Below are 230217 nucleotides of genomic sequence, written 5' to 3'. Positions count from 1 at the left end.
GGCCGATGAGCCCGGTGTAGACGATGACGACGGGCTCGACGATGAGAACGGTATTGACGACGCTGACGACGAGTACGACGAGAACGGCGTCGACGATGCTGATGACGAGTACGAGGATGATGGCCTCGACGAGAACGATGTCGACGATGCTGACGACGAGTATGACGACAACGGCGTCGATGACGAATACGATGATAATGGCGTCGAAGATAACGGCGTCGAGGATGACGACTACGACGAAAACGGCGTTGACGACACCGACGAGGTTGAAGAAAACGGTGTCGACGACGCCGACGAGATGGACCACGTCACCATCTCCGACATCCAGATCGAGCAGCTCGTTCTGACCGACATTTCCATCGAGGACGTCGAGTTCGAGCACGACGACGAAATGATGGATGAGGATGTCGAGGACGAGGCAGATGAGGACGTTGTTGTCGACGAGGATGAGGCGGTCGACGATGACGGCGTCGACGACGATGAACTCGACGACAACGGCGTTGACGAGAACGGTGTCGACGACACCGACGAGTACGACGAGAACGGCGTTGATGACGAATATGACGACAACGGCGTGGAGGACGATGAGTACGATGAGAACGGTCTCGAGGAGAACGACGTCGATGACACCGACGACCACGACCTCTTCGACAAGGACGCTGACGAACTCGTCGTCCAGGAACTCACCATCGAGTCGATGACCGTTGCACAGCTCACCATCGACGAACTCGTCGTCGAAGACGAGATGGCCGATGACGAGCTAGACGACGGTGTCGACGAAGAGGATGACGTCGAAACTGATGACGACCTAGTGGATGACGAAGACGACGAACTGGTCGATGAGGACGACGATGAGTTGGCAGACGATGACGAAATGATGGATGACGACGAGGCTGCTGTCGATACGGATGACGAGATGGTCGATGAGGACGACGAGTTGGCAGACGATGACGAGGCAACCGACGACGAGGACACCGGTGCATGCTGCGGTGCAGCGGATGACGAGAACGGCGTCGATGACGATGACTACGATGAGAACGGCCTCGAAGAGAACGGCGTTGACGACGCCAACGACGAGTACGAGGATGACGAACTCGACGAGAACGGTGTCGACGACGCTGACGACGAGTATGACGACAACGGTGTCGAAGAGAACGGCGTCGACGATACCGACGACACCGAACTAGACGACAATGGTGTCGACGACACCGAGGAAGCCGTCCACGAAATCAGCCAACTTACGATCCAGCAGTTCACCGTGGACGAACTCACTGTCGAATCGATGACCGTCAGCGCCATCGACGACACGATGGACGACGGCGTCGACACCGACGACGAACTCGACGAACCCGACGAGGAAGCAGCACCTGATGAGACCGACGACGAGTACGAAACTGACGAGAACGACGCTGCTGTCGACGACGGTGACGAGGCAGTGACCGAGTGCAACGTCGAGGAGACTGACGAGCACGCGGAGTACGATGACGGCGCGGACCACGACGAGAAAACCGACGATAAAGACGCTCACGATGACGAGTACGATGACAACGACGCTCATGATGACAAAGACGCCCACGACGACGAGTACGACGACAAGAACGCGGTAGATGAGACACACGACGACAAACAGGACGACCACGCCGACGACGACCACGCTGTGGAGAACGACTACGAGGAGAACGGCGTTGACGATGCCGACGACTATGACGACAACGGCGTCGAAGACAACGGTGTCGACGATACTGACGACACTGAACTCGACGACAACGGCATCGATGACGATGAAACCGCCGTTGACGACAACGGCGTTGATGACATGGACGAAGTGACCATCGAATCACTCTACGTCTCGTCGATCACCGTCGGTGACGCGACTGCTGACAGCTTCTCGGTCGGCGAAGCGACCGGGATCGACGACGACCACGATGACGAACGTGACGACGGACTCGACGATGATGACGGACTCGACGATGACGACGATGAGTACGACGATGATGCCGACTACGACGACAACGACGAAGAGTACGCACTCGCCGTCTAACGCGAACGAGGAGGCGAAAGCGAAACCAAAACCGGAACCGAGACGATAAACAACCAGCCAGCCAAACGACACCGACCGCCTCTCGGTCGGTTTGCTGGTCAGTTGCCGGCTATTTTTTGGCCTCCAATCCGCAGCCAGTGTCCGTCCCTCTATCCTAGCAGTCCGTCCGTGCGATAGGCCCGGCTGTACCCACACACAGTATTCACACTGGTCGTACCGCTGTCGTGCGATCATGTGGACAGTGACTTGCAGTGGCTTGCAGTGGTTCCTCTCCTTGCCACCCTCTGTCCTGTCCCTTCCGTCTCACACTGCTTGCCGACTCACACCCTGTGGCTGTCCGCGAGCCAGGCCAACTGGCTCACGCTACTCGAGTACCACGTCGTCACATCACCACACCACTACACCATCACTGGAACAATCCGCACTCGTGTCGGTCATCGGTTGAGTACAGTCATCGGAGAGGTACTGATCGCCAGTAAATGAGTGGTTCCAATAATCAAGTGGCAGCCGCAGGCACAAACGCAATTCAGTTCAAACGGCTGCTCGAAATCGCCGCTGAAAATGTGATGGGATACTGATGTGATGAACGAGTGATTAGCGACCATTGCACGAATTCTAACTGGACTTTTCGCTGCGATAAGCCTGTAACAGTCGGCTCGTTTTAGCCAACAGTAGGCGGTATGTCAGTCCGCATGGTTTCACGACCACAACAACTCGGAGTCGTCTTCGTCGCACTGCTGGTCGCACTGTCGGGGGGTCCTGCCCTCGCCGGCGCGACGGCACCTGCAGCGCAGGACGACACCGGAGACATGAGCGCAACACTCGAGAACGTACAGGTAGGCACACTCGACCTCGATGACGTCACGATCGAGGATGCCACCATTGAGGAGCTCAACGTCGAGCAGTTCGACGTTGATGCTGAAGAACTCGAAGAGGAACTGGACGAGAACGACGAAGCGGATGACGAGGATAACGGCGTCGATGACAACGACGACGCCGCTGACGACAATGGCGTCGACGAAAACGATGAGAACGATAACGACGCCGCTGACGACAATGGCGTCGATGATGAGGACAACGGCGTTGACGACGAAACTGACGACGACGCCGAGTCCGTGATGATCTCTGACATCGAGATCGAGCAGCTCGAACTCGAGGACGTCTCGATCGAGGACCTCGAACTCGATGAAGATGAGATGGAAGACGAGATGGACGATGAGGAAATGGACGAGGATGACGACGCTGACGCCGATGATGAGAACGGCGTCGACGATGAGGACAACGGCGTTGACGACAACGACGACACCAACGCGGACGATGAGGACAATGGTGTCGACGATGACGAAAACGGCGTCGATGACAACGACGACGCCGCTGACGACGATGAGGCCACGGACGACGAGTTCGACCTCTTCGACGAGGATGCTGACGAACTGACCGTCAACGAACTCACCATCGAAACCATGGATGTCGATCAGATGACGATCGACAACCTGGAGATCGAGGATGACGACGGTGTCCTCGACCAGATCGGTGACTTCTTCGACGGCATCTTCAACGATGACGACGAGAACGACGAGGCAGATGACGAGGACAACGGCGTTGACGACAACGACGACGCCGCTGACGATGACGCCACCGATGACGACAACGGCGTCGACGACGAAAACGATGAGAACGATAACGGCGTCGCTGACGACGAAGACGACGCAAACGGTGAGGAACTCGAGCAGCTGACCATCGAGCAGTTCGACGTTGACGAGGTCACCATCGACTCGATGACGATCGAGTCACTCGAGGAGGCCGACGATGACGACACCGACGACACCGAAGCAGATGACGAAGAGAACGGTGTCGACGATGAGGACAACGGTGTCGACGATGACGAGAACGGCGTCGATGACGAGGACGACGACATGGCCGACGAGGATAACGGCGCTGTCGACGACGAAAACGGCGAGGATGACGCAGATGACGAGAACGGTGTCGCTGACGACGAAAACGATGAGAACGACATGACCGACGAGGAGACCGTCTCGCACGCGAGCGCATCCTCAATCTCGATCAGCGACGCGACGGCAGAGACCGTCACGCTCGGTGACGCGTCCGACCTCGAAGACCTGACTGAGGAAGAGGACGAGATGGATGACGACGATGAGATGGACGATGACGATGATGACACCGACGAGGACAACGGTCTCGACGACGACAACGACAACGACGACCAGAACTCCATCGCAATCCTGGGCTAAGCTGACGCCAGCGCTCCCGCCCGGGAGCCGCTGAACGCAACCGCACCGACACGGACACAACCCAGACACCCACCTGGACTCGGCCTCGGCGTGCCATCGGCGCGCCCGGGCCTGCGGTCGCATTTTTTCGCACACTAGACGCCATATCGACACTGCGTATTCGAGACTGATCGCTCACCCGGACAGACAGCCAGACAGTCAGACATTCAGACATTCAGACAGCCAGATAGCTAGACAGCTAGACAGCCAGACAGCCAGACGGCCAGACGTCCAGACAGACCCGGACTCGAGTACAGTAGCGACAGCGACGGTCGTACGGAAGGCACACGAGATGTGCAAGTCGATTCTTGGTCTGCTCGCTAGTCGGCACCCTCCCGAAGCTGATAGTACGACACCGCAAGCGCCAACCGCCCATCGCGAACGTCGCCAGCCAGCAGGGACTCGAGTACCGTCTCGAAGGCGACCGGCTCGACGCGGATGCTTTCGTTGTGGTCGAGTTCCTGTTCGGCCGTTGGCTGACAGCCCTCGGCGACGAAGACGTGCAGGACCGAGTCGGCGATACCGTTTGCGGGTTCGACGGTGACGAGTGGCTCCATGCGGTCGGCTTCGTAGCCGGTTTCCTCGCGGAGTTCCCGGTGGGCGGCGGCCTCGAGGTCGGTGTCGTCGGGTTCGGTACCGCCGACGGGGAGGCTACGGTTGACGCGGGAGACTGCCTGTCGCCATTCGTCGATGCAGACGACATCGCCGTCGGCTGTGAACGGGAGGATACAGACGCTTGGCGGTTCGGAGAGGTAGTCGAAGTCGGTTTCGGTGCCATCGGGCAGGCGAACGGACTCGTTAACGATATCGAAGCCCGGACAGGTGTACGCTACCTCTCGGTCGGTGGTTTCCCAGGCGAGCGGATCGGTCGGCATACCAACCGGTACGGCGCAGTCTGGCAAAAACACGGCGTCACGGAGTGAGCGATGACACACTCGAATCTATCGGGGGCTAAATCGGCGGACGGCAGGCTATGCAGTCCGTTCTGCCTTCCTCAGTGGTCGTACAGGCTCTATAACAAAGCCACGAATGGATGAAGGTTGCAATTCAGAGGATGATCCATGGATCAGTTAACCGGATTCCAGCGTGATTTGCTGTACGTAATCGCAGGGAAGGATCGACCGTCCGGCCAAGAGATTCTCGACGATATCAATCGGTATATCGACCAGCCGGTCACTCATGGACGGCTGTATCCGAATCTCGATACACTCGTCGAGAAAGAACTCGTCGAGAAGGGGCAACTCGACCGCCGGACGAACTACTACGCACTGACACCGAAAGGACGACGGATCTTACAACGCCGTCAGGAGTGGGTCAACCAGTACGTCGACGTCTGAGCACTCCTGACGAGTTTCGGGCGACTTCTCGCGCACGGATACGGCTGACACTTGCTGTTCAGACGTACCGCTGTCGGTCTATCACTGTTCAGACGCACCGCTGTCTGTCGCTTCGGATCCGTGACTTGCAGCCCTCTCCCCGTACCTACTTGTGCGTCTGGCCCACTCGTTAGATCGCTCAATGACGGACCAGAGTCGTGGCGTACTCACTCGGTGGCTACTCCTGACAGGGAACCGACTTCTGGTCGCCGTTGTCGTGCTGGCTCTCCTCTCGATAATCGCCGGCATCGCCGGGTTCGGACCCGTTCGGGAGAATCACTCGCCGCTGTACTACCTGCTCGGCAGCCTCGTCGCCGGCAACATCACACTCATCACCGTCGTCGTCTCGATCAACCAGCTCGTCATCTCGCGTGACTTCGGCACACCGGGCGAACTCCAGCGTGAGATCCGCGAGACACTCGCCTTCCACCGCAGCGCGACGAACGGCTCGGCTGCCTCGCTCACACCCGCCGGCTTCCTCCGAGCGGCGATCGCCGATCTCGACAGGACGACCGCAGAACTCGGCACCGACGCCCCCGAAGAGACACCGTTTCAGGAGTCATTACTCGCCGTTCGGGAGCGCCTACAGGCACACACCGACCGTGTTTCAGCACGTCTCGGCTCCGATGACGACAGTCTCCGCAACGTCGTCCTCGCCATCTACCCCGTCCGCTATCTCGACTATGTACAGGACCTCTACTCGATTCAGGCGACCCATACTGCGAGGAGTTCCGCTCACACCGACGACCGACTTGCCCAGACTGTGGTCGCACTCGAGTTCCTCGACATCGCGCGGTACTACTTTCTCTCGATGTACATTCAGCAGGAACTCTCGCGGCTGTCGCGATTGCTGGTCTATACGCGGTCAAGGCAGAGTACCACGGGTCACCTGACCCGTGGGTGAATGCCGACAAATCGCCATCTTTACAACAATTAACGACAATTAAATTATTGTGCAAGATGCAGGACTAACCCAGACACTCTCCTTTGGACTCACCCTCCAAACAGGTAGTTCTGACAACTTGCACGAAGGCTGTCTCGAAGCCAGACGGGTCCGCAACGAAGTCAACCGACTCGACAAAGAAGGCTGGGACTGGAACGATATCCACGACACCGTTGTGGACAACTCCTACCACGTCAAAAACACCACGCAACTTCTCGTCAAAAAAGCTCTCAAAGAGCTTGAGACGTACCACGACCACAAAGACGACGAGTGGGGCCGACCATACCCGTACATCCACGAAACGTATCCCCTACGGATGAACCACAACGAGGGCTACGCCCTCACCGTGGACGATTCAGGAGACATTCAGTTCCGAATCAGCTACAAACCGTACAACTACGTCAAAGGCGTGCTTCGAGGCAGTCCAGACCACCTTGAACAAGTAAAAACTGCACTTCGCTCTGATGCGTGGCGAGTAGGTGTAGCTGAACTCGTGTACAAACACGACGAGTGGCGACTCCACGTCTCAGTCACGCATAAAAGCCGTACTGTAGCACCTCCAGACAATGCTGGCACGGTTGTTGGAGTGGACATTAACGAGGATTGCGTCGCACTCGCCGCGATGAATCGAGACACAGGAGATGTGCTCGACTCGGTGGTCATCGAATACCCTGAGATCAAGCGCATTCGTCATGAGTTCTTCACGAAGCGCAAGCGGATGCAAAAGGTCGGTCAAACAGCGTTCGAGAACGTTGTCCGCACAGAGGAACGGGACTTCGTTCACGACCACCTCCACAAAGTATCCCGTGACGTAACCAGATGGGTTTCCCAATTCAACGACCCGGTACTCGTCTTTGAAGACCTCAAAGACATGCGAGACTCACTCGATTACGGCACGCGGATGAACCGCCGCTTACACTCACTGCCGTTCGCGGCGCTCCGCGACACGGTGACGTACAAAACTGCATGGAACGGTGTTCCCTCAGATGACGTGAACCCCGAGTACACGTCCCAGCGGTGCCCTCGCACGGAGTGTTTGCACACGGAGCGAGCGAATCGTCGTCGGAAGCGGTTCAAGTGCAAGTCCTGTGGGTTTCAAGACCACTCGGATAGGAAGGCAGCGGTGTGTGTGGCGCAAGAATGGGTTGCTGACCACGATGTAAATGTGCCGTCTCTCAAAACCCTTCCGCGAGTGTGGAAGGTGAGACGGACGGCATCGGGCCTGTGTGAAGGGGCCGACGCTCACGGAGCAGTTTTTGCTTCGGGTGTTACCGACATCGGAACGTCGGCGCAAGACTCACAGAGTCGAGCGCGAGCGGAATTAAAGCCTGTTGCGTCCACGGCGGACTAGACACAGACGCCCCGTGTCACCCGACGCGGGGTACTTCACGCGGGGCTGCCGGCGATTGCGCTGGCTGGCGGTTCGCTCGTTCATCTCAGCGGGTACGATGGTGGTGCACCGCTCTCTGGAGCGTCGACGACGATCGTGACGGCAACGCTGCTGTTCGGTCTGTTCCCGATTGCGTTGCTCGCGGCTGCCGTGCTTCGGATTTCGACGATCGCACAGTCGATTTCGATTACGCCGTTCGATCCGAACTGAGATGGTGACTATCGGACTGTGGTGACCGTCTGGGTCGGTGTTGTTCAGTTCCCGTTTTCGTCTTCGTCCTCGTCCTCGCCGTCGTCCTCATCAGCACCCGCTTCGTCCTCACCGTTCTCCTCATCACCGTTCTCGTCGTCCGTCACATCGGTTCCGGCCTCTTCGTCTCCGTCCTCATCCTCCTCGTCATCCTCGTCTTCGATATCCTGCCCGTTTCCAGTCCCCTCCTCGGCTTCTGGTTCGCCATCCTCGTCTTCCGGCGCAGTGTCCCCGCAGCCCGCGATGAGCATCGCCGAAATCGTCGCGCCAGCCGTTCCGAGTAGCCGCCGTCGCGTTCGGTCACGTTCGGTTGTCATACCTGCATTTCCCTACGGACGCGAATAAACGCTGAGCCGACACCTGCGTGCACGCTCACGTTCTCGTCTCGCGATCATAGTAACAACTGAAACGGGTTCCACACTGATCGCCGATCCGTCTGGCGATCAGATGTGCACTGACTTTCAGTGGCTACTACAGACGACCGCCATCTCGCCACCGACGCCGAACTTATGTCGAATCCGCTCAATTAGCGCGTATGGAACTCACACTCCGCTTCTTTGCGACGTACCGCGAAGCCGTCGGCGAAAAGGAACGAACCCGAACCGTCGACGACGACGCAACCGTCGGCGACGTCCTCGCCGACCTCGAGTCGCAGTACGACGGCCTCGACGGACAGCTACTCGAGTCCGACGAGATTCGCCCGCAGTTGAGCGTACTCAAGAATGGACGGGACGTGACGCATATGGCGGGAGCGGAGACGGAACTCGAAGACGGCGACGTGGTATCCGTGTTCCCGCCGGTCGCGGGCGGTGGACGGCCGCAACCGTGAGCAAGTTCACGCCGTGTTACTGCGGTAGCGAGTGAACCGCCTCGGGGTCAAGTGGTTCGAGACGCTTCGCGTCTCGTCATCAAGCGAGACCGAAGGTCTCGCGGACATCGCGGAGCTTCGCTCCGCTCAGTCACGGAAATCTCCGATTTCCGTACGACCCCGAGGCACTCGGCCTGCTCCGCCTGTAGACTGCCCACGAAATTTTCTGTTGTCTGCTTTCAACGCCCGAAGGTATACGGCTACGCCGGCCGGCGATTCCGAGAACGCTTTACGCATCGGTCCGCCGAGAGATAGCGAAGAGTGATCGAATGGATCGGAACCCAGAGACCGACGTGTATTCCACAGAGGAGCGATCTGATCGAGAGACTACCGATGCGACGGATACGACAGCGCGTGCGGACGAGTCGGAGACCGTACCTGGAACGGAGCCGACAGCTGAGTCTGGTTCCGCGGCGGCTGAACTCGAGTACGGATATGACTCGGACACCGACGCGAACTCTGGTCCCGAGTCCGATTCTGACTCCAATCCGAGTCCCGTCTCCACTGCCGACACGGGCCAGAATCCGACGCCGGATCCCGAAACCGTCACGTTCGGTTGGGAAGGCGTTCGAACCGGCTTTCTCACCTGTCTTCCCGTCGCACTCGGCGTCGGCGGCTACGGCATCGCGTTCGGCGTGCTCGCCAGCCAGGCCGGTCTGAGCGTCGCCGAGGCCGCGCTGATGAGCGCGACCGTCGTCGCCGGGGCCTCACAGATCGTCGCCATCGAACTCTGGGCTGATCCGATTCCGATCGCTGCGGTGCTCGTCACGACGTTCGCGATCAACCTCCGATACTCGCTGATGGGTGCAGCACTCCAGCCGTGGTTCAAACACCTCTCGCCGGCGAAGGTGTATGGCAGCCTCTTCGTCATGGCCGACGAGAACTGGGCGCTGACGATGCGAAATCTCCGGTCGGGGGCCGGATACGGCGCGTTCTTGCTCGGCAGCGGCTTCGCCGTCTGGCTCTTCTGGGTCGGCGCGACCGTCATCGGTGCCGTCGCGGGCGGCGTCGTCGGCGACCCGACCGAGTACGGCTTTGACTTCATCCTCGCGGCCGTCTTCCTCGCACTCGCCGCCGAACTCTGGGAGGGAAAATCCTCGCTCGTCCCGTGGACCGTCGCACTCGCAGTCGCCATCGTCGCCGCAGAACTCGTCCCGGGTCGATGGTACATCCTACTCGGCGGCCTCGCAGCGGCCGCTGTCGAGGTGATCCGCTATGATCAGTGACGCGCTGTCGCTCGATCCGCTCGTCGTCGGCGTCGTCCTCGCGATGGCTGCGGTCACGGTGCTCACCAAGGTCGGCGGCATCTGGATCGTCCGCCGCTTCGAACTCAGCGAGCGACTCGAAGCCGGCCTGAACGTCCTCCCGGGTGCGATCGTGATCGCCGTGCTCGGTCCGGAACTCGTGAACGGCGGGCCGGCGGAGTGGGGCGCTGCGGTCGTCGTTCTGGTCGTCATGTGGCGCACCGAGAGCATTCTGCTCGCGCTGTGTGCGGGCGTGCTCTCGGTCGTGGGATTCAGAGCGCTACTCTAGTGCGACAGCGGCATGGACAGCGGATCGCCGACGCGCCTTTATGATCGCTGCGAGTACATAATCCGTATGACCCGCCGTATCGAACGCTCCTTTCGGGGCATCTCCGAGCGGCTCGCGATTCGGTATCTGACAAACCTCGGCGGCGAGCGCGTCGAATCGGCAGCCGAGGCCACGCCCACGCCCACACGCACACCCGATCACGACAGTGTGGATACCGACTACGAACGCGACGACCACCACGACTACGACCACGACCACGATGCCCCCCGCGACGGCACATCGCCAACCGTCGTGGGTGACTCCTGGCAAGCGACACTCACCTCAGAGTCCGTCCAGATCGGGCCGACGCTCACGCTAACTGAGGTGACCGTCGTCTTCGAAGGGCAAGAGTCCGCCAACCTCGAGAAACTCGTCGAAAACTTCGCTCAGAAAGCCATGCGTGCGGGTGGCTAGATGACCGAAACCGATGATCTAATAGAGGGCCAGATCCTCCTGCTCACGGCCGCCAAAGCGAGCGTCCCACCGGAGCGCCTGCCCGACCTCGTCGACCGAGCGCAGACACTTCTCGCACCGCGACGCGAGCGTTACCGCCGCGAGTTCGAGCGTGCCTACACCGATGCCGACCGCGAGATGTTCCTCGTCAACTGGGGTCACTGGGACGACCTCGGCGAGGAACTCGAGTTGACCGAGCGAGAGACGGCAGCGGTTCGGCGGGCACACGAGGAACAGGTGCGTCGAATCGGCCGCCGGCAAGACCGTGAGGGGGAGTTCGAGACGGCGTTCGAGATTCGGGAGCCGGTGCTTATTGGGCGGTAACTGGCTCTGATCTCTGGCCGCTCTTATACGACTCGGCTGGCGACGACAGGGATGGGCCGCCGCCAGTTGCGTCGGGCTGCACTCGAGTTACCGCGAGTCCGCCAAGTCACCCCGCTCACAGACCACCACTATTCGACTCAGTCAGCACCGGCAGCCGCTGCCTCCTGCTCTTTGAGATGATCGACGATGTCCGCCGTCTCGGCGACGAACTCGTCCATGTCGATCTCGTTGCCGTGCAGCGTCGTCGAGAAGTAGCGGGTCAAACTGGCGAGTGAGACGGTCTCCTCGAGTTCGGATTCGGTCACGTCGGCCAGCCGCGCCTCCTCGCGGTGGAAGTGCGTGCAGTACGGACACGAGATGGCGGCGGCAACACCGACGCCAATGAGTCCCTTCTCGCGCGGCGAGAGCTCCGTCTCGCCGAGGGTAAGATCTCGGAAAAGCCCCCAGCTGTGGTCGCCTGCGGGGGCTGCGATGTGTTCCATCCAGCTCGGTACCTGACCGAGTGTCTGTTCGATTTCTTCCTGGGTGTCTGGTGTTGTCATGGTCGCGACCTCCACTGGAGCGTACAGGCTCCTGTCGTAGATAGGCATTCGTTAGAACTGATGCAGTGGCTGCTCGGCGTGCAGGGGGTGCACTCGAGTCAGTGGCTGCAGTGGCTGCGTTCGGGTGACTGTCTACGAACCAAAAGGTGCGTCGTAGCTACTGCTCCCGCCGTTGCTGGTCGGACCGTCGCTGCTCGCCGGCCGACGCGATCCACTCCGGGACCATCGCGACGACGGACGCTGGGAGCCGTGCTAGCAGCCACTCTCCCAATCGAGCCAGCGGGTGTCTGAGCGCGGCGTAGCCGATCGAGATCAGGAGCAACACCACGACCGCCGTCTCGATCGTCGCGTTCGCGTCGAAGACGAACAGCGCGGGAAACGCGAGCATCGCCGCCAGTGCGAGGTCTGACGGCGCGCCGTCGTAGCGAATCCAGCGCCGCGGCGCGAGCCACCGGCCGTGATAGTGGCTGTAGACCGCCCGATCCGAGGTGCCGAGCCACGGCTTGAACTCGAGTCCGCAGCCGAAGAGATCCATGACGGAGTGCAGGCCGGCGGCGACGAGAAAGACTGCGAGTACGACGGTGAGGTCACTCGGTGCGAAAACGGCGACGAGGGACGCGGGTGCGGCGAGCACCCAGTAGTAGACGGGGAAGTGAAGCGTGCGACGATGGCCTGCTGCGAGGTCGAAATCGGGAAAGAGGCCGCCGAGAATCGCGGCGACGGCGGCGACGGTGCCGAACGCGGGGGAGACGGTCGCGATGGCGGCGGCGAGCGCGAGCCCGGCGAGGGCGTGGGTCGTGGCCATCATCGTGCGTCTATCCGTGGTTGGGACGGGGCTGGTATAGCAGCATCGGGTTGTGCGCGTGTGATCTGCAGCTCGGATTGTGCGTGTGTGACCTGCTTCCAGAGCGGCTGCAATACCACACCGGACAGGACAAGAGAGCCAACCCACGACTGCAGTCATCCGGGCTCCGAAAACCGCAGAAGGAGTCAGTCGTCCGCCGGTGCCGCCGAATCGCCAGCGGAGACGCCCGTTCCCGGACCGATCTCGATCTCGAGCTCCTCGAGTTTCTCGTCGGGCACGACGCCGTCGACCCAGCCACGGTGATCGTAATACTCCTCCTTCATCTCCCCAAGTTCGCAGAACTCGCCCTCGCTCGCGCCCTGGCCGGGGATGCCGTCCTCGCCCTCGAGGAAACGCGCCGGGAGCGAGTCGTCAGCGCCGTCGAAGCCGACGAGGTTGTTGTAGTAGCGCTCTAAGTTGTAGATGCGTTCGCCGGCTTCGAGCAGTTCCTCCTCGCTGACGTCGAGGCCAGTCATGCCGTTGTATTGGAGCACGTACTCCTCGATCCCCTCCGCGAAGGCGTTGAACTTGCAGATGTCGAACGAATCGCTGATGGCGTGGAGGTCCTGGAAGGCGGCGGTGAGTTCGCCCTTCCCCTCGTACTCGTAGGGGTCGACCTTCTCGGGAATGCCCAGAATCTCTGCTGCCGGCGTGTATCCGCGCAGGTGACAGGCCCCACGGTTCGAGGTGGCGTAGCCGATACCCATCCCCTTCATACAGCGCGGGTCGTAGGCCGCAATGGTCTGGCCCTTCACCGCGAGGGAGTTGTCGTGGGCCTCCTTGCGATCCGCGACGCGTCGTGGTCCTTCCGCGAGCAGGTCCGCGAGGTCGTCCTCGCGGCGGGCGATCCGCTCGATCATGTCGATCATGGTCTCCGTGTCGCCCCACTCGAGTTCCCCTTCGTCGAGTTTGCCCTCCTCGGTCATCTCCATGGCCATCGCCATCATGTTGCCCGCTTCGATGGTGTCGACGCCCATGTCGTTACAGCGGTCGAGCATGAGTGCGACGGCGTCGCGGTCGGTGTGGCCGGAGTTCGGGCCGAGCGCGTAGGCGGATTCGTACTCGTAGGATTCGGTACGGACGTTCATCTCCTCGCCCTTGTGCATCGCCTGCACCTCGACTTCCTTCTTGCAGGCGACCGGACAGGAGTGACAGGTCGGTTCGTCGACGAGGATGTTCTCGCGGACGTTCTCCCCGGAGACGCGTTCGGCGTCGATGTCGACGCCTTCAGCATCGCGCATAGCCTCAGTCGAGGTGTAGCGACCGTTTTTCGTCGGCAGCCCGTCCATCTCCTCGCCGATGTTCATCAGGACGTTCGTGCCGTACATCGAGAGGCCGCCCTCGTTCGGCGCGGTGACTTCGGACTCCGTGATCGCCTGCATCGCCTGCTGGTGGCCCTCACGGAACGTCTCCTGATCGGCGGGCTGGGGCATCTTCGTCGTCGACTTGATGACGATCGCCTTGAGGTTCTTCGACCCCATGACACAGCCCGTACCACCGCGACCCGAGGCGCGGTCGTCCTCGTTCATAATGCAGGCGTACTTGACCTCGTTCTCGCCACCGGGACCGATCGCCATCAGCGAGAGGTTCTTTCCGTAGCTGCCGTCGACCTCCTCCTCGAGTTGGTCGCGCGTCTCGTGGACGCCCTTCCCCCAGAGGTCGCTGGCGTCGCGGAGTTCGACCTCACCGTCCTCGATGTAGGCGTAGACCGGGCTGTCGGCCTCGCCTTCGAAGAGGAGGCCGTCGAAGCCGGCCCATTTCAGGCGTGCACCGGACCAGCCGCCGTGGTGGCTGTCAGTGACGGTGCCGGTCAGGGGTGACTTCGTACAGACGGCGATACGACCGCTCATCGTCACCTGTGTCCCTGAGAGCGGGCCGTTCATGAATGCGAGCAGGTTGTCCGGCCCGAGCGGGTCGACATCCGGACCCTGTTCGAAGACGTACTTCACCCCGAGGCCGCGTGCGCCGATATACTTGCGAGCGTCGTCCTCGTCGATCGACTCGTATGCTACCGATTTCTCGGACAGATCGACTCGAGCGACTCGGTCCTGAAAACCACCAATTTCGGTCATGATAATCCTTCCCAAGTTACTTGGATGGCTGTCCTGTTAGTTGTTCACACTCATCCGAAACCAGTTTTGGTTACGCACCGCTCGAATCACGATCTGGTACTCGACAGTCGCTGCGCTGCTGGCGGCGGTCGTCCCGCCAGTGGAGCGATCAAACCGGCACGCTACAGAAGGAGCGCGACGATCGCCAGCACGATGAACACCAGCACGAAGATCCGTGCGATTTCCATCGAGATGCCGGCGACACCCCTGGCACCGACCGCGGCTGCGATGATTGCGAGGACGAAGAAGACGATCGCCCAGTACAGGAACCCATCACCGGCGAGCTGAAGCGGTGGCGCGAACTCGAACATGGAGGCGGCTATCACCGCGCCCCACATAAACGCCGAGGACCGTCAACCACAGTTTGGGACGCTAACTACGGGCTACAGCCGAGTAAGCGCTGGTTCCGTAGGTCGCCTTCAAATCGGTGCAGTCAATTTGGTATTGCTATATACGGTTGATTGATGTGTGTTGTGTCCGCACCTCCGAGATCCGTATCGTCCGCTAGAGTCCCTATTTCCATCGTTCTAATCAGTCTCGCCGCTAACCAGTGACCCCAATCGTTAAGATATCTCGTGTGCTATGATAGCACATGTCTACCTATCGCTCCCCCTTCGACCGACTCCGGGCGAAGTTCGACGAGGCCGAACTCGAGTGCCGGAAGTGTGGGTTCCACGACGAGAGCGGCGGGTGGCAGGTCAATTCGTCGGGTAGTCGTGTCCAGTACCGATTCGTCTGTCCGTCCTGCGACGCGGTCGAGACGCGGGAGATGCGACTCTGAGTCGCCCTGCATCGGCTCGCGGTCGGCTCTATTTTACGGCGTGTGTGGCCCCAGGTCCAGACGAAGGCGCTTTAGGCGCTGGCCCGCTTTGTCCTCCCAATGAGTCAACCCACGCCCGAGGTCTACGAGCAGGGCAAGGGCATGGACGCCCACAATCAAGTGATGCGGGAGATTCGCTCGCGCAAGGAGGCGAGCTACGATCCGCACGAGCCGACCCGCGTCTGGCTGGACGAGGACAACACTCCCACTGGCGTCAAGCAGAGCCTGACGATCATCCTGAACACCGGCGGCTGCCGGTGGGCGCGCGCCGGCGGCTGTACGATGTGTGGCTATGTCGCCGAGAGTGTCGACGGCGGCAGCGTCAGCCACGAGGCCCTGATGAACCAGATCGACGTCTGCCTCGAGCACGAACGGGAAAACGGGGACGAACCGGCCGACCTCATCAAGATCTACACCTCCGGTTCCTTCCTCGACGAGCGCGAGGTCGGTGCGGAAACTCGACGCGCGATCGCCGACACCTTCGCCGACCGCGAGCGCATGGTCGTCGAATCCCTGCCGGACTTCGTCGACCGGGAGAAAATCGGCGACTTCACCCAGCACGGCGTCGACACCGACGTCGCAATCGGCCTCGAGACGGCCACGGATCGCGTGCGCCACGATTGCGTCAACAAGTACTTCGATTTCGCGGACTTCGAGGACGCCTGCGCTGAGGCTGCCGCCGCCGACGAGGAGGCTGGCGCGACGGCCGACGCTGGCATCAAGGCCTACCTCCTGATGAAGCCGCCCTTCCTCACGGAGTCCGAAGCCGTCGAGGACATGATCTCCTCTGTCGAACGCTGTGCCGCTGTCGAGGGCTGTCACACCGTCTCGATGAACCCGTGTAACGTCCAGCGCTACACGATGGTCGACGACCTCTACTTCAACGACGGCTACCGGCCGCCGTGGCTCTGGTCTGTCGCACACGTACTCGAGGAGACCGCCGATATCGACGCCATCGTCGTCTCGGACCCGGTCGGTCACGGTTCGGACCGCGGGCCGCACAACTGCCAGGAGTGTGACGACCTCGTCCAGAAGGCGATCAAAGATTTCGACCTGCGACAGGACCCGTCGGTCTTCGAGCAGGTCTCCTGTGAGTGCGAGCGGACGTGGGAGGTCGTGATGGAGCGCGAGCGGAGTTTTAACCAGCCGCTGACTCGATAGCGACTCGTTCTTCTCGGAGATTGTTCTTGTATCACTCCTCGGTGAGCGGCGGATACGCGACTTCCCAGAGGTGTTCATCGGGGTCCGCAAAATAACCCGAATAGCCGCCCCAGAAGACCTCTTGTGCTAACTTCACCACCCGTCCACCGGCGTCTTCCGCTCGTTCCAGAATCGTATCTACTTCCGTCTTCGAGGAGACGTTGTGTGCCAGCGTAACGCCGGAAAACCCGTTCCCATCGTCCGAAACGGTGGCATCTTCGGCGAGAAGATCGCGCGGGTAGATGGCCAACCATGTTCCCTCGAGTGGGAAGAACGCAACATCGTCGTCCGGGTCGCGCTCGCGCATCGGGAACCCGAGTCCGTCCCGGTAAAACTGGATCGAGTCCTCGATATCGGAGACGCCGAGCGTAACGAGCGTGATTTTCGGGTCCATACGGACGGCCCAACGTCGTCCGCAGTGATAATGGTACCTCGTCTGTCAGGCCGATTCGAAGCCGCGCAGCACGCCCTGCCCGTCCGTCGGGCCGACATCGGGGAGCGTCGCGCGCTCGGGGTGGGGCATCAGCACGGCGACGGTCTCGCGGTCGCCGAGGATTCCCGCGACGTTGTGCTTCGAGCCGTTCGGGTTCGCCTCGGCGCTCGGTTCACCGTCCTCGTCGCAGTACCGAAAGAGCACGCGGTCGTCGTCCTCGAGTTCGGCGAGTCGCTCCTCGCTGATTTCGTAGCGCCCTTCGCCGTGAGCGATCGGGATCTCGATGACGTCGCCCTCGTCGTAGGCGGCGGTCCAGAGCGTGTCGTCGCGCTCGACGCGGAGATAGACGTGCTCACACTGGAAGCGGGCGCTCTCGTTGGTCGTGAACGCGCCGTCGGTGAGACCGGACTCGCAGCCGACCTGCGCGCCGTTGCAGACGCCGAGAACAGGCGTGCCGTCGGCGGCGGCGTCGCGGACTTCGGCCATGATCGGTGAGCGAGCCGCCATCGCGCCCGCGCGGAGGTAGTCGCCGTAGGAGAAGCCGCCGGGGAGAACGATGCCCGTGGTGTCCGCCGGGAGGCCGTCCTCGTGCCAGACGATTTCGGCGTCGATGTCGAGGTGGGAAAGGGCGCGCTCGGCGTCGCGGTCGCAGTTCGAGCCGCCGAACCTGATGATCGAAACCGTCACAGTCGACACCCCTCGGTGGTGTGACCGGCGGTTTCGATCAGTGTGATTGAAACGGTCATCTACCGTTCGTCGACCTCCACGTCGTAGTCGTGGATGGTCGGATTCGCGAGCAGCCGTTCTGCCATCTCGTCTGCACGCTCGCGCGCGGCTTCACTCGAGTCCGCCTCGAGATCGATCTCGAAGCGGTCGGCCGAGCGCAGCGAGTCGAGTTCGAAGCCGAGGCGTTCGAGGGCCTGTTTCGTGGTTTCGGCCTCGGGATCGAGGACGCCGTGTTTGAGTCGAACCGTCACCGTCGCGGTGTAGGCGGTCATCACCTGAAACCCCGCAACCGTGCTCAAAAACGCTTTCGGCTTTGGTTCGTGATGCACATTCGTGCATAGCGTCCGTTGGAGAGGCAGCCGACGGGAGAGTCACGGAAGCGCGCGCCGGACGAACGAGGTGAGTCGATACCCGAACGACCCGTTCTGATAGCCGCTCCAGCGTCGCATCCCACCGGCGAGCGTGACTGCCTCGTAGCCCTCCTCCTCGAGTGCGGCGGTCGCCTTCCGTGCGACGATGCCAGCTTTGCAGACCGTGACGACGGTCTCATCTGCTGGAATCTGTGACAGCGACTGGCGGAGTTCGGTGTCGTCTCCGCGGCGCAGGTCGTTGTAGACAGGGACGTTCTGACTGCCCTCAATGTGGCTGCGCTGGTACGATTTTCGGGGGCGGATGTCGAGGACGTACGGCGCTGCCCCGTTTGACAGGTGTTCATCCAGCTCCGACGGGTTAATCTTGCTCATAGAACACAATACTGATCAGACGTACTAAACGGTGTGGGTCGCAGTGTCCATGCGCTCCCCGTCGCTGGCGGTCTCGGCAGCCACCGGTACCGACGCGGTCAACCGGTCGGCCGCCCGTCGGGCACCGGCGATGTTCGCTGCGAACGGGCCGACGGTTCCCGCCGCTAACGCACCGGTGACGAACAGTGCGGATTCAGTGCCGTCAGTTCGTATCCAGGCGAGTGTCTCGTCGTCGAGGACCGGGACGCCGCGGTGGCCGCACTCGAGTTCGAACGCCTGTGCAAGCCGGTCGACGAAGGGGTGATCGAACACCGGTTCGAAGCCGGTCGCCAGCACGACGCGGTCACCGGTGAGACAGCCACCATCGGCCAGCAGCAGCCGCACGCGTCCCTCGACCGTCCGAGCGGAGCGAACCGTTCCCTGTCGGCGTCGCAGCGAGCCCGCATCGACGGCCGACTCGAGTTGGTCGGCTACCGTTGGCGGGATCGTCCCGTCGTTTCGTGCTGCCTGGATCGTGTCGTATCGCGCCTTCGACCCCGGTGGATGGCGATGGAGGTGGCGCTCGATGTAGTTCCAGTTGATCCAGTGTGGGTCGGCTTCGATGGCGGCCGTCTCGAGGTCGTGTCGCGAGAGGAGTGTGGTATCGGCGCTCTCGGCGGTCCTGGAAGCAGGTTCACCATCGTGCTCAGCGAGACAGCGTGCGAGTTGGGCTGCGGTGATGCCACCGCCAACTACGATCGTCTCTTGGTCCTCGCTTCTGGCCCGGATGGGGTCGAAGTCGTCGTCCCAGACGTGCGATATCGACTCGACACCGTCGGCCCACGCCGGTCGCCGATAGCGGTCGCCGGGACCGATCGCGAGGACACAGGTTCGGGTGCGAATCGAACTGGTTCGGTCCGCCCGATCAGTGGTTTCGACGACGAGAGGGCCGCTCGAGCCGTCGCGGCGGATCGACGTGACCGTCGCCTGTTGGTGGCGGGTGTCGAGAGCCGCCCGATCGATGACGAACGCGGCATAGTCGAGGAAGAGCGACAGTGACGGGCGACGTGGATAGCTCGGCCGCGGCAGGAGTTCGTCTTCCCGGTCGCGCGCCTCTGCGAAACTCTCCAGACCGAACGGATCGGTCCCAACGTGGTGGACGAACGTCGATCGCAGTGCCTCCATATCGCAGGCGCGAGCCTTCTGTCGGAACGACTCGAGTAGCTGCTCGTGTGGATCGACGATACAGAGATCGTCGTCCGTGAGATCTGTGTCCTGGAGGAGTCGCTGGCAGCAGTAGGTGCCGTGGATACCGCCACCGACGATGACGCACTTGTACATCAGCACCTGCTACGCCAGATTATTATTTTAAACTACTGTGTTAATAACTGCTGCTATGGATGGGGGTGGAGTTGGTATCCAGCCACCGGGAAACTGCATCACAACCAGCGGTGGACGGAACTGTCACACGAACGGTGGGATTTTACTGTTGTATTCCGAACAGGATGGTATGAGCGAAGCGCAGGCTACGGGTCGGTCGTCACAGATAGCAGTTGCTTTCCTTCTCGTTGCACTGCTTGCGGCGTTCGTCGCGCTCGTCGTGATCGACTCGTCGGTCGCAGTCATTCTCGGGATTATGGTGCTCGTCTTTGGTGGTGACTTGCTCCGCGATCTCATCTCGGCGCTCACTCCACCTGCGCCCACACCCGAGTCGGGCACCGCTGTTGACGTAGAGGCCCACGCCTCCGACGAACCCGAAGACGCACTGGAGCGGCTCCGGGTCAGGTACGCCGACGGTGACCTCTCCGATGCGGAGTTCGAACGACGACTCGAGTTACTGCTCGAAACTGGTTCTCTCGGCGACGCTGAGCGATACCTCGCTGGCGACAGCGCGGATGAGGAGTTCGGGACCGACAGTAGACATGAACGTGTCCGCGGACGCAGTGGTAGCCGTTCGAACACCAAGGGGCACTCGAGTTCCGACTTCGAGCGGTCGACCGAGTGAAGAGGAAGCGTAGACGGCGGTCTTTTGCCGTGCGTGTTCGATGTGGCTGTGGTCGCGTCCGGTAGGCCCCTGGCTCACAGCAGAGTTAACAAAATATAGGTGGTAGATAATAACTACTATTACATAGGGCAGGTAGTTATTAATTGATGGCCGACGATTCGATACCCTTGACATCCTCCCCGCGCTAAAGCGCGAGGATTCCTCCGTTGGGGGGGTTCGGCTACCGACCCACGGAGGCAACTTGCGGGTTTGTGCGCACTTCTTTGGGACTTTCGTGAGGGTGTGGTTTCCCCGACCAGTCGTGGTCGTCCCACTCGAATCGCACGGGCCGTGCCATCGGCCTGACTTCCGTATCGCTGTTTTCTCGAAGGAACGTCTCTGACGCTGTGAGGTCGGCGTGTCCCTCGAATCCGCATGAACACGTCAGCGTATCTTCGTGGCGAACCGTCTCCTCGTGGTCGCCACACTCAGGACATGTCTGACTCGTCCACGCTTCCGACTCGGCTTCGAGGCTGATACCGTATTCTTCACAGACGCACGCGAGACGGTGGATGAACTTCTTGAACGCCCAGAAGTTGTGCGTCTTCTCGTTCACCCTGACCGACCAGTGCGTTTCAAGCACGTCGGTCAAGTCGCCCACGTACACTGTCGCCACGCCCTCGTCGTACAGCCGTTCAACGAGGTCGCGCACCAGCGCGTTCTGTGCGTGGTCACGGCGTTTCGTCCGCTGTCGGTACAGCCGTCGAATCCGCTTGGAACTGTAGCGTCCCTCTCGGAGTCGTCCGGAAGACTCCGTCTTCCGTGACTGAGCGGAGCGAAGCTCCGCGACGTCCGCGAAACCGGAGGTTTCGCTTGATTCCGAGAGACTGCGTCTCTCGGGCAATTTCGACTGTAGGCGGGCGATTTCGTCTGTTGTTTCGCGGAACCGTCCGAACAATTCCCGCCCATCGTAGAGGTACTGGTTCCCAGTGGTCGTGGAACAGGCGACGAGATTGTTCGCGCCAACGTCGAGGGCGGCTTCTTCCGAAGCCAGTGGTGAATCCAGTCGAGAATCAGGTACGGTGACAGGTTGGAAAGCCCTGAACGTGTCGCTCATTTCGTCGTACTCAAGTTCCAGACGACCCTGTTTGCCGTCCCACTTCGGGTTGCCTCGGACTTCGAGGCGGAGTCGTTCGTGGTAGCCGAGTCCGTATTCGTCTTTCAGTTCTTGCCCGACAGGAATTTCCAGACGGCTACGCTTCCCCCACTCAATCGTGTACTGGTTGCATCGGATGTAGGTGCGGAGTTCGCGTCCTTCCTCCTCGTTGTCGAGGCGAATCTACGATTCGCCGACCATTGGAGAGCTTCGCTCTCCAAGACCCCAGTACGACGGTGGGTTGGCGTCCTCGCCTTTCTCTTTGAGAGCGAAGAACGACCGCCACGCTTCGCTGTTCTTGCGCGTGACCTGTTGGACCGTCGCGCTTCCGACGACACCGTTGTACTGTCCACGGTATTCGGAAGTGTCCCACACGTCGCCGTCACCGAAGTAGTTCTGACGGCGTTCGTAGGTGAGTTCGTTCCACAGGGAGGCAGAGGCGTCGAGTAGCCGCAGAAGGCACTCTTTGTCGTTCTCGGTCTGTGGAACCACTTCGAAGGTGTTGACGCGCTTCATGCGTCTTCACCCTCTTGTTCAGCGATGTACTGTTCGACAGCGCCCTTTGAGGCGCTTCCTGCTGTCCCAACGTAGTACGAACGAGTCCACTTCACGCGGTTGTCGTACCGCTGATTGTATTTCCGCGCCGAGATGCCCTTGACCCAGTTGACGATGAGGGACGGGGCGTTCTTGGGTGGACTCCCGATGAACAGGTGTACGTGGTCGGTCATGACCTCGGCCTCGGCCAGTTCGAGGTCTTTGTCTTCACAGATTTCCGCGAAGATGGTTTCGAGACGTTCCTTCGTCTTCCCCGTCAGGTGCGAACGCCGATACTGAGCGGAGCCCTGTTCCGCGAGGTCAGCGGAATCTTCGATTCCGCCAGATTTCGGCACGAACACTATGTGGTAGTAGAGTTCGTATTTCGCGTGACGGGTACTCTTTACCATCTTTGTACACTATCATGGTCGGGTGGCTTAAAGACTGCGTTGGAACCCCGCCTATGCCATCGACGGTGGTTGAATACTGTTGGTCGGCTTCATCCCCGTCCTCGAAAAGCTTCGCTTTTCGGTTGTGGTTCGAGACGCGGAGCGTCTCGTCATCACGAGAGACGTACGTCTCTCGAACGACAGCGAGAGCTTTGCTCTCGCCATGCCCCTCAAGGGCGAGGCTTTCGCCTCGTATTTCCCGTAAAAACCGCCGTCAGCGACACGCACCGATACGACGCACTCGCCGAACTCGCCGCCAGTGACGACCGAACCGCTCTCGGCGTCATCGTCCGCACCGACGGCCTCCGGGGCGAGTTCCGCCGGCAGGCACTCGAGTACCTGGCCGATTGTGACGCGACGACCGAACTCGAGTCGCTCGCCGAGGAGACGACGATCGAGCGGTCGTTGCGTCGGCGAGCGGCTGCGTTGGCGTAGATGCTGTTGCGGTTGCTGCTGCTGAGAGTGCCGCGACCGGACAGCGGTGGTATCGATTCACTCGCAGTGACGCCGCGGAAAGCAGGACTTTTAGCCGCGCATAGACTGAGGTGCGTACTGATACTGATGCTACCGCAGATGTTGATGCCCCGACGAACGCTCGAGCGGAGGTGGCCACGATGACGACAGACGTGACTGAAATTACGGTGATCGGAGACGACGACACGGGGCTCGTCGCCCGGGTGACGAGCCTCCTGTTCGAGCGCGGGATCAACATCGAAGACCTCGATCAGGCGGTTCGCGACGGCGTCTTCCGGATGTACCTCGCCGTCGATACCTCGGAGATGGTCTGTACCGAGGAGACGCTCCGCGAGGATCTGCACGAACTCGGCGAGGACCTCGGCCTCGACGTGCAGGTTCGATTCCCCGCCGATCGGGAGACCCAGCAGATTGCCGTCCTCGGAACGAAAGAGAGCCACTGTCTCGAGGCGCTGTTCGAGGCCTGGGCGAACGACGAACTCGGTGCCGACATCGGCGTCGTCATCGGCAACCATGACGACCTCCAGCCGCTGGCCGAACACTACGGCGTCCCGTTCCACGATATCGGTGACGAGAAGGGCCAACAGAACGAAGAGCGCCTGCTCGAAGTCCTCGCGGAGTACGACGCCGACCTCATCGTCCTCGCCCGCTACATGCGCATCCTGAGTCCGAACGTCGTCTTCCGCTACGAGGACCGCATCATCAACATCCACCCGTCACTGCTGCCGTCGTTCCCCGGTGCCGAGGCCTACCGACAGGCCGTCGAGGAGGGCGTTCGCGTCGCCGGCGTCACTGCCCACTACGTGACCACGGACCTCGATCAGGGGCCGATCATCACCCAGCGCGCGTTCGACGTGCCGGACGACGCCGACGTCGACGACATGAAACGCCGGGGCCAGCCACTCGAGGCGGACGCGCTCCTCGAGGCGGTCAAGCTCCACCTCAACGGCGACGTCTCCGTCCATCGCGGCCGAACCACAGTTCGGGAAAACGGCACCGGCTACCAGCTCGGCCTCCCCACGGAAATCGACGAGGTGACGCCCGACCGGCCGGTCGACGGTATTGGAAGCGTCGTCGCAGACGACGGCTAACATCCGACGCCTTCTGCCTCCGTACTCGAGTCCCAGCAGGTGAACGGACGCGGTTTGCTGGGTCGCGTGTCACTGGCACGGACGTCACTGTTTCAGAACCGAGTGAATTAGTTCTCAATTGTCGCACGATTGTCGCACATCGTTTCCGAACGAGTAGTTATTGGCTCCTATCCGAAACGTTCATCACTCGTACGGAGAGATATGCAAACATGCCTCCCAGAACGGAGCCGCTCGATCGGCAGATGGGAACTGACTCCGACGTGGTCGCCGCGATTGACGAAATCGACGGCGAGACGCAGTTCATCGTCGCCGATATCGCTCGTGACGACGCGTGGCTCTCGGCGACACCGGCGAGCGCCGCCGAACTCGAGCAGTGGCGATAATCCGTTGGGAACCGATTGTGTCGACGCGGCGCGGTCGTGCTGTTAATACTGGAGCCGATTGGCGGTTTTCACGCCACTGCTCCCGCTCGTCCTGGTCGACAGTGACGCCTTCGAACAACGGCTGTAGCTCTCCGTCCAACTGTGCAGTCAGGTTCTCTCGCTCCTATGGGGCGACTCGAAGAACGAGGGCACGCACCGCTGGTTCGAGAGCAGTACGAGCCGGGTGATCGGTAGACCAGGGTGGCCACTCTCAGCTCTGGAGCCAAGACGAACCGAGAAATCAGCGAGAGACGACCGAGTCGGCGATCGTGTATTAGTCGGCTTCGTTGGTGTTCGTCTCGAGTGCAGGGCCACCATGCGGGGCGGTTTCCGGCGAGTCACCGGAGACGACCGGGGCGAGTGCGAGGAATACCATCGCGGCGACGAAGACGGCGAGCATTACGCTCGCGACGATAGTGATACCGTACGTTGGGTCGAACGGGGCGATACTTGATGCGACGCTCGTGGCAAACGTCATGTGCGCTCAGTAACTCCTCGTTACTCGGCGCATATGAGGATTACTGTCTGCATCGAGTTGGGAATCGAACCAGTTCGGGTGACCGTCGGTGCACAACAAAGCAGCTCCGCAACGTGCGTCTGGGAACGGTCTGAAACGTGGCTGTGCTTACAGGCGCTGAACAGCACCGATCGCCGACGAGAGCGGCGGCGCGTCGAACAGTTCCTGGCCGGTGTAGGCGTTGGCCCCCGCACAGTACATGTTCCGGGCAGTAGTTAGCACGTCCTCGTCGAGCGACTGTGGATCACGATCACAGAGCGACTTCCAGTTCGCGACGTTCTCCTGTTTCGCCTCGGCCTTCGCGGCCTTGACGGCCTGCACCCATTCTGGCTGGGTGCGCTTATGGTGCTGGCGCAGCACTTCCTTCGAGAGCTGGGTCCCCTCGTAGCTAAAGCGGTTCTCATCGAAGGTGCCGACGACGTCCGCGACACGGATCTCACCGTCGTAGTAGAGACACTCGATCTTCCCGTCCTGGTGATCCAGCCCGGCCGACTCGGCCTGTTCGGTGATGATCTGATTGACTTCACGGGCGAGATCCGCGAGCGCGTCGATGTCGGCACGGCCGGCGATCGCATCCGCTTCCTCCCGATCGAGGTAGCGGTCTCCCTCCTCGTACTTCGTGGAGAACTCGATGATCGGTTCGTCAAGATCGACTGCCCCCTCCGGCCAGCTATCGAAGTCGAGTCCGTGGTCTTCAGGCTCGGTTCGGCTGCGCAGACTCGACCCGATCGGCACCTCGTTGCGGAAAATGATCTCGAGTGGGATCAGATAATTGTGGCCGGCAACCTCGTGGTAGTGGTCGTAATCGTAGTCTCGGCCCTCGTTTGGCAGGTCTGGCACCTGTGTGAGGTCGATTGCCATCTGCCAGGGTGGGCGAGAGGCGTCCGCGAGTCGGATGACCTCACCACCCTCGATGACGCCGCGGTAGTGGGTCGCGACGCCTTCGGACTCGAGTAGCTCGAAGTTGTACGCGCCCATGGTACAGAGGCTTGCGCCCTTTTCGGCGATCTGGTCGGGCATCTTCCCCCAGTCGAAGACAGAGTAGTCGTCAGTGAAGACGAAGAGGCCGCGACCGAGGTCGGTTTCGGTCGCTTCCTCGTCGATCTGGAACTCCTTGACGCTCGTCACGTTCGCCACCTCACGCTAGTACGGAACCGGTCACCGTCGTCCATACCTCAGATGCCGCGGGCGTGGGTCAAGAAGGTTTCAGTATCGGTTGGCCAGGGAAAGTTCCCAGTCCCGGACTGTTCACTCGTGGCGGAATCCTGAACGCTGAACCCGGATCCTGCGTGTCATCGACTCATGGGACTGTCACGCATGATGGGCCACAAGCACTTTTCCGTGGTAGCGGCCACGTTCAGGAAATGAAATCAGTGCGGACGGAGAACCTATCGGAACCGATTGTGAATCTGATCCCGGATCGGATTCGTCGGAGCTACATCGCGAAGTTCAGCGTGGTCGTCCTTGCGGTCTTCTTCCTGACTGTCGCCGTTGCCGTCTTCTTCCACGCCGGCATCTCCAACGAGATGACCACCGACGTCATGTCGGACATCGAGCAGTCGGCTGACGACCAGGCGGCAGAGGTCAGCACCTGGATCGGACAGAACGAACAGCAGGTCCGGATGCTCTCTGAATACCCTACCATCGTCGGCGGTGATGACGACGACATCTCGGCCGTACTCGAGTCCGAACTCGAGCACGCCTCGGACGACGTCCACTCGGTGAGTTACGTCGAAGGCGATACGATTCAACAGAGTACGGACGAGAGCGCCGTCGGTACGGATCTGACGACGCTCGATCTGGAGACGAACGTGCGACAGGAGCGACGCAGCGGCGGGAGCAGTATTTCTGAACTCAGCTACGAACGGCTGGTCGACCAGGAGTTCGACTCGAGCTATACGGACACGTACGAGCAAGATGGCGTGCCCGTCATCTCCTTTTTGAGTCCAGTTGAGAAGTCGAGCGACGCGGCGGGCGAGGACGGCGCGCACGCGGACGACACGACACGACTCGTGATGATCACCGCCGAAGTCTCCGTGCTCGCAAACGGCTTCTCGACGCCGGTCGATGGAGGCTACACGCAGGCGATCGATTCGGAGGGCGGTGTCGTTCTCGCACCGGATGAGACGGCGATGTTTTCGGAGTATCGCGACGGAGAAGGCGAGGCGATCATCACCGAGATTACGACCTACCGGGCCGGCGTCACCGAGGACGACGAGTACGACGAAGTCATCGGGTACGCACAGATTCCGAACACCGACTGGGCGCTCGTCACACACGCACCGGCGTCTGAGGCCTACGATGTCGCCGACACCGTTGCGAACTCGCTGATCATCCTCATCGCAATCGCGTTGAGCGGCTTCCTCGTCATCGGGGCGACCATCGGCCGCTCGACCGCGAACGCACTCGAGGACCTGGACGAACGAGCCACCGCCCTATCGAACGGCGACACCGACGTTACGGTCAGCGACAACGGCCGGATCGACGAAGTCGGTCGCGTCAGGAACTCGTTCGAGGATATTCGCCAGTACCTCGAGACGGCGGCCGCGCAGTCGACCGCCGTCGCCGACCAGGAGTTCGACGACCCAGTACTCGAGACGGACGTGCCCGGCGAACTGGGCGACTCACTCGAAACGATGCACCACGATCTGGAGGCGTACATCGAGGATATCGAGGACTCCCGCGCGGCAGCCGAGGCATCCAAGGAGGAGGCTGCCGAGGCCCAGCGTCAGGCCGAGGAGATGGCCGACCGACTCGAGCAGAAGGCAGTCGAGTTCGGCAGCGTCATGACCGCAGCAGCGGACGGCGACTTCACACAGCGCCTCGACGAGGAGGTGGACAACGAGGCGCTCGCAGAGATCGCAACCTCGTTCAACGAGATGTTAGACCAACTCGAGTGGACGATCGTCGACATTCAGGAGTTGGCCGAGGAGGTTGACGACGTGAGCGCGGACGTGACCACTCGCGTCGAGGAAATCGAACGCGCGAGCGGCGAGGTGAGTCGCTCCTCCGAAGAGATCGCAACTGCCGCAGCAGACCAGAGCGAGCGCTTCCAGGAGGTCTACGGCGAGATGAACGACCTCTCGGCGACGGTCGAGGAAATCGCCTCGACGGCCGACGACGTTGCGAGCGTCTCCAATCAGGCCGCAGAGAGCGCAACGGAGGCGAGCGAGGCGACCGACGAGATCCAATCGGAGATGGCTGAACTCGAGCGCCGCGCCGACGCGATCACCGAGCAGGTCGAACAGCTCGACGCCGAGATGGGTGAGATCAGCGAGATCGTCGACCTGATCGACGACATCGCGGGCCAGACGAACCTACTCGCGCTAAACGCCTCCATCGAGGCCGCAGCGGCCGGCAACGAGGGCGACGGCTTCGCGGTCGTCGCGGACGAAGTCAAGTCCCTCGCGGAGGAGACCGGAGAGGCGACCCAGGAGGTCGACGAGCGGATTACGAGCGTAAAGCAGTCCGTCGAGGAGACGGTGACGGAGATCGAGCGGATGCGTGATCGCGTCGAGGAGGGCAGTGATGTCGTCGAGGACGGTATCGAAGCCATCGGCGAGATTACCGAGCAGGTAGAGACGGCAAACGACAGCATTCAGTCGATCAACGACGCGACCGACGAGCAGGCCCGCGCGAGCGAGCGCGTCGTGACGATGGTCGACGAGGCGACCGAGATCAGTGGGGAGACGCGCGACGAGACCGAAACCGTCGCCGCCGCGGCAGAGGAGCAGGCCGCGACCGTCTCGGAGGTCACTGCGGGTGCGCAGTCGCTCACTGAGATGGCCGACGAGTTACGCGGGTCGCTGGCCGTCTTCGAGGTGGATGCTGGCGCTGCGGATACCGCAGCCCCTGACGCTTCTGGTGGCGACGACTCTCCGTCTGAAATGGGGCAAGCGGAGCAAACAGGGAAACCGGAGCAAACGGAGCAAGCAGAACAGCTCCTCACGTACGACGACCCGACCGACACAATCGACACGAGTGAGGACTGAGCGTCTGACTCGGGCTTCAGGACCGCTTACCTGTCCGACGGTCGCCGATATCGGGACGTGCTGTACAGGCTGCCGCTCGTGACGATCTGCCGCCGCGTTACGGCGAGTCCGTTGAGTCGGTCGTTGGAGGGATCGAGTCCACAACGGTCGTCGGACCAACCATCCGCAAGCAGGAACTTGCGGTGAACCGACCCCGTCTCCCGGTCGAGTTCGGCGTAGACGCCGCGCTGGTCGAGGACGGCAACACGGTCAGTTACCGTCTCGAGTGCGGCGACCCGCACATCGCCCTCGTATCGCCACTGTTCAGTGAGGTCCCCACCCGCATCGTACGCAGTGACGCCACCGCTACGGTCACCGACAAACAGCGCGTCCTCGTCTCTGTACACTGCGCGGACAACTGCTCCGTCGTCGCTCTCGTGTGCGCGTTCCTCGTTGGGGTCGTATTCTGCGTTTGTCCGGGCAGTCCGGGCAGTGTATCGTCCCGTTATTTCGCCGGTCGCCGGCGCGAGCGTGAGTAGCGTCCCGTCCTCACGCGGGACCAGCACTCCACCGGCGAGCAGGGTCAGTGTAGTGGACCAGTCGACACTCCCATCCAGATCGGTCTCCCACCGTTCTTCGCCGGTCTCGGGATCGATCCCGATTGCAGTTCCGTTCTGTGTGACGACCACGATCGTCCCGCCCACCACCGCGAGACCGCTCGACACGGTGCCGGTGATGGGAACCGACCACTCGAGTTCCCCCTCGGCTGCCGACACGCCGAGCACGTAGTTCGAAGTCGAGCCTTCGAAGGCGTCCGCGTCGGGCTGGGTGGTCGAGATGACGACGAGGCCGTCGTGTTCGACCGCCACTGCACTCATGTGTCCGATTTGTTCGTTGCCGGCGTCGAACGTCCACTCGACGCGCCCGGTCTCGCGCTCGAGTGCGAACAGCCTGTTCGCGCCGGTCGAGACGAAGACGTGGTCGTCGGTCGGCTTCGGAATGCCGAACCCGCCGCCGAGTTCGCGTCGAAGGACCCACTTCGGCTCGCCGGTGGACTCGAGTGCGAGCAGTCGAAACGGTCGCTCTCCGGAGCTCATTCTGGTGATTCCGAAGCCGGCACCGATGAAGAGCGTTCTATCGTCCAGAACTGGCGGCGACCAGACGTTGGGGTCCGCCGTGAACTCGTGTGTCGACTCGAGTTGGTCCGGACAGTCCACCCCTCGTTGCTGTGAGAGCCAGTAGCCCCCACCTGCGAGTGCTGCGCCCGTCCCAATCGCGCCGAGGAGTCGCCGTCGGCTGCGGGAGACCATGTGCCGTTGTCCGTTCAGTTCGTTGAATAGTTTGTGAAACAGAACTAGTACGATACCGCCAACATACCCTGCGTTCCACCACGTTTTTCTCACTGTGCCGGCATTGATACGCCGATGGAGCGTCCGGTAACCGAGGCGGATCTGGCGTTCGAGCACGTTCCCGAAACCGACCAGTCGTTCGAGAACGCGCTTGCGAAGGCACGAGCGGGCGAGCGACTCACCGTCGACGACGCGATCGAGTTGCTTACCACAGGGTCGGACAGCGACGGAATCGACCGGACGCGAAAGGAGCAGGTACTCGAGGCGGCCGATAGACGCCGGGCGGAGGTCGTCGGCGAGGAGGTTACCTTCGTCGCGAACCTGAACAACAACGTGACGACGGCCTGTAACGTGGGCTGTCTGTTCTGCAACTTCAAAGACGCCGCGCACACGTTCGAACGCGGCGCGGACGTCGAGACGGCGGGCTTTACGAAGACACCCGCGGAGTCGCGCGAGGCCGTCGCCGGTGCCGTCGACCGCGGCATCTACGAGGTGACTTCTGTCTCTGGGCTCCACCCCGCGTTCGCGCTCGACGAGGAGCACCTCGAGATTCTCGACGCGCACCCGAATCCGAAGGAGGTCAACTACAAGCCGCCCGAGCGCTACGCGACCGATCCCGGCACCTACGCCGAACAGCTCTCGGCGATGAGCGTCGACGACGTCCACGTCCACTCGATGACGCCGGAGGAGGGGTACCACGCCCGCCGCGGCACCGACTGGTCCTACGAGGAGGTCTACAGCCGACTCGCGGACGCCGGTCTCGACACTGTTCCAGGCACGGCCGCCGAAATCCTCGTCGACGAGGTGCGAGACGTGATCTGTCCGGGAAAGATCACGACGGACGGCTGGCTCGAGGCGATGGAGGCCGCCGCGAACGTTGGGCTCGGCCTCACGGCGACGATTATGTACGGCCACGTCGAGAACGAGGCCCACCGCGCGATGCACTTGAAACGCGTTCGGGACCTGCAAGAGCGTGTCGACGGCGCGATCACGGAGTTCGTCCCGCTCTCGTTTATTCACCAGAACACACCGCTGTTCGAACACGACGTGGTTGCTGGCGGCGCGAGCATTGACGAGGACGAACTCATGATCGCCGTTTCGCGGCTCTTTCTGGACAACGTCGAGCACATTCAGTCTTCCTGGGTCAAGTACGGCGATGAGCAGGGGCTGAAGATGCTTTCCTGTGGGGCTGACGACTTCATGGGGACGATTCTCTCCGAGGAAATCACCAAGCGCGCCGGCGGCGGCTACGGCGAGTTCCGCTCGGTCGGCGAGTACGTGGAGATGATCTCCTCGATCGGCCGCGTGCCGGTCGAACGCTCGACGGACTACGAGATACGCCGCGTGATCGACCCCGAGCACGAGACGCCACCGTTCGGCCCCGAACTCGGCCCGAAGGCGGACGGAACGCCGCTGCTCACGACCGACGAACGCCGTGTCTCGGCAGACGACTGAGCTGCTGACCTGTAGCGGCCCTCCCAGATGGCTTTTTGACCATGTCTCCCGTCTCGGCGAGTATGAACCACCTCGTTCCGACTGACGACGGCGACAGCGACGATACCTGGCGACTCCCCCAGCACGCCCACATCGTCGTCTACGAGCGTGAGCAGGGTGCTGGCAGTGAGTCATCCGTCGCTGCCGAGAACGATAGTGATAGTGGCAGTGCCAGTGATCGTGTCAACGACAGTGACACCGACAGCCGCGGCCTCCTCACAATCTACGACTGCGGTGCCGCCCAGCAACCGCCGAGTGCACAACTTCTGGGGACACTCGAGTCCGTCGACGCGAGCGCGGTCGTCGAGTCCCAGCCGACAGGCCGGATCGTGAAACTTCGCGAGGAAGCAGTACTCGAGTGCGACCGGACGGATCGGTACCGGATTGTCTGATTGGAGGCCGATTTGTTCGATGTAGGGATGATTTCAATTATAGTACTGACCGAGTTTTAGTCAGGAGCGGAGTTTCAGAACTGGAAAACCGCCAGCGGGGTCTTTTATACCAGCGTTCCCAGTCACTGATATCCGGCAGGTAGACGGGCTGACGACCGTTGTGGTGGCGGGTCGCTGGCTGTGTCTCCTGTCGGATAGAAGCCCTCTCTCTTCGGTGTCCAGTACCGCCCAGCTGTCGGTCACCGCTTGGCACGCAGCCTCCCCCTGTACTCTCCTCGCACCAGCCACGCCAGCCGTCCAGCGTCCCCTCGTTCAGTTACGGCGACGAGTTCGTCGGCGTCGAGTCCAAGCCGATCGGTGCCGTTCCGTCGAGAACCGCCCGGTACCGCTCGCCAGCGGCGTCGGCTGCCGTCAGCGCCGCTCGAATCCGTGGTGAGATCCACTCCCCATTCGCTGCGGGCGTCCCGTCGAACGTCTCGGTTCGCAACTCGCTCTCGAGGAACCGCTGGTACACCGGCAGCCGCTCGCGAAGTGGCAGTCCCGCCTCGCTCGCGATGGACTCGAGTTCCCGGAGCGCAGGCCAGCTGTAGTCTGGGTTGATGTGGTCGTCCGTCACGGGTGAAACGCCGCCGAGGTCGTCGACGCCGCAGTCGACGAGGTCGCCAGCGGCGGTCAGGTTCGGTGGGACTTGCACCGAGACTTCCTCGGGGAGGGCGGCTCGCGCCATCGCCGTTACGCGGCGCATGGTTTCCAGATCGGGCGAGCCGTCGGTCCAGCGTTCGTTGTTCGTCACGGGCTGGACGATCACCTCCTGAATGTGGTCGTACCGGTCGTGGAGTTCGCGGATGGCGAGCAAGCTCTCCGCGCGGTCGTGCCAGTCCTCGCCGATGCCGACGAGAATGCCGGTCGTAAACGCCACGTCGAGTTCGCCCGCGTTCTGGAGCGTACGAAGGCGCTGGCCGGGTTCCTTCCGGCGCGGCCCCGCGTGAGCGTCGACCTCGGCCGTCGTCTCGAGCATGACGCCCATGCTGGCGTTGACGTCGGCGACGGTTGCCATCTGCTCGCGCGTCTGATCGCCGGGATTGGCGTGTGGAAGCAGCCCCGTCTCGAGTGCGACCTCGCAGGCGGCCCGCAGGTAGTCGTGGATGGAGTCGTAGCCCCACTCTGCGAGCTGGTCGTGAATCTCGGTGTAGCGGTCGTCGGGGTCGTCGCCGAAGGTGAAGAGGGCTTCCGTACAGCCGGCGTCCGCGCCGCGCTCGCAGATATCCCGAACCTCCTCGAGTGAGAGCAGAGAGGCCTGTCCGGGGGCATCGAAGTAGGTGCAGTAGGTGCAGGTGTAGCGACAGGCGGTCGTCAGCGGGACGAAGACGTTTCGCGCGAACGTGAGTTCGGACGGCGAGTCGACGTCGTCGGGTTCGACCGACAGCAGGTCCTCGACTGCGTGCTCATCGATCGACAGCTCGACGCCGTACTCGCTCGCGCCGGGAATCATCGTTTCGACATGAGGTGGGCGAGTGGTAAAGGATTTCACTTCGGATGGCGGTGCAGGCATTGTGCGCCCGCGTTAGTCCTGCTCCAATCTCGATTCAGCGTCGACCGTCCAGTCGATGTACGCCGATCGGAAGATCCGTATCGCCCTCGGTGACGAAATCCGCAAGCACGTCGCCGATTGCGCTGACGAACTTGAAGCCGTGGCCGGTAAAGCCCGCAGCGAACGAGACGTGTGGATACTCGGGGTGCGTATCGAGGTAGAAGTGGCCGTCTGTCGAGGTCGTGACGAGACAGGTCGCCATTCCCATCGTCCGATCGCTGCCCGCATCGCCCGCGAAGTGACCGTCCGGAAGCTGGCGCAGGAGGTGTTCGTCCTGCATCGTCGGCTCGTTCTGCCAGTCGTTCGGATCGACGACCTCCGTCACGTCTGGACTGCGGCCGAACTTGAACCCCGGCCGCTCGGCCGTCGGGAAACCGTAGAAGTTGCCCTCGGGTACGTCGACGCTGAACACCGGGAACCGGTCCGGGCTGAAATTCGCCGGCTCCTCCGGCTGGAGCCAGATCATCACCCGCCGCTGTGGCGAGAGGTGATTCTGCAGTACATCGAGCTGTTTCGCCGCCCAGGCCCCGGTCGTGATCACGAGGTTGTCCGCTTCGTACGTGTTCCGATCAGTTCGTACCGTCACACCCGACTCGCGCGGCTCCCAGTTTCGCACGCGCTCGCGAGCGCGAACGACACCGCCGTGTTCGTGGGCCTGATTCACGTTCGTCGTGATCACCCGTTCGCAGGACAGAAACCCGCCATCTGGCTGGTAGACCGCCCGATGGCCCTCGGGCAACTCGAAGGCCGGAAACCGCTCTCCCAGCTCCGCACTGGTCAACAGTTCGTGGTCGACCTCGTTCGTCCGGACGGACTCGAGTGCATCCGCCACTAGCTCCCCATCTTCCGGGCCGGCGTGGACCGAGCCGGTGGTCGTCAGCAGGTCGGTACCCGACTCGGACTCGAGTTCGCGCCAGCGCTCGTGTGCGTGCTGGGCGAGGGGAACGTACGACGGGTGTTCCGGCTGTGTCAGTCGGAAGATTCGCGTTTCACCGTGCGAGGAACCGCGCGTGTGCGGAATGTCGTACTGCTCGAGCCCAAGGACGTCGACGCCCCGTTTCGCGAGCGTATAGACGGCTGCACTGCCCATGCCTCCGACGCCGATCACGATGGCATCGTACGATGTCTGTGTCACTCTCTCACGTGATGTGTGCGAGAGCAAAAGTCTTCACGTCGGATCGGTTCTTGCAGGCCTGATCGTGGGCTGTTCGGGGAGGCCATACACACCAACACAACAAACTCGCAATCAGGGGTCGGACTCGGTTCGAACGACCGTGACCCGCCCGTCCGTCGTCTCGAGTTCGAATCCTAGCTCCCGGAGCCGTGTTGCGGTCCGACTCTGGTTCCCGTCTTCCCGGCCGTGAATCAGCACTTCGACCAAATCTGCCGGCTCGTCTATGTCGGTTCCGAGCCGGAACGAGTCGACGGACTCGAGTGGCGCACCAATCTCAGTCGCGTGCTCGCGGTGGTCGACGTACGACGCGCCGTGATAGTCGACACGGAAGTCGGGATGGCGAACGACGAGGGCGTTCGTCCCGCCGCCGCGGCCGGGCGCGATAGCGACACCGTCGGCAGCGCCGGCATCGAACACGGTTGACAGCGCGGCTGGCGTCGCGAGCGCGAGGTCTGCCATTACGATCGCGACCGGCTCTTCGGCGGCCTCGAGGTAGGCGTTGACCGCAGCCGTCAGCGGCCGGTCGTCGACCGTGACCGGAATCTCACGCAGGGACTCGAGTGCGGGCGAAACTGACGCGTGCTGGTCGTCGCTCGAAAACAGGGATTCGACTGTGAGCGGCGACGTCGAGAGCACGGTCGGAACGTGGCCGGTTGCCACAACTGCGCTGAGGACGTCCGCGAGCATCGCTCGTGCGAGTGTCGTTCGCTCTGTGGGGGCAAGTACGCCGCTGAGGCGCGTTTTCGGCGTGTCGGCGGCGAACGGGACGACGACGTGCATCTGCTCGACGTAGTCAACGGGTGTGGAAAAACACGTCGAACTCTCGGATCGGGCCGGATGCAGTCCCACTTCGTGCCCCCCGACACGAAAGTCTGGTATCGGCCCGTCCGGGAGTCCGCAGGTCGTCTTCTTGCGTTGGTTCGCGTCGGTTTCGCTTCGTCCGAGCGAGTGATGTGGTGTGGTGTGACGTCGAGTCGCTAGAACAGCGGCTCGAGTTCGTCCTCGTCGTCCTCGACGAGTTCCTCTAGGTTCTCCTCGCTCTCGGCCTGAATGTCGTCCATGTTGTCCTGCGCTTCGATCGCAACCTGCTGGAGTCGCTTGATGCGCGGGACGTTGGTGACACCCGAGAGTAGGATTGCTGCGGCGACTTCCGGCTTCTCGCGCGGGTAGTCACCGCCGCGGACTTCCATGCTGCCGGTTTCCTCTTCGAGCCACTTGCGGCCGCGTTCGATGCCTTTCCGGTTCAGGTACTCCGAGGGGCCACCGAGGACGAGCAGCGCGCGCTCGGTGCCTTCGATCTCACACGGGAGTGTGAGACGGCCGAGTGCGGCCTTCCGAACGAGGCTCGTGATGCGGTTGGTCGTGTTTGCGGCGTCGAGATCGTCGTCACCGCTGCCGTCGCCGGTAAAGCGAGAGAGCAACCCGCCGCCGGTGTTGAGGTCGACTTCTTCGCTCGCAAAGCCGACAGTGGAGACGCCGCCGCCGGAGAGTGTGTTGATGATCTCCGAGGAGTCGACGACGCTCTCTGCGACCTCTTGGTCCCCACTCACCTCACCGGCACCGAAGAGGAGTCCGAATCGTCGGACGATCTCCTCGTTGATCTGCTCGTAGCCGCCCTCTACGGACTCGCCGGTCTGTCGCCAAGAGTCGTTGTCGAAGACGAGGAGGTTGTCGACTTCGCGGACGAACGTCTGGAACGATCGTGCCGCGTTGAGGGTGTAGATACCACCTTCGTCCGTCCCAGGGAGAACACCAAGACCGTAGACGGGGATCGTGTAGATTCGCTGGAGGTGCTTCGCGAGAACCGGGGCTCCACCGGACCCGGTTCCGCCGCCCATTCCGGCGACGACCAGGAACGCGTCGACCTCGTGCGTCGGGATCGCGTCGATCGCGTTCTGTACCTCGTCGATATCTTCCTCGGCGATTTCCGCGCCGAGCTCGTTGTCTGCTCCGACACCGTGGCCCTTGACCCGGGCCTGACCGATGAGAACGCGATTGTCCTGTGGAATCCGTTCAAGACCCATCAGATCCGCCTTCGCAGAGTTCACAGCGATCGCCGCACGGACGATACCGCTGTTAGTCCGATCGTCGTAATCGAGGAATCGATCGACGATTTTGCCACCGGCCTGTCCAAATCCGATCATCGCCAGCTTCATACTTTGTCAGGGGGCTCCGTTGAATTGGACCAGAGCGATTAGGACTATAAGTCTTTCTATGAAGTGAATTTCTTGCATAATTCTATATCACCATAAATCGATAGACGGAGTCGGGATTGAAGAAATAATTATACTATATTCAACATCTAGCAGTTGGCTATTTGACTATTAGTGAACGTCATACGATGGCAGCCGACAGCCTCGGCGCTATGCAAGCGGGCGACCCTCTTCACGGGGCTCTCCCGACCGAACGCCGAGATACGCACCGAGTGTCAACAGGTCGTCTGGCTCGACCCCGAACGCTGTCACGTCGTTCTCCGCGACCGTGTTATCGAACTCGAGTGACTCCCCTTGCTCGGTGCCAAAGGGAATCAACGGCAGTGGGTCGGCGACCGCCAGTCCGAGCTTCGTCAACGCCATCGGAATCGGCAGGATCGTCACCGAGCGGCCCTCGGCCTCGTAGACGAGTTCGGTCGCGTCGGCCAGGGTGACGATCTGTGAGCCACCGATCTCGTACGTCTGCCCGACGTGGGTGTCGTCCTCGAGTACGTCGGCGAGCATGGGGGCGAAGTCACCGACCCAGATCGGCTGGAAACGCGTCTCGCCGCCGCCGGGGAGCCCGGTCAGGTAGGGAGTAGTTAGCTGCTTGGTGAACTCGAGGAACTCCGCGCCGTCGCCGAAGACGATGCTCGGGCGGACGATGGTCCAGCCGAGGGCGGCCTCGCGGACGATTTCTTCGGCGCGGCCCTTGGCGCGGATGTAGGGCGTCGGCCCGTCGGGGTCAGCGCCGAGCGCACTGATCTGGAGGAATCGCTCGACGTCACCGTCTTCGGCGGCACGAACGAGATTTTCGGTGCCGCCGAGATGGACGGTCTCGTGATCCGTCCCGCTTGGCGGCTGGTAGAGCGGCGAGAGCGAGACGAAGTTGACGACAGCGTCGTGGCTGGCGACGGTGTCGACGATCGTATCGTAGTCGCTCACGTCGCCGCTGGCCAGGTCGACCTCGTCGGGGAGGGTGGCCGCGTCCTCACTCGTTGGGTTTCGAGAGAGTGAGGTTACCTCGTGGCCGCGTTCGGCGAGTTCGGTGCAGCAGTGGGAACCGATAAAACCGGTGCCGCCGGCGACGAGGACCTTCATAGCTGATCTATGGGCGCGATTCCTCAAATAAGTAGTTGCCGCGGACAGTGCGATCGGCGTGCCACCACCGTCAGCGGTGGGGTCACGTCTCTGCCATCGTGGCCTCTGCGTACCGAAACAGGAGCGAAATCTGCCGGACGAGCAGTGCGATCCCCAGACAGATGAGTGGCAGAACGAGCCACCAGTAGGACGCAATTCCGGCGACCAGGAGGAGATACGGCCAGAGGCCAACGCTCACGCCGATGGCTGCGGCGGCGAAAAGACCGGACTCGAGTGTCTGCGCGTCTCGGTGTTTGTACCCGACCAGCGCAAGGAGTCCAGCAAAGACGGTGACCAGTGCGAACGTGAGGTAACTGATCGCCGTCGCCCCCAGCGCTGGCGGGAAATGCTGCTGTGTCTCCACGACGTACAGCTCATCGTCCTGTTCGACCACGGTGTACGTGCCCCCGTCAACCAGCGGTGGGTCGCTAACCGCATCACAAACGAGCATCGCGTCCTGACAGACCGCGACATCGGCTTCCTGCCATCCGGACACACCGCCTCTCTCCTCAGGCGGGCGATCAGTTGCGTCGTCGAAGACGCGCTGTGCACTCGGTGAGAGGGAGTCGACGTGTCTCGCATTGTCCGTCTCGAGTTCCTGGTTCTCGAGTACGTCGTCGAACGCATCCGTCGATTCGTGTGCGACCGCATACTCCGGTGCGAGCGGTTCATACGGGCTAAGATAGAATCCAACGCTGCCGGCGCTGACCAGTACGAATAGTGGAATTATTCCTGCGATCGCTACCACAGTATGGCGCTTCACCATCTTCTATTGTATACTGGACATTATTTATTTTTACTATGCGAGGAGAATGTATTTGATCCGATTTTAGCTACTCAGACTGAAGCCCGACAGCGCTGTTGGACACCTGCTAAATCGATTACCCGAACCGACGACGGATTCTCGACAGATTGTAATACTTCACCCGACGACGTGCGAGCAGATCCATGGCCACGCTCGTCACGCTCGAGGGACTCGACGGCAGCGGCAAAACCACCGTCTGGGAGGCCCTGCAAGACACCTACCCCGAGGCCGTCTTCACCCGCGAACCCACCAACGACTCCTGGTACGGCGACGCCGTCTACCGCTCTATCGAAGACGACGACGCCGACTCGCTCGCCGAACTCTTCCTCTACACCGCCGACCACGCCGACCACCTCTCGCGCAAAATCGAACCCGCCCTCGAGCGCGGCGACCTTGTCATCTCCGACCGCTACGCCGACTCCCGCTACGCCTATCAGGGCGCGACACTCGCAGAAACCGGACGGATTGCGGAGCCACTCGAGTACGTCGTCGACATCCACGAACCGTTCTCGATCGAGCCTGATCTGACGATCTACCTCGATCTGGACCCGGAGACGGCTGCGCGACGTGCGGGATCGACGAACAAGTTCGAGCACGCTGCATATCTCGAATCCGTCCGCGAGAACTACGAACTGCTGGCCGAGCGCTACGCGGACCGATTCGTTCGGGTCGATGCGACGCAATCTCCCGAGTCGGTGCTCGCGGAGGTCCGATCTGTGCTGGAGGGTGCACTCGAGGAGCAGTCGGCTGGCGCGGACTCGTAGCTGGGGTGCTGTGTTGCTGACCCACTGTATCGTCGTCCCGCCGCAGCGAGCACGATGCGCTGTGAACGGGTCTCGAAAAGGCAGATCCGTTGTAGTGGTCAGTCGCCGTTCTGGTCCATCGCGATGTAGGTCTTCGTGTCGGTCACGCCCTCGAGACCTTGAATATCCGAGGAGACGGCCTTGAGCACGTCGTACACTTCGGGGGCATCGATCTCGACGATGATGTCGTAGTTCCCCGCGACGATGTGAGCGCCCGCGACGGACTCGATGTCAGTAATCTGTGAGAGGAGCCCCTCCGACTTGCCGGCGGCCGTCTTGACCATGATAAACGCGTGAACCATCGTTCGCAGGTGTGGTACTCCACCACACGACTAAAACGTTTGCCCGCCTGTCGCGGTAGGAGCAAAAAACATGGTGTGGCGAAAACCCGCGTGCAGCCGTTCATATTGGCTGTACGCACCGCTGATCAGTCGTCCGTAACGCCCATCCCTTCGACGACGTCGAACTCCTCGTCGCCGTCGAAGCGGGTCGGATCGAAGGCGTCGATGCCCTCGCCGCCGAGAATCTGGTCGGCGATCCGCTGACCGATCGCCGGCGCGCGCATGAAGCCGTGGCCCTGGAATCCAGTTGCAACGTACAGCCCTTCCTCTAGCTGGCCGACCAGCGGATCTCGATCCGGTGTCGCCGTACACAGTCCGGCCCAGGCGCGTTCGAGGTCGATATCGGCGGCGTCGGGGAGCCGGTGGCGCACGCGCTCGAGCAGGTCGTCGGCGAAGCCGTCGTTCGCCGCCCGGTCGTACTCGTCCGGGTCGGCCTCCCACTCCTCGGTGCCGTTGCCGGCGAGCAGCCCCTCGGGATGCGGCCGGAGATAGAAGCCGCCGGTCGCGTCGTAACACATCGGCTCCGGGTGGTCACAGCTTGCGACGAGCGCCTGGACGCGGTAGGGTTTGAGTGCGATGGAGATGCCGGCGTCCGCGAGCAGGCGCTTCGTGTGCGCGCCGGCAGTGACGAGCACGGCGTCGTACGTCTCCGTCGTGCCATCGTCGCGGACGATCCGTGCCGGATCAATCTCGAGGCTCACCGGCGTCTCCGTCTCGAGTGTCGCGCCCGCGCCGGTCGCCGCCGCGGCGAGGCAGGCGGTGTACTGGCCGGGATCGGTGTAGCCCGCGCCGCCCGCGACGCCCGCGACGGCGACGTCGTCGGTCCGCAGGGCCGGGAATCGCTCCGCGAGTTCGTCGGCGGTCATCTCGAGTGCGACGACGCCCTGTGCGTGCATGCGCTCGAGTTGGCCGCGGATCGCGTCGGCGCGTCGGTCGTCGCCCTCGCGGGCGAGCCAGACGTAGGGACACTCGGTGAACGGGAACGTCTCGTCGCCCGAGAGCGCGCGGAAGCGTTCGATCGCGTCGCTCGCGATTTCGGCGTCGATCGGCCCGGCGAAGGCGTCATAACAGACGCCAGCCGCGCGGCCGCTCGACTCGTTCGCGACGGTGCCGCGCTCGTACAGCGTTACGTCGGCTCCCTGTCGAGCCAGGTCGTACGCTGCGGTCGCGCCAACGGCTCCCGCGCCGACGACGGCGACGGCGTGGCCGGCACCCTGCTCGACAAAGGCGTCGGCACCGACCGCGAGTTCGGGTGCGTCCTCGCTCATTTGTGCGCACGCGCCCAGCAGTCCTCGAGTGGCTGTGCTGCGAGCCAGTCGAGCAGCGCGTCGAGCTGGTCGGCACCGGCTTCGAACAGCGCTTCCCCCTTTTCGGGGTCGGCCTGGGTCGGCCTGCCGACCGCGCCGCTTTCGGAGAAGTCGATCGTGTCGAACCCGAGCGCTGCGCCGTGGACCGACTCGCCCCAGGACTCGCTCGCGCCGGCTTCGGCGGCCTCGAGTTCGTCGGGCTGGACGAGGTCTTCGCGGATGTGCCAGAGGAGGCTCGACTCCATCGCGTCGGCGTGGCCGCCGTCTTCGTCGAACAGGTCGGCGGCGACGTCCTCGACGCTGTCCCACCAGTTCCACGGCGGGGCGAAGGCTGTTTCCTCGTCGCGAAGCGTTCTGGCAGCACGCCGGAGCGCACCGCTGTTGCCGCCGTGGCCGTTGACGACGACGGCCTTGCGGACACCGTGCCCGGCGAGACTCGCGATCGTCTCCTCGACGTACTGCTCGAACGTCTCCGCGGAGACGTATAGCGTGCCGTCGAACTGGCGGTGGTGGACGCTGACGCCGACGGGGATCGTCGGAAGGACGACAGTGTCGTCGCGGTCGGCAGCGGAGCGGGCGAACGCCTGCGCGGCCATGTGGTCCATGCCGAGCGGGAGCGCCGGGCCGTGCTGTTCGGTGCTTCCAGTCGGGACAACGGCAACCTCGGCCGCCTCGAGGTCGGCGGCGGCGTCGGTCGTGGTTCGCTCTGCGAGCAGTGTCATGCGCACTGCTGGTTGCCGGAGTGACTTATATCGTCGGGCGTTCCGTGCGAAGAAACAGCCGCCGCTCCTACTCGAGGAACGGCACGATATCGCGCGCCGGGTAGCCGACCACGCTGGTCCCGCCAGCCTCGCGCAGCGCGTCAGTCTGCTCGCGAACGTCGGCCTCCGTGCCGACGAGCGCGTAGTCGTTCGCGGCGGCGAGCAACACCTCTCGTGCGCGACCCGTCGCCTGTGAATCCGTCTGCTCGTCGCCGTCTTCCGGCAGCGCCGAGGCGACCGGCCGCCGCCGGGCGACGTAGTCACCAACGGCATCGAGAATCACGTTTTCGTCGTCCGAAAGAACCGTCGGCGCGTAGACGGCGATGTCGCCGTCGAAACCGGCCGCGCGCAGGGCACGTAGCTCCCGTTGCGTCGACCGCGAGAGGAGGTCGTACTGGGTCGCGCCCGTCGCCATCGCGATGCGCTCGACGCTCTCGGTACCGACCCAGGAATCTGGGGCGGACTCGAGTGCAGCCCCGAGTCGTGGTGCGACGGCGCGACTGCGTTCGTCGTCGGTCAGGTAGGCGGGGTGGCCGGCGACGAGGATGCGGTCGACCGCGGCCGGCAGGTCGGAGGCGAGCGAGTCGTCGCCGAGCGGGTCGAAGCCGTCGGCTCTGACCGGGGTCGTCAGCAAGACCTGTGTGTCGGCTGCGAGGTCCTCAATCGTTTCCCGGTCGGGGACGTGTTCGCGGCCTTCGTAGTCGATCGCGATAGTGTCGGCCGGGATGGCCGTTGCTCGCCCAATATCACACTCGGCTGGTTTGAGCGCGATGGCATCCAGGCCGGCACGCGAGACGGTACTTGTGGTCAACATTGGCGACCACCTCGGAGTGAGGTGTCGATACTGATGGGAGTAATTGTGAGTGTCTGACTGCTGGTGGTTCGAGACGAAGCGGACGCTCCGTGTGAACGGTGCAACTGAACAGAAACAGGTCGACGGCGGTTCCGTGGGTTACTGTCGCGGGAGCTACTGCGGGTGGAACTACTGGTGCCCGTGCGGAACTCGATCCATCGTCTGTGCGACCATACACCCGTTGTGAGCGGGGCGCGCAAAAAGGTGACGTTCCCTGCGGTTCTTTCGGCGGGGGAACGGAGACCTAGCCTCGCGTGCGGTCGTCCGAAACCGGAGCCTCGAACTCGGTTGCTAACTCGAGTAGCTGGACGAGAATCCGGCCCGTCGCGCCCCAGACGGTGGAGCCGTCGACGTGGAAGTAGTGGACGACGATGTCGCCGTAGTAGGGATGCTCTCGTTGTTCGTACTCGTAGTTCTCGGGGTCGAGTAGCCCGGAGAGCGGAAGGACGACGATTTCGGCGACCTCGCTGGCCTGCCGGTCGTACTCCTGGTCGGGGACGCGCGCGACGAACGGCGTGACGGCGTACTCACTGATCGTGCGGATGTCGTCGAGTTGGCCGACGATTTCCGCTTCCTCGGGGTCGAGACCGATCTCCTCGTTGGCCTCTCGGAGCGCGGTATCGAGGATGGTGTCGTCGACCGACTCCGCACCGCCGCCGGGGAAGCTCATCTGCCCGGGGTGCTCGCCGAGGTGGTCCGCACGGCGAGTGAACAGCAGGTGATCCTCACCGTCTCGGTCGATGACCGGCGCGAGCACCGCGGCGTCGAACCGCTGGTCGTCGATCCCGGTGGGTTCGTGTGCCACCACCGGATCGAGGTCGAAGGTGGGTCGCCGACTCATCTCACTCGAGTGCCTCCGAGAGTGCGTCGCGTTCGGCTGCCAGGTCGAGCGGGGCCCAGGCTTCGAGATCGTAGCTGATGTCGAGAAGCGTCTGGAGTCGGCCCGCGTCGCCGTCCGTGAGCGCGCGATCGACCGCCGTCGCGAACCGGTCGTGTGCGGTCTCGCCGAGTGCGTCGCGGTCGAGCCGGCGGGACTCGACGTCGAGAATGTGTGGCACGTCCTCGGCGTGGTCCGGGACCGTCGGGAACGCCGTCGGACCGGCGACGAGCAACGGTGCGTCGGCCTCGCTCGCGTCGCTGTCGTAGCGGACGAGCGCAAACGACGCGAGCGCCTCCTCAATCGCCGTCTCGAGTGCGTCCTCGTCGACGGACTGTCCGTCCGCGCGGTAGGCGGCCTCCGAGAGGGCGCGCTCGAGTTCCGCGCGCGTCAGCCCGCCGAAGAGGTCGACGACACCGGCCAGTTCGTCGGCGGTCGCGTTCATACGCGGTGTAACGGGTGGTCCGCAGATAAATATTGATAGCCGGCGTCCTGACCCCTGGCCCTGATTGGCTGTGGACCGCACGGGATCGTCACACGCGAGGCTGAGCCGTCTCAGTCATCCGCGCTCGGCTCCGGACAGGCACCATCAGCCAGCCACGGTTGGGTGGTCTCGAGTACTGCCGCTGGCGTGAGCGGTGCATCCGTCCACCGAGGCAGTCGCCGGTCCGGCCTCGGCTCGGAGAGCGCACCGGCGTAGCGCTCCAACTGCGCCCGCTCGCTCGCCGGGTCGTACTCGAGTCCGTTGAACGCCGCGTCCGCGCGGTACTGCTCGACCAGTTCGTCGCCCGCCGCGAGGTAGCGCTCGGGAAGCGTCTCGTAGTGGGGGTCGATGCCGCCGGACTCGAGTACCGCCAGGAGCGTAGCGCCGACTTCGCGGCTCATCCCTTCGAGGCCGGTGTCGCCGGCGACGGCGCGGTGGTCGTGGACGTGGTGGCCGAGGTCGACCTGCGCGCTGCCGGCGAAGCCGGCGTGCTCGAAGGCGTCGCCGAGGACGCCGACCTCGAGGCCCCACGACTGCGGGGCGCGGATGCGTCGGGCGAGGGCGGCGGTCATGGCGAATTCGCCGGCCAGCGCGTACCGGAAGGCGGTGAGGTACGAGAGGATGGCCGTGTCAGTTTCGTGGTTGCGACCAGTTGCGACACCGGGGTCGGCTTCGAGCGCGCGCAACAGCGGCCGGTAGAACAGCCGAAACAGCCGGCCGTAGAGCTGCTCATCCTCGAGACGCGCGTAGTATCCTTTTACGAATTCGAAGTTCTGGTCCGCCATCGAGAGCGGTGCCAGGAGCCGGCGAACGTGGTCGGCCTCGTAGCTTCGCGCGTCCGCATCGTGGACGACGACGTAGTCGGCTGCCTCGGCAGCAGGGCCGAGCGCGAGCCAGACGTCGCGTCCCTTCCCCGTCTCCGGGCCATGGGGGAGTCCGGCATCCGCCAGTCGCTCTTCGACGGCGGGCGCGTTACACCAGAGAAGGCGGATCGGCAACGAGAAGCCGCCGAGCCACTCGCGAAACGCATCGATTCGGTCCGGAGCGGTGCGAACGGGAACGAAGACGGCGGCGGGCGCAGGCGAGAGGGACTCGAGTTCGGCGAGCACGCGCTCGGCGGCGGGACTTTCGTGTTCGCGGCCGGCCATCGGGACGATGACGGCGGTCTCGCGGAGGTGTGCGTCGAGGTCGAGCGCGGGGGTGGCGGTGTCGGGCGCGGCAGCGACGGGGTGTTGGCGCTCGTCCTCGTCCTCGGTCTCGGTCTCAGTGTGGTGTCCGCGGAGGGCGCGGAAGTCGTGAAGCGTCGCGATCCGCTCCTGGACGTACTCCATCGGTAGAGTGTTTGAGCGAATCGGTAAAACGGCCACGACTCACCGGCTGTCGTGGTATCCCATGACGTGTTCTTGTACCGACAGTTATCGGGCCCGATACCCCACTGAGGGGGCCATTATGTCAACGGCGAAGCCCCGGTCTTTTTCTTCTAGACCTTCCAAAGCAGTGAACATGAAATCTGTCCGAAAGGCACTTCGAGAGGGCGAACTCGACAAAGACACCTACGACCGCCTCGTTTGCAATGATTGTGAGAAGCCGCTGAAGACCGAGAACGACCCGAACCAGATCAAGACGGTTCGGATCTGTCCCGACTGCGCTGCCGAGTGGAAAGAGATCCGGTAGGACCGGGTTGGGTCGTACCTAGCGCCCCACTCTTCACTGACCGAAGTCCCGCTCTATCTCCCTTTATTTCGCCCGCCGACGGCCACCGCATCCTCCGCCGGGCCCGCAGCGAGCGACCGCGCGAGCTATTGCCGGACGACCGTTTTGTACTGGTTGCAAGCGTTCACCTGCGCTGTTCTGTTCGGAAGTTCGTGAGTTTGTAAATGATAACAGGCGGATTACCGTTCGCCGGAGAGCGCTGCAAACAGCCGTTCTTCGAACTCGGCTTTGTCGACGCCGTCGGAGGGGCCGAGCCCCCGCATGTGATCGACCGAGATCTGGCCGCCGCCCATCCGCGCGTGGCCGCCAGCGTTCGCCATCGGGATGTCGTTTACCGCGTGGCGCAGTGTTTCGCCCATGTGGACACGGTCGTCGCGCGACCGGCCCGAAAGGTGAATCGTGCCGTCGTTTTCGCCATAGACGACGACGGCGGTGACGCCCTCTAAGTGCATCAGTTCGTCCGCAGCCTGCGGGATCGCGTCGGTGTTCGAAATCGCCCCAACGTCACAGATCGCGAACGGCCCCTCGATTCGCTTCTCGGTGATCGCCGTCGCCTTGATCTGCAACACGTCGTCGCTGACCTGCGGATTCGCGATTCGCTCCAGAAGGTCCTCGTCGATCTCCGAGAAGAGGTACGCACAGGCGTCGAACTCGGCCCGCGAGCAGCCGTTGGTCAGGTGGTCTGTATCGGACTGGATGCCGTAGAGCAGTCCGGTTGTCAGTTCGGCCGTGAGCGTGAGTCCGTCCTCCTCGTCCGCCTCGGTGACGGCTCCGAGTTCCTCGAGATACTCGACGATGATCGTCGACGCCGCGCCGTACTCCGTGCGCACGTCGGTAAACTTCGTCCCCGTACCGTTGCCGGGATGGTGGTCAACGACGGCGACGGGTTCGACCGTCTGTGCACCCGTAAAGCCCCGTGCCGTGTTGTGGTCGACGAGGACGACGGCGTCGCTCGCGAGCTCCGAACCCGCGGCGATTTGATCGACGTCGAGTCCCAGCACGGTCCGGAAGGCGCGGTTTTCCTGATGGCGGATCTCGCCGGGATACTGCAGTGTTGTCTCTGTCCCTACATCGTCCGCAATAGCAGCGACCCCCATCGCACACGCCATCGCGTCCGGGTCGGGATTCGGATGCATCAACACCGTCACGTCGTCGTAGTCGGCAAGCACGCGCTGGAGTCGTACACCGGGCGGGCGGCGAAACCAGCGAACGATCCACCAGCCACCGAGGCCGAGGCCGGCGATGGTGAGAATCAGGAGGGAGAGCACCAGCGGATCGAGCGCCTCGAGCGAATCGACAGCGCTTTCGATAGCTGCGACCGGCCGCTCTGTTGCCGCCTCGACGACCCCCATCTCCGTCGAGGCGCGCTGAACGTCCATACCGGACACTCAAATTCAACAACCAAGAAATTTCCCCTGATCGTGAGGGTTCGTCGATCGTCGTCACAACGAGGTGTCGCGCGTGGGTCGCGTCAATGGGACACTGAACGCAGTATGGGCTGGATTGACCGCGTGGCGAACTCAGCAATTTCGAGGCGGAGCCCCCGGCCTCAAGGAGCGAGGGCTTCCGACTGGTCGGAAGCACGAAGCGAGTAGGCCGGGGAGGACAGCGAGGGAGCAAGCTCCCTCGGGCCGTGCGAACGGGCCTGCGGCCCGTGAGCAGAAGCCGACACTCCACGACATAACCCACGAGACCATAGCCGACTGACTCCCGAACTATTACGTATCGTCGAAACAACATCTGAAACATGGAGGTCAGACGCACCGCGCCGGTCAAACTCGTTGTTCCCGACGAGTACCACGACGACCTCCACGAAACCGCCGNCAACATCTGAAACATGGAGGTCAGACGCACCGCGCCGGTCAAACTCGTTGTTCCCGACGAGTACCACGACGACCTCCACGAAACCGCCGGGCAATTCCTGTACTGCGCGAACGAAGCCAGTGACTACTGCTGGGACAACACCGACTACGAAGACTGCGTAACGTCCAACAGCAAAGCCAGAGATGCGCTGTACGACCGTCTCCGCGAGGAAACAGACCTCACGGCAAACCTCGTCCAAGAAGCCATNCAACAGCAAAGCCAGAGATGCGCTGTACGACCGTCTCCGCGAGGAAACAGACCTCACGGCAAACCTCGTCCAAGAAGCCATCCGGCGTGTCGTCCACGCCGTCGATAGCGGCGTTGATCGCTAGAAGAAGGGCAAACGGACGAACAAACCAGAATTCACCTCGTGGAGTATGGTCTACGACAAGCGCAGTGCCACCTTCTACCGGAACAAAANGAAGAAGGGCAAACGGACGAACAAACCAGAATTCACCTCGTGGAGTATGGTCTACGACAAGCGCAGTGCCACCTTCTACCGGAACAAAATCTCGCTTTCAACGGTTAACGGACGAGTCGAGTGTGACTTTGAGTTACCAGCAGATAGTCCAACACCATACGAGGAATACGTTCTCTCGGAAGACTACGAGTTTCGCACGAGTACAGTCCAGTACGACCAAGCCACCGACGAGTTCTACTTCCACGTCACAACACGGAAAGTAGACGAAGATGGAGAGGCTGTTGAAATCGAGGGGTCGGACGATACCGAGCACCAGACAGTCCTCGGTATCGACCTCGGCGTGAATAGCCTCGCTGTCGCCAGTACGGGCACGTTCTGGAACGGTGACGAATACGACCACTGGATACAGGAGTTCGAGAAGCGCCGCGCAGAGATGCAACAGCGTGGCACACAAGCCGCACACAACGCCTTGCTTCGACTCGGGAAACGAGAACGAGCATGGCGCAAACAGTACATCCACACGGTCGCCAACGAGATCGTTGCCGAAGCGGTTGTCCACGACTGCGACGTGATCGTGTTCGAGGACTTGACTGACATTCGAGAGCGACTGTCATACGCAGACTGGCATCATGTGTGGGCATTCCGCCGTCTTGTCGAGTACGTCGAGTACAAAGCACCAGAACGANTGTCGCGGTTGAACAGGTCAAACCCGACCACACGAGCCAGCGGTGTTCACACACCGACTGTGGCTTTACCCACGAAGATAACCGCCACGGCGAGCAGTTTGAGTGTCTGAGGTGTGGGTATAAAATCAACGCAGACTACAACGGCGCGAAAAACGTCGGACTACGATACATGCGAAAGCGACAACACAGACTGCGTTCCTCGCCCACGTCGGGGAGCGCAGACGNCTACAACGGCGCGAAAAACGTCGGACTACGATACATGCGAAAGCGACAACACAGACTGCGTTCCTCGCCCACGTCGGGGAGCGCAGACGTCTTGGAAAGCGGAGCTTTCCAATGGTCAGGAAATCTTTGATTTCCTTCGACACCAGTAGACGTGCGTATAAATGGTGGGATGGTGAACGGCGACGGCTATCGGCCAACTGCCGAGAGTTGATCGCTGGGAGTCCACATCAAAGCCCCACCCTCAACGAGCGAACCGCGTATGCGGTGAGCGAAGTAGGGTGGGGTCGTTTACGCTTGGCAGTTATCCGCGTCCGAATCGAACCGCCCATGATGGACATTCCCACAGATCGGCTCCTCATCATGCTCGTCGTTGCGACCGGCTTCGCCATCGTCACCGGCGGCTGGGCGGCCGCGCTGGTGCAAGCCGAAATGAGCGGGATCGAAGAGATCGCGCTCCGAGTCGGCATTGGCGTGCTGTTCTTCGTCGTTCTGCTCGGGTTCTGGTACGTGTTCACCCAGGTCGACAGGGATCACGATCCCGAACGCGAGTCGACGTGATCGCTACGATTCGCTGTCACAGACCGACTCGATTGCCGCCCGGTATCCCTCGCGGAACGTCGGATATCGCAACTCGTATCCCAGCTCCCGCAACCGATCGTTCGCACAGCGCTTGCTCGTCAGAATCCGGCGCTGTGCTGGCTCCGAGAGGTCGTCGTCCGCGAGTCGCTCCGCTTTCGTCTGCTTCGGTGGGTGCTCGCGTCCACACTCGTCCGCCAGCCAGTCCGCGAAGGCCCACTTCTCGGCCGGTTCGTCGTCGACAACTTGCACGACCTCCTCGCGACCGAGATCCTCCTCGAGAAGGAACCGAACTGCTCCCGCGGCGTCGTCCCGGTGGACCATGTTCAGATACCCCTCTGTCACCGGCCCCTCGAGATAGCGCTGTAGTCGGTACCGGTCCGGCCCGTAGAGACCGGCGTAGCGCGCGACCGTGCCGTCGATCCCGAACTCGGCGGGGTACTCGAGTGCAATCCGTTCAGCCTCGGCGAGCACCTCGGTCTTGGGCGTCGTGGGTTCGATCGACGTCTCCGAGGTGACCCAGTCGCCGTCGTGGTCGCCGTGGACGCCGGTAGAGGAGGTGTAGATGAGTCGATCGGGCTGTGATGGTGAGTCGCGCTCGCCAACGGCTTCGATGGCGGTTCGAAGGCCGTCGACGTAGATTTCTCGTGCGGCGTCGGCTCCGCGGCCACCGCTGCTGGCGGCGAAGACGATGGCGTCGACATCGGGGACGGTCTGGAGGGCGTCGGCATCGGTGATGTCTGCCTGAACGGCGTCGAAACCGGCGGCTTCGATTGCGGCGATGCCGTCGTCCGAGCGGCGGACGCCGATCGGGTGGTGTCCGTTGGCGCTGAGCTGGCGGCCGAGCTCGAGGCCGACGTAGCCACAGCCGAGGAGTGCAACTCGCAGAGTCATAGTTGCAGGTCGCGTGCGTGGGGCAATAACGACACCGGAGCCTGTGCCTGTGCCTGAACCAGCGTTACGAACACAGCACCGGGTCGGCGTGCGAACCGACAGCGAGCGTACGCAGCCGCTTATGGGGAGCTACCGACGATCGTGTGCTGCAGGTGGACGTACTCCCCGAAACTCATCGGGGCACGGCGTTCGATCTTCTGCTGGATCTCCTTTGCGTCCATGTCGACCGGCAGCTCGCTCTCGACGGCGTCCACGTCGAGTACTGCCGTCGTCATCCCGAGCAACAGGTGTTCACACGCGATTTCGACGATCGTATCGGCATCCGGTTCGCCGTCTGCCTGGGACTGAATCTGGGCCGCCTCCTCGAGTGTGAGGTCTGCGATAGTGTCGGCCTCAAGGGACTCGAGTGTCTCAGCATCTAGATCGGTTTCGTTGGCGACGGTGTCCGCGCCGTACTGGTCGACGACGCCGGCGAGGTCGGCAGCATACTCCGCTCGCAGGTCTGCAGGTGAGTCGGGGACGGCCATCCGCTGTTCGTAGAACATATCGGGAGTGACAGCGGGTGGCCACAAGTGGGTTATCATCCGTAGCGACACCGGTGAGAACTGAGTGAGCGCTGGATGAGCGTTGGGTGAGTGCTGGATGAATACTGTATGAATGCTGGATAACTGCTTGGTGATCAATACGCAAGCGGCACGTGATGGAGGCGCACCAGATGGTCAATCGAGTATTGAACAGAGAGTGACTGGTACGCACACCGGAACGTTCAACACCTTGCACTCACACGATAGCGGTATGAAAGTAGCCCTGATCGGAGTCGGTCAGGCCGGTGGGAAGGTCACGGAACGACTCGCTCGATTCGATGCGGACATGGGCTTTGGTGCAGTCCGTGGCGCGCTGGCAGTCAACTCCGCGAAACCCGACCTTCGGTCCCTCGATGTTGTCGACACACAGCTAATCGGTGCAGATCGCGTCAACGGCCACGGGGTCGGTGGCGACAACGAACTCGGCACCGAGGTCATGCAATCGGACATTCAGCAGGTGTTGGGTGCCCTGGATGGCCGTGTGACCTCGAGTGCTGAAGCGATCTTCGTCGTCGCCGGTCTCGGCGGCGGCACCGGCAGCGGCGGCGCACCGGTACTTGTCCATCACCTCCAGCAAGTGTACGACGTCCCCGTCTACGCCCTCGGCGTCCTGCCGGGACGTAACGAAGGCGCGCTCTATCAGGCCAACGCCGGCCGCTCGCTGAAGACACTCGCCCGCGAGGCCGATTCGACCCTCCTTATCGACAACGACGCCTGGCACGAACAGGGCGAGAGTGTCGAAGGCGCGTTCAAAACGATCAACCAGAAGATCGCCCGCCGCGTCGGCCTCCTGTTCGCCTCCGGCGAGGCCGTCGAGGGCGTCGGCGAGAGCGTGGTGGACTCGAGTGAAGTCATCAACACGCTGCGAAGCGGCGGCATCGCGACCCTCGGTTACGCAAGCGAGGTCGCGAGCGACGACAGCGCCGAGAACGTCCGGACGGCGATGAGTGTCTCCCGGCAGGCACTCCTGACCGGGACGAGTCTGCCGGATGCGACGACGGCCGATTCCGCACTGCTCGTCATCGCCGGCGATCCCGAGAAAATCCCGCGCAAAGGTGTCGAGAAGTCTCGCCGCTGGCTCGAAGACGAAACCGGCAGCATGCAGGTCCGGGGTGGCGACTTCCCACTCGAGAGCGACCGACTCGGTGCCCTCGTCCTCCTCGGCGGCGCAGAGCGTTCACAGCGCATCGAGGAGTTCATGGACCGCGCACGCGAGGCACAGCGCGAACAGGACAGCGAGGAGACCGATCATATCGAGCAGTTCACCGACGACCGACTCGAGAACCTCTTCTGAGACGGACTGCTGTTCGTCATTCTGGAGCAACCGCGCCCGCCCTGTGGTTGCTCCGGGAAATCGTCCCAGCAGACCGAACGAATCGACCCCCAGCCGACAGAATCGGTCTGCACTGTCCATATTTATACGCCGGTCGACCAGCCAGTGCGAGCGAGCGGGTGGAACACGGCCCCTGGTAACGGTTTTCACGGGGTTGTAGACCGGTACATTTAAATTACAGGCTCCAGTAGTTACCGGTACCAGAACGCCACCGGGGCGCGTATCGCTCGACGATCGATGACAGGAAATCTTATTCACCGAGATTTCGCAGATCGTGAGCAGTCGCTGTACACTGCGACAACCGCGACCACGGCCGTACTTCCGACTCCTGACGCAGAGACAGAGACAGATGAAGACGGAGACGCAGGAACGGTCGCACGCGGCGGTCGCAACACATGCGAATACGCAAACGAACGCGAACGAATTGCGCTCGCGGACCGGTGCGGGTATGGCACAGAGGTTTGAATAACACATGGTAGACGAATCGAAAAACATCGAACTGACAGACGACGACCTCGAAAACAACTCCAAAGGACAGCTCATCAAGATGGCCGGCCAGCTTCGAGACCGGCGAAACGAGCTGAACCAGATGGCTTCCGATCGCGCCTCCAAGCGCGACGACCTGAACGCAAAGACGCGTGAGAAGGTCGACGAAGCCCAGGAACACCGCGAACAGCGCGACGAGCTCAACGAGCAGGTCCAGGAACACAAGGACAAGCGTAACGAGCTCAACGCCGACGCCAACGAGCTCTTCGACAAGGTCGACAAGCTCAAGTCGGACATGGAACTCGACGAGGGTAAGGACCTCGAGGAGCTCGAAGAGGAAATCGAGCAACTCGAGTTCAAGCAGCAGACCGAGGTCCTCTCGAGCGAAGAAGAGCAGGAGCTCATCGAGAAAATCGAGTCCAAGCGCGAGGAGTACGAAGAGCGCAAGGGAAAACTCGAGCAAAACGAGGATCTCGAAGGGCTCGTCGAGGAAGCTGAGGAGGTTCGCTCCGAGGCATCCCAGCACCACCAGAAGGTGACGGAGCTCGCGGACAAGGCCCAGGAACATCACAACCAGATGATCGAGGCCTACCGCGAAGCCGACGACATCCGTGACGAAGCCGACGAGATGCACGAGAAGTTCGTCGAGGCTCAGGAGGCGGCCGACCAGCACCACGAGGACTTCGTCCGCGTGCAGAAGCGCCTGCGCGAACTCGACAAGGAAGAAGAGCAAGAGCGCAAGTCCGAGCGCGACAAGAAGAAAGAGGAGGCCAAAGAAGAGGCCGAGGAGATTTATCAGAAGTTCAAGGAGGGCGAAACCCTCGACACCGAGGACCTGATGAAGCTCCAGAAGACGGGACTGCTCTAAGCACGTCGTCTGGGCTCGATTCGTCCCACGCTCGACGGTACTGTTGAGCGTGTTTCTCTCGCTGGTGACGGCTATAGACCAGTTGGACGAACGAAGTGATGGCGGAGAACAGCGAGCAAGCAGTTGTGACAGTGATTTGTTGTCTGGGAATCTCCTACCAATCTGTCAGCAACAGCGATCACAGACTGGAGGGCGTGGCATTCTGCCCGCTCGTATCAGGTATCTGCGTCCTCGTGAACGGACGACCTGCACGCAGTTAGTGAGCCAACGTCCGCTACTGGGTACCTGAACGGCAGACGCGACGACAACGGTTAACAGGACAGCACTCAGAGATACCGACATGAACAGAGGTATCTGCGATGGTTGAGACGCGAACGATCAGCCAACTCGCTGTCGTTGCGCTCGGGATTGTGGCAGTAGCTATCGTGAGTTTCGGCGTGTTCGTCCTGTACCCCGACTCACTGACGGACCTGTTCGGCCTCGTCATCGCACTCGCCGTGATCGTGCTCGGAATCAGGGTGATCAGCGGTATCGCGAGTTCGATGTTCGCGAGCTACAACGTCGCCGAGGTCGCCGTTGAGGGGCCGATCACCCGTGACGGCGGTGGCGGCGGCCCGCTGCCCTCGCGGCCACAGTCGACGCCGGCCGACGACGTCGTCGACCAGATCGACCGCGCCGACGAGGACGAGAACGTCGATGCACTCCTGATGAAGCTGAACACGCCGGGCGGCGAGGTCGTCCCGAGCGACGATATCCGACTCGCCGCCGAGCGCTTCGACGGGCCGACGGTCGCCTACACCACCGACGTCTGTGCAAGCGGCGGCTACTGGATCGCAAGCGGCTGTGACGCGCTCTGGGCCCGCGACGGCTCTATCGTCGGCTCCATCGGCGTCATCGGCTCGCGCGTCAACGCCAGTGACCTCGCCGAGAAGGTCGGCCTCTCCTACGAGCGCTTTGCCGCCGGCGAGTTCAAGGACGCCGGCACGCCACTGAAGGAACTCGAGGAGGACGAACGTGCGTACCTCCAGGGACTGATCGACGACTACTACGAGACGTTCGTCGATCGGGTCAGCGACGGCCGTGACATGGACCCAGAGTTCGTTCGCGACACCGAAGCCCGGATCTACCTCGGCGAGCAGGCTCACGAACTGGGGCTGGTCGACGAACTCGGCACGCGACGGGATCTCGAGGACGAGCTGACGGACCAACTCGAGACGGACGAGGTTGTGGTCGAGGAGTTCGAACCAGAGCGGCCGTTGATGGCGCGTCTCGGGACGGGTGCCCAGCAGGTGGCCTATTCGTTCGGCGCTGGCATTGCTGGTATCGGAGCGGACCGGGAGTTCCGACTGCGATTACGTAACTGAGCGAAAGTCGTCTGGACCGTTTCGTTCGTTCCGTTCGGGTTGCCGCGTCGGCGGCGACTCGTCCTGCCGTTGGGCGCTTCGAGTAAGTGGTTTTATCGTGATACGGAATGCAACAGCAACCGTGACAACGCTGGTCGTCTGTCTGGATCGGACCGACGATGTCGGTCGGAAGACGGGGCTCCGATCGCCGATCGTCGGGTGGGAGGCCGTCCGGGCGCTGGTCACCGATATCGGACTCGCGGACCCGGAGGACTCGGGAGTGAATACGCTCCTTGAGACGCTGCGTGTTGCACAGAGCCTCCGCGACGAGGACGAAGAGACGGTCGTCGCGGTCGTCTCGGGTGACCGTGAGTCGATGGTCTCAGCGGACCGGGCCGTTGCCCGTCAGCTTGACGAACTCATCGCCGACTATAGCCCAGACTCCGCGGTCGTCGTTATCGACAGCGCAGAGGATGAGCGACTGGTTCCGATCGTCGAAAGCCGCGTACAGGTCGACTCGGTCGATCGGGTCGTCGTCCGCCAGGCGCGAGATATCGAGTCGACGTACTACCTGCTGAAGCAGTTCCTCGCGGACGAGGAGCTTCGACAGACGATTCTTATCCCCGTCGGACTCACACTGCTTGTCTTCCCGATGCTTGCGACCGTAACGAGTCCGGCGGAGGGAGCAGCAGCGATTACGACTGTCATTGGTCTCTTCTTGCTGTACAAGGGATTCAACATCGACGAGATTATGACTGGCTTCGGCCACCAGGTCCGCGAATCGCTGTACTCCGGACAGGTGTCGGTCGTCACCTACGTCGTCGCAGCCGGCTTGACCCTCGTCGGCTTCTTCTTCGGCGCACTCGGCGTCTCAAATCTCGACGATCCTGCGGGTGTCGGGATCCCAGTCGTGCAGTTTGCCTTCGACAGCGTCCCCTGGTTAGCCATGGCAGCGCTCACCGCCAGCGCCGGTCGACTACTCGACGAAGTGATCGGCGAGGACCCAATACGGAGCTCCTATCTGAACCTGCCGTTCATCGTGGTCGCGGTCAGCCTCGCCGTCCGCGGATTCACGGCGTACTTCCTCGAACAACAGCAACTGATCGATCCGCTAGCAGTCCCGCCGGCAGCGATCGGGCCGCTGACTGTCGAGGGGTTCTCACTGACAGCGGGCGAGCGACTCGCTATCTTCGTTGTGAGCGCGATTCTGATTAGCCTTCTCGGGGCGTGGATCGCGAGTGCGATGAGCAGTTCTGATGACCCCACCAATCCGGAGGGGACGACGGGAGACGCTCCCAGTGCTGCCGGCACCGCCGACACCAGTTCCTCCTCCGAGCTCACGGATGGCGGTCCAGGGTCGTCCGGGCCATTGTCGACGCCGACGCCTGCAAACGTCGAGGTCGTTACGTCGGACGACGATGCACAAGCAGACCACGATCACCAACACGAGACAGCGGCTGTGAACGAACAGGGACAGGATCAGGATCACGAGTACGAACACGAACACGAACGCGAACGCGAACGCGCTCAGAACACACACCAGAACACTGACCGCAAACACACTCGTGAGCAGAATCGTGACGACGTTACCGGAGCCGACGGCAACGCCGGCACCGATACTGATAGTGATTCCGCCGACGCCAGCGACGACACCAGCAACGAGACAGGGGCCAACACCGACAGCGACACGGACACTGGCACTAACACCGACAGCGACACCCCCGATAACGACACTGACCGCAACGACCCCGACAGCGACACCCACAACACCGCCTGACCACTCGGCAACTGCTGCCTACTCGAGTACGACGAGTTTGAGAGGTGAGAGGTGAGTGCCAAGAGGTGAGAGGTGAGAGATGGGCAGTCAAAACACGAGACGTGAAATCCGAGACTCGCGACTCGAGACTCGGTACCCATTTACTCTCCCACCACAACCGTCCTCCATGAGCGATGCAGACGGCACGGGTGCATGGGTGAGCCTCTTCTCGGGTGGCAAGGACTCGGCGTGGGCGCTGTATCAGGCCCTCGAAACCGGTCTCAACGTCCAGCGACTCGTCACCGTCCACCCGTCTGACGACTCCTACATGTACCACGTTCCAGCAACCGACCTCGCCACGCTCGCAGCCGAGAGCACCGGCATCGAACTCGTCAACGTCGATCCCGACGACTTTGAGGCCGATAGCGCGACGGACGCCGGCGAACAGGGCGATGCCGAACTCGAACCACTCGAGGCCGCCCTTCGAGAACTCGATGCCGACCTTGACGGCGGCATCGCTGGGGTCACCGCCGGTGCCGTCGAAAGTGAGTTCCAGACGAACCGAATCGAAGCGATGTGTGACCGCCTCGGCTGTGATCTCTTCGCGCCACTCTGGCAGGAAGACCCGCGAACGTTGGCGGACGACATGCTCGACGCTGGCTTCGAAATCAAAATCATCCAGACGGCTGCCTACGGACTCGACGAGTCCTGGCTCGGTCGCACGCTCGACCACGACGCGCTGGCTGAACTCGAGTCGCTCAACGAGGAGTACGGCGTGCACATCCTCGGCGAGGGCGGCGAGTTCGAGACCCTGGTGGTCGACGGCCCGCACATGGATCAGCGAATTGGACTCGAGTACGAGACGGAGTGGGACAGTGCGGGAACGCGTGGGACGATTCACGTGACCGATGCGACACTCGAGTAGCGGCTCGCTCAGTCCGCGTTAGTTGTCGTGTGGTCTAATTTCTGCAACGGCACGGATCGGTGCACCGTCGGCCTCGGCGAGCGCGAGCGGGAAGGCAGAGAGTGTGATGGGCTGATCGGTCGGAAGCTGCTCGAGATTGGTCAGGTTCTCGATGATGAGCAGGCCATCTCCAAGGAGCGTATGGTGGGCCTGAAAGCCAGCAGGTTCTGACTCCGCTGCGTTCTCGGTTGGTGTTGGATCTGGATTGAGTGTATCGAGCCCAACGTTCCACCCGGCCTCCCGGCAGTGTTCGGCGGCTTCCGGTGTCAGATAGGGATGGTCGAAGTAGCGGTCGGTTTCCCAGTACTCGTCCCAGTCGGTTCGACAGAGCAAGAGGTCGCAGTTCGTCTCGCTGTCGCTTCCGGGCAGGTCAGCCGCCGTAATCGGCTCCCGAGGATCTAGGCCGGTGCAGTCGACGACCCGAGCATCGAAGACGAATCGGTCGATCGGCATCGAGTCGAGGACAGCGCCGTCGGCTTCGGTGTGACTCGGTGCGTCGATGTGGGTTCCGGTGTGGCTGCCACAGTGGAGGTCCGTGACGCGGTACCCGTCCGCGTCGACGGTCGCTGCCGTGGTCTGAGTTACTGACGGGTCGCCGGGGAACACCGGCATTCCACTCTCGATCGGGTGGGTGAGATCGACGTACATTGACTATCTGCGCCATATCGTCGTGATCGTATGTAGCTGTGGGATGGGTCTGTGGGCTGAATACTGGTTCTACAGACAGGACGTTCCGAAGACAGCGTCGATGAGCGGACAGCAGTCTCAGCCCGATTTGTGGCCGTACACGAACGTTTCACTGCTGATCTGGGTCGGCTTCTTCGTGCTCTTGCTGGCACTACTCGTCATCGCCGGTTGATTAGTCCTCAGCTGCCTGGGACTCGAGTTCCTCCCAGCCCTCCTCGACCCAGTCGGGTTCCTCGAGTTCGAAGTCGTCATCGCGGGTGAACTCGCCGACGTGCTCCCAGGTTTGTTCTTCGTTGTCGACCGGCATCGTGTGGGTAATGTCGTAGGTTTGAATCAGACCGGACGAGTCGACCAGAAGGTCGAACTCGACGTGCTGGTCACTGTGTTGGGTGATGTTGCCCGCGCCTTCGATTCGGTACCGTTCAGCACCACTGTCAGACTCGCCGACACTGACCGTGTGCTCGACTTCACTGAGTTCGTACNGATGTTGCCCGCGCCTTCGATTCGGTACCGTTCAGCACCACTGTCAGACTCGCCGACACTGACCGTGTGCTCGACTTCACTGAGTTCGTACAACGACACTGGAAGGCTCGTTGACTCCAGTCCCATGTTCTGGCCGTAGAATTCAGTCGTACCCGCAGCATCGGTGACGCGGGTAATACTCATCCGGTCCCCATCTTCCCGCCACGTTTCGCGTGTCATCACCGCATCCGGCTCGGGGTCCGCGAGCGAATCCGGGTCGACCCGCAGCACGTACCGAGCCGCATCCTCAGTAACCGTCTGTGTCGTGTTCGTCGTGCGAATGACTTCGCCCGACTCGTTGTGTCTCACTTGCTGTTCCGTCCGTTCGAACTCGCCGTACTCGAGTGCGTCGTAGTGAGCGTTCGCGAAGGCGGTCGTGTCGTTGATTCCGTCCTCGGTGAGTCCCGGCACGAGTTCGTCGTTCTCCGCAGTGAGCGGGTCCCGGTCACCGTTCGGTGATGAGTCGAACGCACTACAGCCGGCACTCATCACGAGCAGGGCAATCAACAGGAGGGCAGCAAGCTGTCGCATGTGATCGTTTTGGATAGTCGACACTACCACATAAATAGATTCAGATAGTTGATTGATTGGGTACTGTAACGGTCTGGTACCCGGTCGTCACACGACGGCCGAACCGCTTTGGGGCTCGGTAGTGCCCTCACGGACATGATCGGAACCGAACGAGACCTGTTCGTCCAGCGACTGCGCGAGTTCTACCACCTCGAGCGCGAACTCGAGGACCTGCAGACCGAACTGGCCGAGGCCGCGACCGACGAGGAACTCGAGTCGTTCTATATGGCCCACAGCGAGACCACGACCGAGCAGCTCGGCCGGATCGAGCCGTTGTTCGACGCGGTCGAGGCCGAACCGGGCGTCGTCGAGAGTGACGTGCTCGATACCCTCACGAGCGAGCGCGAGGACCTGATCGCGGACGTACAGGATCCGGCGCTCGGCGACCTCGTCGAGGCCGAACTCGGCCGGACGATCGAGCGCCTCGAGATCACGAAACTCGAGACGCTGCTGGCGCTTGCGGATCGGATGGCTCTCCCCAACGAGATTGTCGAGCCACTCGAGCAGACGAAGACTGAGGCGACGAACGGACTGGAGCGCATAACAGAGTTGACGGAAATCTGAGCGGCGGAGAGCGGTCGAGACGAGTACCTGTCGCGGTCAGAGCATGATCGAGACGACGCGTGCGAGAACGAGGATCATGATGAGTGCACCGAGTGCAACGAAGAGTGCGTTCTCGAGTGACGGATCGCCGGCCTCGATGGGCGTCGAACTGGGTTCGGGAGCGTAGGGGTCGTCTTCGTCGTCTTTGTCTTCGTTTTTGTCCTCGCTGTCGGAGCGGTGGGCTGGACCTTGGGTTGTGTCCGTCTCGGGGTCTCGCGAGAGATCGATCGAGATGCGATCCGTCTCAGTGGTTCGATCCGTCTCAGTGCGGTCATCCGATGCTGTCGGTGGACCCGCGTGTGGTTCGGGCGCAGGGTTGGGTTCGTGTTCAGACTCGGGCACTGGCTCGGATTCAGATTCGGTCCCAGGTTCTGCCTCTGTCCCCCACGACGCCCCCCAGTCGTCCTCACCACGGTCGTCGTCGGACGTCTCGTCTGCCATGCCGGAACGTACAGGGGCCGGCGTCAAAAACCCGCCGTCCTGGTGATCGTCCGGTTCGAGAGAGTATCTGTCACAGGTAATTCCGGCGCAGTTACTGGGTGTATCGACTCGACCGGGCATCTCGGTCGCGCCGGTCGCCGATGTTGCCCTCGTAGACGACACCGCGTTCCGCATCGACGGTTACGACCGTTCCGGTGTCAGTGTCCGGAATATCCGCACCGCTGACCATCGGCACGTCCATCTCCCGCGCGACCAGCGCGGGGTAGCCGGTCATCCCCCGCTGGGCGTTGACGATGCCGCCGATCGTGTGCAGATCGCCCGTAAACTCCTCGTCGAACTCCGACGGGAGAGCGATGATTGCCCCGTCTGGAACGTCGGTGAGATCACCGTCCGGCACGCGTGCGACCGGGCCCGTGGCGCGACCACCGACGACGACGCGGCCCGTCGTCAGCGCCTCCGCGGCGACGTGAACCTTCAGCATATTCGTCGTGTTCGCGCCCTCGAGTTCGGTCATCATGCCACAGAGGACGACCACGGTGTCACCGCTCTCGGCGACCTCGGCCTCGAGTGCTGCCTGGACTGCTTTCTCGACGACGGCGTCGGCTCCCTGATCGGAGACTTCGGCGTACAGCGGCGTGACACCCCACGAGAGGGCGAGCTTCCGCCGGACGCGATGGCTCGGCGTCGAGGCGACGACGGGAACGCCCGGCCGATACTTCGCCGTCTTCAGCGCCGTGTAGCCGGATTCGGTCGCGGCGACGACTGCGTCAGCGCCGATGTCTCGTGCGAGAAAGCGCGCCGACCGCGCCAGCGCATCCGTTCGGGCCTCGCCAGCCGCGGGGACACGCTGCTCTAGCAGTTCGTCGTACTCCGCCGAGTTCTCGACCTCGCGGACGATGCTGCCCATCGCGTCGACGACGGCGACGGGATGGTCACCGATTGCGGTCTCCGCCGAGAGCATCACCGCGTCTGTACCGTCGAGAACGGCGTTGGCCACGTCTGAGGCCTCCGCCCGTGTGGGTCGGCGCGCGTGAACCATCGAGTCCAGCATCTCCGTCGCCGTGATGACCGGCAGACCGGCCTCGCGGCACTTCCGAATAATCCGCTTCTGAATCATCGGCACGTCCTCCATCGGACACTCGACGCCCAGATCCCCACGAGCGACCATGATCCCGTCCGAGGCGTCGATGATCTCGTCCAGATTGTCCACCGCGCCGACGCGTTCGATCTTCGAGACGATCGGGATCTCCGCGCCGAAGCTCTCGAGTACCTCGCTGACTTCGAAGACGTCATCGGCATCGCGGACGAAACTCGCGGCGACGAAGTCGACCTCCTTCTCGGCGGCCAGTTCCAGGTCCTTCCGGTCGGATTCGGTGACGACATCTAAGTCCAGATCGACGCCGGGGACGTTCACACCCTTTCGGCCGCCGAGTTCGCCACCCGTGTCGACGTGTGCCCGTATGGCGTCACCATCGCGTTCGCGGACCGTCGTCTCGATCAGGCCGTCGTCGAGCAGAATGCGATCACCCACTTCGACGGCGTCGATCGGCAGCGACAGTCCGACCCGTTCACTCGACACCTCGTCGCTCTCGACGAACTCGATTTCGGAGTGGGACTCGAGTGTCACCGTTTCGCCTTCGGGAAGCGGAGCGGTTCGAATCTCGGGGCCCTGCATGTCGAGCATGACGGCGACGGGCTTCTCGCGTTGCTCGTCGACCGTTCGGACGCGGTCGATGAGTTCGGCTCGGTCCGCGCGGCTGCCGTGGCTCGCGTTCAGCCGGGCGACGGACATCCCGGCGTCGGCGAGGTCGCGGATCGTCCGCTGATCGCTCGAGGCGGGGCCTAGCGTACAGACGATCTTTGCGTTTCTCATGGCTTGCGCTAGCGCGAGCACGGGCAAAAAGATAGGTGACTTACTCGATTCCGAGTTTGGCTCTCTTGTGCCCGTCGTCTGCCACGACAACCGTTTTCTGTCTGCCCGGATCGTCCTGAGACATGCCAACGTACGCATCACTGATCGACGTCGACGACCGGGATGTCCAGAACGCACAGGAACTCGCGTCGATCTGGGGCGAAGTACGCACGGAGTTCGAGCAGCATAACGCTGCCCTCCAGGAGTCGTACGCAATTCTCGGTGAGCACGACTTTCTCGCCGTGTTCGAAGCCGGTGACCGCGAGGCCGCGTTCAAATCGGCGCTCACGCTGCGTCGGCACGGTCTCCAGGCGCAGACGATGGAGATCGTCGACACCGACAATTTCTCGCAACTCGTCGACGAAGTGTGACGGCTGGTGCGTTACGGCTCGTCTCGACACACCCGCTCTGTCTCGACGATTCGAGCGTCATCGTTGACGATTAGCTCGAGTCGTGCGGATTCGAACTCGATGGTGAGTTGCAGGCGGCGCGGCTCGTCACTCAGGACCGTTACCGCGTCGTCGTCGACGAACGGAAGGGTCCAGACACGGGTGCTCGTGAGATCCAGCCCGTGCTCCCAGCAGAACGCAATCGCTTCCGGATGAGTGAGCGCGACGGCACCCACGTGCGCCCCGCCGAGAGAGCCACACTCGTTACAGTTCGCACTGAACGTGTGTTCCCAGCGCCGGTCTGGAGTGTACTCGAGTGTGCGCTCGAGAGGCGCGTGACAGTAGGGGCAGATGTTTTCGAGGAACTGTTCGACGGTGTGTCGCCACAGCGTCGAGGCGGTGTCGAGCAGTTCGTCGACTGCCATTCCTCGCGCCGCTGCGCCGGTGGGTCGGACGGCGTGGGCGTACAGGAGGTCGTCGCCGCGTCGGATTTCGACGACGCTGTCCTCGTAAGTTGCCGTCAGCGGGTCCTGCGCTGTCGGCTCGTCGCCGGTCTCGTTCGGACCGGCATCGACAGGGTCCGCTCTCGGGTCGTCAAGTACGACGGGGCCACACGGTTCGTGTGACCGCCAGGCGTCGACGTCGATCACTTTGGCGATTTCGAAGCCGGCGAACGTGAGCCGGTACCCGTCAGGACTGGAAGCCGTATTGGTGGGTGACTCTGTACTGGTACTGGAATCCGTGTCGGCGGTGGTCTCAGTGTTTGTGTCGATCCCGGTACCAGTACCAGAACCAGAACCAGAATCGGTGCTGGCCGTAGCCTCAGTCTCGCTCCCGTGCTCGACGAACAGTCCATCTAGCTGTCGTAAGTGATAGTTGAAGTTGCCCTTATCCTCGATGCCGACTTCCGATCGGAGCGTCGAGTACGAGAGCGTCGCCTCTCGTGACGACGACTGCAGATGGTCGTAGAGCACGCGGAGAATCTCGAGTCGGGTCTCGTTGCCGAGCGGTTTGAACGGGTCGGCGGGCCGTTCTGGCGTCGCTTCGTCGGGCGTTGTGTTCGATCCTGTCATTCGTCCTGATGAAGGCGTCTGTCTGTTCCTGTCCGTCTGTCTGGTATCTGCCTGTTGTCTATTCGTCTGCTCGGCATCTGTCCATCATCCCCGTTGTCTACTCGTCTCCCGTCACCGACTCGCGAGACACAGGAGTAAAACATTGCTCCAAACACATATGTTGCACCCGTTTGAATCGACAGCTACCTGTAATGTCGACTGATCCCTCCCGCCGGCAGCTTCTCGCCGGGTCGGCGCTTCTCGGAACGGCATCGCTCGCCGGGCCGCTTACGAACGCCGCCGGTGCCGACGTATCGACATCTGAACTGTCCAAGTCGGGTAAACTCCCGAAGCACAACGGAAACGGACGAAGCGGCCCGACGACCGCCACACTGCAGGCACAGCAAGACGACGCCGACCTCGATCTAGAGCTAGATCCCGACGCCGTCGAGTCGTTCGTCGACAGTGCACTGGACACGGCCCTCGACGAACACGACATCGTCGGCGCGTCCGTCGCCGTCGTCCACGGCGACGAGGCTATCCTCACGAAAGGGTACGGCGTGGCAGATGCCGACACCGAGGAGCCCGTCGCCGCCGCCGACACGCGCTTTCGGATCGGATCCGTCTCGAAACCAGTCGTCTGGACGGCCGCGATGCAACTGATCGAGGACGGACAACTCGATCCACACGAGGACGTGACGACGTACCTCGACTCCGTCTCGATTCCTGAAACGTACGCCGAGCCGATCACGATGGCTCACCTCGCGACGCACACGGCCGGCTTCGAAGAACGGTTTCAGGGAACGTGGGTCACCGATCCCGACGACGTGCGAGATCTTGCGACAGTGCTCTCGGACGAACAGCCGGCCCGCGTCCGGCCACCCGGCGAGGTGGTTGCCTACTCGAACTACGGGACCGCACTCGCCGCCCAGGTCGTCGCCGATATCGCCGGCACATCCTTCGAACAGTACGCTCGCGAGAACGTCTTCGACCCCTTGTCGATGACGCAGTCGTCGTTCGTCCAACCGTTCCCGGACGAGGCCGCGAGCGAGAACGCCGCCACGGGATACAGTGCACTCCTTGGATCGCCCCAGGAAGCGCCCGGTCTGCTCCTCGAGTTCGCCCCCGCTGGCTCGATGACCGCGACAGCAACCGACATGGCGCAGTTCATGCACGCACAGCTCGGTGACGGCTCTCTCGGCGCTGACGACAGTCGGGTACTCGAGTCCGACGCCGTCTCCCGGCTCCAGGAGCAGTGGTTCACCCACCACGACGAACTCGACGGCTTCACCTTCGGCTTCATCGAGGGGACCATCGGTCCGCAGGCACACCGGACGCTCGAGCACAACGGCCACATTCCAGGCTCGTTCTACAGCGACCTCTGGCTGGTTCCCGCGGCCGATCTCGGCGTCTTCGTCACGTACAACACCGACAGTGGGGCGGTCGCAAGCGGCGAGTTCCGCGAGGCGTTCGCTGCTGAGTTTCTGCCCGAAACCGACGCGGAAGATGAGCCAACGCCAGCCGAACCCGACGGTCCGCCCGCTCGCGCCGGCGAACTCGAGGGCACGTACCGCAGCGTTCGGGTCGTCGAGACGACGATGGCGAAGCTGCCGTCGACGGTGCAGGCAGCAAGCGCCGATGTCCACGTCGACGACAACGGCTTTCTCGTCACGGAGTTCGGTGGCGGTCCCGACCGCTGGGTGGAAGTCGAGCCGCTCCGCTTCGAGGCAGTCGAGGGCGATACGCAGCTCGCGTTCGGCGAGCGAGACGGCGACGTTCGATACCTCTTTCTTGATTTCCAGGCGTTCGAACGCCAGCCGTGGCACGAGTCCCTCTCGCTGCACGGCGGGGCCGCCGGCGCAACGATGCTCGGAATGCTCTCGGGAGCCGTTGGCTGGCCGCTGGCCCGTGGCTGGCGACGGTTCCGCGGTGGCAGTGGTGAGAACGGAACTGTTGAAGCAAATGCCAGCGAGGGCGACGCCGATTCCGCTTCGTCAGTGCCACGTGAGGCGACTGACACGAATTCAGTGTCCGGGGCACGGCGTGACGATAACGGACCGTCTTCGAGCACTGCGGGTTCGGACAGGGCCAGTCCTAAGTCAGACGGGGACTCGAGTGCACCCGTAGCCGAGGAGTCGGGATCGCAGTCGGAATCGAAGTCTCAGACATGGACACAGTCTCAGACCCAGTCCTCATCATCAACACCGCTTCACAACGCTGGCTGGGCGCGCTGGGTTGCCGGCGGCTCGATTGGGGCGCTGTTCGGCTTCCTCGCCGGCACCGTCGTACTCTACCTGTTGCAGCCGTACACGCTGTTCAGCAACCCGCCGACGAGCTTCCAGGCGCTTTCCGTATTGCCGATGCTCGGTGCGCTCGGAACGGTCGTAGCGGCAGGGTACGCCGTCCAGTCCTGGCGGCTCTCGTGGTGGACGCTGCGCTCGCGGGTCCACTACACCCTCGTTGTGCTCGCGACGGCGGGGTTCTGCGTGCTGTTGGGATACTGGAACCTGCTTGCGATTCCACTCTAGCCCGCCCCTGTTTCACCTCGTCAGAAACGAACCTCGCAAGTAAAACGTGAAAACAGCGTTTCCGTCGAAATCGACCGTTCCGAGACGAGTTACTGCACCTTCTCGCCCACGACAGCGTCGTCGTGGGTCGTCAGCAGATCCGCCTCGTCGCCCGCCGCGAGGATCATGCCGTTCGATTCGACGCCGAACAGCTCAGCAGGCTCCATGTTCGCGAGCAGGATGCACTTCTCGCCCGGCAGTTCGTCGAGGTCGTGCAGTTGCTTGATGCCTGCGACGACCTGGCGCGTCTCGAAGCCGATGTCGACTTCGAGCTTCGCGAGATCGTCCGCACCCTCGATCCCCTCGGCCGACTCGATGCGGCCGACGCGGATGTCGAGTTCCTGGAAGTCTTCGAAGCCGATACGGTCCTCGAGGAGCGGCTCGAGGTCGCCGGTGGCTGCGTCTTCATCTTCGTCTTCGTCTGCCATAGCCGCCGATTCGTCCGACGTGGTGTCGTCGTTTTCGGTTTCCTCGTCTGCGTCGCTCTCGTCATCATCGCCGGCCGCCGCAACTCGTTCTGCTAACTTCTCGTTCAACTCCGCTACGCGGTCGTCTTCGATCTTTTCGAAGAGCTCACCTGGCTCGTCGAAGTTGCGCGGCGGGGACTCGAGTGCGTCCTCGAGATGGGCGTCTGCAACGTCGCCGTCCTCGCCGAGTTGTTCCCAGAGCGCCTGGGCTTTGTCGGGGGCGATGGGGTCGAGGAGGACGCCGACGGCCTTGGCGATCTGGACGCAGTCGCGGATGACCTGTGCGGCCTGCTCGGGGTCGTCGTCGGTGAGCTTCCAGGGCTCGTTGCGCTGGATGTACTCGTTGCCGAACTGGGCGAGCTGCGTTGCGGCCTGGCCGATGCCGCGCAGCGAGTAGTCGTTGACGGCCTCGCGGGTTTCGCCGATGGCTCCTTCGATGCGCTCGGAGACTTCTTCGGAAACATCTGCCTCAGGCGTGCCCTCGTAGTTGCGGTAGGCGAACAGGAGCGACCGGTACCAGAAGTTGCCCACGGTGCCGACGAGTTCGCCGTTGACCTTCTCCTGGAAGGCGTCCCAGGAGAAGTCGACGTCCTGCTGGAGGCCGCCAGTCGTAGTCAGGTAGTACCGCAGGAGGTCGGGGTGGAAGCCCTCCTCTAAGTACTCTTTCGCCCAGATTGCACGATTCCGGCTGGTAGAGAGGCCCTTGCCGTTGATCGTGATGAAGCCCGTTGCGGCGACCGCGCGGGGCTTGTTGTAGCCTGCGCCCTCGAGCATGGCGGGCCAGAAGATGGTGTGGTGCTGGATGATGTCGCGGCCGATGACGTGGACGATGTCCCCGTCCTCTTTCCAGACGCGCTCCCAGTCGTACTCGTCGGTTCCGACGCGGTCTGCGTACTGCTTGGTCGAGGCGATGTACTCGACGGGAGCGTCGACCCAGACGTAGAGGACGATGTCCTCCGTCGCTCCGGCGGTTTCACCGTCCTCTTGCGGGCTTTGCCCGCTCGAGTGTCCCGCGGAACTCTGTTCCGCGCTACCTTCGCCTCGTTGCTCCTCCGGAGCAACGCTGTCCCCGTTCGGATAATCGATCCCCCACTCCATGTCGCGGGTGAGACACCAGTCCTGCAGGCCCTCTTCGATCCACTGCCGGGGCTGGTTGCGCGCGTTCGAGGTCCCCTCGAGCCCGTCCAGGAACTCGGTGAGGAAGTCGGCGAACTCGGAGACCTCGAAGAACTTGTGCGTTCGGTCGCGGTACTCCGCTGCGTTGCCGGTGATCGTACTCGTTGGGTCCTCGACCTCGCCCGGCTCCAGGTGGCGCTGACAGCCCTCGTCGCACTCGTCGCCACGGGCCTTCGCGCCACAGTAGGGACAGGTACCCTCGACGTAGCGGTCGGGTAGGTACTGATCTGCGTCGGGGTCGTAGGCGACCTGAATCTCTTTCTCGTAGATGTACCCCTCGTCGTCCAGCGTGCGGACGATTTCCTGGGTGAGTTCGGTGTTCGTCTCGTCGTGCGTGTGGCCGTAGTTGTCGAAGTCGACGTTGAACTTCGGGAACGTCTCCTCGTACTGTTCGTGCCACTCCATGGCAAACTCCTCGGGCGAGACGCCCTCCTCCTCGGCGTTGACGGCGACCGGCGTGCCGTGCATGTCCGAGCCGGAGACGTAGGCGGTCTCCTGGCCGAGCGTCTCGAGTGCGCGCGAGAATGCGTCTGCGCCGATGTACCCCCGCAGGTGACCGATGTGCAGGTCGCCGTTCGCGTAGGGCAACCCGCAGGTCACGACGGCGGGACGATCCGTCGGAAATGCGTCGTCAGTTGAATCCGTGCTCATATGCGTGTTCTGTCGGTGGCGGGCGTAAAACCCGCCGGTTTGGGTTTGGGTTCGGTTTGCTCGCTTCGCCAGTGGTCTCGCTCACGAGTCTGCTCGCCAGTCAGCGGTGCAGTGGTCGGGAAACGTCGACCGCGGCCGGTAACCGCAAACGGCGGCCGGTAACCGCAAACGGCGGCCGGTAACCGCAAACGGCGACCGGTACCGTGAACTGCGAACACTACCCGTGAGCAGAGCGGTGGTCCAGTCGATCGAACCGAGTTTCGCGCCACGAGGAACCCGTATGACCAGGTGCGGTCGTGCGCTCCACTCGGTGACGGCGCTGTCGCTACATTCGCATCGGGCGAGAACAGACGGGCTCGACAGCGCGCGTCGTCATCTGTACGCGACCGTAGATGGCCCGCGTCTATAATTGTTTGTGGTGGAGGCAATCGCGGCTTCGAACGCGCCGACCGGGGTTTACCCGTCGTCGCGGTCGACAGTCTCGGAGTTACTATCCGGATTCGGCGCTGCATCCCAGATTGCCGGAAAGAGACCCAGTCGACTCCCGATCAACAACCCGGCACCCATCAGACCGAAGCCGCCGAAGGCGACCAGAAACGTCAACAGATCGAGATCGACAACGAGCGCGACGGCTGCCCCAACCCAGGCGAGCCAGCCCAGCGCCTCCCAGGGCCGCCCGCCATAGAGTCGCCAGACCGACAGCGAGAGGACGAACCCACCGAAGGCGGCCGCGACCGCGATTCGCTCGAGTGACAGCGCCAGCGAGGCGACGGCCAACAGCGCGAAGCCGACGAGCGCAACGCCGTCGATCCGATCGAGCGCCATACACACCTCTCGAGGCGGCGGTAATAAACGAGTATCGAAAACAGCATCACGTCGTCGCGGTTGGCGTCTCCGACTCGGACTCGAGTGCATCGAGCGCAGCGACGAACGACTCGAGTTGTGTCCGCGTCACGTGAGGCATACAGACGACCCGGAGTTCGCCGCTGCCGGTGCTGGAGATTCGCCAGCCGGTCTCGCGAAGCGCCTCGAACGTGGCCTGTGGCAGGTCGGCTGCGACGAGCGGGAGTTCGGGTTCGACGACGTCGTACCCCAGGGCTGCCAGTTCGGCGGCGAGCCACTCGGCGTTGGCCTGCGAGCGCTGGTACTGCTCGCGGTAGCCGTCGGGCCAGAGTTCGGTCATCGCGGCGACGGCGCTCGCGACGCCGGCACCCGAGCGGGTGCCAGTGAGCGTCGCCTGCGAGGTGGATTCGAGATACGGCGTGTCGACGGCGAGTTCGTCGAGCAACGTCTCGTCGCGGACCAACAAACCGCCGGCAGGGACCGCGGCCTGGCCCATCTTGTGGGGGTCGATCGCCATCGTGTCGACGGGCGCGTGGCCGAACTGCCACTCGTGGTCGGTAAAGGGCAGGACGAACCCGCCCCAGGCGGCGTCGACGTGGAGCAGTGCGTCGACCGACTGTGCAATGTCGCCGAGTTCGGGAATCGGATCGACGCGACCGTACTCGGTCGTGCCGGCGACGCCGACGATCATCGCCGTGGTCTCGTCGACGCAGGCGCGGACGGCCTCGAGATCGACGCGGTGGTCGTCGTCCGTGGGGACGAGTTCGAGATCGACACCGAGCACGTTCGCCGCTTTTTGGAAACTGAAGTGACCCGATTCGGGCATGACGACGGTCGGCGTCTCTGCTGTCGCAGCCGTCGATCTGGCGCGTTCGCGGGCGATTCGAACGGCCTGGATGTTCGCCTCCGTGCCGCCGCTCGCGACGTAGCCGGCGGGATCATCGAGACCGGCGACCTCGCCCAGCAGCTCGATTGCCTCGTCCTCGAGTGACGAAATCGTCGGATAGGTTCCCGGATCACCGGGGTTCGTCGCGAGAAATCGTTCGGCCGCCTCGCGCGCGACCGGATGGGGTGTCGTACACATCGAGGAGAGCACCCGGTCGAACGTTTGGGGCTCGCGTTGCATATCTCGTCGGTGGGCCGTCCGGCGTTTAGTCGTTGCGTTTACCGTCTTGAAGCGTGAAAGGAGCTTCCCAAAACGGGGCCGAAAACGTGACCGGACGAAGCGCTGTTAGCGAACCGAATCGAGCAATAGCTTCTGTTCGACGCGCTTGACTTCGTGTTGGACGTCGCGAACGGCGTCGATGTTCGCCGAAATTGAACTAATGCCTTCGTTGACGAGGAACTGGACCATCTCGGGCTTCGAACCAGCCTGGCCGCAGATACTCGTGTTGACGTCGTTCTCGCGGCAGGTTTCGATTACATCACCGATCAGCCGCAGAATCGAGGGGTGGAGTTCGTCGAAGCGGTCTGCGACGTGCTCGTTGTTCCGATCCACGGCGAGGGTGTACTGTGTAAGGTCGTTCGTGCCAAACGAGGCGAAGTCGATGCCCGCGTCGGCCATCTCTTCGACCGCCAGTGCGGAGGCCGGCGTCTCGATCATCACACCCCACTTGCGCTTCTCGGGGTCGATGCCGGCTTCTTCCATCAGGCGTTTGGCCTGATAGACGTCCTCGGCGTCGTTGACCAGCGGAAACATGATCTCGACGTTGTCGTAGCCCATCTCGTAGAGCCGGCGGAACGCTTCGAGTTCGTGGGCGAACACGTCGGGGCGATCGAGCGAGCGGCGGATGCCGCGGTAGCCGAGCATCGGGTTGTGCTCGTCCGGTTCGTCTGCGCCGCCCTCGAGTTGCCGGAACTCGTCAGTGGGTGCATCGAGGGTGCGCGTGCGGACGGGACGCGGGTAGAACTCGTCGGCGACGCCGCGGATGCCCTCGACGAGTTCGGTGATGTAGGCGTCCTCGCCGTTCTCCTCGATGTATTTGGCTGGCGTCTGGTTCAGCGAGAGGATCATGTGCTCCATGCGCAGCAGGCCGACGCCGTCTGCACCCGTCGCGGCCGCGCGTTCGGCGGCTTCGGGGATGGAGACGTTGACCTTCACCTCCGTGGCGGTCATCGGCTTGACCGGTGACTGCGGGCGGACCTCCTCGACGGGTTCGGTCTCTTCCTCGGGTTCGACTTCCTGGCCCTCCAGGACCGCGCCCTTGTCGCCGTCGAGTGTGACGATGCGGCCGTCCTCCAGCACAGTCGTCGCGTTCGTCGTACCGACGACTGCGGGGACGCCGAGTTCGCGTGAGACGATGGCGGCGTGGCTGGTCATGCCGCCCTCGTCGGTGACGATGCCGGCGGCGCGTTTCATCGCCGGCACCATGTCGGGCATGGTCATCTCGGTGACGATGATGTCGCCGTCGCTGACCTTATCGAGGTCGTCGAGTTTCGTGACGATCCGGGCGGCCCCGCTGACGGTACCGGGACTCGATCCGAGGCCGTCGACGAGGATGCCGCCGGAGCCGGATTTGGCACCGGAGCCGTCGTCGCTACTCTCGGCGGCCGCGGCACTGCCGCTTCCGTCGGTGACCTCCTGTGTGGCGTCGATACCGCCAGCAGCTGACCCCGACGCGGCGTCTGCCGCGCTCTCGCTATCGTCGATCGTCGTGATGGGACGGGACTGGAGCATGTAGACGTCGCCGCCGGCGATGGCCCACTCGACGTCCTGTGGGGTCTCGTAGTGGTCCTCGACGCGCTCGCCGAGGTCGATCAGGCGATCGATTTCCTCGTCGTCGATAACGCGGGCGTTCCGCTTGTCGTCTGGCACCTCGCGCTCGACGGTTGTGCCCGTCTCCTCGTCCTTCACGTGCATCACCTTCTTTTCGGCGACGCTGACGTCGACCGAGCGGTCTTCGCGCTCGACGACGTAGTTGTCCGGCGAGACAGCCCCGGAGACGACGGCCTCGCCGAGCCCCCACGCGGCCTCGATGATCATCGTCGGGTCACCGGTCGAGGGGTGGCTGGTGAACATCACGCCGGATTTCTCGGCGTCGACCATCTGCTGGACGACGACGGCGATGTTGACCGCCGAGTGGTCGAAGCCCTGCTCCTGACGGTAGTAGATTGCCCGCTGCGTAAAGAGAGAGGCCCAGCACTCGCGGACGCGCTCGAGGAGGTTCTCCTCGGTCACGTTAAGGAACGTCTCCTGCTGGCCCGCAAATGAGGCGTCCGGCAGGTCCTCGGCCGTCGCGGAGGAGCGAACGGCGACGAATGCTTCCCCGTTCCCAACCTCGCGATACGACTCGAGGATCTCCTCGCGCAACTCGTCGGGGAACGGCGTCTCGAGGATGAGTTCCTGCGCACGGTCTGCTGCAGCCGCGAGCGCACTCGAGTCCTCGACGTCGACGTCGACGGCGGCGAAGAGTTCCTCGTCGATCTCGGCCGATTCGATAAACGATCGGTAGGTTCCGGCGGTCACGACGAAACCTGGGGGGACGGGGAGCCCGGCTCCGGTAAGTTCGCCAAGGGAGGCACCTTTGCCGCCGACTTTCTCGAGGTCGCCGGCGCTGATCTCGTCCAGCCAGAGTACAGCCATCTGTAGTCGTGTGGACACCGGATTCGATTAAGAAGGTTGCGAACGAGGGGCATGTTTCGCTACTCGGAAGTGAATGAACCATCGTCCGGAGCGGCGACTTTCACCGTGTTCCGTCATCGAGAAAACGACCGTCAGGCTTCCAGAATCTCGTCTTCCTCGTCCTCGGGGATCACGATCGAACCATCGAGCGTCGTCACGCCGCGCCCACCGACGCGAACCGTGGTCCCCTCGAGTTGCACTCGCACGTAGCCAGGCCGGTCGACGTAGTGGCCCTGCTCGAGCCGGAGTTCTTCGGGCAGGTCGTCGTCGAACGCGCCAAAGTGGTCGAGGTAGGCCGCGACTGCGCCGCTCGCGGTGCCGGTGACGGGATCTTCGGGGATGCCAGCACCAGGCGCGAACATTCGTCCGTGTAGCGTCGACTCCCGGTCGAGCGCGTCGAACGTAAACAGATAGACGCCGGCCGCGTCGAACTCGTCGGTGAGTTCCTCGACGGCAGCCATATCGGGTGCTGCATCGCCGAGATCCGAGAGGTACGTGATCGGGACGATGAGGAACGGCAGCCCCGTCGAGGAAACCGCGAGCGGGATGTCATCGCGCGCGCCCTCGAGTGCGGCCTGCTCGACGCCAAGAGCCTCGGCGGCGCGGGCGTAGGAGAGATCGACCTCACGGACCTGGGGCGTGTTCTGGGTCATCCAGACCGTGCCGTCCTCGGCGACGTCGATGTCGAGGACGCCGACGTTCGTCTCGAGTGTGGTGGTGCCAGGCTCCAGACCCGCCTCGTAGAGGTGAGCGAACGAGCCGATGGTTGCGTGACCGCAGAGGTCGACCTCCTGTGTCGGCGTAAAGTACTGGACACGGTAGTCGGCCTCGTCGCTCTCCTGCAGAAACGCGGTTTCGCTCACGGCCATCTCGTCGGCGATCGCCTGCATCTGGCTTTCCGAGAGGTCGTCGGCCTCGGGGACGACGCCGGCCGGGTTACCGGCACACGGGTCGTCGGTGAAGGCGTCGACCTGCAGCACTCGCGTAGTCGTCGTGCTCATACGATGCCGTTTCACGCGGACGTATTCCATCTTTTCACTCGCTTCGACCGGCCACGATGTCAGGTTGCCGGCAGTCGCCCGGCAGCCGCCCAGCAGTCGCCCGGCAGCCGCCCAGCAGTCGCCCGTCAGTCGCCCGTCAGTCGTCCGTATCCGTCGCTCGCTCAGCAGGTGACTCGAGTGCCCCCTCGGGCGTTGCACCTGGCTCGGATGTCGTCGGCAACTCTCCAGCGATGCCGTCGTGGGTGCCGACCGGCGGCAGATTGACGGCGGCGGCCGGTGATGCGTCGAGGTCCGTTTTCGTGTCCGTCTCGAGTGCAGCCATCTCGCCGGCCGCCCGCGCGTCTTGGTCGATCCGCATCGAGCAGAACTCGACGCCGCACATGGAGCAGAAGCGCGCTTCCTTGTAATTGTCCTCGGGGAGCGTCTGGTCGTGGTAGTCTCGCGCCCGATCGGGGTCCAGCGCGAGGCGGAACTGCTCACGCCAGTCGAACGCGTATCGAGCTTCGGAGAGGGCATCGTCCCAGTCGCGTGCGCCCGGTCGTTCGTTCCCGACGTCGCCCGCGTGGGCGGCGATCCGATAGGCTGCCAGCCCCTCGCGAACGTCTTCCTCGTCCGGTAATCCGAGGTGCTCCTTCGGCGTCACGTAACAGAGCATCGCCGCGCCGGCCTGTGCCGCCATCGCCGCGCCGATCGCGCTCGTGATGTGGTCGTAGCCGGGCGCGATGTCGGTCACCAGCGGCCCGAGGACGTAGAACGGCGCGCCGTCGCAGACTTCCTGTTGGCGTTCGACGTTCTCCGCAACCTTGTGCATCGGGATGTGGCCCGGCCCTTCGACCATCACCTGTACGTCCTTCTCCCAGGCGCGGCGAGTCAGTTCGCCCAGCGTGTCGAGTTCGGCGTACTGTGCTTCGTCGCAGGCGTCTGCGAGCGATCCCGGACGGAGGCTGTCTCCGAGGCTGAACGTCACGTCGTGTGCGGCGAAGATATCGCAAATTTCGTCGTAAACCTGAAAGAGCGGGTTCTGTTCGCCGTTCTCCTCCATCCACTTCGCCATGATCGAGCCACCGCGGGAGACGATTCCCGTCGTTCGGCCCTCGGTCAGCGGGAGATGTTCCGCCAGAATTCCGGCGTGGATCGTCATGTAGTCGACGCCCTGCTCGGCCTGTTTTTCGATGATCTCAAGTAACAGGTCCGTGGTAATCTCCTCGGGACTCTCGGCTCGTTTGACGGCCTCGTACAGCGGCACCGTTCCGATCGGCACTGGTGAGTGCTCGATATGCATTTCGCGAATCTCGTCTAAGTCTGTTCCCGTACTGAGATCCATCACTGTATCCGCGCCGTAGTGGACCGCCGTGTGGAGCTTCTCGAGTTCGGTCTCGCGGTCGCTCGTCGTCTCGCTGTTGCCGATGTTTGCGTTGACTTTCGTCGCGAACTCGTGGCCAATGATCATCGGATCGAGTGTGTCGTGATGTCGGTTGGCCGGGATCACGGCCTGCCCGTCCGCGACTTGCTGGCGGACGAACTCGGGGTCGCGGTTCTCGCGGGCAGCGACTCGTTCTATCGCTTCGGTCACGGTTCCGTTCCGGGCGGCTGCTAGCTGGGTTTGCCCCATGAATAACTAGGTTGTATTACTAGATTATAAATTCGTGGCACTGATCGATGCACCGGTGTTGGGGCGTGGGTCTCGACCCGCGGCGAACGGGTCGCATTTCAGCCCACTTATGGGGATTGCCCCTCTCTATTCAGCCAGGTGGCCACCAGATGTCCGATCTACCGGACGATTTCGACTGTACGATAACGAACTGGGAATACATCTACAGCCTGTGTCGCGACGTCAGCGACGAGGTTCGTCGCGACGAGTTCGAACCAGACGTCATCGTCGCCCTCGCACGCGGTGGCTGGTTCGCAGGCCGATGTCTCTGTGACTTCCTGGGGCTGAACGATCTGACGAGCCTGAAGATGGAACACTACGTCGGCACCGCCGAGAAGACCGGCGAGCCGACCGTCCGCTACCCGATGCCGGAAGGCAGCGTCGAGGGCAAGGACGTGCTGATTATCGACGACATCGCAGACACCGGCGGCTCGATCAAGCGCGCTCACGAGTACGTCGAGGACCGAAACGCCGGCGAGGTCCGTACGGCAACCCTGCAACTACTCGGTACGAGCGAGTTCGACCCCGACTACGTCGGCGAGCGACTCGAGGAGTGGACCTGGATCGTCTACCCCTGGAACTTCATCGAGGACATGGTCGACCTGATCTCGGGTGCGATGGAACAGGCCGACCAGGAGTCGTTCTCGGCGGATGAGATCCGCCACTATCTGGCGGAGTTCCACAGCATCGAGCGCATCGAGATGGAGATTGCCCAGCCCAACCGCGTGACAGAGGTGCTCTCCGAGATGGAACGGCGTGACGTGATCGAGATGACCGAACCGGGGCAGTGGACGCTGTGTGCAGAGACTGCGTCGGAGTGACGGGTACCTGGTAACAGATAACAGTCGTTGGAGTACCGAGCGGTAGCGACACTACTTTTCCCGTCCGTTATTCGAGGACATCAGTCGAACGTCGGCTCACGGTTGCCCTCGTTTTCGTCCGGTACTGGTGGCTCTGGAGCGTCCGTGTCTTCGTTTTCGTCCTTCTCTTCATCCATTCTTTCATCCCCGTAGCCATCCATTCTCTCGTCCCAGTAACCCTTGTCCCCATCCGAGTCGTCGCCGTTTCTGTCCTCATCCGAGTCGTCGTCCCCACCCTCGTCTTCGTCCGAATCGTCGACGATCGACTCCTTCCACGTCCCGCGGGTGAACCACGCGGTCGCCGCGATAGCGCCCACGATGTCACCGGTGACGACACCCGCCCAGACCCCGGTCGGCCCCCAGCCGGCGACAAAGGCCAGGTAGTACGTTACGGGCACTCGGACGAGCCACAGCCCGAAGACGGCGAACGCGAGCGCCGTCTTCGTGTTCCCCGCGCCGCGGAACGCGCCCTGAACGACCTGCATTACACCCATGAAGACGAACGCGACCGCGGAGAACTGCAGGTAGGTCACCCCGTAGTCGATGGTCGCCGCACGCCCCTCCGCTTCGGCCGTCAGGAACACCGAGACGAACGGCTCCGGGAACAGGAACGCGAACACCGCCGCGACGAACATGATCGAGCCGACCACACCCGCAGCTATGCCGACGGCTCGCTCTGCCCGATCCGCCATCCCTGCGCCCAAATTCTGACCCACGATCGAGTCGGTCGCCTGCCCCATCCCGAGCGCCGGCAGGAACGCCAGCGAGACCAGCCGGTTCCCGAGGCCGTACGCCGCGACGACCTCCGGTGGGAACGTCACGACGATCGCCGTCATCGCGACCAGCGCCATCGCGGTCATCGATTGCTCCAGGGCCGTCGGCACGCCGAGGCGCGTAATCTCACGGACGTACTCGAGTCGGGGCCGGATATGGGCGGCCTCGATCTCGGGGCCGACGTCGGTGTAGTACAGCAGGTAGAAGCCGATCGCTGTGGCGACGCCGCGGGAGATGACGGTCGCGACGGCGGCACCGGCGACCTCGAGGCGGGGGAGCGGTCCGACGCCGAAGATGAGCAGCGGGTCGATGGCGAGGTTGATGATGACGCTGATGAACATCACTCGCATCGGCGCGCGTGTGTTGCCGTAGCCGCGCATGAGCGCGACGAAGACGAAGAAGCCGAACACGAACGGGAGTCCCAGGAAGAAGATCTGGAGGTACTCCGCCGCGAGCGGGATGATCGCCTCGTCGGTCTGCGGATCCGAGGGCAGCGCCTCGAGCATCGGGACGGTGAGAAAGTAACCGAGGATTCCGAGTCCGACGGCAACCAGCGAAATGAACGACAGTGTCTGGCCGGCGATGATACCACCCTCATCGCTGTTTGCACCCGTGTGCTGGGCGATCAGGATTGCACCGGCCGTCGTAAAGCCGCTGCCAACCGCGATCAGGAGGAACAGAAGCGGGAACGCGAGGCTCACCGCACCGACCGCGTCGGGCGAAAGCGCGCCGAGCCAGAGCGTGTCGCCGACGTTGTAGGCGACCTGCAGTAGCTGAATGACGACGAGCGGCCAGGCCAGCTTGAACATCGGACCGATCAGCTCTCCCTCAGTAAGAGAGCCGCTGTCCGAGTTCTCGCTGGAAGACATACCAGATCACAGTTGTTCAGCGTACTTGACCACTTGGGAGATGTGGTATCGTGTTGCACTGGTTCGCGCACACGCAAGGAATGCGTCCGGAAAACCCGGACCGTTTACAGTGACTCGCCGAGCACGTGCCTGCATGACCATCGGCGTCATCGGCGGCAGCGGCATCTACGAGGCACTGCCACTCGAGAACACCCGAACCGAATCGGTCTCGACTCCCTACGGCGAGCCGAGCGAGGACGTGACGCTCGGCGAACTCGCTGGCAACGAGGTCGCGTTCCTGCCGCGCCACGGCGAGGACCACCAGCACACGCCAACTGACGCACAGTACCGCGCGAACATCTACGCGCTCAAGTCCGTCGGCGTCGATCGCGTCATCTCGACGAACGCGGTCGGGAGCCTGCGCGAGGACCTGCCACCACAGACGCTCGTCGTACCGGATCAGACGTTCGACCGGACGAAACACCGCTCGCCGACGTTCTTCGGCGACGGCATCGTCGTCCACATGGGCTTTGCCGAACCGTACTGTCCCGCGATGGTCGACCACCTCGCGTCTGCGGCCGAGGCGGCGACCGACGCGGAGACGAAAACCGAACAGGGCGGCACCTACGTCTGCATCGAGGGGCCACAGTACTCGACACGCGCCGAGAGCGAGTTCTACCGCGACCAGGGCTGGGACGTCGTCGGCATGACGACGATTCCGGAGGCCAAACTCGCCCGGGAGGCCGAACTGAGCTACGCGACCATCGCCGGTATCACCGACTACGACGTCTGGAAGCAAGATAGCGAAGTCACACTCGAGGAGGTACTCGAGAACGCCGCGGCCAATCAGGAGTCGATCAACGCCGTGATCGAAGAAGCGATCCGGACGATGCCCGAGGATTTCGAGAGCGACGCCTGGAGTGCACTCGAGGGAACGATCAATACGCCGACGGAGGCGATTCCGGAGGAGACGCGCGAGCGGGTTGATCTGCTGGTCGGCGAGTATTTAGGGGAGTGATTGTTCTCTGTCGGTTTCGGGGTCGGCCGTTGTGAATGGCGTTCTTGCAGGGTAATCGAAGCAGAACTGACGAGTCTCGTAATTCGATATCTGTTAGTTATGATACTCTCGGTACTCTCGATAGTAATCCAATTCTCGCAACTACAAATGATCGTTGATAAATACTGAAGTCGGTTTCTGTCGAATCAGTAACTATGTCGCAACGCCCGACACAATCCCCGTGTGGTAGCGACGATCGAACGACCGCCTCCACAGTTCGCTCCCGACGTTCGGTTCTGTACGGTGGCGCAACAGCCACACTAGTCGCCATGGCTGGTTGTCTCGACGGACAGGAGTCGAGCGAGGAGGAGAACGGAGCCGATGACGCCGATGCCGACAACGGTGACGACACAAGCGGAGAGGATAACGACTCTCAACAGGAAGAACTCGAGAACGAACTGTTCGCCGTGCTGGATGCCTACTTCACGGCCTCCGCAGAGGGTGACCTCGAAGCGATCGACAACGTGATGCACAGCCTGAATCCACTGAACCCAGCCCAGTGGGAGGAAGACGGCTGGGAATACCAGGGTGGCGACGGCGAGGTGCCGTCTCCGTTCGAGGGTGAGATCGTGACCGCGGACGGAACCATCGACGACGTGCTCGAACTCGAGGACGCGGCGTTCTGGTTCCAGGAAACCGATCTGGAGACGGAACTCGACGGCGAGGATATTGCGCTCGTTCGGGCCGACGAGGAGTGGCTCGAGGCCGAGGCTGAGACGGTCGATGGCGACGACGGCGTGGGCGCCGAAGACGGCGACGACACTGGTGCCGGCGTCTCACACTCCTTCGAGGAGGAACTCGGGATCATGGTCTGGGCACTCGTTCCCGAGGACGACGAGTGGCGGATCCTCTATATGGGAACCGAAGACGATACACCTGAGGACCCAACCGAACTCTTTGAGGAAGAGGTCATCGACGACGAGCAGGATGTCATCGCAGAGATCGACTGGGAGTACGAACAGGAGGGACAGACGGGAGAGACCGACGAGGATCAAGACGACCTCTTCGCCGATATCGAACTGGCACGCGTCGTCTTCACGGACGAACCCGGCCTCGAGGCCGACGCCGTTCGAGCCGATTCCACGATCGAGGGCAGTCATATCGAGTTCGGTGACACCTGGTCGGGTGCCTGGGCGACTCTCGGCTACCATCCCGAGGGCGACCAGATCGTCGTCAGAATCGCCCAGGACGGCGAGGAGACGGTCGTCCACCGAGAACACTACCTGCCCGAAGAGGAACGTGACGAGGACGGTTCCACCGATAACTGATCGAATCGAACGACAGCACCCACCGGCCTACTGACCGCCAACCGCCAATCGGCAATCGCCAATCAGTCCGCAGTCACTTCTTCCGCGTCCGCCGCAACTGTCGGCTCCTGAATCCAGAGGTCGCCAAATAACTCGTCCTGCTCGAGTACGACGCGGCCGCGGTGGGCCAAAAAGAGCAACGCAAGATAAGTCATCACGCGCGAGCCACCTTCCTCGTCGATCTCAGCGTACAGCACCTCGTCGCGTCCGTTCTCGTAGTGCTTCTCGAGGACGGCCTCGACGTCGTCAATCACCGTCTCGATATCCTCCTCGTGAGTCGTATGCGTTACATCGTCGCTGGTCGGCTCGTCGTCGACCCGGAAGTCGTCCCCGGAGTGGTAGCTCAGTTCCTGCATCCCGCGGTCGTAGCCCCGCGGCGAGTCGCTCGTATCGTAGCTGCGAGATTCTTTCCACCAGGTGCCACGCTCTGCGCTGCGGAGTTCCCGAACCAGTTCGTCGAGTGTCTCCGGCTTTCCGCGGACGTGCTTGCGCTCGAGTCGGCGCTCCATCTCGGCTTCGAGCCCCTCGACGGGGTCGAACCCGGGTGCGCCGTCCTCGTCGGGCGCGCCGCCGTGGCTCATCGGCCCCTCGTCTGCGAACGGGGCCTCCCACGGCGGCAGCTCCTCCTCTTCGGGTTCGTCCGTGGCGAACAGTTCGTCACTCTTCATCCGCAGCAGGACGCTCGCGTAGAACAGTGCCCGGCCGGAGGTCCGCAGGTCGGCGTCATCGAGTGCCGACAGGAACTTGTCCGTCACCCGGACGACGTCGATGTCCCAGGGGTCGATTTCGCCGTCCTCGGCGAGTTGGACGAGGAGTTCGACAGGTTCGACCTCGTCTTCTCCATCGCCGTCGCCGTCGTCCACCTCGTCGACACCCACCTCGGTCTCAGACGAGGGCTCGGATGCGGACTCGGTGAACTCGAGTACCGTTCCTTCATCACCCTCGTCGCTGGCTGTTCCCGGTCGGTCCCGGTCTTCGTGGCCGGCGATCTGGAGGGGGATATCGTCGCCGCCGTCGGTACGGAGTTCCGTGCGCTCTCGCGGGTCACTTCGCTCCCTGCTCGCGGCGTCGCCGCTCGCACTTTCGGAGGGCCCCTGCGTCACCTTCGGCTCCTCGGGCCCCTCACCCTGCTCGCGGGTCGCTTCGCTCCCCGTCTGCTCGCGGGCCGATGGCCCGCTCGCATGGTTCGAGGGGCACTCTGCGTCCCTCGTTACTCGCATGTTCGAGGAACTACGTTCCTCGCTAGTCATCAGCCGGCACCCCCTCACTCAAATCGATCCCCGTCACGGCACTCACGTTGTCGTCCTGCATCGTCACCCCGATCGCGCGCTGGGAGCGATCGAGCATCGCCGAGCGGTGCGAGACGACGACGAACTGGGCCTGTTCGGCCAGTTCTTCGACCATTTCGCCGATCCGCTCGGCGTTGACCGCGTCGAGGAAGGCATCGACCTCGTCCAGCGCGTAGAACGGTGCCGGATTGTGCCGCTGGATCGCGAAGATGAACGCCAGCGCCGTCAGGGACTTCTCGCCACCGGACATCGCATCCAGGCGCTGAATCGGTTTGTCGCCCGGCTGTGCCTTCATCGTCAGCCCCCCGTCGAACGGGTCGTCCTCGTCTTCGAGATGCAGCGTGCCGGTCCCCTCCGAGAGCTGCTCGAAAATCTCCGTGAAGTGCGAGGAGATCGCCGTGTAGGCGTCCATAAACGTCTGTTTCTTCTGGGTCTCGTACTGTTCGATTCGGTCGCGGATCCCCTCTGCTTCCTCGACGAGCGTCGCGCGACCCTCCTCGAGTTCGTCCAGATCGCTGCGGACCTCGTCGTACTCGTCGATCGCGAGCATGTTGACCGGCTCCATCGCCTCCATGTCGGCCTGCAGGAGCTCGATCATCTCGAGGACGGTCTCGTGGTCGGGGACATCCTCGGGGTCGTACTCGCCGACCTCGGCTTCGAGGCTCTCGATCTCCCACTCGAGGTTGGTGACGCGCTCGCGTTTGTCCTCGAGTTTGCTCTCGACCGCGTTGACCCGATCCTGTTGCTGGTCGCGTTTCGTGCGGGCCTCGGAGAGTTCCTCCTTGAGGTCGCTGCGCTCCCCCTTCAGTTCGGTGAGTTCCGCCTCGAGTTCCTCGACGGCCTCGTGTTTCGCCTCGAGCGTCTCGCGTTTCTCGCCGATCGTCTCCTCGTATTCCGAAATTCGGTCTTCGTGCTCGGCCTTGCGGTTCTGGGCCGTCTCGATATCGTCGTGGAGGTCTTCGATCGCGTCTGCTGCGTACTCCTTCTCGAGTCCGAGCTCGTTGAGTGTCCCGTCGAGATCCGCGATCTTGTCCTCGCGGTCGTCGATTTCGGCCTCGAGTTCCTCGATCTCGGCGGTGAGCTCCGGAATCTTCGAATCTGCGAGCTCGGTTTCGAGCTCGTCGATGTCGGCCTCGATGGCCTCGATGTCCTGGGTCTGCTCGTCGATCTCGGCGGCAATCTCGTTCATCCGCTCGTCGACCGACTCGCGTTCCTCGCGGAGTTCTTCGAGTTCGTGCTCGAGTGTCTCGATCTCGTCCTCGATGGACTCGCGTTTCTCGTCGAGCGACTCGAGTTCGCTCTCGATCGAGCGCACCTCGTCCGCGGCGTCGGTCTTGCGGTCGCGGGCGTCGTCGAGGCGCTCTTCGACGCCGCGCAGGTCCTCGCGGAGGGATTCTCGCTCTTCTTGCAGATCCGTGATCTGTTTGGCGACACGCTCTAACTGGCCTTCGCCGCCGCCGGTGAACGAGTAGCGCGAGCCCTTCCGGGAGCCGCCGGTCATCGCGCCGCTCTTCTCGACCAGGTCGCCGTCGAGGGTGACCATCCGGTAGTCGCCCATGTACGAGCGGGCGGTTTCGATGTCCTCGACGACGAGGGTGTCACCAAGGACGTAGGAAAAGACGCCGGCGAACTGGTCGTCGAAGTCGACGAGGTTGTACGCGAAGTCGACGACGCCCGGATCGGTCGGCGCATTCGGGAGCCGACGCTGGCTCATGTCCGTCAGCGGGAGGAAGGTCGCTCGGCCCGCGTTTCTGGACTTCAGGTGCTCGATACACTGCTGGCCGACCACGTCGTCGTTGACAACGACGTTCGCGAGCCGGCCGCCGGCGGCCGTCTCACAGGCCACGGCGTACTCGCCGGAGACGGTCCCCAGCTGGGCCACTGCCCCGTGGACGCCGTTGATCCCCGAATTCAGGATCGTCGTCACCGCGCGACCGAACGAGGAGTCGCCGCTCTCGCCCGCGTTGGCCTCGAGTTCGGCGTACTCCTGCTGTTTGGCCTGGATTTTGTCATCCAGCTCGTCCATCTCGGACTGCGTGCGCCGTTTCTCCGCTTTGAGGTCGTCGACGACTTCTGAGATATTCGCGCGATTCTTCTCGGCCTTCTCGAGTTCCCGTTCGAGGTCGCTGCGTCTGTGCTCGAGTTCCGGCAGTTCCTCGCGTCGCTCCTCGATCGTGGTCTCTTTCTCGCTGATCGCGTTCGAGCGGCGACGTGCCTCGTCGAGCAGGCGGTCTTGCTCGCGCTGGCGGTCGTTCTTCTCGGTTTTCGCCTCCTCGAGGTCGCTCTTTCGGTCCGCGAGATCAGCCTTGAGCTCGTCGAACTCGGTGTCGACAGCGTCGATTTCGGCCTCGAGTTCGTCGCGCTTCGTCTTTCGCTCCTGGATTTCGGTCTTGACCTGCGCCTTCTCGAGTTTGTGCTCGCGCATCTCGTCCTCGAGTTCCTCGATGGTCTCTTGCTTGCGGTCGATCTGGACGAACGCCTCGCGTCGCGTGGATTCGGCGTCTTCGATCTGCTCTTCGCTGGCTTCGATCTTGTCCTCGAGCCGGGAAATTTCGCCTTTGATCTCCTCGATCTCGCTCTTGATCCGGAGCTGTTCGTCTTCGCCCTTGCGCTCGATTTCGGCGTTCAGGTCCTCCAGGTCCTCCTGTAGCCGGACGACCTTCCCCTGGCGCTCGTCGAGTTCGCGCTGGAGTTCTTCGAGGTCAGATGCGAGGTCGTCGACAGACTCCTCGGCCGATGTGAGTTCGGCGCGCTTCTCCTCGAGTTCGCTTGCCTTCTTGTAGCCCTCGTACTCTTCTTTCTCACGACGGAGTCGCCGGTAGCGCATGGCCTGTCGGCGCTCGTCTGCGAGCTGGTCGAGGCGGTCGCGTTTCTCCTCGATACGAAGTTCGGCTTCGTCGATGCGCTCCTCGACGATTTCGAGTTCCTCGAAGGCGTCCGCTTTCTTCGCGTCGAACTCGGCGACGCCGGCGATTTCGTCGATGATTTCCCGGCGTGCGTGGGGTGTCATGTTGATGATTTCGGTCACGTCGCCCTGCATGACGACGTTGTACCCCTCCGGGGTGACGCCGGCCTGTGCGAGCAGATCCTGAATGTCGGAGAGATTGACCGCTCGGTCGTTCAGGTAGTAGTAGGAGTAGTAGTTGTCCTCGGTTTCCTTCACCCGGCGGCGGATGCGGATCTCGTCGACGTCGCCGACGTCCTCGCTGCCCGCGGCGTTGACGACCTGCGACCGGGACAGCGTCTCGTCGGAGTTGTCGAGGATGACCTCGACGATGGCTTCGCGTGGGCCGCCCGAATCCGAACCGTCCTCGTGGCCGGGATTGTAGATGAGATCAGTAAGTTTCTCCGCGCGGATGCCGCGGGTCCGTGCCAGTCCGAGCGCGAAGAGGACGGCGTCGATGATGTTCGACTTGCCCGAGCCGTTCGGCCCGGTGACGACGGTGAAATCCTCGTAGAACGGAATCTTCGTTTTTCGACCGAAGCTCTTGAACTTGTCCAGAACGACTGCCTTGATATACATTTGTTGTCCGAGCCCTCCGTGTCGTCGGGGCTCACAATCGGGGACTATCGGGTGGGTTGGGAGACGAGTATGCGGACGAGTCGGCCAGCGAGCGGCCGCCGTTCGTCACCATTCCCCGCTTGCGAGACGCCGTACGCCGTGCAGTTATGCGACAATAATATCGTCGCTACCTGAGTCTTCCGCTTCGTCACCGGACTGGACGTCCTCCGCGGCGTCAGTGTCGGCGTCTGCCGTCGCCTCTTCGACCTCTTCTGGTGCAGCTTCAGGCGTCCCTTCAATCTCAGCCGTTCCCGTCTCGTTCTGGCGGCGCTCGGGAACGCGCGTGGGCGTCTCCGTATCGAGTTCGGCTTCGAGAACGCGAATCCGCTCTTTGGCTTCGATGAGTTCGTCGGTCAGTCCCTCTACGGTCGACTCGAGTTCGGCGACCGTCGATTCGAGCTGCTCGACGCGATTGTTCGACATACCATCTAGGCCCGTTGCCTGACACATAAACGTACGTCAGACACATATTCCCGGTTTGGCATATCGTACGCATTCAATCGGCGAGAACGGGGGATGACGACCGCGAGCGCAGCCACCAGGTCGTCAACGAGACGGAGGCCTCACGACGCAGTCGTGTAAACGGGCTACACAGTTGCCGCCATACTGTAGACGGCCGGTGGTGTCGTTGCGTATCGACATCCCTGGCAGATTGAGCTCAGACATTCCTGGCAGATCGAGTTCAAAACGGCCTACGCGCAGAACAATGCTCCGGCAGACGACTCCCTCCCAGAACGATACTCCGTCAGAACAACGCCCGCCAGAACAACGCCTGTCAGAACAACAGCCGTCAGAACGACTCATCATCGATATCGTCCAAAACGGAAAGTACCCCCTGCAGGATCTTGCGTTCACTCCGGCGGAGGTTCATCGAAACCGCCGTCTTCGAGATATCGAAGTGATCCGCAAGTTCGCCGAGCGTCGTCTCACGCGGCGTCTCGTAGTACCCGTTCTGTGACGCGGTCCTGAACGTCTCGCGTTCGGTCTCGGTCAGCGATCGACAGCCCTCGAGCAACCGCATCGCACTACTCGAGTTATCGAGGAGATCGAACAGTGCCGTCGGCCCGAACTGGTCTCGGTCCTCGACGTTGAACTCGTTGTGTCGCTCGAGTTCGGCGAGCGTGTGGTCCTCGTCCTCGTCACTGTCGAACCCGACGCGCCAGTGTTCGCGGCCGTTTTCGATCTGGAACGGACCGGTGATGTAGCCGCCATTTCGCTGGATCGTCCGCATCGCGTTCGTCTCTTCGATGGTCGTCCCAATCTGGGCGACGTTCCCCCGCTTCGAGAGGACGTAACAGTCGGTCATATTCGAGTGATTGCGGAGCGTGTGCAATCCGTTCTCGAGTGCACCCACCGAATCCGCTCTCGCGATGAGTCGCGTCTCGAGTTTTTCGTCGTCGGTATCGAGTTGCCACTGGACGGCCGAGAAGGCGATATCGATGTCATCGGTCGTGTCGATGAACGGGCAATCGTACTGCCGCATGTCGATATCGAGATCGATCATTGCTAGGTATAAACAATCAAATGGGTGTATTAATAGTTATTACAATATATCTACGAATCCGTCGTTGGGATAAACCAGTCGTGTGTTCTGTTGATATGTTAACGCCTGTGTTTAGCGTCATCTAGGCGTAGTTCTATCGTAGACGGTTATGTCACAGCAACAGGTCACGCCACCGTCGGTAACGCGCTCGGATATCCACACGATCGACGACGAATCGTTCACTGCACGGAACGTCTGTCTCGTTACCGGAGCGGGCTCTGGGATCGGTCGTGCAACCGCGCTCGCCGCCGCCGGGAACGGGTTGACCGTCGCGGCGACAGATATCGACGAGGACGCACTCGCGGAAACGGTCGCCCGACGCAACGAACTCGATCTGCAGGGCGAAGTCGAGCCAATCGTTGGTGATCTCACGGTCGACGACGATATCGAGCGCATCGTTGAGACGGCCGCAACCTTCGGTGACATCAAGTACCTCACGAACGTCGCCGGACTGCAACATATCGATGCGATCGAGGACTTCCCGATGGATGCCTACGACCGCATGCATCAGGTGATGCTTCGAGCACCGCTGTATCTCTCGAAACTGTGTCTCCCTCACTTCCGTGACACTGCGAGCGGTGGTGGCTGTGTGGGGAACATGGCATCGGTCCACGGACATTACGTCACGAGCGACAAAGTTGGGTACAATATCTCGAAATTCGGTCTACGCGGTCTCACGCAGTCGATCGCTGCCGAAGGCACAGGAGACGTTCGCTCGTTCTCGATCAGCACCGGGTACGTCCAGACGCCGCTCGTGATGGATCAACTCGAGGACACGGCCGAGCAGCGGGGCATCTCGGTCGACGAGGTAATCCAGGACGTGATGCTCGGCCAGTCCCGCGTCACAGAGATGATGACCCCGATCGACGTCGGCAATCTCTTTGTGCTCGGCTTTTCGGAACTCGGCCGGCATCTGGACGGCGGGGACCTGTTGTTTGATGGGGGCATGACGCTAACGTACGAGTGAGAGTCACGATCACCATGACAGCGAACACGAGCCTCGACGACGTCGACGAAATCGTCCACGAACCAAGCCAGGAGTTCGTCGACGAGACGAACGTCGCCGAGTTCATGCAGACCTACGGGATCGGTGGGTACGAGGAGCTAATCGAGCGGACGACGACCGATATTACGGGAGAGCCAGAAAGCGGCGTCGACTGGTTCTGGGACGAGATCGTCGACTACCTGGATATCGAGTTCTACGAGGACTACGAGACGGTCCGGAATGACAGCGAGGGACCGCAGTTCACCGACTGGTACCCGGGCGGTGAACTCAACGTGGCACACAACGTGGTCGACCGCCACGCCGCCGTTGACGCGAAGCGTCGAAACAAGGTCGCGACTATCTGGGAAGGCGAGGACGGCAACGTACGTGAGGTTACGTACCACGAACTCCGCCGGCAGTCGAACCAGGTCGCGAACGCCCTCGAACAGCGCGGCATCGAGACCGGCGATACGGTCGGCCTCTACATGCCGATGGTGCCGGAGGTCGTCTCGATCCTCTACGGCTGTTTCAAGGTCGGTGCGATCGCGGTCCCGATCTTCTCGGGCTTCGGCGTCGACGCCGCAGCGACCCGCATCGCGGATTCGGAGTGCTCCGTCCTCTTCACGGGCGACGGCTTCTACCGCCGCGGCGACCCGGTCTACCTCAAGGGCGCAGCAGACGATGCCATCGAGGAGGCGGGCTACGTCGAGGACACCATCGTCTTCGACCGCCTCGGCGCAAGCGAAGACACCAGCGAGCACGAGATTCCCTGGGATGACGAGCGCGACCAGTGGTGGGCCGACGCCGTCGAAACGCAGTCCGACGACTACGAGACGAAATCGGTTCCCTCGAGTCAGGAGTCTATGCTGCTGTACTCCTCAGGCACCACCGGCAAGCCGAAGGGTATCGTTCACACCCACGCTGGCGTGCAGGTGCAGTGTGCCAAGGAGGTTTACTTCGGGATGGATCTCAAGCCAGCAGACCGGTTCTTCTGGGTTTCGGACATCGGCTGGATGATGGGGCCGTGGACCCTCATCGGGACCCACACCTTTGGCGGTACTGTCTTCATGTACGAGGGCGCGCCGGACCACCCCGAACCGGACCGGTTCTGGGAGATGATCGATCGCCACAAACTCACCCAGTTCGGTATCTCACCGACCGCAATTCGCGCCCTCCGAAAGCACGGGGACGAGTGGCTAGAGGGCCACGACCTCTCCTCGCTTCGCATCCTCGGTTCGACCGGCGAACCCTGGGACCCCGAATCCTGGCGCTGGTTCTACGAAAACGTCGGCGGCGGCGACTGTCCGATCATCAACATCTCCGGCGGCACCGAAATCTGTGGCTGCTTCCTGATGCCGATGCCGACCGAGCCACTCAAACCCTGCACGCTCGGCGGACCCGGAATCGGGATGGATATCGACATCGTCGACTCGTCGGGCGAGTCCGTCAAAGACGACCACGAACGTGGCTTCCTCGTCGCCCGCGACTCCTGTCCCTCCATGACCAAGTCGCTCTGGTCGGGCGACGAACGCTACCTGAACGAGTACTGGTCGACGTTCGAGGACCCACCGATGTGGGACCACGGCGACTGGGCCCAGCAAGACGAGGACGGCTTCTGGTTCCTCCACGGCCGTGCCGACGACGCGCTGAACGTCGCCGGCCGCAAGGTCGGCCCCGCCGAAGTCGAGGGTGCGCTCATCGACCACGACGCGGTCAACCAGGCCGCCGCCATCGGCGCGCCGGACGACACCACCGGCACCGCGGTCGTCACCTACGTGATTCTCGAGGACAGCGTCGACGAGACCGACGACCTCCGCGACGAACTCCGGGGGCAGGTCGGCGAAGAACTCGGCAAGCCGTTCCGTCCGCGCGAAATCCTGTTCGTCGACGAGTTCCCCAAAACCCAGTCGGGCAAGATCATTCGCCGCGCTATCGAGGCGACCTACACCGGTGAGGATCTGGGTGACATGAGCAGCATCGAGAACCCTGACGCACTCGCTGCACTCGAGTCCGCTCGCTAATCACCGAGAATCGCACTCAGCCGATACTCACCGGGGATCGTACGGGTTCGTCGGCGTTGTGAGCCGAGCAATCTCGTCTATCCGGTCGAAATCATCGTCGAACGCGTACAGGTACTCGAGTTCGTTCGATTCCAGATACGCGACGAGACAGGAGTCGACGAACGAGAGTGCGTCGTCTGTTCGGAAGACAGATTTGGCGGTCGCTCGCTCGTCTGGACGGAGCGTGTCGATGTGGAACCGAGCGTTTTCTTCTACTCGGTCGAGAAAATCGACGGCCGCATCGTGACCGGCGTGTGTCGTGAGTCCGTTGAGTGTCTCGGCGAGCACGTAGTCGAGAACGACGGCTTCCGGGAGGGACTGGTCGTCTATTCCCTGGAGAATTGGCAATGCCTCTTCGTGGCTCGCATCTCGACGGTAACTTGCAGCGAACAATACCGATGTGTCCACGACGGCGTGTGGCATTTACTCGAGTCCCCACGCGTCGTGATCGGTCGCTGCATCCGTTTCCTCGTCACCGCCGTAGCCCGCGAAGTTGGCGAACGAGCCACCCTCACGGTGGACGACCTCGACTCGGACCGTCCCATCGTCCTCGACGCTCCACCGAAGCTGATCCCCGTCGTCGATATCGAGTTGGCGACGGATCCGGGCGGGAATGTTCGCTTGGTTTCCGGAAACCTTGCTCTCCGCGTCGACCCGGTCTGTACTCATAGATACCACAAGTCGCTGCAGGAATAAATATAGTGTGGTGGCACACTACCAGGGCGAGCGTGTCCCGTTACGCTTTACCCCCACCGGGCCGAATCGTGGCTCAATGACTGCCCAGACCGTCCAGCAGGGCGACCTCGTCACCGTCATCGGGCTCGAGGTCCACGTCCAGCTGGAAACCGACACGAAGATCTTCTGTGGCTGCTCGACGGACCAGACCGACGAACCGAACGAAAACGTCTGCCCTGTCTGTCTCGGCCTCCCCGGCGCGCTGCCGGTGTTGAACGAGGGTGCCGTCGAAGCCGCCGTCAAAATCGGCAAGGCCATCGACGCCGACATCCCCGAAGAGACCCGCTTCCACCGGAAGAACTACTACTACCCCGACCTGCCCAAGAACTTCCAGATCACGCAGTACGACGAACCGATCTGCGCCGACGGCGACCTCGAAATCTCCGTCGAGGGCGAGCGCCGAACCGTAACGATCGAACGGGCGCACTTGGAAGAGGATCCCGGCAGCCTCCAGCACGTCGGCGGCGGTGGCGGCATCGACTCCGCGGACTACACGCTCGTCAACTACAACCGCGCCGGCACGCCCCTCATGGAAGTCGTCACCGCCCCCGACTTCCGCAGCCCCGGCGAGGTTCGCGCCTTTTTGGCCGAACTCGAGGAGGTACTCGAGTACCTCGGCGTCTTCGACGCGGAGCGCGACGGCAGCCTCCGGATCGACGCGAACCTCTCGATCATCCCCGAAGACGAGATTGAGAGCGACGACGTGACGGAGATCGGTGAGGAGGCACTCGCGGCCGCGAACCGCACCGAGGTTAAGAACATCTCGAGTCACAAGGGTGCGGAGAAGGCGCTGGCCTACGAGGAGACGCGCCAGAAGAACGCCATCCAGCGCGGCCGCGCGGTCGAACAGGAGACGCGCCACTGGGACGAGTCCCGCGGGATCACGGTCTCGATGCGGTCGAAAGAAGAGGAGAAGGACTACCGCTACTTCGAGGAGGCGGATCTGCCGCCGCTGCGGGTCTCTCACTGGAAGGACGAGATTTCGATTCCGGAGCTTCCCTCGGCCCGCCGCGAGCGCTTCCAGGACGAATACACTCTGAGTGAGGAGGCTGCCTCGAAGCTCACGTCGACGAAGCAGGTCGCGGACTTCTACGAGGACGTCGCCCAGGAGTTCGACCCGGATCTGGCTGCGACGTGGGTTGCGGACAACCTGCTTGGCGAACTCAACTACCGCGACATGGAGATTACGGGGATCGAGAGCCGCCTCGACGAAGTCACGCGACTCGTCGAACTCGTCGCGACGGACGAGATCACGGCGAAGAACGCCCGCGAGACCGTGCTCCGCTCGATGCTCGACGACGGGCGCACGCCGGACGAAGTCGTTGCCGAGGAAGGGCTCGGCAAGACGGGCGAGGACGAAGTGCAGCAAGCAGTCGTCGAAGCGATCGACGAGAACCCCGACGCGGTCGCGGACTACGAGTCGGGCGACGACGGCGCGATCAACTTCCTCGTTGGCCAGGTGATGCAAAAGACCGGCGGCAGTGCAGATCCGGGTGACGTGAACCAGCTGCTGCGGGCTGAACTCAACGACTGAGGCGGCCCCTCTGCGGAACGGCCGACCAGCAACACCCGACACCCGTTTTCACCCGACACCTCAGACTGTCTGCTGTTCCGATACCCTGTGAGTTATTAGCGCTCGACGGGTCCCTGTCGGTATGGACCGCATTTCGCTGGGTAACGACGAGTTCGAAGGACGTAACAACGCCTACGTGCTCGCAGACCCCGACAGCGACGCGCTCGCTCTCGTCGACACCGGGATCGCGACCCCCGACATCCGCGCAGATTTCGCGGACGGCCTCGCCGAACGCGGCTACGACTTCAGCGACGTCGACGACATCGTGCTCACGCACTTCCACGTCGACCACGCCGGACTCGCCGGCGAGATTCAGGCCGAAAGCGGTGCGACGGTTTACGTCCACGAGGCCGACGCCCCGATGGTCGAACAAGAGTCCGACGCGCTCACCGACCTCGACGAGCGCCGACGCGCGTACCTCGACGAGTGGGGCGTTCCCGAGGACTCGCAGGCAGAACTGCTCTCCTTCCTCGATGCGTCCTCGGAAATCGAGGGCGAGCCAGCCGACGTGACGACGATCGAAGACGGCGACGTACTCGAGGTCGGTGGCCGGACGCTCGAAGTCGTCCACACGCCGGGCCACGCAGCGGGTCTCTGTTGCTACGAAATTCGGGATGGACCCGAGACAGCCCACGCGGACGCCGTCGACGACGGTGCCGAGGCGTTCGTCGGCGACGCTATCCTGCCGGTGTACACCCCGAACGTGGGCGGTGCGGACGTTCGCGTCGAACGCCCGCTCCAGCAGTATCTCACGGCGCTTCGCCGACTCGCCGACCGCGACTACGACCGCGTCTGGCCCGGCCACCGTGACCCGATCGAGGAGCCGACTGATCGCACGCGAACCATCGCCGAACACCACCGCGAGCGCACCGAGAACGTCCTCGACGTGCTCAGCGAGCACGGTCCGGCGGACGCCTGGACCGTCAGCGCCCACCTGTTCGGCGACCTCGAAGGAATCCACATCGTCCACGGGCCTGGCGAGGCCTACGCCCATCTGGATCACCTGCGCCACGAGGGCGTCGTCGAGTTCGACGACGGCGAGTATCGGCTACTCGACGGTGCAGACGACGTCGAGATCGATCACGTGGTGACGGCTGACGACTGATACTGCCGGACAGCCCTCTGTAAAGTCGGTCGCGGATTCGCGACCGTTTCACGCCGGAACCGCCGCAAGCATGCGACCGGCTTCGTATTGACTTCTATCCGGTAGTATGAACAGCACTCGGCTCTCGAACCCGGTAGTCGAACGCCGCTGTCCTCAAATTCCGTCCTGAAACGCAGCGACGGCGTCGCGGAACGCATCCGGGATCCGGATCGGCTCCTCCGTTTCGAGGGCGACGCCGACGTGAGTGACCGTCCCCTCGGCGAGGATTGGCTCGTCCGCTCCGTCCACCTCGTCGCCTGCATCCACCGCAGTATCACCTCCTCCCACTGTCTCACTCCTCACAGCGTCGTCCGACTCGAGTTCCTCGCGCTCACGCCCGCGCTCGTCTCGGCCCACTCGCCGCACGCGGTACTCGAAGGTGACACTCGAGTTGCCCAGTTCGACAACGCGGGCCTCGTTCACCAGTCGGTCGCCGAACTGCGCGCCCTCGCGATAGTTGAGTTCCGCGTTGACGACGTGGATTTGCCAGCCGTCGGCGACCATCTGGTCGTAACCGTACTCGAGGTCGCGGAGGTACGCCGAGATGGCCTCGTCCTGGAAGGTGAAGTACTCGCCGTAGAAGACGATCCCCTGGAGATCGGTTTCGGCGAAGCGAACGCGATTTTCGAAGACGGGTTGGAAGGTTCCGTTCGGTGTGGGTTGGTCACTCATACCAGATTGCGCACTCGGGAGCGCCAAAGGCGTACTGGCTCCGGCAGCCGGGACAGCAGTGGCTGGGAATGCCGGCCGTAGTGCTACCCGTCCGGACGGTGTGGATTAGGTATCACATGGTCAGACTATCGACGATCCTGATCCTCGCCGGTATCGTACTCATCGTCGCCCCGGTGCCACCGATCGGCATCACGCTGGGGCCGATCGCGCTCGTTCTCGGGATTCTCCTCCGAATTTTCACGGATCTGTGATGGGGATACCGAACACGGTACCCGCCTTCTTCGTTGGGTCGAGCGTTTATGCCCCGTCAGGCACATGACGAAATAGAGACATGCAGTCGACTCCTCGAGTACTCGTCGTCGGCGGTGGCCTTGCTGGACTCGTCGCTGCCCATCACCTCGCGGGCGGTGGCGTCACCGTGTCCCTGCTCGAACGGCGCGACACGGTCGGTGGCCGGGTCCGGACGATCGAACGCGATGGCTTTCGTTTCGACCGCGGCTTTCAGGTGCTGTTCACCGCGTATCCGGCGGTGCAGCGGGAACTCGACCTCGAGGCGCTCGACCTGCGAGCGTTCGCGCCGGGGGCGACGATCGCTCGGCCGGGCCACCGCTCGACGCTGGCGGATCCGCTCCGAGAGCCGCGCGCCGCACTCAGTACGCTGTTCAATTCCGACATCACGCTCGGCGACAAGCGCCGTGTACTCTCGCTGTGGCGAGACCTTCGCGGCCGCGAACGCGACCCCGACGCGGTGTTTGCGGCCGACCGGGGCGAGGACACGACGATCGACCAGTTCCTTCGCGACCGCGGGTTTTCGGATCGATTCCGCGAACGGTTCGTGACCCCCTTCTACGGCGGCATCACCCTCGATCAATCGCTCTCGACCTCGAGTCGCGTCTTCGAGTACACGTTCGCGGCGCTCGCGTCCGGTTCGACCGCCATCCCCGCCGCGGGAATGGGTGCTATTCCAGCGCAACTCGCAGATCGTGCCAGAGCGGTCGGTGCGACGATCGAAACCGGACGCGAGGTGGACGCGATCGAACACCGACAGCGCGACGAGGGGGTCACCGTCTCACTCGATGAGGATGACAATGACGGCGACAGCGGCGACAGCGGCGACAACAGCGAAACAGCCGACCGTGACGTCGACGCCGTCGTCGTGGCGACCGATCCGCCGACAGCCCAGTCACTCACCGGCGTGTCGGCAATCCCGACCGAGGGCCGGGCATCGACGACCCAGTACTATCGGCTCCCGGGTCGAACCACGCTGGACACCCGTCGGCGACTCCTGTTGAACGCCGGCGACGACGGCCCCGTCCACGTCGTTCCCCACAGCGAGGTCGCACCCGAGTACGCACCACCCGACGAGACGCTGCTGAGCGCAACGTACCTCGGCCACCGCGAGGAGAGCGACCAGGAACTCGCGGACCGAACGCAGGCGGTACTCGAGTCCTGGTATCCAGAGCAAGCCGTCGGTGAACTCGAGCCGGTACACACCGACCGTATCGAATTCGCCCAGTTCGCCCAGCCGCCAGGCGTGTACGAGCGGTTGCCTGACGTGCGCGATCCCGAGAGGCCGGTGTATCTCGCCGGCGACTACACCCGCTGGTCGTCGATTCAGGGGGCGATGGAGAGCGGCCGGCAGGCGGCGCGGGCGGTGCTCGAGGATCTGTCGAGGTAATCGGTGGTGACGGCTTCACAGCCGTGGGTTGGGCGAGTATTCTAGTTACCTGCGCGCTGCTCGGTATCAGGGGGTCCTGTCCCCACGTGAGGCTCGAGCGTTGCCAGGATGTGTATCTAGATCGGACATCGTTCAGCATTCGTGCCACTGCTCGACGGTGCCATCGCCGCGGAGCTCGACGACGAGCGTTGCCTCCTCGAGCGAGATTGTGACTCTGGCCCCGCCGTCCTCGAGTAGATCGACATCGCTCAGGTTCACCAGTGAATTCGAACCGAGGTGGGTCGCTGGCGGCTCGAGGTCGTGGGCGGTATACAACGCGCGGACAGCTGAATGTGAAACGAGCAGTTCGGGAACTGGCAGCGGGTAGGACATCCAGCACTCCTCACAGGCTGCTGTCGCATAGACGGTGTCATACTGAAGAATGAATTCGGGGACCGTCTCGTATGGAAGAGAGAGGGTGGCTGGACCCCAGCAGTACGGACAGACGCCGCGACGAAGTGACTCGACGTGGGCTGCGTGTTGCTGGAGTACGAGATCGACCACCGTCTCGAGTGAGTGGTGGGCGGCAGCGATCGGCGGGACGGGATAGCCCATCGCAACGCCGTGGTCGGAACAGGAAAGTGTTAGCATGTGCTCGTGGTGGCGAGCGAGCAGCGACTGGTCGCAGTGGGGGCAGGACGCGTCGATAGTGGTCTCGCGAGTCGTCGTCTCGTCGTACGTGCCAGCGCGGATCGCAGTTACGACCTCGAGGGCAGCGATCGTCGGCCGGTACTGTTCGCGCTCCTTGACGACGAACTGGTCCTGTAGCTTCCCAAGATGATAGCTGAATCGGCTCGTGTCGTCGACGCCAACCTGCTCACAGAGTGCAGAAAAGGAGAGCCAACCGGATGACCACGCCTCATCGTAGTGGTCCGCTAGTTCGAACAGAATCTCGAGTCGCGTCTCGTCACCGAGGGCTGCGTACGCATCGTTGGGGACGGAATACTCCGGAGGCACGACTGGTGTGTCGTCTCCCGTCCGAATAGTCGTTACGAACCTGTCAGCCACCCAACTTAAATGTCATTCAGATAACAATTATTGTGGCAGGTTCCAACGATTCGGTATGGGTGAGACAACCCGACACCGTGGTGGTACCGACACTCCTACTGACCGCTCCGGGCGCATTCGAGCACTGGCCGTCGTCGCGGCGCTCAGTCTTGCAGCAGTGCTCGCCAACACCGCAGCCACCGTCCTCACTGTGCGGATGGGTGACTTAGGCAACGAGAGCGTGGTGTTTGCACGGAATCTGCTTGCAATCCAGTTGTCGTTTCTCGTTGTCGGCGTCGGCTACCTGTGGTACCGACCTGGAGTGACGGTACCAGTTCGGTGGCCGACTCGAGACGAATTGGCTTTGGCCGGTGGCGGTCTTGTGGCCGGACTGGTCGCCGTGGCACTCTCGTTTGCTAGCACCGATGCAGTGATACCCACCCTCGAGTTGTGGCCCGATTTCACGGCATATTCGGGCTACAGTGCCTCGTCGGTGTCGGTGTTGGTCCTCGGTGCAGTGCTTTCATTGCTCGTCGTCGGTCCCGTCGAGGAGTTCCTCTTTCGGGGTGTGATTCAGGGGCGACTCCGTGCAGTATTCGGACCGGTCGCGGCCATCGGCCTCGCGAGTTTCGTCTTCGCGTTCTTTCACTTCTATCCGATTCTCCTGCTCGAGGCACCCGCTGCGGTCATTGCCCACATGACTGTCTACTACTCCGTGATGGGGGCGATTTTCGGCGTGGTCTACGAACGGACGGGAACGCTCGTCGTCCCGGCGCTGGTCCACGGCGCGTTCAATGCCGTGCTGTTTCTCAGCGCGGTGCCGTTTGCGTAGGCGACGGCATAGTCGGCACTCACGGAGGCGACAGTAGTCGTCGACACTTGACTATAACAGCTGCCGACACTCACCGAGCGGCGGAAACCACAGTGACTCCCCAGCGCCGTCGTCCCAGACAATTGGGTGGAAGGCGTCCGCATCCGTTACGAACGGCGACTGAAAGTCACGGGCGCGCATCCCGTTCACCGTTGCTCCGCCCGCAAGTTCGGTAAACGCCGGCAGCATCAACACATCGGATCCATCGTAGGCACCCGGTCCGAACAGCAAACACGGCTTCTTTCGCCCGTCGATCGACAGCGCCGGATGGTCGTGGCCGACGATGTACAGGTCGGCCTCATGGTCCGGTTCCTCGTGTCCGTGGCAGACCGCAATTGTAGTGCTCTCGAGTTCGTGTTCAAGTTGCCACACTGGCCGCGTCTCACCCTCGAACACCGACGACAGCATCGAGTCGTGATTTCCCGGCGTTACGGCCAGTGCTGCGCCCGCTGACTCGACGGTGGACTCGAGTACCCCCAGTGACTCGGCCACACCCTGTGGGACGTAGTTGAACGCGTGCAGGAGGTCGCCGGCGACGACGACGGTCGTTGCGCCGGTGTACTCGAGGAGGGCGGTGAGTCGCGACCGGATGCTCTCGGTGGCGTCGATGGGTGCGTCGACGGCGGACGACCGGCCGCGGCCGAGGTGAAGGTCGGCGATGACGAGGGTCTCAGCGTCGGGGATGTAGGCGGCGCGCGAGCGGAGCGTGAACGGGCGGTCAGTGTCGCTGTCGTTGGTATCGGTGGCGGTCGTCACTGGCGATAGCGGTGCTTACTGGTCGAGCGCACTTGGGGCGTTCGCCGGTCGGTGCTCTTCGACGTCGAGTGCCTCGAAGAGATCGTACTCGTTTCCTGTCAGGACGTAGAGCACGTCCTCCAGCGGCGCGAGGATTTCGGGAACGAGTTTGACGACGAGGTAGGTAATCCCGATGAGTGCGACGACCGACAGCGACTGGGCGATGTAGTTGTGCGCGACGAGGAACGAGACTCGATTGGCCTCCGCGCCCATGTAGGTCGTCATGAACGAGACGAGCCAGTCCTGCTGGAACCAGCCCCACGGCGAGGCCAGGCCGATGAAGACGTTCCGGAGGAGGTTGAGGAACCAGATGACGCCGATCGCCATCACGAACGCCGGAACCTTCCGCTTGAGCGGGGCTTTGACCGAGGCGATCAGGCCGCCGAAAATCGCCATGCTCCCGATTCCGGTACAGGCGAGGATGATGTACGTCGTTCGCCCGGTCACCGTCTCGTCAGGGTCGAAGTCGAACCGGCTCTGATAGCCGTTCGCGCCCTCGTTGATACCCGGACTGTGACCGAGCAGTTCCATGCCGTAGTGGGTCTGGGCTGCCGTCGTCTCGATCAACCACGTTCGGGCAACTGGAATCGTCTCGACGGGCAAGTAGATCACTCCCATGAGCGCGACGGCTTTCGAGAGCAAGAGGAGCGACTGTCGGCCGCTGTAGAGCAGGTAGGCGACGTACGTACACAGCGGGAGGGCAACGACCGTCAGAATCGTCTGCAGCGGGCTCTGCATTTCATAGTAGTAGTACGGAAACATCGCGAGCCAGAAGATGCCGAAGACGACCCACGCGACCGCCGCAAGCTGGCGCGCTTCATCGACGGCACCGTTCCACTGGAGGACGACCGCGGCGAGGAACGCGCCGATTGCGAGCCACGCAAGCACGTCAGTCAGCGGTGAGTCGATGAGGGTCGACGCGATTGCGGGCCCGGGCACGGTGCCTGACGCGGACGCGAACGCGAACACGGACGAAACCGCAGCGTCGCCTGCGAACTCGAGACCGGCAGCCGATACCCCGTCGGCTCCGGCTGGTGCGGGCGGCATAGGTAAGCGAATCCGAAGGACTCTCTCGCTATCAACTTGACGCCTCGCGCGCGATGTGTTTGTTTGGTACCACTATGCCGACCCTGTGTTCGGTACCACTATGTCGGCCCTGGAACCCCAGTCCTCGTATCTGGCACCACTGGATCTCGGTTGTGGCTGTTCCCATCGAGTCAGACGTATCGAAGCCGTTTTCCCCAGTGCGCCGTTTTGAGACAGTATGAACGGCGGTAGCGACATGACCCTGGCGTTCGAACTCGAGGCGCTCAAGAAGTTCGCCTCGCCGGAGAGTGTCTTTGAGGACGCACGCGGCTGGACCGAGTACATCGGCGTGGTCTCCGAGAAGCCGACCTACGTCGTGACGAACTTCACCCGAAAGAACCGCATCCGACAGGACTTCTTTTCGGGCCCGCGCGGGAAAGCCGAGAGTCTCGAGGGCGTCAAAGACCAGTTCGACACCGAACGCTACGTCTACATCGGCGTCGACGAGGAGGACGAACAACTGGCCGAGGACGTCGACTGGGAGTACCTCCCCCTGGACGATGCCGCAGAGGCGGCGGACTGGATTCTCGCGACGAGCGTCGAAGAGGAAGAAGACGACGCCGAGCCGGTACGAGACGACTGGCCCTGACGCGGTTTCTGGGTTCGGGTTTCTGATTCGAGCAGATCCGTGCCGATCCGTGCCGATCCGTGCCGATCCGTGCCGATCCGTGCGAGAACGGTCTCGTTGTGTCGGTCACTGCTGGTTTTGCGTGACTATCGACATCGATACCGACCAGTCTCACTCGGTTGTTGATGGCTGGCAGTATCACTGAGTTTCGGGGGAGGCTATACTTATCCCGACTGGCACAGAGATGGGTGTATGGACCCCCGTATTAGGGAACACAGCGAGACGGGAGTCACGGAGCGCGACGATGGCGGCGATTGAGCTTACTGGTCTGACGAAACGCTTCGGCGATGTCGTCGCCGTCGATGGGCTCGATCTCACCGTCGAAGAGGGCGAAATATTCGGCTTTCTGGGACCGAACGGTGCAGGCAAGTCGACGACGATCGACATCCTGCTCGATTTCATCCGACCGACCGACGGGACGGCGACCGTGCTGGGCCACGACGCCCAGGCGGCCGGGCAGACCGTTCGCAGCCGAACCGGTGTTCTTCCGGATGGCTATCACGTCTACGACCGACTCACCGGACGCCAGCACGTTGAGTTCGCTGTCAAAATGAAAGGCGTTGACGACGATCCGGCGGCGCTGCTCGAGCGAGTCCGGATCGCTGACGCGGCCGACCGGAAGGCGGGCGGCTACTCGAAGGGGATGCGCCAGCGGCTCGTCCTGGCGATGGCGCTGGTTGGTGATCCCGATCTGCTAATCCTCGACGAACCGTCGACTGGACTGGACCCGAACGGGGCCCGGGAGATGCGTGAGATCATTCGCGAGGAGAACGATCGCGGCACGACGGTGTTCTTCTCGAGTCACGTCATGGAACAGGTCGAGGCGGTCTGCGATCGTGTCGCGATCATCAATCGGGGACGGCTCGTCGCCGTCGACACCATCGACGGCCTCCGGGATTCGACGGAGATCGGCGAGACACTGACCGTCTACGTCTCCGAACTCGACGAGGGAGTTCTCGAGCGCGTTCGGGAACGCGACGGCGTCGGTGACGCGTCGATCGACGACGGCCGGCTGCGAGTGACCGTCGACGGCGACTCGAAGTTCGCCGTCCTGCACGCGATCGATCAGGAAGCGGGTGTGCAGGACTTCTCGGTTAGTGAATCGTCGCTGGAGGAGCTGTTCGTCCGGTACACGTCGGCGGACCAGGAGGTCGAGGCATGACCTGGCTCATCGTCGCGACGAAGGATTTTCGCGACGCCGTTCAGTCGCGGGCGCTGTGGGCGCTGGTCTCCGTCTTCGTTGTGCTCTCAATCGTTTCCACGTACGCGTACGTTGAGGTCCCCGAGATGTTCGGCTCGCCGGAAGGAGCAACGTTCGGCGGCCTGCTCTTCTTTACTGTCGGACTCGTCGGGCTGTTCGTTCCACTGGCGGCGATCGTCGTCTGCTACAAATCCCTCGCCGGCGAGCGCGAGCTCGGGAGTATCAAACTCTTGCTCTCCTTGCCGACCACTCGCGGCCGGGTCTTCGCCGGGAAGGTCGTCGGACGGGCTGGCGTCCTCGCGTTCGGGCTCAGCGTCGGACTCGTCGTCGGGCTCGGATTCGGCGCCGTACTGCTCGGCGAGATCGACGCCGTCGCCCTCGTGGTGTTCGTCCTCGTTACGCTGTCGTTTGCGGCCGTCTACGCGGCCGTCGTCGTCAGTATTTCGGCGACGACGGGATCGACGTCGCGGGCGACGACGCTAGCGCTCGGCTTCTTCGTCGTGTTCGAACTGCTGTGGGACGTGGTCCCGATGGGGCTCGTCTACATCGCTAATGGGTTCTCGTTTCCGTCGACGCTACCGGACTGGACGTTCACTGTCACGCAACTCTCGCCGTCGTCCGCGTACCTCTCGTCGATCGTCGCACTGCTGCCTGACCTCGCGGAGACGGCCGGCGCTGAACCGGCCCAGACCGGTGCTGGCGCCGAGGTGACGGCCGCAGAAACTGCACCCTTCTACACGAGTCCCGAAATTGGGATCGTGATCTTCGCCCTATGGCTGCTCGTTCCACTCGCCGTCGGCTACGCCCGGTTCGTCGCAGCCGATCTGTGAGCGTATCGAGTCGTCGCCCTTATGCCCAATCCGGCCCAATCCTCCCCGATGGCAACTCCCCGTGTCCCGGGCCCTGAGGACGAACGGCAACTCGAGTTACCCTGCGGTGCAACGATCGATCCGCACGAGATCGATCTGGGGATGCGCGAGTTCACGTGTCCCGGTGGCCCCGACTCGGATACGGACTCGTGCGGAGAGACCCACGCGGTCGTCACGGACGTCCACCCGCCCTCCCGGTTCTTCCCGGAGTCGCTCGTGACGATTCTCCAGGAGACGATCGACACGGAGGACGACTTCGGCGAGTTCGGCACGCCGCATCTCATGGGCGTGGTGTTGGAGGAGTTCCCGGAGCAGGTCGTCACGCACGACGCGAGCGACGACGGCGCAGTGGGGTATTCGATGGTCTGGGTGACGGACTTCGACGCGCGGCGACTACACGAGATCATCGTCGAACTGGTCGTCGAACTGATGGAGCACGCGATCAGCCACGCCGAAGACGACACGGCGGTGGGCCAGTTCGAGTCGCAGATGCTCGAGTTCGACGTGAGCGAGTTCGTCGAGCAGTACCGCCAGCAGCGCGATTTCGAGAGCGAGCACGACCGCGCGCTCTGAGGACAGGTGAGGTGAACTAATCTAGAGTCCGACGTTCAGCGCGTAGGGCCAGTGGGCGCTACTCACGACGAGAAACAGCAGCGCGCCACCGCTGCCGTAGATATTCTTGAGGAAACTGTTGAATTCGTCCTGTGCGTCCGCGCCGTCAGCGTTCCAGAAGTCGTGCATCGTAATCGCCGAGACGGCGAGGAAGACAGCGAGTCCAGCAGCGCCGACTGCCGGGAAAATACCGAGGACGATCGAGATGCCGCCGAAGACGAGCAGGAGACCGCTGAGGAGGACCGACACCGTCGGCGCTGGAATGCCCTTGAACTCGGCGTAGCCCGCCATCTCCTCGAGGTTCAGAAAGTGGTTCAGACCGGTGAACGCGAGGACGCCGCCGAAGAGCAGTCGTGCAACGACGAAGAGCACGTCGGCACCGGGAGCTTCGAACATTAGGCGCTCACCTCTATTTCTTGACCATTCTGATTGCAGTGTCGTACGTATACAGAGTCACAGACAGTAGCTGAGTTCATCGCAGTATCTGGTAGGCACTCGAGTACATATATCACTTCCCGGACATCGATGCCACCGCCTGACGGGCGTGTTACTACGTTGGGTTCGGAACAGTACGCAGTTCGAATTTAGCGGCGACTCATACCCGGGTTGACATGGACGGTCCGGTCACCGACAGGGAGCGTCCGGGAACCAATACAGAACGGCCGCTCGACACGCTGTGTCGCTTCGGTTTCGCGGACGGTTCGAATTTCGAAAAACCATTTCGAGAATCGTATTGTATCGTGGGGCTTATTACGATGTGCGAACTTCGAACGGACGAGACCAATGAGTACGGACCACGACGAGAGCTCAGGGGACGGGCGTACGATCCTGCTGATCGGGAGCGGCCCGATCCAGATCGGGCAGGCCGCTGAATTCGACTATTCGGGGGCACAGGCCTGCCGAGCGCTGCAGGAGGAAGGCGCTCGCGTCGTCCTCGTCAATTCGAATCCGGCGACCATCATGACGGACCCGGAGATGGCTGACGAAGTCTACATCGAGCCGATCACCACCGACGCTATCGCGGAAATCATTCGGAAGGAGAACCCCGACGGCGTCATCGCCGGTCTCGGCGGTCAGACCGGCCTCAACGTCACCGCCGAACTCGCCGAGGAGGGCATCCTCGAGGAGTTCGACGTCGAGATTATGGGCACGCCACTCGAGACGATCTACGCGACCGAAGACCGCGACCTCTTCCGCCAGCGCATGGAGAAGATCGGACAGCCGGTTCCCGGCTCGACGACGATCACACTCGAGGAGGGCGAATCCGCGACGGGTCTGAGTGAGGAAGACCTGCGCGAGCGCGTCGAGGCCGCCGTCGAGGAGGTCGGCGGGCTACCGGTCATCGCGCGCACGACGTACACCCTCGGTGGCTCCGGGTCGGGCGTCGTCGAGGAGATGGACGAACTCTTAGAACGCGTCCGCAAGGGGCTTCGCCTCTCGCGCAACAGCGAGGTCCTCATTACGGAGTCCATCGCGGGCTGGGTCGAGTACGAGTACGAGGTCATGCGCGACGCCGACGACTCCTGTATCATCATCTGCAACATGGAGAACATCGACCCGATGGGGATCCACACCGGGGAGTCGACGGTCGTCACGCCCTCCCAGATCGTTCCCGACGAGGGTCACCAGGAGATGCGTACGGCGGCGCTCGACGTCATCCGCGAACTCGGCATTCAGGGCGGCTGTAACATCCAGTTCGCCTGGCACGACGACGGCACCCCCGGCGGTGAGTACCGCGTGGTCGAGGTCAACCCGCGCGTCTCCCGCTCCTCGGCGCTCGCCTCGAAAGCGACTGGCTACCCGATCGCCCGCGTGACCGCGAAGGTCGCTCTGGGCAAGCGCCTCCACGAGATCGACAACGAGATCACCGGCGAGACGACCGCCGCTTTCGAGCCCGCGATCGACTACGTCGTTACGAAGGTCCCGCGCTGGCCCAAGGACAAGTTCGACGACGTCGACTTCGAACTCACGACCGCGATGAAGTCGACCGGCGAGGCGATGGCCATCGGCCGTAGCTTCGAGGAATCGCTGCTCAAGGCCCTGCGATCGAGTGAATACGAACCCGACGTCGACTGGGCCGACGTGAGCGACGAGGAACTCGAGTCCCACTATCTCGAGCGCCCATCCCCCGACCGTCCGTACGCGATGTTCGAAGCCTTCGAACGCGGCTACAGCGTCGAGGAGGTCGTTTCCCTGACGGGCATCTTCGAGTGGTACACCGAGCGCTACAGCCGCATCGCGGAGTCGGTCCGCGCCGCACAGGAGGGTGACTTCACCGAGGCAGCGATCGCCGGCCACACGAACGCCTCGATCGCGACCACCGCCGGCACCGATGTCGGCTCCGTCGAACAGGAAGTCCCCGGCCGCACGTACAAGCAGGTCGACACCTGCGCCGGCGAGTTCGAGGCAGAGACGCCGTACTACTACTCCGCGCGTCAGAACGAGTTCGAATCCGGCCCACTCGAGGGCCAGGCGGCTGCCGGCGAACTCGAGGTCGACCCCGAAATCGAGAGCGTGATCGTCGTCGGCGGCGGTCCGATCCGCATCGGTCAGGGGGTCGAGTTCGACTACTGTTCGGTCCACGCGGTTCGTGCGCTCCGCGAACTCGGCATCGACGCCCACGTGGTGAACAACAACCCCGAAACCGTCTCGACGGACTACGACACCTCCGACGGCCTCTTCTTCGAACCGATCACCGCCGAGGAGGTCGCAGACGTGGCCGAAGCAACCGGCGCAGATGGCGTCATGGTCCAGTTCGGCGGCCAGACCTCCGTCAACATCGGCGAACCGCTCGCGGACGAACTCGAGCGTCGCGGCCTCGACTGCGAGATTATGGGGACGAGCGTCGAGGCGATGGACCTCGCCGAGGACCGTGACCGCTTCAACGCACTCATGGACGAACTCGAGATCGCCCAACCCGAGGGCGGCACCGCCTTCTCGAAGGAGGAGGCACTCGAGTTGGCCCACGATATCGGCTACCCCGTACTGGTCCGCCCGTCCTACGTGCTCGGCGGCCGCGCGATGGATGTCGTCTACACCGACGAGGAACTCGAGACCTACATCGAGGAAGCAGTTCGCGTCAGTCCGGAGAAGCCGATTCTGGTGGACGACTTTCTCGAGAACGCGGTCGAACTCGACGTGGACGCCGTCTCGGACGGCCGCAACGTTCTCATCGGCGGCATTATGGAACACGTCGAGAGCGCTGGCGTCCACTCTGGCGACTCGGCGTGTATGATCCCGCCGCGCTCGCTGGACGACGACACGCTGGCTCGCGTCCGCGAGGTCACGGAGGACATCGCCGAGGCGCTGAAGACGAAGGGCCTGATGAACGTCCAGCTCGCCGTTCAGGACGGTGAGGTGTACGTGCTGGAAGCGAACCCGCGCTCCTCGCGCACCGTTCCGTTCGTCTCGAAGGCGACCGGCGTCCCGATCGCCAAACTCGCCGCGAAGGTGATGGCCGGCGAGACCCTCGCGAGTCTCGAGGCGAGTGAACAGGTGCCAGACCACACCTCGATCAAGGAGGTCGTCCTGCCGTTCGACCGCCTGCCGGGCTCGGATCCGCGTCTCGGTCCGGAGATGAAGTCCACGGGCGAGGTCATGGGCACCGCGAGCGACTTCGGTACGGCCTACTGGAAGGCCCAGCAGGCAGCGTACAACGCCGTCAGCGAGGGAACCGCAGTTGTCGACTTCGACGTGGATGGCTTCGAGAACCACTTCGACATCGCCGAGTTCGACGACGTGCCGCAGGCGATCCGCGAGGGCGAGGTCGACTTCGTCGTCAGCCGTGACCGTGACTCGCTGGAGATGGCCGTCGAAGAGGAGATTCCGTACCTCTCGACGGAAGCCAGCGCCGAGGCGTACGTTGAAGCACTTGACGCGTTCGGTGGTGAACTCGAGGTTGCGTCGGTGACGAGCCGTCCGGTCCACGAGGAGAACTGGGGCTGAGTCTCGGCCCGCTCCCAGCAGTCGGTTTGGTTTGCAGTCGGACGCGTTCTCGTTCGCTCCCCAACGAGACGAACTGGGGGACTCCTCTTCACACCGTTGTCGACATCGTTCACCCTGCTTTCGATTGGTTCGGCCCATACTGGCTTTTTGCAGCAGGAACCCACTCGAGTCGCTGCCAACTCGAGTAGGTGGACGAACCCAGCACTCGGTCACAGGTCCGCAGGAGTGAGATACGACACTCTATATGGATCCAGTTGCAACGGTCGACTATGTCCGAGGAAGTCCCGGTTCGACGGACCGACCTCTACGCCCTCGTGGTGATCTCCGTCGTCGGTGGGTTTGTGCTGGCTTCGTGGATGATGCCGCCGGCGCTGTCGCCGGCGTTCGCAAACGCCATCTTTGTCGGCATGATGTTGCTCGCGTTCTTCCTGTTTATTCCGGTGATGGGCGTGCGGCTGTTTATCGAAGATCGGAAAGAGGAGGAGTCGTGAGCGGACGAGCGGGAGTACGCCGATTCTAGCAGCGTTTCATCCCTCAAACCCAGCCCTAGTCGATCCGATACCAGTCGAACTGCTCGACCGCGTAGCGGTAGGCAACCGGCGGCGCGACGATACCGGCGATCAACACCGCCCACGCGGCCAGCGTGAGTTGATCGCCGGTGATCGTGAACTCGAGTTCCGGGAGTGCTGCGATGAGTGCAGTAGCGATCTGCGCTGCCAGCGGTGCGGCTTCCGTGTACAGCACGACGGCGGCTATCGTGGGTAGGATGATTCCAGCCGAGTAGACGAGGAAGGCCACCTTGCTCGGCATGACGGCCTCCTTGTTGCTGGTGACTGCGACCGACCCAAACCGGGGAAACGCCGAGCCGATGCCCACTGCGAGGGCTGGTGCAACGAGTGCGCCGAGAATCGTCCCCGCTGCTAGCATGGCGGTCTCCTCGAGTGAGAGTGGGCTGATGATGCCGACCGAGAGCGAGACGACGACAGCGAGTGGGACACCGACGAGTGCACTTGCGATAATGCGACTTCGGACGGCCGTCTTCCCGGCAACCGACGAGGTCATCACGGCAGGAAGCGCTCGACCGAAGTCGCCGAGCGGGTTGAGCGCGAACAGGACGCCGGTTCCCCAGACGACGTACAGACAGAGGAGCACGGCGATATAGCTGGGCACCGTCCCTGCTTCGATGATCTCCTGTGCGAAAAAGAGCATTCCGAACAGCGGGTACGCGGCGTACGCGAGGCGGATCGGTGAGCGTTTCGTTCGTCGGATCGTCGTCACGGTCATCGTCCGCACCGGTTTCGAGAGACCCTGATCGAGGAACGCGGACAATCGGTCGCTCCCCTCCCCAGTCGCGGCAGGCTCGGTGTCGTCCTGAATGCGCGCCGGATCGGCGTACCAGTGAACGCGAGCGGAGACGACGCCGATGGCGACGGCGACCGGGATCAGGATGGCCGAGCCGACCAGCGCGCCGACGACGGCGGTGGGATCGGGGTCGATCGTCGGAATGCCGAGGAAGAGTACGTGGCCGAACCAGCCAAGCGGGCCGTCGCCGACGAGGTCGAACAGGAACGTGGCGACCGTATCGAACCAGCCGGTGGCGATCGAGCCGAAGTACGCGAGTGCAAGGAGGATAATAACTGGCGTCCGGTACCGCGCGATCGGCTCGTAGACCGTCAACAGGTGGCGAGCCCAGGTACCGACCACGAAGCCGATCGGGACGGCGGTAACGAGCAGGAGGACGGCGACGAACGGAATCGCGAGCGCGGGAAACACCGTTCCCGCCCCGCTTGCGAACGCGGCGGAGTATACCACGACCGGCGGCACGAGCCAGATTGCAAAGAGGAGAATCTCGGCAACGATATTTCCGATCACCGTCGACCGAAGCGGTGCGGAGAGCAACACGAGCGCGGGCTGGTCGAGATTCGCAGCGGCGGTAAACGTTCGAATCCCCGCCATGAGGATAAGAAAGAGCCAGGCGAGTGCGGTGACGCCCGAAACGATCTCGAGTGCAATCGGTGCGTCGACCGCACCGGTCGCGACCTCCTCACCGAAGGCGGGCAGGATCAACAGTCCAACCGCAGTGACGGGACCGAGCGCGAGGAGGGCGATCCCCGCCATCATGAGCAGTTTCATTCGATCACCGACGACGGTCCGGATCGTCCGTCGGACTTGCGTTCGCGCGATGACGGTTGCGGGCGAACTCATCGGGAACCACCAGGACACAGTATGTAACCCGCCGGAGAACCGACGGAAGCGAGGAGTGGAAGGGCCATACTGACCGTTGGACGATGACCGGTATAAACACTTTGGAGCGTTGTCATTCTCTGTTCTGCCTGAGCCGCCAACCGAGACTGGACGATCCTGATAAGTATGTCACAAATTTAACTCCCTGCACGCGAAACGATCAGTATGGCCCTCGACGAGTCCCCAAAACCGGCGGCGACGCCCGAAACGGCCCCCGCTATCGTTACGGACGACCTCACGAAGCAGTACGGCGACACTACCGCCGTCTCCGGACTGACGATCGAAGTCGAACGCGGCACCGTCTACGGCTTCCTCGGCCCCAACGGCGCCGGCAAGACCACGACGATGCGGATGCTGACGACACTGACACGACCCACGTCGGGCACTGCACACGTCGCCAGTCACCCGATCACCGACCGCGAATCCGTTACGCCACACATCGGCTACCTCCCCGAGGAACCGCCGATCTACGACGAACTCTCGGGCCGCGAGCAACTCGAGTACGCCGCCGGCTTGCGGGACCTGCCGGACGAGCAGGCGAGCGAGCGAATCGAGAGCCTCCTCGAGCGGTTCGACCTCACTGACGACGCGGATAAGCGTATTGCGGACTACTCGAAGGGGATGCGCCAGAAGGTGGGCGTCATTCAGGCGGTGTTGCACGAGCCCGCAGTCGCCTTCCTCGACGAGCCGACGAGCGGCCTGGACCCCCGCGCGGCACGGACGATGCGCGAGACGATCGCGGATCTGGCCGACCAGGAGATGACGATTTTCCTCTCGACGCACATCCTCTCGGTCGTCGACGACCTGGCCGACCGGATCGGCGTGCTTCACGACGGCGAACTCGTTGCCCAGGACGACCCCGAAACGCTGAAGTCCCGCGCCGAGACGGCAGAGACGCGCAGTCTGGAGGATGCGTTCCTCGAGATCACGAAGGACTCGGCCGACGATTCGGCAGGGCTGGCCGCAGAGGCCGAACTCGAGTAGTCGAGTGTCGGAACCAACTCGAGTTCCACGAACGTACTGGCTCACCTGACTGCGATTCGAGTACCTGTCTGTGATCCGAGGTCTCGCCGTCACTCACGTATGAAAGCGATCGACTCACTACAGCGACCGTCCGTCCCATCGCTCGCCGCTGGTGCAATCGGTGGCCTCCTGAACGTCACCTGCGTGCTGGCGCTTTTCGTCCGCGGGAGCTACCCGGTACTCGACGCTCCCACGCAACTCGCGGTGCTCGCACTGGCGGGGTTCGCGCTGGGATTCGTCGCGGTGTTCATCACGTCCTATACCCGCTTGTTGACTCCTGCGATCGCCTTTCTCGGCGTTCTCGCGGGGACAGTGTACCTCGACCTCACGACGCCGCTGCCCGAGTGGGGCGAACTGGGTGGCTACGTGATCGTCGAGGGCCCAACGCACGTCTCGAGTTACGCGCACACGTGGTACGTCTGGCTCTCGCTGGTCGTCGTGGCTGGGCTCGTCGAGTTCGGACTCCGACAGGGGTACGGTGTCGGCGACGGACGACTTCGAAACCTGCCATCGCTTCCGCTCTCGCGGAGCGCTCTCGGTCGGATCATCGCCACCGCTGCCGGACTCGTCGGCCTCGCGACGGCGCTACTCGTGCTCCGGTCGGGGATTCAACCGTCGGCGTCGGTGTTCGTTGTCTTCATCGTCGCAGCTGCCGTCACCGCGGTTCCGCTGGCGGCGCTGCTTTCGCGCGGGCTTGTCGTCCCGCTTGTCCTGTTCGCGCTGGTTCCGTACGCGCTCGCAGTCGAGGTGTTCGTCACCACAGACAGCCCCGTGCACATCCTTCTGTTCGGCCCGTACGCGGTCTGTCTGCTCGTCGCCGCGGCGGTCGAGTACTGGCTGCGCACGAAGGTCGGCGGTTGGGACGGTGGTCGGTTCGCCGGACAGCCGTCCACGTGAGAACGGCGTCTCAGAAGCGGCCACTGACGGCCGACTCCGACACCCTAAAGCGGACTGGCTCTGTGGTTCGGATATGGAGTATCACGAGGCGGCGGACGTTCTCTTCGGCTTGCGGCGCTTTCGGCCGAAGCCGGGGACGGCGTCGACGGCGCAGCTACTTGCAACCCTCGACGATCCACACGAGGACGTCGCGTTCGTGCAGGTCGCCGGCTCGAACGGCAAAGGCAGTACGGCGCGGATGGTCGAACAGACGCTTCGCGAGGCGGGACTCTCGGTCGGACTCTACACCTCTCCCCACCTGGAGGACCTCCGCGAGCGTGTTCAGGTCGACGGCCGGAAGATTCCTCGCTCGGCCGTCTGTACGTACGTCAAATCGGTCCACGACTACCTGACCGAGCAGGCCGCCGACGGAAACTCGCCGACGTTCTTCGAGGCGATGACCGCGATGGCGATCTGGCAGTTCGGCCGCGAAAACGTCGACGTGGCCGTTCTCGAGGTCGGCATCGGCGGCCGGTACGACGCAACCAGCGTCGTCGATCCCGTCGCGAGTGCAGTGACGAGCGTGACGCTCGAACACACCGGCATTCTGGGCGAGACGGAAGCCGAAATCGCCCGCGACAAGGCACACGTCGCACCCGCGGACGCCCCGCTCGTCACGGGCGTCACCGGACCGGTACTCGAGTCCGTTCGCGAGGTTGCAGGCGATGTCGTTACAGTTGGAACGAGGGGTGGGGGGAAGGGGGCAGAAGCAGATGACGAGACGACTGATCCAGACGTTCGCGTCGAGTACGGCGGACGTGCGAACCACACTGAAGCCGCCGTCTCCATTGACGCCGACGATTGGTCCGTGTCGACGCAGATCCCGCTGCCTGGCACCCATCAGGCAGAGAACGCCGGCATCGCCGCCGCGCTTGCACGGCAGGTCGCAGACGTGTCGACCGAGGAACTCGCCCGCGGCCTGCGAAACGCCCACTGGCCGGGCCGGTTCGAAGTGATGGGCACCGAACCGCTCGTCGTCCTGGACGGCGCGCACAATCCCGGTGCGTGCGAGCAACTCGCCGCCACGCTCGGAACCTACGAGTTCGACGACCTCCACCTCGTCTTCAGCGCGATGCACGACAAGGACCACCGCGAGATGGCCGCGGCGTTACCGACACCCGACTCCGTACGTACGGCGGAGCCGGGACTCGACCGTGCTGAGGATCGCGACGTGCTCGCGACTGTCTTCGATGGCGCCGGCGTAGCTCAGGTGAAGACGACACAGAGCGTTCAGGACGCCCTCTCGCAGGCACTCGCCGACGCCGGCCCCGACGACTGCGTCCTCATCACGGGCTCGCTGTTCGCCGTCGCCGAGGCCCGCTCGCGCTGGACGACGACCGGAATCACCAAACGAATCCGCGACCGATCGGACGCGCGGGATGCACTCGAGTCCGCACAGGTTTCCGACGCCGACGTCGACCGCTTCGACGGCGAGGCGCTCCACCGCGTCGTCAAGACGAACCTGCAGTCGCCGCAGGCGAGGCGACTACAGACCGAACTGGTACGTCTCGGCGGTGAGTGTGTCGTGTCGGGGGCGGACGACGATCACGGCGAGCGCGTCGACGTGGTGTTGATGGGAACGCTCGCGCAGTTCGAGCAACTGGTGTCGACCGTCGATCACGAGGACGGACTCGAGACGGTCGCTCGTGAGATTGGTGAGACGCTTGGTCTCGAGTCGGCTTCCAATGCGACTCCGGAGTCGGACGCCGTGACCCCCACATCCACCAGTGCCGAGACACCACCCTGGGCCGACCGTACCGCCGTCATGGGTATCCTCAATGTCACTCCCGACAGCTTCCACGACGGCGGCGAGTTCGACGCACTCGCAGACGCCGTCGAGCGCGCGGAGGCGATGGTTTCGGCCGGCGTAGACGTGATCGATATCGGCGGGGAGTCCACGCGTCCCGGTGCAGAGCCGGTTCCAGTCGAGGACGAAATCGAACGCGTCGTCCCCGTTATCGAGCGTATCGTGGACCTCGATGTCGCCATCTCGATCGACACGCGAAAGGCGGCCGTCGCCGAGGCCGCACTCGAGGCCGGCGCGGACATCATCAACGACGTATCCGGGCTCGAGGATCCCGAAATGCGCTTCGTCGCGGCCGAACACGACGCGGGGCTGATCGTGATGCACAGTATCGATTCGATCGTCGACCCGGACCGCGAGGTGACCTACGACGACGTCGTCGAGGACGTAATCGATCAGTTGGCAGAGCGGTTGTTACTCGCTGAGAAGGCTGGTGTCGACCGAGAGAAAATCGTCGTCGATCCAGGAATTGGCTTTGGGAAGTCGGCGGCGGAGTCGTTCGAGATTCTGGACCGACTCGGAGAGTTCCGCGCGCTTGGCTATCCAGTACTCGTCGGTCACTCGCACAAGTCGATGTTCGCACACGTCGGCCAGGGGCCGGACGAGCGGCGTGACGCGACGGTTGCGGCGAGCGCGCTCGCGGCGGATCGCGGTGCGGATCTCATCCGAGTGCACGACGTGCCGGAGAACGTTGCAGCGGTCCGGACAGCGCTTGCAGCGCGGGATCCGGAGCGGTTCGACTGGGAGTCGTCGTAGCGAGGTATGTTGGTGGTGTGCTGATGGTGGGTCGTTGGTCCGGTGGTCTGGCGTCGCCTTATCGTCGCCTCATCGCCAGTCCGCCGTCATCCGTCGTCGCCCTGAAATCGAACTGATGCGAACTGATTCGAACACTGCTGTTTTTGCCGCCGACGTTCGCGAGTGGTAGTCATCTGCCGGTCCAACCTTCAACCGTCCGGGACGGGTACCATCGGTGAGGCCGGGCGTGCGAACAGTGGCGGAGGACGGTCGACGCGCAGCGTACAGCGCCCAGCATCCACGCCCGGCACTCGGTGATATCGATGACAGCACACACTCCCTCCGGTCACGGCCGGGATCAGAATCGGGACGACGACGAATCGAGCGGGTACGGACACGGAACCGACGGAGCGATGACGCCCGACGCGGGTTCCAGACCGGGAACACTCCCGCTGGTCGGTGGCGGGATTCTGGTGCTCTCTGCCGTCCGCGCGCTCCTTCGCGGCCAACTTCGGTCGATTCCGATCGGTGCCGCTGGCGTTGGCCTGCTCAGATACGGCCTCTCGAAACGACAGGAGAGTGGAACGGGGACACAGACCGACCTTGGCTCGTTTGCTGACGAGGACAGCGCAGACGAGATGTCTGGTGCATCCTCTCCGATCGAGTTCGTCACCGACGACGCGGAACCCCGATCGAAACCGAGTCTCGACGGCGAGAACGGCGATCCGCGCCAGACCGAGACGGAGGACGACGGGATCGAAATCGATGTCTCGGAATCGGCGACGATGAGCGAAGCCTCGGAGGCGACCGGCCCGGATCCGACACAGGCAGAGCCCGCCCAGACCGAAGGGACAGAGCCGGAGGCAACGCCAAGCGAGGAGCTGTCGGACGACCACGAGGGCGAGGCTGGCGAGGGTGACGAAGGCGAAATCGGGGCCGACTACGGGACGGACGAGGAGAGCGACGCTGCAAGTGAAAGCGAAAGCGAGGGCCGGGGCGAGGGCGAGAGCGAAAACGGAAGCGAGAGCCAGGATGACGACGAAGACGAGAGCGGCGAGTCGAACCCCTGAACATGGGCCCACTCTCGGCGACGCGATACTACAGCCGCGAGCTCTCGCGTCGCCTCGCACACTACGCCCGCGTTCGCCGACACGGCTACCCCGATCACGGATCACTCGAGCAGGCCGCCGAAACGATCCTCGCAGAACGGGCCGCCGGTGGCATCGAATCCGGTGGCCACTTTCACGGCGTCTGGCCCCGAGACCTCTGTTTCGCCGCTCGCGGGCTGGTCACCGCCGGCTACCAAGAGACCGTCGCCACGACTGGTGACTGGCTCGTCTCCCAGCTCTCGAACGTCTTCTACACCGACTTTCACACCGACGCTAGCGTCAACGCCGCGACGCCCGCCGAAGGCGTCGACACCTTCCCCGCACTGGTGCTCTTGCTCGCCGAAGCGGACCGACTCGAGTACCATGCCGAATCGATCGCCACACTGGCCGCCCTCCACGACCGGAAATTCGTCGATTCGAACCGCGGTCTCGTCACCGGTGCCGGCAGTTCGTGGTGGGACTCGGCCGCCGCGCCCCGGGAAGCCTACAACACCGCACTGTTGCTCGCAGCGGCGAGGGTACTCGAGTCCCGCGAGATTCCGACGGTGTTCACCGGGCGCTCGGCGGCACTCCGCGAGGGGCTCGGGCGGCTGTGGAACGGGTCGTATTTCGACGAACGGCGGGGTTCGTCGGTGCTCGCCTGCGACGCGAACGTCCCCGTGTTGTATTTCGGCCTCGTCGAGCCGTCGGTGGCGGAGACGATTGTGAATTCGCTGGGGGTACTCGAGACGCCGAACGGACTCCGGTTGCGCGGGGCGTCGTTCTCACCGCGGGAGGTGCATCCGTTTTTCTTGCTGCATCGGGACTACCATACCCAGATCTGGCCCTGGAACAGTTTCGCGTACGCGGTCGGCCTGCGACGGTACGGGTTCGACGCGCGAGCGAGGCGGGAAGTCGAGCGGGTCGAGCGCTGTCTCGCGCCGGTCGGGACGTTTCTCGAACTCTATCGGGTGACGGGGAAGCCCTACGTCAAACGTGGCTATGCGGCGGTCGGCGACTTCATGGTTGCAGCGGCGCTCTGGCGTGAGTTGCAGTCGTTGTGAGTTCGACTGGAGAGAGGGATGAACCTCGAAGTGTCCATGCAGCGTCTCATCTCGCCGCCTCGTCGTCACAGACTGTGGCAACTATCTCCGCTATCAATGACGGAATCGGCAAGCGTTAAGTGTGCCAGCGAACCGAACCGAAGTATGAACGAAGAGTCTCGGCTGGCATCGCTCGCCGAGGTGCGCTCGCGCTGGAGTGCACTCGAGCGGGACTGGCAGAGCGTCGTGGTCGGCGTGACGGTTGTCGCGCTCGTGTCGCTGCTCGACGTGCACATTCCCTGGGCCTGGAGCTGGTAGCGGACGAAATGGCTGGTTCTTCACGACTGCTCGGGATCGCGGCGCTCTGTCTCGGTGCGCTCGTCGCTCGGCTCTTTTCCGGAACGATCGGTGGCAATCATCTGCTGCTCGCGATCGCGCTCGGATTTCTGCTCGCGAACACGGTGGGTGTTCCGTCGCGCCTCGAGCCCGGTATTGCAACGCACAAGCTCTGGCTCGGCGCCGGAATCGTACTCATGGGTGCGTCGATTTCGGTCGGTGCGATTCGTGAGGCGGGCGGCTTCGTGTTGCTCGCAATCGGTCTGGTCGTCGTGACGACGGTGGTGCTCGTCGAAGCGCTCTCCCGGTACGTCTTCGGGCTTACGGACCGACTCGGTTCACTGCTCGCGGCGGGCAGCGGCATCTGTGGTGTCTCGGCCGTCGTCGCCGTCGCCGGAGCGATCCGCGCCAGAGAGGAGTACGTCGCCTACGCGGCCGCAACAGTGCTCCTGTTCGACGCGCTCACGATCGTCGTCTACCCGCTGGTTGGCGATCTGCTCGGGCTGTCGGGGCAGGTGTTCGGCATCTGGGCCGGTCTCAGCATGTTCTCGACGGGTCCCGTCGTCGCGGTCGGATTCGCACACTCCGAGGTGGCCGGCCAGTGGGCGACGATTACCAAGCTCGCACGCAACGCGTTGATCGGCGTCGTCGTGCTCGCGTACGCCAGTTATTACGCTCGCGAACAGACGTCGGCGACGGGAGAGGACGGACGCGAGACCCTCTTCGGTTCACTCCGGTCGACACTGGGCACACTCTGGGCCGAATTTCCAAAGTTCGTTCTCGGCTTTCTCGCCCTGGCTGCGCTCTCGACGCTTGGCGTCTTCTCGGCGGGCCAGCAGGCGTCGATCGAGAACGCCTACAACTGGCTGTTCCTGCTCGCGTTCGTCGGATTGGGAACCGAGATTCGGATCCGCCAACTCCGTCGAACCGGCCTTACTCCCGCCATCGTCGTCCTGCTGGCGCTGCTCGTGGTGAGTTCGCTCTCACTCCTGCTGGTGAGCGTCGCGTTACCGACGCCAGCTGTCGGTCCCTGATCCGCTGTCGGCACTGGTGGCAATACTCTCCGCATCTTGTAACCACTGCCGAGACGGTCCAGAAGTCGACGGTGTGGCCACTTGGGGCTAACCTGGTCCGTACTCACCTTTCGACACACGAACCGCTGTAACTGGCACATAGCTGGCCTGTACCGTTCGGTTTCAGGATGCTCGTCTCGAATGTGGGGTGATACCATCCACATGCTGCGGAAAGCATTGCAGGGGTTCGGTTGTTCACCGAAGTGTTGCTGGGTTACACAGCCATTCAAGCGCGTGCTGACTACGGGGTTGTACTATGGAACGGACGGACAGACAGACACCGTTTCCGCCCGACGGACACGGCATCTCCCGCCGAGCGGCACTCAAGACGGTTGGAGCCGGTTCGACACTCGCTCTCGCAGGCTGTCTCACCGGTGCTGATTCCGGCAGTACGTCGATTCGCATCTCTGGAGGCGTCGGCCCGCTCCCGATGATGCAGGTCTGGGCCGACGAGTACCGGTCCGAGACCGGCGTCGGCATCGACGTCTCCGGCGGCGGCACCGGCGTCGGCGTCTCCGACGTGTTGAACGAGCAGGTTGACATCGCGATGATGGGTCGCGAACCCGACGAGGCCGAACTCGAGCAGGGCCTGTTCGCCGTGGCCATGTTGATCGACACCGTCGTCGGCACGATCAACGTCAACAACCCCGTCTACGACGAGCTGCGCGAAGACGGGTTGACGCGCGAGCAACTCGAGTCCGTCTTCACTGACGAGGTCGCGAACTGGAACGAACTGGTCGACGCGAACGTCGACGAGCCGATCTACGTCTACGGCCGGTCTGACTCCTCTGCGGCCTACAAACAGTGGGGGAACTTCCTCGGTGGCGAGGACCACGCCCACACCGAGAACGAACTCGAGGACTACGCCGACGGCAACTTCGACGGCGACCAGCAGGTTGCCCAGGCGATCAACAACGACTCGCACGGCATCTCGCTGAACAATCTGAACTACGTCTACGACTTCAACACGGGCAATCTCGAGATGAACATTCGACCGGTACCGCTCGATCTCGACGGGAGCGGTACCCTCTCGCCCGAGGAGGACTTCTACGACAACCGCGACGAGTTCCTCACGGCCGTCGAGGAGGGAATCTACCCCGCCCCGCCGGCCCGCGAGATGTTCATCGCAGCCAACGAGGAGTTCGAGGAGGAAGCCGCCGAGTTCGCAAAGTGGGTACTGACGGACGGCCAGGAATACGTTCGTGACCACGGCTACGCCCCGATCAGTGACGACCGACTCGCAGAAGAACGGGAGCGACTCGCGGACCGACACGACGGACTCGAGATCGAGGTGACGGGCTAGATGTCCTCGACAACGGATCACGGCGCGGGCACGGATGGAAACCCGGGGACGCCACCGAGCACAGACGACGCTCGCTCGGACCGACTGGAGTGGCGGCTGACGATCGAACGGCTGAGCAGCTACTGGCTGCTCGGTGCCGGCCTGTTCGCGATTGCCCTGTTCGGGCTCATCGTCCTGACGCTCGTCCAGCAGTCGATTCCGATCGTCTCCGAGCACTCCCTGTTGGAGATGGTGACCTCGTCGAACTGGGACCCCGCACAGGAAGAGTTCGGCTTCCTGCCGGCGATTGTCGGCACGATCTACGTCACTGTGCTCTCGATGGCGATGGGGACACCAATCGCGATCCTCGCGGCGATCTACATCGCCGAGTACGCTGAGGGGCGGACGAAGATGATCGTCTCGTCGTTCATCGACGTGCTCGCGGCGATTCCGAGCGTTATCTTCGGCCTCGTCGGCCTGATCGTCGTCGTCCCGTTCGTCGGCGACTACCTCGCGCCGGCGCTTGGCGCACACAGTATCGGTCTCGGTATCGTCACGGTGAGTCTAGTGATGGCGATCATCGTCACGCCCTTTATGATCTCGCTGTCGGTCGAGTCACTCGAGGCGCTGCCCGACGAACTTCGCGAGTCGTCGCTCGGCGTGGGTGCGACGAAGTGGGAAACCATCCGTTCCGTCCTCCTGCGAGCCGCGGGGCCGGGAATCTTCTCGGCGATCCTGCTCGGCTTCGGGCGCGTCTTCGGCGCGACCATCGTGCCGGCGATGCTCATCGGCGGCCAGACCGCGATTCCGGACAGCCCGTTCGATGCCGGTGAGACGCTACCGACGCTGATCGTCAACGACTTCGGCGAACTGATGAGCCTGCCGCTGACGCAGTCCGCGCTCATCCTGGTCGGCCTCATGTTGCTCGTCATCGTCTGGCTGTTCAACTTCGGCGCGATGCTCGTTCGCCGCCGGCTCAAACGGAGGTGGCAGTACTGATGGACCGCTACACCGAACAGCGGCTCTTCGGCCTGCTCGCTCGCGCAAGCGCCGCGCTCATCGTCGGCGTGCTGGCGCTCGTCGTCGGCGTGACGCTCTTCCGCGGCGGCCGCGTCTTCCTCACGGATCCGGCAGTCGCGGTCACGCCGCCCGGCTCGCGCTACATGCTCGATGGCGGCGGCGGTTTCCTCCACGCAGTGCTGGGAAGCCTCTTCATCGTCGTCCCGGCGACCGTCATCGCGATGGTCCTCTCGCTCTCGACGGCGATCTACCTCCAGAGCGACTACTCGAGTGAGCGCACCTCGGAGGTCATCAACATGTTCCTGAACGTGCTCTGGGGGACACCGCCGATCGTCTACGGGGTGTTCGTGCTGACGGTGATCATCGCTGTCGGCGCACAGACGAGCCTGATCTTCGGCGTCATCGCGATCGCGATCTTCCAGTATCCGATCATGACCCGGTACGCCGACGAGGCGCTCAAAGCCGCACCGGATACGGTCAAGGAGGCGAGCTACGGGGTCGGCGCGACGCGCTTCGAGACGGCTCGCGTGACCGTCCGAGCGGCGCTGCCGGGCGTTATCGCCGGCATCATCATGGGCTTCGCTCGCGGGATCGGCGATGCCGCAACGGTGCTCTTTACCGCCGGGCGGAGCACGCAGATGCCCGGCGGACCGTTCGATCCGGCAACGACGCTCCCGATCCTCATCTTCGAACAGGCGGCGTCGTTCAACGCCGAGGTCCGTTCGCACGCCTACGCGGCGTCGTTCGTCCTCATCGTTGCCGTACTCGCACTGATCGTCGCATCGAAACTACTCGCCGGGCGTTACGCCCGGTTCGCACCAGGAGGGAGACACTCATGAGTAACCAGCCAGCACTCCGCACCGAAAACCTCGAAGTAACGTACACCGGCAACCGAAAAGTCACCGCACTCGACGGCGTCAGCGTCGACTTCGCTGAGAACGCTCTGACGGCCATCATCGGCCCCTCGGGGTGTGGGAAGTCGACCCTGCTGAAGTCGTTGAACCGCCTGCACGAGATCCAGCCGAACGCGGAGATTGCCGGCGAGGTCCACTTCGGCGACCAGACCGTCTACGACACCGACGACCCGCTGCCGGAGATCCGCCGCCGTATCGGCTACGTCCCACAGACCCCGACGCCGCTGCCGATGTCGATCTACAACAACGTCGCCTACGGCGCGAAGATCCACGGCGACTACTCCCGCGAGGAACTCGACGACCTCGTCGAGACCTGCCTCCGGAAGGTCAACCTCTGGGACGAGGTCGAAGACCGACTCGACGACCCCGGCGCGGCGCTCTCGACCGGCCAGATCCAGCGCCTCTGTCTCGCCCGGTCGCTCGCCGTCGAACCCGAAATCCTGCTCTGTGACGAGGTCACCTCCGCGCTCGACCCTATCTCGGCCGAGCAGGTCGAGGAGACACTCGAGTCTCTCAAGGAGGAGTACACGATCATCATGGTCACTCACAGTATGGATCAGGCGCGGCGACTCGCGGACGACGTCGTCTTCCTCTACCTCGGTGAACTCGTCGAGGCCAACGACGCACGGACGTTCTTCGAGAATCCGCAGGCCGACCGAACGAAGGAGTTCATCTCGGGCCACGGTGCGTCGACGTACCTCGAGAAGTCGTCCGACGAGTCAGATTCCGAAACCCAAACCGATGAGCAGGTCGACGGATCGAGGGACAGGCCAACTGCGGTTGAACAGTAGCCGGTCCGCTGTTTTTTGTGTCGGGATCGCTGCCACTGCGGCTTCGTCGGCGACTCTGAACGCATTCCCCGCTGATCGTTCACCGCTGATCGTTCACTGCTGATCGTTCATGCTGAGTCCACTCGAGTTCGGCCGCAGGCGCAGCGTCGGCGGCGATCGAATCGAACCGGTCGAACGCCATCGGCGCGGGGTGGGCGTAGCGGGCGCGAATCGTCTCCGGCAGGTCCTCGTGGTACCGGACGTGCGTTTCGATGTCGTACGGGAACTCGGTCTCGTCGACGCCGACGAAGCCGTACTGGTCGCGTGCCCGGCTGAGGACGGATCGCCAGCGATCGATCGATCCCAGGCCGGCGGATTCGACGCCGTGGGCGAACAGGGTCGTCCAAATTTCGTCGTACGGCTCGACACCGTCCAGATACGAGTCTACCTGGGCGGCGTCGGGCGCGGTGTTGAACGGCGTCCAGTAGGGAACCGAGCCGGTTCGGAGGGTCCACCACGGCTCGACCAGCGCGAACGACTGGACGAACAGCCGATCGACCGGCCGGCCGAGTTCGGCGTAGCGTTCGCGGTACCGGTCGGCGACGAAGGGGCTCAGTTCGTGTGGCTCGTCGAAGCGAAGTCGCCGGACGTCGTACCCGTTCTCGTCCGCAAGGCGGTCGATATCCTCGCCCAGCGCTGGCTCGAAACCCCACTCCGCCTCCGGAACACGCTCGTCCGGGTCGGGCGTGTACCACCGGTCGCGGTTCGCCCCCTGCTGCTCGAGGAACTCCGCAATCGCGTCGTCGCCCTCGTAGTACGACTCGGGGTCGAGCCCGCCGTGGCCGCCGACCTGGTACGTGTGGCGGTCGTCAATCCGGACCGCCGGCCAGTCGTACTCGCACTCGAGTGTGATGATCGTCCCGTCGGACGCGAGCACCGTCTCGATGAACTCCTCGTAGGCGTCGCCGAGACGGCGGGATTTCGTCCGGAAGTAGGCCAGTTTACGGACCATCAGGCGGTCCTGATTCGGGTCGTGCATCTGGTGGAGGGAGACGTCCGGGTTGGCCGCGAGGAACGGGTCGGCGTGTTCGGCACCCCACTCGAGATCCGCGTGGATCGCGTCGGGTGGAAGCGAGCGCGAGACGGGAACGAGGAATGTCTGTGGGAGCCAGGGGACGCCGAGCAGCGCGGCGAGGTGGACCGCCGCGCCGTTACTCGAGCCGACGATGACGGCTGGATAGCCGCGGTCTGGGTACTGATCGACGACCCACTGTCGGAACCGTTCGACGTCGACGTTGCCCAGTTCGTCCGGCGAGACGCCCTCGTTCGCGCCGCCGGTGGTGTAGATGCCGGTCCGAGCGCGCCGCGGCAGTGAATTGAGTCGCGCCGCAACCGGGATCAGCCACGAGGGGAACATCCCCAGTGCGGGGAACTCCTCGCCACGAAGCGCGCTCGCCGCCGCGCGGACGAACACCGTCGTCGAGTCGAAGTTCGGCAGGCCCGGTGGCGTCGAGCCGGCGCCCGCGAGCAGGCGAGAGATCCTCAGGGACATGGTCGGCTCACCTCGGACCAGGCAGCAATCTCGGGGTGAGTGGCAACCTGTCGGCTCGGTTCGGGTCGGTGCGCTGTCGAGCGCTGGGCGGCAGTGGCAACCGTCATCGGAGACGGCTATCGTACCACAGCGGCCCGGATAATACACCGGCCAGCAGGCGACACGCGATAGTGACGGTAGCTGTGCTGCCGTCGCCCACTGTGGCGCGGAACTTACTTGCCACTGAAGGGCATCTCACCGGATATATGACCGACCGAGAGTCTACGGGCGAGTTCGAGGGCTACGGCGGACGCTACGTCCCCGAACCGCTGCAGGAACCGCTTGACCAGCTTGCAGCCGCCTACGACGATGTCGCATCGACCGACGAGTTCCAGGCCGACTTCCGCGACCATCTCGAGTCGTTCGCCGGACGGCCGACGCCGCTGTATCACGCGAAGAACCTGAGCGAACGCTACGGTGCTGAGATCTACCTCAAGCGCGAGGACCTGCTCCACGGCGGCGCACACAAGATCAACAACTGTCTCGGGCAGGCCCTGCTCGCGAAACGCGCCGGTCGCGACCGTCTCATCGCCGAGACTGGCGCGGGCCAGCACGGCGTTGCAACCGCGATGGTCGGCGCGCTGCTCGGCCTCGAGACGGAAATCTACATGGGCAAGAAGGACGCCCAGCGGCAGGCGATGAACGTCTTCCGGATGCGGCTGATGGGTGCCGAGGTCAACGAGGTCACCCGCGGCGGTGAGGGACTGGCCGACGCCGTCGACGCTGCACTCGAGGACTTCGCCGCAAACGTCGACGACACCCACTACCTCGTCGGCAGCGTCGTCGGCCCGGACCCGTTCCCGCGAATGGTTCGGGACTTCCAGTCCGTCATCGGCGAGGAGGCCCGCGAGCAGTTCCAGAACCTGGAACGAACCGGCGACTTCCCGGACGCCGCAGTCGCCTGCGTCGGCGGCGGCTCGAACGCCATCGGGCTCTTCCACGCCTTCCGCGACGTTCGGAAGACGTCGGAGACGTCTTCCGCAGCCCATCAGAACGCGAAGCGTTCTGAGGACGACCCCGTCGAGTTCTACGGCGCAGAGGGCGGCGGCGAGGGCGCAGAGTCGAGTCGCCACGCCGCGCCGCTGGCGAAGGGACAGGACGACACCATTCACGGCATGAAAACGCGCGTAATCGACGACGACGTCGAGGTCCACTCGGTTTCAGCCGGGCTCGACTACCCCGGCGTCGGCCCCGAACACGCCATGTTCCACGCCGTCGGCCGCTGTGAGTACACCGGCATTACGGACGAGGAAGCGCTCGCAGCCTTCCGCGAACTGAGCGAGACCGAGGGCATCATCCCGGCACTCGAGTCCAGTCACGCCATCGCCCGTGCGATTCAACTCGCGGAGGAAGGCGAACACGAGACGATTCTCGTGAACCTCTCGGGCCGTGGCGACAAGGACATGGAGACGGCTGCGGAGAAGTTCGAACTCTGAGCTGGTCCTTCGTGGATTCTGCGCTTGTTTGAAGCTGCTGGCTCTGTTAAAGCGACTGCCTTCTAACACAAACGGACTGCTGAATACAGAGCATGTAGTCAGCACAATGACCACGTTTATTTCACTCAATTACCACTGAATCAGCCACTCAGTGTGCGTGGAACCAACCGCCGAGAGTTATATTCGCCTGGATCTCCTACTGTCGTATATGGCAGATGATAAACAGGGCCGAGATGAGCAAGCGGACCGTGAAGAGAATCGCCAGCGTGACCGAGAACTAGAGGAGGCCCGGGCCCGCGGCGATGAAAAGGAACCGCTGTTTGATGACGAAAGCGAGCGGCTTGGTGATCTTGATGAAGAGCTCAAATCGCACGACTATCCAGCCACGACAAATGAGTTGGTTGAGGCCTATGGTGATTATGAACTTGAAACGCAGGGCGGCAAGAAACCCCTGGAGGACGTACTCTCTTCAACTGATGACCAAACATATGACTCAGCCGAGGACGTTCGCAGACGGATACTGGGACTCATAGGCCGATAGCACAATGCCCCAAGACACTCATCTCGCAAATTAGACCGCCTGTACTGACCGGCCACTACTCTCGCAGACCGTCACTCGGCTTGTGGAACATTCGCGCTCTGTATTCAGCACGGCTACTGAAACCTATCGGTGACTAAAGGTTTCAACAGAGCCACGCTGCGCAGCCGATTACAGTTTGTCGCGGACCGCCGCTACAATCGCTTCTGCGTCCGCCGACTCGAGTTCCCGACGAGCCAGCGAGAGGCCCACACTGTCGTCCTCGAACCGCGGCACCAGGTGGACGTGTGCGTGATCGACCGTCCCGACCAGCGGCCCGCTCGTGTGGAAGACGCTGAAGCCGTCCGTCTCCAGGGTGGACTCGAGTGCCGTCGCGACGGTGTGGACGGTGTCGAAGACGGCGGCGGTTTCCGTCTCGTCCATGAGTAACACCTCCTCTTCGTGCGTACGCGGTATGATTACTGTGTGTCCACGGACTGCGGGTCGTCGGTCGAGGAACGCGACGGTTTGGTCGTCTTCGTAGAGGATTGCCGCGGGTTCGGCACCTGTGCTTATCTGGCAGAAGTCACAGTTTGGCTGTGAGTTGGTGGTCGCGTCAGCGTCGGTGTCGGTATCGGTATCAGTATCAGTATCAGTCCCAGTTGCCGTCTCAGTGTCCGTGATAGCAGCGGTGTCCGCCTGGCCGCCCTCGCCGCCGTCTGCGCTCCCAGCATCGTCCATACCGAGGCCACTCAGTAAACGATTAAATACCTGTTTGCCTGGATATCTGTGCAGTCGCTGGCCACTTCGTCCTGGGCTGCCCTGCAAAGACTACGGTCAAACCGCTACAATAGCCCCGACGCATCCTGCAACGCCCGATACGTCGTCAGATACCGATCCCGGATCTCCGCCCCGTCGTACTCATCGAACTCGTCGTCGATATCGCGGTACTCGAGTCCCCCTGCCTCGATAATCGTATCGCTGAGTTCGTCCTCGCTCGTCGTCCGGAAGCCCCGGTCCCAGCCCTCGACGAGTTCGTGGGCACTCGAGTCGGCGTGGTACTCGACGACGCCGACGCAGCCGGCGGCGAGCGCCCAGAGCATCTCGGTCGGGAAGACGCAGTATTCGGCGGTCTGTGCGAAGACGTGTGCGCCGCGATAGGCGGCGATTCGTTCCTCGAGTGAGCGGTCACCGGCGAACGTGACGCGGTCCTCGATCCGGAGATCGCTCGCGAGTTGTTCGTACGCCTCGCGCTCGGGGCCGTCGCCGATGACGGTTGCCCGCCAGTCGCGGTCGCGGTGTTCGGCGAGCGCGAGCAGGAGGCTCTCGAGGTTCGCTCCCTCGTCGAGACGGCGAGCGTAGATGACGTCAGCCTGCTCGCCAGGTTCGACCTCGTGGATCTGCTCGACATCGATTGGATTCGCGATCGGGTCGACTGCCTGCTCGCTCACGCCGAGTTCGCGGACCCAGGTCGCGACGAGTTCGGAGGGGACAAGGTTTCGGTCGACGGATCGGGCGGCGAGTTTGCGCCATCGATCAGTTGGGACGCCGTCCATGCCGTACCACTCGGCGACCACGGGCGCTCTGGCCAGCGTCGCACCGAGACTGGCCGCGATGACCTGTCCCGGTCGCTGTGCGCTGACGTGGACGATATCGGGACGCGCACGGGCGAGGACGAATGGCAGTCGGACGAGGAACGAAGCGGTGGCCTCGAGTTCGACGGAAACGCCGTGATATGTAATTCCCTCGCGTTCGAACGTCGCGTGTTCGCCGTCCCAGAACTGCGTACAGTAGACGTGGACGTCGTGGCCGGCGTCATCGAGCAGTTCGACAACGGTCCGCAGTCGTCGGTTCGTCTCGGTATCGCGGTGGAAAACCGTTTCAGCAGAGACGAACGCGACTCGCATATGGCATCGTCACGCAGGGATGGGATAAAAAGTCACTTCTTTTGCACGGTGAGCTCCGAGTGAGTTGCCCGCAGTAGAACCTGTCTCCTGTTGGTTCCATCGAGAAGAACCGCATAATGACCGGCGAGTTGGCGCTCACCGGTTGCGGACGGTTGCTGTCAGTTGGTCGTCATTGCGTCAGTCGAACAGTTCGTTCGCGAGTTCGATCTCGTCTGAGAACTGGTCAACCATCGACGACGGACCGCTGGCCTGGTGTCCCGCGTCAGCCTTCTTTTTGTCGTCGGTTTCGAACGCTGCGGCGTCATCCGTTGGTTCGTCTCGGTCTTTCTTGTCCTTCCTGTCGTCGTGCTTCTTGTCCTTCTCGTCGTCTTCTTCAACGTCGAGGGCGTCACCCTCGTCCTTGTCGTCTTTCTCGTACTTTTTGTCCTTCGTGTCTTTCTTGTCCTTCTCCTCGTCCTCTTTGACATCGAGCACGTCAGCTTCCTCTTCGTCCTCTTTCTTGTCTTTCTTGTCCTCCTCGTCTTTCTTATCTTTCTTATCGTGGTGCTTGTCGTCCTTTCTGTCGTCTTTCTTGTCCTTCTCGTCTTTCTCGTCCGGTTCCTCTAGCTCCGCTGCCTCAGGCTCGTCCTTGTCGGCTTTTCTCTCGTCTTTCTTGTCGTCGTGTTTCTTCTCATCCGCTTTCTCTGCCTTTTCGTCCTTCTCGTCTTCGTCTTCAACGTCGAGAGGTTCGGTGTCCTTCTTGTCTGCTTTCTCGTCCTTCTTGTCGTCCTTGTCGTCCCTGTCGTCCTTCTCTGCCTTGTCCGCCTTCTCTGCCTCTTTGTCCTGCTCGTCAACACGGTCCTCATCCGTTGGCTTCTCGTCCGTCTCTTCAACCGGTTCAGCCGCCTTCACCTTCTCCGGTTCAGCCACCGGCTCTTCTTTCTCAGGTTTGTCGACCTTGTCGACCTGCTTCTCGTCGTCTGTTACGGGCTTCTCATCGTCTATGACTGGCTTCTCGTCTTTCTCATCTTTCTCGTCCTCGTCAGGCTTCTCAACCGGTGCATCGTCATCCTTCTCGTCAACTGGCACCTCATCCTTCACCGGTTCATCATCTTTCGCCGGTGCGTCGTCATCCGTCTCGTCCTTTTCAGGCTCCTCAACCGGTGCGTCGTCATCTTTCACCGGTTCCTCATCCACTGGCTCCTCATCCTTTTCCGGTGCATCTACCGGCTCATCGTCTTTCTCCGGTGCATCGTCATCCTTCTCGTCCTTTTCAGGCTCCTCAACCGGTGCATCATCGTCTTTCTCCGGCTCATCGATCGGGTCGTCATCGACCGGCGTCTCGTCAACATCGTCCATCACGAACGACACCAGCACGACGTTCGGTCCGTACCGGTCCATGAGCTCATCGAGTGACAGCTCTGCCGTGTCCACGTCACTGTCGCACTCGAGTTCGACTTCGTCCTCATCGAGGGCGACATCCTCGCCATCCGCGGTGGCGACGAACTCGTAGGTGCCATCAGCAAGACCGACGAACGTGACGTTGTCGGTCGCTGGCACCGTCACGGTCAGTGAGTGGGTGGTCTCCTGACCGTCGTCGGTAGCGGTACTCTCAGTCTGGAGGTTTGTCAGGAGCTGTCCCTGGGTCTGAACCTGGAACTGGTCGTACTCGGCGGTCCAGGTCATCGTCAGTTCAGTGTCGCTCTCCGTCGGATTCTCGACGGTGATGTGTGGTTCGTCCTCACAGTCTTCTGTGACGAGGAGTTCGTCACCGGGGGCAGCATCGACCGGTTCGTCGTCTTGTGCCCCGATTGCTGCTGCCCCACCGACGCTTGCAACGGTGAGGCCGACGACCACGACGATCGTGAGCAATCCCGCCAGGAGGCGTTTTCGCGTGTCTGTTCGCCCTATGCGTCCATCTGCTTTCTGAGTGTCTGTGTCTCTCATCAACGCGGCCCTCGACGGTAGCACTTGACAGAGGTGTTCTTTGTTATGCTCACCAGACACGATCGTAATGGTCGTCAGGAACACAGGGCTGTCTGCACACTATAATCTCGCCTCTGTGTTAGAAAGAAAGGCCTGGGAAAATCGTGATTTCGTTCGATGCAACCGTTTCTCTGTGGATGCTGAACCGTTTCAGCGCCACTCGCGGGAACGAAACACGAGACTGGGGGTCGGCCGTGTGAACGCAAACCCAGTTTCACAGCGGAGACACTCTCTCTTGCGGGTGCTATCGATCATTACTCCGGGTTCAATCGATACCAGGTGGCGCCAGCGGCGTCGATCGAACAGCGAGTTCGGCGATCAGTCGCTCGTTACCCTGCTACTCGTCTGGTTCGTTCGGTTCGTCGTCACCGCTCTCACCAATACCGCCAAACCGGTCCTCGAAGAACGAGTCGAGTCCGTCGAAGATGCTGCCGTCGTCATCGTCGGTCTCGTTGTCCTCGCTCTGGTCGTCCTCCGGATCGCTCTCCGTTTCAGTGTCCGTGTCCGGAGCAGTCTCAGTTTGGTCCTCGTTGCTGTCGCTCTCGCTCTCGTTGCCCTCCGACTCAGCCGTCTCCTCATCTTCTCCCGCCACATCGTCACTGTCAGTCTCCGTTTCGTTCTCACTCGTTTGTGAGTCGGTGTCTGTTTCCGAATCCGGATCCGAGTCCGAATCCGAATCAGTGTCCGACGCTGCCTCCGAGTTCGACTCAGAGTCCGAGTCTGAGTCCGACTCATTGACCGCCCCACTCGAGTCCTCCGCCGTGCTACCGCCATCGGCAGTGTCGATGGACTCGAGGAGGTCGCCGCCAGTGTCTCCGGTAGCATCAGTGTCAGTGTCGGTGTCGGTGTCGCCGCCCACCAGTTCGGGGCCGACGATAGCGACGGTGGTGCCGAAGGCGGCGAGGACGATGATGATCGTGACGAAGACGATGGCGGTGCCGCCGTTCCGGTCGTCCGGTGGGCTCGGGGCTGCGGTGGCAGTAGAGGGGGAGGGAGAGTCTGAAGGTGAAATCGGTGTGTCGCTCCCAGCGCGGTCCGCGCGGTCCGAGTCATCCGTACCGTCGGCTGTCATCGGGAAGACGAACGGGACGAGTGGCCTTTGTTAAGCGCAGCAATTGCTGCTACGCTGACCAGAGTCAAGCCGAGTTTTGCCCCCGATACGGATCGGTGTCGTTTTTCCGGGGATCGCCGTCCCGTCGGAGCGAGCACCGGTAACGAACTCCAACGGACCGTATGAGTGGAATCAAGCCGAATTTTGTTTCGGTCTCGAATCGGCAGCCAGCGGTCCCAGCAAACGAGACGGCCGGCAGGACGGTAACAGAACACGTAGTCACGGACTACTGACTGGCGGGCTCGCCGCAACCCAAACGACTACCGGGCCCCACGCCACAGCGTCTGGTATGGCAGCGTACGAAATCGAACGCTATCTCAACGTTCGCAGCGCCTACGGGGCCTCGTTCGGCCCAGACGGCGACCAACTCTCGTTCCTGATGGACACGACGGGGACGCCACAGGTCTGGACGCTCACCGGACCCCGCGAGTGGCCCGAGCAGCGAACGTTCGCCGACGAACGGGTGACGTTCGCCTCGTGGTCGCCCGAGCGTCCGGAACTGATCTTCGGCATGGACGAGGGCGGCAACGAGCGCGCCCAGCTATTCCGACTCGACGCGGAGACCGGGACAATCGAGAACGTGACGGCGATGCCCGACGCCAAACACCGCTGGGGCGGCTGGAGCCACGACGGCGACCGGTTCGCGTTCACCTCGAACCGCCGCGACGAGGCCGTCTTCGACGTCTACGTACAGGACCGCGACGAGACGGGCGACGAGGCGGAACTCGTCTACGAGGGCGACGGCTGGCTCTCGCTGTCCGGCTGGAGCCCCGACGACTCCCGACTGCTCGTCTCGCAGGCCTACTCGAACTTCGATCAGGACCTGTACGTGCTCGACCTCGAGGCAGACGAACCAACACTCGAGCACCTCACGCCACATGAGGGCGACGTTCGCTACCAGAGCGCCAGTTGGGCACCCGACGGCGAGGGCATCTACCTCGTCACCGACCAGGGCGACACCGACACGCTCGCGCTGGCCTACCTCGATCTCGAGACGGGGGGACTCGAGTCCGTCGTCGCTGACGAGTGGAACGTCGACGGCATCGCGCTGGACGACGAGACGGGGCGGTTCGTCTACTCGCAGAACGTGGAGGGCTACACGGAGTTGACTGTCGGCGAGTTCGATGCGGATGAGCCCACAGAATTCGAGGAGTTCCCTGAACCGGACCTGCCGGGCGGCGTCTCCGGCGGTGTGAGCTTCGATCCCGATGCGGAGCGCTTCGCGCTGTCGACCACCGGCGACACGGTCAACACGAACGTCTTCGTCGTCGATATCGAGACCGGTGAGGCCGAGCGCTGGACCAGCGCGCCGACGGCTGGGATTCCGCGGGAGACGTTTGACGAATCCGAACTGGTCCACATCGAGAGCTTCGACGGGCTGGAGATTCCCGGATTCCTCACGCTTCCGGACGGGGCGAGCGAAACCGAGGCTGGCAGCGACGACGGCGCACCGGTCATCGTCGATATCCACGGCGGTCCCGAGAGCCAGCGCCGGCCATCCTTCTCCAGCGTCAAACAGTACTTCCTCGACCGGGGCTACGGCTACTTCGAACCGAACGTCCGTGGCTCGGCGGGCTACGGTGCAGACTACGCAGCCCTCGACGACGTCGAAAAGCGGATGGACTCCGTCGCGGACATCGAAGCCTGTGTGGAGTGGTTACAGGACCACTCGGCCGTCGATCCCGACCGCATCGTCGCGAAGGGCGGCTCCTACGGCGGCTTCATGGTGCTCGCCTCGCTGACCGAGTACCCCGATCTCTGGGCGGCCGGCATCGATATCGTCGGCATCGCCAACTTCGTCACCTTCCTCGAGAACACCGGCGACTGGCGGCGCGAACTGCGCGAGGCGGAGTACGGCTCGCTCGCGGAGGATCGGGAGTTCCTGGAAGAAATTTCCCCGATCAACAACGTCGAGCGAATCGAGGCTCCGTTGTTCGTCCTTCACGGCGAGAACGACCCGCGCGTGCCGGTCGGTGAGGCCGAACAGATCGCCGAGGAGGCCGCGGAGCAGGGTGTGCCGGTCCGCAAACTGCTCTTCGACGACGAGGGGCATGGCTTCTCGAAGCTCGAAAATCGTATCGAGGCCTACTCGGAGATTGCGGACTTCCTCGACGAGCACGTCTGAGCCGTCAAGACGTTCGCAGTTGCGGACAGATCTGCGTAGCCAGCCCGTGCAGCTGAGAACACGTCTGCACGCTAACAAACGGCCAGCGTTTCCGATTCACTGGCGTTAACCCGCTGCAGGCGCGTAGCGAAGGTATGCACTGGCGGCGGGCGGTCGGCGGGCTTACAGTCGCCGTTGTAGTCATTGGGCTCTTCGTCTACGGCGTCGGCTGGGACGCCGTCCTCGACAACGTCCGAGCGGCCCACCCCGCCGCGCTCACCGCCGCACTTCTCACCGGTCTCGGCATGCTCGCACTCCGAGGCTTGCTCGTCAAACGACTCCTCGCACCGGTCGAGGGCGCAGCCCGCGGCACTGCCTTCGCAACTGCCTACCTCTCGGGCTACTTCGCCCGCAGCGCGCTCCCCTGGGGGCGCTCGACCGGTACCCCCGTCACCGCCTACCTGCTCGCGAACAACTCCGACTCCGAGTTCGAGGACAACCTGGCCGCCGTCGCCGCCGCGGAAGGATTCAACGTCATCGGCAGCCTCGTCATCGCCGGTCTCGGCGCAGCCATCTTCGTCCTCACCGGCGATGGCTCGCTCGACTCGATCGGTGCCAGTCTCGCCGTCCTCGGCGGCGGTGGACTCCTCGCCGCGAGCGTCGTCGTCATCGTCTTCCACCGCGGCGTCGCGAGACAGGTGGCACTCGAGTTGGCCGGCCACGCGGAAACCCTCGTGGGGAAGCTCCCGTTCTCGCGGCTGACGCAGGTGGAGGGGGCGCTGACGAGTCGGATCGACGGCTTCTTCGGGACGTTAGAAGCGATTCAGGCGTCGCCGCGGACGCTCGTCGCGGCGTTCGGAATCGCAGTCGTGAGCTGGGTGTTCAACGCGGTGCCGCTGTACTTCGGGCTGCTTGCGCTGGGCGTCGACGTGCCGCTCGCGCTGGTGTTCGTCTGTGCGCCGCTGGCGTCGTTCGGCGGTGTCGTGCCGTTGCCCGGCGGGAGCGGCGGCATCGAGGTCGTGCTGGCGAGTTTGCTCGTCGCCACGGCTGGCGTTCCGGCGGACGTGGCGACGGCGGGAGCGATCCTCTACCGGCTGACAACCTACTGGGCACATCTGGCGATTGGTGGCGTCGTCGCGCTCGCGATGTCGCTGCTCGGGACACAGCGGTTTCAGCGCTAGTGCGGGCTAAAACTCCGAGAGGGGTCACAATCAGTTGATGACGCCCGTCTTCGTCGCAACCTCGCGAGCAGCACGCTCGTCCATCCCGTCGCCAAGAATCGTGTAGCGGTCGCGAATCTCGTGACAGGTCGTCAGTGCTTCGATAACCGTCTCGTCGTCGATATCGAGTTCCTCCGCGGTCGTCGGCGCGTCGATGCTCGCGAGCGCGTCGCGGATGTCCCGCCAGATACCGCGCTCGCCGCCGTGCAGGTAGGCCGTCATGATCGAGCCGACGCCGACCTGGTGACCGTGCAGCGCCTCGCCGGGCGCGATCCGGTCGAGCTGGTGGGAAAAGAGGTGCTCCGCGCCGCTTGCCGGTCGCGAGGAGTCGGCGATACTCATTGCGACGCCGGAGGACATGAGCGCCTTCGTGACGACCCAGGCGGACTCCTCGAGTCCCGGTCGAATGAGGTCGGCGTTGTCCACGAGAATTTCGGCCGTCATTTCCGAGAGCGCGGCGGCGTACTCGGAGTATTCGACGTTCTTGAGCCGGTTTGCGAGCCGCCAGTCCATCACGGCGGTGTAGTTCGAGATGATGTCCGCACAGCCGGCGGTCGTCAGCTCCCAGGGAGCCTCGGCGAGAATCTCGGTGTCGGCGACGACCGCGAGCGGCGGCTCGGCTGCCACGCTGTGGCGGGTGTCACCGTCAGGGACGGAGCCGCGATTGCTGATGACGCCGTCGTGGCTCGCCGCCGTCGGCACCGAGAGAAAGCCCATCTGGAGGTGGTCGCTCGCCATCTTCGCGATGTCGATGGCCTTGCCGCCGCCGACGCCGATGAGGTAGGAAACCTCCTCCGCCTCGGCGGTTTCGATGACGGTCTCGACCGAGTCGAACGTCGCGGATTCGATCGTGACGATTGCAGGATCGATGCCGGCCGCCTCGAAATCGGCGGCGACCGGTTCCGCGGCGACCTGCCGCGGCGTCGGACTCGTCACCAGCAGCGGCCGTCCCTGGAGGTGTAAGTCGTCGACGACCTCGACGACCGACGAGCGGACGCCGTGACCGACGACGACGTTTCGGGGGAGCCGAATCCACGTCGACTTCTCGAACATAGGTAGACTGAGTCACCCCCGGGATATACGTGTTTTTCCTCGACACTGTCTCGCTGTCAGGGGAACGGGGCGGTACTCACAACTGTGGCTGCTCACCCGCGAAGCTTGCGCTGGCTCTTTCATCGAAAATCCGTCAAAACCAGCCGAATATAACTGGTGATCAGAGCGTTTCGAGTATCCCCAGCACGCGCTCCTCCGCCTCCCGATCCGGCCCCTGCTCCCGTCCGTCACGGTCACTCTCGAGATGGTCTTCGACCGACTGTTCCATGGCCGACTCGAGTGCCGTCGACTCCCAGCCGAGGGCGGCGAGTTTCGCCGTCGACAGCACGTGCGGATACTCGCGGTAGAGCGGGTAGTCGGTCGGGTCGATCTCGCCTGCGGCGAGTTCGCGTGGGCCGGCGTGGACGACGTCGACGGTGGTCCCAAGTGCATCGGCGATCAGGTCGACCATTTCGTCGAGCGTGACGAGTTGCCGGTCGCCGACGTTGTACGCCTCGCCGGCCTCGCCGCGCTCGGCGACGATACGGAGCGCGCTCGCGACATCGTCGACGAACGCGCGGTGCCAGACGTTGGTGCCGTCGCCCGGCACCACGACGCGGTCGTGCTGGTTCACCCGGTCGATCCAGAAATCGAGCCGTTCGGTGTAGTCGTCGGGACCGTAGACGATACATGGACGGACAGACATGGCGTTCACGCCACGGTCGGCGGCCGCCTCGATGGCGCGGTCGCCCTCCGCCTTGCGCTTGCCGTAGGTCGCGTCCGAGTCGTCGGTCGCCGCTTCAGGCGAGCAGGACTCGAGTGGTGTCTCGTTCTCGCGCTTGGGAATCTCCTCGCGGCCGTAGGCTGCGCCGCTCGAAATATAGACGTAGGCCTCGCAGTCGGCGAAGATACGGGTGGCTGCCTGCACGTCTTTCGGGTAGTAGGCGACGCAGTCGAAGACGGCGTCGGGGTCGATGGTTGCAGCGGCGGCCTCGAGTGCGGAGTCGTTGGTCCGGTCGCCCTCGATGTGGTCGACGCGGTCGTCGTCGGCGAACGGGTTCTCGCGGGTGCCGCGGTTGAGGAGGGTGACGTCGTAGTCGTGCTCCAGCAGGTCCGAGACGAGGTGGCGGCCGATAAATCGCGTGCCGCCGATGACGAGTGCGGTGTCCATACGGGCACATTGCGGACGTATGGGAAAACGGTAGCGGATGCGTCGAACCAGCGGTGGATGGGGCAACGGCGGTTTCAGCCGTCGATGGGGGTTCTCAGGGACGGTGTACGCTTACGACGCTCAGGATTTATCCGAACGATCTGTGTAGCACGTCCGTCGGGCACACACACACTGTAGCCGGCGACTAGTTCGTCGCGTCGCGAGCGCTCCTCGCGGCGTGGACACCAAAACTCGGTTTTTTGACGCGCTCGCCGGCGTTACCTGCGCAGGCGCTTGGTCACTGGAGGACCTCGTCCAGTACGCGCAAGCGAGGACCGTGAGTTATTACGCTGACGTGTGAACCAGCGTGCATGAGCGACCCGGACTCAGCCGACGATACAACTGCAGAATCGAGCACCACGCCGTCTCTTGCAGACGACGCCATGGCGAACTTCCCAGTCCCGGAGTTCGAAGCACTCCCCGAGGACCTCCAGGAACGGATCACCGAGGAAACCGAGCGCGCCGGCTTCACGCCGAACGTGTTCTCCGCGTTCGCGTACAAACCCTCACACTTCCGGGCGTTCTTCCAGTACCACGACGCGCTCGTCGAGGACACCGAACTCGAGCGCGAAGAGATCGAGATGATCGTCGTTGCAGTCTCCGGTGTCAATCACTGTTACTACTGTAACGTCGCACACGGGGCGCTCGTACGAATCTACGCACAGGACCCGCAGTTAGCGGATCAGCTGGTGTCGAACTACCGGACCGCGGATATCAACGACGCTCATCGGACGATGCTCGACGTTGCCGTGACGCTCACTGAGCGACCGATGGAGGTCGAGCAATCGGATCTCGACCGGCTCCGCGAAGCCGGATTCAGCGAGGAAGCACTCTGGGACATTGCTGCCGTGACGGCGTTTTACAACCTGAGTAACCGGATGGCGATGTTCGCCGAGATGCGGCCGAACGACGAGTTCCACACACTCGGCCGGAACTGACGATGACTGACGGCGGATAATTAGAGGGGGCTAAAGATTAAGTTAGTTGGAGTGAATGATGTGGTCGTAATGGAGGTGAGAACCTGCACTCGGTGACCAAACACACGGCCGGCTCGTACCGCGACTACCACGACCGGATCAGATCGTGCCAGGATCACCCGACAGCCGCCAGGTAGGACGCGGTACTCGATAGTGCGGTGACGCGGCGCCAGTATCACGTGGTCAGTCTCGGCGATCGCGTCAAATCGACGACTGAGCTCCTGTTTACGTTCGTCGATTCGATTTTTTGGACACGATGGTCGATATCACTGTTTGAGCACAGGTTAGCGACGGGTTCCCCCGATTTTTGTTCGATCAGACGGCTGATGAACCGCACAGCCGGTCGACCCGCGTAGTGGCTGATGGCCACGCGAGAAAAGTCGGCCAGCGTTCTGGACGCCTCTCGGCAGGAAGCCGTATACTTACGGCCAGTCCTTTGTAAGGATGACCGAGGATGGATTTCGTCGAAAAGTACCAGACTGTGTTTGTCTTCGGGGCAATCGTCGGCGGTCTCGCCCTTGGACAGGTCTCTGGTGTCCCATCGGTCGCAGATGTGCTTATCCTCCCATTTTTGATGGTGATGCTGTTCGGGGCGTTCGCGGGGATGCCTCTCTCGAAGCTTCGGTCCGCCTTCGGAAATCGTCGAGTCGCCGGCACGAGTCTCCTGGTGAATTTCGTCTGGAATCCAGTGCTCGCTGTCGTTCTCGGTGCGGTTTTTCTTCGTGAGCATCCTGCACTGTGGGTCGGCCTAATTATGCTCATGGTCACGCCGTGTACGGACTGGTACCTGATTTTCACCGACATTGCTGATGGCGATGTTCCGCTTGCGACGTCCATTCTTCCATACAACCTCGTTTTGCAACTCGTCTTACTGCCCGTCTATCTGTACGTGTTTGCCGGTGAACTCGTCGAACTACCACTCGAGTTACTACTCGAGAGCGTCGTTCTCGTGTTGATCGTTCCGCTCGTTCTCGCAGTAGCTGCCCGAAAGGGGCTGATTCGCTGGCGAAGTGACCAGTGGTTTCGACGGTCGTTCCTCCCGAAACTCAGCCCACTTCAGGTTCTCTTCTTGAGTCTCGCTATCGGAGCGATGTTCGCCTCACAGGGCCAGGAGGTTGTCGCGAACCCGGAATTGCTCGCACTGCTCGCGGTGCCAGTTGTTCTCTTTTATGCCATCACTCTCGCCGTCGGATTCGGAATCGGACAGGCATTGTCGTTCTCGTACGAAGAGCTCGTCTGTTTCAACAACACGGTTTTATCGCGGAACTCTCCGACCGCGCTTGCAATCGCCGTCGTCGCGTTTCCACACGAGCCCTTGATTCCGCTGGCGCTGGTCATCGGGCCACTGCTGGAACTCCCGTTGTTGGGGATCATTGCACAGGTGCATCAGGGTATTCGAAGACGAAACTGGTGGCCAGACGATTCATCTGTACCGCTCGACAGAGACTGATGGTGAGAAGTCGCCACTCTGCGTATCTCGCGTGACAGCTGTTCACAATGGCGTCTGCGCCCTGTTCTATACCGCTCTCGCCAGGGTGATATTCAGGCCCCAGAGATCGATAATGGGCACAGACTGACGACAGCAACCCCGACTCGAGTACAACGTTCTCACAGACTGCCAGCGAACGACCAGCCGGGTCGGTATCGCAGTTCGGCTAGTCGTCGCTCGCGGCGAAGCCGGTGGATTCTGCGTCGGTGTCGGTGTTGGCGTCGGCGTCGGCTTCACCCTCCGTTTCGGGCACACCCGGTAGTTCGCCCCGAACGTCGTCTGATCCCTGCTCGGTGATGGCTTCGTGGTACGCCTCGGGCATGACCTTCACGAAGGCATCGAGCGCACGCTCCCAGTTCTCGAGCAGTTCGGTACCGCGCTCGGAGCCGGTGTAGGCGACGTGGTTCTCGACGAGACGGCGGAGCATCTCCTCGTCTTCGTCCTCGAGCTCGTCGTGCAGCGAGACCATTCCGGTGTTTGCCCTTCGCTCGAAGTCGCTGTCTGGGTCGTAGACGTAGGCGACACCACCGGACATGCCGGCTGCGAAGTTCGTGCCGGTCTCGCCGAGGACGGCGACGACGCCGCCGGTCATGTACTCACAACCGTGGTCGCCGACGCCTTCGACGACAGCCTTCGCGCCGGAGTTGCGGACGGCGAAGCGCTCGCCCGCGACCCCGTTGACGTACAGCTGGCCGTCCGTCGCGCCGTAGAGCGCAACATTGCCGATCGCGACGTTCTGGCTCGGATCGTAGGCCGCGTTCTCCGGTGTTCGGACGGTGATTTTTCCACCCGAGAGACCCTTCCCGACGTAGTCGTTCGCGGCCCCGGTCAAGTGCATCGAGACGCCGCTCGCGAGAAACGCGCCGAAGCTCTGGCCGGCGGTGCCTTCGAGATCGGCCGTGATCGTGTCCGCCGGAAGGCCGGCCTCGCCGTAGCGGCTCGTGATCCGGTTCGAGAGCATCGCGCCGACCGCGCGGTCGACGTTTGCCACGTCCGCGGAGAGGACGACCGGTTCGCCGCCGTCGATCGCATCCGCCGCGCTCTCGATGAACTCGTGGTCGAGCTGGTTGCCCAGACCATGATCCTGCTCGCGGATTTTTCGGCGCACGTCACCGGCAGGCTCGGCAAGCACAGCCGAGAGGTCGACGGTGCGAGCCTTCGGATGCTCGATATCGTCGCGCTGGGCGAGAACGTCGACCTGACCGATCATCTCGTCGACCGTGCGGAAGCCGAGCTCGGCCATGATCTCGCGCAGTTCCTGGGCGATGAACGTCATGTAGTTGATGACGTGCTCGGGTTCGCCGGGGAAGCGCTTACGCAGATCCTCGCGCTGGGTGGCGACGCCGACCGGACAGGTGTTCTTGTGACACTGCCGAGCCATCACACACCCCGAGGTGACGAGCGAGGCGGTGCCGAAGACGTACTCCTCCGCGCCCAGCAGGGCGGCGACGGCCACGTCGCGACCGGTCTTCATGCCGCCATCGGCGGAGACACGGATGCGGTCGCGCAGGCCCGTCTCACAGAGCATCTGGTTCGCCTCTGCCAGCCCGAGTTCCCACGGCAGCCCCGCGTTCTTGATCGACGTGCGCGGCGAGGCACCCGTGCCGCCGGAGTGACCCGAGATGTGGACCACGTCGGCGTTGGCCTTCGCGACACCCGCCGCGACCGTGCCGATGCCGGCTTCGGAAACGAGCTTGACGTTGATGTCCGCGTCCTCGTTCGCCGCCTTCAGGTCGAAGATCAGCTGTTTGAGGTCCTCGATGGAGTAGATGTCGTGCAGCGGCGGCGGCGAGATGAGCCCCACGCCTGGCGTCGACTTGCGGACGTGGGCGATCATCTCGTTGACCTTCTCACCGGGCAGGTGGCCACCCTCGCCCGGCTTCGATCCCTGGGCCATCTTGATCTGGAGTTCGTCGGCCGAAGAGAGGTACGTCGAGGTGACGCCGAACCGGCCGGAGGCTACCTGCTTGACGTTGCACTCCTTCTCCGTGCCGAAGCGCTCGGGCGGTTCGCCGCCCTCGCCCGAGTTGCTCTTCCCGCCGATGCGGTTCATCGCGATCGAGTTGTTCTCGTGGGCCTCCGGCGAGAGCGAGCCCAGGCTCATCGCGGCCGTCGAGAACCGCTCGACGATCGCCGTGATTGGCTCGACCTCCTCGATCGGAACGGAATCGCGATCGGCGTCGAACTCGAGTAGCCCCCGGAGCGTCTGCAGGTTCTGGTTCTGGTCGTTGATCAGGTCGGCGAACTCCTGGTAGCGCTCGTAGTCGTTCGAGCGGACGGCCTGCTGGAGCGTCCCCACGGTTTCTGGATTCCACTGATGGGTGAGGCCGTCGGAGCGGTGTTCGAACTCGCCGTAGCGGTCGAGGTCGGGCTCGTCTGCGTCGGCTGCGAAGGCGGCCGCGTGACGTTCGCGGAGGTCTGCCTCGATCTCGGCGAGGCCGATACCCTCGGTGCGGTTCTCGGTCCCCCCGAAGTACTCTGCGACGAGGTCCGAGTTGAGGCCCACTGCTTCGAAAATCTGGGCTCCCTGGTAGCTCTCGACGGTCGAGATCCCCATCTTGGCCATCGTCTTCAGGAGGCCGTCCTCGAGTGCGCCGATGTAGGCGTCGATGGCGGCCCCGGTGTCCGCGCCGTCGGGGCCCGCGGTGAGGTCGGCGATGGTCTGATAGGCCAGGTACGGGTTGACTGCACCGGCGCCGTAGCCGACGAGCGTGGCGAGCTGGTGGACGGTGCGCGGTTCGCCGGACTCGACGACGAGACCGACGTGGTTTCGGAGCCCGTTTCGCACGAGGTGGTGGTGGACGCCGCCCGTCGCGAGCAGGCTCGGAATCGCAACCCGCTCGTCGTCGACGGCGCGATCCGAGAGGATGAGCACGTCGTGGCCCTCGTCGATCGCTGCGACGGCGTCCTCGCGGACGCGTTCGATGGCGTCTCGGAGTTCCGTACCGGCTGAATCGGAATCTGAGTCTGCTGGGTCGTACGTGATGTCGATCGTCGCCGCCGTGATCCCGTTCGTCGAGCAGTCACGGATCGACGCGAGGTCGGCGTCGGTCAGCACGGGCGAGTCGACGACGAGTTGTCGGGCGTGGGCCGGCGACTCGTCGAGCAGGTTGCGCTGGTAGCCGAGTCGGCTCTCGAGGCTCGTGACGAGTTCCTCGCGGATGTAGTCGAGCGGCGGGTTGGTCACCTGTGCGAACAGCTGCTTGAAGTACGAGAACAGCGGCCGGTTGTACTCGGTGAGCACCGACAGCGGCGTATCGTCACCCATCGATCCGACCGGGTCCTTCCCCTTGGTCGTCATCGGCTCGAGGAGGTTCTCGAGTTCGTCGTGCGTGTAGCCGAACGCGGCCTGCTGGTCGCGAAGGTTCGAGACGGCGTTACGGGGCGTGCTGTCCTCGCCCGCTCGGATGTCCGCGAGTCGAACCTGCTCCTGGGCGACCCACTCGCCGTAGCGGTCGTCGGTGAGATCCGCGAAGATTTCGTCGTCGGGGATGACCCGGCCCTCCTCGGGGTCGGCGAGGAAGAGCTGTCCCGGCTGAAGGCGGCCGCGCTCGGCGATCTTAGCGGGGTCGGTGTCGAGCGCGCCAGCTTCGCTCGCCATAATGAGACGGTTGTCCGTCGTCACATCGTACCGGCAGGGCCGGAGGCCGTTGCGGTCGAGCACGGCACCGACGCGCTCGCCGTCGGTCGCCGCGACGAGGGCAGGGCCGTCCCACGGCTCGACCAGCGAGGCGTGGAAGTCGTACCAGTCTCTACGCTCTCGTGGCATCGACTCGTCGCCGCGCCAGGCCTCGGGAACGAGCATCCGCAGGGCGTGGGCCAGGTCGCGGCCGTCCTGCAGGAGGAGTTCGAGCGCGTTGTCGACGCTCGCGGTGTCCGACTGCTCGGGGTCGTCGATGATCGGTGTGACGGTGTCGAGGTCCGAGAGGACGTCGCTCTCGATGTCCGTCTCCCGCGCGCGCATCCAGTTGATGTTCCCCTGAATCGTGTTGAACTCGCCGTTGTGGATGACGTTCCGGTGAGGATGGGCCAGCTCCCAGGCCCCCAGCGTGTTCGTCGAGAAGCGCTCGTGAACCATCGCGAACGTCGATTCCAAGCGCTCGTCGGTGAGATCTGGGTAGTAGGACGGAACCTGCTCGCCCTTGAGCAGCCCCTTGTAAACGATCGTCTGCGAGTCGAGCGAGCAGATGTAGAAGCGCTCGCTTCCGTCGATGTCGGCCGCCGAAACCGCGTTCTCGAGTGCCCGCCGTGCGACGTACAGTCGCCGGTCGAACTCGTCGCCGCTCACGTCGTCGGTCGCCGTGAGGACAACCTGCCGGACGTCCGGTTCGGACTCGAGTGCGGTCGCGCCGAGCCCGTCGTTCTCGGTGGGAACGTCGCGCCAGGCGAGCACGTCGAGGTCGTAGGTCGCGACCGTGTCCTCGAGAAGAGAGACGAGTTTCGCGCGAGCCGTGTCGTCGGTCGGAAAGAAGAGCGAACCGACGGCGTAGCTGCCCGGTTCGGGGAGATCGGTTTCGAGTTCCTGGTCGAAGAAATCGTGGGGCGTCTGCAGCATGATTCCGGCCCCATCGCCGGTGTTCGATTCAGCGCCGGTGGTGCCCCGGTGTTCGAGGTTCCGGAGCAGTTCGAGACTCTCTGCGATGGTGTCGTGGCTCGACCCACCATCAAGGTCCATAACGACGCCGACACCGCAGTTCGACCGTTCGTCCGTAGGGTCTGCGAGCCCCTGCGAACGGCCGGTGGATGGTGCTCTGTGTGGCTGTGGCATACCCTTTGCTTCCGAAAGCGGATATAAGAGGATAACCCATAATGGCTAAGTGTATTCTAGACACATATGCATGGATATAAGGTGTATATTTCGACAGTATCTGAGCAGGACGACTCGATTTGTGTGTTCGGACTGTAGTTCTGTCTGCCGTGCTAGAGATGCAACTCGGATACCGTCGTGGTCAACACAACAGCGGAAAGTGTCAGAGGCACGTAGTGCTCACCCACCAGAGTGAACACCACACCGGTGGTTTCGACGCCAGTGGTAAGCACTCTTGGGTTAAACCATTAGGTGTTGCTGAGTGACTCGTTCGCCGACAGGTGATGATCCCGCTGCTTCCGCCGTCAGCAGCCAGTATGACGATTCCTGTTGACAGACTGATGGACTACCAATCACGTAGGTGAGTACGCACACGACACGCACCGCTGCCGTGTCGTGATGAGAGAAAACCCGGATGGAGTCAGTCGAACCCGGCGGCGTGATTGCGAGGTGACTGCCTCACTGACGTGTCAGTACGACTTCGCGAAGTACGCGATTTCGTCAGCCGCGTCACCGCAGACACCACACTCGTCGTGGTCGGGTTCGGGAACCTCGCCCGCCGTCGTCCCGCCCTCGTCCTCGAGTGGCTGCATGACGATTTCGGCGGCGATCTTCTCCTTGATGACCTCTTCACAGGCCTCGTCGCCACACCACGGCGTCTTCACGTAGCCGCCGTGCTTGCCGAGCGTTCCGAGGATGTCTTCGGGACTATGGGCCTCGCGAACGTTCGCTTCGAGGTTCTCGGCTGCCGTGTCGTATAGCTTGTCGAAGATCGTTTCCAGGTGGTCGTCGACTGCATCGACGATGCCGTCACGGCCCTCGACAGCTTCCTCGTTGTCGGGCCGGTGGACGAGGGTGACTTCCTCGTCCTCGACCTCGTGCGGACCGATCTCGAGTCGAAGCGGGACGCCGTTGAGTTCGTGTTCGTTGAACTTGAAGCCGGGATTGCGCTCGTCGCGGTCGTCGAGTTCGACGCTGAAACCAGCGTCCTCGAGTTCGTCCGCGATGTTCTGGGAGTACTCGAGGACGTCGTCTTTCGTGTCTTCCTGCCAGATGGGGACGATGGCGACCTGCGTGGGTGCAATGGTGGGTGGGAGCACGAGCCCCTGGTCGTCGGAGTGGGTCATGATGAGTGCACCGAGCGCGCGCCAGGAGAGGCCCCACGAGGTGGTGTAGGCGGTTTGCTCTTCCTCGTCCTCGTCGACGAACGAGATGTCGAACGCCTCGGCGAAGCTCTGCCCGAGGTTGTGGCTGGTCGCGCCCTGGACGGACTTGCCGTCGGGCATCAACGCTTCCACCGTGGTCGTGGTGTCCGCACCGGGGAACTTGTCGTGTTCGGGTTTCTTCCCGCGCAGGACGGGAATTGCGAGGACCTCCTCGTACACCTTCTCGTACTGGTCGAGGCGGGTCCAGACCTCCTCCCAGGCGCTCTCGTCGGTCGCGTGGGCGGTGTGGCCCTCCTGCCACATGAACTCCTTCGTGCGGAAGAACGGCTTCGTCTCGGTGGCCTCCCAGCGGACGACCGAACACCACTGGTTCAGTCGCAGCGGCAGGTCGCGGTGGCTGCGGGTCCAGTCGGCCATGAACGGCGCGATGATGGACTCACTGGTCGGGCGCACGGCGAGGCGCTCCTCGAGTTCGTCGTGGCCACCGTGGGTGACCCAGGCGACCTCGGGGTCGAAGCCTTCGACGATGTCCTTTTCTCGCTCTAAGAAGCTCTCGGGGATGAACATCGGGAAGTAGACGTTGTCGACGCCGGTCTCTTTGAACCAGCCATCGAGGGCGTCCTGAATGCCCTCCCAGAGGGCGTAGCCGCGGGGCTTCGTGACGATGAACCCGCCCATCGGTGCGTAGTCCGCGAGGTTCGCCTTCTGGACGACCTCGGCGTACCACTCACCGGGTTTGTGCGATTTCGACTCGGTGATACCGAGTTCCTGACTTTCGTCGCTCATTAGTTCGATACTCAGTCAGCGCGCTCTTAAACCATGCGAAGGTGTGCGAACGCGTGTACGCGCACAGACCGTTGGCCAGTCAGCAGCCACTGCCAAGTGAAGAAACACCGCCCCGATGGTTTCCAGTTCTCATACACTTATGCACCTATGTTACAATTGGTAAGCTATGCAGGCTATCGAAGTGTCTGAGTACGGCGACAGCTCGCAACTCGAGGTCACCGACACTGACCTCCCCGAACCGGACGCGGGGGAGGTCCGGATCAAGGTCGAGGCCGCCGGGATCAACTTCGCGGATATCATGCAGCGCCGCGGGGTCTACCCCAGCGGCCCCGAGCCGACCTACGTCCCCGGCATGGAGGCCGCAGGCACGATCGACGCCACCGGCGAGGGGGTCGGCCTGGACGAGGGCGACCGCGTCGTCGCGATGCTTAACACCGGCGGCTACGCCGAGTACGCCACCGCGAACGCCCAGATGCTCTTCCCGATTCCAGAGGGCATGAGCTTCGCGGAAGCCGCCGGCTTCCCCGTCCAGTTCCTCACCGCTCACTCCTGTCTGTTCGAGTGGGGCGGCCTCGAGGAGGACGAAACCGTACTCATCCAGGCTGCTGCCGGCGGCGTCGGCACTGCCGCCGTCCAGCTAGCCTCGAACGCGGGCGCGGAGGTCTTCGGCACCGCGAGCACGCAGGAAAAGCTTGACCTCGCGAGTGAGCTGGGCTGTGATCACCCGATCAACTACACGGAGACGGACTTCCGTGAGGTCATCGACGAGGAAACCGACGGCGAGGGCGTCGACCTCGTCCTCGAGAGCGTCGGCGACGACGTCTTCGAGCGCAGTCTCGACGCGATGGCCCACTTCGGCCGCATGGTCACCTACGGCGTCGCGAGCGGCGTCCCAGCCGAAGCCGAGAACCGTCGACTCCTCTTCGAGAATAAGTCCGTCTCCGGCTTCCACCTCGGCCAGGCCTCCTACCACGACCCGAGCAAGATCATGAAGGCCGTCCCCGACCTCACACAGGGGCTCACCAGCGGCGACCTCGAGGTCATCCTCGGCGAGGAGTTCGCACTCGAGAACGCGGCCGAAGCACACCAGTACATCGAGGACCGAAAGAGTTCAGGAAAGGTCGTTCTGCGGCCCTGAACTGCCAGCGAACGGGCGAGTTCTACTCTGAATTACCGGGGGGTCGTCTACTCGCCGGCCGCTTCCGTTTCGCCACTGGTGTCTGTTCCGTCGCCGTCTCGTGACTCGAACGAAACGCCCCACTCGAGTTCGTGGTCCACGAACGCCGCTTCGTCGAGTGGCGGCCCGCCCGCGAAGTGGAACTCGCCAGCGACGGTGTCACCTGCGAGGACGCCCGGCAGCCAGAGGCGGTCGTCCTCCCACATCTGATCGTAGGGAACGTCGTCGACTGGCGTCCATTCCGGCCGCGCCTCGTCCGAGGGCCGCGGTTCGCCGGCGAACTCGGTCGTTCGGAAGACGTGACAGACCGTGTGGACCTCCTCGTCGAGCAGGAAGGTGAGTTCGCCGGCGTACTCGAGTACGTCTGGCGCAATCTCGAGGCCGACCTCCTCGCGAGTTTCGCGGGCGGCGCACTCCCGTGGCGTTTCGCCGGGTTCGAGTTTGCCGCCGGGGCCGTTGTACCAGCCCTCGCCGAGGCCGCGGCGTTTTTCGATGAGGAGGACATCGGTGTCCGAGTCAGTCTCGCTGGTCTCGCTGGTCTCGTCGGTCTCGCCAGCCTCGCCGGTCCCGTCAGTCTCGGACTCGCGAAGAACAAAACAGAGGGTTGCCTCGATCATATGCTGCTGACCGTTCGTTCGTCGCGTGAGATAAAGACGGTTGTTCGTTTGTCGTGCGTCAAATAAAAGCGGCTGTTCGCTGAATTCCGATCGCGGCCGCGACCTCAGAACGCGTCCGCGATCGCCGCGTCCAGTGCGTCGAGAACCGTCTCGATCTCCTCGGCTGTCGTACACAGCGGCGGCGAGAGCAGGATCTGAGTCGCCGGGCGGCCGGTACCAACGAGCACACCGCGGTCTTCGAGCCCCGAGACGACGTCCGAAACCGGATTCTCTACGTCGTCACCGTCTACACGCGGGTCGTAGAACGGCTCTCCAGTTGTCGGATCTTCGAAGGCCACGCCCCAGAGGTAGCCACGGCCCCTCGCGTCCGCGACGACATCGTACTGGGACTCGAGTTCGGCCAGTCCGCGCTCGAACAGCGAGGCGTTCTCGCGGACGTTGTCGATCTGGCCGTTTTCGTAGACCTCGATCGCGGCGAGACCGGCCGCACAGCCGACGGGGTGGCCGCCGAACGTCTGCCCGAGGTCGAAGCCGTCCTCCTGGACGCCCGAGACGAGTTCTGGACGGGCGAGCACGCCAGCGAGCGGGGCGTAGGAACTCGTGACCCCCTTCGCGAAGGTGATCATGTCCGGTTCGACGTCTTCGGTTTCGATGCCGAACCACTCGCCACAGCGGCCAAAGCCGGTGATGACTTCGTCTGCGATCAGCAGAATATCGTACTCGTCACAGAGTTCGCGGATGCGCTCGAAGTAGCCCGGCGGTGCCGGGTAGCCGCCGCTCGAGCCGGCGACTGGTTCCATCATGATCCCGGCGATGGAGTCGGGGTCTTCGTTGCGGATCACGAACTCGAGATGGTCGGCGGCCAGCTCGGCGAGTTCCTCGGGACTGTCGGCGTTGAACGGCGACGGGTGGGACATCGGGGGGAGGAACTTCGTCGACCCGGTCGTCGCGGCGTGGCTCTCGACGAGGGCGCGTGTTTCGGGGTCGCCGGTCAGGCTGCCGGCGCCGTAGGTCGAGCCGTGATAGGAGCGCCACCGGGTCAGGATCTTCGAGCCGCCGGTGTGCTTGCGCGCGAGCTGGACGGCGAGTTCGTTCGCCTCGCTGCCGGTCACCGAGAACATGACGTGCGAGAGGTCGCCGGGCGCGATATCGACCAGTCGCTCGCCGAGTTCGGATCGGACTGGCGAATGCTTCGAGGAAGAGACGTACTGGATCTGTTCTAGCTGCTCGGTCATCGCGTCGATAATCTGCTGGTTGCCGTGCCCAGCGTTGACGCAGTACAGCTGCGAGGCGAAGTCGAGGTACTCCTCGCCGTCGTCGTCGGCGACCGTCGCACCGTCACCCGACTCGAGTGTCAGCGGACTCCCGTCCGGGTCGTACCAGTGCGGGATCGTCGTGGGGATCTCGTCCAGATTGCCAGTGGGTTCTTCTAGCATATACTGTCCATCGGCGCACGGGTAGTTAATTGTTGTCCTGTAACAAACGCTGTGTTGATTCGACGGACGAATTTAGTGAGTGGAGTTGAACAGTACACAACTGGTCCGGGCCGTACTCGAGTGCGGATCGGTGCCGGATACTGTGCATCTCGTGGTGTCGACTGGAGGACCAATGGCGGGGACGGAGCGGAGACGAGGTACCGACAGTGCCGTTGTGGCCGACGAGAACGACGGAACGGACGAAGTGAGAGCGGAACGGGTCAGTCGCGTCGATCGCCGGTTCTGCGGAGCACGATCGCGAGGAGTGCGCCCGTGAGAGGGAAGACGGCGAGCGCCGTGAACGTCTGCCAGACGGAACCGACCGAGAGAAGGAAGCCGGCAATCGCCGCGCCGGCGGCACCGACGCCGAAGACACCGAGGTAGGTGTAGCCGTAGGAGAGGCCGCGTTCACCGGGCGGACTGTACTCCGCGATGGTCGCCTGATACATCGGCTGGAGCGAGAACAGCAGGAAGCCGAGTATCGATCCGATGATGAGCAGCGGAATCGGGCCGGCTTCGGCGACGGGGACGAACAGGACCGCAACGACGGCGAGCGAGCCGAAGATTATCGTGAGTCCGGTCTCGGTCCGGATGCGGTCGGTGAGCTTTCCGCCGACATACTGGCCGGCCATACCGACCATCAAGAGCCCGGCGTAGAGGTAGGAGGCCGGATCGAACTCCTCGGCCATCGGGCTATCGGGGTCGAACAACTGGAGCTGCTCGGCGACGTCGGGCATGAAGTCGCTCAGTACGTCCGGCAGGAACGTCAGCGTGCCGCGGTAGAACAGCCCGTTCATCATGACGACGACCATCGCGACGGTGAAACCGAGGGTGAACAGCGCGCGGCTGTCCGAGAGGAATCGCGAGAGCGACATCTGCCCGTCGGCCTGCTCGTCGGTCGGTCCGCCGGTGTCAGTGTCGGTGTCGGTGTCCTCGTCTGCCGGCTCTCGACCGCCATCAGGCTGTGTCTCGACGGCGGCCTTCTCGTCGAAACTCGCCGTCACCGCGTAGAGAATCGCGAGGCCGGCCGGGACGACGAGAATTGCAGTGACGAGACGCCAGTCGAAGAACAACAGCAGAATCGCCGTCAGCAACGGCCCGAAGGCGATGCCGAAGTTGCCGGCCATCCCGTGATAGGCGAAGCCGGTGCCGCGCTGTTCGACGCCGGTCGAGATCAACGAGAGCCCCGCCGGGTGGTAGATACTCGCCGCGATTCCCCAGACACAGAGTGCCAGCGTGATCGACACGATGCCCTGTGCGGCGCTCAAGAGCAGGAACGAGCCACCCATCCCGGCCAGACAGACCAACACGAGTTCGCGCGAGCCGAACCGGTCGACCAGAATGCCGGCCGGCAGCGCACCGACGCCGAACAGGCCGTAGCCGACCGCGACCGCAGTGCCGAGAATCGCCGTGCTCACGCTAAATTCAGTGAGCCAGATTACCATCAGAATCGGGATCGAGAGCTCGTACGTGTGGACGACCGCGTGGGAGATCATTACAAAGCCCGTGATCGAGCGGTCGTTGTCGCTCATCCGATCCGTCTGCGCAGTACTCATCTCTAGACACACCACGGTCTGCCCGTGGTATAACGGTTAGCAAGCCAGAGAAACTGGCCGACCGGCAAGACGCCGGTCGTTCAGTCCGACATCCAGACGCTTGCCTGCGGTTCGTGTGGATCCGTCGGAATCTCGACTAGCGTCGGCCCCTCGCTCTCGATCGCCGCAGCAACCGTCTCGCGAATCTCGTCCGGCGTGCCAGCACGCATCGTCTCGAGACCCATCCCGGACGCGATGGCCTCGAAGTCGAGCGGGACCTCCTGCCAGCCGTACTCGCTCGCCTCCATCCGGTAGCTGCGTTCGGCCTCCTCGCTGATGATCGCGTAATCGCTGTTGTTGAGCACGATCACGGTTACATCTATGTCCTCGTCGGCCAGCGTGTGCAGCTCGTGGACGCACATCATCAGTCCGCCGTCACCGGTGAGCGCGACGACCTCCTGGTCCGGATTCGCCGCCTTCGCGCCGATAGCCGAGGGTACGCCCGACCCCATCGTCGCCCACGAGCCCGGATTGACGTAATCCCGGGGCTCGTACGCCTCGAACATCACGAGCGACCAGAGGCGGAACCCGCCCGCGTCGGCCGCGACGACTGCCTCTCGAGGCACTGCATCCCGAATCGCCGACAGCGCGCTCGGGGACGGCAGCGGCGATTCGTCGACCGCGACCAGTTCCGCGAGTCGGTCTTCGACGGCCTGGCGCGTTTCCCGCGCGCGCTCGTGTCCATCCGCCGAGGCGAGCGAGCGAGTTTCGAGGGCGGACTCGAGTGCACCCATCGTTCGGCCGGCGTCTGCGACGATGCCGACCGCGGGGTCGTAGCCGACGCCGATGTCGTTGGCGTCCAGGGTGACGTGGACGAGGTCGTCCGGGACGTCGATCTCCCAGTGTTTCATCGTGACGGCGTCGAGGTCGGTGCCGACGCCGAGAGCCGCGTCTGCGGCGGCGATCTGGTCTTTGACCGCGCTGCCGGTGCCGCCACAGAGCACGCCCGCAAAGAGGTCGTGATCGTCGGGGAGGACGGCCTTGCCCTTGTAGGTCGGGAACACCGGTGCGTCGAGCGTTTCGGCCAGAGCTGCGAGTTCGTCGCTCGCGTCGGAGGCGCGGACGCCGCCGCCGGCGATGATAATTGGGTGTTCGGCGCCGGCGAGGAGATCGGCGGCCTCGGCGATTCGCTCCTCTGCAGGAGTACCGACGGTGCGGGTTTCGGTTTCGCCGGGTTCGGCGAGCGGCACGTCCATCGGGAGGAAGTTCTTGGGAATGCCGACGCGGACGGGTCCCATCGGCGCGGTGAGCGCGATGTCGATCGCGCGCTGGAGTTCGGCGATCGTGCTCTCGGGCGTTTCAACGGTGACGTTCTCCTTGACGACGTTGTCGTAGGTGTCCGGCGGCGTTTCGTGGATGCCGTCGCCGCCGCGGATCTCGGGTTCGGTCTCGACGGCCATGTGGACGAGCGGCGTGCAGTCGTTGAGCGCGTTCTTCAGCCCGTTCATGGCGTTCATGTCTCCGGGACCGGGGATGACGACGGTCGCGGCCAGGCCGCCGCTCGTTTCGGCGTACCCCCACGCCTGGTGGGAGACGGCGGTCTCGTGGCGAGCCATGACGAAGTTGATGTCCGTGCGCTCGCTGATCGCTTCGTTCAGCGGTAGCGTCTGTTTGCCGGGAATGCCAAACAGGGTGTCGACCCCGTTCGCAACCAGTCGGTCGATGACGGCCTCGTTAATTCGCATACCGATGGGTGTGACTCACGGGAGCGTAAAGGTTCACCACTGGATCATAGGTCTGGGCGTGAATTGTAGGCTGGAGGTGGCTGATAATTGATACGCATACCAACACTGCATGCTAGTAGGTAACTCATAGCAAAGTATTATGTTCCTATAGGAGAAGGCAGTACTATGGAAGACATCTTTGTCGGCCGCATCATGTCCACGTCACTTCACACCGTTCGACGGGACACGTTGGTCGAAACCGCCGGCCAGGTCATGCGCGAGAACGATATCGGATCGGTGATCGTCGTCGATTCGAACAACCACCTCGCCGGCATTCTGACGACGACTGACTTCGTCGATATCGTCGCCCAGAGCCAGCCGAAGGCCGAAACGACCGTCGAACGCTACATGACCGAAGACGTTGTCACCACCTCCGCACAGGACAGTATCCGCGACGCTGCAGCCACCATGCTCGAACACGGCTGTCACCACCTCCCAGTGGTCGACGAGGACGAAGGCGTCATCGGGATCGTGACGACGACCGACCTCGCATCCTACCTCTCGCGCGGCCGGACGCCACACAGCGGTCCGACAATCGGTACGGCGGAGTGTCGATAGGGACGCGGCTGGAACGCCATCTTTTCGGAGTCGTACTCGAGTTACCCTCGCTCAGACAGGGTGTTGTTTCTCAATTTGAGAAGAGACGCGAACCGCTTGGGTCCACTACGAAACGGGGACGCCAGTCCGCTCAAGCGTCGGTGTTGGTTCCGCCGTCGGTGTTCGCATCGCTATCACCACTGCTACTGCCACTGCCACCGCTACCGCCGATCGATTCGTGCTTATGCAACAGCGACATCCGTGCGCGAAGGTCGACGTCTCGCCGCGCCGAGGAGCGAATTCTGTAGACGTAGGCGGCCGAGGTGAGGACGATCCAGACGAGGACGAACGCGAGCGCCGAGGGGGCGCTGGCGGCGACGAGCAGCATGAACACGAACGAGACGACGACGTTCCCCACTGCGACGACCTTGAGCACCGGCAGCGGCAGCGTGTAGATCGAGTACTCGTACCGTTTGGGGAACTCCTGTGGCAGGTTCCACAGCGCGACGCCGCCGACCATGAACGAGATGAAGATACCCGTTACGGTGACGACAACGAGCCAGTCGAGTACGTCGACAGCGATGACCGCGTCGAACCAGCCCATGAACGGGGCTGCAAGTAGCGGTGGAATCCCGAGCAGGACGACCGCCCGGTAAGGCGTCTCGAATCGGTCGTGGACGGCGGAGAAAAACGAAGGAACGACCTCATCACGAGCCGCTCGCATCACGGTTCGAGAGTAGGACGTAAACAGCGTGTTCACCGTCGTCGCGGCCGCAACCAGCGCTGCGATCCCGATGACGAGGACAGCCCAGTCGGGCAGGAACGCCGTCCCGACGGCGGCGATTCCGCCGTCAACTGCCTCACCCGTCGCTGGATCGATCGCGCTCTCCCACGAGGCAGCCCCGACCAGCGCTACGACGACTCCGACCGAGAGCAACGCGACGAGCGACATGCCGACCGCAAGCACGCGCGGAATGTTCTTGACTGGCTCGCGCAACTCCTCCCCGATTTCGATAATCATCGCGAACCCCTGGAACGGGATGTACAGAAGCACGATCGCAAGGAAGAACGGTGCGTAGCTGTCCGCCAGCGGTTCACCGGATCCGGTCGGGAATATCGGCGTCAGGTTCCCAGGATCGAACGCCATCGCCCCGCCGACGATGAAGACGAGCATTCCCGTGATGAGCACCGCAACGAGACCGATCTGGACCCGTGCGGCGAACTGAATCCCGACGTAGTTGAGCACCAGAAACGCTGCGAGCAAGAGCCAGACCGCAGGCAGTGTCGGCACGTCGCCGACCGGCAACGCCCCGGTGATGACCGGGAGATACTGTGCAAATCCGAGTGCAGCGAACAGCAGATATGCCCACACGGCAAGCACCGGCACAACGATGCTCAAAAATCCCCAGTAAGGCCCGACCAGCCGCGAGCCGTAGACGTAGATCCCGCCCGCGACTGGAATCGCCCCTCCCAACTGCAACAACAAGAGGACGCCCAGCACCATCGGGACGATCGAGAGCACGATCGCAATCGAGATACTCGGCCCAGCCACCGCCGCCATTTGCGTCGGCACGATAAAAATGCTCATCCCCAGCGCCGTCCCGATTAGCAACGCAATCGCCGAAAGCGGCCCGATCTGTTCGCTAATCAGCTTGAACTCTCCTTCTGACATATGCCAACACCCCACAATCGACTCGCCCTCTAATATAACTACTGTCTGATGCGATCACGGCAGTCGCCTACGGCGACGACTGCGGCACGAACGGACCGAAGTCCGCAGTACGTGCCGCAATAGTCGCAATCCGCAGCGCATAGCTCAACAGGACCACGAACGGCAGGAAGACGAGCACCACACCACCCGCAGCAACCGCGAGCAAGACTGCCGGCGTCGAGATCAGTGTCACCAACGTCGGATACGAGACGAGCAACAGTCCTCCACCAACCAGCGTCGGAAACCCAACGTACAGCAACAGCCGCGACAGAATCGCCAGTTCGTGCTGGACATACAGCGTCTTGAACGTTTGGCGCGCAATCGCGAGCAACTCGAGTAGCTCGATCAGTTCCTCGAGTGGCGCCGTTTCTGTGAAGGACTCATCCCACTCCTCGTGAAACAACCGCGCCGCGTGGTAGTAGTTTCCCTGATGGTGGCCGAGCACGGCGGAGAGCGCTTCGAAGGTCCCAAACTCCGCATCGGCCAATGCATCTGAGACTGTTTCGCCATCGGACTCGAGTGTCTCGACGAAGCGAGCGATTTCCTCGCGCTGGTGGGCCGTCGCGTCGTCGGAGAGCGAGTCGGGAAGTCGCCGGCCGCGCTCGACCGTGGCGTCGACGACGAGTCGGAGGAACGCTGCCGGAGAGGAGGGGCTAACAGAGATACCAGTCACAGCCTCCACGCGGTGCTGGAAGTCGGTCATCTTCTCGAAGCGTTCAGTGAGTTCGTTCGGCCAGCCCAGTTCCTGTGAGAGGACGAGCTGGTTGATCGCCAGGACGATCGTGATGAATGGGAGTGTCCCGCCGACGAGAGCGCTGTAGAGGGAAACGACCGTATCCGCGTTTGTGATATCGATGAGCCCACCCACCTGCAGCACGATCACGGCGGCGTAGAGCCCAGCCGCGAGCAGACCGGCAATCAGGAGTCGGTTGCCATCGAGTAAGAGCCAGCGTTTGAGTGGCGACTCCGCAACCGTTTCGTAGGTGAGTTCGGTCTCGGCGTCGACATCAAAGGCTGTTCGTGTGTGTGTCGGTGTTCGGTCTCCCTCGGCGTCGGATCCTGCATCGCGATTGTCGTTGGCTTCGCTTTCGCCCTCCGGTTCCTGATCTCGGTTATCGTCACGGTCATGGCCACGGTCACGATCACCGTTACCGTCATGACCACGACCACGATCGGAATCCGCCCGTCGATCATCCATACACCCAGACACCACATCCCGCGTGGAAAACCCACGTGACGAGTCGTCGAGGTGATCGAAATGACGACCAGGCCGGTCACTCCGAGAGCGCCGCCGACACCGCGTCCTCGCCACCAACGATCGGCAGACGGACCGTACTCTTCGAGAGATCGAGCGAGATTTCGACGCGCGTCTCCGGCGGCTGGAGCATTCCGTGACCGGGATCGGTCGACAACAACACGATCCCGAGCCGGGAGCCCGCATCGAAGACCCGATCGGCCGCCTGCAGGTTGAATTCGACGTGGTACGGCCGTCCCGGCGGGTGCAACGCGAACGTCTCGCTCACCGACTTCCGATTCTGCGGGTTCATCCAACCCCGATTGACGATCTCAGCCTCGCCATCTTCGTCGTACTCAACCAGCAACGCCGTCACGTTCGCGGCCGGTTCGTCGAACGACAGCGTCAGGTCCGGAATCACAGTCCCGCTGAGTCGCACGTCTTCAGATAGCGGTTCGGTCGTGTAGACGAGCCGATTGTCGGACTCGTCGGCATTCGCGTGCGTCTGGATGAAGATATCGGGGTCGTCGACCAGCGACTCCGTCACCGGCGGCCCGGTAGGGGACTCGAGTGTCAATCCGCCTTTCGTCTGGCCGCCGGGTGCGAACGAAAGGTCGACGTGCTCGGTATCGGGGTGTGGCCAGTCGGCTTCGGCGGCCAGCGAGCCGTCCTCTCGTTCGACCGTGATCGGCGGCTCGTCCATCACGTCGTTTTCGACGTCGAACAGCCAGTAGGTGTACCAGCGGTTGAGGAGGTCGACCCAGGCATCTTCGTCGACACCGCGGCTGAGTGGGTCGGAGTGGCCACCCTGGTGAAGCCACATCCGGTAGGGCTTGTCGTGCTCTCTGAGCTGTTCGACCAGTTTCGAGGCGTTCGAGGTTTCGACGTTGAAGTCATAGAGCCCGTGACAGATGAGCACGCCGCAATCGATGTTCTCAACATCCGGGAGGTAGTTACGCTCGTGCCACCAATCGTTGTAGTTGCCTGTTGTCCGATCTTGCCCGTTCTCGACGAGATCTCTGGCGGGCTCACAGAGATCGCCATTCTCACGGCTCATGATGTAGTCGAACAGGCCACCCATGTCCAGACTCGACGCGACGTGGCCGTTCGCGCGATAGTAATCGTACCAGTTTGAAATCGCGACGATGGGGACGATCGCCTCCAGACCATCGACGCCGGTCGCGGCGACGCCGTTTGCGAGCGTGCCGTTGTACGAGATGCCCATCATCCCGGCGCTACCGGTCGTCCAGTCCGCCTCGACCGCCTGGCCACCCTCTCGTGCGTCGTAGGCATCTGCTCGCCCGTTGAGCCAGTCGACGACGGTTCTGATCCCCTCGATTTCGGTCTCACCGCCGACGTCGGGACAGCCAGTCGACTGTTCCGTGCCGATCGAGGCTGGATAGGCCCAGATGAAGCCACACTGGAGCAGTTCGTCTTCGAAGGCCGACGGACCGATCTGGGGCGTCTCACCGCCGGTGAACTCGGCGAGATCCGAATAGTCGTCGTACACCTCCCGTGACCGATCTTCTGGGCCGCCATCGAGGTCACGCCCCGGTTTGTCGGGCTCGTATAGTTCCTCGTTCGGAGAGTATCCCCAGGCCGGCTGGTCCGGCCCGTAGTACGGACTCGGTTGGATGACGACCGGCAGCTGGAGATCAGTAGTCACCGTCGAGGCTGGCCGCGCGATTTCGACGTGCACGCGGTCCGGCTCACCGGTTCCGTCGGTGTCGAGCGACGTTTCGACCCAGTAGCTCTCGCGGATCACGTCATCGTCGGCGAAGACCGGCTGTGCGCGACCGTCCTCGAACGTCGGTTCGGCATCGATCGAGTCGGCGTCGGCAGCGGCTGGTATTGTTGCCCCCGCTATCGCTCCGGTCGCAACAGCTGTCTGAAGTACTCGTCGTCGCGTCGTTCCCCGCCCTCGCGTCTGCGATTCTTCGTCACCGTTTCCATCACGTGTTGCTGACATACACAATCACAAACATGATCGTGCGTGTTAACAATTACCTTCAGAAACTACTGGCGGTGTGGAGCTCGTACCCGAGGACGGCTATCTCAACGCGTCGATTACGCGGGACCGGTGGTCGCGATGTAGCAGTGCGACGATGGTGCGGACGTCTCGGTTGCAATCGAACCGCCAGAAAAGACGTTCGCGACGAGTGTGTTCAGCGCGAGAAAGGCATCGTCGCGGTAGGTTGCATCAAGCCAGCCCAGCTCGCGAGCGGTTTCGATTCCGCGAGCGGTGTCTGGCATTCCACTATCGTCGACCCATCCGCGAACGCGCCCACGTGGAATCTCTTGCGCGTTCGAGATCACGTACGAGCCCTTGTCCGGGTGCTGACTCGCGTAGCGCATGACAGCCCGGTAGTCGAGCACGCCGGACCACGGATCTGCATACGCACCGCCATCGTAGGTGCGCGCAAGGTCGCGCTCGTCGATCACTGGGTCATCCCAGTCCATAGGTGCGGGTCACACGAGACTGGCAAAATTCTTGCCGTTGTCACTCTCAAATCTGAGAATGCAAGATGGCGTCGGTTCAAGGGGGTGCTGTAGGTGCTCTGCACTCCCTTGATTATCAGATCTGAAAACCATGTGCTCCTTGATGTGTACCCGAAATGGTTCACTATCTATTGGTTATATATACTGATCTTCCAGTGCTTGCGACAAGCACCGAAACGCGACGAGAAGACGACGCCGAGGATTCGATGCCTAATCCCCCTCGAGCGTCACTCGGTCCTTCCACGGACCCCGGAATACGTCTTCTCACCGTTTGGGGTGCTGAACGAAAACGAATCCAACAATGGATCTTACAAAATACAGAGCCAAACTACTAGGCAACGAAGAAGAGCGTGCAGTATCGCCCGTTATTGGCGTCATCCTAATGGTTGCAATTACAGTCATTCTTGCGGCTGTGATCGCTGCGTTCGTTCTGGACCTTGGTGACAGCGTTGGTCAGGAAGCCCAGGCGGGTGTGACAATTGAAGTAGATGAAGAAAATAACGAAGTGCAAATAGAGGTAATGTCTCTAGGGAATGCAGATCATGTCGACCTCAAATCCAGTGACTTCGGGAGTGACACGTCTGAAGGCGACTCAGACATTAGCGGGATGACTGTTGGAGACACTGTTACCCTATCCGAAAGTAGCCCGGATGACCTGAATTCGGCAGGGACGATCTCCGCCGTTGCTGTGATTGACGCGGATGGTACAGAGACACAGGTTAGCAGCGAGGACTGGGACTTCTAAACAATGGTGTTTACCAAGAAACTAGTCGGCAACAAGGACGAGCGTGCTGTTTCTCCTGTTATAGGAGTTATTCTAATGGTTACAATTACTGTCATTCTTGCAGCAGTTATTGCAGCATTCGTCTTAGATCTCGGTGGTAGTGTGGGCCAAGAAGCACAAGCAGGCGTAACGATTGATGTTGACGAAAGTGATCAACATATTCAGGTCGAAGTGACATCGCTCGGCAATGCAGATCATGTTGATATCCAGGGTCTGGAATCAGGTGAAATCAATAGTGGTGAAAGTGAATTGACCGGTCTCAGTGTGGGTGATACAGTCCGAATTGGTGATGAGGATGATGGTGCTGATGTTCATCTTGAAGCAGCAGAAACTGACAATGCTATCGATGGAACGGTAACTGCAGTTGCTGAGCTTGAGGAAGACGCTACTCGAACACAAGTTGGCAGCGAAGATTTCGACTTTAACTATTCCTAATTAAGATCGTTGAATCCGCGGTCCTCGCCGACCGCGTTTCGGATGCAAATCGTCGGCGTCCGTCCGCGACCACTCGAGGGCATCCCGCCGACGACTAGAACTTCCACACGTAAGATAAAGCCAACTAGTTGGGGAGACACCCGAGGGAGATAGCAAGGACGACGACACAATCCTGAGGAAGATGTGAAAACGCGTCGCCGCCTAGACGATGGAAGAGTGCCGTCGACAGGGCATATGTGCGCCCACGACTCCCCAACATCGGAGGTGTGTTGTATACATCGGCGCGCGACACGTGGTGTGCGTGAATCGCTCGAAGCGAGCGAACCACTTCGGCACGCCAGTCGAGAAACGCATGGCGACAAAAGCGACGGTTCGAACTCGAGCGCAGCTCGTGGCACGACGCCAGGTTCGGCAACGGCACGCCAGTCGAGATCAAATCGACGATGCACGAGCATTCGAACGGGCAGCCCGAAACTGGAAGGTCTACCGCGAGTACCACGAGAAACTACGCCGGCACGACGGCTGGTACTGTTTCGTCGTCTACCGACCACACGGGCGACCGGGGCTGACGATCCTCCAGGACAAGATGGTTCGGTCATGCAATCTCCCGCTACTACGGTGGCACGGTGGTGGCGATCGTCGCGGAACCCAGCAGGCAAAAATCCCAATAGGTGATAGAATCTAATATCTCACGCTAACTGCGATAGATTTTTCATAGGATTAGATAACAGTGATATATGAATTGGCGCTCTGCTAGCATCGTTATCGGGATTTTGGCGGCGCTTTGCTTGGTTCTCGTCTTGTCTGTCGTCTATCCGTTCTCAACGTACGACCCCTACTCTGAGGAGTCTCCGGCACAACAATTTTCGTTCGAAGAAGCCGATGAGTATCGTGTTACTAGTAGCATTATCGCTGACGGTCGAACCGAGTACGACATCGACGGTGTAGTGACGGACAACAATGAGCGGTACAAAGTGGCTGACTGGGGCTGGACGACAGTAGAACAGTATCAACCGAGCTCAGACGGAGAAGTATACATTCGAAGAGCGTTCGATGACGAAACTGAAGTAGACAACTGGCTAGAGACGCATAGAGACGATGATGACGTAGAAATACTGCAGACAGCGCAAGAAGGAGATGAGAATGCGGGTATCGTTCTCACGGGCAGTACCCATAGCGAATCAAACGATCTCGAAAGTAGTACGGAATTCATACTCGGGAATCTGAGATTCATCCCCTATGAACAGACTGACCAAGATGGAGATAGCGACACGTATGGCCTTCAAGACGTGTGGGTAGAACAGACTAGTTCTAGAATCACAGATACGTCAGGAAGTATTGAAGCTGATCCAGAGACCCAAGCAGTCAGATCGGTAGATGTCTCGTGGGAGCAAACGGAATTACACCGTCTTACGTATCTCAACTACCTGTTGACGACGGCAAGCAATGAGGAATCGACAACGATGGAAATCACGTACGAATTCGAGACAGACGATGTCAACTTGGAGACGCCCGACTGGGCAAGCGACGTACAGAACGAATAGCAGTATCTACTCCCGGTTGGCAGTAACTTCGGTGTCGACCTCGAACGTCACTGCTCTCGTCGATACCCTTTCTGGATCTGGCACCGGCACGTCGACGCCAGCAGCGGAGCCGCGGCTCAGTCGAGCGTACGAATCACACTCTCCGCAGCGGTGGGCTCGGTTGCGATCGTCACCGAAGACACGCCGGAACCGATCGGTGACATGGGCACCGCAGTGTTCGCAGGTCGAATGGTCGACCGACGGCCACGGTGCGACCGTCATGCAGACCACCCCGAAAAGCGGCCGCTAACTGTCAAGAGATGCGGGAAAAGGGGTTTATATCCAGTGGGCCGGCGCAGATTCGAACTGCGGTTACGGCCACCCGAAGGCCGAAGGATACCAGGCTACCCCACCGGCCCGCAGGAGAAATGAGCACAGCAGATTGTTTAACCCTTCCGAAAATCGACCCCAGACAGACGAGTATCGCTCGCATACAGCACACACAGCCCCGCTACGTCGAGTATAGGTATAGGTCCAGCACTCAAAAACTCAGAACGTCTCGTAGCCCACCGTATCCAGATAGTGGTGCACCACCGTCACCGCCTGATCCGCATGCAACACTGTCGGCCCAACCCGAAGCCGCTTGTCAACCCGGTCTTCGAGCAGCGCTTCCTCTTCGCTCGTGAAATCATGGTGATCCGAGAGAACGAACACGCCGGACTCGAGTACCCCCGGCTCACAGTCGGTGATCGGTGTCCCATCGTCGTGGAGTTGAACGAGGGGGCCGTCGGCATCGACTGTCTCGAGTGTCGCCTCGAAGCCGCGACGGTAGACCTCGATGCCGGGGTTGGGTTCGGCGGGAAGTGCACCGATCGCTTCCTCGCGGTGTTCGAGGGCGCTGCGGACGAGGGCGGCGGTGCTTCGCTCGTCGGGGTTGAGTCGGCGGAGTTCGGAGCCGGTGAAGGTGATGGTGACGGTATTCTGTACGACGACGTGGACGCGGACGTCCTCGCGGATGCCGTGGGAGGTGACGAACGAGGCGGTGATCGACCGGCAAAGAGCGTCGAGTCGGCCGGCGCCACCGGCGAGGTCGTCGAGTGAGAAGTCGGCATCGAGTGGAACGTCGTGAGCGACGAAGACGAACTGGCGCATGGTGGTGTGGATGCTGGGGAGCGGGATAGCAGCCACGGTTTGTGAGTGGCGGTTGCAGTCGCGCTGGGTGGGGTATCGCCGACTACGCTGGCTACTGCTCGGGGGGAGCGACAGTGAGTGACAGGTCAGGAGTCGCTTCCGACACGACGACGAATCGACGTGCGAACGGTCGCCAGTCCGGGCGCGCCGTCGCGGTACCAGACGAGGATGGCGGCGGCGAACAGGCCGAACTGGACCCATTCGTAGGGACCGAGTGCGTAGTAGTTGAGGATGGCGTCGAACAGCCCGTCGACCGGATCTTCGGGTGGCTGTTCGACGACCGGCCAGAGAAGGTACTCGGTTCCCGAGAGGTCGCCGCGAAGCACCGACGGTGGGATATCTGCAACGAGATGCGAGACGTGCCCGATGAGGAACGCAATGCCGACATCTCGTCGATCAAGTCGGTCAGCAACGAGCAGAACGGCCGGAATCAAAAGCGCCGCAACCAGCAGTGAGTGGCCAAGCGTTCGGCCGCCAGGAAGAACGTCTACTGACCACGCAAGCGGCTTATCTATCAGATCGGGAAACTGTGACCCAATCGCGAGTGCGAGGAGTGGGAGCCCCCGTGGCGAGCGGTCAAACTGGGTGTGCGTGTACGCAGTGTAGAGCAGGTACGCGACGGCGAGGTGTCCCCAGGGCCACATGTGGATTCAGTCGTCGCTTCTCGACCCAGCGTCTAGTACTCACCGAAACCCGCCCGTCCGTCCCGCCGGAAAAGTCTGGATGCCGCCCGAAAAACCCCTGGCCGGCGATGGGCAGACATTGCATAGACAGGGCGAACCGTTTCCAGTATCTCCGGACTGGAGTCTCTATATGGCGAAATCACAACCTGGACAGCACGATTCGGGCGAGCGTCAGGGGCGAGGTCACAGCCAGGGTCAGAGTCAAGGTCAGGATCAGGACCAAAAGCAAACCCAGGACAACCCACAACTGCTCTCGCTGCTTGAGGGACGCCCCTGTCCCGCCTGTTCAGCGGGCGAACTCGAGTCCCAGGAGTACAAAGACAACCTGGCAGCCGTCTGTGATAGCTGCGGGACGCCCCAGGCACAGCTCTGGTCATCGTGACAGCACATCGCGTGAGACACTCGTAGGGACGACCGAAATTTTTCGCGAGGACTCGAGTGACAGTGGTTGCTGAGAGACTGCGAGTGTTGGGTGCAGTTGTGTCTGTCTGTAATGTCGTCCAGTGTCGTCCAGTGCCGTCCAGTATTGTCCAGTGTTGTGCAGTGCCGTGCCGTATCGGACTGTTATCTCTGCGGCGGCGAATTTCGGTAGTTATGCCCGGCGACAAGGGCAACGACGTTGATCGCAATCAGGGCCAGAAAGAGTGAGAAGCGGCTCATCGAGTCGATACCGGTGAGAAAGACCGGCAGGTAGACGACTGGCAGGAGTGTGCCGAGCCAAAAACTGATCATCGTGACGGTGCTCCCGAGGTGCATTGGCTACCGTACTGAGTCGAGGTCGACGAACGAGCCTTCGAGCGCCGCAACCCAGTTTGTCATAAGCTCTTCTTCGGGTGCGTCTGCGGGGAATATCGCACACTCGTCCGCCTGGGATCCGTTCTCGATCGTGACGTGATCGAGTTCGATTGTGGGGGAGGGGCCGTCTCGATCGGGGTGTGTTGATGGGGCTGTGGATTCGCTGGATCCCGTTGGCGCTGCGGATTCTGCAGGGTCCGTCGCTCCAACGGAGTCCGTTGGTTCGACTGACGAGCGCTCGCGTTCGACCTCGGCTTCGTCCTCGCTCTCGGTCGACTGTGCATCACCGAACTCGGTCTCGGACGACCAACTGTCAGCGTCGTATGTCATGGGAATGCAGGCGGCGAGTGTTCGCGCCATCGGTGTGGAGACAGCGACCACCTATTGTTATCGGGACTCTAAACGCCGCAAACGGAATCCTGACCGCCACTTTTCCCCGATTCGGACGATTCAATGCCGCGAAAAAGAACGAAACAGCGGCTGATCTGTACGAATCCGTTATTAGGGTGACGTACCGCACTAGGCTGGGCATATCGGTGAGGGTGGTGATAGGCAATAGCCGATTGAACGGACGAGTTGTACTAATAGTCGCCTGCAAATCCGGTGTCGGCGTCGGTCCGCTCACACCCTCTCGAACAGTGTCCGACTGGTTCCGGTACTGAGTCGCCTGCAGGACACCGAGAAAACAATTATGAACGCGGAACGATCGTCAGTTCGTCGGAACCAGAACAGAGTGTGCTGTCAGAGCCGTGGTTTCCGATTTCAGAGAGGTGTACAAGTCACAACCCCTACTTTTACGATCGACTTTCGGCAATCTGCTATCGCTATTCACTATCCGCCATCCACTATCGTGCGCCAAGCACCATCTCCTCGGTCGTCTCCGCACGATCACGCCAGAGCGTGAGTTCGAGTGTATCACCGGGGCTGGTTTCGAGTGCGAGGTGGGTCGAAAGTGCGTGACGGTCGGGGATCGGTTCGCCGTCCATCTCGAGTATCACGTCGCCACCGACGGGGATCGGTTCCCCGCCGCGTCGCGTCCGCGTGTGTGACCCCTGAAGCGACCCGTGTGCTGGTTGGCGCGGACGGACTTCGTCGATGATGACGCCGGTTGCCTCCGGCAGGTCGTTCTCTTCGGCGACGAAGCGATCGACGGTCATGAGCGTGATTCCCATGAACGAGTGGTCGTACTCGCCATCTTCGATGAGTGTGGGTACGACGCGCTGGGTCAGGGCCGCCGAAATAGCGAAGCCGATGTTGTCGCCGCCGGCCGCGTTGACGACGCCGACGACGTTGCCGTTCATGTCGACGAGTGGCCCACCGCTGTTACCCGGGTTGACACCGGCATCGGTCTGGACGACGTTCGGGAACGAAAACTCGCGTCCCGGTGCGTCGACCGTCCGATCGACACCGCTAACGATTCCCTGTGACATTGACCCCTCGAGACCGTAGGGGTTGCCGATGGCGAGCACCTGCTGGCCGACGATGGGGCGCTGGTCCGCGAGGGCAAGCGGCGTTGCGGTATCGGGGACGTGATCTACTTCGAGGACCGCCAGATCGCTGTACGTGTCAGTCCCAACGACGCGGGTCGTCGTCCAGTCGCCGTTGATGTACTGGAGGTCAACCTCCTGCCCACCGGCGACGACGTGTTCGTTCGTGACGACGTGGCTGTCGTCGACGAGAAAGCCCGACCCCTGGCCGCGTCCCTGACCGTCGGACAGTGGGCTCTCGACGCCGAAGACACGAACCTGTGTGACAGAATCGATAACCGACTCGTAGATGTCAGTGTACGTCGAACCGTCCGCGAGATTATCACGGTCGATTTCGTGCGATGAGTTGCCCTCAATCGAACTCGCAGTATCGGGCGCAGAACAACCGGCGACGACGCCAGCAAGCCCGGCCCCTGCTGCCGCCAGAAGCTGTCGTCGACCCAGTCGGGAATCGTTCATACGAGGGGGCTAGGACTCGACCTATTTTGTAGTACCGAGGACTGTCGCCACGAGCCGACGGGTCAGACGACCGCAAATCACCGAAGGGAAAACGTGTTACCCGCGGCCCCCCGACGAATGGGCATGACGACGCTCGAGAACGCCCGTGCGCTGCTCGCGACGGGTCCACTCTGTAACTCCTGTCTCGGTCGGCCCTTCGCCGACCGGAGTTTCGGGCTGACGAACGCCGAACGTGGCCGTGCACTCCGGACGACCATCGCACTGGCAGACGATACGGACTACGAACCCGACGACCCGGAGACGTGCTGGGTCTGTGAGGGGTACTGTGGCACCTTCGACGCCATCGCCGACACCATCGTCGACGCCCTCGGAAATGTCCACTTCGAGACCTACCAGGTTGGCACGCAGGTCTCTCCACTGGTTGAGGAAAACGACCGACTGCTCCGCGAGGACGCCGGACTCGACCCCGAGGTCGGCGAATCGCTCAAACGCGAAATGAACCGCGAGGTCGGCCGCCGCGTCGGCGCGAAAAGCGGCGCAGAGGTCGACTTCGACCGCCCGGACGTACTCGCCGTCATCGACCTCGACGGCTTCGATTCGTTCGAGGCACTCGAGTCCGACTCCGTCACGAGCCACGCGGTGGACGTCCAGATCAACCCGGCGTTCGTCTACGGCCGGTACCGCAAGCTCGAGCGCGATATTCCCCAGACGGAGTGGCCGTGCCGGGAGTGTGGCGGCAGCGGCGTCCAGCTCGGCGACGATGGCGAGGAGCCGTGTGACTACTGTGGCGGCTCTGGCTACATGTACGACACCAGCGTCGAGCAGGTCGTTCGCCCGCACGTCGTCGAGGCGATGGACGGCGACGAGGGGACCTTCCACGGTGCGGGCCGCGAGGACGTCGACGCGCGGATGCTCGAAGAGGGCCGTCCGTTCGTTCTCGAGGTGAAACGACCGCGCGAGCGCACGCCCGACGTGGCCGCACTCGAGTCCGAGATCAACGAGGCCGCTGCGGGCGCAGTCGAAGTCGAGGGGCTACGTCTCGCGACCTACGAGATGGTCGAGCGCGTCAAGGAACACGACGCGAGCAAGCACTACCGCGCGGATGTCGAGTTCGGCGAGCCAGTCGAGGAGGGCGATTTCGAGGCGGCACTCGAGGAACTCCGCGGAACGACAGTCGAGCAGGAGACGCCCCAGCGCGTCGACCACCGCCGGGCGGCGCTCACCCGCGAGCGGACAGTGTACGACGCCGAGGGAGAACTCCGCGAGCCGACACAGGCGGAGGTCCGGATTCACGGTGAAGGCGGCCTCTATATCAAGGAACTCATCAGCAGCGACGAGGGGCGCACGGTGCCGAGTCTTGCGGGGCTACTCGAGACGGATGCGGTCGTGACGGCGCTCGACGTGACGGGTGTCGAAGGGGAAAGCGAGCCGTTCGAGGTGGAGGCGTACTTCCGAGACGAGCCGCGGTCTGACGAGTAACTGGTGGAGGGTACAGAACTGGTGTGGGATACACAGGTTCTGTACTCTGCGTTCTGCACTCTACATTCTGTACTCCGGACTGGTGCTTGTGGATAATACGTGTTTAGGACGGTCGAGAGCGGGACTGCAGGGCAATCGACACGTATACTCCCTGCCGAGAAACGTGCGCTGACCCACGCTGTCCGACGACTCGGGTCCCGAGTCAGATTCCGTTTAGGAGATCCGCTCACCGGGAACGCTGAGATGGCCTTATCCCCCGTCTTAGATACTGAGGGTGCCGAAGGGAAGAGTTGAATTCTCTTTCCCGACGGCTTTTTCCCTTTCGCTCCGCTGACTCAGTACATGATTGGCCCTCCATCACTGTCAATCGAGCCAGTCGATTCGAACGAGACGGGAGTGTTCGTCACTCCTCGCGACCATCGACGACCTGCAGATAGTGTGACAACGGATCGGTGCCCTGTTTTCGAGCGGCCTGAGGTGGCACGTGAGTAAGAACGTGACCACGAACGAGGTCGCCAGTGAACCGGTGACCCTCGAGACCGGACTCGAGGCGTTCCAGTCGAGCCCGGAATTCAGCGGACCGGTCGAAGAGCTCGATGGGAACGACTGTAACGACCACTTCGCACACATCTACGAGACGCGTGACGGGAAGTTCGAGGCCGCCGTTCCGTTCGTCCGTCACGGACTCGAGCGGGGCGAGCGTATCGCCTACGTCGTTGACCAAAGCAGCGAAGTCGAGGTCCGGAGACGGCTCCAAACTGCCGGGATCGATGTCGACGCCGCGATCGATTCGGGTGCGTTGTTGTTCTACACCGTCGATGAAACCTATCTCCGAAACGGGTCGTTCGACCCAAACGAGATGATCCAGTTCTACGCCGACGCGACCGCGGAAGCCACCGCGGAGTTCGAAGCACTCCGTCTCGTCGCCGAAATGTCGTGGATCAAGAAAGACGGAACGACGATCGAACAGGTGATGGAGTACGAGTCGAAGATCAACGACCTGTTCGACCACGAGGACGTTCTCGCCATCTGTCAGTACGACCGCGACCTGTTCGAGCCGACGGTTATCCAGAACGTCATCCGAACCCACCCACACCTCATCTACGACGGCGCAGCGTGCCACAACTTCTACTACACGCCGCCCGAGGAACTCTTCGGCGAGGATGCGCCCGTTCGCGAAAACGAGCGCATGCTCCAAACGCTCCGCGAACGGACGACGGCGAAGACCAAGCTCCAAGAGCGCGAACAGTTCCTGAAGGAACTCTACGACGCAACGGCCGACTCCGGCACGTCGTTCGAGGAGAAGATCCGTCGCCTGCTCGAACTGGGAAGCGAGCGCTTCGGTCTCGAGATCGGGTACTTTGCCCGGACGGACACCAACGAAACGTTCGAAGTCGTCGATGCAGTCGGCGATCACAACCAAATCAATGCGGGCGTCACCGACACACTGCGTGACACCTACTGCGAGAAACTCCTCGCAACGCCCGGTCGAATCGCCGTCACAGACGCGGTCGAGGCTGGGTGGACCACTGACCACGCCTACGAGCGGTTCGGGCTGGACGCCTACTTCGCGACGACCATCCACGTGAGCGGTGCAGCGTACGGCACACTCTGCTTTGCGTCTGAACAGCCTCGCGAGGAGTCGTACACCGATGCCGAGCGGACGTATCTCGATCTGATGGGCCAGTGGATCGAGTCCGAACTCGAGCGCCAAGAGCGCGAGACGTTCCTCCAGGAGAGCTACCGAATTACGGCCGACCCATCCCTCACGTTCGAGACAAAACTCGAGAAACTACTCGACTTCGGCCGCGAGTGGATGGGACTCGAGGCAGCCGGGTTGACTCATTTGCCTGCCTGGGACGATCGATTCCAAAACGAGCTCACGATCGGATACGGAGACGACACAGTCGACGACGCCGACACGATGTGGACCGATCCTGGTACGGGGTGCTTCTGCCGAGCGGTCATCGAGAGCGATGACCCCGTCGGGATGGCGGATATCCGCGGCACTGACTGGGAGGATGACGAGATTCACCAGGAACAGGGACTGTCGTGTTATCTCGGGACGAAGGTACTGAACGGTTCAACGCCGTACGGAACGCTGTGGGTCGGCAGTACGACGCCACGCGACCGGACGTTCACGGACACGGAGCGGACGTTTCTCGAGTTGATGGGACAGTGGGTCAGCTACGAGATCGAACGGGAGTACCGCGAACAAGCACTCGAGGAATCGAACGAGCGACTCGAACAGTTCGCCTACGCCGCCTCCCACGACCTGCAGGAACCGCTCCGGATGGTGTCGAGCTACCTGCGATTGATCGAGCGTCAGTACAGCGATGCGTTCGACGAGGAGGGTGAGGAGTTCCTCACGTTCGCCGTCGACGGGGCCGACCGGATGCGCGAGATGATCGATGGGTTGCTCGCGTACTCGAGGGTCGAAACGCGAGGCGATCCGTTCGAAGCAGTTGACCTGAATTCCATCCTCGAGGACGCGCTCGCGGACCTCCAGTTACAGATTACGGACACCAACGCCGAGATCACGGCTGAAAAACTGCCTCGCGTCGAAGGAGACGGAAACCAACTCCGCCAGGTCTTGCAGAACGTGCTCGAAAACGCCCTCACCTACAGCGGCGAGTCATCACCGCAGATCCATCTCGAGGCGAACCGCCGAAAACAGGACTGGGTGATTTCGGTTCACGATAACGGCATTGGGATCGAGCAAGCGAATCAGGAGCGTATCTTCGATATTTTCGACCGATTACACAGCCGTGAGGTGTACGAGGGAACGGGTCTCGGACTCGCACTTTGTCAGCGCATCGTCGAGCGCCACGATGGCGAGCTGTGGGTCGAGTCGGAACCGGGGAGCGGATCGACGTTTTCGTTTGCGCTCCCCGCAGCCGCGGATCGCGAACAGTAGTACAATCGCCACGAACGAATCCCCCGGACGCATCCATTGGAGAATTCGGCAGTCAATCGGCCCACCGTCGTGGTCGTCGACGTACTCGAGTACAAAACTCACGGGTGTGTACCTACGGACGTATTGAGTTCGGTGCAGTACGGTACTACTTTCCCCCGCGGCTGTCGTCACCGAGTTCCTCGAGTCGATCGAGTTCGGCCTCCGCCTCTGCTGACCGACGGTGCTGGGGCGAGGTGATCGCCTCGCCGGTGCCCTCGATGCGCTCGTCGGCGTCCTCGACGGCGAAGCGCTCGCGAAGCCACGTGACGGCGGCTCGCAACATGTGTCGGGTTTTCGACTCTAGGAACAAAAATTCTCTCGACGACACGTCTCCTGTTCGGCACTGAACATCTCGCATTCGGTACTGGCTGTCTCGTGTTCGGTAGTGGTCACGTCCAAACGAGCCCGCAAAAGAACAGACAAGAGAGCACGAGAACGCAACCGTTTAGCAGTCGGACACAGATCCACAGCCTATGCCAATCGGCGTCGACGAAGCGGGAAAGGGACCAGCGCTGGGATCGATGTTCGCCGCAGCCGTCCACGTCGAGCGCGAGACAGTGCTGCCCGACGGCATCGCAGACTCAAAACGCCTCACGCCAGCGCGACGCGACGAACTCGCCGCCATACTGCGCGAGAACGATCAAATCGGCGTCGGCGTCGCCGAAATCACGACCGCACAGATCGACGACCCCGAGACGGACATGAACTCACTCAGCGTGCAGGCGCACGCCGAGGCGATCGAGGCCGTCGCGGCCGATACCGGGCTCGAGACGCCCATATCTGGACACTGTGACGCCTGTGACACCGACGCCGATCGGTTCGCACGCCGGGTCGCAGATCGGTGTGGACTCGAGTGCACCATCACGGCTGAGCACGGGGCGGACGACGACTCGCCGGTCGTCGGCGCGGCGAGTATTATCGCGAAGGTGGAGCGGGATGCACACGTCGAGTCGATTTCGGCTGGGTTCCCTGACTGCGGCCCGGTGGGCAGCGGCTATCCGAGCGATCCGAACACGCGCGCGTTCCTCGAGTCGTACGTCGACGCACACGGCGAGTTGCCCGCCTGCGCTCGTGAGTCGTGGTCGACCTGCGAGGACATGCTCGCGGCGGCGGAGCAGACGGGACTCGGGCAGTTCTAACCGGTTGGTGGAACCGACACCGGACACCGCGCGCTCGCTTTTATATCACTCCCCGTGGGACGAACAGGCCGTGCTCGGCGTTCTCACCCTGCTTGCGCTTGCTGTCGTCGCTACGGCCGTCGTCTGGCAGGGCAGTATCTGGCTCGAATCGTCTACCGATCAGCTCGCGGTCGGCTACGGCGTCCCGCCCATCGTCCAGGGCGCGGTCATCGCCGCCGCCGGCTCGAGTACCCCCGAGTTGATGAGTGTCCTTCTCGCGACGCTCGTCCACGGCGAGTTCGAACTCGGCGTCGGGGCGATCGTCGGCTCGGCGGTGTTCAACCTGCTCGTCATCCCCGGCCTCGCCGCCCTCGCCGGTCCCAAAGAGATGGCGACCACCCGCGACCTCGTCTACAAGGAGTCGCTGTTCTACATGCTCGCCGTCGCGGTGCTTCTGCTGACGTTCTCACTCGCCGTGATCTACTACCCACTCGCAGGCGAAGGACTGCAGGGTGAGGTCACCCGTGGGCTGGCACTGTTTCCGCTTTCGCTGTACGCGCTGTACGTCTTCACCCAGTATCTGGACGCGACGGAGGACGAACTGCAACCCGATGCAAGCGTCGACCGGGCCAGCGCGTGGGGCTGGTTCGGGCTCGGACTGGTGGTCATCGTCATCGGGGTCGAGGGGCTCGTTCGCGCGGCAATCGGGCTCGGTGACGCCTTCGGCACCCCGGCGTTCCTCTGGGGGATGACCGTCGTCGCGGCGGGCTCGAGCGTCCCCGACGCGTTCGTCAGCATCGTCGCCGCGCGCTCGGGTCGCGCCTCGGTCAGCCTGGCGAACGTCCTCGGGAGCAACATCTTCGACCTGCTGGTCGCGGTGCCGGTCGGCGTCCTCGTTGCCGGCGCGCTCGCGATTACGTTCGCACACATCGTTCCGATGATGGCGTTTCTCGTGCTCGCGACCGTGGTCTTCTTCGCGATTTCGCGGACCGGCATGCTGCTCTCCGAGCGGGAGGCCTGGCTCCTGCTCGGCTTCTATGGGGTGTTCGTGAGCTGGCTGGTACTCGAGAGCATCGGGCTGGTGAACGTGGTGCCGACGTGAGGTAAGGCGAGTCACCGGAGAGCTGGGATCCGGATGAAACGGAACGCGAAGGAGGTTGCAGCGGCAGGCTGATCGCTCTTGCTGGTTGCAGTAGTCCGTCAGGGTACGATGCCGGTCTGTACGCAGTGTGAGAATCCCGTCTCGATCGATTTCGTACGGGTATACGGTGACGGTGAAACCGTTGACTGGTGCCCCCGCTGTCGTAACGGGTGAGGGCTTGAGAAGGGTCGTTGTCAACTCGAAAGTGAGAAGCGAACAGTTCGTGTGTCAGCTATGGAATCCGCTTATTTGTCCGTCAGGAGCCGCTGCAGGATGTTCCCGTAGGCGGGACGGGTGACGAGCACGCCGATCAGCACACCGAGAATCGTGATGATCGCGAAGCCACGGAGGTCGCCGAGACTCATCACGGCGAGTGGCGACATCGCGATGATCGTCGTCGCGGCGGCAGCGCCGATAACCCAGAACGCCTTGCGGAAGCGCGACTCGAAGACCCGCTGGGAGCTCACCTCGCCATCGTCCATCACCTCGTCGGCGATGATGACGAGGTCGTCCACCCCCGTCCCGACGACGGCGATGAACCCGGCGACGTGGGAGAGGTCGAGTGGCATCCGGATCAGCGCGGCGAAGCCGAGCAGGATGAGCACCTCGGACATCGCGGTGATGACCATCGGCGCGGCAACGCGCGGATTCCGGTAGCGCAGGAAGACCATGCCGCTGACGGTCAGCACCGAGAGGATCCCGATCAGCAGCGAGTAGGTCTTGAATTGGTCTGCGAGCGCCGGTTCGACGCTGAACGTCTGCTGACGGTCGAAGTCGAGCGGCGCGGTCAGCGCACCGGATTCCAGATTGACAGCGAGTTGGTGGGCGTCCTGCTGGGTAGGCGTGATCATCTCAAACGTCGGATCGTTTGCCCAATCGCCGGATGCCATACTGTTTCCGAGACTGTCACCCATACTGTGTGCGTCGACCACCTCACCGTCGACGACCGTCAGAAGACACCACTGTGGCTGATCGTGATCAAAGGTGAACTCGCCGGCCTCGTGGTCCTGGATGCCACACTGCTGCACCCCCTCTGAGGTGAAGCCGTACTCGTTCATCGCGGCCTGATACTCGGAGGCTGCGCTGTTGCCGTCTGCGTCTTCCGTGTCGTCGACGTTGACAGGGACGTAGTTGTGGCCGTGCTCGTCGTTGTAGGAGGCGACACCGACCCTGCTGAAGTCGTCTTCTCCGTGCAGGACGGTCTCGTTCGTCTGGTTACCGTCCTCGTCTGGGTAGTAGGCGACGACCTGCACGTCACCGCGGTCGGAGAGCAGTTCGCGCAGTTCCTCCGGGCTCATGCCCGGCACCTCGGTCACGATGTAGTAACTCCCCTCGACGGTGGCTTCCTGATACACCTGTCCACCCGAGAGACCGGCCTCGTTGACGCGCAACTCGATCGTCCGGATCATCTCGTCTCGGGTGTCCTGTGTAACACCGTTCTCGACGTCGTCCTCGCTCACGTCGGCATCGTACTCCGCGATGACGGCTGCGAAGTCGGCTGCGCTAACGTCATCGACGAACACTTCGGCCGTATAGCGGTCCTCGTCCTCGTGATGGCGAACCGTCGCATCGGCCGTCTCGAGACCGAGTTCGGTGTACAGCGACGACTCTAACTCGGAGTGTTGTTCGGATTCGAGATCGATGTTGTCGACCATCATCCCCGTCGGGGGAGCGCTCACGCGTGTGCCGCCGTCGAGTCCGATACCGTACTCGATGTTCGTCATCCGCTCCTCGACGCTCTGGTTGGCCTCGTCTTCTTCGAGGTCACCGACGAGGGAGTCGTCTGCCATAATGCCGCCGGGGATGAACAGCGCGACGAGCGCGAACGCGATGAATATCGCGAGCAGGAGGATTCGCCAGTACTCCTTGACGAACCCGACCGGATTCGCGCTCATGATCGCACCCCGTGGAACTTGTACCACCGAAGGAGACTGAGGTTCAACAGGTACGTGTTCATAAGGTCTGCTGCGAGGCCGACGAAGAGGATGATCCCGATCGACGCGAGCAGTTCGACGCCGAACAGCGTGGCGGCAATCCCCATGACGAGCATCGCAGCCATCGACGTGACGGTCATCGTGACACCCGTCTTTGTCGCACGGTAGGTGCTCTCGTAGAAGTCACCGCCACGTCTGAGGATGTGCGTGTTCAACAGAATGTCTGAGTCGACGGAGTATCCGATCAGCATCAGGAGAGCGGCGACCGTCCCGAGTGAGAGCGGAATGTCCGCGATCGACATGAACGCGAGCGGGATCATCAGGTCCGAGAACGCCGAAGCGACGATCGCGATCGACGGCACGAACGTGCGAAAGAGCAAGAACGCGAGTACGCTCATACCGGCGAACGCGACGCCGAGGCCGAGCAGCGCGGTCTGCTGAGTTTGTGCTGCGAAGCTCGGTGAGGCCGTCGATTCTTGCTGGACGATTTCGTTATCGCCGTCCTGCACGAGTTCCGCCTCGGCTTGATTACTCAACTCCTGAATCGCGTCCTGGTCCTCGACACCAGCGAACTGAACAGTGTACTGGTTCTCGACGCCAGGGGCCTGAATTCCCTGTACAGAGTCCGGTTCGACGCTGAACGCCTCCTCGATCTCTGCCTGCGAGGATGTCGTCTGGACCGTCAGTTCTGCACCGCCTGCGAAGTCCATCCCGAGCGGGACCGGCGTCCCAGTGATGAGAAACGAACCGCTCAGAATGAGCAACGCGACGGCAAGGACTGCGAGTGGCACCGCCGCAAGTTGGCGGTTCGTGTACCGGGTGTACGATATGTCCGGTACGTCGAAATACCCCATATATCGGACTACTAGCAAGCGATTGAAGTAAGCCTTCTCAATTTCTCCTGTCGGTTTCGAAGAACGATCACCTGAAACCACAGCACGCTCAAGCCCCTCGAGACCGTATCAGCGTCCATGACAACACATACAGAGACAGAGCGTTCCGACAGTCGCGACCGAACCGGACGCGACCCCGCGACACGCGTCGTCGTCTCCTACCCCGCGGACCTCTCGGAATGGGGTCGGTTCCAGGTCGAAAAGCCGTCGTTCCGTGCGTTCCTCCGGAAAACCCGCGACGAAGCGCGAGAGGGGGATCAGTGGGAGGAGTTCGTCGGCGTCGGCTGCTGTGGGAACTCACTCGACGTCCCGCTCCGTGTCGAAACGGTCGAGGGCGGCACAGGTATCGGCGAGCACACCGAAATCAGCTACACGGTTCGCGAGGCCTGTGGCATTCAGGGAAGCTGGCGCGTCCAGAGCAAAGGTGGACCGAACAAGGCCTGATCTGGAAATTCGGGCCGCTCAGGCCAGTCAGGCCGCTCATCACGTGCATCCCACTCATCCTCCCGCACATCCAACTCACCCCACTCAATCCGGGAGATACCGTACACTCAGCACGCCATCGTCCACCGTATCGAGCGCCGTCGTCCGGCGAACTTCCACCCGCACCGCATCGAGTCGCGCCGCCCGCGCGATTGTTTCCTCGTCCTCGAGTACGTCCCGTGCTGCAGCCTCGACTTCCTCGGCCGGAACGCGGAAAACGTGGATCTCGCCCGTCCCCGCGCGCTCTTCCTGAATCAGGTCGCCAGTCTCGGCGTCGGCCGCCAGCTCGGCTGCGTGCTTGGTCGGTGAGAGGTCGCTATCGACGAGTTCGACGCGTCGGCGCTCGGCCACCTCGACGACCTGCCAGGTGACCTCGAGTGGCGGCTCCGGCGCGACGGTCGCCTCGAGTACGTCGTTCGCGTCGAGGCCGGGGTTCGAGCCGAGGGTGTGGATCTGTGCGGTGTCGACGTCGCGGACGACGGCCGACTCGTCCTCGGCGTGCGTGACGACGAAGGTCCCGGTTTTCTCGTTCTCGGACCCGGGTTCAGTCTCAGTCATAGACGACCGTACGCGCGAGACCATTTTCGGGGTTTCGGCTTCCGACCGTCGAAGCGAGTCGCTACCCGCGACCAGTTCACCGCAGCACACCGCGAAACCGACCCGATGACGGAACGCCTTTACACCCGGCGGTTGCCCTCTCGGGCATGAACGTCGACATCGGAAACGCACTCGCGAGCGTCGCCTCGCCGGGCATTTCTCGGGAGGCACTCGAGTCCATAGATGACCAGGTGGCGGTCGCACACGAGCGAATCGAGGCCGGCATGGACGCCGGCGAGCACGGCTACGAAGCGCTCAATCTGCCGGAGCGGACGGATACCGACGAGATCCGGCTCGCTGCCGACCGCGTTACCGGACCCGAGACGAGTGCCATCATCACCGTCGGTATCGGCGGCAGCGCGCTCGGCGCAGCGACGATTACCGACGCGCTGAACGGGGCGGACGATCCGGAGGCGATCTACCTCGACAACGTCGACCCCGAGTGGCTCACGAGCGAACTCGCGCGCCTCGATCTCGAGACGACCGTCGTCAACGTCGTCTCTCGCTCCGGGACCACCGCGGAGACGCTCGCGAACTTCCTCGTCGTCCGTGAGGCCTTCGAGTCCGCCGGCGTCGATTGGACCGAGCGAACGATCGTCACGACCGGCGAGTCAGGACCGCTTCGTGACCTCGTAGACCGCCACGATCTGCCATCGCTCGAGGTTCCTGATGGCGTCCCAGGACGGTTCTCTGCGCTCTCGGCGGTCGGTATGGTCGCCGCCGCCGTCTGTGGCCACGATCTGGACGCCCTTCTCGAGGGCGCGGCCGCGGAGGCCGAGACGCTGACCGGCTCGCTGTTCGAGTGTCCGGCCTACGCCTACGGCGCAACGGCCTACGCGCTCGACGCGCGCGGTGCCGGCATCAACGCGATGATGCCCTACGCGGAGTCACTCGAGACGTACGCCGAGTGGTTCGCCCAGCTCTGGGCGGAGAGTCTAGGAAAGGACGACCTTGGGCAGACGCCCGTTCGTGCGCTCGGGGCGACGGACCAGCACTCGCAGTTACAGCTCTACCGGGCTGGGCCGCGGGATAAACTGGTCACGTTCGTCTCCGCCGAGGAGGGAGCGGACCGGGAGATTCCGGACACTGACGTCGACGACCTTGCCTACCTCGGCGACGCGACGCTCGGAGAGTTACTCGACGCCGAGTTCGAGGCGACGGAGGCGAGTCTCGCTGCGGCGGGCCGGCCAAACGTCCGCGTCGAAATCGAACGCGTCGACGAGTTCGAACTCGGCGGCCTGCTGTACGGAATGGAAGCGGCGTGCGTGCTCGCGGGCGAACTCTACGGCGTGAATACGTTCGAGCAGCCGGCGGTCGAGTGGGCGAAGAAGGCGACGCGCGGCCTGCTCGGTGGTGGCGAGTTCGAGGAAGCTGAGGCGGTCGCCGAGAAAACTGAACTGCGCATCGAGCGCTGACAGCGCCAGGATCTCCCTTCGATCCTACCTGCGAACAGACGTTGAGTTCCGGATGCGGAGCCCATATGAGTACTCACACGAACAGACACGTATGACCGAAACCGCACGGACCGAGTCCGGGTCGGTCGCGACCGACGCCGTCCCGGGCATCGGAACCGGCCTCTCGGCGGTGATGGCGGCGACTGTGCTCGTCCCCGCCACCCGAGGGGTTACCGACCCCGCAGTCGTCGCAGCGGCCGTCTTCGCCGTCGTCGCTGTCGGTGCCTTCCTCGCGAGTCGCTACGGGAGTGGAACACATCGGATTGCCGCTTGGGCTGCAACCGCCGCCAGCGGCGGCGTCCTCCTCTGTACTGCCTACGCGCTGAATCAGGGACTCACCGCCTCGACCGAGTTGCCTGGGCTCTCGACGTCAGTCTCGCTCCTCATGGCCGGCTTCCTCATTGCCGGCCTCACAGTCGGCATCGGTGTCGCTGCCGCCCTCGAAATCAGCGCCGCAGGGCTCAGAGACCGTAGCTCGCAGATGGTCGTACTGACGCTGCTCGGAGTAACCGGACTCTTCGCCGCCGAACTCGCCGGCGTCTTCCTCGCACTCCCAGTGATAGAAGTCGTCGGCGGCCTCTCGACTCCCGGCTTCCTCGTCATCGCCCAGCTCGGCATGGCGCTCGGGACTGCGATCATCGCCGGCATCTACCTCTCCGTCACCGACCGGGGACTCGAGTTCCTCGATCTTCGCGTCCCGACGAAGTGGGACGTGATCTGGACGGTGGGCGGGCTCGTCTTCCTCTTTGGCGTGTTGATGACCATTTCACTGGCCTTTCAGACGGTCGGTGTCGAGAGTGCAGACCACGGGACGACCGAGCAGGCCGCGGAGAACCCCGAAATCCTGCTCGTGTTGATTCCGGCGTCGCTACTCGTGATCGGACCGTTCGAGGAGCTACTGTACCGGAACGTTATCCAGAAGGCGCTGTACGACACCTTCTCTCGTGTCGGTGCAATCGTCGCCGGGAGCGTCATCTTCGCCGGCGTCCACGTCCTCGCCTACGCGACCGCCGGTCCGGGTGCGGTCATCGCGAGCCTCGGTGTCATCTTTGGCCTCTCGCTCGTGCTCGGCACGCTCTACGAACGAACCGACAACCTGCTCGTGCCGTCGGTCGTCCACGGTGTGTACAACGCGATTCTCTTCGCGAATCTCTACCTGATCTACGGCTGAGCCGCCAGCAGGTGGGCACACTGCTTTTGTGACAGTTTCGTTTCGGTACGATCGCTGAGCAGTGGCAAGCGGTGACGAGGAGCCGTGAACAGCGATGCACAGCGCCGAGACAATGAGTCATAGTCGGGAACGCAAGATTGCAACCGGTACTCGAGTGACCCCACGAAGTTACCACTCGCCAGGCGAGCAGGCTGACAGGACGACGGGCTGGCGGGGTGGTGGGAATCCGTCGTGTCAGTGGCTGTTGAGACGACGCTACGATGGATTCTTGCGCGCGAGTCCGGAGCCACAGATCGGACAGCGATCCTTTTCCTCGTCGAACTCGCGGCCACAGCCCTGACACTGGTAGTGCCAGTGGCGCTGTTCGTCGATACCCTCGCGGGCGATCACTTCGACGGCGACGTTGAGCTTTTCTGCGACGTTTTGCATCGCGTAGTCGTCGGTGACGAGCGTGGCGTCGAGTTCGAAACTCGCGGCGACGAGCCTGATGTCCGTATCGGAGAGGACGCCGAGGTCGCCGGACTCTTTGGCTGCCCGGCGGACCTTCTCGGTCGTATCGTCGTTGGGAATGTGGATGTGCATTCCCGAGCCCTCCATCGCGTCGTAGCGATAGGCGCTCTCGTCCTCGAGTTCGTCGCGGACGAGAGGGATGGTTGCAGTCTGTTCTGTCGTGTGGAAGTCGTGGATAAAAGCCGAGGAGTCGAGAACGTACATGCCCTTAGCGCTGAACGACGATGTAATCTTTCACCGCCTGAACGCGGCTGACGGAGACGAGAAACCGGCCGGCGTCGTCGACATTGAAGTCGACGGCCCGCTCTGGCAGTTCGTCGTCGGGTTCGATAACGAGGTCGTGGAGTTGCCCCGATTTGAGGTCCATCGTGATGTTGTACAGCAGGCCCAGCTCGGTGCCGTCCGATCCCATGACGGACTTGCCCGAGAGATTTTCAGCGAGTATCTCACTCATGCATACTCGTATTTACTAATCGGTATTAAAAACCTCGGGCTCAGAAAGGAGTCGTGTCCGATCGTCGTCTTGTTTTGGACTGATCGGGGCGAATCGGCTTCCAGACTTCCAGAGCGTGACGATGGGTTTAACTACCGCCCGGCAGACCTCTAGACAAGACCTTCTCTGGTGGTTCATCATGTCGGATACCGATACGGACACGGACACGGGCGCGGGATCGCACGATCCCACATCTCTCAGAACGCCGATCGTCGCCGTCCTTGGACACGTCGATCACGGCAAGACAAGTCTCCTCGACAAGATCCGCGGCTCCGCGGTCATCGAGGGTGAAGCAGGCGCGATTACCCAGCACATCGGGGCAACGGCCGTCCCGCTCGACGTCGTCTCCTCTATCGCGGGTGACCTCGTCAACCCGGACGACTTCGACCTGCCGGGGCTGCTGTTTATCGACACGCCGGGACACCACTCCTTTACCACGCTTCGCTCCCGGGGTGGCGCGCTGGCAGACATCGCCATCCTCGTGGTCGACGTCAACGACGGCTTCCAGCCGCAGACACTCGAGGCGCTCGATATTCTCAAGCGCTCCCAGACGCCGTTCATCGTCGCGGCGAACAAGATCGACACCGTTCCCGGCTGGAACGCGAACGAGGACTCGCCGATCAACGCGACCTACGAGGCCCAGTCAGACCGCGTTAGCTCTCGCCTCGACGAGAGCCTCTACGAGATCATCGGCAACCTCTCGGACGAGGACTTCTCCGCCGATCTCTACTGGCGCGTGCAGAACTTCCAGCGCAACGTCGGCGTCGTCCCCGTCTCGGCGATGACCGGGGAAGGCGTCCCTGACCTGCTCGCCGTCATGATGGGGCTCTCCCAACGATACATGAAAGAGGAGATGGAGATCGACGTGCAGGGTCCCGGCGTCGGCACCGTCCTCGAGGTCAAAGAGGAGAAAGGCTTCGGGACGACGATCGACATCGTCCTCTACGACGGCACGATCAAGGCCGACGACCAGATCGTCGTCGGTGGGATGAACCAGCCGATTGTCACCGACGTGCGCGCGCTGCTTCAGCCCCGTCCACTCGCTGAGATTCGAACCGAGAGCCGGTTCGAAAAGGTCGACGAGATCTCGGCCGCCTCCGGTATCAAGGTCGCCGCACCCGAACTCGCAGACGCAATGGCCGGCGCGCCGGTTCGCGTCGTCCGCAACCGCGAACTGGACGAGGTCGTCGACGAAGTCGAGGCCGAACTCGCGGATATCGCCGTCGACACCGAAGAACAGGGCGTCGTCGTCAAAGCCGACACCCTCGGCAGTCTCGAGGCGATGGCCGACGCACTGGGCGAAGCAGAAGTCCCAATCGTTCGCGCCGAGGTCGGCGATGTCGCACCACGAGATATTTCGGTCGCCTCCACCGCAGAGGAGCCAAAAGAGCGCGCGATCCTCGGCTTCAACGTCGAGACGCTCGCCGACGCCGAACAGCGCGCAGAGACCGAGGACGTGACGGTGTTCACCGACGAGGTCATCTACCAGCTCATCGAAGAGTACGAGGAGTACGTCGACGAACTCGAGCGCGCCCAGCAGGACACGATACTCGAGAACATCGTGCGACCAGCCCGGTTCCGCATCCTTCCGGATCACACCTTCCGCCAGAACGACCCAGCCGTCGTCGGCGTCGAAGTCAACTCCGGCACCGTCCAGAACAACGCGAACGTGGTCAAATTCGAGGGGAACGAACCCGACCGCGTCGGCCAGGTCAAGGGTATTCAGGAACAGGGTGAGGACGTGGACGAAGCGCGCGCGGGCAACCGCGTCTCGGTCGCAATCGACGGCCCGACTGTCGGCCGCCAGATCGAAGAAGACGACGAGCTCTGGATCGAAATTCCAGAAAAGCACGCAAAGATATTAGAACAGGAACTGGCGAGCGAGATTCCCGGCGACGAACTCGAGGCGCTGAATATGTATCTGGACAAACAGCGCAGCCGAGATCCGTTCTGGGGCAAGTAACGGCGCTGGCTCGCGGTTAGTTATAACAGACTGTGCTGCTATTTTGTGAGGCGATGTGATAGCCATTGGAGAGACGCCTCTGGGTTGAATCAACTATCTCGACTACCCGACTCCCTTGGCTGCCTCGACGACCTCGGTCAGTTAGTTTGGATCGAGTTCTGGATCAGCAGCACCTGCTCGGTTTTCTGTGCGTTCAGTGTCGGAGTTGCGCTCGTGCTCGCGGTCGGATGCCACGTCGGAGCCGTGGTCGCTCCACTCGTCGTGTGCGTCCCGCCACTCTCCATCCCGAAGGCGAACGAGGGTTGCACGCAGTGACTCCGGATCGTCGATCACCGAGCGCTCACAGCGGACGTCGAACCATCGGTCGCGTTCGATGATCAACTCGTCGTCAGTGAGCCGAATCTCACCAATGCGGTCCCAGGAAACGAGTCGCCGCTCGAAGTTGTCGACGAGCAGGCCGTCCTCGTATGCTTCGAGGGTGGTCGTCCCCCACTGGCTATCCGCACTCGGCTCCTCCCAGACGCCCCATCTCCAGCCATACCGGTCACTCAGCCACATGAACGCCGGGATGAGCGCGTAGAGGAGAATCCAGGCGCTCGACCCGTCGCCAACGAGCAGCGAGCCAAGGCCGAAAATGACCGTCAAGATCGTGAAGCCGAGCAAAATCGCTCCCTGGAACCCGCTCTTGAACGACGGTCGGCGCCATTGCCACGACACGACCGGTTCATCCGGCGTCACTGCGTCGATGTGCCGATTGCGGGCCATCTGGGAAATGCCCAGCGTAACGGCTCCGCTGAGAAGCGTAAAGAGCCCTGCCGTGAGCGTGAATCGGCCGGTGGACTCGAGTACACCCATGGCAGGCGCGATTGTACTGGCACCGAACCCGAGGGTGGGGAGGTACCAGGTGAGACGGCGACGACGGTTAGCACCGAGTCGTTCGGGCAGGTCGCCGAGTCGGTCGCCGAAGATGAGCGAGAAGAGCAGGGCGGCGACGACGGTGCTCGGTGTCGTGACGAGGATGGTGGCCGTTCCGGCACCGGCTGCGACGGAGCCGAGTGCAGTGATGCCAGCGGCGATGATGCCGAGGTAGAACCCGAAGCCGGCTTTGAAACTGAGGTCAGGGGTGCGGTCGGACATGGTGTCGGTGGAGGGGAAACCGTCGGACTGTGCGTTATGCGGATATCTCGGGCACACTACAAAATAATTCGGACACGTCGGTGACTGAATCGGTTTTGTACGGTTCTGTGGGCGGTCGTGGGACGATAGCTTACAGGTGTGTGGGTTGGGTGAGAGAACAGTGTCTGTGGCCTGGTGAGAGGACAGTGAACAACTGGCCGGCGAGGGTGACAATCGCTGTCGGAGGCCGTCCGGTCCCGAAATCGTTTTCAACCGCTCACGCGGACACTCGGTATGCCGACGGAACCGGACACTCATTATGACCCCTCACTGGGGAACAAGTTCATCTTCGTCACCGGCGGCGTGATGTCGGGACTCGGAAAGGGGATTACGGCCGCGAGCACCGGCCGACTCCTCAAAAACGCCGGGTTCGACGTTACCGCCGTGAAGATCGACCCGTACCTGAACGTCGACGCGGGGACGATGAATCCGTACCAACACGGAGAGGTGTACGTCTTGGAGGATGGCGGCGAGGTCGACCTCGACCTGGGGAACTACGAACGATTCCTCGATATCGACATGACCTCGGACCACAACATCACCACCGGGAAAACCTACCAGCACGTCATCGAGAAGGAGCGTGCCGGAGACTACCTCGGGAAGACGGTCCAGATCATCCCCCACATCACCGACGATATCAAGCGGCGCATCCGCGAGGCCGCCGAAGGAACCGACGTCTGTATCATCGAAGTCGGTGGGACGGTCGGGGACATCGAGGGAATGCCCTATCTCGAGGCCCTACGTCAGTTCGCCCACGAGGAGGACGAAGAAGACATTCTGTTCACGCACGTCACACTCGTCCCCTACTCGAAAAACGGCGAGCAGAAGACCAAGCCGACCCAGCACAGCGTCAAGGAGGTCCGCTCGATCGGACTTCAGCCCGACGTGATCGTCGGCCGCTGTGAGGACAAACTCGACTCCGAGACCAAAGAGAAGATCGCGCTGTTCTGTGACATTCCGACGGAGGCCGTCTTCTCGAACCCCGACGTCGAGGACGTCTACCACGTGCCGCTAATGGTCGAAGAGGAAGGACTCGACCAGTACGTCTTAGAGCACTTCGGTCTCGCCGAGGAGGCACTGCCGGAGGGCGAACGCGCAAACGACTGGCGCGAGATCGTCACGACCGAGAAAGACGGCGCGGTCGACATCGCGCTGGTCGGCAAGTACGACCTGACCGATGCCTACATGTCGATTCACGAATCGCTCAAACACGCCGGCTTCGAGGTCGGCGTCGACGTGAACGTCCACTGGGTGCCAGCCGGCGAACTCGCCGACGGCCACGACGATCAACTCGAGTCGGTCGACGGCGTCATCGTCCCTGGCGGCTTCGGTATGCGGGGGACGGAAGGCAAGATCGAGGCGGTTCGGTACGCCCGCGAGAACGACGTGCCGTTCCTCGGGCTCTGTCTTGGCTTCCAGATGGCCGTCGTCGAATACGCGCGGAACGTCCTCGGCTACGCGGACGCCCACTCCGCAGAGATGGATGAGGAGACAGCACACCCGGTCATCGACATTCTGCCCGAACAGTACGAGGTCGAGGACATGGGTGGCACGATGCGCCTCGGTGAGCATACGACGGTGATCGAACCGGAGACGCTCGCCTACGAACTGTACGAGGATACGTCCTGTTCCGAGCGTCATCGCCACCGCTACGAGGTCAATCCCGAGTACTTCGATGAATTCGAGGAGGAGCCGCTGACGTTTTCCGGTACCGCGGGCAACCGGATGGAAATTCTCGAACTCGAGGACCACCCGTACTTCCTCGGGACGCAGTTCCACCCCGAGTATACGTCACGGCCCGGCCAGCCGAGCCCGCCGTTCCTCGGGCTGGTTGAGGCGATCGTCGACGAGAACGACGGAAGCGCGTCGACGGGCGCGGAGCACGATGCAGACAGCGACACCGACGCAGACACTGAAACGGAGGTTACACACTAATGGTAGACACAGAGACGTTCGTCCCGGAAGCAGTCGCAGAGATCGAAGACGAAATCGGCGACGCAAACGCCGTCATCGCCCTCTCGGGCGGTGTCGATTCGTCGGTCGCCGCAGCGCTCGCCTACGAGTCCATCGGCGACCAGCTCACGCCGGTCTACGTCGACACCGGCCTGATGCGCAAGGGCGAGACCGACCAGATCCGCGAGACGTTCGACTACATGGACTCGCTGCGGATCGTCGACGCGAAGGATCGGTTCCTCGACGCCCTGGAGGGTGTGATCGACCCCGAAAAGAAGCGCGAGATCATCGGCGAGCAGTTCATCCGCGAGTTCGAACGCGAGGCGACCGAGGCCGATGCGGACTACCTCGTTCAGGGGACGATCTACCCTGACCGTATCGAGAGCGAGGGCGGGATCAAGTCCCACCACAACGTCGGCGGACTCCCGGATGTCGTCGACTTCGACGGCATCGTCGAACCCGTCCGCGACCTCTACAAGGACGAAGTGCGCGAGGTCGCGCGCCACCTGGACCTCGACGAAATCGTCGCCGAACGGATGCCGTTCCCCGGTCCCGGTCTCGCAGTGCGCGTGATCGGCGAAGTCACCGAAGAGAAACTCGAGGTCGCTCGCCACGCCTGTCACGTCGTCGAAGAGGAACTCGAGGAGTACGAGCCGTGGCAGGCCCTCGCCGCAGTGATCGGTAAGGCCACGGGCGTCAAGGGCGACAACCGCGTCCACGGCTGGGTCGTCTCCGTTCGCTCCGTCGAGTCACGCGACGGGATGACCGCGCGCGCACAGGAAATCGACTGGGAGACCCTCCAGCGCATCCAGTCGCGCATCACCGGCCAGAACGAGAACGTGGCCCGCGTCGTCTACGACGTGACCCACAAGCCACCGGCAACGATCGAGTACGAATGAGCGAGGCCAACCCCAATCAGAACCGACAGGCCATCGTCGCCGGTCCCGACGAGGACGAGATCGGCGCGGCACTCGAGAACGAAGGCGTCACGGTCACCAGACTCAACGGTGTCATCACACGGCCACAGCTAGAGGAAGCTGGGATCGTCGACGCCGACCTGTACGTGCTGACCGATATCGATCAGGCGACGACGATTCCGATCGTCTGCGATCTCACCGACGATCTGCGGACGGTCACCTACGCGCGACGGACTGTTCCCGAGTTCGTCAAGGGACAGCTCGATCTGGCGATCGATCCGCGGCTGATGTCAGCGACGGTCGTCGCAGAAGAACTCGTCGAATAAGTTACCCGGCAGCCTCGCTCGTTCTTCTAGTCTATCTGTACCCACGGCACGGAGTATATGAATCGGCAAATACTGCCACACTCGCCGGAGCGGACCGACAAACTGAACGAAAGTCGGTTTCACCGTCTGTGAACGGTCCTCTGGTTCGAATCCAGCGATTAAATCTGGCTTAAATCGGGCGAAATCCGGTGCAAGATGGTTCGACCATCACGGCAGTTCAAGTAGGTCCCGGCGATAGTACTCGATGGAGGTCGACGGGCTACCCTCACCCAAGGCACCCAACGCCAACTCCCGTGACTTCCAGCAATCCCACCACAGCACCCTTCCCCCCACCATCGCCACACCGTTGTGACGCGGGCTACACTGCACCGGCCTGCGCCACATTCCGCGGTGTGGCAGTTGACTCGGGACGCGCTTGTGTCCCGAGTTCGCTTCGTTTCTGAGCGAGAGCTGTCGCCGACGCCGTCGCCGTCGCTGTCCTCACGCGGTGATCGTAGCGATATAGTGATCGTCGACAGACGACGCGTTGCAGATAACGCAAGACGCGTTCAGATAACGCAAGACGCGTTCAGATAACGCAATACACGTTCAGATAACGCAATACAAACCAGCTGTTGCAACCCGCGTCGATCACGACGACCGGACGCGCTCGAGGACCGGAATCTCCGCAAGCCGCTCTTCGGAGAGCGCCTCCCAGTCGAGCCCGTCCGGTTTCTCGCCACCACCTGGTCGCAGCACTCGCTCTGGCGTGACGACCAGCTCCATCGGCACGTCGTGGTCGTCCAACTCGAGTGTCCCGGCCTCGGTGGCCGTCAGCAGTTGGCGCTCGTGGACCGTCGTCGCGACGGGCGTATCCGCGTCGACGAGTCCGAATTCGAAGAGCACAGCGAACTCGAGGTCGCTGTAGCCTTCGCCTTTACCGATGCGGCCACCGTCTGCGGGATCGAACGTGGGGTCGGCACGAACACCGACGCTTCCGGAGACGATCAGATCGATTTCGTCGACCGCCTCGGGGCCGACCTTCTCGCCGTGTGTCGACGAGCCGGAAACCGTGGTGGCCGCGTCGTAGTCGTCGAGTTCGTCGGGATCGAGTTTCAGGAAACATTCCTCGTCGCGCAGCCGTGGCACTGCCATGTACACGGTTTTGCCGTCGCGCAGCGCGCGTCGGCGAACCGGGAGCTGTGGCGCGTCAGGGTTCGCCTTGATCGTCGTCGCGTGCTCCCACTCCGGCTGGGCTGCCAGGCGCTCGGCGGCGGATTTCGCGGCCTCGAAGTTCGGAATCCGGCCGTGGGGTGGAAACGGGAACCGTGCGACGCCGCTGTCCTCGAGTTCGTCCCAGACGCGTTCGCGGATCGTGTCTTTCGATCGGTCGCCGTCGGCCGGTGTCGACTGCACTCGTTCATCGTCACCGGTGACCTGTTCGTCGCTCATACGTCCTCACCACCGTTCGGTCCGGCCGTCGCATCCGATTCAGTAGTTGATGATTCGTTCGACTCAGCAGCGGTTTCGTCGGTGTCTGCCGGACCGTCCTCGTTGCCCTCGTCACCCTCGTCGTCCTCATCGCCCTCGTCGTTCCCGTCTCGTGCGAGTTCGACGAGATGCGGGCCCTCTGGTACAAGAATCTCCGTCGCCGCGAGTTCGGCCGCGTCCGCGTTACCGGGAAGACAGAAAATAAGCGTCTCCTCGGTGACGCCGCCGATCGTCCGTGCGCCGACAGCGCGGCTGCCGTGTGCCTCGTAGGAAAGGTGGGTAAACAGCTCACTGAACGTGGGCAGCGGCTTTTCAATGAGGGGCTGAACCGCCTCGATCGTGATATCGTTCGGTTCGATACTCGTCGCTCCTGCCGTGACGACCACGTCTACGTCATCGCGGTCGATCACCCGCGAGACGATCGACTGAACGGTGTCGTGTCCGCGGCCGACGTGCTCGCGCATCACTACCTCGTGGCTCGCCTCGGTGAACGTCGACATGAGCGCTTCGCCAGCGGCGTCGGACTCGAGTGTCCGGTCGTCGGCGACGGTGACGAGTCCGATGCCGAGCGTGTTTGGGGTCTCGGTTGCCTCGGTCACCTCAGTCGTCGATTCGGCGGCTGTATCGGCTGGTGATGACTCTGACGGTGACTCGCTCGACTCGTTCATGGGCCGCATTGACCGCCGGTGGGTAAAACACTGGTTCTTGTCGGTGTGATGAGGCGGCGGTGACGGTGTGTACGGTGTGTACGGTGTGTACGGTGTGTCTGCAGTCGGTGGCGAGCGTCTGTGCCCGCGTCGAACGACCATCGTCACAGGTGGAGGCTGTATCGAACAGATCGGTACTGTGAAGCGATCGTTCTCGATAGGTGTGTGGGAATTAGGGACATCCCATCAGGTTCACAACTGTTATGCCACTGTTTCGAACTATCTGTACCTATGCAGGCAGTCAAGATCACCGCACACGGCGGGACCGACGGCATCGAGTACGGCGAGTACCCCGACCCCCAGGTGGGCCGCAACGACGTGCTCGTCGACGTCAAAGCCGGCGCGCTCAACCACCTCGACGTGTGGGTTCGGCGCGGCCTGCCGACGCTCGATCTCGAGCTCCCACACGTCCCCGGGAGCGACGCTGCGGGTGTCGTCGAGGCCGTCGGCGAGGATGTCTCCCGCTTCGAACCCGGCGACCGCGTCGCGGTGACCGCGGGCGTCAACTGCGGTCACTGCGAGTTCTGCCGCAGCGGCGACCCCACGCTGTGCGTGAACTTCCATCTCCTCGGCGAGCACGTGACCGGCGTCCACTCGGAGTATGCCACCGTTCCCGAGGATAACCTGATCCCCGTCCCCGAACACGTCGACTGGATCACTGCGGGGGCGTCCTCGCTCGTCTTCCAGACCGCCTGGCGAATGCTGATCGACCGCGCGGACATCGAGGCCGGCGAGAAGGTACTCGTCCTCGGTGCGAGCGGCGGCGTCGGCCACGCTGCTCTGCAGATTGCAGACTACGCCGGTGCGGAGGTATACGCGACGGGCAGCACCGAGGACAAACTCCAGTACGCCCGCGAACACGGCGCGGACCACGTGGTCAACTACGAGGAGCAGAACTTCGCGGAGTGGGTCCGCAGCGAAACCGGCAACCGTGGCGTCGATGTCGTCGTCGACTACATCGGCGCTGGCACCTGGCGGGATTCGATCAAGAGCCTCGCGAAGAACGGCCGCCTGGTCACCTGCGGCGGCACGGCCGGCGGTAACCCAGAGACCGACATCCCGCGCATCTTCTGGAACCAGCTCCAGATCATCGGCTCAACGATGGGCTCGCCCGGACAGGTCGACGACGTCATGGAACTCGTCTGGGACGGCACGTTCACACCCGCGATCCGCGAGGTACTGCCGATGAGTCAGACTGCCCGCGCCCACGAAATTATTGAGGGGCGGGAAGGCTTTGGCAAAGTTGTCGTGCGCCCGGATAGCGAACTCTGAGGCGAACGACCGGCAGCCCGGCACGTCAGCCACCCACACCGGTGAACCGTGAGTGCTTTCATCACCGAGCCGAAAGCCTCCACTGTGACCTCGAGCGACGACGGCAGCTACGTCCACGATCCATCTGCGTTCGACGGTGACGTTGACGGCGACGGTGACAGCGACGGGGCGGCCAACGCCACGAACAAAACCGGCGACAGCGCCGACGAAACCGGCCCGGACTGGACTGAAAATCCGCAAAATCCCGCGACGGTCGACCGTGACTTTGACTGGCGTGGCTGGGTGCTCGTCGGCGTAATCATCGTCGCGTTCCTCGTCGCTCCGATCTCGATCCTGCTCTGGCCGCCGACGCTCAACTACTTCGTTGCACTCCTCATCTTGCCACTGTTCCCGGCAGCACTGCTCGCGGTTACGGCAGTGTGGGCGACGACCCGACCGTAGATCGCCAGTCGAATCAGTACTGCACAGCGCTCGAAGCGACAACAACACCGTTCGGAAAAATACGATTACGGCTCATTGGAGGCCCCCAACTCGTTCTACTCGAGTGCGACCGGTGAGCTAGCCACGGGACTCGAGTACCCCGTCCAGTCGGTCGATGGCAGCGCGCCCGTGCTCGACGTCTCGCGACGGTGTCTCCTCGCGGTCGACGTACTCGGTTAACAGCGTCGTGAGTCGTCGAATCTGTGCTGTAGTGAACTGTTCTGTCTCGTCGTTTGACTCGACTGTGTCGACCAGGGAGAGTGTCCACGATGGTGGTGTCGACTCCTCGTCGAGCGCGTCGTCGACTCGGTCGACGAGCGAGTGGTGGACGACCCATTCCTCTTCTCTGGAGAGCGTGACGTCGTGGTGTTCAGTTTCCGATGGTGGGGTACTCATTGCGATACTGGACCGATTTCGTCGGCCCTCGCCCAACACTACGTGGGATGCGCTCATAAAGTTTGTCACGTGATACCACACATCAACCACCGGCGACGAGACGACAGGTGTCGGCTCGAATGCACGGGGCCACAGTTTCCCTGCTAGAAAATGCGAACGCCAGACGCCGGATCGAACAGTTGTGTCTCCGAGCGTTCGAGTACCAGTCCGTACTCGCCGCCGTCGTCACCGTCGAAATCCGCGTGCGTGACGACGGTGACGTTCCCGTACTCGGTCTCGAACAGGCTGTGGGTCTCGTCGCCGAGTGGTTCGTCCAGGACGTGCTCCGCTTCGATTCCCTCTGTCGCGTCTGCGACGGTGATATGCTGGGGGCGAACGCCGACGCGAACGTCGCGGTCGACGTAGCCCTCGAGTTGGTCCGCGCTGGCGTCGAGGGAGATGGTGTGGCCGCCGAGGGCGACAGCCGCGGTGCCGTTTGCGGATTCGACGTGAGCGTCGAAGAACTCCATGGCCGGCTGGCCGATGAATTCGCCGACGAAGTCGTTTGTGGGTTCGTCGTAGACTTCTTTCGGTGGACCGGCCTGCTGGAGTTCGCCGCCGTCCATGATGGCGACTCTATCGGACATGGTCATCGCCTCTTCCTGGTCGTGGGTAACGTAGAGGACGGGACAGCCGATTTCGTCGGTGATGCGCTGGACGACCGGGCGGAGTTCGCGCTTGAGTTTGGCGTCTAGATCGCTCATCGGTTCGTCGAAGAGGAAGACGGAGGGGTCACGGACGAGCGAGCGGCCGAGTGCGACCCGCTGTTGCTGGCCGCCGGAGAGCGAGGCAGGCATCTTGTCGAGCTGGTCGCCAATCTGCAGGAGGTCGGCGGCTTCCTCGATGCTTTCGCGTCGTTCGTCCTCCGGAACGCCGGCGATTTTCAGGCCGTACTCCATGTTCTCGCGGACGGTCATGTGCGGGTAGAGCGCAATGTCTTGAAAGAGTAGGGCCACGTCGCGTTCCTGTGGTGGCAGGTTCGTCACGTCGCGGTCGTCGACGGTGATGGTTCCGGAGGTGGGTGTGTCGAGGCCGGCGACGCAGCGAAGTGTCGTCGTCTTTCCACAGCCGGAGGGGCCGACGAGGGTGAGGAACTCGCCATCGTCGATGGTGAGCGAGAGGTCGTCGACCGCAACGATACGTCCGTCCGGGGCATCGAACACCCGGGTCATGTTGGAGATATTGACTGTCATTGTCTCGTAAGTGAGTTTCGTGGGTAGTTTCGTTGTGATTGTGTCGGTGTCAGCAGTCAGCGCGTGCGAACTTCGAATCCCTTCAGCAGGTACTCCTGCAGGAAGTACGCGAACAGCAGTGGCGGAATCGTCATCAGGAACGAGACCGCCATGATGTCGCCCCAGGAGGTGTACCCGCCCTGGTCGATGAGGCGCATGATTCCCGGCGCGAACGTCGTCGAGTCCTGGCTCGGCAACAGGATCTGAGCGAACGTGAAGTCGTTCCACGCGATAGCGAACGCGAACAGCGCGCAGGCGACGATTGCGGGCTTCGTCTGTGGAACGACCACGTCCCAGAACGTCCGCCAGCGCGAGGCCCCGGCGATCCAGGCGCTCTCCTCCATCGATTCGGGAATCGTCTGGATGTACTTCCACATGAGCCAGACCGCAAACGGCATCGAGATCGCCGACAGGGCGATGACGAGGCCGATCCGTGCGTTCAACAGGCCGGTTTCCGACCAGATGAGGTACAGCGGTAGGCCGAGCACGATCGGACTGAACATGTAGCCGAGCAGTAGGAACTGCGCGAACGACTCCTTGTACTTGAACCGGAACCGCGCCATGCCGTAGCCCGCGACGAGCGACACCGCAACGACCAGCACGATCGTTCCGATGGTGACGACGATCGTATTGATGACGTACGTCGGTACCGCACCGGCAGTCAGAACGCTGAAGTTCTCGAGTGTCACCGTCTCCGGCGAGGGGAACCAGGCGAACTCGGTGATGACCGCCTGGCTGTCGGTGAACGCGTTCTGGACCATCCAGTAGATCGGGAACAGGATGATGAACGTAAACAGCGCAGCGCTGCCGTACAGCGCGACCTGATAGAGTCGGTCGCGCGTCTCGTAGGAGAGACGCTGCTCGCTCTCGGTCGGTGCGCTCATGTGTCCACCTCCTTGGCCGGGTTGAACGCCCGGAAGTAGCAGTAGGCCCCGATTGCGAGGAAGATGAACATGATCACGGCCATCGCGTTCGCGAGTCCGTAACTGTTCTCCAGGAAGGCGGTCCGGTAGGCGAGGATCGGGAGCGTCGTCGTCGCGCCCGCGGGCCCGCCTTCGGTCAGCATCCAGATGATGTCGAATTTGTTGAACATGAAGATCGCCCGCAGCAGGACGGCGATCAGGAGCACGCCCATGATCCGCGGGAGGGTGATGTCTCGGAACATCTCCCAGCGGGAGGCACCGCAGATCTTCGCGGCCTCGTAGAACCGTTCCGGAATCGCACGCAGTTGCGCGAGCGTGAAGATGGTCACGAAGATCGAGAACTTCCAGGAGCCGATGAGGACGACGAGCGGCATCGCCCACGTCTGATCGCCAAGCGCGAACGTCCGCTCACCCCATAGTCCGAGGTTCGAACCGGCGATGTGGAGAACACCGATCTCGACGTCGAACATGAACAGCGCGATGAGGACGACGATGACCGTCGGGACGAGATACGCCGTAAACGCGACAGCAGTCAGGAACCGCTGCCCGTAGCTGATCTTGTTCAATACGAGAGCAATCCAGAGGCCGACGAGTAGCTGTAACACGGTGCTGCCTACCATAAACAGCCCACCAAGCCAGAGCGCCGACCAGAACGACCCCATGTTCAACACCTCGACGTAGTTCGAGAACCCCGTGAATGTCCACTCCGGCGCCAGGAGTGGAATCTCGAACAGTGAGGCGTAGAACGCGAACGCGATCGGTGTGACGGCCACGAACAGGTACAACAGGATCACCGGTAGCACCGTCAGCCAGCCTCGAATCGCCTCCGAATCGAGGCCAAGCCGTTCGGTAACCGACCGGCGGTCGGTGGCCGCTGTCGATTCGACCGTTTCACTTGCCATGTGTTACCTAACCATCTGCCCTGTTGGTATTAAACGCTTCGACGGGTTGGTTATCGTTTCGACCCAGATTGCGAATTCTGGAAGCACAATCGAGTATTAGAGAAAGGTTGGAAATCAAAATAGTGTATGAGTGGAACGGTGGAAGATTTAGGAACGTGGCGGAGCCGCCACAGCAGATACCGAAAACGAACGCTACGGTTTCTACCAGTCTTTTGCGAGACTCCAGAATAGACAAACGTCGTTCCTGAGTACCTCCAAATTAGTCTATCTTGTTAGCTTGAGGCCGATCCATCCGTTACTCTGCTAACCCAAAGAATAATATATTGAAGCTTGGTATCATACCACGTGAGCAGAGAGAACCTACACACCCGACGCCAGCTACTGGGGGCAGCGGGTGCAGGCACGGCAGCAGCGATCGCAGGGTGTCTCGGTGGTGAGAACGGATCCGACGAGATCCACTTCTACACCGATTACAGCACGGAGGGCTGGCAAGATCGGTGGGAGAACGACCTCATTCCGGCGTTCCAAGACGAGACCGACAACACTGTCAACCCGGAGTATGCGGGCTTTCAGGGCGACAGCGAAGAGCGGCTGATGAACCTGATTCAGGCCAACGATCCGCCAGACATCCACGTCGAGACGTTCTACACGGCCGCAGACATCTGGGCACAGGGCATGCTCCAGCCCATGTCCGACACCCTGGCAGCCGTCGAGGAGGTAAACGGCGACATCAACGTCGAAACCTTCGAAGACGAGGAGGGCGTCGTCAGCCAGGGCGATACGTTTCACGTCTCTCACGGCGGCTACACCAACGTCCTCGTCTACCGCGAGGACATCTACGAGGCACTCGGCCTCGAGGTGCCCGAAACCTGGGACGAACTCGTCGAGAACGCCGAAGCCATCGACGAAGCCGAGGAGTTCGACAGCACCCGTGGGTTTGCGACGCAGGCCGGCGTCGTCGGCCAGAGCCGTGAGCTGTTCTGGATGTTCCTCTACCAGAACGGCGTCGACACCCACCAGATGGAAGACGGCGACGTCGAAGTCTGGGTCCCAGAGGAGGAAGCGATCGAGGCCCTGGAGTACCTCGAGGAACTGTCCCAGTACTCGCCTGACCCATCGAATCTGAACTGGGGCACCTCCCTCGAACAGTGGGTACAGGGCCGTATCGGTCAGATGTACCACGTCAACGGCTGGGCGGCGGGCGTGGCGGCGGCCGAAGGTATCGACCCCATCGCAGAGAACACGGCTGTCGCCCCGCTGCCGCGAAATGACATTCCGGTCGAAGAGTCGTACATGACGTTGCCGACCGGCAACGGCTACATGGTGTTCGAGGACGGTGACGACCCCGATGGTGCCGTCGAGTTCATCGAGTGGCTCTATGCGGACTCGATCGAGCGGACGGCATCGCTGTTCGAACAGGAGCCGATGCGGCTGTTGCCGGCGTACGACGACGTGGTTACCTCCGATGCCTACGAAAACCTGGACTACTTCCAGGAGTGGCCCGAGCACCTCGAGATCAACCAGCAGATTCAGGAGGAAATCGTACCGACGTACGGCCAGAACGTCGACGAGAGCCCGACCACCGGTGCGGAGCAGTACGCCCTGAGTGGCTACCACTACGCGGACATGATGAACCAGATCATCGTCGGCGACGCGGATATCGAGGAAGCGCTCGCGGACGCGAAAGAACAGGCCGAAGAGCGCCTCGAGGAAGGCAAAGAGCTGACTGGTGGCTGGTGACGACACACCGACGCCATCGCGGCGAAACCGAACGAACAACGGTCTCTCGTGATAATCGGTCGTCGTACTGATACTGATACTGATGAGGATTCCGGATCTCTGGCCGACCTCCCAGCCGCCGACGCCACGTCTCGAGACCGCCGGTCGACAGCTGCTGGCCGACCGTGCGCTGGCAGCCCTGCTCGACCTCCTGCTCTGTTACGTGTTGTTCGTCGCTCCACTCGTCTACATCGCGCTACTCGTGTCTCCCCAGTTCGGCGCGCTTGGCCCGGTCGCAGTCGCGATTTCGCTCGCGCTGTTGATCCCGATCAACCTCACGTACACGTTCCTCTTCGAGTGGAAATACAGTCGGACACCGGGGAAAGTCGCCCGCTCATTGATGGTTACGACAGAAGCCGGTGAGCCGTGTACGCTGCGAGCGAGCGCAGTTCGGAACCTCTGTCGGTACATCGACGGCCTTGGCATCCCGCCGCTGATCTACGCCGTTGGCTTGCTCACCGCTGGCGTCTCGTCGACCGGACAGCGCGTCGGCGACCGGGCGGCAGATACCGTCGTCGTCCGCTCCGGTACGACGACAGACGCGAACAAGTAGCCGGACACGAGTCCTACCACGCGGATCGTCTGTTTCTGATCGACGTCTCGAGACGCCGCTACTCGAGTCCCGACTCGTTCTGCGTTCCACTCTGCGTATCTCGTCGCATTGCGATCTCGAACCACGGACAGAGACGGAGTTGTCGGTACCACTCAGGGTTGTCGACAAGGCGGTCGTAGGGCACCCACAGCAGTCCCGCCACTTCGTCCTCGTTCGGATCGAGGTCGACGTCGGCCAGCGAGAGCTTCAGCACGGCACAGACCTCGTGTTCGACGCCAGCGTTCTCGAAGTAGCGCTTGTACTCGAAGCGGTCGGTGACTCGCAGGTCGTCGTACTGGTCGGGTGTAATGCCGAGTTCTTCCTCGAGTCGCTGGCGGGTCGCCTCCTCCTGACGCTGGCCCTCGACGGGGTGGGAGGCGACGGTTCCGTCCCAGTAGGATCCCCAGAGACGCTTCTCGGGGGCGCGCTGGGCGAGCAGGACGTTGTCGTCCCTGTCGAAAACGAGGGCAGTGAACGCGCGGTGGCGGATGCCGTCACCGGTGTGGGCCTCGAGTCGGTTGACGGACTCGAGTGCGGTGTCGTCTTCGTCGACGGCGATCACGTCCTGTGTGGCGTTTTTGTGGGGGACGTTGTCGGTGTGCTGTCCGTGAGCGTCCCGCCGTTCCTCGTGGTTGGCCATAGGACACATATCGCAATGGATCCTGAAACCAGTACCGTCTGCTGCTGTTGGTTCTTGTTCTTATTTTTCATCCGCTAGCCGTTAGCCCCCTGTCCGTCAGTCCGCGTTCCTCATCTGCCATCTCTCATTATCCGCCATCTCTTGTCACCCGCTATCTCTCGTCATACGTCATCTCCCGTCACCCGTCTATCGACACCCTGCCACAAACCACCACGGTCGTCCAGGGACCGTACGAGCCAGTGTAGTCGCCCTGGCGCAACTGCAGCCACCGCCGCAAGCGAACACCGAAATACGACCAGATCGTACTGTCTCGCAATGTTCGCGGTCGATCTCCACGCGCACACGCGGTTCTTTCACGGCCGGCGAGCACTCGGCGACCGATTCGATCCCATCGGTGTCCGTCTGCTCACACAGACCGCCGCCCGACGCGGCCTCGACAGCGTCACCCTCACGAATCACGACTACAACACGCGCTTTGGATCCGCTCTGGGCGGTGCAGCGACGATTCCTGGCATCGAAATCTCGACCACTCATGGACACGTGCTCGTCATCGGTCCCGATCCGCCGCGCGAGACGGTGCCACTCGAGTACACTCCGAGAGAGGTCGTCGAGAGAGCACACGAACGCGGCTGTGCGGCGATCGTCGCCCATCCGTACCGTGACAGTGACGTGCTGAGCGAACGGTTTGCGGACGTGCCGTTCGACGCGGTCGAGATCAACGGGAAGCACCCACGTACGCGAGCGCTCGTCGAATCGCTGGCCGCGGAGTGGGAGCTCCCGATCGTCGCGGGCAGCGACGCACACGTTCCGTTCGAGGTCGGGCGGGCGTACACGATGATCGATGCGCCGGCGTTGACGCCTGCAGCGGTTGCCGAGGCGATTCGTGATGGGCGGGTACAGCCCCGTGTCGCGGACGGGCCGTTCGATTCGGCACTCCGACAGGGGTACCAGTGGGTTCACGCCCGAAAGCATCCGGACAGTGTGCTGGCCGAGTCGCGGGTGGCACTCGAGCGGCGCGCGATGCAACAGGCGACTGAGTCGGAAACAGAGATGGGGGCGGAGCCAGAAATAACAGCGACGGCAGAGATCACTCCCTCACAGTAACCACCCCAAACAGCGACGACAAAGTTGAGTTCTGAGCCGCCATCGGCCGTTCCGAGTCGACGCCAAAACGCTCTCGGCCGGTCGGACAGGGAGACCGTACAGCACCAAGGCCGAACATACGTCGCTGTACGAGGAGATGACTTAATCGACCACACCTCCGAGAACCGCGAACGACAGATGTCCTCGCAAGCGACAGCCAGCACCCACTCGAGTCGATCCGAGACAACCGATTCACAGTCGGGGCTCACGGTTGCCGCCGTCGAGACGATCCGGGCGATCGATCGCGACCGCTGGAACGAGGTGGTCGAACGCGCCGACCTCGGGACGGTGTTTCACCGCTACGAGTGGCTTGCAGCGGTCGAACTGGGGATCGGCCATCCGGCCAGACACCTCCTCGTCGAGAAGGATTCGAACCTCATCGGCGTCGTCCCGAACTTCGTCGTCCCGATTCCGAAGACGCCGTTTTCCCGACTGACCTCCATCTATCCCGGCTTCGGCGGCCCGTTACTGACGACCGACGTCGACGACTCACTCTCGCTCGTACTCGAGATGATCCCAGACTGCTGTTCGCGGCGGACGATCGTACACGGAATCCGAGCCTGCAACACGAACTTCCTCCGGTACGACGGCGCGCTCTCTGCGGCCGGCTACGAATCGAACCGTGTCGGCGGGCGCTTCGTCCTGCCGCTTTCGAACGGGTACGATGCGGTCTTCGAGGGGATGGAAAGTTCGAAGCGCCGGGCGATCAGACGAGGGCGAGAGACCGATCACGAGATCGTCGAGGCCGAACTTACACACCAGGAACTGACGCGCTTCTACGAGCGGTACCGCCAGCACATGGAGAGCGTCGGCGGAGAAGTCTATCCCCGCGCGTTCTTCGAACAGTTACGGGAGATGGAGGATCGTATCCTGCTCGCTCAACTCTACGTCGAGGGCGAGTACGCCGGCGGCTTTCTCGAACTGCTCAACGACGAGCGAAACACTGTCCACGGCTTCTTCGCGGCGATTCCACCGACGTACTTCCAGTACTACGCCTCCGAACGGCTCTACGACTACGTGTTTCAGTGGGCGATCGAAAACGGCTACGAGGCGTACGACTTCGGCGGCGGTGGTGCGGACTTTCGGGACGGTGCGTTCACGTTCAAGGAGGAGTTCGGCGGCGAGTTGGTTCCGAACGTCTACTGGGAACGCGGCAGCAATCCAGTCTGGCCACTCATTCGACGCGGGCGGACACTGTATCAGCGTGCTACCGACGGCTGAGTTCCGCCACTCGCGTTCAGCCGAGCTGTTCGTCGAGAATGAGCCGCGTTTTCGTACTGACGACCTCCTCTTGATCGCGTGCCTTGGTGATCAGGTCGTTCACACCGCGCGTGTCCGCGGCGTCGACGACGAGGACGACATCCTGCTCGCCCGAGACCATCCAGACGAAGTCGACTTCCTCCCACTCGGCCATCCGTTCGGAGATGCCTTTCGTGTCGACGTCGACCGCGACACTGATCTCGAGCATCGCCTTCACGTTGCCAGTGTGCGTCGAAATAGTAAAGCGCTCGATGACATCGTTGTCCATCATCCGCTCGACGCGATTGCGCACCGTCCCCTCACTCGTCCCGACCTCGTCTGCGATTTCCGTGTACGGCGTTCGGGAATCCCGGCGCAGGATGTCGAGGATCGATCGATCGAGTTCGTCCATAGAGATCCGACAGTACGGAGGTGGTACACTTACCCATTACGAAATTCGTAACTGAGCTTCGAAGACAACACTTATGGCGGTGTGTCCAATACGTAGTTCGTAATGACAGCAGCCTACGTTGCGCTGGAGGGCGGGCACGTACTCGAGGGACGTGGTCGTGCTTCAGGAACGGCTCGCGGCGAGCTGGTTTTCACTACCGCATACACCGGCTACGAGGAGAGCCTGACTGATCCATCCTACGAGGAACAGATTCTCACCTTCTCGTACCCACTGATCGGCAACTACGGCGTGCGATCGGAACGATTCGAGGACGACCGCGTCCACCCACGCGCCGTGCTCGCAAAGGAACTCACCGAGGACGTCGCCGACTGGCTCGAGACGGAGGGCGTGCCGGCGGTCGACCACCTCGACACGCGAGACGTCGTCACCGACATTCGCGACGGCGGCGCGATGAAGTGCGGCATCGCCGTCGGCGAGGACGTGACCGAGGAAGACGCACTCGAGCAACTCGAACAGTGCAAGGCGATGAGCGACCACACGGACATCGGCGCACAGGTCAGCGTCGACGAGCCAACCGTCTACGGTGCGGACAACGACGGCGAGACCGTCGCGCTCGTCGACTGTGGCGCGAAGGGGTCGATCGTCGACTCGCTGCTCGCCCGCGACGCGACGATTCACGTGCTCCCCTACGACGCAGCCGTAAGCGATGTCGAAGCCGCCGATCCCGACATCCTGTTCATCTCGAACGGTCCCGGTGACCCGGCGAACTACGAGCAGGCAATCTCGCTCGTCGAGGAATTCGTCGAGGACACGCCCGTCGCCGGCATCTGTCTCGGCCAGCAGATCGTCGCCGAAGCGCTCGGCGGCACGACGGCGAAGATGGACTTCGGTCACCGCGGCGTCAACCAGCCGGTGCTCGATCTCGACTCCGGCCAGGTCGTCATGACGACCCAGAACCACGGCTACACCGTCGACGAACCCGGCGACTACCTCGAAGTCACCCAGATCAACGTCAACGACGACACGCCGGAAGGACTCGACGGCGTCGACCACGACATCATCACCCGCCAGTACCACCCCGAAGCGAACCCCGGCCCAGAAGACACCCTCGACTTCTTCGACAACGTTCTCGAGATGGCTGCAAGCCCGACACAGCGAGCGGTTCCGGCCGACGACTAAGGGAGCCCGAGCCTGACAGCGGTCACACTCGAGTCGCTCCGGTCGTCGATCCGTCCATTTCTCCCACCACTGCACGAACTGACAGAAATTCCGACTCGTGCTTAGTCTCCGGCGTCTGAGAACCCGTACTCGACCGTCGCACTCGCCGTGACACTCACCGGATCCGCGTCGATCTCGGTCTCGGGTGCGGCGTCGGCAGCGTCATCCGTCTCGTAGGCCACGTCGTGGCGAACCGTACTCACCCGCACGTCGCTCGTCGTCACCGCCGTCGTGCCAGTGAGTTCGACGCCGCGGTTCGAGGCGATGTGCTCGGCCTCCTCGTCGGCGGTTGCCAGCGCGTCGTCGATCGCGTCCTTGCGAAGTTCGGCACGCGTCTCGTCCCGAACCGTGAAGTTCACTCGACCGACGTCGTCAGCGCCGGCGTCGACTGCGGCGTCGATCACTTCGCCGACGCGCTCTACGTCATCGAGCGTCACCTGGTAGGAATGGGTTCCGACGAACTCCTCGACTCCATCCTCGCGTCTCGCCGCCGGCGAGGGGCGGACGCTGTACTGCCCCTCTTCGACTCCATCCTCGGGAATCCCGAGGTCGTCGAACGCTTCCCGTAGCTGTTCCGAGCGGGTCGCCAGATCGTCGCTCACCGCGTCGGCTGACTCGTCGACGCTCTCGACCCCAATGCTCATCGTCGCCCGGTCAGGCTCTGTTTCGACCTCGCCGTCGGCGGTGACGGTGATCGTGTTGTCAGCAGTGGTCGTGTCCACATCTTCGCCCGCTTGCGCGGGATCGTCCGTACTCGAGAGCGCGTTACCGAGACACCCTGCCGTCGTCGCTGCGACACCGACGGTCGATGCCGCGAGGAACTGTCGTCGATCCATACGCTCTCGACACGTGCCAGTCAGATAATGATTCGTCAAGGTCAAAGCGCTCTTTCAGCGTGCTGTGGCCGCTCCGGTGGCATAGACGGAGATTATCACCGTCTCGCACGAACTGGAACGCCACAGAGCGTTCTTACCGGTCGACGGTGTGTGTCGACACGACCGTATGGCAGACAGGCTGCTCGTTCCTATCGCGAACCCCGAAACCGCCGACCGGCTGCTCGATACCGCCGTCGACCTCGCATATGACCGCGACCTCGAACTCGTCGTCCTGTCGGTGGTTACCGTTCCGATGCAGTTGTCACTCGAGCACGCCCGCGATACGCTCGACATCGAAGACGAGGAGGCGCTGCTCGCGGACGTGGTCGAACGGGCGCGCGGCTACGGCGTGAACGCAACCGGCCGGATCCGATTCGGCCGCAATATCGCGGATGGAATCTGCCACGTCGCCGCGGAACTCGACGCCGCCGCAGTGCTGGTCGGCTGGCGCGGCCGACCACAGCGTCGTGACGTCGTACTCGGAAGTCACATCGACACGGTGCTGGCCAACGCGCCGTGTGACGTGCTTGTGAAGCGGATCGATAGAACCGTGACCGACGTCGAATCGATCCTCGTCCCCGTCGCCGGCGGCCCGAATACCGAACTCGCGGCCGAAACCGCCGGATCACTTGCTCGCGCCTACGATGCACGAGTCGAACTGCTGACGGTGGTGCCAACGCGAGACGACGAGCAACTGACCGATGCGCGGACAATGCTCACGGAAACGAGTTCGTCGCTCGGCGTTGTCGACTCGGTGACGGAGACGGTACTCGAGGGCGACGTGACCGAGACGATTCTCGAGCAGGCGACGGCGCACGACGCGGTGGTTATCGGTGCTGCGGAGAACGGCCTCCTGAGGAGCGTGCTCGTTGGTGACGTTCCCGAGACGGTGGGTCGAGAAGCCGAGAGCGCGGTCATCATGGCGAAACGCTACCAGGGTGTGTCGAAGACGGTGTGGCGGCGGGTTCGTGACCGGCTCCGGTAGCGGCTGGCGAAACACAGAAAGAACGAACAATAGCCTTCCAGAACGCGCTACTCGAAATTTCGGCAGGGTCAGGAGTCAGTCGTGTCGGAACGACCGCTGCCCCGTAAACGCCATCGCGATGCCGTGCTCGTCTGCCGCCTCGATCACATCGTCGTCGTTGACCGAGCCGCCGGGCTGGACGACCGCCTCGGCCGCTTCCTCGATCCCGTCCGGGAACGGGAAGAACGCATCCGAGGCCATGACCGCGCCCTCGGCGTCCTTGCCTTCGGCGTGCTCGTCCGCCTTCATCGCCGCGAGGCGGACTGCGTCGACGCGAGACACCTGTCCCATCCCGATGCCGACCGTCTCCGTGCCGTCCGTGAAGAGAATCCCGTTCGACTTCACGTGCTTCAGTGTCTGCCACGCGAACACCATGGACTCGAGTTCCTCATCCGTGGGTTCACGCTCGGTAACGACCTCGAGGTCGTCGACGGCGATGGTCTGCAGGTCGCGTTCCTGGACGAGTCGACCGCCGACGAGTGGCTTCTCGGTGAATCGCTCGGTCGGTTCGTCGGCCAGTTCACCAACGTCCAGAACGCGCAGGTTCTCCTTCTCGAAGAGCACGTCGAGCGCGTCGTCGGTGTAGCCGGGTGCGACGACGACCTCCTTGAACGAGTCGATGATCTGCTCGGCGGTGGCGGCGTCACACTCGCGGTTGAGCGCGACGATGCCGCCGAAGGCGCTCATCGGGTCCGTCGAGAGGGCCTTCTCGTAGGCTGCAGCGAGGGAGTCAGCCGTGGCGCAGCCGGCCGGGTTGGTGTGCTTGATCACCGCGGCAGCGGGTTCGTCGAACTCCTTGATCAGGTTGAGCGCGCCGTCGGCGTCGTTGTAGTTGTTGTACGAGAGGGCCTTCGCGCCCTCGTTCAACTGGTCGGCGTGGACGACGCTGGCCTCGTCACAGGTGTAGTCTGCGTAGACCGCGGCGTTCTGGTGGGGATTCTCTCCGTACCGAAGGGTGTCCGCGCGGTCGCTCGAGGTGAGGCGTCGTGCCGGTAGTTCGTCGCCGTGCTCGGCGTCGGCGGTGTCCGCTTCGACCGTCACCTCGCCCGCGGCGTCGTCGACCTCGACGGCTCCCTCAGTGAACCACTTCACTGCCCGCGGGTACGCGCGGAACTCGCCCTCGTAGAGCACGCGCTCCTTCAGACTCTCCGGATCGTCGCCCTCGTAGATCGGAATCGGTTCCTGGGTGACGATCGGCCCGCCGTCGACCTCGCTCTCGACGACCTCGCCGTCTCCGTCGGTCGCGTCGGTAACCACGTGGACCGTACAGCCCGTCACCGAGACGCCCGCCTCGACTGCGTCGCCCCAGGCGTCCATCCCCGGGAACGACGGCAGCAGCGACGGGTGGACGTTCAGCGTCGTCGGTGCCGCATCGAGGAACGTACTCGAGAGGATGCGCATGTAGCCGTCGAGACAGACCAGGTCGAACTCGTAGTCGGACAGAGCCTCGAGGACTGCCTCCTCGTGCTCCGTTCGGCTCATGTCGTCCGCGAGCGGGACGACCTCGGTCGGAATCCCGCGCTCTGCGGCGGACTCGAGTACCGGTGCGTCCGCGCTGGTTGCGAGCACGACGGCCAGTTCGGCGCCGCCCGGTCGGCGGTCGGCGATGTTCAACAGGTTGCGCCCTCGGTTGCCGGCCATCCCGGCGATTCGCGTCATGGGTGTACGGCCGCCCGCGAGGGGGAAAGTGGTTGCGGTCTTCATCCGCAATGTATGCACATGGGTGCATCAAAAATCACCTATATCATGTTTTGTTCGAGGAGGTATACACAGTCGTGGCCGAACCGCACTCGCGTTTCGACACTCTTTTGCACGGCGCTGGAAACTCTCGGACAATGACCGACACCGACGCACTGTACGCGGTCTCGCCGCTCGACGGGCGCTACGGCAACCGAACGGAACGGCTCTCGCCGTACGCCAGCGAGGCCGCGCTCATGCGCGCTCGCGTTCGCGTCGAAGTCGAGTACCTGATCGCCCTGGCCGACCTCGAGGCGACGCCGCTCGAACTCGACCTCGACGAGCGCGAGACGCTTCGGGGGCTGTACAAGCACTTCGCCGAGGAGGACGCCCGGCTGATCAAGAAACTCGAAACTACGGGCCACGAGGAGTTCGAGGCGACGAACCACGACGTGAAAGCCGTCGAGTACTTCGTCCGCCACCGGCTGCCCGAGGACAGCGACGCCTCCGCGTGGATCCACTTCGGGCTGACCAGTGAGGACGTGAACAACCTCGCCCACCGGCTGCTCGTCCGCGACGCCGTCGACGAGGTGTTGCTGCCGGCACTGTACGACGTGCAGGATACGCTCGCCGAGATGGCACGCGAGTACCGTGATCTGCCGATGCTCGCACGGACCCACGGCCAGCCCGCGACGCCCACGACTTTCGGCAAGGAACTGGCCGTCTACGCCGCCCGACTCGGAAAAGCGACCGGGCAGATCCGCACGGCGACAGACAACCTCTCGGGCAAGCTCGGCGGCGCGTCGGGAACCTACGCGGCCCACATCGCCGCCTACCCCGACGTCGACTGGCAGTCCTTTGCCGCCGAGTTCGTCACCGGCCTCGGACTCGAGTTCACCGAACTCACGACGCAGGTCAACCCCTGTGACGACCTCGCGGCGCTGTTCGACGCGTTCGGACGCGTAAACAGCGTGCTGCTCGACCTCGATCTGGACATGTGGCTGTACGTCTCCGACCGTTACCTCGGCCAGGAGGCCGTCGAAGGTGAGACGGGGTCGTCGACGATGCCCCACAAGGTCAACCCGATCGACTTCGAAAACAGCGAGGGCAACCTCTCGAAGGCCAACTCCGATCTCACGTTCCTCGGCGACTACGTCACCACCTCGCGGCTCCAGCGCGACCTCTCCGATTCGACCGTCAAGCGCAACATCGGTGCCGCCTTCGCCCACTGCCTGATCGGCTACTCGAAGACCGCCGCCGGCCTCGAGAAGGTCGTCCCCAACGAGCACGTCATGCGCGAGGCACTCGAGTCCACACCAGAAATTATCGGCGAGGCAGTCCAGACGATTCTCCGCCGCGAGGGCCAGGAAGATGCCTACGAACAGGTGAAGGCGCTCACCCGCGGGAAGGACGTGACACTCGAGGACTTCCAGGAGCTGTTCGCGGACCTCGACGTGGACGAGGACGTGCGCGAGGAACTCGCCGAGCTGACACCGGCGGGATACACCGGTATTGCGGCTGGGCTGGTCGACGACATCGAAGACTGAAACGGCATTGGCGACTGAGACGATACTCGCCGCTAACCGTCAACCGTCAACCGTCAACCGTCAACCGTCAACCGTCAACCGTCAACCGTCAACCGTCAACCGCCAACCGCCAACCGCCAACCGACGAACGTCAAACCCGTGAATCAGTACCGATTTGGCGCTCGACTCCCAACGCTCGACTATGGTCGAGCGCCTCTTCCCCGAAATCGCCACCGCGATCCTCTTTCTCATCGCGATCCTGTGCATGATCGCGCTGTTGTACATTTCGACGCGGTGGTGAGCAGTGTTCTGCGGTACCGCTACCGCTCAGCCGACGAGCCCAGCCAGCGTCTTCTCGACTGCGTCAGCCGCAGCCTCGACAGCTGAGAGTCGCACGTACTCGCGCTCGGCGTGAGCGACGGCACCCTCTTCATCTGCGAGAACACCCGGACCGAAGACGACCGTCGGCGCGTCGGCCGCGAAGAAGCCAGCCTCGGTTGCCGCCCCGAACGGCCGCACCTCGCCGCCGCTTGCGTCCTGCAGCGTTCGCACCAGATCGGCCTCCTCGTCGGTCACGAACGCCTGGGGGAACGGCGTATCGGGGCGGATGAGATCGACCGAGACATCGACTGCGAGGTTGCTCGGCAGCCGATCCGCGAGAAACGCCTCCAGTTCCGCACGGAAGGACTCGCTCGTCTCCGGCGGGACGCTCCGACGATCGAACGTGAGCCGACAGCGCTCTGGAACGCGATTCGACGCCTCGCCGCCCTCGAGTACGGTCGGCGTTAGCTTCGGCTCGCCGAGCACATCGTCCGCACCGGGGCCCGCGACGGCGTCGTACTCGCGGAGGGACTCGAGTACGTGCGAGAGCGCGTTGATCGGGTTGTGTGCTACGGGAACGCTCGCGGCGTGGCCGCTCTCGCCCTCGATGGTGACGGTGCCCTCACACTGGCCGCGGGCGGCGATACAGACGTCGAGGCCGGTCGGTTCGCCGATGATGTAGCCGTCCGCCGAGAGGCGGTCCTGCAGTCCCGCAGCGCCGGTCATCAGCGTCTCTTCGTCGGTGGTGATCGCGAGCGTGAGCGTCCCGGTTTCGGGTTCGGTTCGCAGGAAGGCAGCGAGTAGCGCGGCGAGTGGCCCTTTCGCGTCGCAGGCCCCGCGTCCCCGGACGACGCCGCTGTCGCGCTCGTAGGGGACGTGTGGCGGGACGGTGTCGATGTGGGTGTTGAGGACGATGTGCGCACCAGCGCCTGTGTCGTCCCCGCGCGTCGCCAGCACGTTCCCGAGGTCGTCTACCTCCGGCTCGAGGTCGGCGTCTCGAAGCGTCTCGAGCAGGAACTCGCGCATCTCGACGACGTCATCGTGGGACGGAATCTGCACCGCGTCGGCGTGGAAAGTCTCAATGTCGAAGTTCATAGCATCTTAGATCGACTGTTGCTAGCGTCGACAACCGACGATACCTGCAGTTTTGGTTGGGGAGTGATAAGCGCGTTCTTCATCGTCTGAAAAAGAAACTGCGGACGGACGATTACCTCGAGTGATTTCTGCGGACGAACGCTCCGTTCCCCCTCGCCTTTCGGAAGGCGAGATTCTAGCTTCCCGGTCCAACGAGGGAAGGTTCGTGGATAAAATCGACGCGAGAGTGCTATCGTCCCTCGACGCTGAAGTGTTCGTGTTCAAGCATGTGATCGTCAGAGAGCATTTCGAAGTGGTTCGATGAGCGGCGAATACCGGACATCGAACCACCGTATGCGACGCCAATGCGGTACGTGTCGCCCGGAATGAGATCACCGACTTCCTGCCGTCGCTGGAAACGGTCATCAACTTCGGCTTCGCCGTCACTCGTTAGCGTCTCATCATAGATATCCCCTCTCGATTCGTCCCGAGTCAGGTTCGATCCTCGCGAAAGATTCTGCATGAAGTAGCCGATTTCGAACCCGACGTGGTTGCTTGAATCTTGCAGTCCTGCCAATCCAGTTAGCAAGCTGGCAGTTCCGAGTGCGATCGGGATTGCTTGTGGAGCAGCGGCCTCGCCTGACGTACCGTTCGCCTCTGCTGGTCCGTCACCATCTGTCACATTCGTATCCTTAGTGTCCTCAGAGGTTTCTTCATCCGGAACGTCTCCGTCCGCTGCAGCGCCAATGATCGTATCACGCTCCAGTGTAGCATCAATGTCGATTACCGCATCGAACAGGATGGTCTCCGTCTCCGCAACAAAGTCGAAGTACCCAACGTACGCCTGTGCGAATTCACGTGTACTCCACCTCGATCCACTCATTCGTGCACGGGCCCCACCTGTTGCGTACTCAATTCGCTCTCCAGCACCGTCTCGACTCGTTCTTTCTCGTCCGTAATGCCACCCTTCACCGGGCGTGTGCTCGAAGTCCCACGAGTACGAGTCGTCCGTAGCGATGGTTGGTACGCCATCGCCTGGGATTGTATGTGGGTCCGATGGGAGGTCAAGTTCGACCACCGGGTCCGTTTGATTGGCTGACCCGCCGTCGGCGTTCGTTTCGTCGATAGCTGCGATACTGCTTGGAATCGCTACTGCACCGATCGCCCCAGCACCAAGGGATTTGATGGCCGACCGACGTGATTGAGTCCATCGGTTATTAGATATCCGGTCCATCGTATCACGTTCTGGGTTTCGTTCCCGAGACATTACACACTAACAGAAATTCCCATTGGTGATAAGTTTTGGCCCCAGGTACTGTTGAAACCACACTCTGTTTGCAAAGTACTCACGCAAGTGAGCGACAAAGGAACCGAACTCAACACGAGTCCAGCAGCGTGATAGCCTGTAACTATTGCTCGACGCGGGTTACGTCCTCGAGCGTCTCCCGCCGGCGCACGACGCGCGCCTCGCCGTTCTCGAGTGCAACCTCTGCTGGCCGGGGCTGGGAGTGGAACTGGCTCGCGAGTTCGTAGCCGTAGGAGCCCGCGTTCCCGATGGCGATGATGTCCTCGCGCTCCGGGCGGGCGATCGGCCGGTCGTGGGCGAAGACGTCCGCGCTGGTACAGACCGGGCCGCCGACGGTGACCTCGTGGGGCTCGCGATCGGGCGCGCTGACGTTGTACATCGGATGGTAGGAGCCGAACATCGCCGGTCGGATCAGTGTCGCCAGGCTGGCGTCGATACCGACGACCGTGGTGTCCGGAGCCTCCTTGATCGTGTTCACCTCGCTCAGGATAACCGAAGCGTCGGCGACGACATATCGACCCGGTTCGAGTTTGAGTGTGGCCTCGATGTCGCCGACGGCGTCGCGGACCATGTTCGAGGTCTTCTCGAGGTCGAGTGGCTCGTCGTCCTCGCGGTAGGGGACACCGTAGCCGCCGCCCACGTCAACGAACTCGAGTTCGTCGTCGCCGACGCGGCGAGCCATCTCGCCGACGCGTTCGATTGCGCGGCAATGTTCCTCGAGTCCCTCCGTCAGAACGCCGCTGCCCGCGTGGGCGTGGAGGCCGACGAGGTCGAACTCCTCGCGGACGCGGTCTGCGACCTCGGGGACGCGCTCGTAGGGGATCCCGAACTTTGCGTCCGCGCCGGTGGCGACCTTCTCGTGGTGGCCCGTCCCAATTCCGGGGTTGATTCGGATGGCGATCCGGCCGTCGTAGTCGCGCGCTTGCAGGCGGTCGAGGGTGTCAGTTGCGCCGATAGTGATCGTCAGGCCCGGGTTGTCGGCGGCAAGATCAGTCGCGTAGTCCAAGTCGTGATCCGGCGGGTTGACGGCGGTGTACTGGAGCGTGTTCGGGTCCGCGCCGGCGTCGATCGAGCGCTGGAGTTCGCCCCAGGCGGCACACTCGATCTCGCCGCCGGCCTCGAGAACTGCCTCGAGAACCGCCTTCCCTGTGTGCGCCTTCGCGGCGTACATGACCTCGGCGTCGGGGAACGCCGACGCGAAGCGGGTGTAGTTCGCTTTGACCCGGTCGAGGTCGGTCACGTACAGCGGCGTGTCGTACTCCTCGGCGAGGGATGCGAGTCGGTCGTGATCCCAGTCAGCGAGCCGGCGAACGGCCGGCGAATCCGCGAGATCGGTCATTGGTCACCACAAGTGACCGGGAGCAGTCAAGGGTTTGGATTCGGGCAGTCGTGGCCCCCGTTCACTCCGGAAACAGCTCTTCGGTTCGGTCAATCGCGTCGATTCGCTCGCACTCGGCAGGCGAGAGCTCGAGCTCCTGTGCCTCGAGATTCGCCCGGAGGTGGTCGGCGCTGCTCGATTTCGGGATCGTCACGACGCCGTCTTTCGCCAGCAGCCACGCGAGACAGACCGCCTCAGGTGTCGCGTCGTGACTCTCGGCGACATCGACGACTTCGTCGATCTCCCGTGCTCGACCGTTCGCGAGCGGCGAGTACGCCACGAACGGATAATCGTACTCGCGGGCGTGCGCGAGCAACTCCTCGGGCTGAAACAGCGGGTGGTACTCGATCTGATGGGCCGCAATCGGCGTGTCGAGAACGGACTGGGCCGTCTCGAGTTCGTCGCACGAAAAGTTGCTCACGCCGATGCCGTCGATGGTGCCTGCAGCCTGCAGTTCCTCGAACGCTGGCAGCGTCGCCTCGGGATCGTACGTCTCGATGGGGCGGTGAACGTACAGCAGGTCGACGAACTCGAGTCCCAATCTGTCGAGACTCTCCTCGGTCGTTCGGTGCACGTCGTCCGGCGCGAGACTGTCGGCCCAGACCTTCGTCGCGACAGTGACGTCCTCACGCGGAACAGAACTTTGAGCCAGTCCGTCGCCAACGACGGCCTCGTTGCCGTACACCTGTGCCGTGTCGAGATGTCTGTAGCCGTACTCGAGTGCCGTCTCGATCACGCCGGGGTCGTCGATCCCCATCGTACCGAGACCGACGGGTGGCAGAGAAGATTGTGGTCGCGCCATACACACTGTTCACGGCGCGGCGGGAAGTGGACTCGTATCGGCGGTGCCGGAGAACTCGCGGAAAACGGTCGGGTTCGAACCGGTTCGGAATTACTCGCGCAGCGCGTCCTCGCGCTCGGTCGCCTCGAGCGTCTCCGTCTCGAGGTCGGTGGCGACGACGGCGGGCTTGTACGCGCCGCCCTCGAAAAGGTCGTGGTCGCTGACCGAGGATTCGACGAATCGGGTGAACGCACGGCGGTTCGCGGGCAGTTCACCGTACAGCACCTCCTCTTCGACGAGGTCGTAGACCGGAATCCGCGGCGTCAGCAGGGTGTTCTCGCCGACGACGCTGTTCTCACCGACGACGAAGCCGCTGGTGACGCGACAGCCGGCGCCGAGCGAGACGTTGTCCTCGACGATGACCGGCGCGCTCTCGACCGGCTCCAGCACGCCGCCGATGAGCGTGTTCGCGCCGAGTTTGACGTCCTCGCCGATCTGGGCGCACGAGCCGACAGTGTCACAGGAGTCGACGAGCGTCCCGTCACCGATGTGTGCGCCGATGTTGACGAAGCTCGGACTCATCATGATGCAGTCCGAGCCGAGGTAGGCCCCGCGGCGGATCGTCGTTCCGTCCGGCGTATTCCGGGTGCCACGTGCACCGAGGTCGTCGGTTTCGCGCAGTGGCAGCACGTCGTAGTGGTCGACGCCGCCGTAGTCGTAGGCCTGGTTCTCCCGAAGGCCGAAGTTGAGCAGGATTCCCTGCTTGACCCACTGGTTGGCCTCCCACTCGCTATCGGTCTTCTCCGCGGCACGTATCTCGCCGTCCTCGAGTGCCGAAAGGAACGCCTCGAGCGTGTCGAGGGCATCCTCACCGGCCGAGTCAGCGTCGATCTCACCGTTCTGTTTCCGTTCCCACAGCTCCTCGATTTCGGTTTCGAGTGTGCTCGTACTCATGCGTCGATCACGTCCGCAAAGTCGTAGCTTCCTGCCTTTGCTCCTGCGATCCAGACCGCCGCGTCGACCGCGCCCGCGGCGAAAACTCCCCGGTCCTCGGCACGGTGTGTCAGGCGAACCTCCTCGTGGTTCCCCGCGAGGATGATCTCGTGCTCGCCCGTGACGTTGCCCGCACGGATCGCGTGCACGCCGATCTCGTCCTCCTCTCGTGGGGCCTCGCCCTCGCGCCCATGGGTTCGATCGCCGAACTCACCGTTCGCCTCGATCTCGTCGAGGAGCCGATTCGCCGTCCCGCTCGGCGCGTCCCGCTTCGCATTGTGATGGGCCTCGACGAGTTCGACGTCGTAGCCTGGCAGATTCTGGACCGCGTCGCCGACGACGTTCACCAGCGCCTGCACGCCGCGCGCGAAGTTGGGTGCGTGGAGAACCGGAATCGACTCGGCGGCGGACTCGAGTACAGCCTGCTGGTCGTCGGTGAAGCCGGTGGTGCCGGTGACGAAAGCGGTGGTTGTAGTGGTGTCGTCGCCAGCGTCGGCGTCGGTACAGGCCTGCACGTACTCGAGTGCCGACTCGGGACCGGTGAAGTCGATGACGACGTCGGGCTCGCGCGAGGTGAGCAGCGAGTCGAACTCGGCTGCGGGCTCGATCCCGACGCCGTCGACGGTCTCGCCGTCAGGCTCGCGGTTGACCGCGAAGGAGACAGCACAGTCCTCGCGGTCAGCGATGGCGGCGATGACCTCGCGGCCCATGCGGCCGGTCGCGCCGGTGACGCCGATGCGGGTCGGCTCCGTCATCGATCGCTCTCTGGTTCGGCGTTTGCTACGTCAGTCGTCTCGCGCTCGAGGTCGTCGAGGACAGCTTCGAGATCCGCGCGGTACTCCTCGGCGAGTCGGGTGAGCGGCGGCCGCATCCGCGCTGGGCCGTAGCCGCGGATCTGCATTGCTTCCTTGACCGGAATCGGGTTCGTCTCGACGAACAATTCGCGGAAGAGCGGCCCGAGTTCGTGGTGAAGGTTCTGTGCGCGTGCGTAGTCGCCGTCGAGCGCCGCGCCCACCATCGCGCAGGTCCGTTCGGGCTCGATGTTCGCGGCGACGCTAATCGTCCCCGTGCCGCCGACCGAGATGATCGGCAGCGTCATCGCATCGTCGCCCGAGAGGACGGCGAACTCTTCGTCCATCGTGCGCTCTGCGATTTCGCCGATCACGCCGAGGTCGCCGCTCGCGGCCTTGTAGCCCGCGATATTCTCGTGGCTCGCGAGTTCGACGGCGGTGTCGGGTTCGATCGTCTGTCCCGTCCGCGAGGGGACGTTGTAGACGATCTGTGGCAGATCGACTGCATCCGCAATCGTTCGGTAGTGGTCGACCAGGCCGCGCTGTTCTGGCTTGTTGTAGTACGGCGAAATCAGCAGGAGCCCGTCCGCGCCGGCGTCGGCCGAGCGCTCCGAGAGTTCCAGGGCCTCGCGCGTGTTGTTCGATCCGGAGCCAGCGATGACGGGGACGTCGTCGACGGCGTCGATGACGGCTTCGACGACGCGGACGTGTTCGTCGTGGGTCAGGGTCGCGGATTCGCCGGTGGAGCCGACGGGGACGAGGCCGTCGACGCCAGCGGCCTCGAGTCGCTGTGCGTCCTGCTGGAGTGTTTCGAAGTCGATGCGTTGGTCGTCGTCGAACGGCGTACACATTGCGGGGAAGACGCCGGTAAGGTCGAGTGATTGTGTCATGGTGATCTGATCTGTGTGTCTGTGTGCTGTGTGGTGTGACTCGCATATGGCCGGTCGTTACCGGGTCAGTGGCCGCTGCGAGTTGGTACTGTCGGCAGTTGGTCGTCAGTGAGGCCCCAAAGGCGGTCGAAGCGTGCCCGAAACGAGTTCGCTACGCTCGCAACGAGCACTCTCAGACGCGTTTACGTTTCGGAAACCGAGAAAAGACGCCACTCACGACGAGATCGCCGATTCGATGAGTGACGCGACGCATACCCGATACCGTGACCCGGACGAACTTAGCCGTTGTGACTTCCCTCGCTCGATGGAGTTCGCTGGCCTGCCTGGAAGGCACCACGACTGAACAGAGCACCAGCTCGGCCACTCACCAGCATAGTGCCATCAATTAGCATGACCCCGGAACGCGATTTTCTCGCCGAGTCCCGCTTCCTTTATACTTCGTGATTGCTAACCACCGGCTATGCGAAACACACAGTTAAAACTCCGAATGGCGTTCGTCGGGTTCGTCCTGTTCGCCCTGTACTTCGCCGCTGCGCTGTTCTTCTCGGCGATGTTCCCCAGCATCGGTCTCCTACCGATACTGGCACTCAGCATCGTCGTCCTCCCCGCAGCCCAGTACAAGTTCGGTAAATGGATGGCGCTTCGGGGCACCGAAGAAATGCCCAACGAGGGCCAGTACCGTGAGATTCACCAGATGACCGAATCCCTCTCGCGGGATATGGGTCTCGACAAGCCAAAGCTCGTCGTCCAGGACATGGGCGTTCCGAACGCGTTCGCGACCGGCCGAAAGGGTGCCGGCGTCGTCTGCGTTTCGAACGAGCTCATCCAGCTCCTCGAGCGCGACGAACTCGAGGGCGTCATCGCACACGAACTCGCCCACCTGAACAACCGCGACACCATCACGATGATCCTCGGCCAGTCGGTCGGGATGGTCGTCAGCTACGCGGTGTTCTTCTTCGTCCGCGACGACAACAACTTCCTCGTCGCCTACGCCGCGATGATGATCGCCCAGCTGCTCACGACGATCCTCGTCATGGCCATCTCGCGCTACCGTGAGTACGTCGCCGACGACGACGCGCGACAGTACATCGGCACCGGCGACCCGCTCGCCCGTGCACTCGAGAAGATTTCCCGCGGCGCCGAGGGCCGCGAATCGCAGGTCGACGAGACGGTCAGCGCGCTGTGTATTCTGAACACTGACCGCAGCCTCATGCAGAAGTTGTTCGCGAGCCATCCGCCGACCGAGAAGCGTATCGAAAAGCTGCGTCACTGATCGCGGTTGTCGAGCGGGATCGACTGCGATTGTGGCTGCGATTTCGATTGCGACTGTACTGCAACTGCAAACACGAACAAACACAGCCGATCGCGTTTACTTTTGCCGCGCTGAGAGCACGTTTGCGAGAGAACACCAGCAGACAGGGCTGCATCTGGAACACCGGGATACCAACATCAAAGCGTAACTGGTGACGGCAATGTACCGATCCAGAGCCACACCGTCGGTTCACCACGCAAGCCCTTCGTGAACGAGGTTCTTTTTATGCGTACCCAGCCCAAGCTAACACATGACGGAAATTCATCCCGGTCAGCGCGTCGCCGTTCTCGTCGACGCGCAGAACCTGTATCACTCGGCACAGAGTCTCCACAGCCGTAACATCGATTATTCCGCCCTCCTCTCGAAGGCCGTGCAGGATCGCCAGCTCACGCGCGCTATCGCGTACGTGATTCGCGCGGACGCTCCCGAAGAGGAGAGTTTCTTCGACGCACTGGTCGATATCGGCTTCGAAACCAAGATCAAGGACATCAAGACGTTCTCCGACGGCACGAAGAAGGCAGACTGGGACGTCGGTATGAGCCTCGACGCAGTAACGCTCGCAAACCACGTCGACACGGTCGTTCTCTGTACCGGTGACGGCGACTTCTCGCGACTCTGCTCGCACCTGCGACACGAGGGCGTACGCGTCGAAGTGATGGCGTTCGAGTCCTCGACGGCCGACGAACTGATCGACGCGGCGGATACGTTCCTCGACCTCGACGAGCGCCACGAGACGTTCCTGCTCTGACTGACCACTCCGCAGTTCTCGTCTCACACTCCCGAATCTCGGGCGAGGCGCTACAGATTCGACTAGCCGTGCATGCGAGTTCGAGTCCTCGCTGACAGCTGACTTCTGGGACCGCCGCTGCCGACGCTTACGACGGCGTCGATCGCGCGAGATCGAGTACGACAGCGATCGCGCCGATGGCGAGCGCCGCCCCTGCGACGACACCAGTGACGGGGTAGCCGCCTGCGGTCGTCTGAAGAATCGATGGGCCGGCGAGAACGAGCCCACTCACCGCGAGCAGCATCGTTCCGAGCGCAATCTGAACGACGTCCATTCAGGCGCTATTACCGAGTCAGAGTATATAATAGTCGTGATCGGCGGCGGCTGGTCGTCGTCTGGCTGCGTTCCCGTAGACCTGCGCGCTGGCTGCGGTTCACACCCAACAGGGCATCGAAGGCCTTTCGACCCAGCGGACGAAACCACGCCCAATGAGCGAGTCAGTCGACGGAAACGCGGGTCTCTCGACGCTTCGGACCATCGCGGACTACCAGTTCGGCGCGGGTGCAGGCGCGGCGCTCTTTCCCGACACAGCCGATTCTGCGGCCGCCGCAGACACCGACGAACTCACCATCAAACGAACCTCCTCGGGTCGCCCCCAGCAGGTCCACGCCGAGGCCGGCCGCATCGTCTCCTTCGGGATCGACGGCCGATTCACCCTCGGACTCGAGGGCGGCCGCCGACTGGCGAGGGTACTCGAGTCCCCGGCCTATCGCGTGATTGTCGACGACGAGAGCGAACCGTTCGTGCGCGACGAGAAGAACGTCTTTACGAAGTTCGTACTCGATGCGGGCGAGGAGATTCGTCCGGGTGACGAGGTGCTGGTCGTCCACGAGCGCGGCGAGTTGCTCGCGGTCGGTCGCGCGGAGTTGGACGCGGCGTCGATCGCGGATTTCGAGACGGGGATGGCGGTGAACGTGCGCGAGGGTGCACCCGCGTCGGAGTAGGTATTACGCCAGCACAGATTCGTATTCTTTTTGACGAATCGCTCGAGTCTGTCCGTATCGTATGGTTTCGACACTTCTTCTCACACTCATCTTGCTGCCCGTCGTACTCTTGGGCGTCGTCTGGTCGTCAGTCCAGTACGTCCCGGCCGGGGAAGGGCGGTTGCTCGTGGTCTCTGGTGAGGTTCGCGACGTACTCGAGTCGGGCGTCTACTTTGCACCACCGTTCGTCTCGGAAACGTATCCCATCGACTTCGAGACGATGGAGTACGAAACGCCGGAGCCACATCCGCTCCCGCCGGAACTCAGCGCGGACGCCGAGCGGATTGCATCTACGGATACAGAGACCACGGACGCAGAAGCTGCGGACTGATTCAGCACGGAGACGACGAACGACAAAGTAAAAGGTCGCGGGAGGCGACGTGTCGGGTATGTTTGGAGGAGGCGGCGGACTCAATCCGCGCAAGATGGAACAGATGATGCAGCAGATGGGTATCGACGTCGAGGACGTCGACGCCGAAGAGGTCATCATCCGCACCGACGAGTACGACCTCGTCTTCAACGACGCCGAAGTCACGAAGATGGACGCCCGAGGCCAGGAAACCTATCAGATCATCGGCTCGCCAGAACAGGTCGAGTCCGGCTCCGCCGGCGGCGACGCAGGGGGCGCAGACTCGGAACCCGCGATCCCAGACGGCGACATCGAAATGGTCGCGACCCGAACCGGCGCCAGCGAGGACGAAGCCCGAGCCGCACTCGAGGCCAACGACGGCGACCTGGCTGCAGCGGTCGAGGAACTCGAGTGACTCGAGTCGTGCATCGATGCGGAGATGGATGTGGAAACGGGCGAAGACAGAGACATAGACAGAGTCAGTGTCGGGACCAGCAACACGAACGGAGTGAGCGCCCGTGAGCGACGGCGATAGCGACGAGACGGTGGATCAGCCACCCGTACTGCTCGTTCGCGACGACCGCGAGTTCCTCGTCCAGCCCGGCGAGGAGATGGGAACCGACCTCGGCATCCTCGAGGTCCCCGCGGACGTCGAACCGGGCGACACCGTCGAGACGCACCTGGACGAAGCGTTCCACGTCCGACGACTCCGCGGCCCGGACCTCTTTCACCACTTCGAACGCACGGGCGCACCGATGGTCCCCCGCGACATCGGACTCATTATCGGCGAGACCGGCATCGCGCGCGGTGACCGCGTCCTCGACACCGGCACCGGCACCGGTGTCCTTTCAGCCTCGATGGCCCGCGCCGGTGCGACAGTGGTAACGTACGAACGGGATCCCGACTTCGCCGACGTCGCCCGCGAGAACATGGAACTCGGCGGCATCTCGGACGCCGTCGACGTTCGGACCGGCGACCTGACTGAGGAGCTAGAGTCGGGGGCACTCGAGTCCGCGTCGTTCGACGTACTCACTCTCGATACGGGTGACGCGGCCGAGATCGTCACGCACGCACCGGAACTACTGGTCGAGGGTGGCTTCGTCGCGGTCTACAGTCCGTTCATCGAGTCGACGCGCGACGTCGTCGAGGCAGCCCGCGAGGCCGGGATGGCGAATATCCGGACACGGGAGACGATTCAGCGCGAGATGCAGTTCGACGACCGCGGCTCGCGACCGTCGACGGCACCCGTGGGGCACACGGGGTATCTGACGATCGCCCGGAACGAGTAATTCTCCGTCTCTCCCTCATGTCCCATTCCGAACTGCATTAGCCGGGGGTGGACGCCGACCATCACGAATTCCTTGTGGATCCGTCCACAAGAGAAGTGTCCGCGAGAGAGTGGTTTGAAGAAGCCGAGAGATGCGCGGTTCGGAGCCTGTAGGGCGAGAACCGCGGGTATGCGAACGGGCAAAGCCCGTAAGCACGACCGGTCACCGCGTGTGAACGGAGTGAGCGCGCGGGCCGACGACTGATGTGGAGACTCGCGAAGCGAGTCGGAACGGAAAGAGGAGTGCTTTTCATCGAAGTTTTTCCGAGTGTGGTCGCGAAGCGACCGCACACAGAGAAAAAGTTCGGTTCTAGTTATCGTCTTCGCGCCACTTGTGCTCACACTCAGAACAGATGAAAAAGCGCGTCTCGGACTCGTCGGCCGAGCGGATCTGCTGCATATACCAGTACGCGCGGTCGTGACCACACTCGGGACAGTGCGCGTCGGTCTCGGGCAGCGACGTCTCCTCGGAGGACTCGATAACCTCGGTCGCCTCCTGACTGTCCGTGACGACGTACTCGTCGGCGTCACCCTTGGGTTTCGTATAGCCACAGCTTCCGCACTCCCACAGACCATTGTCGGCTTTCATCATCGAACCGCATTCGTCGCAGAATTCCATCGTTGTCCGGGCTACGTCGGTCGAGCGACTTAAGCGACCCGTTTGGGTTCGACATCGCGCTCATCCACCCCACCCGCGAACCTGCTCAGCCCTCCCCTTCCGACTGAAACGGCTCACCGACCGCCTCCCGCGGCAACACGTTGTGCAACGCCGCCTCGAGTTCACCCGCCGACTCGTACCGCTCCTCCTGTGTCTCTCCGAGAAGCGATCCCAGATTTCGCTCCCCATCTGCAAGCACCAGCGTCGTCTCCGCGAAGGCTGTCGCTGCTTCGGATTTCGTGACGGGGTACTCGAGTTCCTCGAAGGCGACCTCGAGTTCGTTCAGTTTCAGTGTGTGGGCCATACGAGAATAGACGCGCCGCGAGGGCTTGTAGGTGTGTACCGTCACGCTGGCGTTCGAGATAGTTGATTTTGACAATATTTCGATTCGAAATGTTAATCGGGCGCGACGCCGCAGACGTATATCGATGCGGAATCTGGGACGACGTGTCGCTGCGCAGTTCGCCGTCGACCGGCGGGTACTGGCGCTTGCGTTCGCGCGAATGGCAGACGGGATCGGAAACTCGTTTCTGGTGATCGTAATCCCGCTGTACGTGGCCAGCGACGTCGTCGGCGGGCCGACGTTCGGGCTGGCGGAGTCGATGATTATCGGAATCATCCTCTCGATTTTCGGCTTTCTCAACAGCAGTTTCCAGCCGCTGACGGGGCGGTTCTCGGATCGTGCGGGGAAGCGAAAGCTGTTCGTCCTGATCGGACTCGCGGGACTCGCGACGATGAACGTGGCGTATCTCTTCGCCGAGTCGTATCTCTCGCTGCTCGTTATTCGCGGCCTGCAGGGGATCAGCGTCGCGTTCATCATCCCCGCGTCGGTCGCGCTGGTCAACGAACTCGCGACGACGGACGACCGGGGCGGGAACATGGGCGTCTACAACACGTTCCGACTGGTTGGCTTCGGTGCTGGTCCGGTTGTCGCGGGCGCAGTGGTGAACGCAGGACCGTACACGCTTCCGATTGGGGAGCTATCCATCTCCGGCTTCGACGCCGCGTTCTACATCGCGGCGATCACGGCGATCATCAGCTTCCTGCTCGTGACCGTGCTGATCACCGATCCCGAGTCGACGCGGGCGAACGCGAGCGCGGATCTCGCCATCCCAGTCTGGGACCGAACGGGCCCGAACCTGCTCGATCCGATTTTCACGCTCGGCATCGCGTCGCTGTTCATGGCGACCGCAATCGCGCTCTTCGCGACGATCCAGCCGCAGGTCAACGCCCACCTCGAGCAGGGTGCGACCTGGTTCGGCCTCCAGTTCGCGGCGTTCATCGTCGCCCAGATTCTGCTGCAGACGCCGATCGGGCGCGCTTGCGATCGCTACGGTCGGCGGCCGTTCATCGTCGTTGGGATGTTCCTGTTGATTCCGACGACGCTCGCGCAGGGGTACGTCCCAACCTCCGAGACGATGTTCGTCGCGCGACTTCTGCAAGGGATCGCCGGCGCGATGGTGTTCGCACCGTCGCTCGCGCTCGCAGGAGACCTCGCGGGCGAGGGAGAGTCCGGGTCGAAGCTCTCGGTTCTCACGATGGCCTTCGGCTTTGGGATTGCTATCGGGCCCCTCTCCTCGGGCGCGCTGGTCGGCTACGGGTTCGAGGTGCCGTTCATCTTCGGTACTGTGCTCGCCGTGATCGGCACGATCCTCGTCTACACGCAGATCGAGGAGACCCTAGAGCAGACACAGCCGGTGCCGTTCGTCGGGAGTGATTGAGGGCAAGTGAAGGCAAGGGCGTCGCCGCGACGCTACTGGTACGCCAGAACTGCGAGCTAGAGAGCAAGCGGGTGCGAATCCGACAGACGAGACGTGACGCAACGCAAAAGTACCACATGCCCGTACGATGCGACGATGACGCTCTCGGAGGAGGCCACGGAACGGCTAGCCGACGTGGTGGAGCTACAGCCGACGAAAAATTCCGAGTTGCAAGACCGGTGGGAGATGGAAAGCGGCAGCGAGGTCCACCAGTACTTGGAGAACGAACTCGGCGACTACTACTTTCGCGACGACAACAGCCTGATCCGGGCGACCGCCGAGGCCGCGGATCTGGTCGACGTCGAGCCGGGGATCGAGAGCGACCCCGACTCGGAGGGTGCACCTTCCCGCGTCCGCGTACCAGAACTGCAGGTACAGATCGTCGACGTACTCGCCGGTCCCGACGAGGAATCGGAGAGCGTCGTCTCGGTGTTACACGCGCTCCGGGACGAGTTCGACGTGGACCCAGATGCGGAAGATGTCCGCTCCGGTCTACAGAGTCTGCGCCGGAAGGGTGTCGTCGAGGTAGAGTACCGGACGGTTCCGACGTTCCGACTGGCAGCGCCACGAGACGAAATTGAGGTTGAGGCGGCGAATTAAGCCGAAGCGACGTACTGAGACCGCATCGACCAACTGAGCCGAACCGACCAACAGAGGCAAAGTGACTCGCTGAAAGCGTATCGCTTCCGTCGCATTCGTCGCCGCAGTAGTGGTTGTTTCTCACGAGGGATTCGTGACCTGCCGGGGCTACAGTTGGACTCTGTTTTGGTACACTCGTCAACAGAACACTATTAGTGGCGTACTAACAGGTGTGTCGTATGCCCGACGCAGTCGTCCGCCTCGATGTCCCCATCGTCGACGCGATGGCCCTCCTCGGTGCGAGTTCCGTCGCCGTTGTCGGTGGCGCGCTCTTCGACACCATCCTCGGCGTCTCGCCCGTCTGGCTCGGTGTGAGCCTCTACGCACTGTTTCTGTGTCACCGGCTGGTGCTCGCGGTCGAGCGACGCACGGGTAAAATGTACCGTGCGGACAACAGGTACTTCCACGAAGCAGTGTCCGTCCTCGTCTGGGCACCAGTCGTGTACGGGTGCATCGAGTCGTCCCGACAGATCCTTGGGACCTCCGTCGTGTGGCTCAGTATCGGGCTGTACGCCAGCTACCTGCTCTACAGACTGGTCGTCGCCGTCGAACGGGACACGTACAGTACTGCCTGAGTTTCCGTCAGTCACAGCCGCCCACTTTCTGGCCTGGCCGCCGTGTCACTCCACCTCGAGCAGGACGTGCTCACCGAGGCTGCCGCGTCCAGTTCACGTCAGTCGATCCAATGGAAAGATAGTTCTTCGACTACCTGTCAGTTACCAGTATGGACGAGGTCCCCACCCTCTGGGAGTACGCACTCTCGCTCGACAGATTCGCCTTCTGTTTCGCCGCAGGACTACTGCTGATGGGTTACACCGGGGTATCGATCTGGGAAGTCGCATACACCGCAGCGGACCCGACGATTCCGACGACCACAATGAGTCCTGGCAGTGCAATCTACTACGCCGCGGTGTTCGTCACCGGTGCGGCACTCGCATTCGTCGCGGTCATGACCGCCCTCTACAGAGTCGTTCGAGACGCGACCAGCGCAACCAACGCGGCTGGCTCATAACCGGCAACGAAAATCGAACAACTCGAGTCGAATCTCCCGTCGTTCCGCTTCGACCCACCAGTTACTGCTGGCCCGGTCGCCGTCGTCGCCGCCGCGCGGCGAGCAGTTGCTGACAGCGTTTCCCGGGACCGCCCTCGATCGGCCACCCGTTCGTCCGCCAGACCGGGGGTTCGGGTTCGAATTCCGGACAGGAACCTGAACACTCAGCCGCCGTCGGCTGACACGCCTTGGCGCTGCAGTACGGCGACAGCTGCATCCCGTCCTGTGCGCGCAGTTCGAAGTGGCGACAGTCCGGACGCATCGTCTCGACGAACGAGCGCCAGCCCCGTTCGTAGGCACGCTCGGCGATCGCGAGCCGCTTCTCGGCTTTCGTCTCCGGATCGACGTACTCGAATCGCGCCGCCGAGCCGTCGCGGTCGCCGCCGTCGGGTCGCTCGAGTATCCGCGTTCCCGGTTCGTTGACCGCGAGTTGTCTGGGATGCCAGGCCACCTCCGCTGTGAGCGCGTCCGGATCGAGCGTGAGAATGCCCGCCGCCACCGGCAGGCCCTCGAACAGCGCCGGCGTGATCGTCTCGTCCGTCGCCTGGGTCGCCACCCAGACCTCGTCCGCCAGCGCCATCGCCACATCGAACTCGAGTTGCGGTCCAAGCACGCGGGCAGCGCTCGCGTCGAGGTCGGGCTTGTTCTCGATGGCGACGATGCGCTCGACCCAGTCGGGATACGGCCACTTGCGGCGGATCTGGATGCGGTTGCCCTGCTTGCGCGTCTCGAGAATCCCACGGTCGTCAGCCTGATGGATCGCCTCGCGGACGTAGCGCCACGGGTAGCCAGGATGGGGCAGCGCGTCGCGGTAGTACGCCCACTCGGCGGGCGCGTTGCGGACGATGTGTAAGAGGTCGCTGTCCAGACGCTTCGCACCGAATCGTGCTCGGTTCCGGAGGCCGGTGGGGTCGCACTCGAGTACGATGGTGTCCCAGCGGCGGCGTTTGGTACCGAGTTGGCGGGCGACGATATGTGAGGGAGGGTCGTTGTGACTGCGCTTGTCGTGACTGTGCTCGTCGTGACTGTAGCCGAGAGGCCACTCGCGTTCGGCCCAGCGACAGGTTCGGAGTTCGAAGGCGAACTCGGAGTCAGGAGTCATGTGGCTGTTTCAGAACGGATCGAACGGGACTGGTCAGGAAAGCCGATTCTGTGGTAGTGACGACGCCTCGGTCGGGATTGCCAGCGTAGGTACTGTCGTACCGACAAAATCGTCGGTGGGGGGAGTGCTGTGACACCAGTGGGCCACTCAGACCGACTCGAGTTCGTCGAGGAAGTCGTGGGCGTCCTCGAGAATCTCTCGGGGGCCGTCCTGCGTGACGGTGTTGACCGCCTGCTCGTAGTCGCGCCACTGGAGGTCTCGATGTTCGTTCGAGAGTTCGGCGCTCGCCTCGAACGATTTCGCGACGAAGAGATGCACGGTCTTGTGAATCGTCTTGCCGTTGGCCTCGAAGACGTAGTCGTAGTCCTCACGAAAGCCATCGAGTAGTCTGAACTGATCGATACCTGCCTCTTCCTTTATTTCGCGGATCGCCGTCTGTTGTAGCTCTTCATCTCCTTCGACACCGCCCTTCGGAAACTCCCAGTCGCCCGGGCGGCTCTTGAGTAGAAGATACTCGCGCCGGCCCCGCGTGTCGCGGAAGAGGATCGCGCCTGCGCTCGTAGCTTCGACTGCCATTAACAGGGCTAATAGATGAGACGTTAAGAGAATATCGGACTGTTCGTCGCGCGTAGACGTATCTCAGCAGGTTTTTACGCGACGACCGTGGAAGAATGAACAACACCGCTATGACCTTCGTCACCCGTCTCACGCTCCAGAGCGGCGATCGCGCCGCCCTCGACGGTATCGTTTCTGACATCAAATCCACTGCCGAGCGAAAGGGTGCTGCGCTCAAGGGCCCGCACTCCCATCCGCCGAAGAAAATCTCGGTTCCCCAGCCGTGTCGGCTACACACCGACGACGACCGTCACTTCGACTCCTGGGAGTACACCGTCTTCACCCGCGAACTCGAGATCCACGGCCACGACAATCTCGCGCGCAACATCGCCTCGCAGAACTTCCCCGACTCGGTGCACATCGAGGCCGAGGTCGAACAGATCCACGGCGCAGGTCGCGGTAACTGACGGGCAATACGGGCCGCCGAACCGATTTTTCCGTTCTCGTCGAACAACACACAACAGTGTGACACTCTCCCAAGCCGGCACGTCTTTCACACCCCTCGACAATACCTACCTATGGTCACGAGCGACCTCGTCACACTCCGTCGAGACCTGCACCGCAAACCCGAACCAGCCTGGCGCGAATTCTACACTACCGCGCGCATCGTCGAGGAAATCCAGTCCCGCGTCGAACTGGACGAACTCCATATCGGCCCCGATGCCATCGTCGGCGAACACCGATTAGCCGTCCCCGACGACGCAGAAATCGCCGAGTGGTACGAGCAAGCAAGCGAGTACGACATCGATGAGGAGATTCTCTCCCAACTCGAGGGCGGCTACACCGGAGCCGTCGCGGTTCTCGAACGCGGCGAGGGACCGACGGTCGGCCTGCGGGTCGACATCGACGGCCTGCCACAGCCCGAATCCGAGGATGACGAGCACGCGCCCGTCGCCGAGGGCTTCCGCTCGGAACACGACGGCGCAATGCATGCCTGCGGGCACGACGCCCACGCGACGATCGGTGTCGGCGTCCTCGAAGCGATCGCAGAGAGTGACTTCTCGGGGACGTTCAAGGTGTTCTTCCAGCCCGCAGAGGAGGTCATCGGCGGCGGGAAGTCGATGGCGACGAGCGAACACATCCAGGACGTCGACGCGCTGCTCGCGGCTCATATCGGCCTCGATCACCCGACCGGCGAAATCGTCGCCGGCATCGACGGCTTCCTCGCGGTTTCCCACCTCGATGCGACGTTCACCGGTGCGCCGTCCCACGCGGGCGGCCACCCCGAGGAGGGACGCAACGCCGTCCAGGCGATGGCGACGGCCGTCCAGAACCTCTACAGCATCCCGCGACACAGCGACGGTCCGACGCGGATCAACGCCGGTGTCGTCGAGGGCGGCACTGCGGCGAACGTCATCCCCGAGGAGGCCCACATCGAGGCCGAAGTTCGGGGCAAGACGACCGAACTGATGGAGTACATGCGCTCGAACGCGCGCCGAGTGATTCGGAACGCCGCCGAGATGCACGACTGCGAGGTCGAGATCGAACTCGGTTCGGAGGCACCGAGCGCGACCAGCGACCAGGACCTCGTTTCGATCGTCAGCGAGGTCGCGGGCGAAACGGCAGGCGTCGAAAACGTCATGGAGCGCGACGAACTCGGCGGCAGCGAGGACGCGACCTTCCTGATGCAGACAGTCCAGGACAACGGCGGCTCTGCCTGCTACATCGGCGTCGGCACGGACCACCCCGGCGGCCACCACACCGCGACGTTCGACGTTGACGAGGAGAGTCTCCAGCACGGCGTCGACGTGCTCACTGGCGCGGTCGAGCAGATTAGCCGCGACTGGTAGACAAGCCGGTTGACTCCTGAAAACCGACAACTCGGGGCGTCGACCCATCACTTCGGTATCTACTTGTCCTCGGGTTCTGTACGGATGGCTGACAGTGTCTCGGAGTGAATCGTCATCCCGTATTGACACACGGTGTCGTCACACTCTCACGACGGTGAGTGAAGCGTGACGCTGCCGACGCGACTGCAACTTGGGCTCTGGCTTCGGATGGCCGTCGCCAGTATCATCGCCAGCTGTGGCATGATCGCTTTGCTCTTCCTCGAAGTCGTAGGAGTCGCGCTGGTGATCGTATTCCTACTCGAGTCGATCCTCTGGGTGATCGTCATCTGCCTTCCCGTGTTTATAGCCTGGCACGTCATCGCAGGGGTGTATCGACGTGTGATGCCCGTGCCGCTCGTCGTCGGACGGATTTCTCACGACGGGATGGCCAGCGCCGTCGAGACAGTTTCACATGGCCTCCTACAGCCACAGACGTATCTTCCGAGACGAGTGCTCGGCGGTGCGGTCGTCGTTCTTCTCGGCTGGCTTCTCGGCTATGTGCTGGTCTGGACACAGTCGCCGTGGACACCGGTGCGGACTGCCGGTGCCATCGGTCTCGTCGTTGGCGTCGTGGCGACCAGCTACTATACGATACGAACCATCGTCGACGAACTGGGTGCTGGTGGCTCCGTCGAACGGCACCTCGAGGACGACCTCAAGATCATCGACTCGACCGAAGACGTACTACCCGATGGTGCTGATAGCGACATCGGCATCGACAACGATACCAGGGAACTGCAAGCGCGCGTCAATCGACTCGCGAGTCAGGCGAATCTGCCGGCACCGACCGTCAAGGTCGGCCGCAAGCGGGTCCCACTCGCGGCCACGATTGGACTTCGCCCCGAAACGTCGACGATCATCGTCTCGACTGGACTGGTTGATCTACTCACAGACCGCGAACTCGAGTCGGTCCTCGCACACGTCAGCAACCGCGATGCAGCGATGCTAACCGTACTCTCGCTCCCCGTCGCGAAAGTCAGGCTCATAATGGCGGCAGTCGATGAAGAATCGTCTCGACAGGCTCCCCTCCACGGGGTGTTCGCGGCGGTTGCACCGATTGTTGCCGGTGTCTGTCGCTGGGCGGTCATCGTCGTGGCTCGATACCGTGAGTACGTCGCAGACCGCGGTGCCGTCGCGATCACTGGCGATCCGGCTGCCCTCGTGAGCGCACTGGAGAAACTCGACGCCGAACTCGAGAACCAGCCCTCGAGCGACCTCCGGCAGCGTCGGTCGACAATAGCGTTCTCGGTCGTTCCGCCGCCGTGGGAAGAACGACGGTTCTTCGACCGACCGCGGCGATACATCGCCCGCACCATCTTTGGAACACATCCCCGAACAGAACAGCGGATCAAACGGCTTCGGTCCGACGCCTGAACGGGCACTAGACTCAGACTACGGCGGACTGGCTCCAGCGGACAGCGGTAGTGGTCGGCGTGGAAAGACAGTGTCTGGATCGTGTGAGAGAGACAGCGGTACTCGAGTCCACCTCGCGGCCACAGCGTCTCCATCTCGGTCGTACCCACAGGGCACTCGTTTCTTTAAGTACCTCTGGTCACAAGGTGTAGATACGACGGGTTACCGACGCGACGATCGATATTTTCCTCGCGTGGATCACTTGTTCGTGAGTGAGTTGTGTTCATGAGTGAGAGCGACTAGTACTTCGGATCTGCGCCGGTCGCCTCGTAGACGTCGTCCATCACGTCGTCGCGGCGCTGCTGCCAGTGTTCGAGTGCGGCGGGATGCTCTGGGTAGTGTTCGTAGAGGTCGAGCAGGTCGTCGGCACAGCGTTTCGTCTGGAAGAGCGTCCAGATGGTGCCCCAGTGGCCACGGCTGTTGAGCAAGCTCTCGAACGCGAGCTTCGGGCCGACGCTGGTACTGCCCTCGTAGAGAGCCTCGGCGAGCTTCTCGCCGGGCATCGCGGCGAGCAAGCCCATTAGATCGTCGACGTCGACGGCCGTCGAGAGGATGTTGTAGACGTCGAGTGCGGCGTAGCGCGCGCCGAAGTGGTCCATCACGCGCTGGTTGTACTCCCAGAGAGCCTTCTCGCTGACATCGCCCGTCTCGAGTCCCTCGATCGCCTGCTCGGCGGCGTACTTGCCGGCGTAGGCTGCGCCGGCGATGCCGCCGCCGGTGGTGGGGTTGACGTGACCCGCCGCGTCGCCGACGGCCATATAGCCGGGGTGGACGGCCGAGTCGTACGGTCGGCGAGTCGGGAGTGCAGCGCCGAGTTTGTCGTCGACCTCGGCACCGTCGAACTCGGCGCGGTTCTCGAGGTCGCGTTTGAGGTCGTCGACGAGTTTCATCGGCTCCTCGGTCATCTGGAAGCCGAGGCCCGCGTTGATTTCGGTTTCCGTGCGCGGGAAGTACCAGAGGTAGCCCGCAGCGCGTTCGGTCGGCTTGAAGACGAGCGCGTCCGACCACTCGACCGGTTCCTCGACGTGGACGACCTCGCGGTAGGCCGAACAGAAGTGCGAGTAGTTGACGTTGGTGTCGAACGTCGAGTTCGAGAAGTCGACGTTGTCCTGCAGCACCGAGAGTGCGCCCGCGGCGTCGATGACGAGATCGGCCTCGTAGGTGAGTGGCTGGCCCTTCCTGATCGCTTCGACGCCGGTGACGCGGCCGTCGTCGGCTTCCTGGGTGACGTTCTGGACGACGGTGTCGTAGTGAAAGTCCGCGCCCGCCTCCGCCGCTCCCTCGATAATGCGTCGGCCGTACTCCCAGCGGTCGATGACGGCGAGTTCGCCGGGAATCGGAATCTCGAGAACGGTATCCTCCTGTGGAATCTCGAAGCGGCCGTGATCGACGCCGGTGTTGGTGAACGCGGGTTCGAGTTTGGACTTCGGGATCGCCTCGGGGAACGCGTCGGCTCCCTTCAGAGCGTCACCGCAGGCGATGTGGCCCGCCTCCTCCTCGGTCTTGCGCTCGAGGACGACGGCCTCGTAGCCCGCCTGCGCGATCGTCGCCGCCGCGTAACAGCCCGATGTCCCCGCGCCGACGACGACCACGTCGGGTGATCGGGTTTCGGCCTCGGGCGTCGACCCGGCAGCCGACTGTTCCTGTGTACTCATACCAACAGTGTGGACACCGTGGTAAGAAAACGTTTTATGGTCACTTCGTCCTCATCGGGAGGACAGAACGGACGCGGGCGACGCTCTGTCCTCGCGAACTGCCCCAGATCGGAGTGGTTCGCTCCGGGACACGTTCTCAGGAGTGAGTTTCGTCCTATCCTTGAGGACAGATGTGTAATAAAGAGTTTTAGTGTCGTTCTCCGTAGCACCCCGTATGACCGAATACACGATCGAGTTCGTCGGCACGGGCGAGACGATCACCTGCTCGGACAAGGAGACCATTCTGAGCCGCTGTCTCGAGGAGGGTATCGCCCAGGAGTACTCCTGCCGTGTCGGCATGTGTCTGGCCTGCTCGGCCGAGATCATCGAGGGCGAGGTCACCCAGCCAGCGGCCCGCGGGTTCACCGAGGAGGAGGCAGAAGCCTACGCCCTGACCTGCATGGCGCGCCCGCAGTCGGACCTCAAACTCGAGCGCGGCAAGTATCCGCCGAGCATCGAGTCGGATCTCGAGGCAGGCGAGGCCGGAAACGCAGGCGGCGACGCTGCGGCAGCCGACGACTGATCTGGTACCTTGGTTTTGACGCGGCGCTGCACGTGGACCAGCGACAGCACTGCAACCGTGGAACAGCAACAGCACTGCAACTACTGTCGCGCGCGACCAGCAACGCAGCGAATAACTCGAGTTGCGATGCCAGGGCGTTACAGTACGAAGCGAGATGACGAACAGCGTCTCCAGTAGATCGGTGGACAGCGAGAAACAACAGATACCGAGCAAACGGGGAGTCTGCGACTATGTCGCAACTGTAGACTATCGCCCGCAAACCACACGGTGAGCGCCGATCCGATCAGTCGACGAAGTCGATGTCGTCGGCGTCCATCTCGGGCTGGACCGTCTCACCCTCCGGTCGCCCGTAGATCTGTGGCGACTGGACACCGGTGACGACGATCATCGTGCGCATGCTGCCCTCGAGTGTCTCGTCGATCGAGGTCCCCCAGATGATGCGCGCGTCGGGGTCGATCCGGTCGTAGATCTCTTCGACGACGCCCTCGGCTTCCTCGATGGACATATCGTTGCCACCGGTGACGTTGACCAGCGCGGAGCTGGCACCGGAGATGTCGACGTCGAGCAGTGGCGAGCGCAGGGCGGTCTTGACCGAGTCCTCGGCCTTCGCTTCGGAGTCGGACTCGCCGAGACCGATCATCGCGACGCCACCGCGTTCCATGACGGTACGAACGTCTGCGAAGTCCAGGTTGACGAGACCGGGCTTCGTGATCAGTTCGGTAATGCCCTTCACCGAGCGCATCAGCACCTCGTCGCTGACTTTGAACGCCTGGCGGACGGGGAGCTTGCCGACGGAGTCGAGCAGTCGGTCGTTCGGGACGACGATGACAGTGTCAGAAACGTCGCGCAAGCGTTCGAGTCCTGCCTCGGCGTTGGTTCGGCGAACCTCTCCCTCCGCGGTGAACGGCGTCGTAACGATCGAAATCGTCAGCGCGCCCGACTCGCGGGCCGCCTTCGCGACGACGGG

212 protein-coding genes, 1 tRNA gene and 5 pseudogenes (1 of these 218 only partly in view) are annotated in these 230217 nt (G+C 62.7%); 107 read left to right on the top strand and 111 right to left on the bottom strand.

From position 1 onward, the window contains the following. Together C483_RS14540 and C483_RS14535 are read left to right on the top strand one after the other, a co-directional pair. A protein-coding gene (locus C483_RS14540) for a hypothetical protein (RefSeq protein ID WP_006654123.1) crosses the window boundary here: on the top strand, positions 1–2041 show its 3' portion. It extends 269 nt beyond the left edge of the window; only the last 2041 of its 2310 coding nucleotides appear in the window; its start codon lies off the left edge, out of view; its stop codon occupies positions 2039–2041. Between the two features lie 692 nt (positions 2042–2733). Next, positions 2734–4293, top strand: a complete 1560-nt coding sequence (locus tag C483_RS14535; RefSeq protein ID WP_006654122.1) for a hypothetical protein — start codon at positions 2734–2736, stop codon at positions 4291–4293. Positions 4294–4652: 359 nt separating this feature from the next. Here C483_RS14535 and C483_RS14530 read toward each other — a convergent pair whose 3' ends face one another. Continuing rightward, positions 4653–5207 (bottom strand): NUDIX hydrolase, encoded by a 555-nt coding sequence (locus tag C483_RS14530; RefSeq protein ID WP_006654121.1) that lies wholly within the window; start codon positions 5205–5207, stop codon positions 4653–4655. Positions 5208–5393: 186 nt separating this feature from the next. Between C483_RS14530 and C483_RS14525 the strand changes: the two genes are divergently transcribed. The 3 genes from C483_RS14525 to C483_RS20055 all read left to right on the top strand — a co-directional run bounded on the left by C483_RS14525 (position 5394) and on the right by C483_RS20055 (position 8002). Then, positions 5394–5669: a PadR family transcriptional regulator gene (locus C483_RS14525; RefSeq protein ID WP_006654120.1), complete on the top strand. Its 276-nt coding sequence runs from the start codon at positions 5394–5396 to the stop codon at positions 5667–5669. Positions 5670–5850: 181 nt separating this feature from the next. Further along, positions 5851–6612, top strand: a complete 762-nt coding sequence (locus tag C483_RS14520) for a hypothetical protein (protein ID WP_006654119.1) — start codon at positions 5851–5853, stop codon at positions 6610–6612. A 49-nt stretch (positions 6613–6661) separates the two neighbouring features. After that, positions 6662–8002, top strand: coding sequence for an RNA-guided endonuclease TnpB family protein (locus C483_RS20055; protein WP_006654118.1), 1341 nt, complete (start codon positions 6662–6664; stop codon positions 8000–8002). Positions 8003–8295: 293 nt separating this feature from the next. Here C483_RS20055 and C483_RS14510 read toward each other — a convergent pair whose 3' ends face one another. Then, the gene (locus tag C483_RS14510) at positions 8296–8607 is read right to left on the bottom strand and encodes a hypothetical protein (RefSeq protein WP_006654116.1); all 312 of its coding nucleotides are present in this window, start codon (positions 8605–8607) and stop codon (positions 8296–8298) included. A 218-nt stretch (positions 8608–8825) separates the two neighbouring features. Here C483_RS14510 and C483_RS14505 point away from each other — a divergent pair, with 218 nt between their 5' ends. From C483_RS14505 to C483_RS14485, 5 genes are all read left to right on the top strand, one after another. Next, on the top strand, positions 8826–9119 hold the full coding sequence (locus C483_RS14505) for a ubiquitin-like small modifier protein 1 (RefSeq protein WP_006654115.1): 294 nt from the start codon (positions 8826–8828) through the stop codon (positions 9117–9119). A 308-nt stretch (positions 9120–9427) separates the two neighbouring features. Beyond that, on the top strand, positions 9428–10384 hold the full coding sequence (locus C483_RS14500) for an AzlC family ABC transporter permease (RefSeq protein WP_006654114.1): 957 nt from the start codon (positions 9428–9430) through the stop codon (positions 10382–10384). Next, a complete protein-coding gene (locus tag C483_RS14495; protein WP_006654113.1) occupies positions 10374–10691 on the top strand; it encodes an AzlD family protein in 318 nt (105 codons plus the stop codon). The genes C483_RS14500 and C483_RS14495 overlap by 11 nt, the downstream gene beginning before the upstream one ends. A 66-nt stretch (positions 10692–10757) precedes the next feature. After that, complete coding sequence (locus C483_RS14490; RefSeq protein WP_006654112.1) at positions 10758–11144, top strand: hypothetical protein; 387 nt, start codon at positions 10758–10760, stop codon at positions 11142–11144. Continuing rightward, a complete protein-coding gene (locus tag C483_RS14485) occupies positions 11145–11507 on the top strand; it encodes a hypothetical protein (protein ID WP_006654111.1) in 363 nt (120 codons plus the stop codon). It abuts the gene before it with no gap. 137 nt (positions 11508–11644) lie between these two features. Here C483_RS14485 and C483_RS14480 read toward each other — a convergent pair whose 3' ends face one another. The 4 genes from C483_RS14480 to C483_RS14465 form a co-directional block, all read right to left on the bottom strand. Beyond that, positions 11645–12049 (bottom strand): carboxymuconolactone decarboxylase family protein, encoded by a 405-nt coding sequence (locus tag C483_RS14480; protein WP_049912755.1) that lies wholly within the window; start codon positions 12047–12049, stop codon positions 11645–11647. A gap of 157 nt (positions 12050–12206) precedes the next feature. Next, a complete protein-coding gene (locus C483_RS14475; RefSeq protein WP_049912735.1) occupies positions 12207–12857 on the bottom strand; it encodes a hypothetical protein in 651 nt (216 codons plus the stop codon). A gap of 182 nt (positions 12858–13039) precedes the next feature. Next, positions 13040–14965: an aldehyde ferredoxin oxidoreductase family protein gene (locus tag C483_RS14470; protein WP_006654108.1), complete on the bottom strand. Its 1926-nt coding sequence runs from the start codon at positions 14963–14965 to the stop codon at positions 13040–13042. 161 nt (positions 14966–15126) lie between these two features. Beyond that, a complete protein-coding gene (locus C483_RS14465; RefSeq protein WP_006654107.1) occupies positions 15127–15315 on the bottom strand; it encodes a DUF1328 family protein in 189 nt (62 codons plus the stop codon). A gap of 281 nt (positions 15316–15596) precedes the next feature. Here C483_RS14465 and C483_RS14460 point away from each other — a divergent pair, with 281 nt between their 5' ends. Then, on the top strand, positions 15597–15785 hold the full coding sequence (locus C483_RS14460) for an HVO_0649 family zinc finger protein (RefSeq protein ID WP_004215107.1): 189 nt from the start codon (positions 15597–15599) through the stop codon (positions 15783–15785). 99 nt (positions 15786–15884) lie between these two features. Continuing rightward, positions 15885–16985, top strand: a complete 1101-nt coding sequence (locus C483_RS14455; protein ID WP_006654106.1) for an archaeosine biosynthesis radical SAM protein RaSEA — start codon at positions 15885–15887, stop codon at positions 16983–16985. 31 nt (positions 16986–17016) lie between these two features. On the opposite strand, the gene C483_RS14450 is transcribed toward C483_RS14455, so the two are convergent. From C483_RS14450 to C483_RS14430, 5 genes are all read right to left on the bottom strand, one after another. Then, the gene (locus C483_RS14450; protein ID WP_006654105.1) at positions 17017–17418 is read right to left on the bottom strand and encodes a VOC family protein; all 402 of its coding nucleotides are present in this window, start codon (positions 17416–17418) and stop codon (positions 17017–17019) included. 45 nt (positions 17419–17463) lie between these two features. Further along, entirely contained in the window at positions 17464–18144 is a 681-nt protein-coding gene (purQ, locus tag C483_RS14445) for a phosphoribosylformylglycinamidine synthase I (RefSeq protein WP_006654104.1), read from the bottom strand. 59 nt (positions 18145–18203) lie between these two features. Then, the gene (purS, locus tag C483_RS14440) at positions 18204–18455 is read right to left on the bottom strand and encodes a phosphoribosylformylglycinamidine synthase subunit PurS (RefSeq protein ID WP_004215112.1); all 252 of its coding nucleotides are present in this window, start codon (positions 18453–18455) and stop codon (positions 18204–18206) included. 99 nt (positions 18456–18554) lie between these two features. Further along, positions 18555–18926, bottom strand: a complete 372-nt coding sequence (locus C483_RS14435; protein WP_006654103.1) for a rhodanese-like domain-containing protein — start codon at positions 18924–18926, stop codon at positions 18555–18557. A gap of 24 nt (positions 18927–18950) precedes the next feature. Next, positions 18951–20246: an FAD/NAD(P)-binding protein gene (locus C483_RS14430; RefSeq protein ID WP_006654102.1), complete on the bottom strand. Its 1296-nt coding sequence runs from the start codon at positions 20244–20246 to the stop codon at positions 18951–18953. 169 nt (positions 20247–20415) lie between these two features. Between C483_RS14430 and C483_RS14425 the strand changes: the two genes are divergently transcribed. Beyond that, complete coding sequence (locus C483_RS14425; protein WP_006654101.1) at positions 20416–20910, top strand: SHOCT domain-containing protein; 495 nt, start codon at positions 20416–20418, stop codon at positions 20908–20910. 220 nt (positions 20911–21130) lie between these two features. Here C483_RS14425 and C483_RS14420 read toward each other — a convergent pair. Both C483_RS14420 and tnpA read right to left on the bottom strand, forming a co-directional pair. Then, a pseudogene (locus C483_RS14420) lies at positions 21131–22561 on the bottom strand (RNA-guided endonuclease InsQ/TnpB family protein). Continuing rightward, the gene (gene tnpA, locus C483_RS14415; protein ID WP_006654100.1) at positions 22558–22989 is read right to left on the bottom strand and encodes an IS200/IS605 family transposase; all 432 of its coding nucleotides are present in this window, start codon (positions 22987–22989) and stop codon (positions 22558–22560) included. The pseudogene C483_RS14420 and the gene tnpA overlap by 4 nt, the downstream one beginning before the upstream one ends. A 79-nt stretch (positions 22990–23068) precedes the next feature. On the opposite strand from tnpA, the gene C483_RS20520 reads away from it, so the two are divergent. From C483_RS20520 to C483_RS20515, 3 genes are all read left to right on the top strand, one after another. After that, the gene (locus C483_RS20520) at positions 23069–23233 is read left to right on the top strand and encodes a hypothetical protein (RefSeq protein WP_169331429.1); all 165 of its coding nucleotides are present in this window, start codon (positions 23069–23071) and stop codon (positions 23231–23233) included. Positions 23234–23642: 409 nt separating this feature from the next. Beyond that, complete coding sequence (locus tag C483_RS14410) at positions 23643–24593, top strand: formyltetrahydrofolate deformylase (RefSeq protein WP_006654099.1); 951 nt, start codon at positions 23643–23645, stop codon at positions 24591–24593. A gap of 209 nt (positions 24594–24802) precedes the next feature. After that, positions 24803–24976, top strand: a complete 174-nt coding sequence (locus C483_RS20515; RefSeq protein ID WP_169331430.1) for a DUF7556 family protein — start codon at positions 24803–24805, stop codon at positions 24974–24976. 313 nt (positions 24977–25289) lie between these two features. Here the strand turns inward: C483_RS20515 and C483_RS14405 are convergent, their stop codons facing one another. Continuing rightward, on the bottom strand, positions 25290–25493 hold the full coding sequence (locus C483_RS14405; RefSeq protein WP_006654097.1) for a hypothetical protein: 204 nt from the start codon (positions 25491–25493) through the stop codon (positions 25290–25292). A 147-nt stretch (positions 25494–25640) separates the two neighbouring features. Next, positions 25641–26660: a phosphoribosylaminoimidazolesuccinocarboxamide synthase gene (locus tag C483_RS14400; protein ID WP_006654096.1), complete on the bottom strand. Its 1020-nt coding sequence runs from the start codon at positions 26658–26660 to the stop codon at positions 25641–25643. 236 nt (positions 26661–26896) lie between these two features. On the opposite strand from C483_RS14400, the gene C483_RS14395 reads away from it, so the two are divergent. Then, the gene (locus C483_RS14395; RefSeq protein ID WP_006654095.1) at positions 26897–29524 is read left to right on the top strand and encodes a methyl-accepting chemotaxis protein; all 2628 of its coding nucleotides are present in this window, start codon (positions 26897–26899) and stop codon (positions 29522–29524) included. A gap of 26 nt (positions 29525–29550) precedes the next feature. Here the strand turns inward: C483_RS14395 and C483_RS14390 are convergent, their stop codons facing one another. After that, positions 29551–30813: an outer membrane protein assembly factor BamB family protein gene (locus tag C483_RS14390; protein ID WP_006654094.1), complete on the bottom strand. Its 1263-nt coding sequence runs from the start codon at positions 30811–30813 to the stop codon at positions 29551–29553. A gap of 114 nt (positions 30814–30927) precedes the next feature. On the opposite strand from C483_RS14390, the gene cofH reads away from it, so the two are divergent. After that, positions 30928–32307, top strand: coding sequence for a 7,8-didemethyl-8-hydroxy-5-deazariboflavin synthase subunit CofH (cofH, locus tag C483_RS14385; protein ID WP_006654093.1), 1380 nt, complete (start codon positions 30928–30930; stop codon positions 32305–32307). 62 nt (positions 32308–32369) lie between these two features. After that, positions 32370–32738, top strand: coding sequence for a hypothetical protein (locus tag C483_RS14380; protein WP_006654092.1), 369 nt, complete (start codon positions 32370–32372; stop codon positions 32736–32738). Positions 32739–33054: 316 nt separating this feature from the next. Here the strand turns inward: C483_RS14380 and cofG are convergent, their stop codons facing one another. The 6 genes from cofG to C483_RS14350 all read right to left on the bottom strand — a co-directional run bounded on the left by cofG (position 33055) and on the right by C483_RS14350 (position 39583). Continuing rightward, the gene (gene cofG, locus C483_RS14375; protein WP_006654091.1) at positions 33055–34230 is read right to left on the bottom strand and encodes a 7,8-didemethyl-8-hydroxy-5-deazariboflavin synthase subunit CofG; all 1176 of its coding nucleotides are present in this window, start codon (positions 34228–34230) and stop codon (positions 33055–33057) included. A 94-nt stretch (positions 34231–34324) separates the two neighbouring features. Further along, complete coding sequence (gene solA / locus C483_RS14370) at positions 34325–35464, bottom strand: N-methyl-L-tryptophan oxidase (RefSeq protein ID WP_006654090.1); 1140 nt, start codon at positions 35462–35464, stop codon at positions 34325–34327. A gap of 111 nt (positions 35465–35575) precedes the next feature. Then, positions 35576–36283 carry a 2-phospho-L-lactate guanylyltransferase gene (gene cofC, locus C483_RS14365; RefSeq protein ID WP_049912733.1) on the bottom strand — a complete coding sequence of 236 codons (708 nt, stop codon included), beginning with the start codon at positions 36281–36283 and terminating at the stop codon, positions 35576–35578. 197 nt (positions 36284–36480) lie between these two features. Beyond that, the gene (locus C483_RS14360) at positions 36481–37659 is read right to left on the bottom strand and encodes a tubulin/FtsZ family protein (protein ID WP_006654088.1); all 1179 of its coding nucleotides are present in this window, start codon (positions 37657–37659) and stop codon (positions 36481–36483) included. 207 nt (positions 37660–37866) lie between these two features. Beyond that, positions 37867–38796, bottom strand: coding sequence for a complex I NDUFA9 subunit family protein (locus C483_RS14355; RefSeq protein ID WP_006654087.1), 930 nt, complete (start codon positions 38794–38796; stop codon positions 37867–37869). 82 nt (positions 38797–38878) lie between these two features. Continuing rightward, positions 38879–39583, bottom strand: a complete 705-nt coding sequence (locus tag C483_RS14350; protein WP_241431518.1) for a hypothetical protein — start codon at positions 39581–39583, stop codon at positions 38879–38881. Between the two features lie 200 nt (positions 39584–39783). Between C483_RS14350 and tmk the strand changes: the two genes are divergently transcribed. Next, positions 39784–40404, top strand: a complete 621-nt coding sequence (gene tmk, locus C483_RS14345) for a dTMP kinase (protein ID WP_006654085.1) — start codon at positions 39784–39786, stop codon at positions 40402–40404. Positions 40405–40502: 98 nt separating this feature from the next. On the opposite strand, the gene C483_RS14340 is transcribed toward tmk, so the two are convergent. The 7 genes from C483_RS14340 to C483_RS14310 all read right to left on the bottom strand — a co-directional run bounded on the left by C483_RS14340 (position 40503) and on the right by C483_RS14310 (position 46397). Next, entirely contained in the window at positions 40503–40745 is a 243-nt protein-coding gene (locus C483_RS14340) for an Lrp/AsnC family transcriptional regulator (RefSeq protein WP_049912731.1), read from the bottom strand. A gap of 125 nt (positions 40746–40870) precedes the next feature. After that, positions 40871–42052: an NAD(P)/FAD-dependent oxidoreductase gene (locus C483_RS14335; RefSeq protein ID WP_006654083.1), complete on the bottom strand. Its 1182-nt coding sequence runs from the start codon at positions 42050–42052 to the stop codon at positions 40871–40873. Beyond that, positions 42049–42813, bottom strand: coding sequence for a creatininase family protein (locus tag C483_RS14330; protein ID WP_006654082.1), 765 nt, complete (start codon positions 42811–42813; stop codon positions 42049–42051). The genes C483_RS14335 and C483_RS14330 overlap by 4 nt, the downstream gene beginning before the upstream one ends. Before the next feature lie 67 nt (positions 42814–42880). After that, positions 42881–43666 (bottom strand): DUF7388 family protein, encoded by a 786-nt coding sequence (locus C483_RS14325; RefSeq protein ID WP_006654081.1) that lies wholly within the window; start codon positions 43664–43666, stop codon positions 42881–42883. A gap of 283 nt (positions 43667–43949) precedes the next feature. Further along, on the bottom strand, positions 43950–44546 hold the full coding sequence (locus C483_RS14320) for an NUDIX hydrolase (RefSeq protein ID WP_006654080.1): 597 nt from the start codon (positions 44544–44546) through the stop codon (positions 43950–43952). Between the two features lies 1 nt (position 44547). Continuing rightward, positions 44548–45027, bottom strand: coding sequence for a DUF7109 family protein (locus C483_RS14315; protein ID WP_006654079.1), 480 nt, complete (start codon positions 45025–45027; stop codon positions 44548–44550). Between the two features lie 110 nt (positions 45028–45137). Then, positions 45138–46397 (bottom strand): hypothetical protein, encoded by a 1260-nt coding sequence (locus C483_RS14310; RefSeq protein ID WP_006654078.1) that lies wholly within the window; start codon positions 46395–46397, stop codon positions 45138–45140. 172 nt (positions 46398–46569) lie between these two features. On the opposite strand from C483_RS14310, the gene C483_RS20510 reads away from it, so the two are divergent. Then, complete coding sequence (locus tag C483_RS20510; protein WP_006654077.1) at positions 46570–46740, top strand: HVO_0758 family zinc finger protein; 171 nt, start codon at positions 46570–46572, stop codon at positions 46738–46740. Between the two features lie 218 nt (positions 46741–46958). On the opposite strand, the gene C483_RS14305 is transcribed toward C483_RS20510, so the two are convergent. Next, the gene (locus C483_RS14305) at positions 46959–48158 is read right to left on the bottom strand and encodes a DHH family phosphoesterase (RefSeq protein ID WP_006654076.1); all 1200 of its coding nucleotides are present in this window, start codon (positions 48156–48158) and stop codon (positions 46959–46961) included. A 368-nt stretch (positions 48159–48526) separates the two neighbouring features. Between C483_RS14305 and C483_RS21360 the strand changes: the two are divergent. From C483_RS21360 to C483_RS14295, 3 genes and pseudogenes are all read left to right on the top strand, one after another. Next, positions 48527–48602, top strand: a pseudogene (locus C483_RS21360) (transposase); the annotation flags it as partial. Between the two features lie 14 nt (positions 48603–48616). After that, positions 48617–49972: pseudogene (locus tag C483_RS21180) on the top strand (RNA-guided endonuclease InsQ/TnpB family protein); the annotation flags it as partial. 332 nt (positions 49973–50304) lie between these two features. Further along, positions 50305–50532 carry a hypothetical protein gene (locus tag C483_RS14295; RefSeq protein WP_006654074.1) on the top strand — a complete coding sequence of 76 codons (228 nt, stop codon included), beginning with the start codon at positions 50305–50307 and terminating at the stop codon, positions 50530–50532. 3 nt (positions 50533–50535) lie between these two features. Here C483_RS14295 and C483_RS14290 read toward each other — a convergent pair whose 3' ends face one another. Together C483_RS14290 and C483_RS14285 are read right to left on the bottom strand one after the other, a co-directional pair. Beyond that, positions 50536–51438, bottom strand: a complete 903-nt coding sequence (locus tag C483_RS14290; protein WP_049912750.1) for an NAD-dependent epimerase/dehydratase family protein — start codon at positions 51436–51438, stop codon at positions 50536–50538. A gap of 125 nt (positions 51439–51563) precedes the next feature. Further along, on the bottom strand, positions 51564–51989 hold the full coding sequence (locus C483_RS14285) for a DUF5791 family protein (protein WP_006654072.1): 426 nt from the start codon (positions 51987–51989) through the stop codon (positions 51564–51566). A 250-nt stretch (positions 51990–52239) separates the two neighbouring features. On the opposite strand from C483_RS14285, the gene C483_RS14280 reads away from it, so the two are divergent. The 5 genes from C483_RS14280 to C483_RS14255 all read left to right on the top strand — a co-directional run bounded on the left by C483_RS14280 (position 52240) and on the right by C483_RS14255 (position 58739). Continuing rightward, entirely contained in the window at positions 52240–53322 is a 1083-nt protein-coding gene (locus tag C483_RS14280) for a tubulin/FtsZ family protein (RefSeq protein ID WP_006654071.1), read from the top strand. 511 nt (positions 53323–53833) lie between these two features. Next, the gene (locus C483_RS14270; protein ID WP_006169269.1) at positions 53834–54715 is read left to right on the top strand and encodes a coiled-coil protein; all 882 of its coding nucleotides are present in this window, start codon (positions 53834–53836) and stop codon (positions 54713–54715) included. Positions 54716–55074: 359 nt separating this feature from the next. Further along, a complete protein-coding gene (sppA, locus tag C483_RS14265; protein ID WP_006654069.1) occupies positions 55075–56079 on the top strand; it encodes a signal peptide peptidase SppA in 1005 nt (334 codons plus the stop codon). A 121-nt stretch (positions 56080–56200) separates the two neighbouring features. Next, entirely contained in the window at positions 56201–57835 is a 1635-nt protein-coding gene (locus C483_RS14260; protein WP_006654068.1) for a DUF373 family protein, read from the top strand. 166 nt (positions 57836–58001) lie between these two features. Next, positions 58002–58739, top strand: a complete 738-nt coding sequence (locus C483_RS14255; RefSeq protein WP_006654067.1) for a diphthine--ammonia ligase — start codon at positions 58002–58004, stop codon at positions 58737–58739. 18 nt (positions 58740–58757) lie between these two features. Here C483_RS14255 and C483_RS14250 read toward each other — a convergent pair whose 3' ends face one another. Together C483_RS14250 and C483_RS21100 are read right to left on the bottom strand one after the other, a co-directional pair. Next, positions 58758–59426 carry a cyclase family protein gene (locus tag C483_RS14250; protein WP_006654066.1) on the bottom strand — a complete coding sequence of 223 codons (669 nt, stop codon included), beginning with the start codon at positions 59424–59426 and terminating at the stop codon, positions 58758–58760. Between the two features lie 211 nt (positions 59427–59637). Further along, on the bottom strand, positions 59638–59772 hold the full coding sequence (locus C483_RS21100; protein WP_006654065.1) for a hypothetical protein: 135 nt from the start codon (positions 59770–59772) through the stop codon (positions 59638–59640). A gap of 881 nt (positions 59773–60653) precedes the next feature. On the opposite strand from C483_RS21100, the gene C483_RS14240 reads away from it, so the two are divergent. Continuing rightward, positions 60654–61121, top strand: coding sequence for a DUF892 family protein (locus C483_RS14240; RefSeq protein WP_083860437.1), 468 nt, complete (start codon positions 60654–60656; stop codon positions 61119–61121). Between the two features lie 36 nt (positions 61122–61157). Here the strand turns inward: C483_RS14240 and C483_RS14235 are convergent, their stop codons facing one another. Together C483_RS14235 and pyk are read right to left on the bottom strand one after the other, a co-directional pair. After that, positions 61158–61601 (bottom strand): DUF7312 domain-containing protein, encoded by a 444-nt coding sequence (locus C483_RS14235; RefSeq protein WP_006654062.1) that lies wholly within the window; start codon positions 61599–61601, stop codon positions 61158–61160. A gap of 91 nt (positions 61602–61692) precedes the next feature. After that, positions 61693–63474, bottom strand: coding sequence for a pyruvate kinase (gene pyk / locus C483_RS14230; protein WP_006654061.1), 1782 nt, complete (start codon positions 63472–63474; stop codon positions 61693–61695). A gap of 122 nt (positions 63475–63596) precedes the next feature. On the opposite strand from pyk, the gene C483_RS14225 reads away from it, so the two are divergent. Then, entirely contained in the window at positions 63597–63884 is a 288-nt protein-coding gene (locus C483_RS14225) for a GYD domain-containing protein (RefSeq protein ID WP_006654060.1), read from the top strand. Positions 63885–63895: 11 nt separating this feature from the next. Here C483_RS14225 and C483_RS14220 read toward each other — a convergent pair whose 3' ends face one another. Then, complete coding sequence (locus tag C483_RS14220; RefSeq protein ID WP_006654059.1) at positions 63896–64975, bottom strand: DUF7351 domain-containing protein; 1080 nt, start codon at positions 64973–64975, stop codon at positions 63896–63898. 191 nt (positions 64976–65166) lie between these two features. Here C483_RS14220 and C483_RS14215 point away from each other — a divergent pair, with 191 nt between their 5' ends. After that, positions 65167–67482, top strand: a complete 2316-nt coding sequence (locus C483_RS14215) for a serine hydrolase domain-containing protein (RefSeq protein WP_006654058.1) — start codon at positions 65167–65169, stop codon at positions 67480–67482. A gap of 89 nt (positions 67483–67571) precedes the next feature. On the opposite strand, the gene metG is transcribed toward C483_RS14215, so the two are convergent. The 6 genes from metG to thiC all read right to left on the bottom strand — a co-directional run bounded on the left by metG (position 67572) and on the right by thiC (position 76893). Beyond that, positions 67572–69815 carry a methionine--tRNA ligase gene (gene metG, locus C483_RS14210; RefSeq protein WP_006654057.1) on the bottom strand — a complete coding sequence of 748 codons (2244 nt, stop codon included), beginning with the start codon at positions 69813–69815 and terminating at the stop codon, positions 67572–67574. 456 nt (positions 69816–70271) lie between these two features. Continuing rightward, positions 70272–70640, bottom strand: coding sequence for a hypothetical protein (locus C483_RS14205; protein WP_006654056.1), 369 nt, complete (start codon positions 70638–70640; stop codon positions 70272–70274). Positions 70641–70686: 46 nt separating this feature from the next. Next, complete coding sequence (gene mfnA / locus C483_RS14200; RefSeq protein WP_006654055.1) at positions 70687–71784, bottom strand: tyrosine decarboxylase MfnA; 1098 nt, start codon at positions 71782–71784, stop codon at positions 70687–70689. 105 nt (positions 71785–71889) lie between these two features. Further along, positions 71890–74241, bottom strand: a complete 2352-nt coding sequence (ppsA, locus tag C483_RS14195) for a phosphoenolpyruvate synthase (protein WP_006654054.1) — start codon at positions 74239–74241, stop codon at positions 71890–71892. Positions 74242–74372: 131 nt separating this feature from the next. Continuing rightward, positions 74373–75281, bottom strand: a complete 909-nt coding sequence (locus tag C483_RS14190; RefSeq protein ID WP_006654053.1) for a PhzF family phenazine biosynthesis protein — start codon at positions 75279–75281, stop codon at positions 74373–74375. Positions 75282–75417: 136 nt separating this feature from the next. After that, complete coding sequence (thiC, locus tag C483_RS14185) at positions 75418–76893, bottom strand: phosphomethylpyrimidine synthase ThiC (RefSeq protein ID WP_006654052.1); 1476 nt, start codon at positions 76891–76893, stop codon at positions 75418–75420. A 149-nt stretch (positions 76894–77042) separates the two neighbouring features. Between thiC and C483_RS14180 the strand changes: the two genes are divergently transcribed. Beyond that, positions 77043–77753, top strand: coding sequence for a phosphoribosyltransferase (locus C483_RS14180; protein WP_006654051.1), 711 nt, complete (start codon positions 77043–77045; stop codon positions 77751–77753). Positions 77754–77833: 80 nt separating this feature from the next. On the opposite strand, the gene C483_RS14175 is transcribed toward C483_RS14180, so the two are convergent. After that, positions 77834–79435, bottom strand: a complete 1602-nt coding sequence (locus tag C483_RS14175) for an MATE family efflux transporter (RefSeq protein ID WP_006654050.1) — start codon at positions 79433–79435, stop codon at positions 77834–77836. Between the two features lie 133 nt (positions 79436–79568). Between C483_RS14175 and mtnP the strand changes: the two genes are divergently transcribed. Then, positions 79569–80432, top strand: a complete 864-nt coding sequence (mtnP, locus tag C483_RS14170) for an S-methyl-5'-thioadenosine phosphorylase (protein WP_006654049.1) — start codon at positions 79569–79571, stop codon at positions 80430–80432. A 308-nt stretch (positions 80433–80740) separates the two neighbouring features. Then, positions 80741–81739, top strand: coding sequence for a hypothetical protein (locus tag C483_RS14165; RefSeq protein WP_006654048.1), 999 nt, complete (start codon positions 80741–80743; stop codon positions 81737–81739). A 62-nt stretch (positions 81740–81801) separates the two neighbouring features. On the opposite strand, the gene C483_RS14160 is transcribed toward C483_RS14165, so the two are convergent. The 4 genes from C483_RS14160 to C483_RS14145 all read right to left on the bottom strand — a co-directional run bounded on the left by C483_RS14160 (position 81802) and on the right by C483_RS14145 (position 88133). Continuing rightward, positions 81802–83028 (bottom strand): segregation and condensation protein A, encoded by a 1227-nt coding sequence (locus C483_RS14160; RefSeq protein ID WP_241431516.1) that lies wholly within the window; start codon positions 83026–83028, stop codon positions 81802–81804. After that, the gene (gene smc, locus C483_RS14155; protein ID WP_006654046.1) at positions 83021–86590 is read right to left on the bottom strand and encodes a chromosome segregation protein SMC; all 3570 of its coding nucleotides are present in this window, start codon (positions 86588–86590) and stop codon (positions 83021–83023) included. The genes C483_RS14160 and smc overlap by 8 nt, the downstream gene beginning before the upstream one ends. A gap of 144 nt (positions 86591–86734) precedes the next feature. Continuing rightward, complete coding sequence (locus C483_RS14150; protein ID WP_006654045.1) at positions 86735–87052, bottom strand: DUF7518 family protein; 318 nt, start codon at positions 87050–87052, stop codon at positions 86735–86737. Positions 87053–87419: 367 nt separating this feature from the next. Further along, positions 87420–88133 (bottom strand): helix-turn-helix domain-containing protein, encoded by a 714-nt coding sequence (locus tag C483_RS14145; protein ID WP_006654044.1) that lies wholly within the window; start codon positions 88131–88133, stop codon positions 87420–87422. A gap of 148 nt (positions 88134–88281) precedes the next feature. Here C483_RS14145 and C483_RS14140 point away from each other — a divergent pair, with 148 nt between their 5' ends. Together C483_RS14140 and C483_RS14135 are read left to right on the top strand one after the other, a co-directional pair. Beyond that, entirely contained in the window at positions 88282–89139 is an 858-nt protein-coding gene (locus tag C483_RS14140) for an SDR family NAD(P)-dependent oxidoreductase (RefSeq protein WP_006654043.1), read from the top strand. Positions 89140–89153: 14 nt separating this feature from the next. Further along, complete coding sequence (locus tag C483_RS14135; protein ID WP_006654042.1) at positions 89154–91178, top strand: AMP-binding protein; 2025 nt, start codon at positions 89154–89156, stop codon at positions 91176–91178. Positions 91179–91205: 27 nt separating this feature from the next. On the opposite strand, the gene C483_RS14130 is transcribed toward C483_RS14135, so the two are convergent. Both C483_RS14130 and C483_RS14125 read right to left on the bottom strand, forming a co-directional pair. After that, positions 91206–91640: a PIN domain-containing protein gene (locus C483_RS14130; protein ID WP_006654041.1), complete on the bottom strand. Its 435-nt coding sequence runs from the start codon at positions 91638–91640 to the stop codon at positions 91206–91208. Beyond that, on the bottom strand, positions 91641–91886 hold the full coding sequence (locus tag C483_RS14125) for an AbrB/MazE/SpoVT family DNA-binding domain-containing protein (protein WP_006654040.1): 246 nt from the start codon (positions 91884–91886) through the stop codon (positions 91641–91643). It lies immediately after the preceding gene. Between the two features lie 103 nt (positions 91887–91989). Here C483_RS14125 and gatB point away from each other — a divergent pair, with 103 nt between their 5' ends. Together gatB and C483_RS14115 are read left to right on the top strand one after the other, a co-directional pair. Next, positions 91990–93486 carry an Asp-tRNA(Asn)/Glu-tRNA(Gln) amidotransferase subunit GatB gene (gatB, locus tag C483_RS14120; protein ID WP_006654039.1) on the top strand — a complete coding sequence of 499 codons (1497 nt, stop codon included), beginning with the start codon at positions 91990–91992 and terminating at the stop codon, positions 93484–93486. Between the two features lie 121 nt (positions 93487–93607). Further along, positions 93608–94630, top strand: a complete 1023-nt coding sequence (locus C483_RS14115) for an MBL fold metallo-hydrolase (protein WP_006654038.1) — start codon at positions 93608–93610, stop codon at positions 94628–94630. A gap of 153 nt (positions 94631–94783) precedes the next feature. On the opposite strand, the gene C483_RS14110 is transcribed toward C483_RS14115, so the two are convergent. Then, positions 94784–95341: an acyl-CoA thioesterase gene (locus C483_RS14110; protein WP_006654037.1), complete on the bottom strand. Its 558-nt coding sequence runs from the start codon at positions 95339–95341 to the stop codon at positions 94784–94786. A 116-nt stretch (positions 95342–95457) separates the two neighbouring features. On the opposite strand from C483_RS14110, the gene C483_RS14105 reads away from it, so the two are divergent. After that, entirely contained in the window at positions 95458–95592 is a 135-nt protein-coding gene (locus C483_RS14105) for a hypothetical protein (RefSeq protein ID WP_049912726.1), read from the top strand. An 80-nt stretch (positions 95593–95672) separates the two neighbouring features. Next, entirely contained in the window at positions 95673–97019 is a 1347-nt protein-coding gene (locus tag C483_RS14100) for a phytoene desaturase family protein (protein WP_006654036.1), read from the top strand. Positions 97020–97151: 132 nt separating this feature from the next. Here C483_RS14100 and C483_RS14095 read toward each other — a convergent pair whose 3' ends face one another. Then, positions 97152–98015 carry a winged helix-turn-helix domain-containing protein gene (locus C483_RS14095; RefSeq protein WP_006654035.1) on the bottom strand — a complete coding sequence of 288 codons (864 nt, stop codon included), beginning with the start codon at positions 98013–98015 and terminating at the stop codon, positions 97152–97154. A gap of 106 nt (positions 98016–98121) precedes the next feature. Between C483_RS14095 and C483_RS14090 the strand changes: the two genes are divergently transcribed. Next, entirely contained in the window at positions 98122–98877 is a 756-nt protein-coding gene (locus C483_RS14090) for a CPBP family intramembrane glutamic endopeptidase (RefSeq protein WP_006654034.1), read from the top strand. 51 nt (positions 98878–98928) lie between these two features. On the opposite strand, the gene C483_RS14085 is transcribed toward C483_RS14090, so the two are convergent. Both C483_RS14085 and artA read right to left on the bottom strand, forming a co-directional pair. Then, on the bottom strand, positions 98929–99672 hold the full coding sequence (locus C483_RS14085) for a metallophosphoesterase (RefSeq protein WP_006654033.1): 744 nt from the start codon (positions 99670–99672) through the stop codon (positions 98929–98931). A gap of 15 nt (positions 99673–99687) precedes the next feature. After that, positions 99688–100758, bottom strand: coding sequence for an archaeosortase A (gene artA / locus C483_RS14080; RefSeq protein WP_006654032.1), 1071 nt, complete (start codon positions 100756–100758; stop codon positions 99688–99690). 217 nt (positions 100759–100975) lie between these two features. Between artA and C483_RS14075 the strand changes: the two genes are divergently transcribed. The 4 genes from C483_RS14075 (at position 100976) to C483_RS14060 (ending at position 104068) form a co-directional block, all read left to right on the top strand. After that, positions 100976–101386 (top strand): DUF7124 domain-containing protein, encoded by a 411-nt coding sequence (locus C483_RS14075; RefSeq protein WP_006654031.1) that lies wholly within the window; start codon positions 100976–100978, stop codon positions 101384–101386. 283 nt (positions 101387–101669) lie between these two features. Then, on the top strand, positions 101670–102587 hold the full coding sequence (locus C483_RS14070; protein ID WP_006654030.1) for an ABC transporter ATP-binding protein: 918 nt from the start codon (positions 101670–101672) through the stop codon (positions 102585–102587). Further along, positions 102584–103456 carry an ABC transporter permease subunit gene (locus C483_RS14065; protein WP_006654029.1) on the top strand — a complete coding sequence of 291 codons (873 nt, stop codon included), beginning with the start codon at positions 102584–102586 and terminating at the stop codon, positions 103454–103456. Before C483_RS14070 ends, C483_RS14065 begins: the two co-directional genes overlap by 4 nt. Positions 103457–103504: 48 nt before the next feature. Then, positions 103505–104068: a DUF5815 family protein gene (locus C483_RS14060; RefSeq protein ID WP_006654028.1), complete on the top strand. Its 564-nt coding sequence runs from the start codon at positions 103505–103507 to the stop codon at positions 104066–104068. 21 nt (positions 104069–104089) lie between these two features. Here the strand turns inward: C483_RS14060 and C483_RS14055 are convergent, their stop codons facing one another. Then, positions 104090–104503 carry a DoxX family protein gene (locus C483_RS14055; RefSeq protein ID WP_006654027.1) on the bottom strand — a complete coding sequence of 138 codons (414 nt, stop codon included), beginning with the start codon at positions 104501–104503 and terminating at the stop codon, positions 104090–104092. Positions 104504–104890: 387 nt separating this feature from the next. Here C483_RS14055 and carB point away from each other — a divergent pair, with 387 nt between their 5' ends. After that, positions 104891–108052: a carbamoyl-phosphate synthase large subunit gene (gene carB / locus C483_RS14050; RefSeq protein ID WP_006654026.1), complete on the top strand. Its 3162-nt coding sequence runs from the start codon at positions 104891–104893 to the stop codon at positions 108050–108052. A 269-nt stretch (positions 108053–108321) separates the two neighbouring features. Next, positions 108322–108543, top strand: coding sequence for a hypothetical protein (locus tag C483_RS14045; RefSeq protein WP_006654025.1), 222 nt, complete (start codon positions 108322–108324; stop codon positions 108541–108543). Between the two features lie 55 nt (positions 108544–108598). Here the strand turns inward: C483_RS14045 and C483_RS14040 are convergent, their stop codons facing one another. Further along, entirely contained in the window at positions 108599–110257 is a 1659-nt protein-coding gene (locus tag C483_RS14040; RefSeq protein WP_006654024.1) for a hypothetical protein, read from the bottom strand. A gap of 204 nt (positions 110258–110461) precedes the next feature. Between C483_RS14040 and C483_RS14035 the strand changes: the two genes are divergently transcribed. The 11 genes from C483_RS14035 to C483_RS13985 all read left to right on the top strand — a co-directional run bounded on the left by C483_RS14035 (position 110462) and on the right by C483_RS13985 (position 122341). Continuing rightward, the gene (locus C483_RS14035) at positions 110462–111280 is read left to right on the top strand and encodes an ABC transporter ATP-binding protein (protein WP_006654023.1); all 819 of its coding nucleotides are present in this window, start codon (positions 110462–110464) and stop codon (positions 111278–111280) included. 99 nt (positions 111281–111379) lie between these two features. Further along, positions 111380–112216: a hypothetical protein gene (locus C483_RS14030; protein ID WP_006654022.1), complete on the top strand. Its 837-nt coding sequence runs from the start codon at positions 111380–111382 to the stop codon at positions 112214–112216. A 73-nt stretch (positions 112217–112289) separates the two neighbouring features. After that, on the top strand, positions 112290–114815 hold the full coding sequence (gene folP, locus C483_RS14025) for a dihydropteroate synthase (RefSeq protein WP_049912744.1): 2526 nt from the start codon (positions 112290–112292) through the stop codon (positions 114813–114815). A gap of 302 nt (positions 114816–115117) precedes the next feature. After that, positions 115118–115864, top strand: coding sequence for a hypothetical protein (locus tag C483_RS14020; protein ID WP_006654020.1), 747 nt, complete (start codon positions 115118–115120; stop codon positions 115862–115864). Positions 115865–115866: 2 nt separating this feature from the next. After that, positions 115867–116946, top strand: a complete 1080-nt coding sequence (locus tag C483_RS14015; RefSeq protein ID WP_006654019.1) for a hypothetical protein — start codon at positions 115867–115869, stop codon at positions 116944–116946. Between the two features lie 144 nt (positions 116947–117090). After that, the gene (locus tag C483_RS20505; RefSeq protein WP_006654018.1) at positions 117091–117243 is read left to right on the top strand and encodes a hypothetical protein; all 153 of its coding nucleotides are present in this window, start codon (positions 117091–117093) and stop codon (positions 117241–117243) included. A gap of 8 nt (positions 117244–117251) precedes the next feature. Next, positions 117252–118295 carry a YeiH family protein gene (locus tag C483_RS14005; RefSeq protein ID WP_006654017.1) on the top strand — a complete coding sequence of 348 codons (1044 nt, stop codon included), beginning with the start codon at positions 117252–117254 and terminating at the stop codon, positions 118293–118295. A gap of 295 nt (positions 118296–118590) precedes the next feature. Next, entirely contained in the window at positions 118591–119637 is a 1047-nt protein-coding gene (locus C483_RS14000; RefSeq protein WP_006654016.1) for a PstS family phosphate ABC transporter substrate-binding protein, read from the top strand. Beyond that, positions 119638–120615: a phosphate ABC transporter permease subunit PstC gene (gene pstC, locus C483_RS13995; protein ID WP_006654015.1), complete on the top strand. Its 978-nt coding sequence runs from the start codon at positions 119638–119640 to the stop codon at positions 120613–120615. It abuts the gene before it with no gap. Then, positions 120615–121475, top strand: coding sequence for a PstA family ABC transporter permease (locus C483_RS13990; protein ID WP_006654014.1), 861 nt, complete (start codon positions 120615–120617; stop codon positions 121473–121475). Before pstC ends, C483_RS13990 begins: the two co-directional genes overlap by 1 nt. Further along, positions 121472–122341 carry a phosphate ABC transporter ATP-binding protein gene (locus C483_RS13985; RefSeq protein ID WP_006654013.1) on the top strand — a complete coding sequence of 290 codons (870 nt, stop codon included), beginning with the start codon at positions 121472–121474 and terminating at the stop codon, positions 122339–122341. Before C483_RS13990 ends, C483_RS13985 begins: the two co-directional genes overlap by 4 nt. Before the next feature lie 79 nt (positions 122342–122420). On the opposite strand, the gene C483_RS13980 is transcribed toward C483_RS13985, so the two are convergent. Then, positions 122421–123872, bottom strand: a complete 1452-nt coding sequence (locus C483_RS13980; RefSeq protein WP_006654012.1) for a hypothetical protein — start codon at positions 123870–123872, stop codon at positions 122421–122423. 245 nt (positions 123873–124117) lie between these two features. On the opposite strand from C483_RS13980, the gene trpB reads away from it, so the two are divergent. Beyond that, positions 124118–125347 carry a tryptophan synthase subunit beta gene (gene trpB / locus C483_RS13975; RefSeq protein ID WP_006654011.1) on the top strand — a complete coding sequence of 410 codons (1230 nt, stop codon included), beginning with the start codon at positions 124118–124120 and terminating at the stop codon, positions 125345–125347. Positions 125348–125555: 208 nt separating this feature from the next. After that, positions 125556–125888 (top strand): DUF5789 family protein, encoded by a 333-nt coding sequence (locus C483_RS13970; protein WP_006654010.1) that lies wholly within the window; start codon positions 125556–125558, stop codon positions 125886–125888. A gap of 168 nt (positions 125889–126056) precedes the next feature. On the opposite strand, the gene C483_RS13965 is transcribed toward C483_RS13970, so the two are convergent. From C483_RS13965 to C483_RS13950, 4 genes are all read right to left on the bottom strand, one after another. Beyond that, positions 126057–126605, bottom strand: a complete 549-nt coding sequence (locus C483_RS13965) for an HIT family protein (RefSeq protein ID WP_006654009.1) — start codon at positions 126603–126605, stop codon at positions 126057–126059. 104 nt (positions 126606–126709) lie between these two features. Beyond that, positions 126710–127771, bottom strand: a complete 1062-nt coding sequence (locus tag C483_RS13960; RefSeq protein WP_006654008.1) for a glycosyltransferase — start codon at positions 127769–127771, stop codon at positions 126710–126712. Positions 127772–127948: 177 nt separating this feature from the next. Next, positions 127949–129697 (bottom strand): hypothetical protein, encoded by a 1749-nt coding sequence (locus C483_RS13955; protein WP_049912721.1) that lies wholly within the window; start codon positions 129695–129697, stop codon positions 127949–127951. A 376-nt stretch (positions 129698–130073) separates the two neighbouring features. After that, complete coding sequence (locus C483_RS13950; RefSeq protein WP_006654006.1) at positions 130074–130808, bottom strand: hypothetical protein; 735 nt, start codon at positions 130806–130808, stop codon at positions 130074–130076. Positions 130809–131136: 328 nt separating this feature from the next. Between C483_RS13950 and C483_RS13945 the strand changes: the two genes are divergently transcribed. After that, positions 131137–132972 (top strand): S9 family peptidase, encoded by a 1836-nt coding sequence (locus tag C483_RS13945; protein ID WP_006654005.1) that lies wholly within the window; start codon positions 131137–131139, stop codon positions 132970–132972. A 134-nt stretch (positions 132973–133106) separates the two neighbouring features. After that, positions 133107–134132, top strand: coding sequence for a lysylphosphatidylglycerol synthase transmembrane domain-containing protein (locus C483_RS13940; RefSeq protein ID WP_006654004.1), 1026 nt, complete (start codon positions 133107–133109; stop codon positions 134130–134132). Positions 134133–134162: 30 nt separating this feature from the next. On the opposite strand, the gene C483_RS13935 is transcribed toward C483_RS13940, so the two are convergent. Next, a complete protein-coding gene (locus tag C483_RS13935; protein WP_006654003.1) occupies positions 134163–135224 on the bottom strand; it encodes an NAD(P)-dependent glycerol-1-phosphate dehydrogenase in 1062 nt (353 codons plus the stop codon). 160 nt (positions 135225–135384) lie between these two features. After that, positions 135385–136374 carry an NAD-dependent epimerase/dehydratase family protein gene (locus C483_RS13930; protein ID WP_006654002.1) on the bottom strand — a complete coding sequence of 330 codons (990 nt, stop codon included), beginning with the start codon at positions 136372–136374 and terminating at the stop codon, positions 135385–135387. 350 nt (positions 136375–136724) lie between these two features. Between C483_RS13930 and C483_RS13925 the strand changes: the two genes are divergently transcribed. Beyond that, a complete protein-coding gene (locus C483_RS13925; protein ID WP_006654001.1) occupies positions 136725–137351 on the top strand; it encodes a peroxidase-related enzyme in 627 nt (208 codons plus the stop codon). A 493-nt stretch (positions 137352–137844) separates the two neighbouring features. Further along, positions 137845–138840, top strand: a complete 996-nt coding sequence (locus tag C483_RS13920; RefSeq protein WP_006654000.1) for an arsenic resistance protein — start codon at positions 137845–137847, stop codon at positions 138838–138840. A gap of 205 nt (positions 138841–139045) precedes the next feature. Here the strand turns inward: C483_RS13920 and gltB are convergent, their stop codons facing one another. Beyond that, positions 139046–143647 (bottom strand): glutamate synthase large subunit, encoded by a 4602-nt coding sequence (gene gltB / locus C483_RS13915; protein WP_049912720.1) that lies wholly within the window; start codon positions 143645–143647, stop codon positions 139046–139048. 509 nt (positions 143648–144156) lie between these two features. Then, entirely contained in the window at positions 144157–145638 is a 1482-nt protein-coding gene (gene proS / locus C483_RS13910) for a proline--tRNA ligase (RefSeq protein WP_006653998.1), read from the bottom strand. Between the two features lie 166 nt (positions 145639–145804). Here proS and C483_RS13905 point away from each other — a divergent pair, with 166 nt between their 5' ends. Then, on the top strand, positions 145805–146776 hold the full coding sequence (locus C483_RS13905) for a quinone oxidoreductase family protein (RefSeq protein ID WP_006653997.1): 972 nt from the start codon (positions 145805–145807) through the stop codon (positions 146774–146776). 47 nt (positions 146777–146823) lie between these two features. On the opposite strand, the gene C483_RS13900 is transcribed toward C483_RS13905, so the two are convergent. From C483_RS13900 to C483_RS13885, 4 genes are all read right to left on the bottom strand, one after another. Further along, a complete protein-coding gene (locus C483_RS13900) occupies positions 146824–147432 on the bottom strand; it encodes an 8-oxo-dGTP diphosphatase (protein ID WP_006653996.1) in 609 nt (202 codons plus the stop codon). A gap of 104 nt (positions 147433–147536) precedes the next feature. Beyond that, positions 147537–148868: an aminotransferase family protein gene (locus C483_RS13895; RefSeq protein WP_006653995.1), complete on the bottom strand. Its 1332-nt coding sequence runs from the start codon at positions 148866–148868 to the stop codon at positions 147537–147539. A 260-nt stretch (positions 148869–149128) separates the two neighbouring features. Next, positions 149129–150463, bottom strand: coding sequence for an MFS transporter (locus tag C483_RS13890; RefSeq protein ID WP_006653994.1), 1335 nt, complete (start codon positions 150461–150463; stop codon positions 149129–149131). Between the two features lie 80 nt (positions 150464–150543). Then, the gene (locus C483_RS13885; RefSeq protein WP_006653993.1) at positions 150544–152187 is read right to left on the bottom strand and encodes a thiamine pyrophosphate-binding protein; all 1644 of its coding nucleotides are present in this window, start codon (positions 152185–152187) and stop codon (positions 150544–150546) included. A 165-nt stretch (positions 152188–152352) separates the two neighbouring features. Here C483_RS13885 and C483_RS13880 point away from each other — a divergent pair, with 165 nt between their 5' ends. Further along, on the top strand, positions 152353–152784 hold the full coding sequence (locus tag C483_RS13880; protein WP_006653992.1) for a CBS domain-containing protein: 432 nt from the start codon (positions 152353–152355) through the stop codon (positions 152782–152784). Between the two features lie 130 nt (positions 152785–152914). Here the strand turns inward: C483_RS13880 and C483_RS13875 are convergent, their stop codons facing one another. The 4 genes and pseudogenes from C483_RS13875 to C483_RS13860 all read right to left on the bottom strand — a co-directional run. After that, positions 152915–154435, bottom strand: a complete 1521-nt coding sequence (locus tag C483_RS13875; RefSeq protein WP_006653991.1) for an APC family permease — start codon at positions 154433–154435, stop codon at positions 152915–152917. A gap of 67 nt (positions 154436–154502) precedes the next feature. Beyond that, positions 154503–155672 carry a hypothetical protein gene (locus C483_RS13870; protein WP_006653990.1) on the bottom strand — a complete coding sequence of 390 codons (1170 nt, stop codon included), beginning with the start codon at positions 155670–155672 and terminating at the stop codon, positions 154503–154505. A 76-nt stretch (positions 155673–155748) separates the two neighbouring features. Beyond that, positions 155749–157677, bottom strand: coding sequence for a CocE/NonD family hydrolase (locus tag C483_RS13865; protein ID WP_006653989.1), 1929 nt, complete (start codon positions 157675–157677; stop codon positions 155749–155751). An 87-nt stretch (positions 157678–157764) separates the two neighbouring features. Continuing rightward, a pseudogene (locus C483_RS13860) lies at positions 157765–158168 on the bottom strand (hypothetical protein); the annotation flags it as partial. A gap of 340 nt (positions 158169–158508) precedes the next feature. Here C483_RS13860 and C483_RS13855 point away from each other — a divergent pair. From C483_RS13855 to C483_RS13845, 4 genes and pseudogenes are all read left to right on the top strand, one after another. Continuing rightward, positions 158509–158952, top strand: a complete 444-nt coding sequence (locus tag C483_RS13855) for a type IV pilin (RefSeq protein ID WP_006653987.1) — start codon at positions 158509–158511, stop codon at positions 158950–158952. A 3-nt stretch (positions 158953–158955) separates the two neighbouring features. After that, positions 158956–159426 (top strand): type IV pilin, encoded by a 471-nt coding sequence (locus tag C483_RS19565; protein ID WP_083860436.1) that lies wholly within the window; start codon positions 158956–158958, stop codon positions 159424–159426. A gap of 301 nt (positions 159427–159727) precedes the next feature. Next, a pseudogene (locus tag C483_RS20915) lies at positions 159728–160111 on the top strand (hypothetical protein). Between the two features lie 52 nt (positions 160112–160163). Next, on the top strand, positions 160164–160970 hold the full coding sequence (locus C483_RS13845) for a hypothetical protein (protein WP_006653985.1): 807 nt from the start codon (positions 160164–160166) through the stop codon (positions 160968–160970). A gap of 6 nt (positions 160971–160976) precedes the next feature. Here C483_RS13845 and C483_RS20910 read toward each other — a convergent pair whose 3' ends face one another. The 4 genes from C483_RS20910 to C483_RS13825 all read right to left on the bottom strand — a co-directional run bounded on the left by C483_RS20910 (position 160977) and on the right by C483_RS13825 (position 162784). Continuing rightward, positions 160977–161240 (bottom strand): DUF7563 family protein, encoded by a 264-nt coding sequence (locus C483_RS20910; RefSeq protein WP_083860435.1) that lies wholly within the window; start codon positions 161238–161240, stop codon positions 160977–160979. A 55-nt stretch (positions 161241–161295) separates the two neighbouring features. Continuing rightward, positions 161296–161368, bottom strand: a tRNA-Pro gene (locus C483_RS13835). Between the two features lie 130 nt (positions 161369–161498). Further along, entirely contained in the window at positions 161499–162101 is a 603-nt protein-coding gene (trmY, locus tag C483_RS13830) for a tRNA (pseudouridine(54)-N(1))-methyltransferase TrmY (protein WP_006653983.1), read from the bottom strand. A gap of 125 nt (positions 162102–162226) precedes the next feature. Continuing rightward, on the bottom strand, positions 162227–162784 hold the full coding sequence (locus tag C483_RS13825) for a metal-dependent hydrolase (RefSeq protein WP_006653982.1): 558 nt from the start codon (positions 162782–162784) through the stop codon (positions 162227–162229). Between the two features lie 169 nt (positions 162785–162953). On the opposite strand from C483_RS13825, the gene C483_RS21260 reads away from it, so the two are divergent. After that, positions 162954–163205 carry an HVO_A0556 family zinc finger protein gene (locus C483_RS21260; protein ID WP_083860434.1) on the top strand — a complete coding sequence of 84 codons (252 nt, stop codon included), beginning with the start codon at positions 162954–162956 and terminating at the stop codon, positions 163203–163205. Between the two features lie 182 nt (positions 163206–163387). Here C483_RS21260 and C483_RS13820 read toward each other — a convergent pair whose 3' ends face one another. From C483_RS13820 to C483_RS13810, 3 genes are all read right to left on the bottom strand, one after another. Beyond that, positions 163388–163579 (bottom strand): hypothetical protein, encoded by a 192-nt coding sequence (locus C483_RS13820; protein WP_006653981.1) that lies wholly within the window; start codon positions 163577–163579, stop codon positions 163388–163390. Between the two features lie 3 nt (positions 163580–163582). Continuing rightward, positions 163583–163948: a DUF7511 domain-containing protein gene (locus tag C483_RS13815; RefSeq protein ID WP_049912740.1), complete on the bottom strand. Its 366-nt coding sequence runs from the start codon at positions 163946–163948 to the stop codon at positions 163583–163585. A 515-nt stretch (positions 163949–164463) separates the two neighbouring features. Further along, complete coding sequence (locus C483_RS13810) at positions 164464–165564, bottom strand: S1C family serine protease (protein ID WP_006653979.1); 1101 nt, start codon at positions 165562–165564, stop codon at positions 164464–164466. A 123-nt stretch (positions 165565–165687) separates the two neighbouring features. On the opposite strand from C483_RS13810, the gene C483_RS13805 reads away from it, so the two are divergent. After that, positions 165688–167043, top strand: coding sequence for a tRNA pseudouridine(54/55) synthase Pus10 (locus C483_RS13805; RefSeq protein ID WP_006653978.1), 1356 nt, complete (start codon positions 165688–165690; stop codon positions 167041–167043). 484 nt (positions 167044–167527) lie between these two features. Then, positions 167528–169960 (top strand): MEDS domain-containing protein, encoded by a 2433-nt coding sequence (locus C483_RS13800; protein ID WP_049912717.1) that lies wholly within the window; start codon positions 167528–167530, stop codon positions 169958–169960. A 145-nt stretch (positions 169961–170105) separates the two neighbouring features. Here C483_RS13800 and C483_RS20500 read toward each other — a convergent pair whose 3' ends face one another. Then, positions 170106–170282: a hypothetical protein gene (locus tag C483_RS20500; RefSeq protein WP_006653976.1), complete on the bottom strand. Its 177-nt coding sequence runs from the start codon at positions 170280–170282 to the stop codon at positions 170106–170108. Positions 170283–170472: 190 nt separating this feature from the next. Between C483_RS20500 and rnhB the strand changes: the two genes are divergently transcribed. The 3 genes from rnhB to C483_RS21355 all read left to right on the top strand — a co-directional run bounded on the left by rnhB (position 170473) and on the right by C483_RS21355 (position 172432). Next, positions 170473–171138, top strand: a complete 666-nt coding sequence (gene rnhB, locus C483_RS13795) for a ribonuclease HII (RefSeq protein ID WP_006653975.1) — start codon at positions 170473–170475, stop codon at positions 171136–171138. 70 nt (positions 171139–171208) lie between these two features. Then, positions 171209–172219, top strand: a complete 1011-nt coding sequence (locus C483_RS13790; protein ID WP_049912715.1) for a sodium:calcium antiporter — start codon at positions 171209–171211, stop codon at positions 172217–172219. 108 nt (positions 172220–172327) lie between these two features. Further along, positions 172328–172432 carry a DUF7563 family protein gene (locus tag C483_RS21355; protein ID WP_449289183.1) on the top strand — a complete coding sequence of 35 codons (105 nt, stop codon included), beginning with the start codon at positions 172328–172330 and terminating at the stop codon, positions 172430–172432. A 71-nt stretch (positions 172433–172503) separates the two neighbouring features. Here the strand turns inward: C483_RS21355 and C483_RS13785 are convergent, their stop codons facing one another. Continuing rightward, a complete protein-coding gene (locus C483_RS13785) occupies positions 172504–174153 on the bottom strand; it encodes a preprotein translocase subunit SecD (protein ID WP_006653973.1) in 1650 nt (549 codons plus the stop codon). Continuing rightward, positions 174150–175046, bottom strand: a complete 897-nt coding sequence (gene secF / locus C483_RS13780) for a protein translocase subunit SecF (protein WP_006653972.1) — start codon at positions 175044–175046, stop codon at positions 174150–174152. The genes C483_RS13785 and secF overlap by 4 nt, the downstream gene beginning before the upstream one ends. Before the next feature lie 117 nt (positions 175047–175163). Here secF and C483_RS13775 point away from each other — a divergent pair, with 117 nt between their 5' ends. Then, on the top strand, positions 175164–175529 hold the full coding sequence (locus tag C483_RS13775) for a hypothetical protein (protein ID WP_006653971.1): 366 nt from the start codon (positions 175164–175166) through the stop codon (positions 175527–175529). Between the two features lie 84 nt (positions 175530–175613). Here C483_RS13775 and C483_RS13770 read toward each other — a convergent pair whose 3' ends face one another. Further along, positions 175614–176126 carry a DUF5812 family protein gene (locus tag C483_RS13770; RefSeq protein ID WP_006653970.1) on the bottom strand — a complete coding sequence of 171 codons (513 nt, stop codon included), beginning with the start codon at positions 176124–176126 and terminating at the stop codon, positions 175614–175616. Between the two features lie 146 nt (positions 176127–176272). On the opposite strand from C483_RS13770, the gene C483_RS13765 reads away from it, so the two are divergent. Then, the gene (locus C483_RS13765; RefSeq protein WP_006653969.1) at positions 176273–177580 is read left to right on the top strand and encodes a hypothetical protein; all 1308 of its coding nucleotides are present in this window, start codon (positions 176273–176275) and stop codon (positions 177578–177580) included. Positions 177581–177671: 91 nt separating this feature from the next. After that, a complete protein-coding gene (locus tag C483_RS13760; protein ID WP_006653968.1) occupies positions 177672–178790 on the top strand; it encodes a CPBP family intramembrane glutamic endopeptidase in 1119 nt (372 codons plus the stop codon). A 255-nt stretch (positions 178791–179045) separates the two neighbouring features. On the opposite strand, the gene C483_RS13755 is transcribed toward C483_RS13760, so the two are convergent. Both C483_RS13755 and C483_RS13750 read right to left on the bottom strand, forming a co-directional pair. Next, entirely contained in the window at positions 179046–179504 is a 459-nt protein-coding gene (locus C483_RS13755) for an NOB1 family endonuclease (RefSeq protein WP_006653967.1), read from the bottom strand. A gap of 4 nt (positions 179505–179508) precedes the next feature. Next, positions 179509–179754, bottom strand: coding sequence for a PRC-barrel domain-containing protein (locus C483_RS13750; RefSeq protein WP_004215029.1), 246 nt, complete (start codon positions 179752–179754; stop codon positions 179509–179511). A gap of 178 nt (positions 179755–179932) precedes the next feature. On the opposite strand from C483_RS13750, the gene infB reads away from it, so the two are divergent. Next, a complete protein-coding gene (infB, locus tag C483_RS13745) occupies positions 179933–181756 on the top strand; it encodes a translation initiation factor IF-2 (protein WP_006653966.1) in 1824 nt (607 codons plus the stop codon). A gap of 141 nt (positions 181757–181897) precedes the next feature. Here the strand turns inward: infB and C483_RS13740 are convergent, their stop codons facing one another. Beyond that, positions 181898–182893 carry a hypothetical protein gene (locus C483_RS13740; protein ID WP_006653965.1) on the bottom strand — a complete coding sequence of 332 codons (996 nt, stop codon included), beginning with the start codon at positions 182891–182893 and terminating at the stop codon, positions 181898–181900. 273 nt (positions 182894–183166) lie between these two features. Between C483_RS13740 and pyrG the strand changes: the two genes are divergently transcribed. The 3 genes from pyrG to C483_RS13725 are packed head-to-tail and all read left to right on the top strand — an operon-like array spanning position 183167 to position 186128. Then, positions 183167–184867, top strand: a complete 1701-nt coding sequence (gene pyrG / locus C483_RS13735) for a glutamine hydrolyzing CTP synthase (protein ID WP_006653964.1) — start codon at positions 183167–183169, stop codon at positions 184865–184867. Beyond that, positions 184867–185784, top strand: a complete 918-nt coding sequence (gene guaA, locus C483_RS13730) for a glutamine-hydrolyzing GMP synthase (protein ID WP_006653963.1) — start codon at positions 184867–184869, stop codon at positions 185782–185784. Before pyrG ends, guaA begins: the two co-directional genes overlap by 1 nt. Then, positions 185781–186128: a DUF7126 family protein gene (locus tag C483_RS13725; protein ID WP_006653962.1), complete on the top strand. Its 348-nt coding sequence runs from the start codon at positions 185781–185783 to the stop codon at positions 186126–186128. The genes guaA and C483_RS13725 overlap by 4 nt, the downstream gene beginning before the upstream one ends. Positions 186129–186758: 630 nt before the next feature. Here the strand turns inward: C483_RS13725 and C483_RS13720 are convergent. Together C483_RS13720 and C483_RS13715 are read right to left on the bottom strand one after the other, a co-directional pair. Further along, positions 186759–187559 (bottom strand): 5-formyltetrahydrofolate cyclo-ligase, encoded by an 801-nt coding sequence (locus C483_RS13720; protein ID WP_006653961.1) that lies wholly within the window; start codon positions 187557–187559, stop codon positions 186759–186761. After that, a complete protein-coding gene (locus C483_RS13715; protein WP_006653960.1) occupies positions 187556–188266 on the bottom strand; it encodes a MogA/MoaB family molybdenum cofactor biosynthesis protein in 711 nt (236 codons plus the stop codon). The genes C483_RS13720 and C483_RS13715 overlap by 4 nt, the downstream gene beginning before the upstream one ends. Positions 188267–188536: 270 nt before the next feature. On the opposite strand from C483_RS13715, the gene C483_RS13710 reads away from it, so the two are divergent. Together C483_RS13710 and C483_RS13705 are read left to right on the top strand one after the other, a co-directional pair. Further along, complete coding sequence (locus tag C483_RS13710) at positions 188537–189577, top strand: zinc-binding dehydrogenase (protein WP_006653959.1); 1041 nt, start codon at positions 188537–188539, stop codon at positions 189575–189577. An 84-nt stretch (positions 189578–189661) separates the two neighbouring features. Continuing rightward, positions 189662–190018, top strand: a complete 357-nt coding sequence (locus C483_RS13705) for a hypothetical protein (RefSeq protein ID WP_006653958.1) — start codon at positions 189662–189664, stop codon at positions 190016–190018. Between the two features lie 117 nt (positions 190019–190135). On the opposite strand, the gene C483_RS13700 is transcribed toward C483_RS13705, so the two are convergent. From C483_RS13700 to C483_RS13685, 4 genes are all read right to left on the bottom strand, one after another. Continuing rightward, positions 190136–190453 (bottom strand): DUF7853 family protein, encoded by a 318-nt coding sequence (locus C483_RS13700; protein WP_006653957.1) that lies wholly within the window; start codon positions 190451–190453, stop codon positions 190136–190138. Positions 190454–190596: 143 nt separating this feature from the next. Further along, positions 190597–191685 (bottom strand): ABC transporter ATP-binding protein, encoded by a 1089-nt coding sequence (locus tag C483_RS13695; RefSeq protein ID WP_006653956.1) that lies wholly within the window; start codon positions 191683–191685, stop codon positions 190597–190599. 56 nt (positions 191686–191741) lie between these two features. Continuing rightward, positions 191742–192608, bottom strand: coding sequence for a carbohydrate ABC transporter permease (locus tag C483_RS13690; protein WP_006653955.1), 867 nt, complete (start codon positions 192606–192608; stop codon positions 191742–191744). Then, entirely contained in the window at positions 192605–193549 is a 945-nt protein-coding gene (locus C483_RS13685; RefSeq protein WP_006653954.1) for a carbohydrate ABC transporter permease, read from the bottom strand. Before C483_RS13685 ends, C483_RS13690 begins: the two co-directional genes overlap by 4 nt. Positions 193550–193894: 345 nt before the next feature. Here C483_RS13685 and C483_RS13680 point away from each other — a divergent pair, with 345 nt between their 5' ends. Both C483_RS13680 and C483_RS13675 read left to right on the top strand, forming a co-directional pair. After that, entirely contained in the window at positions 193895–195289 is a 1395-nt protein-coding gene (locus C483_RS13680; RefSeq protein WP_006653953.1) for an ABC transporter substrate-binding protein, read from the top strand. Positions 195290–195371: 82 nt separating this feature from the next. Then, complete coding sequence (locus C483_RS13675) at positions 195372–195881, top strand: RDD family protein (protein ID WP_006653952.1); 510 nt, start codon at positions 195372–195374, stop codon at positions 195879–195881. Positions 195882–195939: 58 nt separating this feature from the next. Here the strand turns inward: C483_RS13675 and C483_RS13670 are convergent, their stop codons facing one another. Further along, on the bottom strand, positions 195940–196560 hold the full coding sequence (locus C483_RS13670) for an NUDIX hydrolase (protein WP_006653951.1): 621 nt from the start codon (positions 196558–196560) through the stop codon (positions 195940–195942). Positions 196561–196875: 315 nt separating this feature from the next. Between C483_RS13670 and C483_RS13665 the strand changes: the two genes are divergently transcribed. Together C483_RS13665 and C483_RS13660 are read left to right on the top strand one after the other, a co-directional pair. Next, positions 196876–197664 carry a PHP domain-containing protein gene (locus tag C483_RS13665; protein WP_006653950.1) on the top strand — a complete coding sequence of 263 codons (789 nt, stop codon included), beginning with the start codon at positions 196876–196878 and terminating at the stop codon, positions 197662–197664. A 177-nt stretch (positions 197665–197841) separates the two neighbouring features. Continuing rightward, positions 197842–198924 carry a GNAT family N-acetyltransferase gene (locus tag C483_RS13660; protein WP_006653949.1) on the top strand — a complete coding sequence of 361 codons (1083 nt, stop codon included), beginning with the start codon at positions 197842–197844 and terminating at the stop codon, positions 198922–198924. 16 nt (positions 198925–198940) lie between these two features. Here C483_RS13660 and C483_RS13655 read toward each other — a convergent pair whose 3' ends face one another. Continuing rightward, positions 198941–199354: an Lrp/AsnC family transcriptional regulator gene (locus C483_RS13655; protein ID WP_006653948.1), complete on the bottom strand. Its 414-nt coding sequence runs from the start codon at positions 199352–199354 to the stop codon at positions 198941–198943. A gap of 102 nt (positions 199355–199456) precedes the next feature. Here C483_RS13655 and carA point away from each other — a divergent pair, with 102 nt between their 5' ends. After that, positions 199457–200533, top strand: coding sequence for a glutamine-hydrolyzing carbamoyl-phosphate synthase small subunit (carA, locus tag C483_RS13650; protein WP_006653947.1), 1077 nt, complete (start codon positions 199457–199459; stop codon positions 200531–200533). Positions 200534–200634: 101 nt separating this feature from the next. Here carA and C483_RS13645 read toward each other — a convergent pair whose 3' ends face one another. Continuing rightward, positions 200635–201408 (bottom strand): SIMPL domain-containing protein, encoded by a 774-nt coding sequence (locus tag C483_RS13645; protein WP_006653946.1) that lies wholly within the window; start codon positions 201406–201408, stop codon positions 200635–200637. 166 nt (positions 201409–201574) lie between these two features. Here C483_RS13645 and C483_RS13640 point away from each other — a divergent pair, with 166 nt between their 5' ends. Continuing rightward, complete coding sequence (locus tag C483_RS13640) at positions 201575–202432, top strand: universal stress protein (protein ID WP_006653945.1); 858 nt, start codon at positions 201575–201577, stop codon at positions 202430–202432. A gap of 75 nt (positions 202433–202507) precedes the next feature. Here the strand turns inward: C483_RS13640 and C483_RS13635 are convergent, their stop codons facing one another. After that, positions 202508–204130: a formyltransferase family protein gene (locus C483_RS13635; RefSeq protein ID WP_006653944.1), complete on the bottom strand. Its 1623-nt coding sequence runs from the start codon at positions 204128–204130 to the stop codon at positions 202508–202510. A 176-nt stretch (positions 204131–204306) separates the two neighbouring features. Here C483_RS13635 and purB point away from each other — a divergent pair, with 176 nt between their 5' ends. Then, the gene (gene purB, locus C483_RS13630) at positions 204307–205695 is read left to right on the top strand and encodes an adenylosuccinate lyase (protein WP_006653943.1); all 1389 of its coding nucleotides are present in this window, start codon (positions 204307–204309) and stop codon (positions 205693–205695) included. A gap of 306 nt (positions 205696–206001) precedes the next feature. On the opposite strand, the gene C483_RS13625 is transcribed toward purB, so the two are convergent. From C483_RS13625 to dapA, 7 genes are all read right to left on the bottom strand, one after another. Continuing rightward, on the bottom strand, positions 206002–207090 hold the full coding sequence (locus C483_RS13625) for a M20/M25/M40 family metallo-hydrolase (protein WP_006653941.1): 1089 nt from the start codon (positions 207088–207090) through the stop codon (positions 206002–206004). Between the two features lie 229 nt (positions 207091–207319). Then, positions 207320–207952, bottom strand: coding sequence for a hypothetical protein (locus tag C483_RS13620; RefSeq protein WP_049912710.1), 633 nt, complete (start codon positions 207950–207952; stop codon positions 207320–207322). Positions 207953–208478: 526 nt separating this feature from the next. Further along, positions 208479–209714, bottom strand: coding sequence for a diaminopimelate decarboxylase (gene lysA, locus C483_RS13615; protein WP_006653939.1), 1236 nt, complete (start codon positions 209712–209714; stop codon positions 208479–208481). A 61-nt stretch (positions 209715–209775) separates the two neighbouring features. Continuing rightward, on the bottom strand, positions 209776–210555 hold the full coding sequence (locus tag C483_RS13610; RefSeq protein ID WP_049912708.1) for an aldo/keto reductase: 780 nt from the start codon (positions 210553–210555) through the stop codon (positions 209776–209778). 90 nt (positions 210556–210645) lie between these two features. After that, positions 210646–211488, bottom strand: coding sequence for a 2,3,4,5-tetrahydropyridine-2,6-dicarboxylate N-succinyltransferase (locus C483_RS13605; protein WP_006653937.1), 843 nt, complete (start codon positions 211486–211488; stop codon positions 210646–210648). Further along, a complete protein-coding gene (dapB, locus tag C483_RS13600) occupies positions 211485–212282 on the bottom strand; it encodes a 4-hydroxy-tetrahydrodipicolinate reductase (RefSeq protein ID WP_006653936.1) in 798 nt (265 codons plus the stop codon). The genes C483_RS13605 and dapB overlap by 4 nt, the downstream gene beginning before the upstream one ends. Beyond that, complete coding sequence (gene dapA / locus C483_RS13595; RefSeq protein WP_006653935.1) at positions 212279–213208, bottom strand: 4-hydroxy-tetrahydrodipicolinate synthase; 930 nt, start codon at positions 213206–213208, stop codon at positions 212279–212281. The genes dapB and dapA overlap by 4 nt, the downstream gene beginning before the upstream one ends. A gap of 460 nt (positions 213209–213668) precedes the next feature. Here dapA and C483_RS13590 point away from each other — a divergent pair, with 460 nt between their 5' ends. After that, positions 213669–214481, top strand: coding sequence for a M48 family metallopeptidase (locus C483_RS13590; protein ID WP_006653934.1), 813 nt, complete (start codon positions 213669–213671; stop codon positions 214479–214481). Positions 214482–214770: 289 nt separating this feature from the next. Further along, positions 214771–215268 carry a LabA-like NYN domain-containing protein gene (locus C483_RS13585; protein ID WP_006653933.1) on the top strand — a complete coding sequence of 166 codons (498 nt, stop codon included), beginning with the start codon at positions 214771–214773 and terminating at the stop codon, positions 215266–215268. Positions 215269–215395: 127 nt separating this feature from the next. On the opposite strand, the gene C483_RS13580 is transcribed toward C483_RS13585, so the two are convergent. Next, the gene (locus tag C483_RS13580) at positions 215396–215581 is read right to left on the bottom strand and encodes a hypothetical protein (RefSeq protein ID WP_006653932.1); all 186 of its coding nucleotides are present in this window, start codon (positions 215579–215581) and stop codon (positions 215396–215398) included. Between the two features lie 154 nt (positions 215582–215735). On the opposite strand from C483_RS13580, the gene C483_RS13575 reads away from it, so the two are divergent. The 4 genes from C483_RS13575 to C483_RS13560 all read left to right on the top strand — a co-directional run bounded on the left by C483_RS13575 (position 215736) and on the right by C483_RS13560 (position 217928). Then, positions 215736–216251 (top strand): PUA domain-containing protein, encoded by a 516-nt coding sequence (locus tag C483_RS13575; protein WP_006653931.1) that lies wholly within the window; start codon positions 215736–215738, stop codon positions 216249–216251. A gap of 61 nt (positions 216252–216312) precedes the next feature. Beyond that, the gene (locus C483_RS13570; protein ID WP_006653930.1) at positions 216313–216621 is read left to right on the top strand and encodes an SPFH domain-containing protein; all 309 of its coding nucleotides are present in this window, start codon (positions 216313–216315) and stop codon (positions 216619–216621) included. A gap of 58 nt (positions 216622–216679) precedes the next feature. Further along, positions 216680–217054 (top strand): nascent polypeptide-associated complex protein, encoded by a 375-nt coding sequence (locus C483_RS13565; protein WP_049912705.1) that lies wholly within the window; start codon positions 216680–216682, stop codon positions 217052–217054. Between the two features lie 103 nt (positions 217055–217157). Continuing rightward, on the top strand, positions 217158–217928 hold the full coding sequence (locus tag C483_RS13560; RefSeq protein ID WP_006653928.1) for a methyltransferase domain-containing protein: 771 nt from the start codon (positions 217158–217160) through the stop codon (positions 217926–217928). A gap of 348 nt (positions 217929–218276) precedes the next feature. Here the strand turns inward: C483_RS13560 and C483_RS13555 are convergent, their stop codons facing one another. Continuing rightward, positions 218277–218585, bottom strand: coding sequence for a transcription factor S (locus tag C483_RS13555; RefSeq protein WP_006653927.1), 309 nt, complete (start codon positions 218583–218585; stop codon positions 218277–218279). A gap of 85 nt (positions 218586–218670) precedes the next feature. Continuing rightward, the gene (locus C483_RS13550; protein WP_006653926.1) at positions 218671–218928 is read right to left on the bottom strand and encodes a DUF5789 family protein; all 258 of its coding nucleotides are present in this window, start codon (positions 218926–218928) and stop codon (positions 218671–218673) included. A gap of 124 nt (positions 218929–219052) precedes the next feature. Here C483_RS13550 and C483_RS13545 point away from each other — a divergent pair, with 124 nt between their 5' ends. The 4 genes from C483_RS13545 to C483_RS13530 all read left to right on the top strand — a co-directional run bounded on the left by C483_RS13545 (position 219053) and on the right by C483_RS13530 (position 222035). Continuing rightward, the gene (locus C483_RS13545; protein ID WP_006653925.1) at positions 219053–220345 is read left to right on the top strand and encodes an MFS transporter; all 1293 of its coding nucleotides are present in this window, start codon (positions 219053–219055) and stop codon (positions 220343–220345) included. A gap of 135 nt (positions 220346–220480) precedes the next feature. Continuing rightward, positions 220481–220984, top strand: coding sequence for a DUF5797 family protein (locus C483_RS13540; protein WP_006653924.1), 504 nt, complete (start codon positions 220481–220483; stop codon positions 220982–220984). A gap of 218 nt (positions 220985–221202) precedes the next feature. Continuing rightward, positions 221203–221598 (top strand): hypothetical protein, encoded by a 396-nt coding sequence (locus C483_RS13535; RefSeq protein ID WP_006653923.1) that lies wholly within the window; start codon positions 221203–221205, stop codon positions 221596–221598. A 149-nt stretch (positions 221599–221747) separates the two neighbouring features. Then, positions 221748–222035, top strand: coding sequence for a hypothetical protein (locus C483_RS13530; protein WP_006653922.1), 288 nt, complete (start codon positions 221748–221750; stop codon positions 222033–222035). A gap of 61 nt (positions 222036–222096) precedes the next feature. Here the strand turns inward: C483_RS13530 and C483_RS13525 are convergent, their stop codons facing one another. Further along, the gene (locus tag C483_RS13525; RefSeq protein WP_006653921.1) at positions 222097–223176 is read right to left on the bottom strand and encodes a DUF5787 family protein; all 1080 of its coding nucleotides are present in this window, start codon (positions 223174–223176) and stop codon (positions 222097–222099) included. A 147-nt stretch (positions 223177–223323) separates the two neighbouring features. Further along, positions 223324–223752, bottom strand: a complete 429-nt coding sequence (locus C483_RS13520) for a bis(5'-nucleosyl)-tetraphosphatase (RefSeq protein ID WP_006653920.1) — start codon at positions 223750–223752, stop codon at positions 223324–223326. A gap of 110 nt (positions 223753–223862) precedes the next feature. Here C483_RS13520 and C483_RS13515 point away from each other — a divergent pair, with 110 nt between their 5' ends. The 3 genes from C483_RS13515 to C483_RS13505 all read left to right on the top strand — a co-directional run bounded on the left by C483_RS13515 (position 223863) and on the right by C483_RS13505 (position 226994). Continuing rightward, positions 223863–224198 (top strand): uS10/mL48 family ribosomal protein, encoded by a 336-nt coding sequence (locus C483_RS13515; RefSeq protein ID WP_049912738.1) that lies wholly within the window; start codon positions 223863–223865, stop codon positions 224196–224198. A 111-nt stretch (positions 224199–224309) separates the two neighbouring features. Continuing rightward, on the top strand, positions 224310–225581 hold the full coding sequence (locus tag C483_RS13510) for an amidohydrolase (protein ID WP_006653918.1): 1272 nt from the start codon (positions 224310–224312) through the stop codon (positions 225579–225581). Between the two features lie 165 nt (positions 225582–225746). Then, complete coding sequence (locus C483_RS13505) at positions 225747–226994, top strand: M48 family metallopeptidase (RefSeq protein WP_006653917.1); 1248 nt, start codon at positions 225747–225749, stop codon at positions 226992–226994. A gap of 278 nt (positions 226995–227272) precedes the next feature. Here C483_RS13505 and C483_RS13500 read toward each other — a convergent pair whose 3' ends face one another. Then, positions 227273–228688 (bottom strand): geranylgeranyl reductase family protein, encoded by a 1416-nt coding sequence (locus C483_RS13500; protein ID WP_006653916.1) that lies wholly within the window; start codon positions 228686–228688, stop codon positions 227273–227275. A 214-nt stretch (positions 228689–228902) separates the two neighbouring features. On the opposite strand from C483_RS13500, the gene C483_RS13495 reads away from it, so the two are divergent. Then, positions 228903–229250, top strand: a complete 348-nt coding sequence (locus C483_RS13495) for a 2Fe-2S iron-sulfur cluster-binding protein (protein WP_006653915.1) — start codon at positions 228903–228905, stop codon at positions 229248–229250. A gap of 283 nt (positions 229251–229533) precedes the next feature. Here the strand turns inward: C483_RS13495 and C483_RS13490 are convergent. Further along, a partial coding sequence (locus tag C483_RS13490) for a cell division protein FtsZ (RefSeq protein WP_006653914.1) occupies positions 229534–230217 on the bottom strand: 684 nt, incomplete at its 5' end.

The organism is Natrialba hulunbeirensis JCM 10989 (assembly GCF_000337575.1).
Classification (GTDB): Archaea; Halobacteriota; Halobacteria; order Halobacteriales; family Natrialbaceae; genus Natrialba; species Natrialba hulunbeirensis.
Note: the sequence above shows the minus strand (reverse complement) of the source record. Positions and strands in the feature narration are given on the sequence as shown.

Bases quoted from the DNA above. Each gene is read 5' to 3' on its own strand.
- pyrG (WP_006653964.1), top strand. From the start codon at position 183,167: ATGCCGACGGAACCGGACACTCATTATGACCCCTCACTGGGGAACAAG.
- C483_RS14525 (WP_006654120.1), top strand. From the start codon at position 5,394: ATGGATCAGTTAACCGGATTCCAGCGTGATTTGCTGTACGTAATCGCA.
- C483_RS13575 (WP_006653931.1), top strand. From the start codon at position 215,736: ATGAGCGAGTCAGTCGACGGAAACGCGGGTCTCTCGACGCTTCGGACC.
- C483_RS13875 (WP_006653991.1), bottom strand. From the start codon at position 154,435: ATGTCAGAAGGAGAGTTCAAGCTGATTAGCGAACAGATCGGGCCGCTT.
- C483_RS14220 (WP_006654059.1), bottom strand. From the start codon at position 64,975: ATGACAGGATCGAACACAACGCCCGACGAAGCGACGCCAGAACGGCCC.
- C483_RS14470 (WP_006654108.1), bottom strand. From the start codon at position 14,965: ATGACCGAAATTGGTGGTTTTCAGGACCGAGTCGCTCGAGTCGATCTG.
- C483_RS14060 (WP_006654028.1), top strand. From the start codon at position 103,505: ATGGCAACTCCCCGTGTCCCGGGCCCTGAGGACGAACGGCAACTCGAG.
- C483_RS13990 (WP_006654014.1), top strand. From the start codon at position 120,615: ATGGACCGCTACACCGAACAGCGGCTCTTCGGCCTGCTCGCTCGCGCA.
- C483_RS21260 (WP_083860434.1), top strand. From the start codon at position 162,954: ATGGCGAAATCACAACCTGGACAGCACGATTCGGGCGAGCGTCAGGGG.
- C483_RS20500 (WP_006653976.1), bottom strand. From the start codon at position 170,282: ATGTTGCGAGCCGCCGTCACGTGGCTTCGCGAGCGCTTCGCCGTCGAG.
- C483_RS14005 (WP_006654017.1), top strand. From the start codon at position 117,252: ATGGCTGGTTCTTCACGACTGCTCGGGATCGCGGCGCTCTGTCTCGGT.
- thiC (WP_006654052.1), bottom strand. From the start codon at position 76,893: ATGGGGCAAACCCAGCTAGCAGCCGCCCGGAACGGAACCGTGACCGAA.
- C483_RS13930 (WP_006654002.1), bottom strand. From the start codon at position 136,374: ATGGACACCGCACTCGTCATCGGCGGCACGCGATTTATCGGCCGCCAC.
- C483_RS13810 (WP_006653979.1), bottom strand. From the start codon at position 165,564: ATGAACGATTCCCGACTGGGTCGACGACAGCTTCTGGCGGCAGCAGGG.
- C483_RS14490 (WP_006654112.1), top strand. From the start codon at position 10,758: ATGACCCGCCGTATCGAACGCTCCTTTCGGGGCATCTCCGAGCGGCTC.
- C483_RS14465 (WP_006654107.1), bottom strand. From the start codon at position 15,315: ATGTTCGAGTTCGCGCCACCGCTTCAGCTCGCCGGTGATGGGTTCCTG.
- C483_RS13675 (WP_006653952.1), top strand. From the start codon at position 195,372: ATGAGGATTCCGGATCTCTGGCCGACCTCCCAGCCGCCGACGCCACGT.
- C483_RS14450 (WP_006654105.1), bottom strand. From the start codon at position 17,418: ATGGACCCGAAAATCACGCTCGTTACGCTCGGCGTCTCCGATATCGAG.
- C483_RS14305 (WP_006654076.1), bottom strand. From the start codon at position 48,158: ATGGACGTTCAGCGCGCCTCGACGGAGATGGGGGTCGTCGAGGCGGCA.
- C483_RS14360 (WP_006654088.1), bottom strand. From the start codon at position 37,659: ATGAAGCTGGCGATGATCGGATTTGGACAGGCCGGTGGCAAAATCGTC.
- C483_RS14340 (WP_049912731.1), bottom strand. From the start codon at position 40,745: ATGGTTCACGCGTTTATCATGGTCAAGACGGCCGCCGGCAAGTCGGAG.
- C483_RS20510 (WP_006654077.1), top strand. From the start codon at position 46,570: ATGAAATCTGTCCGAAAGGCACTTCGAGAGGGCGAACTCGACAAAGAC.
- C483_RS14125 (WP_006654040.1), bottom strand. From the start codon at position 91,886: ATGAGTACAGACCGGGTCGACGCGGAGAGCAAGGTTTCCGGAAACCAA.
- C483_RS14495 (WP_006654113.1), top strand. From the start codon at position 10,374: ATGATCAGTGACGCGCTGTCGCTCGATCCGCTCGTCGTCGGCGTCGTC.
- C483_RS14285 (WP_006654072.1), bottom strand. From the start codon at position 51,989: ATGTTCTACGAACAGCGGATGGCCGTCCCCGACTCACCTGCAGACCTG.
- C483_RS13685 (WP_006653954.1), bottom strand. From the start codon at position 193,549: ATGGCAAGTGAAACGGTCGAATCGACAGCGGCCACCGACCGCCGGTCG.
- C483_RS13495 (WP_006653915.1), top strand. From the start codon at position 228,903: ATGACCGAATACACGATCGAGTTCGTCGGCACGGGCGAGACGATCACC.
- C483_RS14105 (WP_049912726.1), top strand. From the start codon at position 95,458: ATGGTCAGACTATCGACGATCCTGATCCTCGCCGGTATCGTACTCATC.
- C483_RS13785 (WP_006653973.1), bottom strand. From the start codon at position 174,153: ATGAGCGCGAATCCGGTCGGGTTCGTCAAGGAGTACTGGCGAATCCTC.
- C483_RS14295 (WP_006654074.1), top strand. From the start codon at position 50,305: ATGGACATTCCCACAGATCGGCTCCTCATCATGCTCGTCGTTGCGACC.
- secF (WP_006653972.1), bottom strand. From the start codon at position 175,046: ATGGGGTATTTCGACGTACCGGACATATCGTACACCCGGTACACGAAC.
- C483_RS14150 (WP_006654045.1), bottom strand. From the start codon at position 87,052: ATGTCGAACAATCGCGTCGAGCAGCTCGAATCGACGGTCGCCGAACTC.
- C483_RS14320 (WP_006654080.1), bottom strand. From the start codon at position 44,546: ATGAGTCGGCGACCCACCTTCGACCTCGATCCGGTGGTGGCACACGAA.
- C483_RS14115 (WP_006654038.1), top strand. From the start codon at position 93,608: ATGGACCGCATTTCGCTGGGTAACGACGAGTTCGAAGGACGTAACAAC.
- C483_RS13740 (WP_006653965.1), bottom strand. From the start codon at position 182,893: ATGTCCGACCGCACCCCTGACCTCAGTTTCAAAGCCGGCTTCGGGTTC.
- C483_RS14255 (WP_006654067.1), top strand. From the start codon at position 58,002: ATGAGCGATGCAGACGGCACGGGTGCATGGGTGAGCCTCTTCTCGGGT.
- rnhB (WP_006653975.1), top strand. From the start codon at position 170,473: ATGCCAATCGGCGTCGACGAAGCGGGAAAGGGACCAGCGCTGGGATCG.
- C483_RS13890 (WP_006653994.1), bottom strand. From the start codon at position 150,463: ATGAGTACTGCGCAGACGGATCGGATGAGCGACAACGACCGCTCGATC.
- C483_RS13845 (WP_006653985.1), top strand. From the start codon at position 160,164: ATGAATTGGCGCTCTGCTAGCATCGTTATCGGGATTTTGGCGGCGCTT.
- C483_RS14145 (WP_006654044.1), bottom strand. From the start codon at position 88,133: ATGATCGATCTCGATATCGACATGCGGCAGTACGATTGCCCGTTCATC.
- cofC (WP_049912733.1), bottom strand. From the start codon at position 36,283: ATGCACGTCGTCGTCCCGTTCGCCGCCGACACGCCGAAAACGCGCCTC.
- C483_RS13905 (WP_006653997.1), top strand. From the start codon at position 145,805: ATGCAGGCTATCGAAGTGTCTGAGTACGGCGACAGCTCGCAACTCGAG.
- C483_RS13940 (WP_006654004.1), top strand. From the start codon at position 133,107: ATGCACTGGCGGCGGGCGGTCGGCGGGCTTACAGTCGCCGTTGTAGTC.
- C483_RS13815 (WP_049912740.1), bottom strand. From the start codon at position 163,948: ATGACATACGACGCTGACAGTTGGTCGTCCGAGACCGAGTTCGGTGAT.
- C483_RS13765 (WP_006653969.1), top strand. From the start codon at position 176,273: ATGAACGTCGACATCGGAAACGCACTCGCGAGCGTCGCCTCGCCGGGC.
- lysA (WP_006653939.1), bottom strand. From the start codon at position 209,714: ATGACCGATCTCGCGGATTCGCCGGCCGTTCGCCGGCTCGCTGACTGG.
- C483_RS13820 (WP_006653981.1), bottom strand. From the start codon at position 163,579: ATGCACCTCGGGAGCACCGTCACGATGATCAGTTTTTGGCTCGGCACA.
- C483_RS13980 (WP_006654012.1), bottom strand. From the start codon at position 123,872: ATGTCCCTGAGGATCTCTCGCCTGCTCGCGGGCGCCGGCTCGACGCCA.
- C483_RS13565 (WP_049912705.1), top strand. From the start codon at position 216,680: ATGTTTGGAGGAGGCGGCGGACTCAATCCGCGCAAGATGGAACAGATG.
- C483_RS13670 (WP_006653951.1), bottom strand. From the start codon at position 196,560: ATGGCCAACCACGAGGAACGGCGGGACGCTCACGGACAGCACACCGAC.
- C483_RS14020 (WP_006654020.1), top strand. From the start codon at position 115,118: ATGACAGCACACACTCCCTCCGGTCACGGCCGGGATCAGAATCGGGAC.
- C483_RS13695 (WP_006653956.1), bottom strand. From the start codon at position 191,685: ATGACAGTCAATATCTCCAACATGACCCGGGTGTTCGATGCCCCGGAC.
- cofH (WP_006654093.1), top strand. From the start codon at position 30,928: ATGGAGCGTCCGGTAACCGAGGCGGATCTGGCGTTCGAGCACGTTCCC.
- C483_RS13750 (WP_004215029.1), bottom strand. From the start codon at position 179,754: ATGAGTGAGATACTCGCTGAAAATCTCTCGGGCAAGTCCGTCATGGGA.
- C483_RS14055 (WP_006654027.1), bottom strand. From the start codon at position 104,503: ATGTTCGAAGCTCCCGGTGCCGACGTGCTCTTCGTCGTTGCACGACTG.
- C483_RS14335 (WP_006654083.1), bottom strand. From the start codon at position 42,052: ATGAGCGAGGACGCACCCGAACTCGCGGTCGGTGCCGACGCCTTTGTC.
- C483_RS14015 (WP_006654019.1), top strand. From the start codon at position 115,867: ATGGGCCCACTCTCGGCGACGCGATACTACAGCCGCGAGCTCTCGCGT.
- C483_RS13610 (WP_049912708.1), bottom strand. From the start codon at position 210,555: ATGGCGCGACCACAATCTTCTCTGCCACCCGTCGGTCTCGGTACGATG.
- C483_RS14330 (WP_006654082.1), bottom strand. From the start codon at position 42,813: ATGACACTGCTCGCAGAGCGAACCACGACCGACGCCGCCGCCGACCTC.
- C483_RS14520 (WP_006654119.1), top strand. From the start codon at position 5,851: ATGACGGACCAGAGTCGTGGCGTACTCACTCGGTGGCTACTCCTGACA.
- C483_RS14530 (WP_006654121.1), bottom strand. From the start codon at position 5,207: ATGCCGACCGATCCGCTCGCCTGGGAAACCACCGACCGAGAGGTAGCG.
- C483_RS13885 (WP_006653993.1), bottom strand. From the start codon at position 152,187: ATGCGAATTAACGAGGCCGTCATCGACCGACTGGTTGCGAACGGGGTC.
- C483_RS14035 (WP_006654023.1), top strand. From the start codon at position 110,462: ATGGCCCTCGACGAGTCCCCAAAACCGGCGGCGACGCCCGAAACGGCC.
- C483_RS13500 (WP_006653916.1), bottom strand. From the start codon at position 228,688: ATGAGTACACAGGAACAGTCGGCTGCCGGGTCGACGCCCGAGGCCGAA.
- C483_RS14175 (WP_006654050.1), bottom strand. From the start codon at position 79,435: ATGTCTTCCAGCGAGAACTCGGACAGCGGCTCTCTTACTGAGGGAGAG.
- C483_RS13555 (WP_006653927.1), bottom strand. From the start codon at position 218,585: ATGGAATTCTGCGACGAATGCGGTTCGATGATGAAAGCCGACAATGGT.
- C483_RS13640 (WP_006653945.1), top strand. From the start codon at position 201,575: ATGGCAGACAGGCTGCTCGTTCCTATCGCGAACCCCGAAACCGCCGAC.
- C483_RS13535 (WP_006653923.1), top strand. From the start codon at position 221,203: ATGCCCGACGCAGTCGTCCGCCTCGATGTCCCCATCGTCGACGCGATG.
- C483_RS14065 (WP_006654029.1), top strand. From the start codon at position 102,584: ATGACCTGGCTCATCGTCGCGACGAAGGATTTTCGCGACGCCGTTCAG.
- purS (WP_004215112.1), bottom strand. From the start codon at position 18,455: ATGACCGCCTACACCGCGACGGTGACGGTTCGACTCAAACACGGCGTC.
- C483_RS14405 (WP_006654097.1), bottom strand. From the start codon at position 25,493: ATGACGTTTGCCACGAGCGTCGCATCAAGTATCGCCCCGTTCGACCCA.
- C483_RS14190 (WP_006654053.1), bottom strand. From the start codon at position 75,281: ATGAGCACGACGACTACGCGAGTGCTGCAGGTCGACGCCTTCACCGAC.
- C483_RS13865 (WP_006653989.1), bottom strand. From the start codon at position 157,677: ATGTCAGCAACACGTGATGGAAACGGTGACGAAGAATCGCAGACGCGA.
- C483_RS13935 (WP_006654003.1), bottom strand. From the start codon at position 135,224: ATGTTCGAGAAGTCGACGTGGATTCGGCTCCCCCGAAACGTCGTCGTC.
- C483_RS13530 (WP_006653922.1), top strand. From the start codon at position 221,748: ATGGACGAGGTCCCCACCCTCTGGGAGTACGCACTCTCGCTCGACAGA.
- C483_RS13525 (WP_006653921.1), bottom strand. From the start codon at position 223,176: ATGACTCCTGACTCCGAGTTCGCCTTCGAACTCCGAACCTGTCGCTGG.
- gatB (WP_006654039.1), top strand. From the start codon at position 91,990: ATGACTGCCCAGACCGTCCAGCAGGGCGACCTCGTCACCGTCATCGGG.
- C483_RS13585 (WP_006653933.1), top strand. From the start codon at position 214,771: ATGACGGAAATTCATCCCGGTCAGCGCGTCGCCGTTCTCGTCGACGCG.
- C483_RS13540 (WP_006653924.1), top strand. From the start codon at position 220,481: ATGACGCTCTCGGAGGAGGCCACGGAACGGCTAGCCGACGTGGTGGAG.
- C483_RS13955 (WP_049912721.1), bottom strand. From the start codon at position 129,697: ATGAGAGACACAGACACTCAGAAAGCAGATGGACGCATAGGGCGAACA.
- C483_RS19565 (WP_083860436.1), top strand. From the start codon at position 158,956: ATGGTGTTTACCAAGAAACTAGTCGGCAACAAGGACGAGCGTGCTGTT.
- C483_RS13825 (WP_006653982.1), bottom strand. From the start codon at position 162,784: ATGTGGCCCTGGGGACACCTCGCCGTCGCGTACCTGCTCTACACTGCG.
- C483_RS14480 (WP_049912755.1), bottom strand. From the start codon at position 12,049: ATGACAACACCAGACACCCAGGAAGAAATCGAACAGACACTCGGTCAG.
- C483_RS14510 (WP_006654116.1), bottom strand. From the start codon at position 8,607: ATGACAACCGAACGTGACCGAACGCGACGGCGGCTACTCGGAACGGCT.
- C483_RS13960 (WP_006654008.1), bottom strand. From the start codon at position 127,771: ATGCGAGTCGCGTTCGTCTCTGCTGAAACGGTTTTCCACCGCGATACC.
- pyk (WP_006654061.1), bottom strand. From the start codon at position 63,474: ATGAGAAACGCAAAGATCGTCTGTACGCTAGGCCCCGCCTCGAGCGAT.
- C483_RS14270 (WP_006169269.1), top strand. From the start codon at position 53,834: ATGGTAGACGAATCGAAAAACATCGAACTGACAGACGACGACCTCGAA.
- C483_RS13880 (WP_006653992.1), top strand. From the start codon at position 152,353: ATGGAAGACATCTTTGTCGGCCGCATCATGTCCACGTCACTTCACACC.
- C483_RS14380 (WP_006654092.1), top strand. From the start codon at position 32,370: ATGAACCACCTCGTTCCGACTGACGACGGCGACAGCGACGATACCTGG.
- C483_RS13635 (WP_006653944.1), bottom strand. From the start codon at position 204,130: ATGACGCGAATCGCCGGGATGGCCGGCAACCGAGGGCGCAACCTGTTG.
- C483_RS21100 (WP_006654065.1), bottom strand. From the start codon at position 59,772: ATGCCGGTCGACAACGAAGAACAAACCTGGGAGCACGTCGGCGAGTTC.
- trpB (WP_006654011.1), top strand. From the start codon at position 124,118: ATGACCGACCGAGAGTCTACGGGCGAGTTCGAGGGCTACGGCGGACGC.
- C483_RS14310 (WP_006654078.1), bottom strand. From the start codon at position 46,397: ATGGAGTACGTCCAGGAGCGGATCGCGACGCTTCACGACTTCCGCGCC.
- C483_RS13510 (WP_006653918.1), top strand. From the start codon at position 224,310: ATGGTCACGAGCGACCTCGTCACACTCCGTCGAGACCTGCACCGCAAA.
- C483_RS13590 (WP_006653934.1), top strand. From the start codon at position 213,669: ATGCGAAACACACAGTTAAAACTCCGAATGGCGTTCGTCGGGTTCGTC.
- C483_RS13660 (WP_006653949.1), top strand. From the start codon at position 197,842: ATGTCCTCGCAAGCGACAGCCAGCACCCACTCGAGTCGATCCGAGACA.
- C483_RS13515 (WP_049912738.1), top strand. From the start codon at position 223,863: ATGACCTTCGTCACCCGTCTCACGCTCCAGAGCGGCGATCGCGCCGCC.
- C483_RS13725 (WP_006653962.1), top strand. From the start codon at position 185,781: ATGAGCGAGGCCAACCCCAATCAGAACCGACAGGCCATCGTCGCCGGT.
- ppsA (WP_006654054.1), bottom strand. From the start codon at position 74,241: ATGGCTGTACTCTGGCTGGACGAGATCAGCGCCGGCGACCTCGAGAAA.
- C483_RS13580 (WP_006653932.1), bottom strand. From the start codon at position 215,581: ATGGACGTCGTTCAGATTGCGCTCGGAACGATGCTGCTCGCGGTGAGT.
- C483_RS14505 (WP_006654115.1), top strand. From the start codon at position 8,826: ATGGAACTCACACTCCGCTTCTTTGCGACGTACCGCGAAGCCGTCGGC.
- guaA (WP_006653963.1), top strand. From the start codon at position 184,867: ATGGTAGACACAGAGACGTTCGTCCCGGAAGCAGTCGCAGAGATCGAA.
- C483_RS14535 (WP_006654122.1), top strand. From the start codon at position 2,734: ATGGTTTCACGACCACAACAACTCGGAGTCGTCTTCGTCGCACTGCTG.
- mfnA (WP_006654055.1), bottom strand. From the start codon at position 71,784: ATGCAACGCGAGCCCCAAACGTTCGACCGGGTGCTCTCCTCGATGTGT.
- C483_RS14205 (WP_006654056.1), bottom strand. From the start codon at position 70,640: ATGGCGCTCGATCGGATCGACGGCGTTGCGCTCGTCGGCTTCGCGCTG.
- tnpA (WP_006654100.1), bottom strand. From the start codon at position 22,989: ATGGTAAAGAGTACCCGTCACGCGAAATACGAACTCTACTACCACATA.
- C483_RS13870 (WP_006653990.1), bottom strand. From the start codon at position 155,672: ATGGATGATCGACGGGCGGATTCCGATCGTGGTCGTGGTCATGACGGT.
- C483_RS13855 (WP_006653987.1), top strand. From the start codon at position 158,509: ATGGATCTTACAAAATACAGAGCCAAACTACTAGGCAACGAAGAAGAG.
- C483_RS13755 (WP_006653967.1), bottom strand. From the start codon at position 179,504: ATGTACGTTCTCGACTCCTCGGCTTTTATCCACGACTTCCACACGACA.
- artA (WP_006654032.1), bottom strand. From the start codon at position 100,758: ATGCCGCCCGCACCAGCCGGAGCCGACGGGGTATCGGCTGCCGGTCTC.
- C483_RS14280 (WP_006654071.1), top strand. From the start codon at position 52,240: ATGAAAGTAGCCCTGATCGGAGTCGGTCAGGCCGGTGGGAAGGTCACG.
- C483_RS13720 (WP_006653961.1), bottom strand. From the start codon at position 187,559: ATGAGCGACGAACAGGTCACCGGTGACGATGAACGAGTGCAGTCGACA.
- C483_RS20505 (WP_006654018.1), top strand. From the start codon at position 117,091: ATGAACGAAGAGTCTCGGCTGGCATCGCTCGCCGAGGTGCGCTCGCGC.
- C483_RS13655 (WP_006653948.1), bottom strand. From the start codon at position 199,354: ATGGACGAACTCGATCGATCGATCCTCGACATCCTGCGCCGGGATTCC.
- C483_RS13805 (WP_006653978.1), top strand. From the start codon at position 165,688: ATGACGACGCTCGAGAACGCCCGTGCGCTGCTCGCGACGGGTCCACTC.
- C483_RS14070 (WP_006654030.1), top strand. From the start codon at position 101,670: ATGGCGGCGATTGAGCTTACTGGTCTGACGAAACGCTTCGGCGATGTC.
- C483_RS13605 (WP_006653937.1), bottom strand. From the start codon at position 211,488: ATGAGTACGAGCACACTCGAAACCGAAATCGAGGAGCTGTGGGAACGG.
- C483_RS14000 (WP_006654016.1), top strand. From the start codon at position 118,591: ATGGAACGGACGGACAGACAGACACCGTTTCCGCCCGACGGACACGGC.
- C483_RS13620 (WP_049912710.1), bottom strand. From the start codon at position 207,952: ATGAGTGGATCGAGGTGGAGTACACGTGAATTCGCACAGGCGTACGTT.
- C483_RS13920 (WP_006654000.1), top strand. From the start codon at position 137,845: ATGGATTTCGTCGAAAAGTACCAGACTGTGTTTGTCTTCGGGGCAATC.
- C483_RS13945 (WP_006654005.1), top strand. From the start codon at position 131,137: ATGGCAGCGTACGAAATCGAACGCTATCTCAACGTTCGCAGCGCCTAC.
- gltB (WP_049912720.1), bottom strand. From the start codon at position 143,647: ATGCCACAGCCACACAGAGCACCATCCACCGGCCGTTCGCAGGGGCTC.
- C483_RS14100 (WP_006654036.1), top strand. From the start codon at position 95,673: ATGCAGTCGACTCCTCGAGTACTCGTCGTCGGCGGTGGCCTTGCTGGA.
- C483_RS13520 (WP_006653920.1), bottom strand. From the start codon at position 223,752: ATGGCAGTCGAAGCTACGAGCGCAGGCGCGATCCTCTTCCGCGACACG.
- C483_RS14435 (WP_006654103.1), bottom strand. From the start codon at position 18,926: ATGAGCAAGATTAACCCGTCGGAGCTGGATGAACACCTGTCAAACGGG.
- C483_RS13965 (WP_006654009.1), bottom strand. From the start codon at position 126,605: ATGGACGATGCTGGGAGCGCAGACGGCGGCGAGGGCGGCCAGGCGGAC.
- mtnP (WP_006654049.1), top strand. From the start codon at position 79,569: ATGACCATCGGCGTCATCGGCGGCAGCGGCATCTACGAGGCACTGCCA.
- C483_RS13645 (WP_006653946.1), bottom strand. From the start codon at position 201,408: ATGGATCGACGACAGTTCCTCGCGGCATCGACCGTCGGTGTCGCAGCG.
- C483_RS14500 (WP_006654114.1), top strand. From the start codon at position 9,428: ATGGATCGGAACCCAGAGACCGACGTGTATTCCACAGAGGAGCGATCT.
- C483_RS13545 (WP_006653925.1), top strand. From the start codon at position 219,053: ATGCGGAATCTGGGACGACGTGTCGCTGCGCAGTTCGCCGTCGACCGG.
- C483_RS14425 (WP_006654101.1), top strand. From the start codon at position 20,416: ATGAGCGAAGCGCAGGCTACGGGTCGGTCGTCACAGATAGCAGTTGCT.
- smc (WP_006654046.1), bottom strand. From the start codon at position 86,590: ATGTATATCAAGGCAGTCGTTCTGGACAAGTTCAAGAGCTTCGGTCGA.
- C483_RS13925 (WP_006654001.1), top strand. From the start codon at position 136,725: ATGAGCGACCCGGACTCAGCCGACGATACAACTGCAGAATCGAGCACC.
- folP (WP_049912744.1), top strand. From the start codon at position 112,290: ATGGAGTATCACGAGGCGGCGGACGTTCTCTTCGGCTTGCGGCGCTTT.
- C483_RS13770 (WP_006653970.1), bottom strand. From the start codon at position 176,126: ATGACTGAGACTGAACCCGGGTCCGAGAACGAGAAAACCGGGACCTTC.
- C483_RS13760 (WP_006653968.1), top strand. From the start codon at position 177,672: ATGACCGAAACCGCACGGACCGAGTCCGGGTCGGTCGCGACCGACGCC.
- C483_RS14355 (WP_006654087.1), bottom strand. From the start codon at position 38,796: ATGAAGGTCCTCGTCGCCGGCGGCACCGGTTTTATCGGTTCCCACTGC.
- C483_RS13700 (WP_006653957.1), bottom strand. From the start codon at position 190,453: ATGAGTACCCCACCATCGGAAACTGAACACCACGACGTCACGCTCTCC.
- C483_RS20515 (WP_169331430.1), top strand. From the start codon at position 24,803: ATGCCTCCCAGAACGGAGCCGCTCGATCGGCAGATGGGAACTGACTCC.
- C483_RS14225 (WP_006654060.1), top strand. From the start codon at position 63,597: ATGCCAACGTACGCATCACTGATCGACGTCGACGACCGGGATGTCCAG.
- C483_RS14390 (WP_006654094.1), bottom strand. From the start codon at position 30,813: ATGGTCTCCCGCAGCCGACGGCGACTCCTCGGCGCGATTGGGACGGGC.
- C483_RS14485 (WP_006654111.1), top strand. From the start codon at position 11,145: ATGACCGAAACCGATGATCTAATAGAGGGCCAGATCCTCCTGCTCACG.
- C483_RS14040 (WP_006654024.1), bottom strand. From the start codon at position 110,257: ATGAGTTCGCCCGCAACCGTCATCGCGCGAACGCAAGTCCGACGGACG.
- C483_RS14240 (WP_083860437.1), top strand. From the start codon at position 60,654: ATGATCGGAACCGAACGAGACCTGTTCGTCCAGCGACTGCGCGAGTTC.
- cofG (WP_006654091.1), bottom strand. From the start codon at position 34,230: ATGATTCCCGGCGCGAGCGAGTACGGCGTCGAGCTGTCGATCGATGAG.
- carA (WP_006653947.1), top strand. From the start codon at position 199,457: ATGACAGCAGCCTACGTTGCGCTGGAGGGCGGGCACGTACTCGAGGGA.
- C483_RS14215 (WP_006654058.1), top strand. From the start codon at position 65,167: ATGTCGACTGATCCCTCCCGCCGGCAGCTTCTCGCCGGGTCGGCGCTT.
- C483_RS13715 (WP_006653960.1), bottom strand. From the start codon at position 188,266: ATGAACGAGTCGAGCGAGTCACCGTCAGAGTCATCACCAGCCGATACA.
- C483_RS14135 (WP_006654042.1), top strand. From the start codon at position 89,154: ATGACAGCGAACACGAGCCTCGACGACGTCGACGAAATCGTCCACGAA.
- C483_RS14250 (WP_006654066.1), bottom strand. From the start codon at position 59,426: ATGTACGTCGATCTCACCCACCCGATCGAGAGTGGAATGCCGGTGTTC.
- C483_RS13625 (WP_006653941.1), bottom strand. From the start codon at position 207,090: ATGAACTTCGACATTGAGACTTTCCACGCCGACGCGGTGCAGATTCCG.
- sppA (WP_006654069.1), top strand. From the start codon at position 55,075: ATGGTTGAGACGCGAACGATCAGCCAACTCGCTGTCGTTGCGCTCGGG.
- C483_RS14325 (WP_006654081.1), bottom strand. From the start codon at position 43,666: ATGTTGACCACAAGTACCGTCTCGCGTGCCGGCCTGGATGCCATCGCG.
- C483_RS14395 (WP_006654095.1), top strand. From the start codon at position 26,897: ATGAAATCAGTGCGGACGGAGAACCTATCGGAACCGATTGTGAATCTG.
- pstC (WP_006654015.1), top strand. From the start codon at position 119,638: ATGTCCTCGACAACGGATCACGGCGCGGGCACGGATGGAAACCCGGGG.
- C483_RS14315 (WP_006654079.1), bottom strand. From the start codon at position 45,027: ATGAACGCGACCGCCGACGAACTGGCCGGTGTCGTCGACCTCTTCGGC.
- C483_RS13570 (WP_006653930.1), top strand. From the start codon at position 216,313: ATGGTTTCGACACTTCTTCTCACACTCATCTTGCTGCCCGTCGTACTC.
- C483_RS13895 (WP_006653995.1), bottom strand. From the start codon at position 148,868: ATGCTAGAAGAACCCACTGGCAATCTGGACGAGATCCCCACGACGATC.
- C483_RS13950 (WP_006654006.1), bottom strand. From the start codon at position 130,808: ATGACAGCCGACGGTACGGATGACTCGGACCGCGCGGACCGCGCTGGG.
- dapB (WP_006653936.1), bottom strand. From the start codon at position 212,282: ATGACGGAGCCGACCCGCATCGGCGTCACCGGCGCGACCGGCCGCATG.
- proS (WP_006653998.1), bottom strand. From the start codon at position 145,638: ATGAGCGACGAAAGTCAGGAACTCGGTATCACCGAGTCGAAATCGCAC.
- C483_RS14090 (WP_006654034.1), top strand. From the start codon at position 98,122: ATGGGTGAGACAACCCGACACCGTGGTGGTACCGACACTCCTACTGAC.
- infB (WP_006653966.1), top strand. From the start codon at position 179,933: ATGTCGGATACCGATACGGACACGGACACGGGCGCGGGATCGCACGAT.
- C483_RS14460 (WP_004215107.1), top strand. From the start codon at position 15,597: ATGTCTACCTATCGCTCCCCCTTCGACCGACTCCGGGCGAAGTTCGAC.
- C483_RS13665 (WP_006653950.1), top strand. From the start codon at position 196,876: ATGTTCGCGGTCGATCTCCACGCGCACACGCGGTTCTTTCACGGCCGG.
- C483_RS14180 (WP_006654051.1), top strand. From the start codon at position 77,043: ATGTCCGATCTACCGGACGATTTCGACTGTACGATAACGAACTGGGAA.
- C483_RS13775 (WP_006653971.1), top strand. From the start codon at position 175,164: ATGACAACACATACAGAGACAGAGCGTTCCGACAGTCGCGACCGAACC.
- C483_RS14140 (WP_006654043.1), top strand. From the start codon at position 88,282: ATGTCACAGCAACAGGTCACGCCACCGTCGGTAACGCGCTCGGATATC.
- C483_RS14160 (WP_241431516.1), bottom strand. From the start codon at position 83,028: ATGACTAGCGAGGAACGTAGTTCCTCGAACATGCGAGTAACGAGGGAC.
- C483_RS14110 (WP_006654037.1), bottom strand. From the start codon at position 95,341: ATGAGTGACCAACCCACACCGAACGGAACCTTCCAACCCGTCTTCGAA.
- carB (WP_006654026.1), top strand. From the start codon at position 104,891: ATGAGTACGGACCACGACGAGAGCTCAGGGGACGGGCGTACGATCCTG.
- C483_RS14030 (WP_006654022.1), top strand. From the start codon at position 111,380: ATGAAAGCGATCGACTCACTACAGCGACCGTCCGTCCCATCGCTCGCC.
- C483_RS21355 (WP_449289183.1), top strand. From the start codon at position 172,328: ATGCCGGTCTGTACGCAGTGTGAGAATCCCGTCTCGATCGATTTCGTA.
- dapA (WP_006653935.1), bottom strand. From the start codon at position 213,208: ATGACACAATCACTCGACCTTACCGGCGTCTTCCCCGCAATGTGTACG.
- C483_RS13550 (WP_006653926.1), bottom strand. From the start codon at position 218,928: ATGGCCCACACACTGAAACTGAACGAACTCGAGGTCGCCTTCGAGGAA.
- C483_RS13900 (WP_006653996.1), bottom strand. From the start codon at position 147,432: ATGATCGAGGCAACCCTCTGTTTTGTTCTTCGCGAGTCCGAGACTGAC.
- C483_RS14165 (WP_006654048.1), top strand. From the start codon at position 80,741: ATGGCTGGTTGTCTCGACGGACAGGAGTCGAGCGAGGAGGAGAACGGA.
- C483_RS14235 (WP_006654062.1), bottom strand. From the start codon at position 61,601: ATGGCAGACGAGACGTCCGACGACGACCGTGGTGAGGACGACTGGGGG.
- C483_RS14430 (WP_006654102.1), bottom strand. From the start codon at position 20,246: ATGTACAAGTGCGTCATCGTCGGTGGCGGTATCCACGGCACCTACTGC.
- tmk (WP_006654085.1), top strand. From the start codon at position 39,784: ATGGCCACGCTCGTCACGCTCGAGGGACTCGACGGCAGCGGCAAAACC.
- purB (WP_006653943.1), top strand. From the start codon at position 204,307: ATGACCGACACCGACGCACTGTACGCGGTCTCGCCGCTCGACGGGCGC.
- C483_RS14045 (WP_006654025.1), top strand. From the start codon at position 108,322: ATGTCCGAGGAAGTCCCGGTTCGACGGACCGACCTCTACGCCCTCGTG.
- C483_RS13985 (WP_006654013.1), top strand. From the start codon at position 121,472: ATGAGTAACCAGCCAGCACTCCGCACCGAAAACCTCGAAGTAACGTAC.
- C483_RS13970 (WP_006654010.1), top strand. From the start codon at position 125,556: ATGGCAGATGATAAACAGGGCCGAGATGAGCAAGCGGACCGTGAAGAG.
- C483_RS14475 (WP_049912735.1), bottom strand. From the start codon at position 12,857: ATGATGGCCACGACCCACGCCCTCGCCGGGCTCGCGCTCGCCGCCGCC.
- C483_RS14075 (WP_006654031.1), top strand. From the start codon at position 100,976: ATGAACGGCGGTAGCGACATGACCCTGGCGTTCGAACTCGAGGCGCTC.
- C483_RS14455 (WP_006654106.1), top strand. From the start codon at position 15,885: ATGAGTCAACCCACGCCCGAGGTCTACGAGCAGGGCAAGGGCATGGAC.
- C483_RS13690 (WP_006653955.1), bottom strand. From the start codon at position 192,608: ATGAGCGCACCGACCGAGAGCGAGCAGCGTCTCTCCTACGAGACGCGC.
- trmY (WP_006653983.1), bottom strand. From the start codon at position 162,101: ATGCGCCAGTTCGTCTTCGTCGCTCACGACGTTCCACTCGATGCCGAC.
- C483_RS14410 (WP_006654099.1), top strand. From the start codon at position 23,643: ATGACGACAGACGTGACTGAAATTACGGTGATCGGAGACGACGACACG.
- C483_RS14130 (WP_006654041.1), bottom strand. From the start codon at position 91,640: ATGCCACACGCCGTCGTGGACACATCGGTATTGTTCGCTGCAAGTTAC.
- metG (WP_006654057.1), bottom strand. From the start codon at position 69,815: ATGAGCACGGATTCAACTGACGACGCATTTCCGACGGATCGTCCCGCC.
- C483_RS13710 (WP_006653959.1), top strand. From the start codon at position 188,537: ATGCAGGCAGTCAAGATCACCGCACACGGCGGGACCGACGGCATCGAG.